Below are 230,686 nucleotides of genomic sequence, written 5' to 3' on the forward strand. Positions count from 1 at the left end.
CGTAGCCGCCGGCCAGCTTCGGCGCGAAGGCCTTGCCGTTGACGCCGACCTTGACGCCCTGGCCGGCCCAGGCCGGGACCCGCAGGGCCACGGTGAAGCGGCCCGGCTCGGCCAGGCTGGTCAGGGTCAGGCGCGACTCCGGCTCGTACGGATAGCGGGTCTCCAGCTTCAGGGCCGCGCCGCGGGCTTTCCACTGCGCCTCGGCGGGAATGTAGAGGTTGACCAGCAGGGCCCCCTCGCCTTCCCAGAAGATCGACTCGCCGTGCTTGGCGTGGGCTTCCATGCCCGTGCCGACGCAGCACCAGAACGGATCATCGGCCGGGTTCGAGAACTCGCGCCCCGCCCCGGTCAGCAGCGGCGTCATATAGGTGAAGCCGCCGGTCTTGGGGTTCTGCGCCGCCATCACGTGGTTCAGGTGGGCGCGCTCGTAATAGTCGAACAGCGCCCCGTCCGGCTTCCAGCTGTACAGCTGACGGGTCAGCTTCAGCATGTTGTAGGTGTTGCAGTGCTCGCAGGTCTGCTCGCTGATGTGGGCGGCGATGGTGTCGGGGGCCGAGAAGTATTCGCGGTCGGCGTTGCCGCCGATGACGTAGCTGTGGCGCTGGGTGACTGTGCGCCAGAAGAACTTCGCCGCGTCGGCGTCCTGGGTCTTGCCGGTCAGCTCGTAGAGGCGCGCCAGGCCGATCAGCTTGGGCACCTGGGTGTTGGCGTGGATGTTGGCCAGCTCGTCGCGCTGGGCGACTAGGGGATCCAGCACCTTGCGGTCGTAAATCCGCTCGGCCACCGCCAGCCAGCGCTTGTCGCCCGTGCGGGCGTAGAGCTCGGCGTAGCTCTCGTTCAGGCCGCCATACTCGCAGCCCAGCAGGGTCTGCATCTGGGCGTCGTCCAGGGCGGCGAACACCCGCTCGAAATAGCCGGCCAGACCGATGGCGACCTGCAGCGCCTGGGCGTTGCCCCAGGCCTGGTGCACGTCCAGCAGGCCGGCGAAGACCTTGTGCACGGTGTAGAGCGGCGACCACGAGCCGTTCAGGTCGAAGCCGCCCGAGCGGATCTCGCCCTTCATGACCTCGCCGAAGATCTCCTCGCCGTCGACGACCTTGCCGTCCTTCCGCTTGCGCTGGAGGGCGCCGACATAGCCGGTGCCGCGCTTGGCCTGGGCGCGGGCCAGTTCGGCGACGATGTAGTCGGCGCGGCGGCGGCACTCGGCGTCACCGGTCTGCTCGTACATCACGACCAGGGCCGACAGGTAGTGACCCAGGGTGTGGCCGGCGATGGTGTCGCCTTCCCAGCCGCCATACAGCTCGCCCTTGGCCGGCAGGCCGGCGAAGGTCATGAAGTTGTGAAGCAGGCGGTCGGGGCTGAGCTGCAAGAGATAGGCCCGGTTGGCCTCGACGGCGGTCGCGTAGGGCGAGGGCAGCAGGCGCACCGACGACAGCGGCAGGGGCTTGGCCTTGAGCGGCAGACCGGCGGACGGCGCCGCCCAGCTGGCGACCGGGGAAGCGGCGAAGGCCGCGGCGGTCAGCATCAGGTCCCGACGAGTCGCCATGGGCAATACCCCTACTTGATAATGTATACGATCTTAAGGTGACTGGTTTACGGCGGGGCGTCAATCTCAACCGTGACGGAAGCCATCCGCCCGCAACGCGAGCGCTTGAGGGCGCTGAATCTTATATCGTATAATTTTCTTGACGCCGCCGAGACGAGCGGCTGTGCTGTCGCGACGCTTTTTTGACGCCCGTGCGCCGACGAGGACCAGATGACGAACCTTCGCCCGCTGGCCCTGACGGCCCTGCTGCTGGCCACGACGCCGCTGGCCCTGAACTTGGCGCGCGCCGAGACGCCCGCCGCCGCGCCGGCCAAGCCGGTCTATCCGCCGATCGCCAGGACCGCCTATCGCACCGCCCAGTTCCAGCTGGACCTGCGGACCGACACCCAGACCCTGGCGCGGCTGTCGCCGGTCGGCGAGCCGGCCTTCGACTTCACCCCGGGCGGACGCGAGGCCGAGCGGGCCGGCGATGGCTATGTCCATGTCGGCGACATCCACCTGCGGGTCAGGACGCCCGGCGGCGCCTGGCGGGACTTCAGCTCGGCCCACCAGCGCCGGCCGATCCGCCCCCTGCCCGCCGGCGGCGCGGTGCTGGCGGCGGCCGACATCACCGCCTCGCTGGGTCCGGACTCGCCGCTGCGGATCGAACGGCGCTGGGTTTCTGAGCGCGGCGGCCTCGTCCTGCGCTTCGTGCTGACCAACACCTCCAAGCAGCCCGTCGAGGTCGGGGGCCTGGGCCTGCCGATGGTGTTCGACAACATCATCACCGATCGCTCGCTGGAGGAGGCCCACGCCCAGGCCAGCTTCGTCGATCCCTATATCGGCCGCGACGCCGGCTACCTGCAGGTGACCCGCCTGAACGGCAAGGGTCCCGCCCTGCTGGTCCTGCCCGAGACGGCGACCCCACTGGAAGCCTATCGCCCGATCCAGCAGGCGGGCAGCCCGGCCGCCAAGCCCGGCGACATCTTCACCGACCGCAGCAAGCGCGCCCAGACCTCGGAAGGCTTCTACGACTGGACGATCGCCAGCAAGGCCTTCGCCGAGCAGGACTGGAAGGGCGCGGGCCAGCCCTGGAACCCGCCGACCAGCTTCACCCTGGCCCCCGGCGCCAGCCGCGTCGTCGGCGTGCGCCTGGTCACCTCGCCGTCGATCCGGGCGATCGAGGACACGCTCGTCGCCAGCGGCCGTCCGGTCGCCGTCGGCGTCCCGGGCTATGTCGCGCCGACCGACCAGACGCTGTCGCTGTTCCTGAAGTCGCCCAAGCCGGTGGCCAGGATCGAGAGCCTGCCGGCCGGCGCCCTGACCGCGACGCCGGTGAAGACCGGAACTGGCTGGGCCCGCTATGCGATCAAGGCCTCGGGCTGGGGCCGGGCGACGCTGTCGATCACCTATGCCGACGGGCAGGTGCAGGCGATCCCGTACTTCATCACCAAGCCGCTGGACCAGGTGATGGCCGACCTGGGCCGGTTCTCGACAACCAAGCAGTGGTTCGAGGACCCGGCCGACCCCTTCAAGCGGGGTCCCAGCGTCATGACCTATGACCGCCAGGCCGACAAGATCGTCACCCAGGACCAGCGGGTGTGGATCGCCGGCCTCAGCGACGAGGGCGGCGCGGGCAGCTGGGTGGCGGCCTTCAGCAAGCAGCTGGACAATCCGGACGCCGCCGAGGTCGCCAAGCTGGAGCGGATGGTGGACGAGACTCTCGTCGGCCGCCTGCAGGTCGCCGACGGCCCGCAAGCCGGGGCGGTGCGCAAGAGCCTGTTCTACTACGACCCCGCCGCCCTGCCGTCCTATTACGACCCCAAGCTGGACTGGACGACCTGGGCCTCGTGGTCGAAGAAGGATTCCGAGGACCTGGGCCGGTCCTACAACTACCCCCACGTCGCCATCGCCCACTGGGTGCTCTACCGCCTGGCCCGCAATCACGAGGGCCTGGTCCGGAACCACGACTGGCGCTGGTACCTGGACCATGCCCACGCCACGGTCGTGGCGATGATGCGCGACGCCCCCTACTACGCCGAGTTCGGCCAGATGGAGGGCGACGTCTTCGTCGACATCCTCAAGGACCTGCGCCGCGAGGGCATGACCGCCCAGGCCGACCAGGTCGAGGCGCTGATGAAGGCGCGCGCCGACCACTGGAAGACCCTGCCCTATCCGTTCGGCAGCGAGATGGCCTGGGACTCCACCGGCCAGGCCGAGGTCTATGCCTGGATGCGGTTCTTCGGCCACCAGCCGCAGGCCGACGAGACCCGCGAGGTGATCCTGGCCTATGACCCGACGATCCCCAGCTGGGGCTACAACGGCAACGCCCGCCGCTACTGGGACTTCCTGTACGGCGGCAAGGTCCCGCGCATCGAGCGGCAGATCCACCACTACGGCTCGACCCTGAACGCCGTGCCGCTGCTTGACGCCTATCGCGCCAATCCGGCCGACTTCCACCTGCTGCGCGTGGCCTATGGCGGGCTGATGGGCGGGATCACCAATATCGACCAGGAGGGCTTCTCGTCGGCCGCCTTCCACTCGGCCCCGGACATGATGGCCTGGGACGCCTACAGCGGCGACTACGGCATGGGCTTCTTCGGCCACGCCTACGCGGCGGCGACCTATCTGGTGGACCACCCGACCTTCGGCTGGCTGGGCTTCGGCGGCGAGGTCACTCAGAAGCCGGGCGTGGTGCGGATCGCGCCAAAGGACGGGGCCCGTTCGCGCCTGTTCGTGGCTCCGGCCGGCGCCTGGCTGACCCTGGAGGCCGGCAAGATCGACGCCGCCGAATACCGCCCAGCCACCGGCGAGCTGACCCTGACCCTGGCCGCCAGGGACGCCACGACGGCGACCGCGCGGCTGATCGTCGAGGCCGCCACGCCGGGCAAGCGTCCCTACCGTCCCGTCGGCGCGGCCCTGGAGCGCGGGGCCTACGCCCTGCCCCTGGCCGCCACGCCGACCACGGTCGTCCTGAAGCCGAACTGAGCGGGTTTCCCGCGCTCCCGACGTCCCGCGAACCTTTAAGGCTGACCCCATGAACATCGTCATCGCCCTGGGCGTCCTGGTCACCCTGGCGACAGGCGTTCCGGTCCTGCTGCAGCTGCTGCGCGACCACCCCCGGGGGCTGCTCATCCTGTTCTTCGCCGAGATGTGGGAGCGCTTCTCCTACTACGGCATGCGGGCCATCCTGATCTTCTACCTGACGCAGCACTTCCTGTTCGATCCCAAGACGGCGGCGGCCCACTACGGCGCGTACATCTCGCTGGTCTACCTGCTGCCGCTGATCGGCGGCTTCGTGGCCGACCGCTATCTGGGCACGCGCAAGGCCGTGGTGTTCGGGGCCCTGCTGCTGATCGCCGGCCACATGACCATGGCCATCGAGGGCAAGCCCGCGACCCAGACCCTGGCCTATGGCGGCCACACCTACGCCTTCGTCACCGAGGGGCGCGGCGAGGGCCGGGTCTCGAAACTGGTGGTCGAAGGCAAGCCCTACGCGGTCTCGGCGGCCAAGTCCGGCGACTTCGTGGTCGAGGACCTGCCGGCGGGCGCGGCGATCCCGTCGGTGCTGCCCAAGGGCCAGTACAAGCTGGACGTCGCCGGCCGCGACCCGGTCTATCTGAACGTCCTGTGGCTGGCCCTGTCGCTGATCATCGTCGGCGTCGGCTATCTGAAGCCCAACATCTCGACCATCGTCGGCCAGCTCTATCCGCAAGGCGATCCGCGCCGCGACCCGGGCTTCACCCTCTACTACTACGGCATCAACCTGGGCTCGTTCTGGGCCTCGCTGCTGTGCGGCCTGCTGGGGGTGACGGTCGGCTGGTGGGCGGGCTTCGGCCTGGCGGGCCTGGGCATGCTGGCCGGCTTCGTCGTCTTCATGCTGGGCAAGCCGCTGCTGCAGGGCAAGGCCGAGCCGCCGGATCCGGCCTTGCTGCGCCAGCCGGTGCTGGGCGCGATCAGCCGTGAGACCCTGATCTACGGCCTGTCGCTACTGGGCGTGGTGGCCACCTTCTTCCTGGTGCGGCGCACGGCGGCGGTCAGCGGCATCCTGGTCGCCGGCATGATCGGCTCGCTGGGCTATGTGCTGTGGTTCATGTTCGCCCGCTGCGGCAAGGTCGAGCGCGAGCGCCTGGCCCTGGCCCTGTTCCTGATCTTCGGCGCGGTGATCTTCTGGACCCTGTTCGACCAGGCCGGCTCGTCGCTGAACCTCTACGCCGCCACCAACGTCCAGCTGGACCTGGTGGCCCAGCCGGTGCGGCTGCTGGGCGGGGCGATCACCCTGGCCACGCCCGAGCAACTGGCCGCCGCCGGCCTCGACCGCCACGCCACCTTCTGGATCGACACCACGTTCAACGCCGCCCAGACCCAAGGGCTGGCCTCGGGCTGGCTGCTGGTCTTCGCCCCGGTCTTCGCCTGGCTGTGGACCTGGCTGGGCGCGCGCGGCAAGGACCTTAACCCTGTGGTCAAGTTCGGCCTGGCCTTGCTGCAGGTCGGGGCGGGCTTCTTCGTGCTGCAGCTGGGCGCGCCCCTGGCCGACGGGGCCTTCCGCACGCCGTTGATCTTCCTGCTGCTGATGTACCTGCTGCACACCACCGGCGAGCTGTGCCTGTCGCCGGTGGGCCTGTCGCAGATGACCAAGCTGTCGCCCGCCTCGCTGGTCTCGTTCGTGATGGCCGTCTGGTTCATGGCCGTGTCGATCGCCAACACGGTCGGCGGCTTCGTCGCCGGCCTGACCGCCACCGAGACCGTCGGCGGCCAGGTGCTGGACCCCGGCGCGGCCCTGGCCCGCTCGCTGACCGTCTTCAACTGGATCGGCGGCATCGCCATGGCCTTGGGCCTGCTGTTCCTGGCCCTGTCCCCCATCCTCAAGCGCTGGTCGCACGGCTCGGACGAGACCCTGAACGCCGAGGACGCGGCGAACGCGGGGTAGGCGCCTCACCGCTCCGCGACACCACACACCCCTGCCTTCCTAGGCCTTGTGCCTAGGACCCAGCCTTCCGCTCGCTTTGAAGCGCGGCTTGGCGCGCCCACGCCGACGGCGCCCGACCGTCAGCGCTGAGCCCGGCCGATCCCCGGGTCCTAGGCACAAGGCCTAGGAAGGCGGATTTTCTTGAACCGCATCCAAGCCCCAAACAAAAAGAAGCCGTCCACGCGGGGCATGGACGGCTCTTACAGTTTCCGGGGAAGAACGGGGACCGGGGCTGACCGGTCCCCCGTGGCCACGGACCTAGAAGTCCATGGTCAGACCCACGAACATCGTCCGACCCATGGGGTCGTAGACGCCGGGGTAGGTGTTGCCGTTGCCGAACGAGCTGAGCAGCCCGGCGGCGATCACCGGCGGATCCTTGTCGAACAGGTTGTTCATGCCCGCGCGCAGGGTCAGCTGCTCGCGCACCTTCCAGTTCGCGGCCAGGTCGATGTAGTTGTACGCCTTGATCTTCTTGTTGATCTCGACGTAGTCGCCCTGCAGGAACGGGTTGCTGTTGTTGCTGGACAGGTCGGTCGACCCGAAATAGCGCCAGTTGGCCGACAGCGAGGCGGCGACCCAGGGCAGGTTCCAGGTCACGCGCATCTGGTGACGCCAGCCGGGGTTGGGCTGGCCGCAGGTCGGGCCGAACAGGCCCTTGCAGTTATACGAGCCGAGGCCCGGCAGCTGCTCGATCTTGCGGCTGTTGAGGTAGGTGCCGACAAAGCTGACGTCGACGTCGCCGAGATTGCCCAGCGACGACAGGTCCCAGCGATAGTTGCCGGTGAAGTCGATGCCCGAGGTCTGCAGGTAGCCGGTGTTCTGGTTGGTCGCGATGATGTAGCCGCGATCGCCGAACAGGACGCCCGAGGTCGGGTCGCGGTGGAACAGGCCGCAGAAGTACGGATTGCTGGTCTGGACGCACTGGTTGATCACGGTCGGGGCGTCGACCGAGCCGATGTATTTGTCGACATAGATGTCGAAGTAGTCGACCGACATCGAGAAGCCCGGCAGGAAGCGCGGGGTCAGCACGAAGCCGGCGGTGCGGGTGTCGGCCACTTCCGGCTTCAGGTTCGGGTTGCCGCCGCCTTGCGTGACGCAGGTCTCGGCCGGGCAGTCCGGGATCTTGCCGTACTGGGCGGCGGTGACGCCGGTCAGGGCGCAGGCCGCGGCGCTGGCCTTGGGCGTCGGACCCGAGCAGGGGTCGACGGCCGCGACATTACCCAGGCCCTGGGGCGCGAACAGCTCGCTGATATTGGCCGCCCGCACCGCGCGGTTGTAGCTGGCGCGGAAGCGGATATCCGAGGTCGGCGCGTACTGCAGCTCGACCTTGTAGGTCGAGACCCGCTTGTCGAGGTAGTTGTAGTCCGAGGTCCGGTAGCCGGCGTTCACTGACAGGGTCTTGATGAACGGGGCGTCTTGCACCAGCGGCAGGTCCAGTTCGCCATAGGCCTCGTTGACGCTGAAGGCGCCGTTGTTCTCCTTGGTGCCGCCGGCCTGGGCCAGGGCGTCGGCTTCGAACTTCAGCTCCTCGCGGCGGTGCTCGACGCCGAAGGCCAGGGCCGCGCCGTCGCTGGCCCACGGGCTCTTGATCCCGTATTGGCCCAGGTCGCCGTTGACGTTGGCGCTCAGCACCTTCTCGCGCTGGACGCCGTGGGTGTAGGTCGGCGCGTAGAGGTACTTGTAGGCGGCCGCGCTGAGGCCCTGGTACTTGAAGACGTCGATCGGCACGCAGTTGGGGTCGGTGCCGTCGATCACCGACTTGCAGGTCGCCACCCCGCCCACATTGACCACCTGCAGCGCCTTCATCGCCTTGGCGTTGTCGACGTTGTTCTTGTAGCTCTCGTCCAGGATGACGGTCGAGAACAGGAAGCTGGCGTCATAGGTCCAGCCCGACGCGATCTCGCCGCGCGAGCCCAGGTTCACCCGATAGTCGGTGTGGCGCAGGTCGTCACGACGCGGGCTGCTGCCCGGGCCGGTCAGGCGGTAGCCGATGAAGACGTCCTGGTTGACGTCGGTCCCGGCGGCCGAGCCGCACATGGTCGCCGCCTGCGAGGCCGACATCAGCGGGTTGTTGCAGTTGACCTTGAACGTCGTGCCCTGGAACAGGGCCGACGGCGCGGCCTGCGAGAAGGTGTGATCGTCCATGAACATGACGCTGCCGTAGATCTCGGCGGCCTTGTTCACCTCGTAGTGGGCGAAGGCGCCGGCCGTGTAGCGGGCGTCCGAGCGCTGGATGTAGTTGGTCGGCGCGTAGTTGTAGAGGAACGAGTTGTTGTACGGGACCCAGGTCTTGGCCCCGTCCTTGGTGTTGTTCAGCGTCTGGCCGGCGTTCGGGCCGCTGAGCAGGGTGAACAGGCCGTATTCGTTGTTGCTGGAGCCGCCGCAGACCAGGGCGTTGTTGTTCGTCCCCGTCAGGTTCAGGCCGCAGGCCGAGTAGTCGCGCGTGTCCTGGGTGACCGGCTTCATCTCGCGATAGCCGACATAGAAGGTGACGTTGCCCTTGCCGTTCGGCGCGTTCATGCCGATGGCCAGGTTGACGTCGATCTTCTCGCCGTCGCGCACGTGCTTCTCGGGCAGCTTGTAGTTGGCCTGGGTGATCAGCGACCGCGGATAGGCGTTGTCGTTGGTGTGCTGGGCCAGGCTGTACTGGGCGTCGAAGCGCAGGCCGTTCAGGTTCTTCTTCAGGATGAAGTTGACCACGCCCGACACGGCGTCCGAGCCGTAGACCGCCGAGGCGCCGCCGGTCACCACGTCGACCCGGTCGACCAGGGCGCTGGGGATGAAGTTCACGTCGGCCGTCTCGGTCGGCAGCATGCGCTGGCCGTCGACCAGCACCAGCACGCGGCTGGAGCCCATGTTGCGCAGGTTCACGCGCGCGGTGCCGTCAGAGCCGTTCGAGCCGTTCTCGTTGGAATCGGCGGTGAACTGCGGCAGGCGGTTCAGCACGCTGTCGATCGACGTCGCGCCCTGGAACTTGACCTCGTCGCTGCCCACGACGGTCATCGGGCTGGCTGAGACCAGGTTCGGCCGCTTGATGCGCGAGCCCGTCACCACCACCGCGTCCAGCGTCGCGGGCTCTTCGGCCCTCGCGACGTCCTGGGCGAAAGCGGCCGGCGCTCCGGCCAGGAACGACAGGACGGCGACCGACGCCGCTCCCGCCAAAAGATCTAATCGCACCTGCCTGTTGGTCATGGCTCTCCCCTCCGCCGCGCGGCCCACATCGACCGCGCCTCGAGGGGAGGAGGCACGATTATACAATTTATGTCAAATATCTTATACGATATACCTATAACATCATTCCGCCACGGACGCCGGGCGCCGCTCAAAGCGGCGACGGGAGGCATGGACAGGCGGAATTGAGGGATGCGCGCGCGGCGTCGCCGGGACGTGCCTGCGGGGGATCGAACCACGGACACTCAGAATTGGAGAGCTACCCGACGACGACTTGTTCGCCCAACGCCTTGCGGACAGCGACCGCTAGGTCGCTGACCTTGAATGGCTTGCGGAGCACCGCTTCGGAATTGACCAGTTCCCGGATGGCGCTTGCGTCGGCGTAGCCGGTGATCAGCAACATGCCGAGTGCTGGAATGACCCGCCGCGCCTGCCGGGCGACCTGGGCGCCGTCCATGCCGGGCATGGCGAAGTCGACGACCATCAGGTCGGGACGATCCTCGAGCAGGCGCGCCAGCCCCTCCTGCCCGCCCGACGCCTCGGTGACGCGGTAGCCCAGCGAGCGCAGGCACTGGACCAGGAACCGACGGACGCTCGGATCGTCGTCGATCACCAAGACGCGTTCGCCTTCGCTGAGCGGGGTCTCGTTCAGTGGGATGTCGCTGGGCCGGATACGATCGTCGGCCTCGGTGACCGGCAGCCAGATCTCGATCGTGGTCCCGACGCCGACGGTGCTGTCGATCCGCACCGTGCCGCCCGACTGGGTGGCGATGCCATAGACCTGGCTGAGACCCAGCCCCGTCCCCTTGCCCACGCTCTTGGTCGTGAAGAAGGGGTCGAACACCTTCTGCAGCAGCTCTTCAGGGATGCCGTGACCGGTGTCGCTGACGGCGATGACGACGTGGTCGCCAGGTTGCAGGCCTTCATGCCATTCGTCGGAGATCCGGCTCGAGATGGTCACCGCGCCGCCGTCGCCCATGGCGTCGCGGGCGTTGATGGCGAGGTTCAGCACCGCTAGCTCCAGCTGGTTGGCGTCGGCCTTGGCCCGTGCCGCGCCAGCGCCCAGCGCCGTGCGAACCTCGACTGTGTGACCAAGAGTGCGGGTCAGGAGATCGTCCATGCCGGCGATCAGCGCGTCGACCTCGACGGGCTGCAGGTCCAGTTGCTGGCTGCGCGAGAAAGCCAGCAGCTGCGCGGTCAGCTTGGTGGCGCGCTCGACACCCTCGCGGGCGTTGGCGGCCATGCGCTTGATCCGTTCGTCGTCGCTGCGCCGCTCGATCATGTCGATATTGCCGACGATGGCGGTCAGCAGGTTGTTGAAGTCGTGGGCGATGCCGCCGGTCAACTGACCGATGGCGTCCATCTTCTGGGCCTGGACCAGGGCGGCCTGGGCCTGCTCGCGCTCGCTGATTTCGGCCAGCAGGCGCTGGTTGGCGCGCTGGAGGTCGCGAACGCTGTCGGCGATGCGCTCTTCAAGCGTCTCGTTGAGCAGCCGCAACTCGGCCTCGGCGGTCTTGCGCCCCGTGATGTCGAGGCTGACCCCCGATATCCGGCGCGGCTCGCCGGTCTGAAGTCGGTTGAGCCGGCCGCGCACCTGCACCCAGTGCAGCGAGCCATCCGGCCAGAAGATCCGATACTCGACGTCGTAGTCCTCACCAAACCCAATGGACGCGTCCACGGCGCGCGCGCGCAGAGCCTCGTCTTCCGGATGCACGACGGCCTCGATACCGGCCATGGTCAGCGGCTGATCCGGTTCGTGTCCGAAATGCGCGCGTGTCGCCACCGAAGTGGTCAGAACGCCGCTGTCGACATCGAGGTCCCACTCGCCCAGCTTGCCGGCCTCCAAGGCAAAGCGCAGTTGCTCCTCGGCCTTGGATTGGGCGTGCAGGTGGTCGCGGGCTACGTACTGGCGATGGCGGGCGCGGATCGCCGAATGGGCGGCGCTGATCAGGGTCTCGGCGTTGATCGGCCGTTCCAACAGCACGATGTTGCCGATCGCCTTGAGACGTTCCGCGTCAGCGAGGGCCCGCTTTCCAGGCTGCTTGGTGACCAGCACGATGAACGGGAAGTCCGACCAGGTCGGCTGGTGGGCCAGCCAGTCGGTCAGGGCGTCGGTAGCCCCCTGAGCCAGCGCCTCTTCGGTCAAGATCGCCGCGCCAGCCTCGTCACCCAGCGCCCGCGTCAGCGTCCCGAGGTCGGCGCAAATCTGCGAGGCGTGACCGACATGGGTCAGGGTTTCGGCGATGACCATCGCGTCGCGCCCGCGCGGCGCCAGGATGAGGATCGGCTTAGGCATCCGCAGGCCGATTGTTCTCCTCGCCCAGCATCCCGATCTTGCCCTGGTAGGACGGCAAACCAGACATCACGCCCTGAAAGTCGGTCAGCGCCTGGCCAACCTCGATGCCGTGCCCGGTCAGGCGGATTTCTCGGATGGTCTTCTCGTGTTCGGCCGTGCGGCTCTTGACCGCCGAGACGGCCGTCAGCACTGAGCCGGCCGCCTCAAAGAAGCGGAATAGCAGGATGCCGTCGCTGAGGTAGCTAAGGTCGATGTCGCTGCGAACCTCGCCGATGAAACCGTGCTGGCCCAGGATCAGTAGCGTCACGACGCCCTGCTGGTTGAGGTAGGTCAGCAGCTCGTGCATCTGCAGCAGCAGGAACTTCTGTCCCGGCATGGCCTGGAGATAGGCGTTGAGGCTGTCGATCACGACTGTCCGCGCGCCCAGGCGCTCCACCGCGTCGCGGACGTGGAACGCGAACTCGCCGGGCGACAGCTCGGCCGGATCGATGGCGCGCACGACCAGTCGGCCGCTGTCGATATGGGGCTGCAGGTCCATGCCCAGCGCCTTCGAGCGCGTCAGCAGGGTCGTCAGGCCTTCGTCGAACAGATAGTAGGCGACCGTCTCGCCGCGTTCGAGCGCGGTCAGGGCGCAGCGCACCGAGGTGGTGGTCTTGCCCACGCCCGAGGGGCCGCTGATCAGGGTGTTGGTGCCGCGCGTCAGACCGCCGCCCATCAGCGCGTCTATGCCCGGCGCGCCGGTCGACACAATCTCCTGGGCGAAGGTCGCCGGATGGTCGGCCGCCACCAGGCGCTCGAACACCTGGATGCCGCCGGTGTCGAGCGAGAAGTCGTGGAAGCCGCCGCGGAACTTGATGCCCCGCATCTTGACCACTTCCAGCTGGCGGCGCTGGGCGCCGTATTCCTGGGTCATCCGTCGCAGGCTGATCACCCCGTGGGCGATGCTGTGCAGCTGCAGGTCGCCATCCTCGGCCGTCTGGTCGTCGAGCAGCAGGACCGTGCATCGACGGGTGGCGAAGAAGTGCTTCAGCGCCAGGATCTGGCGACGGTGGCGCAGCGGATTCTGGGCCAGCAGCCGCATCTCCGACAGGCTGTCGAACACCACGCGGAGCGGCTTGGTTTCCTCGACCTGCTTCATCACCCCGCGCGTGGTCTCGCCCAGCTCGACGTCGGACGGGTGCAGCACCGACTGCTCGCTATCGGGGTCCAGGCCCTCTTCGCTGACCAGTTCGAACAGGTCGATGCCGTCCAGCGACCAGCCGTGACTGGCGGCGGCGGCCTTCAGCTCCGGCTCGGTCTCCGACAGGGTGATGTAGAGCCCGCTCTCGCCCAGCTCGCGGCCCTTGAGCAGGAACTGCAGCGCCAGGGTGGTCTTGCCCGAGCCCGGCGTGCCCTCGACCAGATAGATGCGATCGCGCGTCAGGCCGCCGCCCAGGATGTCGTCGAGCCCCGGCACTCCGGTGCTGACACGACTCTCGACCTTGGCTTCAGACATGCTTGCTCCGCAGACGACGCGCCGCCACCCCCAGCAATTCAACGCCGAAGCCACGGCTAAGTTCAGTCCCCCTCCTCGAACCGGGCCACGGCCGGAGCCAAGTCGTAGAGCCGACACACGCATTGAGAGAGGAACCAATGATCTCGGCGCGGGGTTTGGCCGTCAGCCATTTGCGGCCGCGCGGGAGTTACGAGATGTCTACGGCGAAAGAGACCTTCACCACCGAACGCGGCAACGGCGACGAGACCCATCAGCGGGTCCCGGAAAAGGGTCCGCACGCCCCGGAGGGCCACCTGACCACCAACCAGGGCGTCCGCGTCTCCGACAACCAGAACCAGCTGAAGTCGGGCGAGCGCGGCCCGGTCCTGCTGGAAGACTTCGTCCTGCGGGAGAAGATCTTCCATTTCGACCACGAGCGGATCCCGGAGCGGATTGTCCACGCGCGTGGCTCGGCGGCGCACGGCTTCTTCGAGGTCTATGAGAGCCTGGCCGACATCACCAAGGCGGACCTCTTCCAACGGCCTGGCGAGAAGACCCCGGTCTTCACCCGCTTCTCCACCGTGGCCGGCGGCGCGGGCAGCGTCGACACGCCCCGCGACGTGCGCGGCTTCGCGGTGAAATTCTACACCCAGGAAGGCAACTGGGATCTCGTCGGCAACAACATCCCCGTGTTCTTCATCCAGGACGCCATGAAGTTCCCGGACCTGGTCCACGCGGTGAAGATGGAGGCCGATCGCGGCTATCCGCAGGCCGCCAGCGCCCATGACACCTTCTGGGACTTCATAAGCCTGATGCCCGAGAGCACCCACATGATCATGTGGGCGATGAGCGACCGGACCATCCCGCGCAGCCTGCGAACCATGGAGGGCTTCGGCGTCCACACCTTCCGGCTCGTCAACGCCCAGGGCAAGTCCACCTTCGTCAAGTTCCACTGGAAGCCCAAGCAGGGCGTGGCCTCGACGATCTGGGACGAGGCGGTGAAGATCGCCGGCGCCGATCCGGACTTCCAGCGCCGCGACCTGTTCGAGGCCATCCAGCGCGGCGACTTCCCCGAATGGGAGCTGGGCATCCAGGCCTTCGACCAGGCCTTCGCCGACAGCCTGCCGTTCGACGTGCTGGACCCGACCAAGATCATCCCCGAGGAAGTGCTGCCGGTGCGCCTTGTCGGGCGGATGGTGCTGGACCGCTGGCCCGACAACTTCTTCGCCGAGACCGAGCAGGCCGCCTATTGCCCCGGCAATATCGTGCCGGGCGTCGACTTCACCAACGACCCGCTGCTGCAGGGGCGACTGTTCTCGTACCTCGACACTCAGAAGAGCCGGCTGGGGACCAGCAACTTCCATCAGATCCCGATCAACGCGCCCAAGTGCCCGGTGATGAACTTCCAGCGCGACGGCATGATGCAAATGCTGCAGCCCAAGGGCCGCGCCAACTACGAGCCCAACAGCCTGTCCGAGACGGCGGGCGAGGAAGGCGGCCCGCGCGAGTGTCCGGTCACCGGCTTCAGGACCTTTCCCGCCGCGGACGGCGCGGCCGAGCAAGGCGACAAGCTGCGCATCCGGCCCGAGAGCTTCGCCGACCACTACAGCCAGGCGCGCCTGTTCTTCCGCTCGCTGGATCCGGCCGAGCAGGCCCACCTGGCCTCGGCCCTGGTGTTCGAACTCTCGAAGGTCGGGATCGAGGCGGTGCGCACGCGGATGATGTCGAACCTGGTCAATGTCGATCCGGACCTGGCCAAGCGTGTCGGCGCGGGCCTCAACATGCCCGTGCCCAAGGCCTCGAAGACCTCCGCGCCGCTCCAGGACCTCGAGCCGTCACCAGCCCTGCGCATCGTCAATGGCCCGCGTGCGCCGCAGGACATCAAAGGCCACGTCATCGGCGTCTTGATCGCCGACGGTTCGGACGCGAAGGCGGTCGACACGCTGAAGGCCGCGCTCAAGAAGGCCGGGGCGGTCGCCAAGGTCATCGCGCCGAAGATCGGCGGGGCCAAGGGCGCGGACGGGACCCTGATCCCCGCCGACGGCCAGCTGGCCGGGACCCCGTCGGTGACCGTCGACGCCGTCGCGCTCGTTCTGTCCGAGGAGGGCTGCGCGGCCCTGCTGAAGGAGGCCGCCGCGGTGCAGTTCGTCATGGACGCCTTCGGCCACCTGAAGGCCATCGGCGCGAGCGACGCGGCCAAGCCCTTGCTGGACAAGGCGGGCGTCGAGCCGGACGAGGGCGTGGTCGGTCTGGGCGACGATTTCATCGCCGCGGCGGCCAAGCGGTTCTGGGACCGAGAGCCGAAGGTGAGGACGCTGGCCTAGCGACGACGCCGGCCGTTCGACGAGCTGTCCATGCCCCTAGGGCCGTCCTGGAGAAAAACCGTGCCGCCGTTCGACGTGATCATCATCGGCGCGGGTCCGGCGGGCCTCACCGCCGCCACCTATCTGGGGCGTTTTCGGCGAAGGACCCTGATCCTCGATGGCGGTCCTTCGCGAGCCGACTGGATTCCCGAAAGCCACAACACGCCGGGCTTTCCTCAGGGCATCGGCGGCCCTGCCCTGCTCGCCCGCCTTCGCGACCAGGCCGCTCGCTACGGCGCCGAGATCCGCGCCGCCCGCGCCGAGACCTTGAGGCCCGCCGAGGACGGCTTCGTACTGACGCTCGAAGAAGGGGCGGCGGCGGTCACCGCGCGCTACGTCCTGATGGCCACTGGCATCGTGGACAGGACGCCGGACCTGGCCGGCGTGGAGGCGGCGATCCGCTCGGCCCTGGTCCGCATCTGTCCGATCTGCGACGCCTTCGAAGCCATTGATCAGCGCATCGCCGTGCTCGGCGACGGCGACCTGGGCGGCCGCGAGGCGCTGTTCATGACCACCTACTCCGAGCGGGTGACGCTGCTGCATCTGGGCGCGGCCGAGACACTGACCCTGCGCCCGGCCCTGGCGCGCGCAGGAGTCGAGGTCCTCGAAGTAGAACTTCCACAGATTACGCTGGGCCAAGGCGCCGTCGATCTCGCCTCGGCCTCGGGTCCGGACAAGCGCTTCGATTGCCTCTATCTGGCGCTGGGTTGCGAGATGCAAAGTCGCCTCGCGGTTCGATGGGGCGCGGCCCACGACCAGGACGGCAATCTCCTGGTCAACGCCCATCAGGAGACTTCGATTGACGGCCTCTACGCGGCCGGCGATGTCGTGCGCGGCCTGAACCAGATCGCCGTCGCCGGGGCCGAGGCGGCCATCGCCGCGACGGATATCCATCGTCGCCTGCGTCAGCGCGACTAGAACTGTTCCGTCCCCAGGTTTTGGCGCCGCGCCGCGGAACAGCTGGGGATGAATGACCGCCGGCGGACGCTCGACCAGCGGAATCGTCCTAGGTCGCCCCAATGAAGCGCGACGAAATCGACGACATGCTGGACGCCATGGCCAAGGAGGCCGCCGAGAAGGGCGATGACAGCCTTCTTCCCGGGGTGATCTCCTTCAACTCCAGCAAATGGGTGAAGATGAGCGGCGCCGACCTGCCGACCACCTGCATGAGCGTGAAGGTCGGGATTCGCTACCGGGCCATCAGGGTGATGGTCGCCTCGACCTGCGAGAATGGAGTGGCCAGTCGGGCTGAAGACGCCAATGACCACGGCGAGCCCTATATGGAGCTGGAACCCCGCGCCTAGCCGAGCGCCCGCCGCCCCAGGAGAAAATCCGTCGCCGCCAACATTTGCGGATCCCGGCCGGCGGCGATGTCTCTCGCCGTCGTGGCCACGGCGATTTCGGGTTCGATGGCCGCGTCGGGTTGAGGGGTCACGGGAAAGCTGGCGATCAGCGGCAGATCCACTTCAAGCCGCGAGGTCGGCAGGTTCAGGAAGAAGAAGGCGCCGCCATTGATGCCGCGCCGGTTTCCGCCGGTGGTCTGGCCCACCAGCGTCGCCAAGCCGTTATCCTTGCAGGTCTGGTCGAAGCCGAAGGTGGCCGAGCTGTTGGAGGCGTCGCACAGCACCGCCACCCGCCCCTTGAACCGGCGCCCCTCGGGCCGGATGAGGCCGGTCTTGCCGTCGTCGTCATACCGCGTCAGCCGGTAGAAACCGGGGCGCTCCCGGGAGGGCGCCGCCGCCTCGCCCCAGTCCAGGAAGCCTCGGTCCCAGGTCTTCAGATAGGGATGCAAGGCCTCTGGCGCGGTGCGATAGCGGGTCCAGCGCTGGTCGCGAGACAACGCCAGATCGCGATCGACAAGGCGGCTGATGATCACGTTCCCGCAGTCGAGGCCACCCTCGTTGCCGCACAGGTCGACGATCAGGCCGCGCGCGCCATCACCCGTCAGGTCATCCATCACCCCGCCCAGCCAGGTTCGCCAGTCGAAGCCGGACTCGTAAAGCGCCCAGCCGGGCATGGTTAGACGATGCACGCCATCCTCGCCCTTGCTCAGCGTCCAGGGATTGGCGTCCTTGGCGACCTCGACCGTCGCCGAGAAGCCGGCTCGGCGGTTGGCCAGGGTCAGCAGCGGCGCGCGGACCACGCGGCCGTCGGCCAGGGTGAAGGCGGCGACGTCCTTCAGCGGCAGCACCAGCGGCAGGTGGATGTCGAAGGTCTCATAGCGATCCTCGCCGCGGGCCTCCATCAGGCTAACGCGCTTGGCCTGGTTGGAGCCGTCGGCGCGAGCCAGAGGGATCAGCCGCGTGAGGAGGTCCTGGCTGGCGACGCCGTCGATCGCGGTGATCACGACGCCGCGCGGAAACAGCCCCGCGCCGCTGTCGTCGCGGATCACCACCATCGCGCCGTCGATCCAGCGGAACAGGAACGGGACCAGGGATCGGTCCGGATAAATCCGCGCCACCGTCGCATCGCCGCTGTTGTAGGGGCTGGGATAGGTGTGGCCGCATTTGAGCGAGGCCGTGACCTGGGTCAGCGCCAGAAAGCGTTCGCGGAACGACCCTGGCGTCGACCAGGCGCGCGCCAAGCCATCCAGCCGCGTCGAAATCTCTTGCGGCGAGCTGTAACGATAGACGCCAGGGTGCATCGTCGCCCAAGCTTGGCGCAGGATCGCGACGTCGCCGCTCCAATCTTCGGTGACGATGTCCGTTTGGCCGGGCGTGGCCGCGCCAAAGGCCAGGCCACCTGAAAGCTGTAGAAGGCGACGACGATTCAAGGGCATGGACGGGTCCTCACGAAGGGGGCCCAGGCATGCGTCGTCTCACCGCGCGGCTCGCCTCATTTCCGCGTCCGACTTGAAAAAGGCAGGATCTGAGACCTGGCGACGGAACTGCGAGGGCGATACGCCGAACCGGGCCTTGAAAGCGCGGTTGAAGCTGGCCTTGGAGGCAAAGCCCATGTCGAGCGCCAGGCTCAGCAGATCGCGGTCGGAACCCGCTTCCAGCGCCCGCGCCACGCCCTCGGCCCGCAGCCCGTTCACGAAGTTGGAGAAGTTCACCCCCAGGCCCAGATTGATGGCGCGGGACAGGCGGCCGCTGTTGGTGCCCAGAAGTCGGGACAGGCGCGCCAGCGAAAGGTCCGGTTCGCGCCACCACCCGGCTTCTCGGGTGCGATGGGCGATGTCCTGAGCGATGGTCGGCCAGTTCGGCGTTTGGACCACTTCCGGATCGGCCGCGATGGGATCCGCCGGGAGCCGCCCAGGCAAGGCCAGCGGGACGGGAAGCGCAGCCTGTCGCCAGCCGGCCACGCCCAGATAGACGCCGACGACGGCTAGGGCCAGGTACATCCCGGTCTCCTGGAAAAAGTCGATGCCGCCCACGGCGAAGGACCAGAGCCAGAAGCCGGACTCAACGCCAAGTCCAGCCAGGATCACCATCAGCACCCGGCCCAGCCAGTTCGCCGAGAACCTGTCGTCGTCGCTGCGGTGATCGGCCAGCCTCGCGCGCTGCAGCGTCAGGATCTTGCCGATCGCGTAGGTGTAGGCCGCCAGGCTCACCAGTCCCAGAGTGTCGAACGCGGGGGCGACGAAGGCGCGGTGCCAGCCCGTATACCACTGCCACTTGGGCCCGACGGGAAGCAGAAAGCAAAGACCGAAATAGAGCCACTGGGCGATGGCGGGGAGCAGATGCAGTCGCATCCGGCCAGGCGGTGTTCCATCCGCCAGCGCGTGGGCATAGCCGTAGAGCAGCGGACCGAACGCTAGCGGGATGGCGAAGGGCGCGAACGTAAGCCAGCGGAAACGATCATAGGCGCCGGCGAAGCCGATCGCATACGGCGTCAGCATTCCCGCGATCACCACCAGGGCGGCCGAGAGGAAGCGGTTCGCGACCCGATTTTGGCCGCCCTGGGCCAGCGCGCCCGCGAGCAGCAGACACTGAAGGATCGCCGCGCCTAGCAGCGCCGTTCGCCACCCGAAATAGATTTGCCAACCCGCCATGACCGGAACGCTAAGCGCTACGGCCAGTCAGCGGAAGACGGATGAAGCCGCTCTCTGTTCAACCGTCCGGCGTCGATAAGCGGCGCTCCATCGCTCACGCCAATACCACTTTAGGCCCAATTCGCCTCCTTTCGAGGCGTGCCGCGCGCCAAACAGCATATTGATCATATAAATAGTGACAGACGCCAAAATCTGAGTGGATATAGATTGGTATCTCCATCGAGACGACTCGACCCTCGACGCCGTGGAGCGCCGAGGCCTCCGAACACGATCCATGGAAGACAAAAGATAATATTCGAGAAGGGCTTAGCAATGCTATAGGAGCAAATCCAAACATACCCAGGGGATTCGATCGCAACAATGCGAGAGAACGAGTACAAAATAATAATAAAAGCGTTTCCTATTGAAATGTAGCGACGCTCAACGAGGCCGATGACGACTCGAGCGTCACTTAGGGGGTATGATAGTGAAATTGAAAACCTATGCTCTACTGAGCACGGCCCTTTCAGGGCTTTTCCTGGCGACCGCCGCCGCGGCCCAGCAGGCCGCGCCGACGCCCAGCGACCAGGTCGACGCCGTCGTGGTCACCGGCTTCCGCAAGAGCCTGGCCACCGCGCTGCAGACCAAACGCAACGACATCCGCGTCTCTGACGGCATCTCGGCCGAGGACCTGGGCAAGTTTCCCAGCGACAACATCGCCGAGGCCATCCAGCGCATTCCCGGCGTCCAGATCCAGAACGTCAACGGCCGCGGCGCCACCATCAGCATCCGCGGTCTTGGCCCGCAGTACGCCAAGGTGACCCTGAACGGTCAGGACTTCGCCAACCCCAACTTCATCGACGGCTTCCGCTTCGACATCATCCAGACCGAACTGGCCAGCGCGGTGCAGGTCTACAAGTCGCCGACCGCCGACATGGACATGGGCGGGTTGGCCGGCACCATCGACATCAGCACGGCCAAGCCGCTCGACATCAACGGCCAGAAGCTGATCCTGTCGGCCAAGGGCCAGAAGGCCAAGCTGGCGGCCGGCGGCGCCAATCCCGCCTTCGGCGTCGTCTACGCCAACCAGTATCTGGACGGCCGCCTGGGGATCTACGCGGGCGCCAACTATCAGGAGCTGGACGACCGCGCCGACTACGCCTTCATGGACCGCTGGTACACCGCCTCGGGCGCGGCCGGCGAGTTTTCGGGCACGGTCGCGACGCCGGCGGGCACGCTGGTCCCGCGCCGCTTCCGCTATCGGCGCATCGATCGCACCTCGGACCGCACCCAGTTCAACGCCGGGGTGGAATACAAGGCGACCGACAATCTGAAGCTGGGCCTCACCGGCGTCTATTCGAAGGACGCCACCAAGTACAACGTCAACCAGATGGTGTTCGGCAACTTCGCCAAGTCGTCGGTCACGCCGGTGAAGGTGGTCAACGGCGCGGCCACGGTCGTCAATCTCGGCAACTTCACGTTCGACAACAACCGTCAGCTCGAAGTGCGCGACCTGTCGACCAAGGCCTATACCGGCTACGCGCGCTGGGACTTCGCCCCGAGCTGGCAGGCCAACTTCATCGCCCACTACACCAAGGGCGACGGCTACCTGACCGAGGAAGCCGCGATCATCGAGCCGAGGATCGCCTCGGGGGCGCTGGACTTCAGCAACCCCGACAACATCAAGTTTACGATGTCCAGCGCGGCGACGGATCCGAGCATCTACGCGACCTCGAACCTGGCCTGGTCGACCTATCCGAACGGCGCCCAGAACCATCAGGTCACCGACAGCAAGTCGGCCCAACTGGACGTGAAGTACGACGCCGACTGGGGCATGCTGAGCGCCCTGCAGTTCGGCGGCAAGCTGAAGAAGGAAGGCTTCGACCGCACGGTCACCCGTCGCGACTTCTTCGACGACAACTTCCAGTATGTTCCGATCTACTCGGCCAGCAACCCCAAGGTCACCAACTTCCTGGATGGCGCGATCTCCGGCGTGGACAGCTGGCTGACGCCCGACATCGAAGCCTATCGCAAGGCGCTGGCGGCCAAGGGCGTGACGGTGCCGGCCCTCTATAATCCGCAGGCGTCGTACGGCCTCTCGCGCGATATCGACTCGGTCTACGCGATGGCCAACCTGCGCGGCGACCTGGGGCCGGTTCCCTTCCGGGCCAATGTCGGCGCGCGCTACGAGTCGACCAAGCAGACGGTCAATTCGAACCTGACCGACGGGTGCGATTGCGACATCCAGAACCTGCTGGGCAAGATCTCAACGACCACCAAGTATGATGACATCCTGCCGAGCGCCAACGTGGTGTTCGACCTGACCGACAGCCTGATCCTGCGCCTGGCGGCCGCCAAGACCCTGGTCCGGCCGATCCTCGACAGCAGTTCAAAGCTCAACACCACCCAGTACGAGGCCGCCGACAGCGCGGGCCAGACCACGGTGTTCGTCGACCAGGGCAGCCCGACCCTCAAGCCCCTGACCGCCAAGAACCTGGATGTCAGCCTGGAGTGGTACTACGGCCAGGGCGCTGGCCTGAGCTTCGGCGCCTTCGCCAAGGACGTGAAGAACGGCACCTTCACCTCGATGATCTGCCCGACGTCGTGGAACAGCGTCAATCTGACGATGAACGCCTCGACCAACGACTGCGTGGGAACCAATGGCAAGGTCTACGAGATCACCGTCACCCAGAACGACCCATCGGTGATCAAGCTGCGCGGCTACGAGGTCAACTGGCAGCAGTCCCTGGACGCCTGGCTGCCGGTCGACGGCTTCGGGATCATCGCCAACTACACCTATGTCGACCCGAAATACTCCACCACGGGCTTCTCGCTGCGCAACCTCTCGCGCAAATCGGGCAACGTGACTGGCTATTGGGAGAACGACACGTTCAGCACCCGGGTGTCGGCGAACTATCGCAGCGCCTACGAGCAGAACAGCGTCGACAGCTTCTTCGCGCGCGAGGGCCACACCATCAAGTCCGGCGTGCAGGTGGACTTCTCGGCCAGCTATCACCTGAACGACCACATGACGGTGACCGCGGCGGGGCAGAACATCTTCAACAAGAAGGAAGAGGCCTACAAGAACACCCCCAGCATCTGGCAGGAGACCGGCGTCTTTGGTCCCAGCTACCAGGTCAGCTTCATCTACAAGATGTAGCTGAAAACGGCGCGTCGCGGCTGCAACCGCGACGCCATCCCCCTCCTCCTTGCCCGCCGCGCCGTGGCCTGACATCCACGCGGCGGGCGTTCTTTTGTCGCCATTGGGAGTCGCCGCCTTGTCGATCGATCGACGCACCCTGATCAGCGTCCTGCCCGCCGTCGGCGCGGCGATCCCCCCGGCGCTCGCGACGGCGTCCGGATCGGCGAGCCCGTCCCCGTCCTCGCCGCGCCAGCGGATCCGCCTGGACGACGGCTGGCGCTTCGCCCTGGGCCATGCCGCCGATCCCGATCGTGATTTCGGCTTTGGCGACTTCCAGCGCACCTTCGCCAAACAGGGGCGAGGTGTTGGCCGCATCGGCGAGGCCGACTACGACGCCAGCGGTTGGCGCGAGGTGACCCTGCCGCACGACTGGGCGGTGGAATTGCCGTTCGTCGACAACGCCCGCTTCACCCGCAATCCCGCCGACAAGGACGATGAGGATCTGGCGGCCGCCCATGGCTACAAGCCTCTGGGGCGCGGCTTTCCCGAGACTTCGGTCGGCTGGTACCGCACGATCCTGCCGATCTCTCCCACCGACGCCGAAGGCCGCGTGGCCCTGGAGTTCGACGGCGCGTTTCGCGACGCCACCGTTATCCTCAACGGCTACATCGTCGCCCAACACCACAGCGGCTACGCCTCGTTCGGCGTCGACATCAGCGAATTCCTCAACACCGACGACCAGCCCAACGTGCTGCTCGTGCGGATCGACGCCAGCCTGGGCGAAGGCTGGTTCTACGAGGGGGCGGGTCTATATCGCCATGTCTGGCTGGTGAAGACCTCGCCCCTCTTCGTGCCGCAGTGGGGCGTCTTCGTCCGCGCCGACCGCGACGGCCGCGTCGAAGTCGATGTCGAGCTGGCCAACCGGCGCGACGCGGCCGCGGCGCTCACGATCGAGGCCGCGGCGCTGGACGCGACCGGCGCCCTCGCCGCCTCGGCGAAGACCGCCCTGTCGGTGACCGGCTGGCGAACGGAAACCGCCAGCCTCGCCTGCGCGGTCGCCGCGCCGAGACTGTGGTCGACGGACACGCCCAACCTCTACGTCCTGCGCGTGACGGTGCGCGAGGGCGAGGCGATCCGGGACGTCTATGACGTGCGCTTCGGCTTCCGCGAGGTCCGCTTCGACGCCCACGAGGGCTTCTTCCTCAACGGCCAGCCCTTAAAGCTGAAGGGCGTCAACAACCACCAGGACCACGCGGGCGTGGGCGCGGCGATCCCCGACGCCCTGCAGGTGTGGCGGCTAAAGCAACTGAAGGCCCTGGGCGCCAACGCCTATCGCGCCGCCCACAATCCGCCGACGCCCGAACTGCTCGACGCCTGTGACGCCCTGGGTCTTCTGGTGATCGACGAGACCCGTCAGATGAGCGCCGCGCCCGAGTCGATCGACGAACTGCGCGCCCTGGTCCGCCGCGACCGCAATCACCCCTGCGTCATGCTGTGGTCGATCGGCAACGAGGAACCCCAGCAAGGCGCCCCGCGCGGCGCCAAGATCGCAAAGGCCATGGCCCGCGAGGTTCGCGCGCTCGACCCGACCCGCAAGATCACCGCCGCCATGAACCGCGGCCAGGGCGAAGGGATCACCGAAGCCCTCGACGTGATGGGCTTCAACTACCACGAAGATCGGATCGAGCCGTTCCGATTGAAGTATCCGGACATGCCGATCATCGGCACCGAGACCGCCAGCGCCGTCTCCACGCGCGGCGAATACGCGCGCGACGACAAGCGCGCCGTCGTCTCGTCCTACGACGTCGATGCGCCCTACTGGGGCAAGACCGCCCACGCCTGGTGGAGCCTCTACAACGCCAAGCCCTATCTGCTGGGCGGCTTCGTGTGGACGGGCTTCGACTACCGGGGCGAGCCGACGCCGTTCAACTGGTGGCCTTCGGTGTCGTCCAACTTCGGGATCATGGATCTCTGCGGCCTGCCCAAGGACATCTTCTACTACTATCAGGCCTGGTGGCGGGACGACCTGCCCGTGCTGCATCTGCTGCCCCACTGGAACTGGGAAGGACGCGAGGGCCAGCCGATCGAGGTCTGGGCCTATTCCAACCTCGACGCCGTGGAGCTGTTCCTCAACGGTCGCTCGCTGGGCCGACAGGCGCCGCCCAAGGATGGCCATGCGCAATGGACCGTTCCCTACGCGCCCGGCCGGCTGGTCGCCTACGGCTTCAAGAATGATCGAGTGGTCCTCAAGGCCGAGCGGCGCACGGCCGGCGCGCCCGCGCGCGTGATCCTCACACCCGATCGCACGCAGCTGGTCGCCGACGGCCAGGACCTGGCCGTGGTCAATGTCCGCGTCGTCGACAAGGCCGGCGTGGTCACGCCCAAGGCCGCGGTCAGGATCGATTTTGACCTTGCCGGCCCGGGAAGACTGATCGGCGTCGGCAATGGCGACCCCAATAGTCACGAGCCCGACAAGGCGACCTTCCGCACCACCTACAACGGGTGGGCCCAGGCGCTGGTCCAGACCCGAAAGTCGTCAGGGCCCATTCGCCTGGCGGCGCGCGCGGAGGGCCTGGCGGGCGACGCCATCACCCTCTCGAGCACACCTGGATAGCACCTTCGGCGCCGGGTCTCGTTCAGTAGGCGAGGCCGAAATGGATCGGATAGACGGGATCCTTGCTGTCGTGCGGCGCGTCCTCGGCCTGGGCCTCGACGGCGGCCATGGACGAGGGCAGCTCGAACGGCAGCTTGCCGCGCGGCGGCGCGACGCCGGTCAGGGCGTCGAGGAAGGCGTCGTCGCCAGCCCCGAAATCGCCGATCAGGGCCGCCGCCTTGTCGCGTACGTTGGTCAAGATCGCGGGGCGGTCGAGATAGACCGCGACGATGGTCGGGACCTTGGCCGAGGCGGCCTTGATCGCCTCGTAGTCGGGCGCGCCGTCCTTGAACGACAGGTCGCCCTCGTGCTGGAAGCTGCCGAAGACGTAGTTCGGGTGCAGGGTCTGGAACGGCGTGGCGACGCGGATGATCGCCAGGTCCGCCTGGGCCAGGTCCTGGACCGGGACCAGTCCGTGGGCCCGGGCGACCTCGGGCGAGACGCCCTTCAGCCACACCTTGCGGCCCGCGCCCTTCAGCGGCAGCAGGCCGTTCTTGTTCTCCAACAGGGTCAGGGCCGCGCTCTGGGCCGCCCGGCCTTCGGCCACGAAGGCCTTGGCGCCCACCACCGTCGCGGCGGCCTTGGAGTCGACATAGGGATTTTCGAACAGGCCCTGCTCGAACTTGATCGCCAGGATGCGGCGCGCGGCGTCGTCGATCCGGGCCGGCGCGATCTTGCCCGCCTTTACCGCGGCCACCAGTTCGGCCGTGTCCTCGACGCCGCCGAACTGGTCCAGGCCCGCGTTGACGCCCTTGGCGTAGCGATCGACCTTGGCCAGATCCTCGACGCCCCAGGCGGTGGAGAACCCGGCGAAGCTGGGCTTCTCGCCGGCCGGGAAGCCGTCGCGGCAGGTCTCGGGACAGTCGTTGGTGATCGCCCAGTCCGAGACGACGATCCCCTTGAAGCCATGCTTGACCCGCAACTGGTCGGTCAGCAACCGCCGGGAGAAGCCGGCCCCGACCTGTTCGGCCGGCTGGCCGTCCAGCGTCAGGTCCTTGAGGATGGCGTAGGTCGGCATGACGCCCACGACCCCGGCCGCGAAGGCCTGGTCGAAAGGCTTGACGTGCAGGTCGAACTGGCCGGCGGGGAAGACGGCGTAGCGGCCGTAGCTGTTGTGGCCGTCGAACCCCTTGGCCGAGGCGCCATAGCCCACCCAGTGCTTGACCACCGCCGAGACGCCGTTCGACGCCAGGTTGGCGTCCCCGCCCTGGAAACCCTGGACATAGGCCTTGACCATCTGGCCGACCAGCTCGGGATCCTCGCCGAAGGTGCCGTTGATCCGCGACCAGCGCGGCTCGGTGGCCAGGTCGGCCATGGGCGACAGGGCCTGGTGAATGCCGACGGCGCGGTATTCCTGGCGGGCGATGTCGCCGAAGCGCTTCACCAGGATCGGATCGCCGATCGCCGCCAGGCCGGTGGCCTCGGGCCACTGCGAGAAGCCGCCCGCCGCGACGCTGGCGCCGGCCACGAACTGGAAATGGTGACGCGGGTCGGTGCTGATGGTGACCGGCACGCCGAGGCGCCCCTGCTCGGCCAGCGCCTGCACGGCGTTGTTCTGTTCGGCCAGCCAGGCCGGATCGCCCGCCAACCGGGTGATGAAGGTGGTGACGCGCCGCTCCAGGATCAGCGGCTTCAGCTTGGCAAGATCGTAGCCCTGGCCGCGGCCAGGGGTCATGCCGCCGACGGCCGGCAGGGTGCCATGCATCATCTCGCCGGCCTTCTCCTCCAGGGTCATGCGCGCGACGAGGTCGGCGGCCCGCGCGTCGGGCGACAACCGCCAGTCCTCGAAAGGCGACAGCTTGCCGTCGCGATCCAGGTCGCGGAACCGCAGGCCGTCGACTGTGACGACCTTGCCATCGCGCGTCCCCAGCACGGGCTGCTCGGCGGCCAGGGTCGCGGATCCAGCCACGGCCGCCAGGGCCGTCGAGATCAGGAGACGTTGAAGGATGCGCACGTCGAACTCCGAAGCTGAACAAGAAAGGCGCCCTCGGCGGGCAGGAGCGCCGAGGGCGGAGAGTCATCGGGGAGCTAGAAATTGACCCCCAGTCGCAGGCCGTACGTACGCGGCGGCGCGTAGAACTCACCGTTGCCATTGGTGGCCAGGCCCGTCGTCGAGTTCGGCGACGAAGCGGTGCGCACGTCGTCGTTCTCGAGGTTTCGGACGTAGCCCTGCAGGTTCCAGCGATCGTCGGGGCTGGTGTAGGTCAGGCTGACGTCGGTCTTGGTGAAGCTGTCCTGCTTGTTCTGGGCGAAGCCGTGGTACTCGAGGTTCTTGGCGCTTTCGTAGTGCGACTGCACACGTCCCACGACCTTGGCGCCCGAGGCGATCTCCCAGGTGTGCTGGTAGCCCACATTGACGCTCCAGGTCGGCGTGCGCGCCATGCGGCACCCCGAGAAGTCGGTCGAACGCGGCGCGGCGGCGCTGAAGTTGGTCTTGAAGCAGGCCGCGACACCGGCGTTGGCGCCGTTGTTGGCGAAGGCGTCGCCCAGCGGCAGCACGAAGTCGGTATATCGCGCGTGCAGCCAGCCCAGGGTGGCGTCGATGCGGTCGTGCTCGGTGACGACGAGATTGCTCTCGAACTCGACACCGTAGACGCGGGCCTTGTCGGCGTTCAGCGTCACCGCCGCCTGCTGGCCGGCGATCACGCCGACGGCCGTCACCTGGAAGTCGCGGTAGTCGTAGAGGAAGCCGGTGGCGTTGAACTGCAGGCGGTTGTCGAAGAAGCGGTTCTTCACGCCCGCCTCGTAAGAGGTGATCTTCTCGGGCGCGTAGACGTTGTTGGCGACGCCATCATAGTAGCCGCCGGCCTTATAGCCCGTGGCCACGTTGGCGTAGAGCATCGACGTGTCGGTCAGGTCGAAGTCGGCGCCCAGCTTCCAGTTGGTGGCGTCCCACTTGGCGTCGGCCAGGTTCTTGATCACGGTCGAGGTGATCGCCCCCGCCGAATTGGTCAGGAAGGTGCCGCCGTCGCGCCCCTTGCGATCCTCGGTGTAGCGCAGGCCGCCGGTGACCCGGAACCGGTCGGTGACCTCATAGGTGCCCTGGCCGAAGACGGCCAGCGACTTGGCGGTCACCTCGGGCTGGATGAACGACAGATACGAATTGGTCGCCAGGAAGACCCGGAAGTCGACGTTGTTGTCTTCCGTGAAGCGGTAGAGGCCGACCACCCACTTCAGCTTGCCGGTGTCGCCGCCCAGGCGCAGTTCGTGCGACCAGGTGTAGTCCTTGCCCTTGAAGTAGTTCGGCGCGCCGGTGCTGGCGTTCTCGCCGTTACGGTCCAGGCGCGAGAAGTTGTAGCCGGTCAGATAGGTCAGGGTGGCGAAGCTCAGGTCCAGGTCGGCCTGGCCGTGGGCGCCGAAGAACTTGTTGTTGCGATAGAGGTTGGTGGCGCAGTTGCAGGTCCACGGATCGCTGGTGGCCAGGGTCGTGCCATAGGTCTTGTCGCCGCCGCCGGCCCCGCCCTGGTGCAGGTAGTCCGCGCCGACGCGCAGCGAGAACGTATCGCTGGGCTTCCAGAGCAGCTGGATGCGGGCCGACTTGTCATCCTGGTCGTAGCGGTCGTTGCCGCCGGTGCCCGGCCCCTTGTTCAGCGCCTTCACATAGCCGTCGTGGCGCGAGGTCTGGAAGGCCGCGCGGACGGCGATGGTGTCGCTGACCGGCAGGTTGACCATGCCGGAGGTGGTGATCGCGCCGTAGTTGCCGACGTCCACCGAGCCGGAGCCCTCGTAGTCGAACTTGGGCTGCTTGGTGATGACGTTGATCGCGCCGGCCGTGGCGTTGCGGCCGTACAGGGTGCCTTGCGGTCCTCGCAGCACCTCGACCCGGTCGACGTCGTAGAACAGCGCGCCGACCGAGGTCGAACGGGCGATGTAGATGCCGTCCATGTGATAGGCCACCGCCGGATCACCGACCTCGGTGGTGTTGGTGCTGCCAATGCCACGCAGGAAGACCACCGCGGCGCCCGAGCCGCTGGAACTGATCTGCAGCGCCGGCACCTGGGCCGACAGGTCGACCACGGTCTTGATGCCCTGAGATTCCAGCTTGTCGCCGGTGACGGCCGAGACCGTCAGCGGGGTTTTCTGCAGGTTCTCGCTACGACGCTGAGCGGTGACGACGACTTCGTCCAGTTTCACGACGCCGGCCTCTTGGGCCATGACCATAGGCGCGTGGAAGCTCACGACCGCGAAGGCGGCCGACGCCAACAACAGACTGCGCATCTCTTTCCCTTTGTCCTGCTTGGACGATCAAGACGCGTCGGCGAGCCGCCAAGGCGTCACGATGTCCGGCGCCATCGGCGCCTGATTGCGGTTCCTCCAGCCCCTTGTTCCGAGGCTTTCCCGACGCGATCGCCCCCCTCATTTCAGAGGATTAAGACAACGTTGTCGTAACCAGACATCACGATGAGACAACGTTGTCTATGTCGATTTTTCTGACACCGCTGTCCAAATGAAATCGATTACAGGTTTAATCCGCCCATCCGGAAGGCCGCTCGGCGAAGCTTCATTCCCGATACGGAGCAGCCTGGAAAATCCGCCCCTGGAAAGCGCTTCCAATCGGGTCAAATTGCGTGCGAACGATCAGATGGAGGGCGGCCCGGCGGAGTCCCGCGTAACGAGGCGATAGTCCAGTTGACGGGCGGTCACCCGCCCCCTGAAGCGTTCGTCGCCAAAGCCAGCGATGAGAATCTCCACCGCCGCTTCGGCCATCTCGGCGGTTGGCTGGTGGATCGTTGTCAGGCGTGGCCAAGCGGCTTCGGCGGCCGGCGTGTCGTCAAAACCGACCACCGATAGATCCTTCGGGACGGACAGGCCATTCTTGGCCGCCGCCGCGAGCACGCCGACAGCCATTTCGTCGTTGGCCGCGAAGATCGCGGTCGGGGGTTCGGGCCCACGCAGCAAAGCCTCGGCCGCATCAAACCCGGACAGACCCAGAAAATCGCCCTGGGCGATCCACCCCGGGCGAGGCTCGACGCCACGCTCACGCAGAGCCTCGACATAGCCTTCCCGGCGCCGCGCGGCCGAGCCGTGATCGGGGGGACCATCGATGAAGGCGATCCGGCGATGCCCCATCTCCCATAGGCGACAGGTCTGCTCCCAGGCCGCGCGCCGGTCATCGGTGAAGACATAGGGCGATCGCTCGAATTCGCGATGCGGCGCTATGCGCACATAGGGCAGTCCCGCCGCCTCGATCGCGGCCAGGACTTCGGGATCATCGCAGGTCGGCGGCGTGAGCACCACGCCGTCGAACCGCGTGTCGCGCAACACGTCGGCGAAAGTCTGTATCCCGCCGACAGCCTCCGGGGATTGGACCTGCTCCACCACCAGGTGATAGCCGGCGCGACGGCAGGCGCGCATGGCGCCCACCTGCACCTCGCCGACATAGTGGTAGGCGCCAACCCGCATGAAGATCACACCGATCAGGTAGCTGCGTCGACTCGACAGCGATCGAGCCGAAACGTTGGGACGATAGCCGAGCCTATCGACCAGCTCCTGCACCCGCGCCCGCGTTTGCGCGCCGACGCCCTCCTCGCGATTGATGACGCGCGAAACCGTCTTGATCGACACGCCGGCCTGCCGGGCGATGTCGATAATCGTGACCGTCCCTTCCCGCGCGTCTTGCTCCATGGGCACGACACCTAGCGAAAACGAAGGGCCGACGCGAGGCCCCGTGGGAGCTGCGCGCTCGTTTGGACATGCGGAGTCCGCGACGCCGTGCGTCGAGGCTCCCGCGTTGCAAACCGCCGACAGCGGTGACGACGTCGATGCCGCGGCCGCGGCCGCGGGCCATGAACCGACCTGGACGCGCCGTCCGCTCGCACTGGACGCCGATGGCGCTGTTCATGGAAAGCTGGTGGACGCCCCTCAGTAGCGGGCGCGAACCTCAAGCGAGATTGTCCTTGGCCGCTGCGGCGTGGCCTGTCGCGACAGCCTCAAGGTGAAGGGATTGCCGTAGGCGAACGTATCGCCGGCGCTGTCGAAGAGATTGTCGAGCGCCAAGTCCAGGCTCAGGCGATCCGACCAGAGCCGCCCGGCGACTCGGGTCGTGGCGTAGCCGCCCATGGACGGCGCGGTGACGCCATCGAAGCTCAGGCGCGAACGACCGACATAGGCCCCGCGCAGGTCCAAGCCCATTCGCCACCCCCGCCCCACCGTCCGCTCGTAGCTCGCCGCCAGAGAAGCCGAGCCCTTTGGCGCGCCGGCCAGTCCCAGGTCCTTGCGCCCTGGGAAGGCGGCGTTGACCGACTCCAACTCCGGATGGTTCAGCAGGAAATTTGCGTCCAGGCGCAACCCATCGCGGGCGTAGCTCCCTTCGAACTCCAGGCCGATGTTGCGGCCGTCGCCCAGGTTGGCCGTGTAGGGCAGCCCGGAAGGCAGCAGCTGATCGCTTTGGATATCCTTCCAGGAGGCAAGGAACACGGCGGCCCGCAGGCGAAGCCGCCCTTCCAGCCATGACCTTTTCGTCCCGGCCTCGTAGCTCCATAGCTCGTCGCCGTCATAGCGGCGTTGCGGCTCTCCGCCCACGGTGTCGAAGACCTGGGTCGGGATCACGGCGGTGTTGAACCCGCCTGATCGATAGCCCTCGGCGGCCTGGACATAGACCAACGTCGAGGGGTTGGGCGCGAAGGACACCACGATCTTCGGCGCGAAGCCGACATAGCTCTGCGCGTCTCGAAACAACGCCGACGCGCCGGCCGACGCGGCGAGACTTGACGCCTCCGACCGTGTCGCGAACAGGCGTCCGCCCAAGGTCACGCTCCAACCATGGCCGACATCGCCGATCGCCTCTCCGAACAGCGCGGCCTCGCCAAGCACGTCGCGGCGCGTCTCGGCCGCCAGCGGCGGCGCCGCCGTCGCGTCGACCAGGATGACCTGGCCGTCGCGTCCCTGCCGCGTACGGGCCAAGAAGGCGCCGACCTGCCACTGGATCCGGCCGGCCGGTCGCGAGGCCAGCGACGCCTCGGCCACCACCGCGCCGACATGGTTGTCGTCGTCGAAGGCGACCGCCGCGCCTAGCGGGACGGAGACGGGCGGCGCGGCGCTGGCGTCGTAGCGGCTGGAGAGGTCGTGCCGGACGGCGGCCAGGGTCAGCTTCGCATCCTGCCCTAGAAAGCCGCCCTGGGCGCCGACGTGGACCTCGAGGAAGTCGTTGTCATGAGGTTCGGCGATTCGGTTGCGGCGCGCATAGGTCCCCACGCCGCGATCGGCGTATTGCGTGTCCTTCGAGTTGATCCATTGGCTGGTCACGCCGGTCTCGGCGGTCCAATCGTCGGCGAGCTTCACCCGCGCGGAGACGCGGACGCCGTTCCGGCGCGTGTCGTTGATGTCGGGCCGCCCGCGGCCGAGATCGTCGATATAGCCGCCCTGGCGCTCGGCATAGCCAACCAGGCGGACCCCGGCGCGCCCGTTCAGCATCGGCACGTTGATCATCGCCGACGCCAGGCCGCCAGCCTCGCCACCGCGGGTGGTCGAGGCCGAGAGGGAAGCTCCCGCGTCAAAGGCGTCGAGATCGGGACGATGCGTTCTGAGTTGCAGAACACCGCCTAGCGACCCCGCGCCGTAGAGAGCGCCCTGCGGGCCGCGCAGCACCTCGACCTGACCGATGTCGACCATCAGCAGGTCCGGATCGGGGGCGTTGTAGGTCAGCCGCACGTCATCGAGATAGATGCCGACCATCGACTGCGTCTGGCCGGTCAGCGGCCCGTCCGAGAGACCACGCAAGATGACCTTGTCACGCCCGGGCCCAAGATTGGTCATCGTCATCGACGGAACCGCCAAGGCCAGGTCGGCGGCGTCTCGTACGCCTCGAGCCGCGGCGGCGCGCTGGTCCAGCGCGCTGACCGAATAGGCCAGGCGATCGGCGAGGGCCAGCCGACGCGTAGCGACGATCACCAGTTCGGAGAGCCGCGCGGGGCTCTCGCCTTCCTCCCGAAGCGTCGGCGCGGGAGGCGTCGCGACCGCCGCGAGCGCCTTGGGAACGATCTTATAGACCCTGGGCGAGATCAGGCGGGCCTCGCAACCGGCGCCGCGCAAAAGCGCCTTCAGCGCCGTGTCCAGATCCGCGCGCCCCCGAAATCCGGAGGAGGGTCCACATCCCTGCGCCGCGCTCAGGTCGATCGAGACTCGCGCCTGCAGCGCAAACGCCGTCGCGGCGGCCTTGAAGGGCCCGCTGGGAATGGCGAAGGTCACGGCCTCGCCGGCCCGCGCGCCAATCGGCGCGACAGCCAGGCCGATCGCCGACGCCACGCCCAGATCCCGCCACGCGCGGTTACGCAAGATCACGCCCCTCCGACACGGTCAGGGCGTCACCTTAGGACTATTTCCCCGTGCAAGCGATCGACGGTCAAACCGGCGTATCCGGCCAGGACGCGAACGGCCGCGTCTTCGTCGTCGAGCGCGATCACGCCGGAGAACCGCCTGCCCGCGACCTCCGGAGCGATCCGGATCGGCGTCGGGAAACGACGATTGAGGTCGGCGACGATATCGCCCAGCGTCTCGTTGTCCGCCACCAGTTGGCCCTGGGACCAGGCGAAGGCGCCGTCGGGCGCGACCCGCCGCACCTGCGACTGGGCGGCGCCCTGCTGGTGACGCAGTTCCTGGCCGACCGTCAGTCGGACCGGCGTGCGATCCTGTCCGTCGCGCTGCGCGACCTCGACCACGCCCCTACGCACAGTGACGCGGACGCTCTTTTCGTCGTGGCGGATGTTGAACTCGGTCCCGACGACCCGTACGCGCTGGTCGCCCACCCCGATCACGAAGGGGCGCGCGCGGTCCTTGGCGACGTCGAAACTGGCCTGGGCCAGCCCCATCTCCACCCGACGCGCCCGCCAACCCAGCCGCACGCTGAGCTTTGAGCCGCCGTCCAGAGTGATCCGTGTGCCATCCGCGAGATCGATGCGACGGGTCTCCCCCGGCCTGGTCTCGTAGGTGACGCTCCGCCCTTGCGAGGTCGTCCAGAGCGCCGGTCCGCCGACCAGCACCGCCAGCGAAGCGGCGATCGCGCCGCCGATCCATGCGCGCCGCGCCGGGATTGGCGCCCGCTTTGGGAAGCCAACGACATTGGGCGCGGGCGGCGAAAGGCCCTCGGCGATCTCGGCCTTCCGCAGCTCGAGATCGGCCACGATCAGTTCGGCGTCCTCGAAGGCGGCCAGTCGCGCTTCCGAACCTTCCAGCCAGTCGGACAGGGCCACCCAGTCCTGCGCCGTCGCGGTGTCGGACTGAACGCGGACCAGCCACGCGACGGCTTCGTCGCGCAACCCTTCCTTCGTCTCCAGATCCTGACCGCTCATCCGACTTCGCCATTTCCTGGAAGGCCGTCCGCCTCCCCGTTCGCCCCAAAGACGCCATAAAGCGCCAGGCGCCTCAAAAGAATTTCGCGCGCCGCCGTCATGGCCACCGCCCGACCTTGGCGACGATCAGCTTGAGGCTGGCCATCATGTATTTCTCGACGCTGGATCGCGACACGCCCATGGCGGCGGCGGTCTCGGCGTGGCTCAGGCCTTCCAGCTTGTGCAGCCGAAAGGCCTCTTGCGCCGCCGGCGGCATGGCCTTCAGCGCCTCCAGGGTCTTGGCCAGCTGCAGCTTGGCGGCCGCCGCCTCGTCGGCCGGCGCTTCATCGGCGATCTCCGCGCCGCCAGCGTCAGATACGTTCGCCCCGTGCCATTGAGCGTCGCGCGCCTGCGCCCGCCGCCGCGCCTTGATGCGATCCAGCATCAGGTTCGTGCCCAGGCGGTAGAGGTAGGCCGCCGGGTTGTCGATCGTCTCGGCGCGTCGGTCGACGATCTTCAAATAGATGTCCTGCACCAAATCCTCGGCCGCCTCATCAGACCGCAGGCGCACGCGAAAATATCGGAGCAGATCCTCACGCCGCTCCATGTAGGCGGAGATCAGGGGATGGACGTCGGCGTCGTCCAAGCGCGGTCGCGCTCCTCGGAGGATCAGCGCCGGGAATCCGCGCCTGCGACAATCTTTCCGAACCTCCAGCCTGGCGCAACCGCCGAAAGTTTTGAGGCGCCCGCGATGGCGCGTCGTCCTTGCCGGTCGAAGCGCCTAGGCGCCGCCTTTGGGCAGGAGGTTTCCTTGATGGAAGTGATGATGATGAACGATGGCGCCCGCGTCGGCAGTCTGTGCTTCGACGCCGATCGCGTTCGCCGGTTCACGTCGGTCGAGCCGCGGGTCATCTCGATCCACCAACATTTCCGGCCGGAGCGCGAACGGGTGGAGGCCTATATCGCGGCGACCTACGCCGAGGCGTTCGCCAGCCGAATCCGCATGCACTATCCGACCCTGATGAGCGTCCAGGACGCGCGGGGCGAGATCCACGCCGCCGTCGGCTTCCGGCTCGCGGGCGACGGGCCGCTGTTTCTGGAACGCTATCTGGACGAACCGATCGAGACAGTGCTCGGCGCCGCCCGCGCCGGCGTCGCCGAGATCGGCAACCTGGCGTCCGCGAGCGCGGGCGCTTCGCTCTTCCTGTTCATGGCCCTGGCGCGTCACCTGCATCAGTTGGGCTGCGGCCATGCCGTCGCCACGGCGACGCGGCAACTTCGTCGGACCTTCGGTCGCGTCGGCTTCCCGACCCGGATGCTGACCACTGCCGATCCCGCGCGCCTGGGCGCGGAGGCGGAAGACTGGGGCGGCTATTACGAGCGCGATCCCGAGGTGCTGGCCGGCGCCATCGCCCCCGCCCTCGCGCCCTTGACCCAACTGCTGCTGACCCAGCCGCCGGCCATCGACGGTGTCTGTTCCCGCCTACACCCCCGCCTGGGAGATCGCCCATGAGCCGCGTCCTGGCCGCCATCGCCCGGCGGGCCCGCCTGAATGACGGCGCGATCGCGCTCAGCGACCAGACCATCGCCTTCACCTACGGCGCGCTCGAGGCGGCCATCGCGTCGGCCGCCCGGGACCTCTTTCTGTGGGCGCCCCTGGTCAGGCCCGGCTCGCCGATCGCCGTGCGGCTGCCCAACGGCCCCGCCTGGGTGATCCTGGACCTGGCCCTGACCCGCCTGGGGTGGGCCAGCCTGCCCTTGCCGGGCTTCTTCACCGACGAACAACGCCAGCACGCCATGGCCGACGCCGGCGCGACCCTGCTGGTCGAACTTTCGGATACGGCCAAAGGCGATCTCGGCATCGCCTCGACCCCGCTCCGCGTGACGCCGCTCAACCTGCCCGCCCGTTCGCTGCCGCCCGGAACCGCCAAGATCACCTACACCTCGGGCTCGACCGGCCAGCCCAAGGGCGTCTGCCTGTCGCGCCAGCACATGGAGGCGGTCGCCGGCGCGCTCGTCGAAGCGATCGGCGCGGACTATGCCGGCTTGCACCTGCCCCTGCTGCCGCTGTCCATCCTGCTGGAAAACGTGGCCGGGCTCTACACCACCCTGCTGGCCGGGGGCCGCTATCACATCCTGCCGCCCGACCAACTGGGCCTCTCCGATCCCTTTCGGCCCGACCTGCCCAAGCTGGCGGGCGCGATCGCCGAGCAGCGCGCCAACAGCCTGATCCTGGTGCCGGAGCTGCTGCGCGCCCTGATGATGGTCATGACCTTCACGGGCGTGCGCCTGCCCGACCTGAATTTGGTCGCCGTCGGCGGCGCCAAGGTCGCCCCCTCGTTGCTGGCGCGCGCCGACGAGCTGGGCCTGCCGGTCCACGAGGGCTACGGCCTCAGTGAATGCGCCTCGGTCGTGGCCTTGAACACGCCGTCGGCGCGCAGGGCCGGAACGGTCGGACGCCCCTTGCCCCACCTCGGCGTCTCGATCCAGGCCGGGGAGATCGTGGTCGAGAATTCCGGCTTCCTCGGTTACACCGGTGACGAGGCGCGCGACGGCCCGGTCTTCACCGGCGATCTCGGCGAGATCGACGAAGACGGCTTCCTGCGCATCTCGGGCCGCCGCCTCAACACCATCATCACCAGCCATGGCCGCAACGTCGCGCCCGAATGGGTCGAGAGCGAGCTGACCGCCCAGCCCGAGATTCGCCAGGCCGTGGTGCTAGGCGAGGCCCAGGCCGAGCTCTCGGCGCTCATCGTGCCGCTCATCCCCGGCATGGACGAGGCGGCGATCGCCGGCGCGGTCGCCCGGGCGAACGCCGGCCTGCCGCCCTATGCCCGCATCGGTCGCTGGCTGGTCAGAGACGCCTTCGATCCAGCGGCGGGCGAACTCACCAACAACGGGCGTCCCCGGCGCGCGGTGCTCAGCGCCCGCCACCAGGACTTCCTGGAACCATCCACGACAGGAGACCACGCGTGACCTTCTACCAACGCCTCATGACCGAGACGGTCGATGGCCAGATGACCTTGGCCTCGACGCCGCAGATCCAGGACGGCCTGGTGGGCCGCATCTCGCGCGAGACCTACATCGCCTATCTGACCGAGGCCTATCACCACGTGAAGCACACCGTGCCGCTGATGCGCGAGGCCCGCGCCGGCATGGACGAGACCCACCAGCGGTTCGTCGAGGCCCTGGACGAATACATCGTCGAAGAGACCGGCCACGAGCACTGGATCCTGGCCGACATCAAGAACTGCGGCGGCGACGCCGAGGCCGTGCGGACCGGAGCGCCGCGTCCGGCCACCCTGGCGATGACGGATTACGCCTACGACTATATCCGCCAGGCCAACCCGATGGGCTTTTTCGGCATGGTCTTCGTGCTGGAAGGCACGAGTGTGCGCCTCGCCACCCAGGGCGCCGAGGCCGTCGCCAAGAACCTAGGCCTTGGCCCGGAATGCTTCAGCTACCTGACGTCGCACGGGTCGCTGGACATAGAGCACCTGACCTTCTTCCAGAAGCTGATGGACCAGGTCGACGACCCCGCCGACCAGGCCGCCATCATCGAGGTGGCCAAGGCGATCTTCGAACGCTTCGCCAACGTCTTCCGCTCTATCCCCCACACCCGCGAGACCGCCCATGCTTGAGCGCAAGAGCATCCTGATCACCGGCGCCTCGGGCGGACTGGGGGCCCTGGTGGCTGGCCAGTTGGCGGCCGAGGGCGCCCATGTCGTGGCGTTGGGCCGGCGCCGGTCAGCGGCCGCGGACGATTTCCTGCAGCATGACCTGGCCACCCCAGAGGGCATCGAAGCGGCCGCTGGCGCCGTCGCGAACGGCCGATGGGACATTCTGATCAACCTGGCCGGCGTGCAGCATTTTGGTCCGGTGGAGGCCGAAGATCCCCAAGATCTGCTGGCCGGCTATCTGGTCAACCTCGTCGCGCCGATCCGTCTGACTCAGGCGGTATTGCCAGGCATGCGCGCGCGCGGATCGGGCCAGATCGTCAACATCGGCTCGATCTTCGGCTCCATCAACTTCGCCCACTTCGCCACCTATTCCAGCGCCAAGGCGGGCCTGCGCGGCTTCAGCCAAGCGCTCCGCCGGGAACTGGCGGGCACGGGCGTCGACGTCACCTATGTCGCGCCGCGCGCCGTCCGGACAGCCATGGTCTCCGATCGGGTGCTGGAGTTCGCCAAGCTGACCCAGATGCGCATCGATCCGCCCGAGGCCACCGCCCGCCGGATCGTTTCCGCCATCCACGCTCGCCGGCGCGATGTCTATCTCGGCTTCCCCGAGGCTTTCTTCGTCCGCCTCAACGCCCTGCTGCCTGACCTGGTCGATCGCGCCCTGTCGGCGAACGACCGCAAGGCCGCGCAGCTCTTCGCTCGCTAGACCTCCAGGACTTCACATGACCCACAAACCCCTTCTCGCCCTCGGACTGGCCCTGTCGCTGGCGGCCGGCGCCGCCCGCGCCGACGCGCTCGACACGCGCCTCGACGGCGTGGCGCGCGCCTGGGCCCACGCCAACTACGAGATCACCGACAAGAGCGCCCAGGGCGAGGCGGCCGCGCAGGTGGCCGCCGACGCCGACGCCCTGGCCAGGCAGAACCCCGGCCGCGCCGAGCCTCTGGTCTGGGAGGCCATCGCCAAGGCCACGGAGGCCGGCGCCAAGGGCGGCCTCGGCGGGCTGGCTTTGGCCAAGGAGGCGAAATCGCTTCTGGAGAGGGCCGAGAAGATCAATCCCGCCGCGCTCGGCGACGGCTCGGTCTACACCAGCCTCGGCTCGCTCTACGCCCAGGTGCCTGGCTTTCCGGTCGGCTTTGGCGATTCCGGCAAGGCGCGCAACTACCTGCAGAAGGCGCTGGCGGCCAATCCCAACGGCGTCGATCCGAACTTCTTCTACGGCGATTTCCTGATGCGCCAGAAGGACTATGCTGGCGCCAGCAAGGCGCTGCAGAAGGCTCTGGCCGCGCCGGCGCGTCCCGGGCGGGAACTCGCCGACAAGGGCCGCAGGGCTCAGGCCGCCGCGCTCCTGGGCCAAGCCCAAGCCAAGCTTCGCTAGAACAGCGTGGGCGCGTCGATCAGATCGCCGCGCCCGTTTCTGTCGGCTTGGCGCCGGGAAGCAACGTTCCCAGTGCAGTCGGAGGCCCAGCCCGTCCCATTGCAAGCCCCTCTGAAATACGTCCAGGTTGCAGTCGAACCAGGACCCTAGGCGCATGAACACATCTTGGCCCGCACGCGCCGCAGCATTGTTGAGCGCGGCTTGTATTGCATCGCCGGCTTGGGCGCAGAGTGCTTTCTCCGAAGCCCTGAGGGCCAGCCACAGCCTTCCATTTGAGCAAAGAGCGCCCTTTGGGGGCATCAGCGAAATCGGAGCGTTGAGCCGAGAATGGTCGGTGAATTCGTTCTACACGGTGTTTCGCGGCGAATACCCCAACCAAACCAAGTTCTGGATTATCCGGCGCGTGGCGGGGTCGCTCGACGCCGCCAAGCCGGTCATTTGGGCGGACTCTCGATCCTGCCCCGCCGTGCAACAGGCGCTCATCGAAATGGAACGCCTTCCCGCCGTTAGACCTGATGCGCTGCAGCTTGGTATCGAAGCCAAGAACATGGGGATCGTCACGGACGGCGTCCACCATGTGTTCTGGAACCGCTGGGCCCGTTCAGGCGAAGATGACGCTACGGTGGGGCTTGAGATCACGGGTAACGTCAATTCTCCGATCGCCAAATGGTGGTCCGAGAGCGTTACGAACCTCGCGTCCTGCTGGCAGGCCACGATGCCCTTATAGCCGGTGCTTGTATCCTCGGCTCCGTCGTCAGGCGTGGTCGCGACATAGGCGAGCGCCCAGAATGCGATGTTCGCCTCGGCGTCGGTCAGTCGTTCAGCAGAACGATTTTGCCGGTCACCGAACGGGCCTCGAGCGCGCGGTGAGCCTCCGCCGCCGCCCGTAGGGGATAGGTCGCGCCGACCTCGGGCCTCAGGACGCCGTCGGCCACCAGCTTCAGCACGGTGACGAGGTCGGTTTGATAGGCGCCAGGCCGTCCGTCGCGCCAGGGCTCGCTGGAATAGGCGACCACGCCCTGCCCTTTGGCGAAGAGACCCAGGCTGGAGAACCGCGCGTTCAGGAGCAGGTCGGCCACCGCCAGCGGGTTGACCTTGCCGCCGCGGCTCACATCGTAGGCTCCGTAGAAGACGCCGACGCCGCCAGGACGCAGCGCCGGCATGGACACCGCCTTGAAGTGCTTGCCGCCAAGGTGGTCGAACGCCGCGGCCACGCCGCCGCCGCTGAGGGCCCGGGCCCGGGCCACGACGTCCTCCCGCGCGTAGTCGATCGGTTCGCCGCCACGCTGGGCGACGGCGTCGGCCTTGCCACGCGAGGCGGTTCCGATGGCGCGTAGGCCGGCGATGCGCGCCAGGTCGAGCAGCAAGCCGCCCACGCCGCCGCCAGCGCCATGCACGAGCACCCATTCGCCGGGCGCGGGGTTGGCGATCCGATGCAGCATCTGCCAGGCGGTCACCCCATTCAGGACCGCCGCCACCAGCCGGCCCGCATCCACTCCCTCGGGCGCGGGGACCAGCCATCGCGCCGCGACGTTACGGCGGGTCGCATAGGAGCCGAAGACGGTGATCCCGGCCACCCGCTGGCCGATGGCCAGGTCCGTGACGCCTGGTCCGATCGCCTCGATCCGGCCGACCATGTCATAGCCCGGCGTAATCGGGGGCTTGTGCCCGGCATAGACGCCCTGCCGCATCATGATGTCGGCATAGGCGACCCCAGCCGCCTCGATCACGACCCGGACTTCACCGGCGGCCGGCGGGGGCAGACGGCGCTCCACCGCTGACAGCACCGTCGCCGGCCCCTTGCGAGGAATATGGATTTCGAGGGCCTGGTCGGTCATTTCTCTATTCCTGGGAGATGAGGGTCGCAAAGCGTCGGGGCGCGCTTAGGCGGGCAGTCGCATCTGCTTGCGCAGGCTCTTGTCGAAGGCCTTGGCCGGCGCGAACCGGCGCAGCAGCGAGATCTGCTTGGCCAGCTTGCCGGCGGGGTAACGCAGGCGCGGCCGAGGATCGACAGTGGCGGCGCGAACCACGTCAGCCACCACCTCCGGCAGTTCGGCGGTCGGCATGACTTCGTCGAGCAGCGCCCGGACGCCCGCCCGCGCTTGATCGTAGACGCTGATCTGGGCGTCCGCCTGCACGGCGTTCTGGTCAAAGGTGCTGCGGATGTACCCCGGCTCGATCAGGGAAACGCGGACGTTGAAGGCCCGGACCTCATGGTCGAGAGACTCCGAATAGCCTTCCAGCGCGTGCTTGGTGGCCGCGTAGTGGGCGGAGTAGGGCGCGGGGATCAGCCCAAGGACCGAGCTGATATTGAGGATGCGCCCTTGGCGGCGAGCGCGCATCGACGGCAGCACGGCGTTGGTCACCCGCATGACGCCGAACAGATTGACGTCGAACAGGGCCTGGGCCTGGCGGATCGAGCTTTCCTCGGCCCCGCCCGTCAGGCCAAGGCCGGCATTGTTGACCAGCACGTCGATCTGGCCCGCCTCGGCCAGCACCTTGGCGACCAGCGCCTTGACGGACTCGTCGTCGGTGACGTCGCAAACCAGCATGCGCACGTCCTTGGGCGCGTTGGCGGCCGACCGGCGGCTGGTCCCATAGACGGTGTAGCCGGCCGCGGCCAAGGCCTGAGCGCTCGCCAGGCCGATGCCGGCGGACGCCCCGGTCACGAGGGCGATCTTCTTGCGTTGAATGGTCATGAGCCTTCCCGTAGGCAGCAAACGCCGGAGCGGCGCCGCGCATTGCATTATGATCATAATGTGAAATTATGATCATAATGCAATGAGAATCTCGGAGGCAGGACATGCGCTATGAAAAAGGTCGTCGGGACGCATCGCGAGAGCGCATCCTGCAGGCGGCTTCCGAACGCTTCCGGGCCGACGGCATCGCCGCCTCAGGCCTGTCCCGCGTCATGAAGGACGCCGGCCTGACGAATGGCGCCTTCTATCCGCACTTCGAGTCCAAGGCCGAATTGGTGCGCGAAAGCCTGGCCAGCGCGCTCGACGCCCAGGCCGAGCAGATGCGCCATATCCTGGCCGCCGACGGTCTAGATGGGCTTATCGCCGCCTATCTCACGCCCGAGCACCGCGACAATCCGCAGGTCGGCTGCGCCACCTCCGCGCTCGCCGCCGAGATCGCGCGCGAGCCTCAGGAGACGAGGTCCGCCTACACCGAGCGCGTCACCGCGCTCGCCAAGCAGGTCGCCGCTTACGTTCCGCCGCAAGCCGCCGACCCGGAAGCCACCGCCATGGCGCTCCTGGCGACCTGTATCGGCACGCTGCAAATCGCCCGCGCCGTCGACGGCGCGGAGATGTCCGATCGCATTCTCGCGGCGGGCCGCGAGGCGGCGCGGACGATCTTGCGAACATGCGCCTTGCTCGCGACCTAGGTTGCCTTAGCCCGACGCGTTTTGACGACGGCGCGCCATTTTCCGGCTCTGAGGACGGCGCAGGAACCCGACCTTGGCGGACGGCTTCGAGGACGCGTTCGCGGCGCTCAGCTCCCCGTGGTCGGACTCCAGCCGCCCCCCAGAGCCCGGAACGACCGCACCGCCGCGCGAGCCGCCTCGGTGTCGGCCTGGGCGCGGGCGTCTCGGGCCGCCAGCAGGCGAGTGTCGGCGTCCAGCACTTCGATCAGGCTGACCGCCCCGGCCTTGTAAGCCAGTTCAGACGCCGTGCGGGCCTTGAACAACGACTGCTCGCCGCCGACCAGGATCCGTGCCTCGTCCTCTCGCTTCACCAGGCTGGAAAACGAGTCCTCGACATCGGCCGTGGCCCGCAGCACCGACTGCTGATAGGCGGCAAGGACCTCGGCGTTGCGGCCCTTGGCGGTCCGGATCTCGGCATTGACCCGACCGAAGTCGAACAGACGCCAGCGCAAGCCCAGCACGCCCTGGGCCTGATTGGCCGGGCCTTCGAACAGCGCCCCGCTGGCGGTGGTCGCCGTCCCGACCAGACCGGTCAGCGAGAATTTTGGATAATATTCGGAGACCGCCGCGCCGATCGCCGCGTTCGACGCCTTCAGCCGCCATTCGGCGACCGCCAGGTCGGGGCGTCGGCGGATCAGGTCGGCGGGGCCGACCGCCTCGGTGATCGCTGGAGCCCGCGGCACCGGCGTGGCGGCGGCCAACTGCGCGCGCGTGGCGCCGGGCTGGGCGCCCAGCAGGACGTCGAGGGCGTTCATCGCCGCCTCCAAGCCTTCTTGCAGGACGGGGATCTGAGCGCGGGTCTGGGCCAGGGCGCCTTCGGCCTGATGCAGTTGAAGCTCCGAGGCGACCTGACGGCTCTGTTGCAGGCGGACGGTCTCGACCAACCGGGCCTGGGTGTCGACCTGGCCCTGGGCGATAGCCAGCCGTGCTTGCAGGCCGCGGATCACCAGGTAGGTGTCGGCCGTCTGGGCGGCGACGGACAGGCGTGCGGCGGCGACGCCGACCCTGGCCGCCTGATAGTCCGCGGCAGCCGCCTCGCGGTCGCGCCGCAGGCCGCCGAAGACGTCGATCTCCCAACCGGCGGTCGCATCGGCCTCGTAGAGCGATCCGTCGCGGTCGAAGCCCGGCGCGCTGGACGCCAGGCGGCCGGTGGGCGTCTGGGTCGAGGCATGGGCGCTGGCCGCGCTGGCCTGCACGCCCCCCGACGGCAGCAGGGCGGCCGTGGCCGCCGTCAATCCCGCCCGCGCCTGGGTCACCCGAGCCGTGGCCTGGGCTAGGTCGAGGTTCTGGGCCAGGGCGCGCTCGACCAGACCGTCAAGAACCGGATCGTTGAAGCCCTTCCACCAAGCCGTCTGGTCGGCCGGCGCGACCGGGGCCGCGCGCTGGGCCACGGCGCCCGCGCCGATGAACGTCCCGGAAACCGCGGGTGGCGGCGCCACATAGTCAGGGCCCACGGCGCAACCGCCAATCGTGACGCCGGCCAAGGCCAGCAGGGCCAAGCTCGAAACCGATCGCATTGCGATCTCCTCGTGAAGTGCTCGCATGAACGATTGTGACCATATGCTAACTTGGTCACTCGTTGTCAATTGCGAGTCGCGATGCTACCTATCGAGGCATGATCACCGACACCTCGCCCCCAGACGCCGCCGCGGGCCGCCGCGGGCCGGCCGACCACGCCATCCGCCAGCAGATCATCGACGCCGCCGACGCCCATTTCGCACGCTTCGGCTACGGCAAGACGACGGTCGCGGATCTGGCCAAGGCGATCGGCTTCTCGAAGGCCTACATCTACAAATTCTTCGAGTCCAAGCAGGCGATCGGCGAGGCGATTTGCGCCCAATGCCTGGAGAAGATCATGTCGGCCGCGTTGGCCAGCGTGGCCGGCGCGCGGACACCGACCGAGAAGTTCCGAAGACTTTTCAGCACAGTAACCGAAAAGAGCACTGAGCTCCTGTTCCAGGAGAAGCTGCTCTACGATCTGGCCGCCAACTCGGCGACCGAGAAGTGGCCCTCGGCGATCGGTTATCTGGAGCGGATGGAAGCGACGGTGCGCGATATCATCCTGCAGGGCCGCGAGGCCGGCGAGTTCGAGCGCAAGACCCCGATCGACGAGACCTGCTCGGCGATCATGCTGGCCATGCAGCCGTTCATGCATCCGCTGCTGCTGGAGTTCAATCTGGACGGCCTGCCCGAGACCCAGACCCAGGTCATCAACCTGATCCTGCGCAGCCTGGCGCCGTAGCCGCCGCGAAATTTTAATAGTGACTAATTGACAAATTGGTCACTGGGCACGATGTGGGGATCTCCGCTCAAGGCAGGACCCCTTTCGCCATGTCGCATCGCTTGCTCCTCGCCGCCCTCGTCGGCGGCCTGACCGCCCCGCTCGCCGCGTGCGGCGGCCATGACGCCGCCGTCGATTCCCGCACCCAGCCGCCGGTCGTGCGGGTCGCCACCGCGCCCGCCGCGATCGACGGCGAGCGCCAGTTCACCGGCGTCGTCTCGGCCCGCATCGAGAGCCAGCTGGGCTTCCGCGTGCCGGGCAAGATCGTCGAGCGCCTGGTCGACACCGGCCAGACGGTGCGCCGGGGCCAGCCCCTGATGCGCATCGACGGCGCCGACTACGTCCTGGCCCAAGCCGCCCAGGACCAGACCGTAACCGCCGCCCGCGCCCGGGCCGTCCAGGCCGAGGCCGACGAGGCCCGTTATCGTGACCTGGTCGGGGCCGGCGCGGTGTCGGGCTCGACCTACGACCAGATCAAGGCCGCCGCCCTGGCCGCCCGCGCCCAGCTGCAAGCGGCCGAGGCCCAGGCTCGGGTGTCACGCAACACCGCCGGCTACGCCGTGCTGGTCGCCGACGCCGACGGCGTCGTAGTCGAGACCCTGGGCGAGCCCGGCCAGGTGGTCGCGGCCGGCCAGACCGTCGTCCGCCTGGCCCATGCAGGCCCGCGCGAAGCGACGATCGCCCTGCCCGAGACGCTGCGTCCCACCGTCGGTTCGACCGCCACCGCCTCGGTGTTCGGCAACGCCGCCGCCGCGCCCGCCCGCCTGCGCCAGATCTCCGACGCCGCCGATCCCCGCACCCGCACCTTCGAGGCCCGCTACGTCCTGGACGGCGCGCTGGCTTCAGCGCCGCTGGGCGCCACGGTGACCATCGCCCTTCCCGGCGCCGTGGCCGGCGCGACCAGGACCGGCGGCCGCGCCGTCCCCCTGGGCGCCCTCTACGACGCGGGCAAGGGTCCGGGCGTCTGGATCGTCGACGCCAAGACCTCGACGGTCAGCTGGCGGCCCGTCCAGCTGGCCGCCGTCGGCGAGGACACCGCCACGGTCACCGCCGGTCTCGCCGCCGGCGAGCGCTTCGTGGCCTTGGGCGCGCACATGCTTCACCAGGGCGAACGCGTCAGCCTGCGAGCCGGAGCGGCGCAATGAGCTTCAACCTCTCCGCCCTGGCGGTGCGCGAACGCGCCGTCACCCTGTTCCTGATCATCGCCGTCGTGCTGGCCGGGACCTTCGCCTTCTTCAAGCTGGGCCGGGCCGAGGATCCCAGCTTCACCATCAAGGTGATGACCGTGGTCACCGCCTGGCCGGGCGCCACGGCCCAGGAGATGCAGGACCAGGTGGCCGAGCCGCTGGAAAAGCGGCTGCAGGAGCTGAAGTGGTACGACCGCGCCGAGACCTTCACCCGTCCGGGCCTGGCCTTCACCACCCTGACCCTGAAGGATCCGATCCCGCCCAAGGAAGTGCAGGAGCAATTCTATCAGGCCCGCAAGAAGCTGGGCGACGAGGCCGCCAACCTGCCGCGCGGCGTGTTGGGTCCGTTCATCAACGACGAGTACGGCGACGTGACCTTCGCGCTCTATGCCCTGAAGGCCAAGGGCGAGCCTCATCGCCAGCTGGTGCGCCAGGCCGAGACCCTGCGCCAGCGCCTGCTGCACGTGCCGGGCGTCAAGAAGGTCAACATCATCGGCGAGCGGCCCGAGCGCATCTTCGTCGAGTTCTCCCAGGCGCGCCTGTCGAACCTGGGCGTCAGCCCGCGGGAGATCTTCGCCGCCCTGAACGAGCGCAACCTCGTCACGCCGGCTGGCTCGATCGAGACCAAAGGCCCGCAGATCCAGATGCGCCTGGACGGCGCGCTGGACGACCTGCAGACGATCAAGGACACGCCGATCGTGGTCGGCGGCAAGACCCTCAAGCTGTCCGATCTGGCCGAGGTCAAGCGCGGCTACGAGGACCCCGCCACCTTCTTCATCCGCAATGGCGGAGAGCCAGCCCTGGAGCTCGGGGTCGTGATGAAGGAGCGCTACAACGGCCTTCAGCTGGGCAAGGACCTGGAGAAGGAAGCCAAGGCCATCGCCGGCGAACTGCCGCTGGGCCTGACCTTCGCCAAGGTCACCGACCAGGCGGTGAACATCACCGAGGCCTATGACGAGTTCATGCTGAAGTTCTTCGTGGCCCTGGTGGTGGTGATCGCCGTCAGCCTGGTCAGCCTGGGTTTCCGCGTCGGGGTCGTCGTGGCCCTGGCCGTGCCGCTGACCCTGGCGGCGGTGTTCGTGATCATGCTGGCCACCGGCCGCGACTTCGACCGCATCACCCTGGGCGCGCTGATCCTGTCGCTGGGCCTGCTGGTCGACGACGCCATCATCATCATCGAGACGATCGTGGTGAAGATGGAGGAAGGCCGCGACCGCATCTTCGCCTCGACCTATGCCTGGGGCCACACGGCCGCGCCGATGCTGGCCGGCACCCTGGTGACGATCATCGGGCTGATGCCGGTGGGCTTCGCCAAGTCCAGCGCGGGCGAGTACGCTGGCAACATCTTCTGGGTCGTGGCCTTCGCCCTGATCACCTCGTGGTTCGTGGCGGTGATCTTCACGCCCTTCCTGGGCGTGGTGCTGCTGCCGAAGATCAAGCCGGTCGAGGGGGGTCACGCGGCCATCTACGACACCCCGCGCTATCGCCAGTTCCGCGGCCTGATCGGCTGGACCGTCGCCAATCGTCTGAAAGTGGTGCTGGGCGTGGTGGCGGCGCTGGTCGTGTCCTTCGTGATGATGGGCTTGGTCAAGCAGCAGTTCTTCCCGATCTCCGACCGGCCCGAAGTGCTGATCGAGGTGCAGACGCCCGAGGGCTCCAGCATCGAGACCACCAGCCAGGCGACGGCCAAGGTCGAGGCGTGGCTGAGCCAGCAGCCGGAGGCCAAGATCGTCACCAGCTATATCGGCCAGGGCGCGCCGCGCTTCTTCCTGGCCATGTCGCCGGAGCTGCCCGATCCGTCCTTCGCCAAGATCGTGGTGCTGACCTCGGACGAGAAGGCGCGCGACGCCCTCAAGAGCCGGGTTCGCCAGTTCGCCCAGCAGGGCTCGGTCGCGGGCGCGCGCATCCGCGCCACCCAGATCGTCTTCGGCCCGCCCTCGCCCTGGCCGGTGGCCTTCCGCGTCATGGGGCCCGATCCGGCCAAGGTGCGCGAGATCGCCGAGCAGGTTCGCGGCGTCATGCAGGCCAACCACGCCCTGCGGCAGGTCAATACCGACTGGGGCGAGCGGGTCCCGAGCGTCCACTTCGTGCTCGACCAGGACCGCCTGCGCGCCATGGGCCTGTCCAGCCGCGACGCGTCCGAGCAGCTGCAGTTCCTGCTGACCGGCGCGCCCGTCACCCAGGTCCGCGAGGACATCCGCACCGTCGAGGTGATCGCCCGCACCGGCGGCGCCGACCGCCTGGATCCGGCCAAGCTGGGCGCCTTCACCCTGCTGGGCGCGGAAGGCCAGCGCGTGCCGCTCGACCAGATCGGCAAGGCCGAGATCCGCATGGAGGATCCGATCCTGCGCCGCCGCGACCGCCTGCCCACCATCACCGTGCGCGCCGACGTCGGCGCGGAGTTCCAGCCCCCGGCCGCCTCCACCGAGGTGATCAAGGCGCTGGAACCGGTCAAGGCCAAGCTGCCGGCCGGCTACCGGATCGAGGCCGGCGCCGACATCGAGGAAGCGGCCAAGGCCAACGCGGCCCTGGCGGCGGTCTTCCCGCTGATGTTCATCCTGATGATGATCGTGATCATCTTCCAGGTCCGGTCGCTGTCGGCGATGTGGATGGTGCTGCTGACCGCGCCCCTGGCCCTGGTCGGGGTGGTGCCCACCTTGCTGATCTTCCACCAGCCGTTCGGCTTCAACGCCATCCTCGGCCTGATCGGCCTGGCGGGGATCATCATGCGCAATGGCCTGATCCTGATCGGCCAGATCCACACCAATGAGAAGGACGGCCTGGATCCCTACCACGCCGTGGTCGAGGCCACGGTCCAGCGGGCCCGGCCGGTGATCCTGACCGCCCTGGCCGCGGTGCTGGCCTTCGTGCCGCTGACCTTCTCGGTGTTCTGGTCGTCGCTGGCCTACACCCTGATCGGCGGGACGATCGGCGGCACCGTGCTCACCCTGGTGTTCCTGCCGGCGCTGTACGCGCTCTGGTTCCGGATCCAAGCGGGGTCACGAAACGATCCTTCGATGCCTCCGCCCCTCGACGCAGCCACCGTCTAGGGGCGCGCGCGCCGGGCCTGATCATGCCTCGCCCGGAGCGCCCGATCGCGGCGGCCGCAGCCCCCTCCCCGGCCGCCGCGATCCTCATCTTGACCGACGCCACCATGACCTCAGAGCGCTCGTCCCGTTCATCACGATCAACCAGATCCACGCGGGCGGCCGCGAGCTGGGAACGCACGCACCGCCGCCTCACCGGCGCGGCGACGGATCTCTTTCGTCGCTACGGCGTCCAGTCGACGTCGATCGATGACATCGTCAGGGCCGCCAACCTCACCAAGCCCACGCTCTATCGGCATTTTTCGAGCAAGGAGAACCTGGTCGTCGCCTGCCTCCACGAGGAAGGACGCCAGACAAGACGGGCCTTGGCGGAGACGGTCGAGCTCGCGCCATGCGAACCGAGCCAACGCCTCCGAGCGATCGGCGCCTACTTCGCCGCCACGTTCGCCGACTCGCCAAGCCGGGGCCTTTTCGCCCTCAACCTGGCGGTCGAATACGCCCAGCCCGGAACGCCAATTCATCAGGCGATCCACGAGGAGATCGAACGATTCCACGATCGGCTCGCTCTCCTGATCGCACCGGACGCGTCCGCCAGCATCCAATCTGTCGCTCGCAAACTCGCCTTGGTGGTCTTCGGCGCGAGCGCCGCTTGCCAAGCCGTCGGCGCGATAGCCTGTGAACACCTCGTCGAAAGCGTCGAGGGCCTTATCGTAGAGTTCCAGGCCTAGGTGGCCGCGAACTGCTCGACCGAGTTCGGGTCATGCACCCTGGCGACTTCGAAGCGCTGATCATCCTTCTGCTTGTCCGGGCCGTGAAGAAATGGCGCATGCGCTCGGCGGCGCTGGCGCCGTCGGCCCCGAGGCGGTGAACGACCATCGGAACTTATGGTCCGTCATGGCGAGGGCGTCGTGACGCGGGACACCATCGCGATCAAGGCGATCGACGAAGGCTTCTTCACGGACTGACCCGCCAACGGCGCTGCGCCTGGTCGACGTTTTGAGATTTGCTCGCTGCGCGCGGCAGCCCAGAGACGTTACCAGCGCCAGACGGGACCCAGGCCGGGTCACCCCCTTCCCCGGGGGTCCCGAACATCCGTCAGCGCCGCGAAAATTCGATCAACTCCCCGGGGAGGGGTCACCTTGACGGCGGCGATTTGACGCCGGGCCGAAATCGGGTCGTCGAGCGGCGCGAGCCGATTGCTCGTAAACCACAGAGAAGAAAGGAGGAGGATGGTGGACGCGACAGGGATTGAACCTGTGACCCCTACGATGTCAACGTAGTGCTCTCCCGCTGAGCTACGCGTCCGCCGAAGCGATCCGAAGCGCCTTGGTGAAGACGTCCCGGCCGGGAAGGTGTGGGGGTATAGCGGCGGCTTGGCCGGGGCGCAAGCCGCCCCCCAAAACTTTTAGCGAAACTTTTTTCGGGCCTCTTAGGCGGCCATCATCTTTTCCACCTCGGCGACCAGGTCGCGCAGGTGGACGGGCTTGGACAGCACCTTAGCGCCGGCCGGGGCGCGGTCCTGGGCCGAGAGGGCGACGGCCGCGAAGCCGGTGATGAACATGATGCGCAGGGACGGATCGCGCGCGGCGGCCTGGCGGGCCACCTCGATGCCGTCCATGCCCGGCATGACGATGTCGGTCAGCAGCAGGTCCCAGGGATGCTCCAGGTGCTGGACGGCTTCCTCGCCATCCGCGCACGCCTGGACTTCGAAGCCGGCGCGTTCCAGCGCCCGGGCCAGGAAGCCACGGAGGGAATCATCGTCTTCGGCGAGGAGGATGCGGGCCATGAGGTCACGTGTCCGGAAGGAAGCAAGGCGTCGGTCGAAGGGCCACCTTAGCGCGTTGTCCGTAAATCGGGGATGAACCTAAACGTCGCGCCCCCCTCAGGACTGTGGATGGACGCTCTTTAGACCGATTGCGATTTGACCCGGCGCGCGCGGGCTTCGATGATGAGAAGCATGAGCGCTAGGCGGCCCGTCCACACCGAAGCCACGGCGACCGCGGCGCTGGAGACGTTCGGCGGCGCGGCGTTCGAGGTGTCGCGCGCCGCGCCGGCCGGGGCGCCGCCGCCGACCGCCCTGGTCTTCGCCTCGCCCCATTCGGGCGACGTCTATCCCGAGGACATGACCTCGGCCGCCCGCCTGCCCGTCGCCACGCTGCGCGCCTCCGAGGACGCCTTCGTCGACCGCATCGTCGCCGGGACGCCCGCCCTGGGCGCGGCCCTGATCCGCGCCCGCTTCGCCCGCTCCTACATCGACCTCAACCGCGAGCCCTGGGAGATGGACCCGGCGATGTTCGACGGCGACCTGCCCGAATACGCCCACGGCCGCACCGCCCGCGTCGCGGCGGGGCTGGGCGCCATTCCCCGCGTCGCCAGCGAGGGGCGGCCGATCTACGCCCGCAAGCTGACCTTTCCCGAGGCCAAGGCCCGGGTGGAACTGGCCCACCGCCCCTATCACGACGCCCTGGACCGCCAGCTGGCGGCGGCGCGCGCCGCGCACGGGGCGGCGATCCTGATCGACTGGCACTCCATGCCGGCGGCCGCCGCGCGCGGCCAGCGGGCCAAGGGCGGAGGGCCGTGCGACATCGTGCTGGGCGACCGCTTCGGCGCGGCCTGCTCGCCCAAGCTGACGGCCATGGTCGAGCGGGCGCTGGAGGCCATGGACTACCGCGTCGTCCGCAACGCCCCCTATGCCGGCGGCTATACCACCGAGCACTACGGCCGCCCGGCCAAGCGCACCCACGCCCTGCAGATCGAGATCAACCGCGCGCTCTATATGGACGAGACCACGCGCGAGCCGACCGAAGGCCTGGCGCGGCTGACGGCCGACGCCGAGGCCCTGACCCGGGCTCTGGCCGAGCTGGACGTGGCGGAGCTGCGGTAGGGCGGATCGCACCCATCGAGGCTGCCGGGATCTTGGCGTCCCATCACCGATCATCCCAGCGAAAGCGGGGACCCAGGCTGAGCATCCAACATTCCCGTCTTCCTAGGCCTTGTGCCTAGGAAGACGAACTTTCTTGCAGCGTGATCTGGAAAGCGAACTCGGCTTGGGTCCCCGCTTTCGCGGGGATGAGCGGATTTTGGGTGGCTCAAGGCTGAGCGTCGATCCGCTCAGGTGTTGAGACCGCCATCCACGTTCAGGATCGCGCCGGTGAGGTGCTTAGCCGCTGGGCTGGCGAAGAACGCCACGACGGCGGCGACGTCCTCGGGCTCGCCGTAGCGTCCCAGCGGCATCAGCGCGCGCTGGAAGTCGGAATACTCGCCATCGGCCGGGTTCATGTCGGTGTTGGTCGAGCCCGGCTGGACGAGGTTCACGGTGATGTCCCGGGGCCCGAGCTCGCGCGCCAGGCCGCGCGTGAACGAATGCAGCGCCGACTTGGTCATGTAGTAGACCGTGCCGGTGTCGCCGACGATCCGCTCGGCGCCCGCCGAGCCGATGGTGATGATGCGCCCGCCCGCCTTCAGGTAGGGGATGGCGGCCTGGGCGGCGAGGATCGGCGCGCGCACATTGACGTCCAGCAGGGCGTCGATGTCGCCGACGGCGATGTCCGCGATGGCCCCGTACAGCGCGACGCCGGCGTTGTTGACCAGGATGTCCAGCCCACCGAGCGCCTCGGCCGCCACGTCGACCGACCGCTTGATGGCCGCCGGATCGGCGCTGTCGGCCTGGATGGCCAGCGCCTGGCGGCCTTCGTCCTGGATCTGGCGCGCCACCTGCGCGGCGCGCTCGGCCGAGCGGTCATAGGTGATCGCGACGTCGGCCCCCTTGCGGGCCAGCGCCACGGCGATCGCCGCGCCGATGCCACGCGACCCGCCCGTGACCAGGGCGCGCTTTCCAATCAGTTCGCTCATGATGTGCTCCTTCATCGAGGTGGCGCACACCTGGCTCCTTGCTCACCTTGCGGCAAGTATGCACCTTTTGGTAAGTACCCGAAAATGTCGGAAGATCACGCCCCGCCCCCCACGTCCGAACAGCCGCAGGCCTGCGACCCCAGGCTGCCCGGCTTCACCTGCGGTCTGGATGCGACGCTGCGGGTCGTCGCGGGCAAGTGGAAGCCGCTGATCCTGTACTTCCTGGCCCAGGGCGGACCCGTGCGCTACGGCGCGCTGCGACGCGCGGTGCGGGACGCCAGCGACAAGATGCTGATCCAGCAGCTGAAGGAGCTGGAGGCCGACGGCCTGGTCAAGCGCACCGACTACAAGGAGATTCCGCCGCGGGTCGACTACGACCTGACGGCGCTGGGCCGCGGCCTGGCGCAGGCGCTGGTTCCCCTGAGCGTGTGGGGCGTGGACAATCTGGCGGAGGTCACCCGGATCTTCGCGCGGCGCGACGCGGCGAATGGCGCGTCCTGACGGGGCGAGCGCCGCGTCGACCCCGAAGCCGGCCGTTTGGCCTCCGCGCCAGTCGAACGGCCGCCGGATTTGATCCGAACCCGCCGCGCGATCCGCGCGTTGTCCTCGATCAACGACGGCCCCGGCCGCTTGGGCCAAAAAAAAAGCCCGGCGAAACCGCCGGGCCAGTTCATTAGGGAGGAAACGCCCAGGAAGGGCAGAAGCGGCAGCGCCGCCTCACAGGATTGTTTATAGGGTGCGACGCAAAATTAGGCAAGCGGAAAAGTGGACAGCAATGTCGATTTTTTCGAGGGGAATTGATGCAACCCTTTGCGCCACAAGGATTACGTAACGTCGCTATTTGGAAGCGCACAAATTTTGTGCATGCTGCACTGCACAATTTGTTGCGTTTGAAACCGTCTCTCACGAGAACACCGCTCAAAGCCTGATCCGGCAAGGCTTTCTGCATGACACCGGTTTCCTGCGACAAGGGTTTCAGTGAGGTGGGGGTGGATAAATCCAGCGCAGTCGCGTAAAAGCCGCGCGCCTGACGCGTGACTCGTCATCCCCTATTCCTCCCGAAAGTCCGTCCGTTCCCATGAACATGCGAAATATCGCCATCATCGCGCACGTCGATCATGGCAAGACCACCCTCGTCGACCAGCTGCTGGCCCAGTCCGGCGTCTTCCGCGCCAACGAAGCCACCACCGAGCGCGCCATGGACTCCAATGACCAGGAGCGCGAGCGCGGCATTACGATTCTGGCCAAGTGCACCAGCGTCCTGTGGAATGGTGAGGCGGGCGAGACCCGCATCAACATCATCGACACCCCCGGCCACGCCGACTTCGGCGGCGAGGTCGAGCGCATCCTGGGCATGGTGGACGGCTGCGTCCTGCTGGTCGACGCCGAGGAAGGCGTCATGCCGCAAACCAAGTTCGTGCTGACCAAGGCGCTGAAGATGGGCCTGCGCCCGATCCTCTGCATCAACAAGGTCGACCGCGCCCACGCCGATCCGGACCGCGTCCACAACGCCGCCTTCGACCTGTTCGCCGCCATCGGCGCCACGGACGAGCAGCTGGACTTCCCGCACATCTACGCCTCGGGCCGCGCCGGCTGGGCCACGCTGGACCTGAACCAGCCCAGCGACACCCTGGCCCCGCTGTTCGACCTGATCGTGCGCCACGTGCCGCCGCCCAAGGTCGCCGAGAACAAGGACAAGCCGTTCCAGATCCTGAACGTGCTGATCGAAAGCGACCCGTTCCTGGGCCGCCTGCTGACCGGCCGCATCGAGAGCGGCAAGGCCGTCCCCGGCATGGCCATCCACGCCCTGGACCGCAACGGCAACGAGATCGAGCGCGGCCGCATCACCAAGGTGCTGGCCTTCCGCGGCCTGAAGCGTCAGCCCGTCGATGAAGGCGCCGAGGCCGGCGACATCGTCGCCATCGCCGGCATGTCCAAGGCCACCGTGGCCGACACGCTGTGCGCCATGGAAGTCACCGACGCCCTGCCCGCCCAACCGATCGACCCGCCGACCATCTCGATGACCGTCTCGGTCAACGACTCGCCCCTGGCCGGCCGCGAAGGCGACAAGGTCCAGTCGCGCGTCATCCGCGACCGCCTGCTGAAGGAAGCCGAGAGCAACGTGGCCATCCGCGTCACCGAGACCTCGGAAAAGGACGCCTATGAAGTCGCCGGCCGCGGCGAACTGCAGTTGGGCGTGCTGATCGAGAACATGCGCCGCGAAGGCTTCGAGGTGTCGATCAGCCGTCCGCGCGTCGTGTTCCAGCAGGACCCGGAGACCGGCAAGCGCCTGGAGCCGATGGAAGACGTCATGATCGACGTCGACGACGAGTTCTCGGGCATCGTCATCGAGAAGCTGTCGGCCCGTAAGGCCGAGCTGAAGGACATGGGCCCGTCGGGCGCGGGCAAGACCCGCATCACCCTGCTGTCGCCGTCGCGCTCGCTGATCGGCTATCAGGGCGAGTTCCTGACCGACACGCGCGGTTCGGGCGTGCTGAACCGCGTGTTCAGCCACTACGAGCCGCACAAGGGCGCGATCGACCAGCAGCGCAAGGGCGTGCTCGTCAGCAACTCGGACGGGGAAACCGCCGCCTACGCGCTGTGGAACCTGGAAGAGCGCGGCGTGATGTTCGTCGGCGCCGGCGAGAAGACCTATCAGGGCATGATCATCGGCGAGAACAGCCGCCAGGATGACATGGACGTCAACCCGATGAAGGCCAAGCAGCTGACCAACGTCCGCGCCTCGGGCAAGGACGAGTCGATCCGCCTGACCCCGCCGCGCAAGATGACCCTCGAGCAGGCCATCGCCTATATCGAGGACGACGAGCTGGTCGAGGTGACGCCGAAGAACATCCGCCTGCGCAAGCAGACCCTGAACCCCTCGTTCCGCAAGAAGCGCGTGAAGGAAGACTAGTCTTCCGGGTTCCATGATCGAGGCCGCCGCCCACAAGGACGGCGGCCTTTTTCATGGCTTCGCCCCCCGCGATCACCCCCGCTTCCCCGGCGAATGCCCCGGCCCGGGCTCATCCAGAGAGATTGAGGCTGACGCGCCCTCTCGCCTCGCCATCCAGATAAGCGCCCGTGGGTTCGATCTGGGCCCCGGCTTTCGCCGGGGAAGCGGGGTGGGGAGGCTTGAAGCGGACTGATTCAACGTCCGAGTAGGGTGGAGAGCTGACCTTTAGTTTCCTTCTCCCCTTGCGGGAGAAGGTGGCCCGAAGGGCCGGATGAGGGGTCGAAAGGCCTGTCCGGATAGCGGAGCGCAACCCCTCACCCGACCCGCTTCGCGGGCCACCCTCTCCCACAAGGGGAGAGGGCGCGAACGCCCGCGACGGGTCGAAGGCGGACGCTACGCTTTCCGCTGAACGGTCCTCCGCATCATCCACAGATGGACGGCGTGCACACAGAGGCAGACGAGCGCGACGGCAAGGATCGCGGGCGTTACGAGGTGCTCCTGACCGGCTCTGGGCTTCACGAAGATCGCCAACGCGACGACAGCCGCCAAACAGATCGCGGCGAGCACGGGCGTGAACGCCAGAGCCACCCGACGGGGCGCTGTCCAGGTGACCGAGCCATCCAGCCACCATTGCATCGGTAGTCGAGGCTCCATCTGGAAGCGACGGTTGGCGCGCAGCGACATCGCCGCGAGAAGCGCGACCGCGACCAACGCGATCGCCATGGCCAAGATGGCTTGCGTCATGAGCTCGCCTCCAATCTCGGACAGGTAAGCCCCCAACAGGAAGGCGCGCAACGGTTAGCGAGCGGAGCTCCCCGAATACTCTAGCTTAACCCGGGGTTTACCCGTGCGGACCATGGTCCCAGCGGGGCACTTCTCCAGTTTGGACCAGAGGGCACGCGTCGTGCGCACAGCCGCCAGCACGCTCATCCATCGCGGCTTGTCCGCCCTGTACGCCCGCCTGGTTCCACACGTGCCCGAGGCCATGGCCGGCCGGGTGCGGATGGAGCAGGTCCAGAGCATCCTGCGCATGACGCCCGTGATGATGGGCGCCAATATCGTCATCGCCCTGCTGGTCGGCGCCGCCGGCCTGGCCAGCCCGCACACCGTGGCCCTGACGATCTGGGCCGCGTTGGTCATCAGCTACGCCCTGCTGGGCCTGCGCGGCTGGTTCGCCGCGCGGCGGCGCAAGGGCGGCAAGAGCACCGTCTCGCAGCGCGGCGTGAACCGGCTGGTGATCCAGGCCGGCCTGCTGGGCTGCCTGTGGGCCGCCCTGCCGATCCTGACCATGCCCAAGGAACAGGGCTTCGCCGGCGCCATGCCGATGCTGGTCGCCTCGGTGATCGCCGGCATGATCGGCTGCGGTGGCTTCGCCCTCTTGACCCTGCCCGCGGCGGCCATCGCCTATTCGACCCCGATGGCGCTGGGCGCCCTGTGGGTCCTGGCCACCAGCAACGATCCCGTCCTCTACGCCCTCGGGGGCCTGCTGATCTTCTGCCACATGGTGGTCAGCGTCTCGTGCCTGGCGCACGCCAAGATCTTCGCCGACCGCCTGGTCGCCGCCGAGGAGTTGGAAAAGCAGAAGCAGGTGGTGTCCCTGCTGCTCAGCGACTTCGAGGAAGGCGCCAGCGACTGGCTGTGGGAAGTCGACGCCGTCGGCGCCCTGACCTACGTCTCCGACCGGATGGCCGCCGCGGCCGGCGTCGACAAGGCCGTGCTGATCGGCCAGCCGATGTCGGAGCTGTGTGGCGCGGCCGAGACCCCGACCGGCCCGGTCGCCGCCCTCTCGGCCCTGTTCGCCGAGCAGAAGGCCTTCCGCGACGTGACCGTGTCGGTCGCCGTCGGCCCAGATAGCCAGAACAAGCAGACCCACTGGTGGTCGCTGTCGGCCAAGCCGGTCCATGATCTGAGCGGCCTGTTCACCGGCTTCCGGGGCGTGGGCGCCGACATCACCCAGGCCCGCGAGGACCAGGCCCGCATCTCGCGCCTGGCCCATTACGACGTGCTGACCCAGCTGCCCAACCGCCTGTCGTTCCTGCAGGCGCTCTCCAAGGCCTGGACCGACCACGGCAAGCCCCGGAGCAAGGGCGGCGCGGGCGCCGGCTGCGCGGTGCTGTGCCTGGACCTCGACCACTTCAAGGGCGTCAACGACAGCCTGGGCCATCCGATCGGCGACGACCTGCTGATCCAGGCCTCGGCCCGCCTGCGCGACTGCGTCGACGACCTGGTCGGCGACGGCGGCCTGGTCTCGCGCCTGGGCGGCGACGAGTTCGCCGTGGTCATCGCGCCCTCGCCCGGCCACGCGGCCCTCGGCGAGCTGGCCCGCGCCATCGTCTCGGCCCTGTCGCTGCCCTACGACGTGCGCGGCCACCACGTGCTGATCGGCGCCAGCGTCGGCATCGCCGTGGCCCCGTTCGACGCCGACGATCCCGACGGCCTGCTGAAGAACGCCGACCTGGCCCTCTACCGCGCCAAGGGCGACGGCCGGGGCGCCTATCGCTTCTTCGAGACCGCCATGGACATCTGGGCCCAGGAGCGCCGCGCCCTGGAGCTGGACCTGCGCGACGCCCTGGCCAAGGACGAGCTGAAGCTGTTCTTCCAGCCGCTGATCGGCAGCGGCGAGCACGAGGTCACCGGCTTCGAGGCCCTGCTGCGCTGGCAGCACCCGACCCGGGGCCTGGTGGCGCCGGCCGACTTCATCGAATGCGCCGAGCAGTGGGGCCTGATCGGGGCCATCGGCGAGTGGGTGCTGTTCGAGGCCTGCCACACGGCCGCCGCCTGGCCCTCGCACCTGTCGGTCGCCGTCAACCTGTCGCCCAACCAGTTCGCCACCGGCGACCTCGTCTCCCAGGTGCGCAAGGCGCTGAAGGTCTCGGGCCTGGCTCCCGCGCGCCTGGAGCTGGAGATCACCGAGGGCCTCCTGCTGCACGACAGCGTCAAGACCCTGAAGCAGTTGGCGGCCCTGAAGGCCCTGGGCGTCAAGATCGCCATGGACGACTTCGGCACCGGCTATTCCAGCCTGGCCTATCTGTGGCGGTTCCCGTTCGACAAGATCAAGATCGACCGCTCGTTCGTGGCCGAGATGCAGGACAACACGGCCATCGCCGACATCCTGCGCACGGTCGCCCTGCTGGGCCAGACCCTGAACCTGAAGGTCACGGCCGAGGGCGTCGAGACCGCCGCCCAGGCCCGCCTGCTGGCCGACATGCGCTGCGACACCTTCCAGGGCTTCCTGTACGGCCGCCCGATGCCGGTCGGCGACATCCCCAGCTTCCTGCTGTCCAACATGGCCCAGCAGATGCGGCGGGCGGGCGAGGACGCGGACGACGGCGACGCGCTGACGGGCTGATCCCACCTCCCCATCAGGGGAGGTGGATCGATGCGAATACGCATCGAGACGGAGGGGGTCCGCGCAAGCGGTGCTGAGCATGCCTCGCCCCAAAGCCCCCTCCACCGGCGTTCGCCGGTCCCCCTCCCCCCAGAGGGGGAGGAGAGCAACACACGCCCTCCCCCTAAGGGGGAGGAGAGGATGAGGAAGACGTGCTAGTCAGCCTTCATGGTCCATCCCGTTTTCGACAACCTGCCGACCACGATCTTCGAGCGCATGAGCGGCCTGGCGCGCCAGCACGGCGCGATCAATCTGGGTCAGGGCTTTCCTGACGACCAGGGCCCCCTGCCCGTTCGCGAGGCCGCGGCGCGGGCGCTGATCGAGGGCTCCAACCAGTATCCGCCGATGCGCGGCCTGCCCGAGCTGCGCGCCGCCGTCGCCGGCCACTATGGGCGGACCCAGGATCTCCAGCTGGACCCCGACACCGAGATCACCGTCACCTCCGGCGCGACCGAGGCCCTGGCGGCGGCGTTCCTGTCGCTGATCTCGCCGGGCGACGAGGTGGTGCTGTTCCAGCCGCTGTACGACGCCTACCTGCCGCTGGTCCGCCGGGCGGGCGGGATCCCCCGACTGGTCCGCCTCGCGCCGCCGCACTGGCGTTTCGACCGCGCGATGCTGGAGGCCGCCTTCAGCGACAGGACCCGCATGGTGGTGCTGAACAGCCCGCTGAACCCGGCCGCCGTCGTCGCGCCCGAGGAAGACCTGGCCCTGCTGGCCGAGTTCTGCGTCCGCCACGACGCGATCGCCGTCTGCGACGAGGTCTGGGAGGCCGTGGTCTTCGACGGCCGCCGCCACCGCCCGCTGATCGGCTTCCCCGGTATGCGCGAGCGGACGGTCAAGATCGGCTCGGCCGGCAAGCTGTTCGGCATGACCGGCTGGAAGGTCGGCTTCCTGATCGCCGCCCCCGCCCTGACCAAGGTCCTGGCCGCCGCCCACCAGTTCCTGACCTTCACCACCCCGCCCAACCTGCAGGCCGGCGTGGCCTGGGGCCTCGACAACCACCGCGCCTGGTTCGACGACATGCCGGCGGCCCTGCAACGCTCGCGCGACCGCCTGACCACCGGCCTGCGCGCGGCCGGCTATGTCGTGCTGGAGAGCCAGGGGACCTATTTCCTGAACGTCGACCTGACCGCCTCGGGGATCACCGTCGACGACGTGACCTTCTGCGAGCGCTGCGTCGTCGAGCACGGCGTGGCGGCCATCCCGGTCTCGGCCTTCTTCGCCGAGGACCCGGTGCGGAATGTCGTGCGACTGTGCTTCGCCAAGGCCGACGCGACGCTGGACGCGGCGGTGGCGCGGCTGGCGGCGGCGAAAGCTTCGTTCAGCTAACCCTTCTCCCGCAAGGGGAGAAGGAAAATTAAAGCGCCCCCAGCCCCGCCATCACTTCCCGCGCGGTCGTCCGGGCCAGACACCGGTCCATGGCCGACAGCAGGTTGCGCAGGTCGATCGGCTTGGCGACGTGGGCGTCGCAGCCGGCGTCGAGGCAGGTCTTGATCTGGGCCGACATCACGTCGGCGGTCAGGGCCACCACTGGCAGGCGGGAGAAACGCGGGTCCTGGCGCAGGCGGCGGGTGGCCTCCAGCCCGTCCATCACCGGCATGTTGACGTCCATCAGCACGATGTCGATCGGCTGGCCGTCCAGCACGTCCAGGGCCTGCTGGCCGTTCTCGGCCTCGACCAGGTCGCACTCGAACGGTTCGAGGAACAGGCGGATGACCCGGCGGTTGACCGGATGGTCGTCGACCACCAGCACCCGGCGGCCCTGCAGGGCGACGAAGCCCGTGTCCTCGTCCCCGGCCTCGATCTCGCGGACCGGCAGCTCGGACGGCTCGGCCGGGTCGACCAGCATCTCGATGGTGAAGACCGAGCCCAGGCCTTCCTCGCTCTCGACGCGGATCTCGCCGCGCATCATCTCGACCAGGCGTCGGGTGATGTTGAGGCCCAGGCCCGTGCCGCCGAAGTTGCGGGTGGTCGAGGCGTCGGCCTGGGTGAAGGGGCGGAACAGCTTGGCGACCGTGGCCGCGTTCATGCCGATGCCGGTGTCGGCCACCCGCAGGCGGATACGGATCCGGCCATCATCCTCCGGATAGCAGGCCAGGGCCACCTCGACCTTGCCGTGGGTGGTGAACTTCAGGGCGTTGGAGACCAGGTTCGTCAGGCACTGGCGCACCCGCACCCCGTCGAACATCAGCGGCCCCGGGGCCTGGCTCTCCAGCTTGAAGGTCAGGCCCACCCCCTTCTCCAGGGCGGTGGGCTGGTAGCCGCCGACCAGCCGCGCGCAGGTCTGGACGATGTCGCCGACGGTCGGCGCGATCTCCAGCTTGCCGGCCTCGATCTTGGAGAGGTCCAGGATGTCGTTCAGCAGGACCAGCAGCGTGTCGCCGCTGTCCATGATCAGGTCGATCTGTTCTTTCTGTTCGGCGGTCAGCTCGCCGCCGCGCAGGGCCTGGCCCACGCCCAACATGCCGTTCAGCGGTGTGCGCAGCTCGTGGCTCATCACCGCCAGGAAGGCCGACTTGGCCTTGTTGGCCGCCTCGGCGTGCTCCTGGGCGTCCTTGAAGCGGCGCGAGGCGCGGCGCTGGTGCACGGCCCAGGCCACCCCGCCGGCGACCAGCACGGCCAGCAGCAGGGCGATAACCACCGAGGCCCGCGCCAGGCTGCGCGACAGCCGCACCTCCTCGGTCAGGCGGCGGCTCTCGTCGCGCTTGGCCCGCAGCTCGCTGTCCAGGGCCGAGGACATCTCGGTGACGCTGCGCGAGTGGGCGCGGTCCTCCTCGGCGCCGTCGATGCGCCGCCAGGCGTCCAGTTGGCGGAAGGCCTCGGCGCCGCGCCCCTCGGCCTGGTCGATATAGGCCTCGATCAGGGCCTCGGCGTGCGGGTCGCGCGGGGCCAGGGCCACCGGGGCGGCGCGCAGCCGGCGCAGGTCCTCGCGGGCCTCGGCGGCGCGGCCCAGCTGGGCCTTGGCCAGGGCGCGCTGGCCCAGCATCAGCACCTGCAGGCGACGGTCGGGACTAGCCAGGGCGGCCGCGGCCGGCTCCAGGCAGGCCAGCACCCGCGCGGGCGCCTCGCGGCGGGCCGCGATCCGGGCGCACAGGAAGCGGTCCCAGGTCAGCAGGTTCCGGTCGCCATAGGCCAAGACCATCTTGTGGTGCAGGCCGGCGAAGCGCTCGGCCGCGTCCAGCTCGCCCAGCTCGGCGGCGGTGTAGGCGATGTCGTAGAGCCGCTCGATCCGGCGGATGTGGAAGGCGTCGCGCTCGTCCAGCCGCGCGGCCTGGGCCATGTGCTCAAGGGCTCCTTCCTTGTCGCCGATGTCCGACAGCGTGTAGCTGTGCACCTGGTGCAGCTCGGCCAGCAGCGGCTGGGACAGGCGGCCGCGCCGCTCCAGGTCGCTGGTCAGGTCGGCGGCCAGGCGCGCGGCCTGGGCCCAGCGGCCCACCTGCCCCAGGTGCCGCACCCGCTCGATCCCGGCCATCGCCCGGATGTCCGGTCCTGACCGGGTCATGAACCGGGTCCAGTCGGCGTCCGTGAAGGCGCGGTAGCCGCGCGTCTCGTGGCGATAGGCCAGGGTCTCCAGCTCGACCAGGGTCGCCAGGGCCGGGTCGTGGCCGCGCCGCGCCGCCTCGCCGGCCAGCCGCGCCCAGGCGTCGAAGCGCTCGGGGATCTGGTTGCTCTTGTAGGCGTACAGCACCCGCCACAGGCCATAGAGCCGGGCCTGGCCGCGCTCGTGCAGGGCCCGCTTGCCGGCCCGCTCGATGTCCTCGTTGTCGCGCGGCGCCTCGCGCGCCTCGTGCGCGCCGATCTCCCGGCTCAACTGCTCCAGCTTCTGCCCCAGGGGCGAGACGGTCGAGGACGCCACGGACGGAGGCGCGCCGGACGGCGGCGCGCCGGATGGGGACGCGCTCGTCCGCCCCCAGGCGGCGCCGGCCGCGAGGGTTCCGATCATCAAGACGGGAATCAGAAGGCGCCGCAAATCCGTATCCTGGATAGTCGCGAGGCAGCCTTCGTGAGGATTGATGTAGGACCAGTTAAGCTTACCGCCAATCGCTGCGCGGTTTGGGTATCTATTGGCCGTGCTTTGGGCGAGGTTCTTTGCTGTGGCGCCCTAGATCGTCGCCCCGCCGTCCACGACCAGGGCCTGGCCGGTCATGAAGCTGCCGGCCTGGCTGGCCAGGTAGACGGCCGCGCCGGCGATCTCGTCGGGCTCGCCGATCCGGCGCAGCGGCACGCCCTTGGTCGAGCGCTCCAGGGTCTCGGGATTGTCCCACAGGGCCTTGGCGAAGTCGGTCTTGATCAGGCCCGGCGCGATGCAGTTGACCCGCACGTTGTCGGGGCCGAACTCGTGGGCCAGGTTGCGGGCCAGCTGGAAGTCGGCGGCCTTGGAGATGTTGTAGGCCCCGATGATGGCGTTGCCGCGCAGGCCGCCGATCGACGAGACGATGATCACCGCCCCGTCCTTGCGCGCCCGCATCTCGGGCGCGACCATGCCGATCAGCCAGTGATTGCTGATGATGTTGTTGTCCAGGATCTTGCGGAACTGGTCGTCGCTGATCCCGGCCAGCGGGCCGTAATAGGGATTGCTGGCGGCGTTGCAGACGCAGATGTCGACGCGGCCGAACGCCTTGCGGGTCTCGTCGACCAGGTTCTGCAGGTCGTCCTTGGAGGCGATGTTGGCCGGGACCGCGATGGCCGTCCCCGCCCCGTGCCTGGCGTTCAGCGCGTCCGCGACCGCCTCGCAGGGCTCCAGCTTGCGCGACGAGATCACCACCTTGGCCCCGTGCTCGGCCATCCGCTCGGCGATCGCCTTGCCGATCCCGCGCGAGGACCCGGTGATGATCGCCACCTTGCCCGAGAGGTCGAAGAGGCCCATGGCGCGCTCCCTAAACGATTGTTTGAATTTACGTCACAGTGGGACGCGGAACTCACGAGGTCAAGGCAGGGAAAGATCCTCACCCGCTTTGGGGGGAGGATGAAAAAAGTTCAGGGCCCGTGTCGGCGGCGGTGGATCGCCGCCGTCCTTGGGGCGAGAGTTCACCCCGACAAGGAGACGCCCGATGCCTCTCGACACCGCCGACTTCCCTGCCGATCGCGAACTGGTCCTGGAACGGATCATCGACGTCCCGGCCGACAAGCTCTACCGCTGCTGGACCACGCCCGAGCTGATGCCCCAGTGGTTCTGCCCCAAGCCGTGGACGGTCTCGAACGTCCGCATGGACGTGCGCACCGGCGGCAACACCTATCTGGAAATGAACGGCCCGAACGGCGAGGTCATGCCGCAGCCGGGCGTCTATCTGGAGGTGATCCCGAACAGGAAGATCGTCTTCACCGACGCCTTCACCGAGACCTGGAAGCCCTCGGAAAAGCCCTTCATGGTCGCCATCGTCACCTTCGAGGACCTGGGCGACGGCCAGACCCGCTACCGCGCCGTGGCCCGCCACTGGAGCGCCGAGGACAAGGCCGCCCACGAACAGATGGGCTTCCACGAAGGCTGGGGCGTCGTCGCCGACCAGCTGGCGGCGCTGGCGCGGACGCTGTGAGGCCCCGGCGTCAGCCGCACCGCGTCCAGCGTCCCATGTCCAGATGCAGGTGGTCGCGGTGCGCGGCGTTGTAGTCGGGGCTTAACGTCGCGCCGAACACCCGGCAGGCGCCGTCGCGAGTCGCGCGGACGAAGCGCCCCTCGGCCGCGTCGTTGGCGAAGTCCTTCAACACCGTCACCCGCCGCCCGTCATCCAGGCGAAAACCGGCGACGTCCAGGGCGTTGGCGCGGGCGTGCTCGCTGGGCCGCTCGCCGGGGCGTCCGTACAGCGTACGGCAGGCATAGGTCCCGAAGTGGTCGATCCGCGTGACCCGGGCGTCGAGGATCTCGCGCGCCGCCGGCTGGACGACCTGCCGTTCCCAAAGCGCGTAGCCCAGGGCCAGCGGACAGCTCACGACCGGCGCACGGGGCGACAGCCGTCCCTGGGCCCGCAGGGTGTCGCGGGTCGAGCAGAAGCCCTGGTCGCGCACGGGCTGGTCGACGACGTCCACGCCGCCCTCGCGCAGGGCCGCCCGGCAGGCGGCCGGATCGGCGGTGATCCTGGCCAGCTTGCCCGCCGTGGCCAGGCCGATCGGCTGGGCCAGCGAGAACGGCTTCCACGGCGGGTCCTGCGGCGGAGCGATCCGATCGACCAGCATGAACGCCAGCATCCCGGCCAGGGCCAGATCCATCAGGACGGCCCACAGCTGGGCCAGGGCCAGGATCTGGGGTGAGAAGCGGGTCACCCTCGACCAACGAAGCATCGCCGCGCGGGTTCACTTGCCGGCCGGTCGCCTCTAGATGGAGGCATCGGGAGGGACGGGATGGCCGGCGCACGCTTGAAGATCGACAAGGCCCTGGCGCCGCGCTTCGCCCTGCTGTGCCTGGGCGTCTGGCTGAACGCCGCCGACACCCTGGTGACGGCCACCATCATGCCCAGCGTCGCGCGCGAGATCGGCGGCTACCAGTATTTCGGCTGGTCGGTGGCGGCCTACCTGACCGGCTCGATCGTCGCCGGGGCCTGCTCGGGCAAGCTGTCGATGAATCTCGGGCTGCGCACGGCCACCGCCCTGACCGGCCTGACCTACGCGATCGGCTGCGCGATGAGCGCCCTGGCGCCCGAGTTCGTCACCTTCGTCCTGGGCCGGCTGATCCAGGGCCTGGGGGCCGGGGCCGTGGTCGCCCTGTGCTACGTGGCCATCACAGCCCTCTTCCCCGAGCGCCTGTGGCCGCGCGTCTATGGCGCGGTAGCCGGGGTGTGGGGCGCGGCGACCCTGCTGGGCCCGCTCCTGGGCGGCCTCTTCGCCGCCGCCGGCTTCTGGCGCGGGGCGTTCTGGCTGTTCGTGGTCCAGGCCGTGATCTTCGTGGGCGCGGTGCTGGTCATGCTGCCGGCCGACAAGAGCGACAAGGGGCGCGGCCGCATCCCGACCCTGCAGCTCGTCCTCCTGGTCGTCGGGGTCAGCCTGATCGGCGGAGCCGGCGTCGTCGCCTCGCCGACCTGGGCCGCGCTGCTGGCGGCCGGCGGCGTGGCCAGCATGGCCGCCATGCTGGCCGTCAACGCCCGCACCCTCGACCGCCTGCTGCCCCGGACAGCCGCCGACCTGCGCACCGCCACGGGCCTGGGCCTCCTGACCATCTTCGCCACCGAGGCGGCGGTGATCGGCTTCACGGTCTACGGCCCCGCCTTCATCCAGGCCCGCCACCACGCCTCGCCGCTGACCGCCGGCTATGTGGTCGGGGCCATCGCCGCCGGCTGGACCCTGTGCGCCATGGTCTTCGGCCACACCCCCGCCGAGAAGGACGGCAGGCTGGTCCGCCTGGGCGCGGGGGTGATCCTGCTGGGCGCGGGCCTGGCGGCCTGGGCCACGGCGCGCGGGACCCTGGTCGAGACCGCCGCCGCCTTCGCCGTCCTGGGCGCGGGCTTTGGCCTGGCCCACGCCTTCGTCGCCCGCCGCGCCATCGGCGGCGCCCCGGCCGACGAGCAGGCCATGGCCTCCTCGGCCGTGCCTACCGCGCAGCTGATCGGCGGCGCCGTCGGCGCGGCCGGCGCCGGGGCCCTGGCCAACGTCCTGGGCTTCAGCCACGGCATCGACCCGACCCTGGCCGCGACGCACGGCCTGGTGCTGTTCGGCGCCTTCCTGCCCCTGGCCGTGGTGGGCTTTGGGGCGGCCTGGCGGCTGGGGCGACGCTAGGCCGCGATCGAGCGCGCGTCGGCCCTCGCGGCTCTTGTCAGTCTCTTCGCGAGGCCGCATATTTTGATCATGGCGACGCCCGTAAAGAAGATGGACTCCCCGCGGCGCTCGGCGCCGACCGAGCGCGTGGTCGTGTATCGCGGCATCAAGATCGCGCCGATGATCGGCAAGCGCTCCAAGATCGCCGAAGCCATTCGGGATGGCCTGAAGATCAATTCAGAGAAGCTGCGTGGCGACCCCGGCAAGGTCTAGGATCACGCCCGCCAAGTCCGTCTTCATCAACTGTCCCTTTGACGAAGGGTTCAAGCCGCTCCTGCGCGCTATGGTCTTCACCATCATCGCGTCCGGCTACTTCCCACGCTGCGCGCTCGACGCCACGGATGGCGCCGAGGTCCGGGTCGGCAAGATCGCCGCCCTGATCGGCGCGTGCGACTGGGGCATCCACGATCTTTCGCGCGTCGAGGTCGACGCCGGCGGCTTGCCGCGCTTCAACATGCCCATGGAGCTGGGCCTTCACCTGGGCGCGCGACTGCTTGGCGAGCCGCGTCATCGACGGAAACGGGCCCTGATCCTCGACGCGCGGCCCCACCGCTATGACGCGGCCCTGTCCGACATCAGCGGCCAGGACATCGAGTCTCACAACAACGAGCCGGATCGGGCCATCGCCTGCGTGCGCAACTGGCTGTCGGAACATCGCCCGCACAACGCCGCGCCGCTTCCCGGCGCCGGCGCCATGCAGGATGACTATCGCCTGTTCCAGGCCGAGATCGGCGCCCTGCTCGCCCCGCGTCGACTTGATCCGAGCCGCCTGACTCACAACGACTTTCTCTTCGCGGTGCGCGACTGGATCGCGACCCGCGCCGCGATCGCCTGAGCACGCGCGGGCCTCAAGCCCGCTCCAGCGCCGTCGCCTCCACCAGCTTGACCACGTCGCCCATGATCTCCGTGATCTTGAAGTCCTTGGGCGTGTAGATCCGCGCCACGCCCATCTGTTTCAGGATCAGGGCGTCGGCCTCGGGGATGATGCCGCCGGCGACGACGGGGATGTGGCCCAGGCCCTCGGCGCGCATCACGCGGATCACCTCCTGCACCAGATCCAGGTGCGAGCCGGACAGGATGGAGAGGCCGACCACGTGGGCGCGGCTCTCCTTGGCGCGGCGGACGATCTCCTCGGGCGTCGAGCGGATGCCGTCATAGACGACCTCCATGCCGCAGGCGCGGGCGCGAGTGGCGATCTGCTCGGCGCCGTTGGAGTGGCCGTCCAGGCCCGGCTTGCCGACCAGGTAGGTCAGGGTGCGGCCCAGCACGCGCGAGACCCGCTCGACCTCGCGCTTCACGGCCTCGACATCCTCGGCCTCGCCGGTGGAGACGACGACGGCGACGCCGGTCGGGCCGCGATATTCGCCGAACACCTCGCGCAGGGCCCCTGCCCACTCGCCGGTGGTGACGCCGGCCTTGGCGGCGGCGATCGAGGGCTCCATGACGTTGCCGCCGTCGCGGGCGGCGGCCTTCAGGGCGGCCAGGGCGGCCTCGACGGCGGCGGGATCGCGCGCCTCGCGCCACGCCTTGATGCGGGCGACGACGTCGGCCTCCAGGCGCGGATCCACCGTCTCGATCGAACTCTCGCCGGCCGCCCCGGTCGCGGTCAGCGGGGAAGCCTCGCTGTCGGTCCAGCGGTTGACGCCGACCACGGTCATCTCGCCGGTCTCGACCGAGCGCACCCGCTTGGCGTTGGAGCTGACCAGCTCGGACTTCATGTAGTCGATGGCGTTCGAGGCCCCGCCCATCTCGTCGATCAGGGCCAGCTGCGCCAGCGCCCCCTGGGACAGCTCGGCGACCTTGGCCTCGACCACGTGGCTGCCGTCGAACAGGTCCTCGTATTCCAGCAGGTCGGTCTCATACGCGAGAACCTGTTGCAGCCGCAGCGACCACTGCTGGTCCCACGGACGCGGCAGGCCCAGGGCCTCGTTCCAGGCCGGCAGCTGCAACGCCCGGCAGCGGGCGTCCTTGCTCAGCGTGACGGCCAGGGCCTCGATCAGGATGCGGTAGACGTTGTTCTCGGGCTGCGGCTCGGTCAGGCCCAGGCTGTTGACCTGCACCCCGTAGCGGAACCGCCGGGCCTTCTTGTCCTGGACGCCGTAGCGCTCCAGCAGGATCTGGTCCCACAGCTTGGTGAAGCTGCGCATCTTACACAGCTCGGTGACGAACCGCACCCCGGCGTTGACGAAGAAGCTGATCCGCGAGGCGACGATCTCGAAGTCCTCGTCGGGCACCTGGCCGCCGGCCTTGACCGTGTCCAGCACCGAGATCGCCGTGGCCAGGGCGAAGGCCAGCTCCTGCTCGGGCGTCGCCCCGGCCTCCTGCAGGTGGTAGCTGCAGACGTTCATCGGGTTCCACTTGGGAACCTCGCGATAGCACCAGGCGATCATGTCGCCGATCAGCCGCAGGCTGGGCGCGGGCGGGAAGATGTAGGTCCCCCGGGACAGGTATTCCTTGATCAGGTCGTTCTGGGTGGTGCCCTGCAGCAAGGCCCGGTCGGCCCCCTGCTCGTCGGCCAGGGCCACATACATCGCCAGCAGCCAGGCGGCCGGGGCGTTGATGGTCATGGAGGTGTTCATCTTCTCCAGCGGGATCTCGCTGAAGAGGGCGCGCATGTCGCCCAGATGGCTGATCGGCACCCCGACCTTGCCGACCTCGCCGCGCGCCAGGATGTGGTCGGGGTCGTAGCCAGTCTGGGTGGGCAGGTCGAAGGCCACCGACAGGCCGGTCTGGCCCCGCGCCAGATTGGCCCGGTAGAGCGCGTTGGACTTCTCCGCCGTCGAGTGCCCGGCATAGGTGCGGAAGATCCACGGCGGATCGGGCGCATGCTGGTACGGCTTGTCGGTCATGGTCGCTCCCGGGGCGGCTCTGTCGGCCTTGATTATCGCCGATCATGATCCGGGATTTGCTGCGATGCAATATCCGTTTCGCGGGTGCGAATTCCCTCTCCCCTTGCGGGAGAGGGTGGCCCACGAAGTGGGTCGGGTGAGGGGTCGCGCGGCGACGCTGAGAAACCCCTCATCCGTCAGCTTCGCTGACACCTTCTCCCGCAAGGGGAGAAGGATCACTTGCCTTCGAACACCGCCGGCCGCTTGGCCATGAACGCCGCGCGGGCCTCGGCGTGATCGGCTGAGGCGGCCAGGGCGGGGATCTCGGCCGCCGTCGTCGACGCCCCCGAGGCCACGCGCTTGGTCGCCGCCACCGCCAGCGGGGCGCGGGAGGCGATGACCCTCGCCATCCCCAGCGCCGCGTCCAGCAGGCCCTCGGCCGGATGGACCTCGGCCACCACCCCGTCCGCCAGGGCCCGGGCGGCGTCGAAGGGGGCGCCGGTCAGGAGGTGGGGCTTGGCGCGGCTTTCGCCGATCAGCCTCGTCAGGCGGCCGGCCGAGGCGGTCAGGCCCATCCGCACCGCCGAGCAGGCGAAGCTGGCGCGGGTGCTGGCCAGGCGGATGTCGCAGGCCAAAGCCAGCTCCAGCCCGCCGCCGATGCACCAGCCGTCCACCGCCGCGATCACCGGCACACGAGCGGCGGCGATGGTGTCGCACATGGCGAGGAAGTGCAGGATCGCCGCCGTCTGCGTCTCGACATCGCGCGACAGCGACTCGGCCAGGTCGTCGCCGGTGCAGAACGCGCCGTTGCGCCCTGTAAGGACCACGACCCGGACGGCCCAGTCGGCCTCGATCGCGGCGAAGGCCTCCAGCAGTCGGGCCCGCTGGGCCATGGCCAGGACATTGGCCGGGGCGGCGTCCATTTCGACGAGGGCGATCGAAGGTTCGGGATGCGACAGATGGATCATGGCGGCGCCAAACTGGCCCGCGCCGGGCCGGTCCGCAACCTTACGTCACGGCGCCGCGCCGCTTCATGTTGCGACGCACAAGATTCCGCTTGCCAGTTTCAAACATCTGTCTCAGCCTAACGATCTTCCGGGCGGATTTTTGCGCCTGGAAGCCAAAAAACGACCCCAAGGGAGGCGAATTCACCGCTTCACCCGAGGGCGGGCGCAGCCGAGTTTGGCCTTCACGCGTTGTTGCAGCGCAGAAGGAACGGGGAGTGAGATGACAACGCAGACGCTTGCAAAGACCGAGCTGAAGGACCTCTACGAGATCGGAGAGATCCCGCCGGCCTTCCACGTGCCGAAAAACATGTACGCCTGGAGCATCCGAAAGGAGCGCCACGGCAAGCCGTCGACCGCCATGCAGGTCGAGGTGGTCCCGACCTGGGAGATCGGCGAGGACGAGGTGCTCGTGCTCGTGATGGCCGCCGGGGTCAACTACAACGGCGTCTGGGCCGCCCTGGGCGAGCCGATCAGCCCGCTGGACGGCCACAAGCAGCCCTATCACATAGCCGGATCCGACGCCTCGGGCATCGTCTGGAAGGTCGGGTCCAAGGTGAAGCGGTGGAAGCTGGGCGACGAGGTCGTCATCCACTGCAATCAGGACGACGGCGACGACGAGGAGTGCAACGGCGGCGACCCGATGTTCTCGTCCAGCCAGCGGATCTGGGGCTATGAGACGCCCGACGGCAGCTTCGCCCAGTTCTGCCGGGTGCAATCGCGCCAGCTGTTGCCGCGCCCCAAGCATCTGACCTGGGAAGAGGCCGCCTGCTACACCCTGACCCTGGCCACCGCCTACCGCATGCTGTTCGGCCACAAGCCGCATGAGCTGAAGCCCGGCCAGAACGTCCTGGTCTGGGGCGCGTCGGGCGGGCTGGGCGTCTTCGCCGTGCAGCTGGCCGCCGTGGCCGGGGCCAACGCCATCGGCGTGGTCAGCGACGACGACAAGCGCGAGTTCGTGCTGTCGATGGGCGCCAAGGCCGTGCTGAACCGCAAGGAGTTCAACTGCTGGGGCCAGCTGCCCAAGGTCAACGGCCCCGAGTTCAACGACTACATGAAGGAAAGCCGCAAGTTCGGTAAGGCGATCTGGCAGATCACCGGCAACCGCGACGTGGATCTCGTCTTCGAGCACCCGGGCGAGTCGACCTTCCCGGTCTCGGTGTTCGTGGTCAAGCGCGGCGGCATGGTCGCCATCTGCGCCGGCACCTCGGGCTTCAACCTGACCATGGACGCCCGCTTCCTGTGGATGCGCCAGAAGCGCGTGCAGGGCAGCCACTTCGCCAACCTGATGCAGGCTTCGGCGGCCAACCAGCTGGTCATCGACCGCCGCGTCGACCCGTGCCTGTCGGAGGTCTTCCCCTGGAAGGACATCCCCGCCGCCCACGAGAAGATGCTGGCCAACCAGCACCTGCCGGGGAACATGGCCGTCCTGGTCTGCGCCCAGCGCCCGGGCCTGCGGACGTTCGAGGAAGTGCAGGAGTTGAGCGCGGCGCGGTAGGGGGCCCTCAGGGTGCCCTCCGCCACGCCAGCACCGCCGCCGCCAGCCCGGTCGCCAACGCGACCGGGACCAGGGCCCCGACCACCGCGCCGCCGGCCGCGCCGCCGCCGATCAGCTGGGCGGCGGCCAAGGGGCCGAAGATCGAGCCCAGGCGGCTGGCGGCGATGGCCGCGCCGACGCCCGTCCCGCGCACGGCGTCGGCATAGAGCCGGGGCGCCAGGCCGTACAGGGTGAATTGGCCGCCCATCAGCAGGAAGCCGGCGACGAAGGCGAGGCCGGCGATCGCGCCGCCGTCGCCCGCTCCCGCCAGGCCCAGCAGCGCCAGGGCCAGGCCGGCGAAGGCGCCGATCATCGGCCAGCGCGGCCCGAACCGGTCGGCCAGCAGGCCCAGGGCGACGCCGCCGGCCGCCCCGCCCAGGTTGAACAGCGCCGCCGCCCCGAACGCTGCGCTCCTGGGCAGGCCTCGCGCCACCAGCAGGGTCGGCAGCCAGTTCAGCAGCAGGTGCAGGGTCAAGGCCGCCAGGGCGCAGCCCAGCCACAGGCTGAGGGTCATGGTCAGGCGACCGGGCGCGAACAGGGCCGCCAGGGCCGATCGCCCCTGCCGGTCGATCGCCTCGGGCCGGCCCAGCGGCAGGGTCCGGTACAGAAGCGGCGCGACCAGCAGGGGGGCGACGCCGCCGACCACGAAGATCATCCGCCAGTCCTCAGCCAAGGGCGAGCGCGCCAGGAAGCCGGCGGCCGCCCCGCCCAGCGGCAGGCCCGCCGTGACCACCGCCACCAGGGTCGCCTTGCGCGCGGGAGGGGCCTGCTCCGAGGCCAGGGCGATCAGCATCGGCATGGCCCCGCCCAGGCCAAGGCCGGTCAGTATCCGCGCCGCCATCAGGGCCGCGAAGCTCGCGGCCAGGGGCGTGGCCAGCGAGAAGAGGCCGAACGCGACGACCGAGGCGACCAGCACCGGCCGCCGCCCGATCCGATCGGCGACCACCCCGCCAGCCGAGGCCCCGATCATCAGGCCGATCAGGCTGGCGCTGAACGCCCAGCCCGCCTGGCCGGGCGAAAGGCCTAGGGCCGGGACCATGCGCGGCGCGGCCACGCCCATCGACTGGATGTCGAACCCCTCCAGCATCGCCGCCAGCAGGCAGACGGCCAGCACGACCCAGATCGGCGACGCCCTCTCGAGCCTGGCCTTGGCGTCGTCCATCGTCCCCTCCCGTTTCGGTGGGAGACTAGGCCGTCAGGGGACAGGGCGCATCGGATTTCGCCCCCAGCAGCGCGAACAACCGCGCGCTCAGCGCCGGCCGCGCGGCGTCGGTGGCGCAGGCGACCACCGGGGCCAAGACGCCGATCTGGCTGGTCTCCAAGAACTCGGCGTCGGTGGAGTCGCCGCAGGCCCAGTCGTAGATCGCGCCCAGATAGTTGGAATAGATCACCCGCCCCAGCCGGTCGGCGTCGACTTCCGGCGCGATCTCGCCCGCCGCCTGGGCCTGCAGCATGGCGCGCACGGCGGGATCAGCGGCGTCGCGCCCGATGTGGGTGCCGTCGAACAGCACGCGCGGGATTCGCACCAGCACCTGCCGATAGAGGCGCGCGTCGTCGATATAGAGCTGGGCCGAGACCCGCGCCGCCTCCAGCGCCAGGGCGACGCCGGTCGCGGCGGTGTCGGCCAGCGCCGCCTCGACGCGGTCCATCGCCACGTTGATGACCGCCAGCCCCACCGCGTCCAGGCCGCCGATCAGGTTGTAGATGGTCTGGGGGGCCACCTGGGCCGCGGCCGCGATCTGGCTCAGCGAGACGTTCTCGAACCCATGCTCGCGCCACAGGCCCGCGGCCGCGGCGACGATCTCGGCGTAGCGCCGCGCCTTGCCGCGCTCGCGAAGCGATCCGGTCAAAGATGGATTCAATTCCAATTTCATTGCACGATCTATTTTTAGACTTTATTCCAAATTAAAGCGTGGCGGTAGCCGCGATCCCGCTTTAGCGCAATTTGGAAAGCACGCCCTTGGGTCTGTTCAGCTCGCACTCCGCCCTGGCGGCTCGCTACGAAGCCGCCCAAGCCTCGGGCCAGATGCCCACCGGCGTGGTCATGGACCGGCTGCTGTCGGCGAGCGAGGCGATCATCAACGGCCGCCGCACCGTCACCGTCGGCACCCACAACTATCTGGGCCTGGCCTTCGACGAGGCCTGCATCGAGGCGGCGGTCGCGGCGGTGCGGCGCGAGGGCACCGGCACCTGCGGCTCGCGGATCGCCAACGGCTCGTTCGCCGACCATGTCGCGCTGGAGCAGGAGTTGGCCGCCTTCCACGGCATGCGCCACGCCATGACCTTTTCGACGGGCTACCAGGCCAATCTGGGGGTGATCTCGTCGCTGGTCGGGGCTGGCGACTTCCTGCTGCTGGACGCCGACAGCCACGCCTCGATCTACGACGCCTGCAAGCAGACCCAGGCCAGCGCGATCCGCTTCAAGCACAACGACCCCGCCAACCTGGACGCGCGCCTGCGGCGGCTGGCCGACGAGCCTGGCGACAAGCTGGTGGTGGTCGAGGGCATCTATTCGATGCTGGGCGACATGGCCCCGCTGAAGGCGATCGTCGAGGTCTGCCGCCGCCACGGCGCCTACCTGCTGGTGGACGAGGCCCACTCGATGGGCGTGCTGGGCGCGCGCGGCGCGGGCCTGGCCGAGCAGGAGGGCGTGCTGGACCAGGTCGACTTCATCGTCGGTACCTTCTCCAAGAGCCTGGGCGCGGTCGGCGGCTATTGCGTCTCCAACCACGCGCGGTTCGACCTGCTGCGCCTGGCCTGCCGGCCCTACATGTTCACCGCCTCGCTGCCGCCGGCGACGGCGGCCTCGGTGCGGACGGCCCTCAAGGCGGTGGCCGAGCGGCCGGAACTGCGCGAGCGGCTGTGGCGCAACGTCCATCGCCTGTACGCCGCCCTGGACGACGCCGGCTTCCAGCTGGGCCCGACGCCCAGCCCGATCGTGGCGGTCTGCCTCGACGCCGAGGCCACGACCCTGGCGATGTGGCGCGCCCTGCTGGACGCCGGTTACTACGTCAATGTCGGCCTGCCGCCGGCCACCCCCTCGGGCGAGAGCCTGCTGCGCTGCGCCATCTCGGCGGCCCATTCCGACGAACAGATCGACGGCCTGGCCGAGCGGCTGATCCGCCTGGGGCGCGAGTTCGGCGTCCTGTCGGCCCCGCGACGCGTGCTCACGGCCCGCTAGCGCCTCACAATCGCCCGCGTCCGCCGCCCTTCAGCCGATCCAGCTTGCGAAGGGGCCGCTCGGCCTCCTCGGGCTCGAGGATTGGCGGCTCGAAGGCCGGCGGCGGGAACCCCGCCGACGGCCTGACCGGCCTCGGCCGAGGCGTCAGGGCCGCGACCTTGCGAGCCATGGCGGCCAGCTCGCCGCAGGCCCTGGCCTTGTCGCGGGCCTTGCGGATGACGGCGGGATCGTCGGTGGCGGCGATGGCGTCCCAGGCCGCGTCGATCGCCGCCATCAGCTTGCCCTGCAGACGCTCGCACCAGGTCTGTGTGGAAGACTGGGTGTGTGTGGAGGTTTGGGTCATGCCCCAAGCATGCGACCGCGCCAGGCGGCGGGGACAGGAAACGCGCGTTTTCCCACAAGCCTCTGAATTCATTGGATCGGACCGCGAAAAGTACGGGGATTGAGCGCCGCCCTGTGGATAACTTCGACACTCAACCGTCGAAGCTGGACAATAACAACCTCGCACAGCACTATGGGAATGTTCCCGCATAACGAGTTTCAGTGCTTGGCGCCTGGCGCCCCTTCGTGCCGCGTTCCCCGCCCCTTCAGCGCGAGCTCGCCATGAGAACCCTCAACACGCTGGCCAACCTGCTGATCGCGTTCGCCGCGATCGCCCTGGCGACGGGCTTCGTCGTCTCGTCCCACGCCCAGACAAACGCCCCGGAGCCCATCGCCTATATCGGGCATGGCGGCTTCTTCGACGCCCAGGGCCGGCAGATCGAGATGACGCCCGAGTTCATCGCCAAGGCCCAGGCCTACTATCGCAAGAAGCTGCTGACGGCGGCGGTCGCCGGACGGCGCGACGCGCTGAAGAGCTTCGAGGGCGAGCTCACCAAGGGGCTGAAGCTGCAGAAGTCCGACCAGTTGGTCGCCCAGCAACGCGCCCTGACCTGGTTCGCCGCCTCGGCGCCGGCGGGGAAGGTCGACCCGAGCACGCTCGGCAAGCTGCGAGCGCTGGACTACCTGCTCGGCGCCGCGGCGTCCGGCAAGCCGACCACGGCCTTCATGAAGGTCAAGCCCTTCAAGTTGAACCCTGACCTGGCGCTGAGGCTGGACAATGCGCCGGCGGCCTCTCCGGGAGGGCCGGGCACGGTCAATTCCGGCCAGGCTTACATCGACGAATGCAGCGCGGCCGGCGTGCCGATCCCACCGCCGATCGGCCAGCTCGACCCCAACGGCCGCGCCGGCTGGAAGACCCAGGGCTTCATTCCGCAGGCCGCGCAATTCATCGTCGGCACGCCGGCCGAGCTGCGCAGCTACGAAACCGACACCGGGCTCTGCTTCGCGCTGCCGCGCTACGAGGACGACAGCAAGGCGACCGTCGCGCTGGACGGCGTCATCTGCCTCGGAAAGACCACCGGCAAGACCTGCTTCTGGGACAATCAGATGAGCGGCTCGGGCTTTCCCTTCCCGTCCGGAACGCTGATCCCGATCGGCGTGGCGAACCTCGCGGTCAATCCCGAAGGGAAGTACCAGGCCGGCGGCGCGGAACTCGAAGGCGGCGACGGCGGCGTCTGCACCGAATGCCACGCGGGCGAAAACCCGTTCGTCATCCATCCCAAGGCCAATCTGGGCGGCGTCCTGATGGGATCGCTGTCGGCCTTCTCGCCCGACCGCTATTCGCCGCTCGTCGCCGCGTCGTGGTGGCTGAACCAGGACATGGAGCCCGAGGCCGACGTCCCGGACCAATGCGGCGCCTGCCATACCCAGGACGACGCCGGACGCTTCCCGAAGCTGTCCGCCGTCCCCGAGGGATATTGCGCCACAATCCTTCGCCCCGCGATCGCGCGCACCATGCCGCCCAGCAAACCCGGGGCTCACCTGAACACCCCGGAGGTCGTCGCCTTCCTCGCGCGCTGCGGCAAGCCGGCCTGATTTTTCCGTCGCCGAACCGATTGCCAGCCGCCTCGCCCCACCGCACAGTCCGTCCCAACAAATGTTCGGCCAGAACGCTTTGGGCCAGAAAAGTTCGGGGAGACGGTGATGGGTGTCGGGGGAAAGGTCGCGCTGACGGCCGTGGGGCTGGTGCTGGCGGTGACGGCGGTGGTCGCCGCGCGCACGGCGATGTTCAAGCCGCCGGCCCAGGTCGACGCGTCCTCGGTGAAGCTCGCCCCCGCCCGTCCGCTGGACGTCGCCAAGGTCGCCGATCACCTGGCGCAGGCCGTCCGCTTCCAGACCGTCAGCCACCAGGACCGGGCCGAGGACCAGCCGGCCGAGTGGGACAAGCTGCACGCCTGGCTGCAGGCGACCTATCCGAACGCCCACAAGGCCATGACCCGCGAGGTGATCGCCGACCACACCCTGGTCTACACCTGGGCCGGCAGCAACCCCGCCCTGCCCCCGATCGTGCTGATGGCCCACCAGGACGTGGTGCCGGTGACGCCGGGCAGCGAGGGCCAGTGGACCCATCCGCCGTTCGACGGCGTCGTGGCTGACGGGGCGGTGTGGGGCCGAGGCTCGATCGACGACAAGGGCTCGCTGGTCACGCTGTTCGAGGCCCTGGACGCGGTGGCCGCCGGCGGCTTCAAGCCCGTACGGACGGTGATCGTGGTCAGCGGCCACGACGAGGAGGTGCGCGGCGTCGGGGCCCGCGCCGCCGCCGCCCTGCTGAAGTCGCGTAACATCAAGGCCCAGTTCGTGCTGGACGAGGGCATGGCCGTGGTCGCCGACCACCCGGTCACCGGCCAGCCCGCCGCCATCATCGGCACGGCCGAGAAGGGCTATGCGACGATGAAGGTCTCGGCCCCGGCGGTCGGCGGCCACTCGTCGGCCCCGCCCAAGGACGGCGGCGGCGTGGTCGCCCTGTCGCGCGCCGTGGTGGCGATCAACGACCACCCGTTCCCGATGAAGTTCCAGGGCCCCGGCGCCGACATGCTGAAGGCCATCGCCCCGCACGCCTCGCCGGTGGTCAAGATCTTCGCGGCCAACACCTGGCTGTTCTCGCCGCTCTTGGTGAAGGTCACCGCCAAGTCCCCGGCCGGGGCCGCGATGCTGCACACCACGATCGCCCCGACCATGATCAAGGGCTCGCCCAAGGAGAACGTCCTGCCGCAGGACGCCACGGCCTGGATCAACTACCGCATCGCGCCCGGCGACACCTCGACCAGCGTGATGGCGCGCGCCAAGGACGCGGTCGGCCAGCTGCCGGTCCAGCTGTCCTGGGCCAAGACGCCCGACGAGCCCTCGGCCGTGTCCTCAACCAGCTCGGAGGCCTGGAAGACCCTGGCGGGCCTGGCCGCCGACGAGAGCCAGGCGCCGGTCGTGCCGGGCCTGGTCACGGCCGGCACTGACAGCCGCTACATGGGCGGGGTGGCCAGCGACGTCTATCGCTTCCAGCCGCTGGTGCTGAAGGTCGACGAGACCAAGATCATCCACGGCACCGACGAGCACATCAGCCTGGACAATGTCGAGAGAATGGTGCGCTTCTATCAGCGTCTGGTGGAGACCGCCGCGTCGCGGTGACGTCTTCATCCGGATAGGGACGTGTTCGGGGGAACACGGTCGGGGGACTTGGCGGCGAAATCCGCCCACAACTTTGGCTGTCGCTTTTTCGAGCGCGTGAACGGGTGTCGCATTCCGTCTGTACGAGCGCGCGTCACGCGTTCTGGGCAGGTGTGACACGCGCCTCTAGCTCCGCGTTCACTCAAAGCCGCCAGAAGCCCCATGCCCGCCGACGACGCTCCGCTGCTGAAGGCCAAACCCGGCAAGCTTCCCGAGAAGTTCGGCGAGGGCTTCGTCTGGGACGCCTGGTACGTCGCCTGCCTGTCGCCCGAGATCAAACCGGGCAAGGCCGAGAAGCGCGAGTACCTGGGCGAGCCGGTCCTGCTGGGCCGCACCCGCGGCGGCCAGGCCTACGCCATCCGCGACATCTGCCCCCACCGCGCCGCCGCCCTGTCGTCCGGCCGCGTCCATCGCGAGGCCGACGGGACCGACAGCATCGAGTGCCCCTATCACGGCTGGCGCTTCGGCCCGGACGGGGCGTGCAAGTCGATCCCGTCCCTGACCGGCGACAGCGACTTCGACATCTCCAAGGTCCGCGTGCGCCGCTATCCGACGGTGGAGAGCCAGGGCCTGGTCTGGATCTGGATGAGCTCGGACCCGCGCTTCGACGGCGAACCGCCGGAGCCGCCGCCGGCCATCCCCGGCGTGGTGGGCGGCAAGCCCAAGCTGATCGACCACCTGGACTACGACATCCATATCGACCACGCGGTGCTGGGCCTGATCGACCCCGCCCACGGCCCCTATGTGCATCAGCAATGGTGGTGGCGGACCAAGGCCAGCCAGCACGAGAAGAAGAAGCGCTTCGCGCCGTCGGAGGCCGGCTTCACCATGGTGCGGCACGAGCCGTCCAAGAACTCCAAGGCCTACGCCATCCTGGGCGGCGAGCCGCTGACCGAGATCACCTTCCGCCTGCCCGGCCTGCGCTGGGAGCATGTGACGGTGGGCGACAAGCAGGTGCTGGCCCTGTCGGCCATGACCCCGATCAACGCCCACAAGACCCGCATGAACCAGATCATGTGGTCGGACCACTGGGCCTTCACGGCCTTCTATCCGATCATCCGGATCGCGGCCCGCGCCTTCCTGCGCCAGGACGGCAAGATCGTCGACTGCCAGACCCCCGGCCTGCAGTGCAACCCGCCCCTGATGTGGGTCGGCGACGCCGACCAGCAGGCCCGCTGGTACCACCAGTGCAAACGCGAATGGAACGCCAGCCGACGGGAGGGCCGGCCGTTCGTGAACCCGGTGCGCGACCAGACGCTGCGCTGGCGGACGTAAAGAATCCCTCTCTCCGAGAGAGAGGGAGGGGCCCGCCGCCGAAGGCGGTGGGAGGGTGAGAGGTTTCACCCCTACCGAAAAACCCAGATTCCTTCTGTTGAGCGCCTCCAACAGCCAAGCCCATGCTCCCGCCATGGACAAGATCGCCAACGCTCGCCGCTTGCGACGGGACCAGACGCACGCGGAAAAGGTTCTCTGGAACCTCGTTCGCAACCGCCGCCTGGGCGGCTTCAGGTTTCTTCGGCAACGTCCCATAGACCGCTACATCGCGGACTTCGTCTGCGAGGCCGCCAAGGTGATCGTGGAACTGGACGGCGCCGTTCATGACGATCGCGAGGACCATGACGAGCGCCGCACCCAGACGCTGGAGCTGTACGGCTATGTCGTCGTGAGATTTCGCAACGAGAGGGTCCTGGCCGATCCGGGTGGAACGGCGGACGACATCCTGGCTGTGCTTTGCTCGGCGAGGCTGTAACCTCTCACCCTCCCACCGCTTCGCGGCGGGCCCCGCCCTCTCTCCAAGAGAGAGGGATTTCGTGGAGCGTCCCGATCTTCCGCCGCCTCCTCGCCAGCCTTCGCACCCTGCCCTCGCCGCGGGGGTGGCTGCTCTGCCTGGCCGTCTCGGCCGTCACCCTGGCGACCATGGCCGTCATCGGGTTCGCCACGGGCCTCTACCATCTGACCCCGACCCAGCCCGGCCTTGCCCTGCGGCTGCTGACCGTGCTGTTCGTCCCGGCCCTGGGCGAGGAGATCCCGTTCCGGGGAATCATGACACCCGGTCCCGGCGAGAGCCGCCGGCCCTGGCTGGCGATAGCGGTGTCGACGACGCTCTACACGCTGTGGCACGTGATCGAGGCCCTGACCTTCCTGCCCGCCGCCGCCCCCGTCTTCCTGCGGCCCGACTTCCTGCTGTGCTGCGCGGTGCTGGGCCTGGGTTGCGCGATCACCCGGTGGAAGACCGGCTCGCTGTGGCCGGCGGTTCTGCTGCACTGGGCGCTGGTAGTGGTCTGGCAGACCTGGCTGGGCGGGGTCAGCGCGCTGGCCTAGCGCGTGGCAGCCGAAAGTGGACGCCGGTTTCGGCGCCCGCCACGCGCCAAACAAAAATCGAACGCGAAAAAGCCCGCCCGGTCTGGGACCGGACGGGCTCTCTTCGAAACGCGGCCTGAGGGACGGATGGGACGCGTCCCGAAACTCAAACCTTGTTACGCGCGGTAGACATAGGCGCTGGAGACGTAGCCCACGCCGACGCCGTCCTGGCCGACCAGGATCCACTGGCCGTCACCGGTGCGGCCCAGGGCCTGGAAGGTCGTCCCCGAGGACACCGCGCCCAGACGCTCGGCGCGGGTCGAAGAGGCGGCGCGCAGGTTCACGGTCGAGCGGGTGACGTACTTGTGGTCCATCTTGACCAGCGGCTCGGCGTGGACGGTCTGGGCGTAGCGGTAGCCGCCCGACTTGTAGATGCCGCCGACCTCCTTGGCCGCCTCGCTCTTCTGCATCTTGCAGCCGACCGCCGAGCCGGCGCCCGCGCCGACCACGGCGCCGATGGCCGTGCCCGTGCCGCGATCGCCCTTGCCGGCGATCTTGTTGCCGGCCAGGCCGCCCAGCAGGCCGCCCAGGACGGCGCCGACTTCCTGCTTGCTGCCCGAGGCCTTGCAGCCGACGACGCCGGCGCTGGCTTGCGGGGCGGCGGCGGCCATGCTCAGAGCCGCCGCGGCGGCGCCGATGGTCAGGGTGATGGTCTTGGTCTTCTTGCCGAACATGAGAGAACTCCTTCGTCCCTTGGAATGTGTCCGAGGCCGTTTCGGCCCCGTGAGACGCACCATGGCAGGGGCAAGCTGAACGGTGTCGGCGACCCGACTGACAGAGTTCGTTCATGTTCGAAAAAAGTTTGGCCCCAGCGCTCGGACCGTCATGATGGGAGCGGGTTTCGACGCTTTGTGTGTGTTGGGGGGCGCTCTTGGGCTTGGTGAAGGACATGTGGCGCGTGGGCCTGGTGCGCGCGCCGCTGGCGGAGCTGCTGGCGCCAGGGGCCCTGGCCGGCCACGCCGTCACCTGGGTCCCCGATCCCGGGCCGCTGCGCTTCCTGGCCGACCCGATCGGCGTCTGGCGCGACGGGCGCCTCTACGTGTTCGCCGAGATCTACGACTATCGCGACCGGGTCGGGGCGATCGAGGTGCTGACCTTCGACGCGGACCTGACGCTGCTGGACCGCCGGCCGGCCCTGAAGGAGCCTTGGCACCTGTCCTACCCGTTCATCATCGAAGCGGGCGACGAGACCTACATGCTGCCCGAGGCGCACAAGTCGGGGCGGCTGACCCTGTATCGCGCCGAGGAGTTCCCGACCCGCTGGGTCCCGGCGGCGGTGCTGGACCTGGACCAGGTGGCGATCGACGCCACCCCGATCTTCCACGACGGCCTGTGGTGGTTGTTCTACACGCCGGCCACGACCAAGGCCGACAAGGTCAGCGCCCTGCACGTGGCCTGGGCCGAGCGGCTGACCGGCCCCTGGACGCCGCACGCCGGCAATCCGGTGCGCTACGATCCCGGCAGCTCGCGGCCGGGCGGCACGCCGGTCGTGGTCGACGGCGCGATCGTCCTGCCCGTGCAGGACTGCCGGCGGACCTATGGCGGGGCGATCCGCGCCCTGCGGATCACCACCCTGACCCCGGACCGCTTCGAGGCCGAGGCGGACGAACCGATCACCGCCCCGCCCAGCTTCGGCCGCCACGTCCAAGGGCTGCACACCCTGGCGGCGGCGGGGCCGGTCACGCTGATCGACGCCAAGCGGTTCGAGCTGTCGCCAGCCTCCCTGGCGCTGGACGTGCGAAGGGAATGGCGAAAGCGGGCGCGACGAACCTGACCCGCACGCGGGCGGCGCGTTTGGCGGCCACGGCGTCGAACACCCGCAGATAGGCGTCGGCGATCGGGCCGATCCGGTAGTCGTCCACCAGGGCCGCCAGGGCGGCGGGATCCGGCGCGGGTCGGGCCAGCTCGTCGTTGAGACAGGCGGCCAAGGCCTCGACATCGCCGATCGGCGCCACCTGGCCGGCCAGGCGCGAGCCCAAGAGCTCGCCGGCGGCCGGGGTGCAGTCGGTGCTGACCACGGGACGCCCCGCGCCCAGCGCCTCGACGATCACCGCCGCATAGCCCTCGTAATAGGAGCTGAGCAGGAAGGCCCGGGCCGTCTCCAGCCACGGGCGGATGTCTCGGGCATAGCCGGGGAAGCTGACCCGGTCGGCCACGCCCAGCTCCCGGGCCAGGGCCGTCAGGGCCTCGCGACGGCCGCCCTCGCCCACGATCACCAGCTGGGCCTCCGGGTCCTCGACCTTGGCGAAGGCGCGCAGGGCGACCTCGAAGCCCTTCTCCTTGACCAGCCGGCCGGCGGCCAGGATCACCTTGCCTTCGGCGGGGCGGGCGAAGGCCTGGTCGGCGTCGTCCAGGGCCGGCAGCCGGATCCGCTGGGTCACGCGCCGGCCCAGCACCCGGTCGGCGTCGCGGGTCATGCTGTCCGACAGCGAGATGGCCCGGTCGACCCGGCGCAGCTGCCGCCAGGTGCGCAGGTTGTACGGGATCTGGGCCAGCCGACCTCGGCCGTGGCGGTACAGCGGCGTGCCGATCTGGGCGACCACGCCGGGCCGCCGGTCGGCCGGCAGGGCGTCGATCGCCGGCAGGATCGGCCAGTGATAGTTGCCAGGCACGAACAGGATGTCGGGCCGGTGGGCGGCGACATAGTCGGCGGTCGCATGGCCCAGCCGGCGGCGCGAGCCGCGCCCGCGCGGGATCGGCGGATCGCACTCGACCACCTCGACCCCCGCGTCGATCAGCGCGGCCAGCGGCCCCTCGCGCGAACCGCAGAACAGGGTCACCCGCCGGCCCGCCGCGGCCCAGCGGTTGGCCAGCCGCACCGCGATCCGCTCGGATCCCCCCAGCGGCAGATCGTGCAGCACGATCGCGATCGTCTTCGCGCAGTCTTCCATTGGCGCCCCCCGGCAGGGCGCTCTGGCTGGACACGGACGAACCGTGGCCGAGGGGCGCCACTCTGGTTAGACGCCGCCGAACATTTCAGACCGCCGCCGATTGTTTCGAAGTCGATACATTTTCCAGTGGACGACCGGACGACCCGCTTTTTCCAACCTCATGCTGCAGCGCGGCATTGCTCGCACATGCGAAATGGGCCACGGTGAAGAAAAACAAATGTATGCGCAGGGGAGTAAGCGATGACCGACACGGCGACCAAGGAAACCAGCCTCATTCTGCCGGGCCTGACGGGGCTGTTGCGCGAGGCCGCCGACGCGGCGGGGCTGTTCGTGGCAGAGGCCAAGCCCCAGGTGCTGGCCCACATCACCGGTGAAAATGGCAAGATCGATCGCAAGCTGGCCGACGTCCACCAGCACCGCGTCCACGGCTACGGCTGGTACGCGGCCTATGCCGAGCTGCTGAACCAGGTCGCAGGCTGGGCCGAGCGGCTGGAGGCTGAGGGTCGGTTCGGCGAGATCGAGGCCCTGCTGGCCCAGCTGCTGTTCTCTGAATACTGCGCCCAGCTGGTCGGCGGCGTGCCGATGAACCAGGGCGAGATCGTCCGCCCGGCCCATCTGGTCGAGGATCGCGCGATCCTGAACCGCCTCTATTCCAACGGCCTCATGAAGCTGATGGTCGAGGGCGGGACGCAAGGCGTGAAGACCCGCGTGGCCCAGCGCCTGGCCGAGGCGCGCGGCCGCCCGACGCTGGAACATACCGGCCTCGACGAGACGTTCGAGATGATCCGCGACCAGTTCCACGCCTTCGCCGAGGAAAAGGTCACCCCCTTCGCCCACGAATGGCACCTGAAGGACCAGCTGATCCCGATCGAGCTGGTCGAGGAGCTGGGGGCCCTGGGCGTGTTCGGCCTGACCATCCCCGAGGAATTCGGCGGCAGCGGCATGGGCAAGACCGCCATGTGCGTGGTCTCCGAGGAGCTATCGCGCGCCTGGATCGGCGTCGGCTCGCTGGCCACCCGCTCGGAGATCGCCGGCGAGCTGATCCTGACCGGCGGCACCGACGCCCAGAAGGAATACTGGCTGCCCCGCATCGCCAGCGCCGAGATCCTGCCGACCGCCGTCTTCACCGAGCCGAACACCGGCAGCGACCTGGGGTCCTTGCGCACCCGCGCGGTGCTGGAGGGCGAGAACTACGTGGTGACCGGGAACAAGACCTGGATCACCCACGCCGCCCGCGCCGACGTCATGACCCTGCTGGTCCGCACCGACCCGGCCACCACCGACTATCGCGGCCTCTCCATGCTGCTGGCCCCCAAGCCGCGCGGCGGCGAGGGGAACGACTTCCCGGCCGACGGCATGAGCGGCGGCGAGATCGGGGTGATCGGCTATCGCGGCATGAAGGAGTTCGAGTTGGGCTTCGACGGCTTCACCGTGCCGGCCGAAAACCTCCTGGGCGGCGTCCCCGGCCAGGGCTTCAAGCAGCTGATGGCCACCTTCGAGAGCGCCCGCATCCAGACCGCCGCCCGCGCGGTCGGCGTGGCCCAGGCGGCCCTGGAGGTCGGCCTTGGCTACGCCCTGGACCGTCAGCAGTTCGGCCAGGCGATCTTCGCGTTCCCGCGCGTGGCCAACAAGCTGGCCATGATGGCCGCCGAGATCATGGGCGTGCGCCAGCTGACCTACTACGCCGCCCGCCAGAAGGATGAGGGCAAGCGCTGCGACCTCGAGGCCGGCATGGCCAAGCTGATCGCCGCCCGCGTCGCCTGGGCCGCCGCCGACAACGCCCTGCAGATCCACGGCGGCAACGGCTTCGCCATGGAATACGCCGCCAGCCGCCTGCTGGCCGACGCCCGCATCCTCAACATCTTCGAGGGCGCCGGCGAGATCCAGGCCCAGGTGATCGCGCGGAGATTATTGGATGGCGGCAACTAAGCCCCAAACACCGCTCATCCCCGCGAAAGCGGGGACCCAAGCTGAAGGTCCAATATTTCAGCCCTCCTAGGCCCTGTGCCTAGGACCCATCGTTCCGCCGCCGCTAGGCCAACCTGGCTCTCGCCAACGCGAGCGGCGTCATTCTGGAAAGTCCGAGCCCAGCCGATCCATGGGTCCTAGGCACAAGGCCTAGGAAGGCGAACTTTCTTGCAGCGTGGTCTGGAAAGCGAGCTCAGCTTGGGTCCCCGCTTTCGCGGGGATGAGCGGTTTATTTTGCTCTCTTGTCCCGCCCTTGAGCATCAGCTTAGCCTCGCGGCCTTTACCATGAGGACCGCCCATGCTCGCCACGACCCGCCGCTCCGCCCTCGTCTCGGCGCTCGCGACCACGGGCCTGGCGGCGTTCGGAAACAGGGCCCTTGCTCAAGGAAACGGGGCCCAGCAGACCGGCTCGGTCGCCGCGGCGGTTGACCAGTTCGCGCAAGAGGTGATGGCCGCCTTCCCCGACCAGCCGGGCCTGGGGATCACCGTGGTCGAGCGCGGCAAGGTCACCCTGGCCAAGGGCTATGGCGTCAAGACTCTGGGGACCCAGGACCGCTGCGACGAGAACACCGTCTTCGGCATCGCCTCGAACACCAAGGCCATGACCGCCGCCCTGATCGCCATGCTGGTCGAGGAGGGCAAGGTGGCCTGGGACGATCCGGTCACCAAGCACCTGCCCGACTTCCAGATGAGCGACCCGGTGGTCACCAGGCTGATGACCGTCCGCGACCTCCTGGTCCACCGCAGCGGTCTTACGCTGGGCGCGGGCGACCTGATGATCTGGCCGGCCCCGACCCACACCCGCGCCGACATCGTGGCGGGCCTGAGGTATCTGCCGATCGGCGGCCAGTTCCGGGGCGGCTACGCCTATGACAACGTCCTCTATGTCGCCGCCGGCGCGCTGATCGAGGCGGTGACCGGCCAGAGCTGGGAATCGATGATCAAGGCCCGGATCTTCGATCCCCTGGGCATGGCCAGCACCGTCTCCAGCCCCGCCCTGGTCGACAAGAGCCGCCGGGCCTCGCCGCACGCGCGCCTGGGCCCGCCGGTGCGCGGCCTGGGGCCCCAGACGGTGCTGCCGTTCGACAACAGCTTCGACGCCGCCGCCCCGGCCGGCGGGGTCAATTCCACGCCCAAGGACATCGCCCAGTGGATGCTGGTGCAGCTGGGCCTGGGCATGCTGCCCAACGCCAAGCGGCTGTGGACCGAGCCCTCGGCCCGCGAGATGTGGAAGCCGCAGACCATCACCACCTGGTCGGACGGGCCGATCGACGAGAACCCGGTCCGCCCCTCGCTGCAGGCCTATGCGTTGGGCTGGTTCGTCCAGGACCACCGCGGCGAGCGCTTCCTGTGGCACACCGGCGGCCTGGCGGGCTTCATCTCGTTCACCGGCCTGCTGCCGGGCCGCAAGTCGGGCATCATGATCATGACCAACGCCGAGGAGACCCCGGTGCTGCGGTCCTTGCGCTTCGGCGGGCCCGACCGGCTGCAGGGGCGCAGCGACTTCGACTGGATCGCCTCCAGCAAGCGGGTCCAGGCCGAGGCCGACGCCAACACGATCAAGGACGCGGCCCGCTCGGTCACGACCTCCAGCCCCGGCGGGGCCAAGCCCAGCCTGCCGCTCGCGGCCTATGCCGGCGTCTATCGCGATCCCTGGTACGGCACGGTGACCATCGGCCTCTCCGGTAAAGGCAGGACGCAGGGCCTGACCGTCTCGTTCGACAAGACCCCGGCCCTGAAGGGCAAGCTGCTGCCGTTCGACGGCGAGACGTTCAAGACCGTCTTCGACGACCGCACCCAGGAGGACGCCTTCTTCAGCTTCGACCTGGCGGGGGGCAAGGTCGTCTCGGCCCTGGTCAAGGCCGTCTCGCCCCTGGCCGACTTCAGCTACGACTACCAGGATCTGCGCCTCAAGAAGGTCGACTAGCCGACGCCCGGCGCCTGAATTGCAAAGCTTCGGAACTCGCCCTCAACAGCCGCGTTGTCGAAAGAGTTTGGGGGTGGGTTTGCTCTAAGCGCGCTGTTCGTCCGAACCGCGCGCTTTAGCCCCCGCTTTTGGTCATCGCACGTTGGGGGTGCAGGGCATGCAAGGCGTTTTGGAACGGTCCGCCAGTGGCCGTGAGCTCGACGGCCATCAACTTCTCGCGGCGCTGCGAGCGTTCCGGCGCGGGGACTTCTCGGTCCGCCTGCCCACCGACCTCTCGGGCCTGGACGGCGAGCTAGCCGAGGCCTTCAACGACGCCGTCGACCTGAACGACCGGATTTCCAAGGAATTCGAGCGCCTGCGCGACGTCGTGGGCCGCCAGGGCAAGATCACCCAGCGGGCCCAGCTGCCCGGCGCGGTCGGGGCCTGGGCCGACAGCGTCGACGCCGTCAACAGCCTGATCACCGACATGGTGCACCCGACCGCCGAAATGGCCCGGGTGATCGGCGCCGTGGCCAACGGCGACCTTTCCCAGACCATGGACCTGGAGAACGAGGACCGCCCCCTGCGCGGCGAGTTCCTGCGCATCGGCAAGGTCGTCAACACCATGGTGGGCCAGCTGGGCTCGTTCGCCTCGGAAGTGACCCGCGTGGCCCGCGAGGTAGGCACCGAGGGCAAGCTGGGCGGCCAGGCCCAGGTCAAGGGCGTCACCGGCGCCTGGAAGGACCTGACCGACAACGTCAACCTGATGGCCGCCAACTTGACCGGCCAGGTCCGCAACATCGCCGAGGTGACTACCGCCGTCGCCAACGGCGACCTTTCCAAGAAGATCACCGTCGACGTGAAGGGCGAGATCCTGGAGCTGAAGTCGACCATCAACGTCATGGTCGATCAGCTGAACAGCTTCGCCTCGGAAGTGACCCGCGTGGCGCGGGAAGTCGGTACGGAAGGCAAGCTGGGCGGCCAGGCCCAGGTGAAGGGCGTGACCGGCGCCTGGAAGGAACTGACCGACAACGTCAACCTGATGGCCGGCAACCTGACCGGCCAGGTGCGGAACATCGCCGAGGTGACCACCGCCGTGGCGCGCGGCGACCTCTCCAAGAAGATCACCGTCGACGTGCGCGGCGAGATCCTGGAGCTGAAGGACACCATCAACGTCATGGTGGACCAGCTGAACGGCTTCGCCTCGGAAGTGACCCGGGTGGCGCGCGAAGTCGGCACCGAGGGCAAGCTGGGCGGCCAGGCGCGCGTGGAAGGCGTGGCCGGCACCTGGAAGGACCTGACCGACAACGTCAACTTCATGGCCGCCAACCTGACCGGTCAGGTCCGCAACATCGCCGAGGTGACCACCGCCGTGGCCAATGGCGACCTGTCCAAGAAGATCACCGTCGACGTGAAGGGCGAGATCCTCGAACTGAAGTCGACCATCAACGTCATGGTCGATCAGCTGAACGCCTTCGCCAGCGAAGTGACCCGCGTGGCCCGCGAAGTGGGCACCGAAGGCAAGCTGGGCGGCCAGGCCAACGTCACCGGGGTGGGCGGCACCTGGAAGGAGCTGACCGACAACGTCAACCTGATGGCCGGCAACCTGACCGGCCAGGTGCGCAACATCGCCGAGGTCACCACCGCCGTGGCCATGGGCGACCTGTCCAAGAAGATCACCGTCGACGTGAAGGGCGAGATCCTGGAGCTGAAGAACACCATCAACACCATGGTGGACCAGCTGAACTCGTTCTCGTCGGAAGTGACCCGGGTGGCGAGGGAAGTCGGCACCGAGGGCAAGCTGGGCGGCCAGGCCCAGGTCAAGGGCGTCACCGGCGCCTGGAAGGACCTGACCGACAACGTCAACTTCATGGCCGCCAACCTGACCGGCCAGGTGCGGAACATCGCCGACGTCACCACCGCCGTCGCCAATGGCGACCTCAGCAAGAAGATCACCGTCGACGTGAAGGGCGAGATCCTCGAGCTGAAGTCGACCATCAACATCATGGTCGACCAGCTGAACGCCTTCGCCAGCGAAGTGACCCGGGTGGCCCGCGAAGTCGGCACCGAGGGCAAGCTGGGCGGCCAGGCCCAGGTGAAGGGCGTCGGCGGCACCTGGAAGGAGCTGACCGACAACGTCAACCTGATGGCCGGCAACCTGACCGGCCAGGTGCGCAACATCGCCGAGGTGACCACCGCCGTGGCCATGGGCGACCTGTCCAAGAAGATCACCGTCGACGTGAAGGGCGAGATCCTGGAGCTGAAGAACACCATCAACGTCATGGTGGACCAGCTGAACAGCTTCTCGTCGGAAGTGACCCGCGTGGCGCGGGAAGTCGGCACCGAGGGCAAGCTGGGCGGCCAGGCCCAGGTGAAGGGCGTGGCCGGGACCTGGAAGGACCTGACCGACAACGTCAACTTCATGGCCGCCAACCTGACCGGCCAGGTCCGCAACATCGCCGACGTGACGACCGCCGTGGCCAAGGGCGACCTGTCCAAGAAGATCACCGTCGACGTGAAGGGCGAGATCCTCGAACTCAAGTCGACCATCAACGTCATGGTCGATCAGCTGAACGGCTTCGCTTCGGAAGTGACCCGCGTGGCCCGCGAAGTCGGCACCGAGGGCAAGCTGGGCGGCCAGGCCCAGGTGCCCGGCGTGGCCGGCACCTGGAAGGACCTGACCGACAACGTCAACATGATGGCCGCCAACCTGACCGGCCAGGTGCGGAACATCGCCGACGTCGTGACCGCCGTGGCCCAGGGCAACCTGAAGCGCAAGCTGACCCTGGACGCCAAGGGCGAGATCGCCTCGCTGGCCGACACCATCAACGGCATGATCGAGACCCTGGCCACCTTCGCCGACCAGGTGACCAACGTGGCCCGCGAAGTGGGCTCGGAAGGCAAGCTGGGCGGCCAGGCGCGGGTGCCTGGCGCCGCCGGCCTGTGGCGCGACCTGACCGACAACGTCAACGAACTGGCCGCCAACCTGACCACCCAGGTCCGCGCCATCGCCGAGGTGTCCACCGCCGTGACCAAGGGCGACCTGACCCGGTCGATCACCGTGGAAGCGTCCGGCGAAGTCGCGGCGCTGAAGGACAACATCAACGAGATGATCCGGAACCTGAAGGATCAGACTCTGAAGAACACCGAGCAGGACTGGCTGAAGACCAACCTGGCCCGGTTCAGCCGCATGCTGCAGGGCGAGCGCGACCTGTCGACCGTGTCGAACCTCGTCCTGTCCGAGCTGGCTCCGCTGATCAACGCCCAGCACGGGGTGTTCTACGTCTCCGACGCCGACGAGGACGGCCAGCCGGTCCTGACCCTGGCGGCCAGCTACGCCGGCAATCGCCGCAAGCCGCCGGCGGCGCAGCTGCGCCTGCGCGAGGGCCTGATCGGCCAGTGCGCGGCCGAGAAGGAACGCATCCTGCTGACCAACGTCCCCAAGGACTATGTCAAGGTCAGCTCGGGCCTGGGCGAGAGCGCGCCTCGCAGCATCATCGTCCTGCCGGCCCTGTTCGAGGGCGAGCTGAAGGCGGTGATCGAACTGGCCAGCTTCGGCGAGTTCAACGAGACCCAGCGCGCCTTCCTGGACCAGCTGATGGAATCCATCGGCATCGTGCTCTCGACCATCGCCGCCAACATGCGGACCGAGGGCCTGCTGGAACAGTCGCAGCTGCTGACCGCCGAGCTGCAGGCCCAGCAGGAAGAGCTGAAGAAGACCAACGACCGCCTGGAACTGCAGGCCGCCAGCCTCCGCCAGTCCGAGGAGCTGCTACGCTCCAAGCAGGAGGAACTGCAGCAGACCAACGCCGAGCTGGAGGACAAGGCCGTCCTGCTCTCCGCCCAGAACAAGCAGGTGGAAGCCAAGAACGCCGAGGTCGAGCAGGCCAAGGCGGCGCTGGAGGAAAAGGCCGAGCAGCTGGCCCTGACCTCGAAGTACAAGTCCGAGTTCCTGGCCAATATGAGCCACGAGCTGCGCACGCCGCTGAACAGCCTGCTGATCCTCTCGAAGATGCTCAGCGAGAACGCCCAGGGCAACCTCAGCGACAAGCAGGTGGAGTTCTCCAAGAACATCCACTCGGCCGGCGCCGACCTGCTGGGCCTGATCAACGACATCCTGGACCTGTCGAAGATCGAAAGCGGCACGGTCACGCTCGACATCGGCCAGATGCCGTTCGGGGACCTGCGCGACCAGACCCGGCGGACCTTCGCCCAGCTGGCCCAGGACAAGAAGCTGGACTTCGCCATCGACATCGACCCGGCCCTGCCGCCGGCCATGTACACCGACGACAAGCGCCTGCAGCAGGTGATCAAGAACCTGCTCAGCAACGCCTTCAAGTTCACCCAGGCCGGTTCGGTGAAGCTGGCCGTCCGCCGCGCCGTGTCCGGCTGGGCGCTGGGCAACGACCACCTGAACAAGGCCGGCCAGGTGCTGGCCTTCGAGGTCGAGGACACTGGCATCGGCATCCCCGAGGACAAGCAGCGGATCATCTTCGAGGCCTTCCAGCAGGCCGACGGCACGACCAGCCGCAAGTACGGCGGCACGGGCCTGGGCCTGTCGATCAGCCGCGAGATCACCCGCCTGCTGGGCGGTGAGCTGAAGGTCGTCTCGACCCCCGGCGTCGGCTCAACCTTCACCCTCTACCTGCCGCTGAACTTCAGCCCGACCGCCCAGCAGCAGGCCCCGACGCCCTCGCCGCGCGTCCCCGCCGCGCCGTCCTCGACCTTCACCTTCTCGACGGCCGACGCGCCCTCGTACGAGCCGGTGGAGAGCGTGGTCGACGACCGCGACACCGTCAGGCCCGAGGATCCGACCGTGCTGATCGTCGAGGACGATCCGCGCTTCGCCTCGATCCTGCTGGCCCTGGCCCGCGACAACGGCTTCAAGGGCGTGGTCACGGCCGAGGGCTCCAGCGTCCCGTCCCTGGCCCGCCGCTTCGCGCCCGAGGCCATCCTGCTGGACGTTGGCCTGCCCGACATGGACGGCCTGGCCCTTCTGGACCTGCTCAAGCGCACCCCCGAGACCCGGCACATCCCGGTGCAGGTGATCTCGGCCGACGATCGCGGCGGCCTGTCGCTGTCGATGGGCGCCCTGGGCTTCACCAGCAAGCCGGTGGAGCAAGAGGCGGTGGTCTCCACCCTCGACCGCGTGCGCCGTCTGGCCGACCGTCCCGAGCGCACGCCGATCCTGGTCGGCGGCGACAAGACGACGGCCGAGCTGTTGAAGTCGGTGTTCGACGCGGTCCTCCGGATCGAGACCGCCCTCGACGCTTTGCCACCCGAGACCTTCGACGGCGAGCGGGGCTGCCTGGTTGTCCCCATCGGCGCCGAAGGCGGCGGCGGCGCGGTCGGCCCGACCTTGGACCTGCTGAAGGCGCGCGGCGCGGTCTCGGGCTCGACGGTGCTCTATGCGCCGGGCGAGCTGGACGCCGAGGACGAGCGCCGCCTGCGCCTGGCGGTGTTCACCGGCGCGGCCCGCCTGGCCCGCACGGCCGAGCAGCTGATCGACCACGTGGCCCTGATCCAGCACGCCCCGGTCGAGCGCCTGCCCGACACGGCCCGCGCCATGCTGACCAAGACCAAGCACGCCGACGCTGTTCTCACCGGCCGTACGGCCGTGGTCATCGACGACGACATCCGCAACATCTTCTCGCTGGCCAGCGCCCTGGAGGAATACGGCATCGAGCTGCGCTACGCCGAGAGCGGCCGCGCGGGGCTGGAGCTGCTGGACAGCCTGCCGTCGGTCGACATGGTCCTGGTCGACATCATGATGCCCGACATGGACGGCTACGAGACCATGCGCGAGATCCGCTCGCGCGCCCGGTTCTTCGACCTGCCCGTGGTGGCCGTCACCGCCAAGGCCATGAAGGGCGACCGCCAGAAGTGCATCCAGGCCGGGGCCTCGGACTACGTGTCCAAGCCCGTCGACCTGGACCAGCTGATCTCGGTCCTGCGCGTCTCGGTGCAGCGCGCCGACGCCCGCAAGCTGGTCGGCGGCAACGTCATCGGCCTCTCTGGCGTCAACCTGTCCAGCGTCGCCCAGTAGTGACGACGATCATGTCGACGCCCGCCGTCCAGTTTCCGCCAACGCCCGTCCCGGTCGACCGACCGCGGGCCAAGGTGCTGATCGTCGACGACGACGAGCGCAACGCCTTCGCCGCCACCCAGGCGCTGGAGGCGCTGGGCCAGGAGCTGGTCGTCGCCCGCTCGGGCCCCGAGGCGCTGCGCAAGCTGCTGACCGACGACTTCGCGGTCATCTTGCTGGACCTGCACATGCCCGGCATGGACGGCTACGAGACCGCCGCCCTGATCCGCGAACGGCGGCGCACCCGCGACGTGCCGATCGTCTTCCTGACGGCGGTGTTCCGCGACGAGGGCCACATCTTCAAGGCCTATTCGGCCGGCGCCGTCGACGTGGTGTTCAAGCCGGTGGACCCGTTCATCCTGCGCTCCAAGGTCCAGGTGCTGGTCGACCTGCACATCAAGCGGCTGGAGCTGGCCCGGGAGCTGGAGAGCCGCCAGCGCCTCCTGGAGGAACACGCCCGCGTCCAGGCCGAGAAGCTGGAGGCCGAGCGTTCGCTGCAGGCGTCCCTGCGCCGCCAGCAGGCCATCCAGCGGGCCCTGCCGATCGTGTTCTATTCGCGCATGGCCGACCCGCCCTACGCGGCCCTGTCGGTCAGCGACAGCATCAAGGGCCTGACCGGCTATGACTCCGCCGACTTCACCGACGATCCGGACTTCGGCTACGGCCATGTCCATCCCGACGACCAGCGGATCGTCCAGCGCGCCCAGGAGGAGGCCCGCCGCGCCGGGTCCTATACCTGCGAGTATCGCTGGCTGTGCGCCGACGGGACCTACAAGTCGCTGATCGACCAGGGCATCCTCGGCGAGGACCCCGACACCGGGGCGGCCGTGGTGTTCGGCACCCTGCTGGACAACACCGAGCGCCGCGCCCTGGAAGAGGCCCTGGGCCACGCCCGCAAGATGGAGACGGTGGGCCAGCTGACCGGCGGCGTCGCCCACGACTTCAACAACCTGCTGACCGTGATCCTGGGCAATGTCGACCTGATCCAGCGGCGCTGCGGCGAGGGTTTTCCCCTCGCCCGTCAGGTCAAGGCCATCCGCCAGGCCACCGAGCGCGGCGCGGCCCTGACCCGCCAGTTGCTGGCCTTCTCGCGCCGCCAGCGTCTGGACCCGGCCGCCGTCGACCTGAACGAGCTGGTCCGCGACTTCACGCCGCTGATCCGCCAGGCGGTCGGCGACGCGGTGTCGGTGTCGCTGGAGCCCGCCGACGCCCCGGCCTTCGTCCACGTCGACCCGGCCCAGATGGAAAGCGCCCTGCTGAACCTGGCGGTCAACGCCCGCGACGCCATGGACGGCGCGGGCGGCGTCACCATCGCCATCCGCAGCGCGCCGGGCGGGGTCCACCGCCTGATCGTCCGCGACACGGGCCCGGGCATGGCGCCCGACGTCGCCTCGCGGATCTTCGAGCCGTTCTTCACCACCAAGGACGTCGGCAAGGGCTCGGGCCTGGGCCTGTCGCAGGTCTATGGCTTCGTGCAGCAGTCCGGCGGCGAGGTCACGGTGGTCACCGCCCTGGGCGAGGGCGCGGCCTTCGAGATCACCCTGCCGGCCATCGAGGCGCCGACCACGACCCAGGCCTCCCCCAGCGCGCCGTCCGAGGAGGCCACCGGTTCGGAGCACATCCTGGTGGTCGAGGACGACCCGTCGGTCCTGGCCCTGGCCGTCGACACCCTGGAGTCGCTGGGCTACCGCGTCACCACCGCCCGCAACGCCGCCAGCGCCCTGCGCCGGCTGAAGGGGTCGCAGGCCTTCGAGATGCTGTTCTCGGACGTGGTCATGCCCGGCGGCGTCAGCGGCCTGGACCTGGCCCGGCGGGCGCGCGGGGCCAATCCGGGCCTGAAGGTCCTGCTGACCTCGGGCTTCATCGGCGAGGAGGCCATCGACTGGGCCGACGAGTACCCCATGCTCGACAAGCCCTACGACTCCCCCTCGCTGGCCGCCAAGGTCCGCTCGGTGCTGGACGCCTGAGGGATCAGGCCGCCCGGGACAGGCGCGGCGCGGTGTCGGCCACCGGCACGTCCAAGCCCGCCATCGTCGCCCGGACCGCGACGTCCAGCGGCGTGCGCGGCTCCTCGCCCAGGAAGGCGACCAGGCGGCGGTTCTCCAGGCGCACGGGATGGCGCCAGAACGGGCGCATCTCGGCCAACTCGCGCATGGTCTCGTTGAACAGCCCGGCGACCGGCAGCAGCCCCCAGGGCAGGCGGCGGACGTCGGGACGCGTCAGGCCGGCGGCGCGGGCGATGGCGCGGACCATGGCGGTCCCGTCGGCGTCCCAGAGCCCCTCGAAATGGAAGCGGGCGAAGGCCGGCAGCTCGGCCTCGCGGTCGGCCAGGCGGGCGAAGGTCTCGCCGACGTCGGGCAGGTAGGCCCAGGCATGGCCGATGGCTTTGTCGCCCGGATAGAGGATGGTCTTCACCGGCTGGCCCGGCTTGACCAGGCCCGAGGCGAACCAGCTGTTGGCCGTCGAGCGCGGCCCGAAATAGTCGCCCGCCCGCAGGATCAGCGAACGGACGCCGCCAGCCTTGCCTTCAGACGCGGCGGCCTCGAGCCGGACCTCCATCTCCACGCGGATCTCGCCCTTGCGCGTGAAGGCGCGCTGCGGCGTGGCCTCGTCGATCGCCGGCTGGGCGGCGGGGTCGTAGTTGTAGATCGTGCCCGGCAGCAGGATCCGCGCCCCGCTGACCCGGGCGGCGGCGATCGTGTTCTCCAGCATCGGCAGGACCTGCTGCTTCCAGCCGCGATAGCCGGGCGGGTTCACCGCGTGGACGATAATGGCCGCGCCCTCGGCGGCGGCGACCACGGCCGCGCGGTCCAGGGCGTCGCCCGCCTGGTACGAGACGCCGGCCAGGCGCTCGGCCCTGCCCGGGTCGCGCACCAGGGCGCGGACATTCCAGCCCCGGCGGACCAGGGCGGCGGCGGTCTCTCCGCCCACGCCGCCGTTGGCGCCGAGGACGAGGGCGATGCGAGGTTCGGAGAAGGTCATCGGGGGCTCCTTGCCCGCTTGGGGGCTGTTCGACGCCCCAAAGATGCGCCGCGCTCGCCTCGACAGAAATTGTCGAGAACGATCGATCGGACTATCAAAAATATATGAGCCTCGATCCGCCCTCCCCCGCCGTGACGCCCGGGGCCACACCCGTCGCCACCCCTGTTGACTGGGAACGCCAGCGCGCCTTCCTGGCCGTGGTCGACACCGGCAGCCTGTCGGCCGCCGCCCGCCAGCTGGGCGCGGCCCAGCCCACGGTGCGCCGGCGGATCGAGGACCTGGAGACCCAGCTGGGCGTCGCCCTCTTCACCCGCTCGCCCTCGGGCCTGACCCCGACGCCGCTGGGCCGGGAACTGGCCCAGCACGCCCGGGCCATGGCCATGGCGGCGGCCTCCCTGGCCCGCGCCGCCTCGGCCGAGGCCCACGCCGCCTCGGGCGCGGTGCGCATCACGGCCAGCGAGGTGGTCGGCATGGAAGTGCTGCCGCCGATCCTGGCCGCCCTGCGCGAGGCCCATCCGGGCCTGGTCTTCGAGCTGGCCCTGACCAACCGCAGCGAGGACCTGCTGCGCCGCGAGGCCGACATCGCCGTGCGCATGGTCCGCCCAATCCAGGAGGCGCTGGTCGCCAAGCGGGTGGGAAACATCAGACTGGGCATGCACGCCCACAAGCGCCTGCTGGACGCCTGGGGCCGCCCCGCCACGCTGGAGGAAGCCCGCCGGTTGCCGCTGATCGGCTACGAGAGCGAGACCATCGGGGTGCGGGCGGTCAAGGCCATGGGCCTGGACCTGCGCGTCGAGGAGTTCGCCTTCCGCACCGACAACGACCTGGCCCAGCTGGCGGCGATCCGGGCGGGCCTGGGCCTGGGGATCTGCCAGGTCGGCCTGGCCGTCCGCGACCCGATGCTGGAGCGGGTGCTGCCCGAGGTCTTCAGCTTCGACCTGGAGACCTTCGTGGTCACCCACGAGGACCTCAAGGACGTCCGCCGCGTGCGCCTGGTGTTCGACGCCCTGGTCGCCGGCTTGACCGCCTATGCCAGGTCGGGAAATACAGTTTGAACTAAACGCCCTTCCACCTAGAGTGGAGGTTAACGATTCGCCGTCCGGGAATGTTGGCGGTTTTTCGGCCGAGCCTCCTCGAAGGGGATCGCGCGGCCCGAGTACGGTGGAAGTCCCGCGATGGTCGCCATCAGTTCCGACGCCTCGGTCCTGTCCAGCCTGACTCCGGCCAAGATCGCGTCCCTGACCGGCGCAGCCCTGGCCGAGGCGCCGCCCTCCGAGTTCGCCAAGCTGACCAAGGCCCAGGTGGCCGCCATCTCGGTCACGGCGATCAGCGGCATGACCGCCGAGCAGTTCGCCGCCTTCTCGCCGGCCCAGGTCACGGCCCTGACCACCGCCCAGCTGCCGCGCCTGTCGGCCACCGTCGCCTTCAGCGCCAACCAGCTGGTGGTGCTGAACCAGGCCCAGATGCAGTCGCTGTCGCGCACGACGGTCGCGGGCTTAAGCACCCAGGTCCTGGACGTGCTGGCCACCACCCAGATGGCGGCCATGACCGCGACGGCGGTCTCGGCCCTGTCGCAGGACCAGGTGCGCAGCCTGTCGCTGGCCCAGGTCCGGGCGATGAGCGCCGCCCAGCTGCGCGGCCTGTCGGCCACCGACATCGGCGAGTTCAGCCGCGACCAGATCAACGCCCTCACCCCCACCCAGGTGTCGGTGTTGGGGTCCAGCCAGGTCGCCCTGCTGTCGGCCGACCAGGTCGGCGCGCTCTCGGCGACCCAGTTCGCCAGCCTGTCGGTCGCGGCCCTGCGCGGCCTGTCCGCCAGCGCCGTCGCCCTGACCACGCCCGACCAGTGGAGCCGCGCCACCACCCTGCAGCTGTCGGCCCTGAACGCCGACCAGCTGAAGGCCATGGTTCCGAACCGCCTGGCGGCGCTGACCGCGACCCAGGTCAAGGCCTTCTCGGCCGTCGAGCTGGGCAAGGCCGGGGCGACCGTGCTGGACGCCCTGACCCCGGCCCAGCTGGCCGGCCTGTCCGGCGCCCACACCGCCGCCCTGTCGGTGACGACGATCACCAGCCTGTCCGCGAGCCAGTTGGCCGCCCTGGACCCGCTGGCCGTCGGCGGTCTGTCGGCGACGGGCTTCGCGGCGCTGGACGCGACCCAGGTCGGGGCGCTCAACGCCAGCCAGATCGCGCGCCTGCGCACCGACCAGCTGAAGGCCCTGGACGGCGAGGACTTCAACGAGTTCACCCGCGCCCAGCTGAAGGCCTTCACCGCCGCCCAGATCCGCGAGATGCCGGCCGAGCGCCTGGCCGAGCTGCCGGACGCGGCGTTCGGCGCGTTCACGCCCACCCAGATCAAGGCCCTGACGCCGCTGCAGCTGAAGGCCCTGTCGGTCGGCGACGTCGGCGCGATGACGCCCGAGCAGGTCGGCGCTCTCAGCCCCGGCCAGGTCAGCGCCCTCTCGGGGACCCAGCTGACGGCCCTGCGGAGCGTCACCGCCCTGACCCCGGCCCAGTTCCAGGGGATCACGGCCGCCCAGCTGAAGGTCTTCTCGCCCAGCGACATCGCGCGGCTCAGCACCACCGAGCTGGGGGCCCTGAGCGCCGTCCAGATCGCCGGCCTGACGCCCGAGGTGCTGTCGGCCCTGGACGCCACCCAGACCGCGCGCCTGTCGGCCGTCCAGATGAAGGGCCTGACCACCACCCAGCTCAAGGGCCTGACGGACACCGACGTCGACCAGCTGAGCCCCACCCAGATCGGCGCGCTGGACGGGACCCAGGTCAGCGTCCTGGTCGACCATCTGTCGGCGACGGCGGTCGGCAATCTGAACGTGGCCCAGATCAACAAGCTGTCGGCGACGGCCCTGGCCGGCCTGACCGACGCCCAGGTGGCGGCGCTGAGCGCGACCCAGCTGCGCGCCCTGTCGAACGACCAGATCGGCAAGGCCCCGTCCGACCTGATCGAGGCCCTCAGCCCGACCCAGATCGGCGCCCTGACCGCCGGCCAGATCGGCGCGCTGTCGGTGACCAACCTGGCCGCCCTCAAGGTGGATGGCCTGCAGCGGCTGGACACCGCCCAGATCCGCGGCCTGACCCCCACCCAGCTCCGCAGCCTGGAGCCCGCCACCTTCGCCGTGCTCAACGCCACCCAGGTCGCCGCCCTGACCACCGCCCAGGTGGGCGCGCTGTCGGCGACCCTGGTCGGCGAGCTGACCGCCACCCAATGGGCGGGGCTGAGCGCGAGCCAGGTGCAGGGCCTCTCGACCACCCAGCTCTCGACGCTGGACGCCGCCGACCTGGGGGCCCTGACCAGCGGCCAGTGGACCGCCCTGCGCGCCACCCAGGTGGCGGGCCTGTCGGCCACCGCCGTCGCCGGCCTGGACACCGGCCGCCTGGCCCTGCTGACCCCGACCCAGATCGGCGGCCTGTCGTCCACCGCCTTCTCGGCCCTAGACGCCGCCCATATCGCGGCCCTGTCCACCGCCCAGATCGGCGCCCTCACCGCCACCCAGCTGCGCGGCCTGACGCCCGAGGACATGGCCGAACTCAGCGCCACCCAGGTCGGAGCCATCGCGCCCGCCCAGCTGGCCGCCCTGCCCGCCACCGACGTCGCGGCGCTGAGCGCGACCCAGCTGGCCGCCCTGACCACCGCCCAGCTCAAGACCATGGCGCCGTCGCAGATCTCGGCCCTGCGCCCATCGCAGGCGCCCGGCCTATCCTCGACCCAGCTGGCGGCCCTGACCTCGGTGCAGCTGGGCGCGCTGTCGACCGATGTCCTGCCGGCCCTGGACGTCACCCAGGTCGCGGCCCTGGCCTCCACCCAGCTGGCCGGCCTGTCGGCGACCCAGGCCGGCAGCCTGACCGGCCAGCAGCTGGCGGCCCTGGCCACGACCCAGGTCGGCAGCCTGTCCAGCAGCTTCCTGTCGGCCCTGTCGGCGACCGCCTTCGCCGCGTTCAGCGCCACCCAGGTCGCGCGCCTGTCGACCACCCAGGTCCAGAGCCTGACCACCACCCAGGTCGGGTCGCTCTCGACCACGGACTTCGGCGAGCTGACCACCACCCAGGTCGCCGCCCTCACCGCCGCCCAGATCGGAGCGCTGTCGGGAACCAACCTCGGCAGCCTGTCGACCACGACCATCGCCGGCCTGTCGGCGGCCCAGTTCGCGGGCCTCACCACGACCCAGATGGCCGGCCTGCCCGACAGCGCGTTCAAAGGGCGCCTGGGACAGCTGACCGCCACCCAGTTCGGCGGCCTGTCGACCAGCCTGATCGCAGGCCTGTCCAACACCGAGCTGGCCAGCCTCGGCGCCGCCCAGATCGGGGCCCTGACGCCGACGGCCTTCGCGGCCCTGGGAACCTCGCGCCTGCCCAGCCTGGCGACGACCCAGGTCGCGGGCCTCTCCACCACGATCGTGGCCAGCCTGGACGCCGCCGCCTTCGGCGCGCTGTCGGAAAGCCAGGTGGCGGCCCTCTCGGCCAGCCAGATGGGCGCGGTGCGCGGCGAGATCCTCTCGGCCCTGGACGCCGCCCAGTTCGCCCGCCTGACCGCCACCCAGGTGCGCGGCCTGACCGCCACCCAGATCGAGCGGTTCAGCACCGCCGACATCGGCGAGTTCACCACCACCCAGATCGGGGCCCTGGGCGCGGCGCAGCTGGAGGGCTTCTCAGCCGCCGACATCTCAGCCCTGAACGTGACCCAGGTGGCGGCCATGACGGTCGGCCAGATCGCCGCCCTGTCGCCGGTCCAGGTGCGCGGCCTGTCGGCGACCGACATCGGCGAGTTCAACAAGACCCAGGTCGCCGCCCTGACCACCGGCCAGATCGGGGCGTTGTCGCTGACCGCGCTGACCGGCTTGAACGCGGAGCAGTTCGGCGGCCTGACCGCGACCCAGGTGCGCGGCTTCACGGCCGAGCAGCTGACCGCCTTCGGGGCCGAGGGCCTGGCCCGGCTGTCGGGCGCCCAGCTGGGGGCCCTGACCACCACCCAGGTCGGCCAGCTGCCCAAGGTGGCGATCCAGAGCCTGACCTCGAGCCAGATCGGCCAGATCATGCCCAGCCAGATCGCCGGCTTCACCGGCGAGCAGATCGCGGCCTTCGCGCCGTCCCAGCTGAGCCAACTGTCGCGCGCCCAGGTCAACAAGCTGACCGCCGCCCAGCTGGACGCCATGGACCGCGCCCAGCTGGAAGCGATCGGGCTGTAGCCGCCCCCTTTTGGCGCCCTGTGGCGCCCGCGCCACCGTCACGTGAGCGTCGTCAATCTGTCGTGGAGCCGTTCCACGGCGCCCCTATCCCCGGCCCACCGCAATCGCGATGGGGGATATGGGAATCATGCTGTCCAACAAGACGTTCAAGCGCCAGGCGCAACTGGTGTGCGGCGCGGCCTTCGCGGCGCTTCTGGCCACGGGTGCTCACGCCGCCGAGGTCGCCGCCGCGCCCGCCGCCGACGCCGACTCGACCAGCGTCGAGCAGGTGATCATCACCAGCCAGCGCGAGACGCGCTCGGCGGTGGCCATGGAAGCCCAGCAGATCCAGCGCGTCCTGCCCGGCGCCAGCCCGCTGAAGGCCATCCAGTTCCTGCCCGGCGTCGTCTATCGGACCGCCGATCCGTGGGGCGCCAACGAGCAGAACGTGTCGCTGTTCGTCCACGGTTTCTCGACCCAGCAGCTGGGCTTCACCCTGGACGGCGTGCCGCTGGGCGACCAGCAGTACGGCAACTACAACGGCCTGTCGGTCTCGCGCGCCGTCACCAGCGAGAACGTCGCGCGGGTGACCCTGTCGTCGGGCGCCGGCTCGCTGGGCGTGGCCTCGACCAGCAACCTGGGCGGCGCCATCGAGACCTTCAGCCGCGACCCGTCTGCCGAGCGCGGCTTCAACCTGCGCCAGACCCTGGGCAGCCACTCGGCCAGCCGCACCTTCGTGCGCTTCGACACCGGCGAGATGGCCAGCGGCTTCAAGGGCTACATCTCGTATCTGCGCCAGGACGCCAAGGCCTGGGACTTCGACGGCCACCAGCGCGGCCACCAGGTGAACCTGAAGCTGGTCCGCGAGGGCGAGAAGGGCGTGCTGACCGTCTACGCCGACTGGCAGATGAAGGTGGAGCCGAACGAGGACGCCACCGCCATGGGCAACCAGCAGACCGCCGCGGCGGCCGGCTTCACGCCGTATAGCCGCCCGTTCCTGTATCCGAACCTGGCGGCCTGCACGAGCAACCTGACCGGCGGCCCGGGCACGCCGCCGCCGGCCCAGGGCAACAACTTCTCCAACTGCTTCAGCGCCGCCCAGCGCGAGGACATCCTGGCCTACGTCAAGTACGCCTGGACGCCGGTCGAGGGCTTCACCTGGACCAACCAGGCCTACTACCACTACAATTTCGGGCGCGGGATCGTGGCCGGTCCGGTCAACACCGCCGGCCTGCCGGCGCTGTTCGCCACCTACTATCCCGGCCTCGTGGTCGGCACGCCCACCAGCGCCGCCACCCTGACCAACATCGTCAACCTGATGGGCGGCAGCGGCAACGCGGTGCGCACCACCGAGTACCGCATCAACCGTCCGGGCGTGATCTCGACGGCCGAGTGGACCCTGGGCGACCACCAGATCAAGGGCGGCGTCTGGTTCGAGCACAACGAACCGGCCCAGCACCGCGTCTGGTATCCGATGACCAAGGAGAACAACGACCTGTCGCCGTACGACGTGCCGCGCGGCAAGAAGGCCCTGACCCAATACGCGGCCGAGTTCTTCACCAACGACATCCAGCTGCACCTGCAGGACCAGTGGCGGGTGACGCCCAAGCTGCTGCTGCAGGCCGGCTTCAAGTCCAGCCTGCAGGACGCCACCGGCAAGTTCCCGATCAACCAGCAGAACCTGCCGACCGTGGCCGTGCCGGTCCACTATCCGACCGGTTCGATCAAGTCGAACAAGTGGTTCCTGCCCCAGGCCGGCCTGCTGTGGGACGCCACCGAGACCGAGCAGGTCTTCGTCAACGTCCAGCAGAACATGCGCCAGTTCATCCCGTACGGCGCGGGCAGCGGCTTCTACGGCTTCTCGGCCTGGAGCCTGGGCACCCAGGCGGCCTTCGACCTGTTCAAGCAGACGGTGAAGCCGGAGACCTCGTGGACCTATGAAGCCGGCCTGCGCACCCGCCACGACGTGGCCTGGGGCCCGATCACCGGCGTCGAGGGCCAGGTCAACGCCTACACTGTGAAGTTCAGCAACCGCCTGCTGAACATCGCGCCCTACAACTTCATCAACCCGGCGCCGGCCATCCTGGCCAATGTCGGCGACGTCACCACCAAGGGCGTCGACGTGGCCGGCACGCTGAAGTTCGGCGAGCATTTCCAGCTCTACAACGCCCTGTCGTACAACGAGTCCAAGTACGACCAGGACTACCAGTCGGGCACGACGATCGTCGGCGGCGTCTCGACCCCGGTCACGGTCGCCACCGGCGGCAAGTACGTGCCCCTGATGCCCAAGTGGCTGAACAAGACCATCGCCCGCGTGAACTACGGCCGGTTCGACGCCCAGGTCAGCGGCGACTATGTCGGCAAGCGCTTCGTCACCTACCTCAACGACCTGTCGGTCAAGTCGATGATGCTGGTCGACCTGCAGGCCGGCTACACGTTCGACATGGGGGACAAGGGCTTCGTGAAGGGCCTGCGCCTGACCGGCAACGTCACCAACCTCTTCGACAAGAAGGGCGTCTCGACGGCCGGCGTGACCAGCAACTCGGGCGGCTACACGGCCTTCCCGCAGGCGCCCCGCATGGGCTTCGTGACGCTGTCGGCGGACTTCTAGTCCACCGGCCAAGGCCGAAAGCAAAAAGGCCCGGCGGTCTCCCGCCGGGCCTTTCCTAATTCCGAGTCCGAAAGACGCTTAGTCCTTGGCGCGTTCCTGGTAGCTGTTGTCTTCCGTCAGGATGATCACGCGGGTGCCCACGGTGATGTACGGCGGGACGGTGGTCTTAACGCCGTTGCTGAGCACGGCCGGCTTGTACGACGAGCTGGCGGTCTGGCCCTTCACCGACGGTTCGGTGTCGACGATCTCGAGAACCACGGTGCGCGGCAGTTCGATGGCGATCGGCACGTCGTTGTGGGTCGACAGCTGGACCGTCATGTTCTCCTGCAGGTAGGGCGCGGCGTCGCCGATCACGTCCTCGGTCGCCACGAGCTGGTCGTAGGTCTCCGGGTTCATGAAGTGGAAGCCCTCGCCGTCCTGGTACAGGAAGGTGTGGTTGCGCTGGTCGACGAAGGCGCGCTCGACCTGCTCGGTGGTGCGGTAGCGCTCCGAAACCTTCACCCCGTCCGAGATGCGGCGCATGTTCAGCTGGGTCACCGGCGTGCCCTTGCCGGGGTGGATGTTGTCGACCGTCAGGACGACGTAGAGCTTGCCGTCCATGTCGACGACGGCGCCTTTGCGGAGCGAGCTGGCTGCGACCTTCACGTACTTATCGTCCTTGGGTGGAATGCGCGCGCGAGTGCGCTGGCGCGTTCGTGCTATTGATCCGTGAGCGCCCTCCTATAGCGAATGGGCCGAAATCTCCAGCCTCTTCGGTTGTTAGCCCGGTAGCCGCCTTGTCCGAACTCTCGTCCACCTGGTGGCGCGCCGACGTCCATCACGACCGCCGCCCGTTCCTGCTGGCCCGCAACCGGATCACCAAGGCCTTCCGCGCCTGGTTCGAGGCCGAGGGTTTCGAGGAGGTCGAAGCGGCGGCGCTGCAGGTCTCGCCCGGCAACGAGGCGCACCTGCACGCCTTCGCCACCCAGGCGCTGACCCTCTCGGGCGAAGCCAGCCCGCTCTATCTGCACACCTCGCCGGAGTTCGCCTGCAAGAAGCTGCTGGCGGCCGGCGAGGAGAAAATCTTCAGCCTGGGCAAGGTGTGGCGCAACCGCGAGCGCGGGCCGCTGCACCATCCCGAGTTCACCATGCTGGAGTGGTACCGGACCGGCGCCCCCTACCAGGCCCTGATGGACGATTGCGCGACCTTGCTGGCCCTGGCGGCCGAGACGGCGGGAACGACGCGCTTCGATTTCCGGGGCACGGCTTGCGACCCCTTCGCCGCGCCCGAGCGGCTGTCGGTGGCCGAGGCGTTCCAGCGCCACGCCGGCGTCGACCTCTTGGCCAGCGTCGCGGCGGACGGGTCGACGGACCGAGACGCCCTGGCCGCCGCCGCCCGCGACGCCGGGATCCGGGTGGCCGACGACGACGGCTGGGCCGACGTCTTCAGCCGCATCATCGTCGAGAAGGTCGAGCCGCGCCTGGGCGAAGGCCGCGCCACGATCCTCTGCGAATACCCGATCTCGGAAGCCGCCCTGGCCCGCCCCAAGGACGCCGACCCGCGCGTGGCCGAGCGCTTCGAGCTCTATGCCTGCGGCGTCGAACTGGCCAACGCCTTCGGCGAACTGACCGACCCGGCCGAGCAGCGCCGCCGCTTCCTGATCGAGATGGACGAGAAGGCGCGGATCTACGGCGAGCGCTACCCGATCGACGAGGACTTCCTGGCCGCCCTGGCGTCCATGCCGGAAGCCTCCGGCTCGGCCCTGGGCTTCGACCGGCTGGTGCTGCTGGCGACCGGCGCGCGGCGGATCGAAGACGTGGTCTGGACGCCGGTCGCCTAACTCCGCAAGCTCCAGGCCTTGCGGTCGATCAACGCGTGGCGGACCGTATGGCGTCACGAAGGACGGGTTCAGGTCTGGGGGTTCGCATGACGCGATTAAAGGTCCATGTCGAACGGCACGCGGTCTCGCGGATCGGATGGCTGCGCGCGGCGGTGCTGGGCGCGAACGACGGCATCGTCTCCACGGCGGCCCTGATCGTCGGCGTGGCGGCCGCCGACACGACGCGCGGCGCGATCATCCTGACGGCGGGCGCGGCCCTGGTGGCCGGCGCCATGTCGATGGCCGCCGGCGAGTACGTCTCGGTCAGCTCCCAGGCCGATAGCGAAGCCGCCGACCTCGCCCGCGAGCGCGAGGAGCTGACCAGCCAGCCCGAGGCGGAGCTGGAGGAGATGACGGCGATCTATGTCGCGCGCGGCCTGACCCCGGAGCTGGCCCGCCAGGTGGCCGCCCAACTGAACGCCGGGGACGCCCTGGCCGCCCACGCCCGCGACGAGCTGGGCATTTCCGAGCACCTGGCGGCCCGTCCGATCCAGGCCGCCCTGACCTCGGCGGCCACCTTCGCCGTGGGGGCCGCCCTGCCGCTGGCGGTGACCGTCTTCGCGCCGCTCGGGACGATGATCCCGGCGATCAGCGTCGCCACCTTGCTGTTCCTGGCCGTGCTGGGCTGGCTGGGGGCCTGGGCCGGCGGCGCGCCGCCGCTGCGCTCGACGATCCGCGTGACGTTCTGGGGCGCGCTGGCCCTGGCCGCCACGGCCCTGATCGGCAAGGCGTTCGGCGCGGTCGTCTAGGGCGGGATTTGCCTCCGGGGCTGAAATCCCTCATATCCCCGCCCCTCATGACCGCCCCCCAAGAAAGCCAGGACAAGACCCTTCGCGACGCCCGAACGCTTCGCGATATCAAGGCCCTGGCCGAGGCCGGGCTGGTTCCGCCCGAGCGCCTGCCGGCGCTGGAGGCGGTGGCGGCGCGCTACGCGGTGGCGATCACCCCGGCGATGGCCGAACTGATCGATCCCACGAACGACGATGACCCGATCGCACGGCAGTTCGTCCCCTCTTCCGAGGAGCTGGTCGCCAGCCCCGGCGAGGACGGCGACCCGATCGGCGACAACGTCCACAGCCCGGTCGAGGGGATCGTCCACCGCTATCCCGACCGGGTTCTGCTGAAGCCCACCCACACCTGCGCGGTCTATTGCCGGTTCTGCTTCCGGCGCGAGATGGTCGGGCCCGAGGGGCTGTCGAACCTGACCCCGGCCCAGCTGGACGCGGCCTTCGCCTACATCGCCGGCCGGCCGGAGATCTGGGAGGTCATCGTCACCGGCGGCGACCCCTTCGTGCTGTCGCCCCGCCGCCTGGCCGAGCTGATGGACCGGCTGGAGGCGATCGATCACGTGAAGATCGTCCGCTTCCACACCCGCGTCCCCGCGGTCGATCCCGAGGCCGTGACGCCCGCGCTGATCGCGGCGCTGAAGCGCGGAACCAAGACCGTCTATGTCGCCCTGCACGCCAACCACGCCCGCGAGCTGACGCCGGCCGCCCGCGCCGCCTGCGCCCGGATCGTCGACGCCGGCATCCCGATGGTCAGCCAGACCGTCCTGCTGCGCGGGGTCAATGACGACCCGGCCGTGCTGACCGACCTGATGCGGGCCTTCGTCGAGACACGGGTGCGGCCCTATTACCTGCACCATGGCGACCACGCCCCGGGCACGAGCCACCTGCGCACCACCCTGGCCGAGGGCCAGGCGATCATGAAGGCCCTGCGCGGGACGCTGTCGGGGCTGGCCCAGCCGACCTACGTGCTCGACATCCCGGGCGGCCACGGCAAGGTCCCGGTCGGTCCGAACTACGTGGCCGAGGGGTCGGTCGAGGATCCGAACGGCGCGACCCGTCCCTACCCGCCCCAAGCCTGAGTTCAGGCCTGACCCCAGCGGGGCAAGGCGTTGCGGCCAGGCTCGCGTTGCAACGCAGCAAAGCCTTGGCGGCGCCACGGTTTCTCGTGCTAGAAAAGCGGTCATATCAGACGGCCTGGGCGGGAAGCCTGGCGCGCATTCAAGCGAAGGCTTGGCTTTTATGAGTGAAATCAAATCGGTCGGCGTGATCGGCGCCGGCCAGATGGGGTCGGGCATCGCGCATGTCGTCGCCCTGGGCGGCTATGACGTACGTCTCCACGACATTTCGCGCGAGCGGATCGACGCGGGCCTCGCCCTGATCGAGAAGAACATGGCCCGGCAAGTCGGCCGCGGCATCATCGACGACGACGCCATGAAGGCGGCCCTGGCCCGCATCCAGCCGGCCGAGGGCCTGGAGGCCATCGGGGCCACCGACCTGGCCATCGAGGCGGCCACCGAGAACGAGGAGATCAAGAAGTCGATCTTCCGCAGCCTGCAGCCGCACCTCAAGCCCGACACGCTGCTGGCCTCGAACACCTCGTCGATCTCGATCACGCGCCTGGCCTCGTCCACGGACCGTCCCGAGCGCTTCATCGGCCTGCACTTCATGAACCCGGTGCCGCTGATGAAGCTGGTGGAGATCATCCGCGGCATCGCCACGGACGTCCCCACCTACGAGCGCGCCGTCGCCTTCGCCCAGTCGCTGGGCAAGATCACCAGCAACGCCGAGGACTTCCCCGCCTTCATCGTCAACCGCGTGCTGGTGCCGATGATCAACGAGGCGATCTACACCCTGTACGAGGGGGTCGGCACCGTCGACGCCATCGACACGGCCATGAAGCTGGGCGCCAACCATCCGATGGGCCCGCTGGAGCTGGGCGACTTCATCGGCCTGGACACCGTGCTGAGCATCATGAACGTGCTGTACGAGGGCCTGGCCGACAGCAAGTACCGCCCCTGCCCGCTGCTGGTGAAATATGTCGAAGCCGGGTGGCTTGGCAAAAAGACCGGTCGCGGCTTCTATGACTACCGGGGCGAGACGCCGGTTCCCACGCGCTAGACGAGTGCGCGGCGTCTCGTAAGGGGGACGCCGCCATGACCGAAGCCGACAAGACGCCCGGGCCGGTCCTGAGGCCGGTCGCCAAGGACGATCGGCATCTCAGCCTCGACATCCTGCGCGGCCTGGGCGTGATGGGCATCCTGGCCGTCAACGCCGTGGGCTTCGCCCAGCCGATGTCGGTCTATATCTCGCCGGAGCTGTCGCCGTTCCCGCTGGTCGGGTCCGAGGCCGCCGCCTGGTGGGTGGTCCACACCTTCTTCCACTACAAGTTCGTCACCCTGTTCTCGATGCTGTTCGGGGTGTCGATCCTGCTGGTCGGCGGCGAGCGGTCGGACGTCGCCCGGAGCGCCCTGCTGCGCCGACGGCTGGGATGGCTGGCCGTGATCGGCGTGCTGCACGGCCTGCTGATCTGGTTCGGCGACATCCTGCTGCTGTACGCCTGCGTCGGCTTCGTGGTGATGCGCTTCCGGTCCTGGCCGCCCGGGCGGCTGCTGGCCGTGGGGCTGGGCGTCGTCCTGCTGGGCTCGGTGCTGGCCGTGGCGCCGTACCTGGCCATCGAGAACGCGCCGCCGGACGTGCAACGCAACGTCATCGCCCAGATCGGCCAGCCCGCCACGCCCGGCGGCGTGCCCCTGGCCATCGCCGAGATGCGCGCGGGCCTGGCCTCGGCCCTGCTGCACAACGCCAAGGACTGGGGCGTGCTGCAGGCGGGCAGCGTGATCATCTTCAGCTGGCGCACGGGCGCCCTGATGATGATCGGCATGGCGCTGTACAAATGGGGCTTCCTGACCGGCCGGGCGCGCACCGGGGTCTATCTGGCGCTGATCGCCCTGGGCGCGGTCGGCCTGGCCTGGAGCGGCTGGGAGAACAGCATCAAGCTGGCGACCGGCTTCGCCAAACCGCAGGCCATGGGCCGCTACCAGCTGGGCTACGAGTTCCTGACCCTGCCCATCACCCTGGGCTACGCCTCGCTGGCTATTCTGCTGATCCGCTCGGCGGCCGTCCGCGTCCTGCTAACGCCGCTGGCGCGCCTGGGCCAGATGGCCTTCACCAACTACCTGACCCAGTCGATCATCATGACCACGCTCTTTTGGAGCGGCCGGGGCCTGGGCCTGTTCGGCCAGCTGGACCGCGTGCAGCTGTGGCTGTGCGTGATCGCCATCTGGACCCTGCAGCTGATCTGGTCGCCGCTGTGGCTGGCCCGCTTCCGCATGGGTCCGCTGGAATGGGTCTGGCGGCGACTGTCCTACGGCAAGGACCTGGAGCGGGCGGGGTAGGCGCCCGTCCGCGTCACCCCAGCCCGAACGCCACGGCCGTGTGGTAGACGGCGAAGGCCGCCAGATAGGCCAGGCTGACCATGTAGACGAACATCACGGTCGGCCAGACCCAGCTGTTGGTCTCGCGCTTGACCACGCCCAGGGTGGGCAGGCACTGCGGCGCGAAGACGTACCAGGCCAGGAACGACAGGGCGCTGGCCAGGGACCACTGGTTCTTCAGCAGGGTCGACAGGGCGCCGGTCTCGCCGTCCTCGCCGCTGACGGCATAGACCGTGCCCAACACGGCCACGGCGACCTCGCGGGCGGCCATGCCGGGGATCAGGGCCACGGTCATCTGCCAGTTGAAGCCGATCGGGGCCATCAGCGGAGCGATGAACTTACCCACCCGCCCGGCGATGCTGTAGTCGATGGCCGGTCCCGTCGCGCCCTCCGGCGGATAGGGGAAGGTCGACAGCACCCAGACCAGCACCATCAGCGGCAGGATGATGCGGCCGGCGCGGGCCATGAAGATCCGCGCGCGGGTCCACAGGTTCATCGCCAGATTGCGCGGCTCGGGCCAGCGATAGGTCGGCAGCTCCATCATGAAGGGCTCGACCGCGCCGCGCCAGAAGACGCGTCGGATCACGAACGAGACCAGCAGCGCGCTGACGATGCCGCTGGCGTAGAGGCCGAACATCACCAGCCCCTGCAGGGACAGGAAGCCCCCGACGGTCTGCTGCGGAATGAAGGCCCCGATGATCAGGGTGTAGACCGGGATCCGCGCCGAGCAGGTCATCAGCGGGGCGACCAGGATGGTGGTCAGCCGGTCCTCGCGGTTGTCGATCACCCGGGTCGACATGATGCCGGGGATGGCGCAGGCGAAGCTGGACAGCAGCGGGATGAAGGCCCGCCCGTGCAGGCCGGCGCCGCCCATGATCTTGTCCATCAGGAAGGCCGCGCGGGCCATGTAGCCGCTGTCCTCCAGGATCAAGATGAAGAAGAACAGGATCAGGATCTGCGGCAGGAACACCAGCACGCTGCCCACGCCGGCGATCAGGCCGTCGGCGATGAAGCTGGTCAGCAGGCCCTGGGGCAGGTGGGCGTTGGTGAACGCGACCAGGGCCGCGAAGCCTGCGTCGATGCCGTCCATCAAAGGCGTGGCCCAGGTGAACACCGCCTGGAACATCACGAACAGCAGGGTCAGCAGGATGACGAGGCCCGCCACGGGATGCAGCAACACGGCGTCGATCTTGCCGGTGACGGTGTCGGGGCGCTCGGGCGGCTTCACGCAGGCCTTGAAGATGCGCTGGGCCTCGGCGTGGGCGGCGCGGATCTCGCCGGCGGTCGGCTCACGCCAGACGTTCTCGGCCTCGAGCCCACGGGTGGCGACGATGGCCTCGACCTTTTCCAGCAGCTCGGGCAGGCCGCGCTTGCGGGTCGCCACCGTGGTGACGATCGGCGCGCCGAGCTCCCTGGACAGGAGGTCGAGGTCGATGCGCAGGCCCTGGCGCTGGGCGATGTCGAACATGTTGAGGGCCAGCACGAACGGGCGGCCCACCTGCTTCAGCTCCAGAACGAGGCGCAGGACCAGGCGCAGGTTGGTGGCGTCGGCCACGCAGATCAGGGCCTCGGGCGCGACCTCGCCGGCCAGCTTGCCCAGCACCGCGTCGCGGGTCACCGCCTCGTCCGGGCTGCGGGCGCGGAGGCTGTAGGTGCCCGGCAGATCCAGCACGCGCATCTGGCGGCCGGTCGGCGTGGTCAGCACGCCTTCCTTACGTTCGACGGTGACGCCGGCGTAGTTGGCCACCTTCTGGCGGCTGCCGGTCAGGGCGTTGAACAGCGCCGTCTTGCCGGAATTGGGATTGCCGACCAGGGCGACCCGGGCGGGGTCGGCGGACACGGGCGAGCGCGCCGCGTCGGCGGGAGCTGTATCGAGGGCCAAGGTCCTAGCGCCCGTCGAACTTCACGGAAACAGCACCGGCCTCGCGGCGGCGCAGGGCCACGCGGGTGTCGTCCACCCGCACGGCGATCGGATCGCGCCCGAACAGGCCCTCGTGCAGCACCTCGATGCTCGCCCCCTCCACGAAGCCCATCTCCAGCAGGCGACGCTCCAGCTCCTCGGCGACGACGGCCTCGGCCGCGCCGGAAACGCCGGTCACCCGGACGATCACGCCGCGCTCGCCCCGCCCGGCGCTGGCCAGGGGGCGGACGCCGGCGGTTTCGATCCCGGCGGGGTTGAGGTCAGGCGACAACACGAACGCTTCGGACATAATGGCTCCGATTGATTGCGAACGATTATCAGTCGAAGAGACCAATGTCGATTCAGCGATCCTGCCGTTCTGGGTTATGATTACCGCTTAAGGGCTGTTGGGACCGAATGGCGCAGGGTCGTTAATAGATTCGACTTCGCGCGCCTGGATCGGTCTGATTGCGTGTAACGATTCGTATGGGCGGATTATGCGTAGGCTGATGCTGGCGCTCCTGACGGGCGCCTATCTTTGTCTGGCTTTGATCGTCTCCCTCTTCCTCTGGAGGATGGGCGCGACCCCGGCTGTCGGCGTCTCGGCCTTCGTCGGCGCGCTGGGTCTCTGCTTCGCTTTCCACGGCCTGGTCGCCCAGGCCTTCGTCGCCGCCGGCCTGCGCGGCGAGATCGACACCGTGCGCGAGGCCCACGCCATCCTGCTGGACCAGATCGAGAAGGTCGACGCCCGCGTCACCGACCTGGTCGAGACCGTCGCCGCTGACTCCCAGCGCCGCTCGGACGAGCTGTCGACCGAGGTCCACCAGCTGGAGGACCTGATCCAGAGCATGAACGACCGGCTGGAGCACCAGCTCAGCCACCAGGTCGCCGCCGCCTCGGCCCGTCACGCCATTCCGGGCCGCGAGCGCGCGCCGCACGCCAGCCACATGCTGGAAATCGTGCAGGACGCCCTGGCCGAGAACCGCGTCGACCTCTATCTGCAGCCGATCGTCAACCTGCCCCAGCGCCGCACGGTCTTCTACGAAAGCTTCTCGCGTCTGCGCGACGAGAGCGGCCGCGTGATGATGCCGGCCGAGTACCTGGCCGTGGCCGAGCCCGAAGGCCTGATGACGACCATCGACAACCTGCTGCTGTTCCGCTGCGTGCAGATCGTCCGCCGCCTGGCCAAGCAGGACCGCAAGGTCGGGATCTTCTGCAACATCTCGCTGGCCAGCCTGGGCGACGAGAGCTTCTTCCCGCAGTTCCTGGAATTCATGCAGGCCAACAAGGACCTGGCCGGCGCGGTGATCTTCGAGCTGGGCCAGGCGTCGTTCGACCGTCGCGGTCCGGTCGAGGCCCGCCACATGAGCCGCCTGGCCGGCCTGGGCTTCAGCTTCAGCCTGGACAAGGTCAACGACCTGGACCTGGACTTCCAGGACCTGGCCCGCGCCGACGTCCGCTACATCAAGGTCGGCGCCCAGATGATGCTGGATCAGCTGGAAGAGCAGGATGGCAAGCTGGTCATCGCCTCGCTGCCCGACCTGAACGCCGCCGACTTCGCCGCCCTGACCCGCCGCTACGGCATCGAAGTCGTCGTCGAGAAGGTCGAGTCCGAGAAGCAGATCGTCGACATCCTCGACCTGGACATCGGCTATGGCCAGGGCAACCTGTTCGGCGAGCCCCGCGCCATCCGCGACGCGGTGCTGGCCGAAGCCGAACCGCCGGTCGACTTCATGCGTGGCGCCATGCGCCGCCGCGCTTCGGGTTGGTAAGCTCCGCCAGACTGGTGACAGTTTTGGGCGCCAGGCCGCAAGCATCGGAATGACCCGTCCCTAGGACAGGCTCATGGTCTCCCCACGAAAGGAGACCACCCCATGACCGCATACCTGAACGACGACGCGCGCTGGGACGCCATGCGCGCCAAGGACCGCGCCGCCGAAGGCGCCTTCTACATCGGCGTGCGCACGACCGGCGTCTATTGCGTCGCCAGCTGCGGCGGCCGCCCGCTGCGCAAGAACGTCGCCTTCTACGCCACCCGGGAGGACGCCCGCGCCGCCGGCCTGCGCGCCTGCCTGCGCTGCAAGCCCGACATCAACCGCGAGACCCTGCGCTGGGCCGTCGGCGAGACCAGCCTGGGCCTTGCCCTGGTCGCCCGTTCCGAGGCCGGCCTGCGCCTTGTCACCCTGGGCGATGACGCCGAGGCCTTGAAGGCGGACCTGGAAAAGCGCTTCAAGCACGCCCGCATCGTCCCCGACGCCGAAGGGCTGACGGCCGACCTCGCGGCGGTGGCCGATCTGGTCGACCACCCCGACCAGAAACTGTCTGGGCGCCCGGACCTGACGATCGACGCCCAGGGCACGGACCTGCAGAAGGCCGTCTGGGCCGCCCTGCGCGAGATCCCAGCCGGCCAGACCGCTTCCTACGCCGACATCGCCAAGGCCATCGGCCGACCCAGCGCCTTCCGCGCCGTGGCCCAGGCCTGCGGGGCCAACCCGCTGGCGGTGATCACGCCCTGCCACCGCGTGGTCCGCGCCGACGGCGGCCTCTCGGGCTATCGCTGGGGTGTCGAGCGCAAGCGGGCGCTGCTGGCTCGGGAGGCGGCGTGACCCCCAATCCTGTTCTTAGGATGGACTGGAGCCGTATCAGCGCCGAGCTGGACGCGCGCGGCTGGGCCCTGACCGGCCCGCTGCTGAAGCCCGAGACCTGCGCGGCCATCGCCGATCTCTATCCCCGGGACGAAGGCTTTCGCAGCCGGGTGGTCATGGCCCGCCACGGCTTCGGGCGCGGCGAGTACAAGTACTTCAGCTACCCCCTGCCGGACCTCGTCCAACGGCTCCGGCAGGGACTGTACGGCCCGCTGTCGACGATCGCCAACCGCTGGGCCGAACGCCTGGACGAGGGCCGGCGCTTTCCCGAGGCGCTGGACGACATGCTGGCCCGCTGCCGCGAGGCCGGCCAGGTCCGACCGACGCCGCTGCTGCTGACCTACGGCCCCGGCGACTACAACTGCCTGCACCAGGATCTGTACGGCGAGCACGTCTTCCCGCTGCAGGCGGCGTTCCTGCTGGACGATCCCGGGCGCGACTTCGAGGGCGGCGAGTTCGTCATCGTCGAGCAGCGGCCGCGCCAGCAGTCCGCGCCCCAGGTCGTGCCCCTGCGCCAGGGCGAGGGCGTGATCTTCGCGGTGCGCGAACGCCCGGCCGAGGGGACGCGCGGCGTGCACCGGCGCGTGCTGCGGCACGGGGTCAGCGAGATCCGCGCCGGACGGCGGCGGACGCTGGGCGTGATCTTCCACGACGCGACATGACTCTCCTCCCCATTAGGGGGAGGTGGCTCGATGCGAATACGCATCGAGACGGAGGGGGTCCGCGAAGCGGTTCTGAATAGGCCTCGCCCCAAAGCCCCCTCCACCGCCGTTCGGCGGTCCCCCTCCCCCAGAGGGGGAGGAGAGAAAAGCCCAACCCCTCACCCCAGCGGCGAGACGCCGAACAGCACGCGGTGCAGGAAGACCACGAACACGCACCACAGCACCGTGCCGGCCAGCACCGCGATCACGTCCGACCTCGGCTTGGTCGCCACCGGCGCGGGCTCCTTGCGGCCGAGGGCCGAGGCCAGGTCGAGGATCGCCCAGACCAGGAACGACCCGAACAGCGCCACCGACGCCTGGTCGCCATTGGCCAGCAGGTGGCCCGACGACCAGAAGATCACGCCCAGCAGCATCGGATGGCGCACCGTGGCCTTGATCCGCCCGGTCGGGGCGTTGGCGGTCGGCATCAGCACGAAGGCGATCCAGACCAGGGCCAGGGTCGCGTGCCGCCCCCAGGCCGGCGGATCATAGAGCTGCGGCGCCGTCGGCCGGACCAGGATCCAGCCCCAGATGATCAGCCCCAGTCCGACGGCCGAGACCAGCGAATAGAGACCCTTCCAACGCTTCGGATTGGCGGCGACCTGCGCGTCGCGGACTGGCGCGGCCAGGATCCGCACCGAATGGATCCCCAGAAACACCACGAGACCCAGGATCAAAATCGTCATCGGCCCCTCCCCCTTATTAACCACAGCATAGTCACGGAACGCCGCTCTCCGAAAGCTTCACCTTAAAGCCGCCGTGAGGGCCTTGAATCCCGGCCGATCGGGGACAGCTAAGGCCGGTGGCGACATTGACGCCCCGCCCCCGGACCGTTACCGCCCACGCCATGATGGATTTCCCCGCCGGCCTGTCCGCCCTTTCCGACCGCTACGACGTGGTGCTGTGCGACGTCTGGGGCGTGATTCACAACGGGGTGGCGAGCTTTCCCGAGGCCTGCGACGCCCTGACTCGGTGGGGCCAGACCCAGGGTCCGGTGGTGCTGATCTCGAACTCGCCGCGCCCGTCGGCCGACGTGGTGGCGCAACTGGACGGCCTGGGCGTCCCGCGCTCGGCCTGGAACGGCTTCGTCACCTCCGGCGACGCGACCCGCGCGCTGCTGACGCCGCACGCGGGGACCAAGGTCTGGAAGGTCGGCCCCGAGCGCGACGCGCCGCTGTGGGCCGGGTTCGACCTCACCCTCGCCGGTTGCGAGGACGCCGACTTCATCCTGTGCTCGGGCCTGTACGACGACGAGAACGAGGTTCCCGAGGACTATCGCGCACGGTTGAAGGTCGCCGCCGACCGGGGCCTGCTGTTCATCTGCGCCAATCCCGACCGCGTCGTGCAGCGCGGCGATCGCCTGATCTTCTGCGCCGGCGCCCTGGCCGACCTCTATGAGAGCCTGGGCGGCAAGGTGGTCATGGCCGGCAAGCCCTATGGCGCGATCTACGACCTGGCCCTGGCCGAGGCCGCCCGCCTGCTGGGCCGCCCGGTCGATCGCGACCGCGTGCTGTGCGTGGGCGACGGCGTCATCACCGACGTGAAGGGCGCCCACGACCAGAAGCTGGCCTGCCTGTTCATCGCCAAGGGCATCCACGGCGAGAAGGCGATCGGCCCCGACGGCCAGCTCAACGCCGACGCGGTTCACGCCCTGCTGGACGCCGAAGCGGTGGGCGCGACCCACGCGATCGGCGATCTGGTCTGGTGACAAATCCATGAAGCGCTACATTGTGTGCAACGCACAATAAAACCGCAGGGGAAAGCGTCATGCAGGGCCAAATCCAAGGCAAGTTTCTCGAAGAGCTCAGCGTCGGCCAGACGGCCGAGCTGGTCCGCACCGTCGGCGAGGCCGACATCCAGGCCTTCGCCGATGTGACCGGCGACAACAATCCGGTCCACCTGGACGCCGACTACGCCGCCGGCACCAGCTTCGGCGAGCGCATCGCCCACGGCATGCTGTCGGCCGGCTACATCTCGGCGGTGCTGGGCACGACCCTGCCCGGTCCGGGCGCGATCTATCTGTCGCAGGCGCTGCGCTTCCGCCGGCCAGTCAAGATCGGCGACACGGTCACCGCCTCCGCCACCATCACCGAAATCAACGAGGCCAAGGCCCAGGTCACCCTCGCCACCGTCTGCAAGGTCAACGGCAAGGCGGTGGTCGACGGCGAAGCCCTGGTCATGGTTCCGCGCAAGGCCGCCTGATGACCCTGAAGACCGTACACGCCTGGAAGGACCTGCCCCCGGAGGAGCGCGGCGCGTCCGTGGCCCTGGGCAATTTCGACGGCGTGCACCGGGGTCACCAGCAGGTGATCGCCCAGGCGGCGAAAGCCGCGCTCGCGTCCAAGACGCCCCTGGGCGTGGTCACCTTCGACCCGCACCCGCGCCGGCTGTTCCGCCCGACCGAACCGGCCTTCAAGCTGATGACCCATCCGCAGCAGGCCCGGGCCCTGGGCGGACTAGGCGTCGACCTGCTGTACCTGCTGCCGTTCGACTTCGAGATGGCCAGCTTCGGCGACCGCGAGTTCGTCGAGAAGGTGCTGGTCGAGGGCCTGGGCGTGAAGCACGTGGCCGTCGGTTTCGACATCTCGTTCGGCCGGGGCCGCACCGGCAGCGCCGCGCTGATGAAGGCCTATGGCGAGGAATACGGCTTCACCGTCTCGGTGGCCGAGCCGGTGGCCGATATCTCCAAAGAGGGACGCGACGGCGAGAAGTTCTCGTCCACCGGCGTCCGCGACGCCCTGCGCGAGGGTGACCCGGAGCAGGCGGCCCGCATCCTGGGCCGCCCCTTCGCCATCGAGGGCGTGGTGCGCCGGGGCCAACAGCTGGGCCGCCAGCTGGGCTTCCCGACCGCCAATGTCGAGGTCGAGGACTATGTGGTCCCCAAGCTGGGCGTCTACGCCACCCGCACCCGCCTGCCTGACGGCCGCGAGGTGCCCGGCGTGGCCAACCTGGGCAACAACCCGACCACGGGCATCGTCGAGACCCGGCTGGAGACCTGGCTGTTCGACTTCGACGAGGACCTCTACGGCCAGATCATCGAGACCGACCTGATCGCCTTCCTGCGCCCGGAACTGAAGTTCGACAGCCTGGAGCTGATGATCGAGCAGATCCGCCAGGACGAGAAGGACGCCCGGGCGATCGTCGCGCCGGCGTTTTAGGGAAGTCTCCCCCCCCTTGATGGGGGAGGGGCGCGATACATCTGTCAGACTGGCCTTGACGCCAACCCTCTGCTATCCCCCACGCCATGAGTTCCGTTCGGAAGATTTCGCGAATTATCCGCCCGGCGTGACGCCGCCGGACGACCTTCCAGCGCGCGCCGGGTTTTCCCGCCCTCTTCCGATATCTTTCAAAGCCGGATTCCATTCCATGGCCGACGACGCCACGACCGCCCGCGACTATCGCGAGACCGTCTTCCTTCCCGACACCCCGTTCCCGATGCGCGGGGGCCTGCCCAAGAAGGAGCCCGAGATCCTGGAGGGCTGGGCCGCCCTGTCGCCCAAGGGCCTGTACGGCGCGGTCCGCGCCAAGCGCCAGGCCGACGGCGCGCCCCTCTATGTGCTGCACGACGGCCCGCCCTACGCCAACGGGGCCATCCACATCGGCCATGCCCTGAACAAGACGCTGAAGGACTTCGTGGTCCGCTCGCGCTTCGCCCTCGGCTACGACGTCGACTACATCCCCGGCTGGGACTGCCACGGCCTGCCGATCGAGTGGAAGATCGAGGAGAAGTTCCGCGCCCAGGGCCGCCGCAAGGACGAGGTCCCGGCCGAGGAGTTCCGCCGCGAGTGCCGCGCCTATGCCGGCGGCTGGATCGAGGCCCAGAAGACCGAGTTCCAGCGCCTGGGCGTGCTGGGCGACTGGTGGAACCGCTACGCCACCATGGACTTCACCAGCGAAGCCACGATCGTGGCCGAGTTCCACAAATTCCTCAGCTCCGGCCAGCTCTATCGCGGCTCCAAGCCGGTGATGTGGAGCCCGGTCGAGCGCACGGCCCTGGCCGACGCCGAGATCGAGTACCACGACCACGTCAGCCCCACGATCTGGGTGAAGTTCCCGGTCGTCGAGGGCTCGGACGTCGCTGTCGGCGCCAGCGTGGTGATCTGGACCACCACGCCCTGGACCATCCCGGCCAATCGGGCGGTCTCCTACAATCCCGACGTCGCCTATGCCGCCTACGAGGTCACGGCGCTGGAGGAGAACCTCGAGTTCGCTCCCTGGTCGGCTCCGGGCGATCGCCTGATCGTGGCCGAGAAGCTGGTCGACGACGTCATGAAGGCGGCCAAGGTCGCCGCCTTCAAGAAGATCGAGAGCGTCGACTGCGAAGGCATGGTCCTGGCCCATCCGCTTGCGGCCCTGGATACGCACTACGCCTTCGCCGTGCCGATGCTGGCCGGCGACCACGTGACCGACGACGCGGGGACGGGCTTCGTCCACACCGCCCCGGGCCATGGCGCCGACGACTACAATGTCTGGCTGGCTCACGGTCATCGCGAGATCCCCGACACGGTCGATCCCGACGGCGCCTACTATCCGCACGTGCCGATGTTCGCCGGCCTGAAGGTCATCGAGACCGAGGGCAAGAAGACCGGCAAGTTCGGGCCCGCCAACGGCGCGGTGATGGACAAGCTGATCGAGGCCGGGGCGCTGCTGGCCCGCGGGCGGGTCGAGCACAGCTATCCGCACAGCTGGCGCTCGAAGGCCCCGGTGATCTTCCGCAACACCCCGCAGTGGTTCATCCGCATGGACCACGCGGTGGACAGCCTCGGCGGCAAGACCCTGCGCGAGACGGCCGTCCAGGCCATCGCCGACACCGCCTTCCACCCCGACGCCGGCCGCAACCGCATCGGCGCCATGGTCGAGACGCGCCCCGACTGGCTGATCAGCCGCCAGCGCAACTGGGGCACGCCCCTGGCCATGTTCGTGGACAAGCACACCGGCCACCCGCTGAACGACCCGGCCGTCAACGCCCGCATCCTGGACGCCATCCGCGAGGGCGGCGCCGACGCCTGGTTCACCCGTCCTGACGCCGACTTCCTGGGCGCCCACGACCCGGCCCAGTACGAGAAGATCACCGACATCCTCGATGTCTGGTTCGACTCGGGCTGCACCCACGCCTTCACGATCGAGGGCCGTGACGACAGCCATTGGCCGGCCGACCTCTATCTGGAAGGCTCCGACCAGCATCGCGGCTGGTTCCAGTCGTCCCTGCTCGAAGGCTGCGGCTCGCGCGGCCGCGCGCCCTACAAGGCGGTTCTCACCCATGGGTTCACCCAGGACGAGAACGGCGAGAAGATGTCCAAGTCCAAGGGCAACACCGTCGAGCCGCAGACCATCACCAAGGAAAGCGGCGCCGAGATCCTGCGTCTGTGGGCGGCGATGGTCGACTATTCCGAGGACCAGCGGATCGGCAAGACGATCCTGGCCACCACCACCGACGCCTATCGCAAGCTGCGCAACACCACGCGCTACCTGCTGGGCGCCCTGGCCGGCTTCGACGAGGCCGAGCGGGTCACCGACTACGCCGACTTCCCGCCGCTGGAAAAGTACATCCTGCACCGCCTGTGGGAGCTGGATCGCGACGTCCGCGCCGCCTACGAGGCCTATCGCTTCAGCGACGTGGTCCGGCCTTTGATCGAGTTCTGCCAGGGCGACCTATCGACCCTGTTCTTCGACATCCGCAAGGACAGCCTCTATTGCGACCGTCCCGACGCGATCCGTCGCCGGGCCTATCGCACGGTGCTGGACTACGTGTTCGAGCGCCTGACCATCTGGCTGTCGCCGCTGACCAGCTTCACCATGGAGGAGGCGTGGCAAACGCGCTTCCCCGAGGCGGGCTCCAACAGCCTGCGGGTGATTCCGGTCACGCCGGCGCAGTGGAAGAACGACGCCGAGGCCGCCCGCTGGGTCAAGGTCGAGACCGTGATGTCGGTCGTGACCGGCGCCCTGGAGGTCGAGCGTCGCGAAAAGCGCATCGGCTCGGCTCTTGAGGCCGCGCCGGTGGTCCACGTCGCCGACGCCGAGCTGCTGGCCGCCTTCGAGGGCTTGGATCCGGCCGAGGTGTTCCGCACGTCGGCCGCGACCCTGGTCGCCGGCGACGCCGGCGCGTTCCGGACCGACGAGGTCAAGGGCGTGTCGGTCGACCCGAAGCTGGCCGAGGGCGCCAAGTGCGCCCGCTCGTGGCGCATCCTGCCCGAGGTGGGAACCGATCCCCGCTATCCGGAGCTTAGCCTTCGCGACGCCGAAGCCGTGGCGTACTGGGACGCCCAGCGCGGCTAAGCAGGTGACCAAGAGGCGTAGGACGGTTTAGCTAAGCAGATGAAATCCATCACTCGCCTGGGCTGGACCGCCTACGCCATCGCCGCCGCCACCGTGATCCTGGACCAGGTCAGCAAGCTCTGGATCCTGGGTCTGCTGGGCCGCGCGCAGGGCTCGTCCCTGCCTCTGCTGGGCCCGGTGCACCTGACCATGGTCCATAACTACGGCATGAGCTTCGGCCTGCTGCGGGGGACCGACTGGGGCCGCTGGCTGCTGACCGGCTTCTCGATCCTGGTGGTCGTCGGCCTGGCCTGGTGGGCGCGCAAGGCCACCAAGCTGCTGCCAACGCTGGGCATCGGCATGATCATCGGCGGCGCCATCGGCAACAACCTGATCGACCGGGTGCTGTACGGCTATGTCGTCGACTTCATCGACGTCTCGCGGCTCTATTTCCCCTGGGTGTTCAACGTCGCCGACTCGGGCATCTCGATCGGGGTCGCCCTGCTGCTGCTGGACAGCTTCCTCTCCGAGGAAAACAAGCTGTCGCACCAAACCGAGTAACATTGGCCCAATGATTTGGGCCGAATGACGCCGCAATCGCGTGGGAGATTGGCGCCCGCGCGATGATGTCGTATCGAGAGCGTCCGAAATTTTGGCCGGGGGTCGGCCGCTGGAGCATGGTTAGATGAGTTTCAATCGGGTCGCGACCGTGAGCGCCCTGACCGCCGTGGTCGCCATCGGCCTGGCCGGCTGCACCTCCACCAAGAAGGCCCTGGGCATGAGCAAGGTCGTGCCCGACGAATTCCGCGTCGTCAGCAAGGCCCCGCTGGCCGTGCCGCCGGACTACGCCCTGCGCCCGCCGGCGCCCGGCGAGCCGCGTCCGCAGGAGCTGCAGCCGGAGAGCGCCGCGCGCGCCGCCCTGATCGGCCAGAGCAACGCCGCCGGCCGTTCGGAAGGCGAGAAGCTGCTGGTCGCCCGCGCCGGCACCGACAAGGCCGACCCGCTGATCCGCTTCGTCGTCGATGATGAGAACGGCGACCTGGCCCACAAGGACGAGAGCTTCGCCAGCAAGGTGATGTTCTGGAAGAAGGGCCAGTCCAAGGCCAATGTCGCCACCGCCGCCGAGTCGGGCGCCAACGCCCCGGTGGAGATCGACGCCGCCGCCGAGGAAGCCCGCCTGAAGAAGCTGGTCGGCGCCGGCGGCGTGGTCATCAGCCGCGAGAAGAAGGGCGGCATCAAGCTGCCCGGCCTCTAGGGCCTGATCTCCTGAGATTCGAAACGGCCCGGAGCCTCGCGGTTCCGGGCCGTTTTTCGTTCCGGCCTTCGCCTCGGAGGCCATGCGGCGGCGCGCGCGGGGTCATGATCTTCATGTCCGGGCCCTGGGGTCCGGCTTCAAGGCCCGACCTCAGGGCGAGACCCTTCGGCCGACGGCGCGCGCGGCGCGGCTACTCAAGTTCGGCAATCTCTCCCGGGCGACTAATCTCAACAGGACCAGGCAAGATTGAGCTGGGGATACCGTTAAGCAATTGTTAACAATTTAGGCAAGTCGGAATATACATCGATATAGTTAGAATTACTACTGTCTCAATTTTATGCATGCCTTAGTTTTTGAAATCAAAATCGATTCTTCAATGAGTCAATTCGCGGGATCCGCAAGCTTAATGACTCTCTACACCCTTGCGAACATTGTTATTTCTGCTTAGAATAAATCCGGTAAACGGGTGAATGCCCGTTCACTACAGGGTGGGCTTCTCTATGAAGACCTTATCGCCATCGGATTCGCTTGCGAATTCGAACAGAAATCGTGCGTCGGTCATCGCGCCAGGCGCTGAATGGCGGCGCCGTCGCCCCCTCGGCGTCGCCGTGGCGGCGATCGCCGGCCTGGCGATGCTCGCGACGGCCGGGCCGGTCCGCGCCACCGATCTGCACTACACCATGCTGTCGCCCAGCTTCGGCGGGACCAATCCCATCGGCCTGCAGATGGCCCAGTTCGACCGCAGCCTGCAGGCGGCTCGCGCGGCGGCCGCCGCGGCGGCCGCCAAGGCGGCGATCCCGCCCGACCCCAACGCCCCGTTCGTCAACGCCATCATCTCGCAGCTCAACGGCCTGGTCGCCCAGTCGATCGCCCAGAAGATCGCCAATTCGGCGCCGGGCACCTCCGGTTCGGTGCATTCGGGCAATGTCACCATCACCTACACCAACTCGGACGGGCAGCTGAGCATCACCATCACCAGCCCGACCGGCTCCACCACCTTGACCGTGCCCTCGGGGGGCTGAGGGCATGGGCGCGCGGCGGACCGTCTGGGCGAGGGTCTGCGTCGCTGGCCTTCTGGCCCTGTCGGGGTGCGCCACGCGACCGTCCCTGGTCAAGCCGCCCACCGTGGCGCCGCGGACCGAGATCCCCCTGCCGCCGCCGCCGCCCCGCGCCCTCACCGTCGGGGTCTACAGCTGCATCGACACCTCGGGCCAGCGGCGGCCCACCCAGCTGCCGCAGGAACTGAGCACGGCGGTGCCGATGGACTGCACCCCCTATCTGATCGACGCCGTGCGTTCGCTGCGGCCCGGCTACGTCTATCTGGTCGAGCGCCAGCACGTCGACGAGCTGCTGCGCGAGCGGCAGCTGGCCACCCTGGCCCTCAACAGCCTGCCCGAAGCCGCGGCCGGCTCGGGAGGCGGGAGTCAGGAGCCGGGCGGGGCCCCCGCCGCGTCGCGCAAGCTCTACACCCTGCGCGTCGCCGAGATCCTGCTGGTCGGCCAGGTGGTCGCCTATGACCGCTCGACCCGCGAGGTCAAGGCCGGGGCCGCCGTCGGCGCGGTCGGCGCCAGCGGCGTCCATGTCACCGACCTGGTCACCTTCAGCCTGCGGGCCGTGGCGGTGCAGACCGGCGAGGTGCTGGGCCAGACCACGGTGACCAAGTCGGTCAACTCCCTGGCCGTCGGCGGCCACATCACCAAGATCTACAGCACCTCGGTGCTCGACCTCGAACTCGGCGGCTCCGCCAACGAACCGGTGGGCCTGGCCCTCAGTTCGGCGGTGCGCAGCGCCCTCACCCAACTCATCGACCAGGGCATCCACGATGGCTGGTGGTCATGACGGCAGTCCAGGCAGGGGGCTGTCCCGGCGATCCCCGATCGCGCGGCGCATCTGCTTCACCATAAGGAGGACACAACCATGGCAAGGATCTTCGAGAGACGAGCACTGTTCCTGGCGACCACCGCCCTGGCGGCGGCGCTGTTGATGACAAGCGGCGCGGCCCTGGCGGCCAATACCCTGAAGATCAACGCCAGCGGAGCGGGCAACTCCGTCAACAGCCTGTCCATCACCCAGGACGCCACCCACCCCAGCAACACCATCAGCGCCAACGGGCTGCCCGGCGGCACGGCCCTGCTGATCCACGGCCCGTGGAGCTCGGTCAGCATCAACCAGCAAGGCGCCGGCAACGTCCTGAAGGGCGCCTTCACCGACGCCACCACGGGCGGCAGCCTGACGCTGAACTACGGCTCGGCCGCCGCCGGCGGCAACAACACCCACTCGCTGACCATCGGCGCCACGACGCCGCCGGTGGCCCCGACGGTGACGGTCAATGTGGTCAACACCGATCCGGGAACCACAGCCAACACCATCACCGACGTCCTCGACGGCGCCGCCCTCACCTACAGCCTGACGGTCAACGGCACCAACAACACCATCACCAACACCGTGGCCTCGACGAGCGGCAGCAACAGCCTGACCGAAACCTTCACCGGCGACGCCAACACCGTCGTCAACACCCTGGCGGCGTCCGGCGCCATCTCGGTGACCGAGAGCGTGACCGGTTCGAACAACACCATCACCAACACCTTCTCGGGGGCGACGACGATCACCGGCTCGATCACCCTGCTGTCCGACAACAACACCGTGACCAACACCTCGAGCGGGGCGGGCGACAAGACCTTCTCGGTGAGCCTGCCGGCGGCCAACGGCAACACCATCAGCAACGCCTTCACCGGAAGCGGCGTCCAGACCTCGAACCTGACCGTCACCGGCACGGGGTCCAAGGTCGACTACGGCCTGACCTCCAGCGCCGCCTCGGTGGCCAATGTCACCCTGTCGAACGTCGTAGGGGCGGCGACGGCGGCGGGCAAGGTGCGGGTGACCCAGTCGGGCGGCGGCGCCACCTCGCTGTCGCTGACCGTCGACGGCGGGGCCTTCACCCTGGGCAGCTCGCTGGCGGGCGGGGCTGGCATCCTGATCAGCCAGACCAGCGCCGACGCGTCCATGGACATCAGTTCGACGCCCGCGGCCAACGGCTACACGATCAGCCTCAGCCAGTAGCCGGGCCGGTCCATGCGGGATCGGAGACAAGGCGGTCGGCGTCCGGTTCGGACGTCGGCCGGTCGGGGCGTGGCCGCGACGGCGATGCTGCTCGCCATCGTCGCGGTCGCTCTCCCCGCCCGGGCCGCCACCCTGGCGGCGTGCCGGCAGATGGACAGCGCCAGTCCGTCGACCACCGCGCTGTTCATCCCCGCCGGCTCGCTGTTTCGCGACACCGGCCGGGTCGACGACCCGCTGGCCGCCTTTACCGGCGACCGGTGGCAGCTGCGCCTGGAGACCATCGTCGACGCCACCATCCCGCCGCTGCGCGAATGCGTGTTGATCTGGGTGCGGATCACCAGCGACTCCTCGGTCAAGTCGGTGTCGCTGGCCGACAACCGCAACTTCGTCTACGCCGGCAACAGCAACCTGCTCGACGCCACCCCGCCGTCGGAGGAGCTGCTGACTCTGGTCGGCCGCGTGCTGGACCAGGTGCCGTGAGCGAGGCCTCGGGCGGACGTCGGCGCAACGGATCGACGCGCCGATGCGGCAGGTCGACCGGTTCCAGAGTCGGCCCCGCGAAACGGCGGCGGCGGGTCGAAGCTAGAGCCCGCGCCTACTCCGGCGCGACCACCTTGAAGCCCTTGGCGCGCAGGCGGTCCAGCACGCCGCCCTCGGTCAGCAGCGAGCGCAGCTCGATCACCGCCACGGCCTTGCCGGGCTTCTTCAGGGCCGAGGTGATGGCGCCGACGGCGTCGTCCTGGCCGTCCTGGAACTGGCGGGCGATCCAGGGCGTGGACGCCAGGCACCGCTGATAGCCGCGCTCGGCCGAGACGACTTCGCGCACCTGACCCTCGGCCCACTGCTCGGCGGTCTCGCGGACGCTGGCCAGGCCATTCTCGGCCTGCTTGAGGCCGGCGTCCAGGCACAGCTCCTGCAGCGGCTGAGGCGCCTCGGCCAACGACTTGACCATGCCGATCAGGTCGTAGTCGTCCAGCTTCTTGATGCGAGGCTGGACCTTGAGGTCCTTGCTCTTGGCCAGGTCGCGGACGCGGTCGGTCAGCTTGCCCAGGGTGATCGAGACGCCGCCGCCTCGGTCGTTGGCGATGATGAAGCCCGCCAGGGCGGGTTTCATGTCGTCGGAGTCGTTCTCGGCCTTGCCGCGCGCCTTCAACTGCTTTTCCAGCCGCGCGCGCAGGTCGGGCGGCAGGGTCTCGCGCATCGGCCTGCCCATCATGAACTGCTTGCCGCGCCCGGGGATCAGGGCCAGCAGACTCAGGATCCGCACCTCCGGCTCCTGGCCGATGATCAGCACATTGGCCCCGTCCAGCCGGCGGCGCAGCACCGAGTCGTCGAAATCCAGCTTGTCCGGGGTGAAGGCCGGCACCCCCATCACATAGACCGTGGTGTCGCCGTCGGTGACCTTCCACCAGGCCGGGCCCGGCAGGCGGGCGTTGACGATCAGCTCCTCGACCAGGTTGGCCTGGCTGTCGACCGGGGTCAGGTCGACAGGCTTGGTCTGGTGGATAGAGACTTCGTTCTTGCCCTGAACCTGGGCGAGGGCCGAGCCGCCCATCAGCAACGAAAGCGCCAGGCCGGCGGCGGCGAAACGGGTCAGCGTCACTATCTTGAGTTCCTCGAAGGCGCGCGGAATCGCACTAAAGTCGTCCCTCGCCTCTTCGTTCGCTGATCGGCGCTCGTCCGGTCAACTTAAGGAGTTGCAATGTACGGTCCAGCTTCGACGCGGACCGGACTGCTTCGTTGAAAGTCCGCTAGATGCCGATCCGCCGCCTGCCGCCCGAGACCGTCAACCGCATCGCCGCCGGCGAGGTGGTCGAGCGCCCGGCCAGCGCCATCAAGGAGCTGGTCGACAACGCCATCGACGCGGGCGCCAGCCGGATCGAGGTCGAGGCCCATGGCGGCGGCCTGACCCGGATCCTGGTCGCCGACGACGGCTGCGGTCTGTCGGCCGACGAGCTGCCGGTGGCCATCGAGCGCCACGCGACGTCCAAGCTGGCCCCCGACGAAGACGGCCTGTGGGACCTGCTGCGTATCCACACCATGGGCTTCCGGGGCGAGGCCCTGCCGTCGATCGGCTCGGTGGCGCGGCTGCAGATCTCCTCGCGCGCCAAGGGCCAGCAGGACGCCCATTCGATCCTGGTCGAGGGCGGCCAGGTGGGCGACGTCGCGCCCGCCGCCTTCCCCGGCCCGCACGGGGCCCGCATCGAGGTGCGCGACCTATTCTACGCCACCCCCGCGCGGCTGAAGTTCATGAAGTCCGAGCGCGCCGAGGCGCTGGCGATCACCGAGGAGATCAAGCGCCAGGCCATGGCCAATGAGAGCGTCGGCTTCTCGCTGGACATCGACGGCCGCAAGATCCTGCGCCTGCCGGCCGAGCATCCGGGACCTCAAGGTCGCCTGGCGCGCCTGGCCGCCGTGCTGGGCCGCGACTTCCAGGACAACGCCATCGAGATCGACCAGCTTCGCGACGGCGTTCGCTTGTCGGGGTTCGCGGGGCTCCCGACCTACAACCGCGGCAACGCCGCCCACCAGTACCTGTTCGTCAACGGCCGGCCGGTGCGCGACCGCCTGCTGCAAGGCGCCCTGCGCGCGGCCTATGCCGACTTCCTGGCGCGGGACCGCCACCCGACGGCGGCCCTGTACGTCACGCTCGACCCGACCGAGGTCGACGTCAACGTCCACCCAGCCAAGGCCGAGGTCCGCTTTCGCGATCCGGCCCTGGTGCGCGGCCTGATCGTCGGGGCCCTGCGCCACGCCCTGGCCGGGGCCGGGCACCGCGCCTCGACCACGGTCGCCAACCAGGCCCTGGACAGCATCCGCGCCCAGCAGAGCCCCTTCCCTGGCTATCAGCCGGGACCTTCGCCCGCCGGCTTCTCGGCCTGGCGCGAGGGCGGCTGGACGCCGCCGACGCAGCGGCCAATGGATCTGCCGGGGCTGAACGAGGTGTCGGCCCGCGTGGAGCCTTCCTTTGGCGGCGAACTGGCCGAGGTGGTGCGCGAGGCCTACACGTCGGTCGCCTTCGAGGACCGCCCAAGCCCGGACTACCCGCCCGCCGCCGCGCCGTTCGACCCGGTCGACTTCCCGCTGGGCGCGGCCCGGGCCCAGGTGCACGAGACCTACATCGTCGCCCAGACCCGCGACGGCATGGTCATCGTCGACCAGCACGCCGCCCACGAGCGCCTGGTCTACGAGCGGATGAAGGGCGAGATGGCCGCCGGCGGCGTGGCCCGCCAGACCCTGCTGCTGCCCGAGGTGGTCGACCTGGACCCCGCCGAGGCCGAGCGCGTCGTCGCCCGCGCCGCGGAGCTGGCCAGCCTGGGGCTGGTCATCGAAAGCTTCGGCCCCGGCGCGGTGCTGGTGCGCGAGACCCCGGCCCTGCTGGGCAAGACCGACGCCGCCGCCCTGGTCCGCGACATCGCCGACGACCTGGCCGAGAACGGCGCGGCCCTGGCCCTGAAGGAGCGGCTGGAGGAGGTCTGCTCGACCATGGCCTGCCACGGCAGCGTCCGCGCCGGCCGCCGCCTCAACGGCGTCGAGATGAACGCCCTGCTGCGCGAGATGGAGGCCACGCCCCATTCGGGCCAGTGCAACCATGGCCGGCCGACCTATGTGGAATTGAAGCTGGCCGATATCGAGAAGCTGTTCGGGCGCCGATAGAACCTATCCGACCTGCGGGACGTTGCTCGTCAAACCCGGAGGCCCCGCCATGGACATCCACCGCGGTCGACTGATCGACCACATCCATCTGCGCGCGCGCGACCTGGAGGCGACCAAGCGCTTCTACCGCGCGGTATTGGACGTCCTGGGCGTCCCCTTCAACGAGGACGACCACCACCTCGACGCCGACGAGCTGTGGATCGACGCGGGCGAGCCGGCCACCCATGTCCATCTGGCCTTCCAGGCGCGGGATCGTGACGCGGTCGCGCGCTTCCACCAGGCGGGCTTGGCCGCCGGCGGCCGCGATAACGGCGGACCGGGCGAGCGGCCGTATCATCCGGGCTACTACGCCGCGTTCCTGTGGGATCCGGACGGCAACAATATCGAGGCGGTGTTTCACGGACCGGCCGAGCGCTCGGCCGACAGCGTGGTCTTCAGTTTCGAGACGCCGACGCCTGGCTAGGCGGCGTTCTGGGCCAGGGCCAGCGGCGCGCCCTCGGCGCTGGCGACGGGCTTGTCCAGCAGGTCGGTCACGGCCGGTCCCTGGACGCGGGTGACGCCGCCGGCCTTGCAGGCCTCCAGCTCGACGTCCGAGGCCACGTTGGCCACGACCTGGCGCACGCCCTTGGCCACGTACTGCGACTTGCGCTCGACGAACTTCAGGATCTGCTTCAGGCGGTCGTGGTCGGTCTCGCCGTCCAGCACCAGGGTGATGGTGTCGACCAGCTCGGGCGGCAGGCCCGAGATCGGGAAGGTCGGGTCGGTGATCCGCACGTCCATCTGGGCGAAACTGCCCTGCAGGAACGCCCGCGCCTGCTGCAGCATGCCGATCGAGGCCTCGCGCGGCGTGCCGTAGATGGTGGCGACCAGACGCGGCTGCTTGTCCAGCGGATAGCGCGACAGGCGGGTCTTGTAAGAGTCCTGCGAGGACGGCGTGGTCAGGTTCCAGAACCCGAACGGCACGTGGATCTCGCCGAACGAGGCGGTCTTGAGCGCGCCTTGCGCGTCGGTCAGGGCGATCAGGTCGCGCTTGAGCAGCTTGGAGTCGTCTTCCGGCGGCGGCCCGATCAGATCGGCGCGCATGCCGATGGCCGAGCCGACGAAGACGCCCTCGGCGAGGTCGTAGATCCCCCACCAGCCGGTTTCCGCCGGCGGCGGCGGGATCTCGGCCTTGGCGGCGAGCTTGGCGGCCAGGGCCGGCTGCGGCTTGGCCTTGCCGGGTTCGGGCTTGACGACGGGCGGGCCGGTCTCGGCCGGCGCTTCAGCCTTGGGGGGCTCGATGACGGGAATGGCCGGCGCCGGGGCGGGCGCGGCCTTGGCCGGCGCGGGCTCGCGCTCGATCGTCGTGGCGGCGGCCAGGCCCGACTTCTTCTCGGCGGCCTTCTCCTCGGCGTGGACCTTGGCTTCGGCGCGGGTGGCGGGCAGCGGCTCGATGGAGTCGGCGGTGATGACGTGGACGCGGCCCGGCTCGCCGCCGTAGCCCTCGCCGTTCAGCAGGCCCTTCAGCGCCTTCTGCGACAGGCTGGCGAACTTCAGCACCGCCTGCTCGTCGCCCTCGAAGGTCATCAGGGCGATCTGGCCGATCGGGCGGCCGGGGAAGAGAACCTTTTCCAGCTCGGCGGCCAGACCCTGCACCTCGGTGGGATCCAGCTGCTCGACATGGTGATCGGCCACCACGAAGGCCAGGGGCGCCACGGCCCCGCACTTGCGCGGCGCGCGCCAGCGGGCCTTCAGGAACGCGTCCGCCACCCCCTGCGCCTTGTGCTTGGGGATATCACCCGGCGCGCTCTCGCCGTCGGCGGTAAACAAAATTCGCAAGCAGGCGATGGCCGTCATGACGTTTGACGCTACCGGCCCTTCATTTGTGAATCCTTACAACCGACAGGAAAACGACGTTTTATTTCCCGCGACAAACCGTCCCGGAGTCCGTCCGCTTTCCGAAGGCCGCCAGGACCCTAGACGAAGGTCTCGCTGAGGCGGAATTCCAGCCGCTCGCGGATCGCCGGCCAGTCATAGTCGGTGATCGAGAAGACGGCCGTGTCGCGGATGTGGCCGGTCCAGGTGACCTTGTGGTTGCGCAGCACGCCTTCCTTGCTGGCGCCCAGCTTCTGTACCGCAGCCTGGCTGCGGGCGTTGCGGACGTCGACATTGAACTCGACGCGGATGGCGTTGGCCTTCTCGAAGGCGTGGGCCAGCATCAGGCGCTTGCTCTCCGGATTGACCGGGCCCGACCGCGCGTCGGGGTTCAGGAAGGTCGAGCCGATCTCCAGCCCGCCGTGCAGCCTGCGGATGTTCAGGTAGCTGGAGGTGCCGATGACCTTGCCGTCCGACAGGCGGCGGATGGCGAAGCCGATGCGCTCGCCCCGGTCGGTCTCGCCCTGCAGCGCGCCCCAGAAGTCGTCGAAGCCCTCGCCGCAGCCGTTGACCGACATGATCTCCCAGCTCTCGGGATCGCAGTCGATGGCGGCCTTCAGCTCGTCGCGATGGTCGATGGTGATCGGTTCGAGCCGGACGTAGCGGCCCTGCAGGGTGTCGGCGGTCAAGGTCAGCATGACGGTGTTTTCGACCAGGACAGGAGCTCTGACAACCCGCCGCCCTCGGATTCCCGCCGCAATCGGCCGCATGCCCGCTTGCCCCTCGCGTCAAGGCGGTGCTACAACCACTTCAAACAATTGTTTGACTCAAAGAGAGCGGGTAGAGGGAACGGCCATGGACTTCGACATCTCCCCCAAGCAACGCGCCTTCATGGACCGCGTCACCGCGTTCATGGACGAGCATGTCTATCCGGCCATCCCGACCTACGAGGCCGAGATGAACGTCCTGGGCGCCGAGCGCTGGAAAGTGGTCCAGGTGGTCGAGGAGCTGAAGAAGAAGGCCAAGGCCGCCGGCCTGTGGAACTTCTTCATGCCGCCGCACAGCGGCCAGACCCATGTCGACGACACCTTCGAGTTCGAAGGCGAGCAGCTGACCAACCTGGAATACAGCCTGATCGCCGAGCAGATGGGCAAGGTCGGCTTCGGGTCGGAAGTCTTCAACTGCTCCGCGCCCGACACCGGCAACATGGAAGTGCTGATGCGCTACGGCACTCTGGCGCAGAAGGAGCGCTGGCTGCGCCCGCTGATGAACGGCGAGATCCGTTCGGCCTTCCTGATGACCGAGCCGGCCGTGGCCAGCTCGGACGCGACCAACATCGAGACCCGCATCGAGCGCGACGGCGACCACTACGTGATCAACGGCCGCAAGTGGTGGAGCTCGGGCGTGGGCGATCCGCGCTGCAAGGTGGCGATCGTGATGGGCAAGACCGATCCGACCGCCGCCCCTCACAGCCAGCAGAGCCAGGTCCTGGTGCCGCTGGACGCGCCGGGCATCGAGATCGTCCGCATGCTGCCGGTGTTCGGCTATGACGACGCCCCGCACGGCCACGCCGAGGTGATCCTCAAGGACGTTCGCGTGCCGATCGAGGACGCCCTGCTGCTGGGCGAGGGCCGCGGCTTCGAGATCGCCCAGGGGCGCCTGGGCCCCGGCCGCATCCACCACTGCATGCGCACGATCGGCACGGCCGAGGTGGCGCTGGAGAAGATGGTCCAGCGCCTAATGAGCCGCAAAGCGTTCGGCAAGTACATCTCGGACCACTCGGTCTGGGAGCAGCGCATCGCCGAGGCCCGCATCGACATCGAGATGTGCCGCCTGCTGTGCCTGAAGGCCGCCGACATGATGGACAAGGCCGGCAACAAGTCGGCCCGCCTGGAGATCGCCATGATCAAGGTCGCCGCCCCGCGGCTGGCGCTCAAGATCATCGACGACGCCATCCAGGCCCACGGCGGCGGCGGCGTGACCACCGACTTCGGCCTCGCCAAGGCCTATGCCGGCATCCGCACCCTGCGCCTGGCCGACGGCCCGGACGAGGTGCACTGCCGGACCATCGCCCGCATGGAAATGTCCAAGTACGGCGACCTGGCCTACAAGCAGAAGGTCGAACGCGAAGCCGCCCGCCACGTGCCGGGAATCCGGTAGCCACCCTTCTCCCCTTGCGGGAGAAGGTGGCGGCCGTAGGCCGACGGATGAGGGGTCGCACAGGCGACCCCTTTTTCGTGGGCGGCGGATCGGACTTTCAACCGCTCATCCGGCCTTCTGGGCCACCTTCTCCCGCAAGGGGAGAAGGGAGCAAATTCCGGGCGGACACCCTTCCCTCCCCGGGCGATCATCGCTCCATGAGTCGTCCCGCTCGCCTGATCCTGGACCGCCAGCCCTCGCCGATCGGCGAACTGCTGATCGTGACCGACGGGGCGGGCGTGTTGCGGGCGCTGGATTTCCATGACTACGAGCACCGGCTGGACCGCCTGCTGAAGACCCACTACGGCCCGTTGCGGCCGGACGCTGGGTCGGCGCCCGCCGCGATCAGCGACGCCCTCGAAGCCTATTTCGACGGTGAGTTCGCAGCGCTGAACACGATCCCCTGGGCGACCAACGGCACGGCCTTCCAGCACGCGGTGTGGACGGCGCTGACCCAGATCCCGGCGGGCGAGACCATCACCTATTCGGAACTGGCCCGGCGCGCCGGCCGTCCGGCCGCGATCCGCGCCGCCGGCCACGCCAACGGCGCCAACCCCTTGAGCATCGTCGCCCCCTGCCATCGGGTGATCGGCATGGACGGCGCGTTGACCGGCTATGGCGGCGGCATCGAACGCAAGCGCTGGCTGCTGGCGCACGAAGGCGCCCGCCGCGACTAGGCCAGGCCGCTGGCGCCGCGCAGAACCACCCGGCCGATGTTGAAGAACGGCAGGCTCAGCGTAATCCCGATCAGGGCGTTGAAGACCATCGAGCTGGTGTTGAAGCGTCCCGCCTGGCCGTCCAGGGCCGCCGAGAGCGCCCGCCCCGCCGCAGCGCCCAGCCAGGCGACCGCCAGGGCCAGGGCCATGGCCGCCCCGATCCGGGGCTGGTAGCCGAGATAGAGCGCCGCCACGCCGTGCGAGGCGATCAGCACCCCGCCCAGGGCCCGGCCCTCCGCGAACAGCTTCGGCTTGGGGGTCGCCTCGTCGGCCAGACCCGCCAGCTCCAGCATCACCTGAGGCCGCGCCAGGATCATGCCGCCCAGCGTGCCGCCGATGACGCAGGCCACGACCGCCATGAACAACGACAGGACATAGCTGGACATCGATGCTCCTCAGGCCGGCTTGTGGCAGACGGCCTCTATGTTTCGGCCGTCGGGGTCAAGCACGAAGGCGGCATAGTAATTGGGATGATAATGAGGCCGCACGCCGGGCGCGCCGTTGTCGGTCCCGCCAGCGGCCAGGGCGGCGGCGTGGAAGGCGTCGACCTGGGCGCGCTCGGCGGCGACCAGCGCCAGATGCATCGGACCGGTCAGTGCCCCGCCCTCGGTGAGCCACAGGCTGGGCTTGCCGGCCTGGATGTCGCGCCCATCCTCAGTGGCCCCGTAGCCGTAATGGGCCGCGCCGCCGGTTTCCTCGGCGCTGACGCTCATCACCACCGCGAGGCCCAAGGGCGCCAGGGCGGCGTCATAAAACGCCTTCGCCGCCTGGAGATCGCGCACCGTCACGCCCATATGGTCGATCATCGAAAGCCTCCCGCGTTAACCGCGCCGTAAAAAGTTCGCCGGCGGCGTCCTTGACTCCCTGGAGCCCCCTGCCTAACTCACGCTCGGCGTTGGCACTCGATGGGAGCGACTGCTAACAGCACCGCTCCCCCCGACCAGCGAAGCCTTTACACAAACCGTTCCGACGGAGAACAACAATGAAGTTTCGTCCCCTGGGCGACCGCGTCCTCGTGAAGCGCGTCGAAGAAGAAACCAAGACCAAGGGCGGGATCATCATCCCCGACACCGCCAAGGAAAAGCCGCAAGAGGGCGAAGTCGTCGCCGTCGGTCCCGGCGCGCGTAACGACAAGGGCGACGTCGTCGCCCTGGACGTCAAGGCTGGCGACCGCATCCTGTTCGGCAAGTGGTCGGGCACGGAAGTGAAGGTCGACGGTCAGGACCTGCTGATCATGAAGGAAAGCGACGTCCTGGGCGTGGTCGAGGCTTAAGGCCTCCCTATTCCCGATCGCTTTCCACTCTCGTTTCTCTTTTAGAAGGGCTCTCAAATGGCCGCTAAAGACGTCTATTTCTCCTCCGACGCGCGCGACAAGATGCTGCGCGGCGTCAACATCCTCGCCAACGCGGTGAAGGTGACCCTCGGTCCGAAGGGCCGCAACGTGGTCATCGAGAAGTCGTTCGGCGCCCCGCGCACCACCAAGGACGGCGTCTCGGTCGCCAAGGAAATCGAACTGGCTGACAAGTTCGAGAACCTCGGCGCGCAAATGATCCGCGAAGTCGCCAGCAAGACCAACGACAAGGCCGGCGACGGCACCACCACCGCCACGGTGCTGGCCCAAGCCATCGTCCAGGAAGGCCTCAAGTCGGTCGCGGCCGGCATGAACCCGATGGACCTGAAGCGCGGCATCGACAAGGCCGTCCTGATCGCCGTCGAGGACATCAAGAAGTCCTCGAAGAAGGTCACGACCAACGCCGAAATCGCCCAGGTCGGCACCATCTCGGCCAACGGCGACAAGGAAGTCGGCGAGATGATCGCCAAGGCCATGGACAAGGTCGGCAACGAAGGCGTCATCACCGTCGAGGAAGCCAAGACCGCCGAGACCGAACTCGACGTCGTCGAAGGCATGCAGTTCGACCGCGGCTACCTGTCGCCGTACTTCATCACCAACGCCGACAAGATGGAAGTTCAGCTGGAAGAGCCGCTGATCCTCCTGTTCGAAAAGAAGCTGTCGTCGCTGCAGCCGCTGCTGCCGGTGCTGGAAGCCGTCGTTCAGTCGGGCCGTCCGCTGCTGATCATCGCGGAAGACGTCGAAGGCGAGGCCCTGGCCACGCTGGTCGTCAACAAGCTGCGGGGCGGCCTGCGCGTCGCCGCCGTCAAGGCTCCGGGCTTCGGCGACCGCCGCAAGGCCATGCTGGAAGACATCGCCATCCTGACCGGCGCCCAAGTCGTCAGCGAAGATCTCGGCATCAAGCTCGAGAACGTCGCCCTGGACATGCTGGGCCGCGCCAAGAAGGTCTCGATCACCAAGGACGACACCACGATCGTGGACGGCATTGGTGAGAAGGCCGACATCGAGGCCCGTATCGCCCAGATCAAGCGCCAGATCGAAGACACCACGTCGGACTACGACAAGGAAAAGCTGCAAGAGCGTCTGGCCAAGCTGGCCGGCGGCGTCGCGGTCATCCGCGTCGGCGGCTCGACCGAAGTCGAAGTGAAGGAAAAGAAGGACCGCGTCGACGACGCCCTGAACGCGACCCGCGCGGCCGCCGATGAAGGCATCGTCCCGGGCGGCGGCACGGCCCTGCTGTGGGCTTCCAAGGCCCTGGCCGGCGTGACCGGCGACAACGACGACCAGACGGCTGGTATCGCCATCGTCCGTCGCGCCCTGCAATCGCCGATCCGCCAGATCGCCGAGAACGCCGGTGTCGAAGGTTCGATCGTGGTCGGCAAGATCCTGGAAAGCGACAGCAGCGCGTTCGGCTTCAACGCCCAGAGCGAGCAGTATGTCGATCTGGTCGCCGACGGCGTCATCGACCCGGCCAAGGTCGTCCGCACGGCTCTGCAGAACGCCGCTTCGGTGGCCGGCCTGCTGATCACCACGGAAGCCGCCATCGTCGAAGCGCCGAAGAAGGCCTCGGCCGGCGGCGCCCCGGGCGGCATGCCCGGCGGCATGGGCGACATGGACTTCTAATCCAAGACGTCCAAGTCAGCTCAACGCTGAAACGATTGAGGGCGGGGCCGCGAGGCTCCGCCCTTTTTCTTGGCCTGCGCGCCCGCGCGTCACGCCGCCCTCACCTTCCCGTGACAGACGGAAAACGCCCGCATCCAAATTTCGCCACAGGCGTTAACAGCTCCGGCCAAGATCAAGGCCAAGGTTGGGATGGGAGACGGTGATGACGTTCGTGCGTGAAATTCCGTCCTATCGCCGTCGCCGCGCGCCGCGGACGGCGGTGGTGGTCGTGGCGCTGTCGGCCTGGCTGGTGCTGGGCCTGATCAGTCAGGCGGCGTTCCAGCTGATCGGCTGATGGTCGGGGCGGTCGAGAACCGCGCTTCCAGCGGCGACAGCTCGTCGCCTCGGCGCTCGGTCAGCAGGCCGTACAGCTCCGGTCGCCGCCCCCGGATCCAGCGCCGGCCGGTCGCCAGCGGCAGAAGGTCCAGATCCAGATCTGCGACAACCAGCGCATCCTCGATGGCGTCGGTTTCGGCGACGACGCGGCCGTAGGGGTCGAGGATCATCGCATTGCCGGTCCGCACCTCGCCGGCGTCCTCGCCGACCCCGTTGGCGAACAGCACGAACAGCCCGTTGTCGTGAGCCCGTGCCGGCAGCCATCGCAACAGCCAGCCCCGTCCCTTGTCGCCCTGGAACGCCGCCCGAAGCGCCTCAGGGTTCGCCTCGCGGTCGCGCCACAGGGCGACGTCGACCACGCCCATGGCGTGCGGGCTGCGCGAGGCCGTGCCCCCGGTCTGGTGTGGCGACAGCAGGATGTCGGCGCCCAGCAAGGCGGTGGCCCTGACGTTCTCGACCAGATTGTTGTCCCAGCAGATCAACACGCCCACGCGCACGCCGAACGGCGTGTCGAAGACGGTGAAGGCGTCGCCGCTGCTGACGTGCTCGCTCTCGAAGGCGTGCAGCTTGCGATGGCGCTCGACGCGGCCATCCGGCAGGGCCACGACGTAGGTGTTGAAGATCCGGCCATCCTCGCCCCGCTCGATCAGGCCCGAGCCGATCACCATGTCGTGGCGGCGGGCCAGGGCCGCCAGGGCCAGGGAGGACGGTCCGTTCGGAACCGGCTCGGCCAGGGCCAGCCACCCGTCGCGCGGCAGGCCGACGCAATGCCAATAGCCGGTCAGGCACATTTCGGGAAAGGCCAGGATCTTCACGCCGTCGGCGGCGGCGCGTTCGACGAAGCCCGTCAGGGTCGCCAAGTTGGCGGCCTTGTCGCCGGGGAGATGCTGGAACTGGACGACGGCGGCGCGAAGGGTGCTCATGACGCCTTCCTAGCCCGGCGACGGGCGGGCCTGGGGTCACAAGGCGTTTCGGATTCTGTCGCGGGCGGCTAGAGAAGGCCTATGTTCCGCCAACGCCCCGACGCCGATCTGATCGTTCAAGGCTGGGTCATCGGCGTCATGGTCGAGGTCCCGGGCGAGCGCGTCCCGGTCCGGCACTACTTCGCCGTCGGCAAGGCCGATCGCGCCCAGGCTGAATGGGCCGCCGTTGACCTGGCGATGAACGCCGGCGCCGTCGCCTCCAGCCCCGTGGCCGGCAAGGAACCCGTCGAGGCCCTGCGCGAGATCGTCGCCTATCGCATGCGCGAGCTGGGCCTGAAGCCCGGCGAGGCGCGATCCCTGGGCGACAAGAGCCCGCGCCGCTGGCTGTCGCTTTGAGCCAGCGTGGGCCAAGGCCCCTTGGCGATCCGCGTTCTTTTGGCCATGCTCCCCGCAAAACGATCGTTTGAGATCGACGGGGAAACGAAGATGGCGAAGATTCCTGGGCCGAAGATCCTGGCGGCCTTGGGCCTGACGATGGGCCTGGCCCTGACAACTGCGGCCTGCGCCCAGGCGCCCGCCGTCTCCACCGAGCCCAACGACTACGGCAAGACCGAGACCTGGCTGTGCCTGCCCGGCCGGAAGGACGCCTGCGCGGTCGACCAGACGACGACCATCGTCCAGGCCGACGGCAAGACCTCGGTCGAGGCGTTCAAGGCCGCCGCCGACCCCGCCTATGATTGCTTCTACATCTACCCGACCGTCTCGACCGATCCGGGCGGCAACAGCGACTTGGTCATCGACGAGGCCGAGCGGCGGGTGGTCGAGCAGCAGCTGGCCCGCTTCGCGGCCAAGTGCCGGGTGTTCGCCCCGATGTACCGCCAGGTGACCCTGGCGGCCCTGCGCGCGGTGATGATGGGCCAGCCCTCGCCCGGCAACGGCCCGCTGGCCTATGGCGACGTCCGCGACGCCTGGCGCTGGTACCTGGCCAACGAGAACAAGGGCCGAGGCGTCGTGTTGATCGGCCACAGCCAGGGTTCGCGCATGCTGCTGGACCTGCTGAAGAACGAGGTCGACGGCAAGCTGTCCCAGGCGAAGCTGATTTCCGCCTATGTGCTGGGCATGAACACGCCGGTCGACGCGGCCGGCAAGTTCGGCTCGATCCCGCTGTGCGCGAAGGCCGACCAGGCCGGCTGCATCGTCACCTATGTCTCGTTCCGCGAAACCGCCCCGCCGCCGGCCAACAGCCGCTTTGGCAAGACAGACGATCAGGGCCGCCGCGCCGGCTGCGTGAACCCCGCCGCCCTCCTGGCCGGCAAGGCCTCGACCGAGGACGTCCCGGTCCAGGCCTATCTCAGCAGCAAGGGCTTCCTGTCGAGCGGCGACCCCAAGCCATTCGCCAAGGGCCTGACCGTGTCGACGCCGTTCGTGGCGCTGCCCGGCCTGATCTCGGCCCGCTGCGTCAGCGAAGGGGACTTCACCTATCTCTCGGTCAAGGTGAACGCCGATCCGGCCGATCCCCGCACCGACGAGATCACGGGCGACATTCTGGTGGGCGGCCAGCCCCTCAAGGACTGGGGCCTGCACCTGATCGACGTGAACCTGGAGATGGGCGACCTGGTCGCCCTGGTCGATCGTCAGGCCAAGACGTACGCGGGACGCTAGGACTCACCCACGAGCCCTAGCGCCATCGAATGCCGGCGGCGGGTCGCGACGTCCGCTCCCGGCCCGCGCAAGGTCCGCGGCGGCTATTTCGGGCCGGCCGCGGCCTTGAACACGGTCACGCCCAGCAACATCACGATGACGAAGCCGAGCAGGAACAGGAAGAACAGGATCTTGGCGACGCCAGCGGCCGCGCCGGCCACGCCGGTGAAGCCGAGCGCCCCGGCGACCAGGGCGACGATGGCGAGGATGATGGCCCACTTGAGCATGTCTGTTTCCTTCGAGAGGCGCGCTGACGGCGCCGTTCAAAAATCAACGCCCCGTCGAGGCACGGCGTTCCTTGTTTTCGCCGCCCGGGGCCGCTAACTCGGAAGCCATGGCCTCCAAGCCCGAAAGCCCGACCGAACCCTTCAAGCGCGCCCTGGCGCACGCCGCGCGCTCGCTCGCCGAGACGCCGGACCTCGAGGTCGTGTTCTCGGGCGACGGTCCTCAGCTGCTGGGCAAGCGGGCGGTGCTGCCGCATCCGCCGCGCGACCTGTCCTCGAAGGAGGCCGCGCGCATCCGGGGCCTAGCCGACCAGATGGCCCTGCGCCTGGCCCACCACGATCCGATGGCCCACGCTCGGGCGCGTCCCAGCTCGCCTGACGGCCAGGCGGCGTTCGAGTCGATCGAGCAGGCGCGCCTGGAAGCCATCGGCTCCAACGCCCTGGGCGGCGTCCGCGCCAACCTGACCGCCGCCCTCGAGGCGCGGCTGGAGCGGCAGGGCCTGACCCGCGCCGTCGCCACCGACACCCAGTCGGCCCCGATGGCCGAGATCCTGGGCCTGATGGTGCGCGAGCGCCTGACCGGCGATCCGCCGCCGGACGGGGCCAAGGCCCTGGTCGACATCCTGCGCAACGACATCGAGGCCCGGGCTGGCAAGGACCTGGACCGCCTGGCCGCCGCCATCGACGACCAGGCCGCCTTCGCCCGCGTCACCCGCGAGATCCTCCGCGACCTGGACCTGGGCGAGGAGATGTCCGAGGCGACCGAGAGCGCCGACGAGGACGAAGGCGAGGACGACGCCCCCACCGAGAATTCCGACGAGGATCAGGGCGAGGGCGAAGGCGAACAGCCCGAGGGCTCCTCGCCGCAGGAGAGCGAGGCCTCGGACCGCGAGACCGAAGCCGGCGACGAGGAGATGGTCCAGTCGGACCAGGAAGGCGAGCCCGAGGAAAGCGACGAGACGCCCGACATGGGCGACGGCGCCAAGCCCGCCCGTCCCGACACCGGCCCCTCGTCCGGCGGCGAGCCGCTGTACAAGATCTTCACCACGGCCCACGACGAGATCGTCCAAGCCGAGGACCTGTGCGACGCCGAGGAGCTGACGCGGCTGCGCGCCTATCTGGACCAACAGCTGTCGGCCCTCTCCAGCGTCGTCTCGCGCCTGGCCAACAAGCTGCAGCGCCGCCTGCTGGCCCAGCAGAACCGCGCCTGGACCTTCGATCTCGAGGAAGGGATGCTGGACGTCGCCCGCCTGACGCGGGTGATCATCGACCCGACCGCGCCGCTGTCCTTCAAGCAGGAAGAGGACCAGGAGTTCCGCGACACGGTCGTGACCCTGCTGATCGACAATTCCGGCTCGATGCGCGGGCGGCCGATCATGGTGGCGGCGATCTGCGCCGACATCCTGGCGCGCACGCTGGAGCGCTGCGGCGTCAAGACCGAGGTGCTGGGCTTCACCACCCGCGCCTGGAAGGGCGGGACCAGCCGCGACGAGTGGATCAAGGCGGGCAAGCCGGCCGCGCCGGGCCGCCTGAACGACCTGCGCCACATCATCTACAAGGCCGCCGATTCCCCCTGGCGGCGGGCCCGCAAGAACCTGGGCCTGATGATGCGCGAGGGGCTGCTGAAGGAAAACATCGACGGCGAGGCCCTGATGTGGGCGCACCAGCGCCTGGTCGGCCGGCCCGAAGCCCGCCGTATTCTGATGGTGATCTCCGACGGCGCGCCGGTGGACGACAGCACCCTGAGCGTCAATTCGGGTCACTATCTGGAGCGCCACTTGCGCCAGGTCATCGCCGAGATCGAGGGCAAGAGCCCTGTCGAGCTGATCGCCATCGGCATCGGCCACGACGTCACCCGCTACTATCGCCGCGCCGTCACCATCGTCGACGTGGAGCAGCTGGGCGGCGTGCTGGTCGAGCAGTTAGCGGCCCTGTTCGAGGAAGAGCCCCGCGCCATCGCCCGCACGCGCGGCCTGCTGGCGCCGCCGCCCGTGGTCACGCCCCAGGCGCCGAAAGCCGCCAAGGTCCCGGCGTGATCGGTCTTCGCGCGGCGCTCGTCCTGGGTCTGGTCAGCGGCGCGGGCGGCTTCGCCACCCAGTGCACACCGCGCCGGCCGCCGCCCGTGGTCGCCACCCCGCCCGCGCCGGTCAAGGCGGGGCCCGAGATCACCGTGACCACGACGCCCGTGCCGCTGGATCCGGCCGACCCGGCCAAGGTCGTCGTCGGCGGCGGCTTCACCTATGCCGGCGGTCTGGCGCTGACCAGCGCCGACACCTCGCGCCTGCACGGCCTGTCGGACCTCTCGGTCACCACCGACGGCCGGCTGACGGCGATCAGCGACGAGGGCGACGTGTTCGAAGCCCAGTTGCGGCTGGACGCCGGCGGCAAGCTTGTCGGCCTGAGCGGCGGCAAGCTGCGCCCGCTGCCGGGCCTGGACGGCCAGCCGCTGCCCGGCAAGCAGAAGGCCGACGCCGAGGGCCTGGCCGTGCTGCCCAATGGCGAGCGCCTGGTCAGCTTCGAGGGCGACCACCGCATCTGGCGCTACGCCGTCACGCCCGACGGGACCTGGAGCCGACCCGCCCCCGCGCCCAAGCCCTCGACCATCTTCCCTGACAACGAGGGCATGGAGGCGATCGCGGCCTATCCGGCCGCCGGTCCCGACGCCTACATCGTCGGCGGCGAGGAGGGCGAGGTGTGGCTGTGCCGCCTGTCGTCGGAGTGCAGGTCGCTGCCGCCGCAATCCGGTCCGGACTTCACCTGGGGGCTGACCGCCTTCGCCCCGTTCGCGGGGACCGCCGTGGCCACCCTGCATCGCGGCTACGACCCGATCCGCGGCTGGCGGGCCGTGGTGCGGTTCATCTCCGACCCGACCCTGCCGCCCGCCCGCCAGCGCACCATCGCGGCCCTACATATCGACGGCGCCATGCCGCGCGACAATTTCGAGGGCCTGGCCCTGGCGGGTCCGCCCCCGGGCGCGCCGCCTGGCGCCACGCGGCTCTACCTGATCTCGGACGACGGCGCGGTCGGCAAGAACCAGCGCACCCTGCTGCTGGCCTTCGACTGGGTCGCGCCCCCCGCCCCGCCGCCGCTTCCGCCCAAGCCGGCCAAGAAGCCCGTCCGCAGGCGCTGACTTCCAATGAAGACGGGCGCTTAGCCAAGTCCCTGATTTCGTTTCGTTGGAAACGATATGTTACCGCTAACATTTTTTCCGCCGCAATGCGATTTCGCACTTGCGGCAGACAACGTTGTCATGCATTTCTGACGACGACGGACGACGAGGCGAGATCCTGGGGGCCGTCAGAGGAACGCGCCGGGAGGCGGTTGAACCCAACCTCCTTTCCGGGACTACCAACATGATCCGTCTGCTCGTTGTCGCCATCTCCGCTCTGATGGCCACCACCGCCGCCACCTCGGCCAGCGCCGCTGAATACACCGTCAAGGTCCGTGGTCGCGCCACGCCCGAAGTCCACGCCGAAATCGTCACCGTGGCCAAGCAACTCTGCCAGGACGACCTGGCCGGCAACCCGAACGCCTCGGACCTGGCCCCGTACTGCGTCCGCGAAGTGACCCGCGACGCCGTGCTGCGCACCAAGAGCCCCGAGCTGGTCGCCTTCGACAAGGCCCAGAGCCGCAGCGTCTACTTCATGCGAGTCGCCATCCGCTAAGCGGAAGCTCCATGAGCTGAACAGGCCCGCGAGATCTCGGTCTCGCGGGCTTTTTCATGCCCGGTTTCAAGCCTGCAAACGGTTGTACGCACGCGAAACACCGCAATGCTCAAGCTCAGGGTGCGTCGCAACATAATCGTTGATAACTCAGACGAACATCGCTATATCGACATCCGACGGCGCGACAGACGAAGATCGAGCAGGGGCCGTCAGGGGAACGCGTCTGGAGGTGGTTGATCACAACCCCCTTTCGGAACTTTCGAGATGATCCGCTCCATCGTTCTGGCCGCCTCGGCCATCGTCCTCGCCGCCGCCGCTCCCGCCTCGGCCGCTGAAATGCGCGTCAAGCTGGCCGGCAAGTCGGCCGCCGAAGTCCGCGCCGAAATCGTCAAGGCCGCCTCGACCGTGTGCTGGCAAGACGTGCGCGGCGAAGCCCTCGCCGGCTACCTGTACCCGGCCTGCATCCGCGCCTCGGTCAACGACGCCGTGGCCAAGATCAACAACCCGGCCCTGACCGCCTACAATGCGGCCAACCCGTCGTCGGGCGCTGTCGTCGCCCGCTAGGCGACGCCACAGTTTAGTACCCGCGTACCAGTACCCAGCGTTCAAACCCGCCGCGGCTCCGCCACGGCGGGTTTTGCTTTGCCTGTCGCCGGCTTTGGCCTTTCATGAGCGGACCTGCCAGGATGGAGGATCCCCGCGCATGCCCTTCGATCGCCGCGCCCTGCTCTCTGGAGGCCTGGCGGCCGGCGTCGGCGCCAACGCCGCTATGGCCGCCCCTGGAGGCCCGGACGCGCCTTCCCTGGTCCACCACGTCTTCTTCTGGCTGAAGTCCCCGGGCTCCAGGACCGATCGCGACCAGCTGATCGCCGGCCTGAACGCTCTCCGGGGCGTCGAGGTGGTCCAGCAGTTGCACATCGGCGTTCCGGCCTCGACCGAGAAGCGCGACGTCGTGGACAACAGCTACGACGTCTCGGAGCTGATGGTCTTCAAGAGCGTCGAGGATCAGAAGCTCTATCAGGATCATCCGCTGCATCTGAAGTTCGTGAAGGACTGCGCGCACCTCTGGGCGAAGGTCGTCGTCTACGACGCCATCACGGCCTGAGGCGCGACCACGCCGACGCGCGAGATCCAACGCGAGCACGACGAAAAGCCCGCCGGGCGCGAACCCGGCGGGCTTTTTGTCACTCTTGAGCTCAGACCGCCGCCTTTCGGCGGCTAAGGCCCGGAGCCGTCAGCCTTAGGCGGCTTGAGCGGTCGCCTTGGCCTTGGCCTTGACCTGAGCCTTGATCTTCAGGGCGCGCGGCGACAGCTGCTCGTCCTTGGCGCCCAGCAGGAACACGTCCAGGCCGCCCTTGAAGTCGAGCGTGCGCAGGGCCGCGTTGCTGATGCGCAGCTTGAAGCTCTGGCCCAGCGACTCCGACTGGAGCGTGGCGGGCGACAGGGCCGGCAGGAAGCGGCGCTTGGTCTTGATGTTCGAGTGGCTCACATTGTGGCCGACCATCGGACCGATACCGGTAAGTTCGCAACGGCGCGACATGGTGGTTACCTTGGCTTGGGCGAAGCCGCGCCCTCTTATGAGGAGAGCCAGGCCCGCTAAGATATGAATTCGGACACACGGTTGGGCCAGGCCGACCGCGCGAGAGCGGGCGATATAGGCGAAGGGTCACCCTTGAGTCAAGGCTGGTCTGGCTCGTTCCGCCAAAGGTCTCTCGCATTCGCGAAGGAACCCGACGCCTCACCCTCGCCTTCAAGCACGGTTCATCTGGCGCTCTATATATGGGCCGCATGAAGGAGACCCGCCGTATGCGTTCGACCGCCCTCGCCGCTTCCGTCCCATTCCTGATTCTTGGGGCCATCACGATCGGAGGGGTCGCCCTGGCCCAGCCCGTGGTCCGCGCGGCCGCCGCTCACGCCCCGGCCAAGGCGACGATTCTCCCTGGCCAGTGGGAGTACGACTACAAGATCGGCGTCATCCCGGTCAGCAACGAGACCAAGTGCCTGAAGCCCGCCGACGCCGAGCAGTTCTCGCGCGGCATCTGCACCAAGCGCTATCGCTGCGACTACACGACCAATGTCGTCCGCGACGGCAAGATCCAGCTGAAGGGCACCTGGACCGACAAGAAGGACCGCGTCTCGCCGGTCACCGCCGACGGGACCTATTCGCCCGAGGCCTTCAAGATGAACATCCACATCAAGACCATCAGCGGCATGCCCCTGGCCGGCAGCCTGACGGCCAAGCGCCTCTCGGCCGAGTGCCCGTCCGATGAAACAGCCGCGAAATAGGCGACCGCCGGACGGCGTCGGTGAAACCGATTTGTGGTTAATCCGGTTTAAGCTACAATAGCTTGTAGGGAACAAACACTGAATCGGAGAACGTCGCCGATTCGGTCATGATTCGTTTCGCCCCTGTTCGGAGAACCGTTAGCGCGCGTTAAGAGGCGTGGGCGGACGAACTTAGAGGGTGCGAATTCACCCGTGCTTCCCCCAGACACTTCTGGCTCTCTTGGCGAGGATATATCGTCAAGGGCAGTTGCCGACGTAGTCACCGACAACGGCAATTCGCAACCAAGCAACCCAAGATTGACGGCGCAGTCTACGCCGGTAAATCTCCTCAGAATGTCTGGGGGTGTTCCTTGAAGGTGTGCCTGCTCGCAGCTTGGCTGCTGATCTCGGCTCTGCACGGGCGCGCCCTGGCCGAACCATCGTCCCTGGCCATCAAGGCGGAGGAGCCAGTCGTCATTAGCGGCGCCACCAGCCTGACAGTCCATTCCGCGATCGTGGGTCGAGATTTCGTCGTCGAGGTCACGGCGCCGCGAACGCCTCCGATCCTGCCGGGGCAAACCGCGCCAGTCATCTACGTCCTGGATGGGGGTTACGACCTGGCGGGTCCGGCCGGATGGCTCCTGGGCGCCGCGGGCACGATGGCGCCGGCCTACATCGTCACCGTGGGCTATCCTGCGGGAGCTTCGGCCCGTGGAGTCGACCTCTTGTCTGGCCCCGCGACCAGCCCCGATGGCATGGTCGCGAAAGGCGGCGGCGCGGACGCCTTCCGCCGCTTCCTCGTCGAGGAGCTGAAACCGTTTATGGAAGCACGCTACCCGGTGGATGGTGAGCGGTCAGCACTGTTCGGCCATTCATTGTCGGGCGTCTTCGCGGCCAATGTCCTTGCCGGCCATCCTTCGGACTTCGTCAGCTACCTGATCGCCAGCCCATCGGTATGGGCCGATCCCGGTATCGTCGAACGGCTGCGCACCGTTCAGATCAAGGCTCCGCCGCGCCGCGTCTTCTTGGGTTACGGCGCGAACGAAGAGCCCTACATGATCGACGGCGCGCGTCAGGTCGCCCAGGCGCTCAGCGGGGTCGACGGCATTGTCCTCCGGACCGAGGCATTCGAGGGCGAGCAGCACATCTCATACTACCCGGCGCTTCCGAACGCCGCCTTCCCGTTCCTTCTCCCTCGCGACAACCTCATGCGCCGCCCGGATCCCGTTGAACTTCCAGCGGGACAGTTCAAGCGCTACCTGGGCGTCTACGAACTGACCGATCACCGGCGCATATCGATTACCCAGGACGAGAATGGCCTCGTCTTCAAGGTGGAGGGACGCGACGAAGCCGGCCTGCTGGCCGAGGCCGTGGACCGGTTCTTCATCCGGGGCGTGGACGCCAGCGTCGTGTTCGACTCTGACGGTAGCGAGGCCAAGGAGATGAGGATCAGCGTGAATGGCGCGACGGCCCGGGCCGTGCGCGCGCAATAAGCATTGGGACCAGCGCGCGACCTAGCCTCCGCGCGGCGGCGCGACCGAGAACTCCAGGTCGAACAGCGTCGGGACCGCGCTGGTCTTGGCCTTCTCGAGGGTCAGCAGGCGGGCCTTGGTCTCGCCGCCGCCGGGGGCCGAGAAGCCGCCCATGCTTCCGGACGAGCCCAGCACGCGGTGGCAGGGCACCACGATCGGCCAGGGGTTCTCGCCCAGGGCCTTGCCCACGGCCCGCGCCGCGCCCGGCTCGCCCATGGCCTTGGCCACCTCGCCATAGGTCGAGGTGTCGCCCGGCGTGATGGCCCGAGCGATCGCGTAGACCCGCAGGTTGAAGGGCGGCTGGCCGTCCAGATCCAGCGCGATGTCCGAGAGGTCGTCGCGCCCGCCGGCCAGCAGGTCGCGGATGCGGTCGATGATCCGCTCGATCTCCAAGGGCGGTTCGGCCTCGGCCGCCTCGGGGAAACGCCGCCGCAGCCGCGCCCAGGCCGCGCCTGGCGAGCTCTCCGGAAGTTGCACGCCGATCAGGCCGCGTTCGCCCCAGGCGAGGCCGCAGCGCCCGATCACGGTGTCGAAAAGGGTGAAACCCTGGGCGGACATGCGGGAAAACTAGCAGGCCTGTTGCGACTTGGGAGGGGTGGCCCTTACGATTTCCGGAACTTGCTCACTTCGGAGGCCGCCTTGCGCCGGACCCTGCTCGCCGCCCTGCTGGCCGCCACCTCTTTCGCCGGGACGCCCCTTTCGAAAGCGCGGGCCGCCGACCTGCTGATCCACGGCGGCCCGATCCATACCGGCGTCGACGCCGCCCCGACCGCCGAGGCGGTGCTGATCCGCGACGACAGGATCCTGTTCGTCGGCCCGCTGGCTTCGGCGAAAGCCAAGGCGGCCAAGGATGTCCGCGACCTCGACCTGAAGGGCGCGGCGGCCTATCCGGGCTTCGTCGACGCCCACGCCCACCTGACAGGCGTCGGCCTGCGCGAGCTGACCCTGAACCTCGACCAGGTGAAGTCGGTCGCCGAACTGATCGCCACCGTGAAGGCCTACGCCGCCGCCCATCCCGAGGGCGCGATCTACGGCCGGGGCTGGATCGAGACCCACTGGCCCGAGAAGCGCTTCCCGACCAAGGCCGACCTGGACGCCGCCGCGCCGGGCCGCATCGTCGTGCTGGGCCGTTCGGACGGCCATGCCAGCGTCGTCTCCAGCGCCGCCCTGGCCAAGGCCGGGATCACCGCCGCCACCGCCGCCCCGGCCGGCGGCCAGATCCTGAAGGGCGCCGACGGCCAGCCAGACGGCATGCTGATCGACCGCGCCCAGGCGCTGGTGAAGGACGTCATCCCGCCGCCCGGTGAAGCCCTGAAGCGGGAGGCTCTGCGCAAGGCCGGCGCGCTCTACGCCTCGCGCGGCTGGACGGGCCTCGACAACATGAGCGTCATGGCCGACGACCTGGCCCTGCTGCGCGACGAGGCCGCCAAGGGCGCTTTCCGCATCCGGGTCGACAACTACATGGACCCCAGCGGCGCGGCCGAGGTGCTGGCCAAGGGCCCCGCGACCGACGCCACCGGCCTGATCCGGACGCGCGGGATCAAGCTCTACATGGACGGCGCCCTGGGCTCGCGCGGCGCGGCCCTGCTGGAGCCCTACAGCGACGCCGAGGGGCTGGGCCTGCAGCTGACCGAGCGCGACCAGGGCCTGGCGCTGATGAAGCGGGCCAAGGCGGCCGGCGCCCAGGTGGCCATGCACGCCATCGGTGACCGCGGCAACCGCATGACCCTCGACTGGTTCCAGGAAGCGCTCGCGGGCGACACGACCGCCCGCTGGCGTATCGAGCACGCCCAGATCGTCGCCGACACCGACGTGCCGCGCTTCGCCAAGCTGGGCGTCATCGCCTCGATGCAGCCCAGCCATGCGATCGGCGACCTCTATTTCGCTCCGGCGCGCCTCGGCAAGGACCGCCTGCACGAGGGCTATCGCTGGAAGGACTTCCTGACCGCCGGCGTCGTGGTGGCCGCCGGGTCGGACGCCCCGGTCGAGGTCGGCGACCCGCGCATCGAGTTCTACGCCGCCGTCCATCGCCACGGGCTGGACGGCTTCGCCAACGCCGACTGGCATCTGGAGGAGGCGGTCACCCGCGCCGAGGCCCTCAAGATGCTGACCCTGGCGCCCGCCTACGCCGTGTTCCGCGAGACGGAGCTGGGCACGCTGGAGGCCGGCAAGAAGGCCGACGTGACCGCCTTCGACAAGGACCTGATGGTCGTGGCGCCGAAGGAGATCCTGACGGCTAAGACGGTGCTGACGATCGTCGACGGCAAGGTGGTGTTCGAGAACTAAGGCTCAGGGAGATCCCATGTACGACGACCAGCTTCTGGATCGCGATCCGCAGACGGCCCTCGCCGAGTTCAAGGCCGGACCGTTCAGCGGCCGCGCCGAGGTGCGCGTCACCCCAGTCGGCATCCTGGCCATCGGCGCGCTGATGACCGGAGTGCTGCTGTCGACGGCGCTCGTCGTCTGGGCGTCGACCTCGGTGGGCAGGGCGCGCGCATCGCGGCGTTGAAGCCGCCGCCTTGCCTCCCCTCGATTCCCGCCCCACCTTGACTCCATGAGTGATCGTTCGACCGGCCTGGCGCCTTCGAAGCTGACCGCGGTCCTGGGGCCCACCAATACCGGCAAGACCCATCTGGCCGTCGAACGGATGCTGGGCCACGCCTCGGGGATGATCGGCCTGCCGCTGCGCCTGCTGGCGCGCGAGATCTACGACCGGATCGTCAAGCTGCGCGGCAAGGCCTCGGTGGCCCTGATCACCGGCGAGGAGAAGATCACCCCGCCGCGCGCGGCCTATTTCGTCTGCACGGTCGAGGCCATGCCGCTGGCCCGCGAAGTCGATTTCCTGGCCGTCGACGAGATCCAGCTGTGCGCCGATCCCGAGCGCGGGCACATCTTCACCCACCGCCTGCTGCACGCGCGCGGCAAGTTCGAGACCATGTTCCTGGGCGCGGGGACCATGGCCCCGCTGGTCCGCCGCCTGCTGCCGGACGCCGAGATCGTCGGGCGCGAGCGGTTCAGCAACCTGTCCTACGCCGGCTCCAAGAAGTTGACCCGTCTGCCGCGCCGGACGGCGATCGTCGCCTTCTCCACCGACGCGGTCTACGCCATCGCCGAGCTGATCCGCCGTCAAAGAGGGGGCGCGGCCGTGGTGATGGGGTCCTTAAGCCCCCGCACCCGCAACGCCCAGGTCGCCCTCTACCAGTCCGGTGAGGTCGACTTCCTGGTCGCCACCGACGCCATCGGCATGGGCCTGAACATGGACGTCGACCACGTGGCCTTCGCGGGCTTGCGCAAGTTCGACGGCAAGCGGACCCGTTGGCTCTATCCGCAGGAGGTCGGCCAGATCGCCGGCCGGGCGGGCCGCTACACCCGCGACGGCACCTTCGGCGTCACCGGCGACTGCGAGGAGATCGACGAGGACCTGGTCGAGGCCGTCGAGAACCATGCGTTCGAGCCGATCGTTGCGGCCGAGTGGCGCAACGCGCGGCTGGACTTCGGCTCGCTGCCGGGCCTGCTGCGCTCTCTGGCCGAGACACCCAAGCGCAATGGCCTGTCGCTGTCGCAAGAAGCCCTGGACGAACGGACCCTGCGGGCCCTGGCCAAGCAGGAGGACGTCGTCGCCCGCTGCAAGACCGACCGCTCGGCCCTGCTGCGGCTGTGGGACGTCTGCCAGACGCCGGACTTCCGCAAGACCACCGACGACGACCACCAGCGCATGGCGCGCACCCTGTTCGATGACCTGACCACCGGCCGCAAGCGCCTGCCCGAGGACTGGATCAACAGCCAGTACAAGGCGCTGGACCGCGTCGACGGTGAGATCGACAGCCTGGCCGCGCGGCTGTCGGGCGTGCGCACGCTCAGCTACATCGCCAATCGTCCCGACTGGGTGGCGAACCCTGCCCACTGGCAAGGCTTGACCCGCCAGTTGGAGGATCGGATCAGCGACACCCTGCACGAGAAGCTGATGGCCCGGTTCATTGACCGCCGCACCAGCGTGTTGATGAAGCAGCTGGGCGAACGCGAGACCCTCTATGCGGGGGTCGGCCAGGACGGCGAGGTGACAGTCGAGGGCCATGTGGTCGGCCATCTGGCGGGCGTGGCCTTCACCCCGGTCAAGGCGACCTCCGCGCTGGAGGAGAAGGCCTTGCGCAACGCCGCCCAGCGCGCGGTCGGGCCCGAGATCGCCCGCCGCCTGGGGGCCCTGGCCAGCGAGGCCGACGACGCCTTCACCCTGACGCCGGACGGCGCGATCCTGTGGCGCGGCGAGGCGGCCGGGGCCGTGCGCCGCGACCTGCCTCTGCTGTCGCCCCGCGCCCGCCTGCTGGGCGAGCTGGGCCCCGCCGCCGCGCGCGAGCGGGCCGAACGGCGGCTGGACGCCTTCCTGGCCGGCGAGGTCGATCGGCATCTGGCCCCGCTGCGCAAGCTGGAGCGGGCCCTGGGCGGCGGCGAGCTGCGCGGCCTGCCGCGCGGCGTCGCCCACCGCCTGCTGGAGGCCGGCGGGGTGCTGGACAAGGCGCCCGTCGATCCGGAACTCAAGGCCCTTAGCCAGGGCGAGCGCCGCACCCTGAAGAGCCTGGGCGTGCGGATCGGGGCGTTCAGCCTCTTCTGCCCCGGCGTGCTGCGGGCCGAGGCCATCGCCTGCGCCCGGGCCCTGAACCCGAGTGGCTGGCGTGGAGCGCTGACCACGCTGGAGCCCCTGCCCTCGCCCGCGCCATCGGCCCGCGAGCTCTCGGCCAGCGGCCTGCGGGCCGTGGCCGGCTTCACCATGCCCGTGGAGGCGCTGGAGACCCTGGACGCTCTGCTGCGCGCCGAGCAGCGACCGGGCGGGGTGGTGCTGACCGACGCGGCGCTGGAAAAGCTGGGCTGGACCGCCAGCCAGGCCTCCGCCGTGATGCGGGCCCTGGACTACACCCCCGCCATCCGCGCCAAGCCCGACCAGCCGATCGTCTGGAAGCGTCGCGGCGCGACCAAGCTGGAGCAGAAGCCGGTCAAGGCGCGTCCGGACTCGCCGTTCGCCGCCCTGGCCAAGCTGACCGAGCCGCCGCCGCCACGCCGAAAGAAGCCCCGCCGCCGCAAGCCAGCCGCTCAAGGGACTGGCCAGAAAGCCGCGTCATGACCGACACGCATGGCGAGGCGGTGCGCGCGGATGTCTGGCTATGGCGGGCGCGGTTCTTCAAGACCCGCTCTCTGGCGGCGAGGTTCGTCGACGAGGGCCGGATCCGCCTGACCCGGTCGGGAACCGAAAGCCGCATCGACAAGCCCTCGCGGACGGTGAAGCCCGGCGACGTGCTGCTGTTCGGCCTGGCCGGACGGTTGATTGCGGTGCGGGTCCTGGACTGCGGCGAGCGCCGCGGCCCCGCGCCCGAGGCGCGCGGGCTGTACGAAACCGTCGAAGGCTAGACGTCGCCACGTCATTCGCTACCTTAGGTGGAATTCTAAGGAGCAGCGGATGGCGTCGCGTTACTTGCTCGGCCTGTTGGGCCTTGCCCTGTTGTCGGCCCATCCGGCGCGCGCGGCCGAACCGCCGCCGCCCATCCGGGTCTTCGAGCTTCCCGACCTGCAGAAGATGGGCGTGGCGCTCTATCGCCAGGACCTCTCGGCCTGGCGCGCCACCGACGTCCTGCGCGCCAAGGTCCCGGACCTGGCCGCCGCCGGGGTGAAGGGCTGGATCGTCGAGGACGACGGCAAGGTCGCCAAGGTCCGGTTCCTCCGCGATATCGGCCAGGGCCTGGAGGCCGGCTACGACGTCGAGGTGACCAGCAAGGGCGCCGGACCGGTGGTCGAGCCGAGCGACCGTGGCCTAACGGACGAGGAGCGGACGATGTTCGCCGCCCGCCAGACGGCGATGGCCAATCTGCCGCCATCGCTGTGTCGCGCGGGCTACAACAGCGCCATCCTCAAGGATCCGGACGGCGAGGGCTGGCTGGTCTGGCTGCTGGCGCCCAGCCCCGCGGCGGGCGCGATCCCGGTCGGCGGCCACTATCGCTTCACGATCAGCGCCGACGGCAAGACGCTGGAACGCCGCGACGCGCTGTCGGCCAGCTGCCTGGTGATCCAGGCGCCGCAGCTGCCGCCCGGCGCCAAGCCGGAGGGGTTGTTCGTCAACCACATCGTCTCGCCGACCCCGGTCGAGACCCACGTGTTCCTCAGCCTGCTCTATCGCCAGCCGCTTTTCGTCGGCACGGGCAAGGACCAGATCTGGGTGGTCGGCCAGGGCCAGATCGCGCCGGTCCAGATCAAGCGCTAGGCGTCCCGACCGGCGGCCAGATCCGGGCGCTGACGCCGCCGCCGTCGCGGTTGCCGATCACCAGCTTGCCGCCGAACCGCTTGATCAGCCGCTCGGCGGTCGGGATGCCCAGGCCGAAGCCGCCGGTGTCGCGGGCCCGCGCGGCGTCGCCCCGGAAGAAGGGCTCGTAGATGCGGGCCATCGCCTCGTCGGTCAGGCCCGGCCCCTGGTCCAGCACCTCGATCAGCGGGCCGTCGGGACCGTCGGCCACCAGCCGGACCCTGGCCTGGCCGCCGAAGCGCACGGCGTTGTCGACGAGGCGGATCAGGGCCTGCTCCAGCGGGACGCGATGGGTGGCCACGGCCAGGGCCTTGCCGCCCTCGTAGCGGACGGCGTCGGGCCAGCGGGCGGTGACGCCCTGGATCAGCGACGGGAGGTCGACGGTCTCGGCGGTGCTGGCCGAGTGCTGGGCGCGCAGCCAGTCCGACAGCGAGCGCAGCATCGCGTCCAGCTCGCCGACATTGTCGGCGACCAGGGTCTTGATGTCCTCCGGCTCGATATAGTCCGCCGCCAGGGTCAGGCGGGCCAGCGGCGTGCGCAGGTCGTGGCTCAGCGCCTCCATGGCGCGGGCCTGGTCCTCGATCAGGCCCGAGATCCGGCGTTGCATGTCGTTGAAGGCCCGTCCCAGCTCGACCAGGTCGTTGGGCCCCTCGATCACGATCGGCGACGGCGGGGTCTCGCCGACATGGCGCGAGGCCTCGGTCAGGCGGCGCAGGGGCGCGCCCAGCTGGCGCAGGGCGTAGGCGCCCAGCGCCACGCAGGCCAGGGAGAACACCAGGGTCGTGGCCACCGCGCGCAGGGCGATCGGCCAGGGGCGGGGGAAGTTGCGCGACCGGAAGGTCAGCCACCGCCCGTCCTTCAGCCCCATGACCCCGACCAGGTCGCGGCCCTCGGGCCGGCTTTCCGACCACAGGCGCAGCGGTCGTTCGGCCAGGCCCGGCTCCCAGCGCCGGAGATATTCGGCGATGGCGTTGGCCTCGGCCGTCCCGGCCCGCGTGGCCGGCGGTCCCTCGGGCGGTAGGGCCACGACCTCGGCCTCCAGATAATGCGAGGTCATCACCTTGTCGAAATCGGCCTGCGCCAGCCCCGCCACGCGCTCGCCGACGACGAGCAGCTCGGCGATCCGGCGGGCCTGGTCCTCGCGCAGGGTCTGGCGGTCGATGGCGCTGTAGAAGGCGACGCTGGCCGTCAGCTGCATCAGGACGATGGCCACCACCACCAGGATGGACCGCCCCACCAGGCCGCGGGACCACCCGACCACTCTGCGCATCGTCATCGTCATGCCCAGAGGCTACACGACGCGCGGCGCCGGAGGCCACTAAGGGCGAGCGCTACTCCCGAATCCCTTCAGGAACCCGGCCACGGCGTCCGCCGGCATGGGTCGGCCGAAGTGGTAGCCCTGGATCTGGTCGCAGCCGTAGCGGGCCAGGGCGGCCAGCTGCTCGGCGTCCTCGACGCCCTCGGCGACGACCTTCATGCCCATCGACGTGCCCAGGGTGATGACGGCCTTCACGATGGCCTCGTCCTCGGCGTTCTGGACGAAGGACTTGTCGATCTTCAGCCGATCGATCGGGAACTGGCGCAGGTTGGCCAGGCTGGCGTAGCCGGTGCCGAAGTCGTCCAGGGCGATCATCACCCCGGCCTCGTGCAGGCGGCGGACGGTCTCGCTGACCAGGTCCGAGCCCCAGCCCATATAGACATTCTCGGTGACCTCGATGGTCAGCCGCTCGCACGGCACGTTCCAGCGGGCCAGGCGCTCCTGGATCTCCTCGGCCAGGCGTCCCGAGCGGAACTGGGCCGAGCTGATATTGACCGCCACGCGGCCGAACTCGACGCCCTGGTCCAGCCATTGCCGCATCTGCTTCAGCGCCGCCTCGAAGGCGACGTCGCCCAGCTTCAGCGACAGGTCCTGGTCCTCGAAGGCCGGCATGAAGCGGGTCGGGGTCAGCACGCCCTGCTCGGGATGGATCCAGCGCATCAGGGCCTCGAAGCCGGCGACCCTGTGCTCGCGGATGTCGACGACCGGCTGGTAGAACAGGGTGAACTCGTTCTCGGCCAGGGCCGCGCGGACGTCGCGCAGCAGCTCCAGCCTCCGCTCGACCTCGGACCGCATCGACGGCTCGAACACGATGCTGCGGTTCCGGCCCGCCTCCTTCGCCCGGTAGAGGGCGATGTCGGCGTTCTTGATCATGTGGGCCGGATCGGCGTCGGGATCGCCGTGCAGGGCCGCCCCGATGCTGGCGCTGGCCGTGAAGCTGCGGCCGCCGTGCTCGATGGGCCGGCGCAGCAACTCCTGCAGCTTCTCGATCGGCCGGGTCATGTCGGCCTCGCCGCGCAGGCCGCGCAGGATCACCGCGAACTCGTCGCCGCCCAGGCGCGCCACGGTGTCGTTGCTGCGGAACGCGTGCTGCAGCATGCCGGCCAGGCGCTTGAGCAGGGCGTCGCCGGCGTCGTGGCCCAGGGTGTCGTTGATGTCCTTGAAGTGATCGACGTCGATCATGATCAGGCCGAACACCTCGCCCAGGGTCTCGGACGCCGTCACCGCCTCCTGGAAGCGGTGCTGGAACAGGGCGCGGTTGGGCAGGCCCGTCAGCGGGTCCTTGAAGGCCAGGGTCTCGATCGCCTCGGTCTGGCGGCGGCGGTCGGTGATGTCCTTGAACAGGTTGACCAGCTTCTCGGGCTTGCCGTCGGCGCCGACGAACACCTTGCCGACCGAGCGGACCCAGGTCTCGACATCGTCGTCGCGGTTCAGCCTGAACTCGAAGACCCGGGCCTCGCCGATCTTGCGGGTGGCCACGGCGTCGGCGCAGCGCTGGCGGTCGTCGGGATGGACGATCTCCAGCGGATCCTTGTCGAACACGCAATATCGCTGGAGCTCGGGCGCAGTGCCCGAGAAATAGATCTCGCCGGTGCGCAGGTCGTATTCGCGGACCAGCAGGTCGTCGAGTTCCAGCGCCATCTTCAGGCGCTGCTGGTCGCGCTCGGCGCGCAGCACGCTCTCGGCATAGCCGGTGACGTCGCGGGCGGTGATCATCACCGCATAGGGCTCGTCGCCGTCCAGGCAGGCGCTGAACTCGGTGCGCCAGACGCGCTGGACGCCGTCGTCGCCGAGGGTCGGCAGGTAGCGCGAGAAGGCGATCCCCGCCTCGGCGCAGGTCAGCAGCACGCCGGCGTCCTCGGAGGCCACCAGGCCGCCGGCCCCGGCGTCGTCGCCGATCGAAAGAGATGCGGCGATGCCCTGGAGCGCCCATTCGCGGCTGACGGCCACCAGGGTCAGGTCCCGGTCCAGAAGGGCGGCGGCGAAGGGAATTTCACGGACGAATTCACCGAACGCCCGCGCGCGCGCCTTCGCCAAGGCGCGCGTGGCGAGGTCGGCTTCCACGCCGGACGGGACAGCCAGGGCGTCAATCTTCATAATGTCGGCATTCCGACCTTGTTTTTATTGGGGCTTTCCAGGCCGGCATAATCACGTTCGTTCGATAAGAAAGGGTTGGCGTCCAGACGGCGGGTTGTCGCGCGACATAGCCGCGCGATCCGCCAAGCGATCGCAGAAAGCCGCCGCTGCAGGCCCCCGTCTTGAGATTTCCTGAACGCTTAGGGGAGCAAGCCGCATTGACAAGCGGCGCTGGGACTTCGAAAACGCGCCCGCCGACACCCGTCCGACCATTCGAGTTCTCGATGACCTACATCGTCACCGACGCCTGCGTCCGCTGCAAGTTCATGGACTGTGTGGAGGTGTGCCCGGTCGATTGCTTCTACGAAGGCGAGAACTTCCTCGTCATCAATCCCGACGAATGCATCGACTGCGGCGTCTGCGAGCCGGAATGCCCGGTCGACGCCATCAAGCCGGACACCGAGGACGAGGCCGACGGCAAGTGGCTGCGCGTCAACGCCGACTACGCCAAGGTCTGGCCGAACATCACGGTCAAGGGCGAGCCGCCCGCCGATCGCGAGGACTTCGAGCGCGAGACGGGCAAGTTCGAGAAGTATTTCAGCGAAAAGCCCGGCAAGGGATCCTGATCCCCACCCCGATTTCTGAAGGTTGAACCCCCGCCAAACCGCGAAAGCTTGGCGGCGCGATCCCGCATGTCGGGACGCAACCCTTTCATCGGGCTGAATTTTATGCTATTGTCTCTGACGACGTGACGGTTGCGGCTTCTCGCGACCGGTCCGTCTTGTCGAAGAAGCCGTTTCGAGAAACCAATTTGAACCGGCTCGCCCGATCGAAGGCGAAGGGTGTCTTAGAGATCTATTCCAAATCCTGACAGGCTTGGCCCCGCACCCAGTATTCCGCGGAGCGGGACCCTGTCGCTTTTGGTTTGGGACGGAACACGGCGTTCGGATCCGATGGGTCCGCATTGATGAGGACGAACATGAGCAAGAGCGGTCTGGAATTCTCGGTCAGCGATCACGTCGTTTACCCCGCGCACGGCGTTGGCACCATTCAGGCGGTCGAGACCCAGGAAGTGGCCGGTATGTCGCTCGAAGTCTACGTCATCACCTTCGACCATGAAAAAATGACGCTTCGCGTCCCGACCAAGAAGGCCAAGACGGCCGGCCTGCGCCCGCTGGCGGAAGGCAATGTCGTCAATCAGGCCCTGACCACGCTGAAGGGCCGCGCCCGCGTGAAGCGCACCATGTGGTCGCGTCGCGCCCAGGAATACGAAGCCAAGATCAACTCGGGCGACCTGATCTCGATCGCCGAGGTGGTCCGCGACCTGCACCGCGCCGAGAACCAGCCAGAACAGTCCTATTCGGAACGCCAGCTGTATGAATCGGCCCTGGACCGCATGGCCCGCGAAGTCGCCGCCATCGAGCGCATCGACCGCGAAGCCGCCATCGGCATCCTGACCAAGTCGCTGGTCAAGGCCGCTTAAACGGCCCCTTCCGAATTCGGAACTACGAAGACGCCCCCCGCTCAGCGAGGGGCGTTTTTGTTTGGGCGGGCTCGGCGTCGCGGGCCGCGCCCGCCACCGCTTCGATCAGCTTGGCGGCCGTGACCGGCTTGCGGACCATGCCGTCGAAGAGGTCGGAGGCCTGGAAGTCCATGTCGGCCGAGAAGGCCAGGATCGGGACGTTCTGGTTCGGCCCCGGCTCGGCGCGGATGGCGCGCGTGGCGTCGACGCCGTCCATGCCCGGCATGCGGATATCCATCAGGATCAGCTCGAAGACCTCGCGACGGGCGGCCGCCACGGCTTCGCGACCGTCCCTGGCCTCGACGATCTCGGCGTCGAACACGCCCAGGATGGCCCGGGTCATCTCGCGGTTCAGGGCGTTGTCGTCGGCCAGCAGGATGCGGCCGCCGGCGCGCACCGGTTCGAAGACCGTCTCGGTGTCTGCCGCCTCCGGGTCGCGCGTGGGAACGGTGGCCGGGATCGCGAACCAGAAGCTGCTGCCCTCTCCGGGCCGGCTGCTGACGCCGATCCGACCGCCCATGGCGTCGACCAGCCCCTTGCTGATGACCAGTCCAAGGCCCGTGCCGCCGCGCGAGCGCGAGCGTGAGGCCTCGACCTGCGAGAACCGCTTGAACAGTTGTTCCTGGTGCGTCGCGTCTATGCCCACGCCCGTGTCGCGCACGGCCACGAACAGCTCCTCGAAGTCGCCGCGCCAGGCGACCTCGACCGTCACCGAGCCGACGTCGGTGTAGCGGATCGCGTTGCCGATCAGGTTGATCAGCACCTGGCGAACGCGGTCGGGGTCGATGGTCAGGACGCGCGGCGGCGGGTCGATCATGCGTAACCGCAGCTCCAGGCCCTTCTCGACGGCGCCCAGGGCGAACATCTTGATCGTGTCCTCGACCAGGGGCGTGAACGCGCACGGCGCCAGGTGAGGCTCGACCTGACCACTCTCCAGCTTGGAAAGCTCCAGCACGTCGTTGATCACCGACAGCAGGGCCTTGCCGGCCGTCGAGATGCGCTGGACATAGTCGCGCGCCTTGTCGGGCAGGTCCTCCAGCCCCTCGACCAGGGCGGCGAAGCCGATCACCGCCGTCAGCGGGGTGCGCAGCTCGTGACTCATATTGGCCAGGAAGGCCGAACGGGCCTCCAGCGCCGCCTCGGCGCGGGCATGCTCGGCCGCCAGGTCGTCCTGGACCTGCTTCCAGTCTGTGATGTCGCGCAGCACCCCGTGGAGCCGCCCGGCCGTCATGTCGGCGACGGGTCGCCCCTGCAGCCAGACCCAGCGGCCGTCCGCGTGGCGGGCGCGGGCCTCCAGGATCGGCGGAACGCCGGTGGGATCGGCGATCAGGGCGCCGAAGCCGCGGACCAGTCCCGGAAGATCGTCGGGATGGGTCAGATGCGCCGCCTTCTGGCCGATCAGCTCGGTCTCGCCATAGCCCAGCACCTTCTCGACCGCGGCGCTGATGAAGATGATGCGCCCCTTGCGATCCACCTCGATCACGATGTCCCGCGTCGCCGTGGACAGGTCGCGGAACCGCGACTCGGTCTGGGCCAGGGCCTCGCGCGCCCGAACCAGATCGCTCACGTCGATCAGGGTGCCGAACATCACGGCCGGCGCCCCCTGGGCGTCGAGATCGAACTCGAAGCTCCCGAGCAGGTGACGGATCTCGCCGTCCGGGCGGACGATCCGGTCGATGCGGTTGCGCGACGGCGTTCCCGCGCGCAGATGGCCGGCGATCTCGGCGCGCACGCGGGCGCGGTCCTCGGGCGCGAAATGGCGCAGGATTTCGGCCAAGGAGAGCCGCGCGTCCCGAGGCAGTCCGTAGATGTCCAGGAACTTCGGCGACAGGCTCACCGCATTGGTGCGCAGGTCCACGCGCCAGAACGCGACGTCCGCGATCTGCTCGGCCAGCAGCGCGCGTCTCTGCGTCTCGCGGGCCTCCTCCTCCAGGCGCACCCGCGCGTCGATGTCGCGGGTCACGGCGACGATCTCCTGGGGCGAGCCGGCCTCGTCACGGACGAGACGCAGGTGCGCCTCGACCCAGACCAGGCGGCCATCCTTGGCGCGCGCGCGGTATTCGATGCTCTGCTCGGCCGCCCCCGCGAGCATGCCGTCCAGGGCCGCGCGCACCCGCGTCGCGTCCTGGGGATCGAGCAGCTCCCACGAGACCCGTCCGATCAGGTCCTGCGCCTTCCAGCCCAGGACGCGTTCGATCGCCGGCGAGACATAGTCGATCTCGCCCGTCAGACGGTGCCGGCTGATGACGTCGCCCGCCTGTTCCGCCAGGAGTCGGAACAGCGCCTCGCTGGCCCGCAGGGCGTCGATATCCTGGTCGAAGGGCGTGATCATCGATCCGGAAGATCAACGCCAAACCTCAACAACTCCATTATATTCTGAACTTGCGACAAACCGTCGCGCCTATGCTGACCTCGCGACCTTCCCGACCTGAAGGTTGCTCAATCTCACCTTGCCCGAGCAAGACGCCTGCGGCTTCGATTCACATTTCCCGCGAAGCGGGCTAGCTGAAGATCCCTGGCGAGACGAAGTGGACGACAGCATGACCCCAACGGCCGATGCGACTGTCCGCGAAGGCCCGGTGACCCGCTTCCTGGCCTCGGCTCCGCCCTGGCTGTTCGCGCTGTATGGCGGCCTGTCCTCGTTCGCGGTCTATTTCGCCATGTTCGGCTATCGCAAGCCGTTCACCGCCGCGGCCTTCGCCCATCCCGACGGCTGGCCGTTCGCCTTCGACTTCAAGATCGCCCTCGTCATCGCCCAGGTGGCCGGCTACGCGACGGCCAAGTTCATCGGGGTCAAGGTGATCTCCGAGATGCGGGCCGGCCGGCGGGCCATGGCCATCCTGATCCTGATCTTCGGGGCCGAGATGGCGCTGCTGCTGTTCGGCGTGCTGCCCACGGCGCTCGGGCCGATCGCCCTGTATCTGAACGGTCTGTGCCTGGGCATGATCTGGGGCCTGGTCTTCGGCTTCCTGGAAGGCCGGCGCCTGACCGAGGTGCTGGGGGCCATGCTGTGCGCCAGCTTCATCCTGTCGTCGGGCGTGGCCAAGTCGGTCGGCAAGATGCTGCTGCTGGCGAACGTCGACGAGCGCTGGATGCCCGCGATATCGGGCCTGGTGTTCGCGCCGCTGATGCTGGTCGCCGTCGTCGCCCTCTCGCAGCTGCCGCCGCCCAGCGCCGCCGACGAGGCCGAGCGCGTGCGCCGCGCGCCGATGAACCGCCAGGACCGCATCGCCCTGTTCGCCGCCCACGCCCCGGCCCTGGTCCTGCTGATCGCGGTCTATGTGATGCTGACGGCGCTGCGCGACTTCCGCGACAACTTCTCGGCCGAGATCTGGGCCGAACTGGGCTTCAAGAACGCCGCCTCGATCTTCACCCTGTCGGAACTGCCGGTGGCGGCCATCGTGCTGGTCGGCCTGGCCGCCCTGATGGGGGTCAAGGACAACCGCCGGGCCGTGGCGTTCAACCTCGGCTTCGTGGCTCTGGGCTTTGCTCTGCTGGGCGCCTCGACCCTGGCCTTCCAGCTGCACGTGCTGCCGCCGGTCTGGTGGATGATCCTGGCCGGAGCGGGGCTCTACATGGGCTACACCCCGTTCAACGCCATGCTGTTCGACCGGATGATCGCCGCCACCGGCAAGATCGGCACCGCCGGCTTCCTGATCTATGTCGCCGACTCGTTCGGCTATATCGGCAGCATCTCGCTGCTGCTGGTGAAGTCGTTCGCCAAGCTCGACATCGCGTGGGGCCAGTTCCTGGCGATCGGGGCCTATGTGGCCTGCGGTCTGGGCCTGGTTGGCCTGGCCTTCGCCAATCGCTTCCTGAGGACGCTCTGAGATGGCGCTGAAGGCGATCAGCCTGCGCGCCCGCCGCGCCCTCGCCGACTTCCTGCGCAACGAGGCGGCGGGCGGTTATGTGCTGATGGCGGCGGCGGCCCTGGCCCTGATCGTCGCCAATTCGCCCCTGGCCGAGACCTATGTCCACGCCCTGCACACGCCGATCGGACCGATGGGCGCCCAGCACTGGATCAATGACGGGCTGATGGCCCTGTTCTTCCTGCTGGTGGGACTGGAGATCAAGCGCGAGGTGCTGGACGGCCAGCTGTCGCGCCCCGCCGACGTGCTGCTGCCCGGCGCCGCGGCCCTGGGCGGCGTGGCCCTGCCGGCCGTGATCTATCTGGCCTTCAACGCGGGACATCCCGACAGCGTCGCCGGCTGGGCGATACCCTCGGCCACCGACATCGCCTTCGCCCTGGGGGTGCTGGCCCTGCTCGGGCCGCGCGTCCCGACGGGCCTGAAGGTGTTCCTGACCGCCATCGCCATCATGGACGACCTGGCGGCCATCGTGATCATCGCCCTGTTCTACACCGCCCAGCTGCACCTGCTGGCCCTGGCCGGCGCGGGCGTCGTGCTGCTGGCCCTGGTCGCCCTGAACCGGCTGAAGGTCCTGAGCCTCTGGCCCTATCTGCTGCTGGGCGCGGTCCTGTGGGTCCTGGTGCTGAAGTCGGGGATCCACGCCACCCTGGCCGGCGTCGCCCTGGCCCTGACCATCCCGCTGCGCGAGGGCGGCCACTCGCCCCTGCACCGGCTGGAGCACGCCCTGCACGGACCCGTCGCCTTCGGGGTGACGCCGCTGTTCGGCTTCGCCAACGCCGGCCTGTCCTTCGCCGGCGTCGGGCTGTCGGCCCTGCTGGCGCCCGCGCCGCTGGGCGTGGCCCTGGGCCTGTTCCTGGGCAAGCAACTGGGCGTGTTCGCCGTCGCCTTCGGTCTGATCAAGCTGGGCTGGGCGCGCCTGCCGCGCGGGGCCTCCTTCGCCCAGCTCTACGGCGTGGCGGTTCTGTGCGGCGTCGGCTTCACCATGAGCCTCTTCATCGGCGCCCTGGCCTTCAAGGACCCGCGCCTGATCGACCAGACCAAGATCGGGGTGCTGGCCGGGTCGCTGGCCTCGGCCCTGGTCGGGATGGCGATCCTGCGGCTGGCGCGGCCCTCGACGCTTGAAACATTCGAGCCTTGAGCCGGTCACGCTTCGGCGCGAGGATGTATTCCGGCGGGCGCCATTTGGAGTGTTTGATCATGCGTGTCCTGATCGGTTCCGTCGCGCTGGGCGCGATGCTGCTCGCCGGCCCCGTCCTGGCGTCGGAAGCCAGCAAGCAAGCGAAGATGCCCCCGGCCCAGCGCTCCTGCTTCCGCGCCGGCGACGTCAGCGGCTTCAACGTGGTCGACGACAAGACGGTGGACGTCTCGATCAATTCCAAGACCGTCTATCGCCTGACCCTGTTCTCGCGCTCGCCCGACATCGACTGGACCCAGCGCATCGGCATCAAGGCGCGCGGCAGCTCGTGGATCTGTCAGGGCCTGGACGCCGAGATCATCGTGCCGGGCTCGATCGGCCCGACGACCTATCCGGTCACCGAGGTCCGCAAGCTGACGCCGGAAGAGATCGCCTCCAAGAAGACCAAGAAGAAGTAGCCGCGCGCTAGACGGCCCCAGCCGCCGCGCCCTCGGCGAAACCGCGCAGCCGGTCGGCGATGACGTCGCCGACCGCGCCGACCACCGGCATGCGTGGGAAGTGCGCGCGCCAGACGATCCGCACCGTGCGCCCCGCTCGCGCCGCCAGCGGCCGCAGGACGATGCCGGCGTCCTCGGCCGCTCCCGCCGCCAGGCCTGGGATCAGGGTCGTGCCGTAGCCGGCGGCGACCATGTTCAGCAGGGTCGGCAGGCTGGCCGCGCGCAGGGATCCGCCGCCGCCCGCGTCCGAGCCGCACGCCTCGATCGCCTGGTCGCGCAGGCAGTGCCCGTCCGACAGCACCAGGATGTCCGGCGCCAGGTCCGCCTCGGCGATCACCGGACGCTGGGCCAGCGGATGCTCGGGTGGCAGGGCGGCCAGGAATGGCTCGGCGAACAGCGGCCGGCTCAGAAGGTCCGCGCCGGGAACGTCGGTGGCCAGCAGGGCCGCGTCCAGCTCGTGGGCGCGCAGGCGCTCCAGCAGCGGCTCGGTCTGGTCCTCCCACGGCTCCAGCTCCAGGGCCGGCAGGGCCTGGCGCAGCGGCGCGAAGACCAGCGGCAGCAGATAGGGCGCGAGAGTCGGGATGATCCCCAGCCGGAACCGGCCGGCCAGCGGATCGCGCAGGGCCCGGGCGGTCGACAGCAGGGTCTCGGCCGAGACCACCGCCGCGCGGGCGTGGTCGATCAGTTGCAGGCAGGCGCTGGTCGGGGCGGCGGTCTTGCTGCTGCGTTCGAACAGCACCACGCCCATCAGGTCTTCCAGCTTGCGGATCTGCACCGACAGGGTCGGCTGGCTGACGCCGCAGGCCTTGGCCGCCCGGCCGAAATGCTCGTGCTCGGCCAGGGCCAACAGATAGCGGAGGTCGCGCAGATTCATCGGGTCGGCCGCTCCAGGCTCATAGCTTCAGCCTATCACAGCCATTACAGGTTGCCGCTTCTATTTATCGTCAAGTTGGGCGAACACTTCGCGCAGGCAATCCGACCAGAGAGGGCCGCCCGGGAAGAAGCGTCAGGATCTCCATCCTCCGCCAGCCACGACGCGCCCGTCGCTCGACGGCGCACGCCCGTGCGCGGCCAGCCAACACCCAAGACGCATCAACGAAGTCAGAACCGGAGAAAAGAACAGATGGACGGAAGCGAACTGATCGAACCGACCAGCAAGTGCCCGCTGCGGCATGGCGTCCGGTTCCACACCAGCTTCGGGGGGCGCTCGAACCGCGACTGGTGGCCCAACCAGCTGAACCTCAAGATCCTGCACCAGCAGTCGGCGCTGTCGAACCCGATGCCCAAGGGCTTCCGCTACGCCGACGCGGTCAAGACGCTGGATATCGAGGCCCTGCGGCGGGACATCATCGCCCTGCTGACCGACAGCCAGGACTGGTGGCCGGCCGACTACGGCCACTACGGCCCGCTGTTCGTGCGCATGGCCTGGCACAGCGCCGGCACCTACCGCACTGGCGACGGTCGCGGCGGCGCGGGGGCGGGCCAGCAGCGCTACGCGCCGCTGAACAGCTGGCCGGACAACGGCAACCTGGACAAGGCCCGCCGTCTGCTGTGGCCGATCAAGAAGAAGTACGGCGCGGCGATCAGCTGGGCCGACCTGATGATCTTCGCCGCCGACGTCGGCATGGAGCACATGGGCTTCAGGACGTTCGGATTCGCCTTCGGCCGCGAGGACGTCTGGGAGCCCGAGGAGGACGTCCACTGGGGCGCCGAGGACACCTGGCTGGGCGACGCCCGCTACACCGGCGACCGCGAGCTGGATAAGCCCCTGGCCGCCGTGCAGATGGGCCTGATCTACGTCAATCCCGAAGGTCCGAACGGCAAGCCCGACCCGCTGGCCGCCGCCCGCGACATCCGCGAGACGTTCGCGCGCATGGCCATGAACGACGAGGAGACGGTGGCCCTGATCGCCGGCGGCCACACCTTCGGCAAGGCGCACGGCGCGGGCGACGCGGCCCAGGTCGGCCTCGAGCCGGAAGCCGCCGGCCTGTCGCAGATGGGCCTGGGCTGGAAGAACAGCTTCGGCAGCGGCGTCGGCGTCCATGCCATCACCAGCGGCCTGGAAGGCGCCTGGACGCCCAATCCGATCGCCTGGGACAACGGCTTCTTCGACACCCTGTACGGCCACGAGTGGGAGCTGACCAAGAGCCCCGCCGGCGCCTTCCAGTGGACGCCGAAGGATCCAAGCGCCGGCCCGCGGGCGCCCGACGCGCACGATCCCTCGAAGACGCACCCGCCGATGATGCTGACCACGGACCTGGCCTTGCGGCTGGATCCGAACTACGGCCCGATCTCCAAGCGCTTCCACGAGAACCCGGACCAGTTCCAGGACGCCTTCGCCCGCGCCTGGTTCAAGCTGACCCACCGCGACATGGGCCCCAAGGCCCGTTACCTGGGCCCGCTGGTCCCGATCGAAGAGCTGCTGTGGCAGGACCCCCTGCCCGACGCGACCCATCCGCCGATCGGCGCGGCCGACATCGCGGCGCTGAAGGCCAAGGTGCTGGCCTCGGGCCTGACCGTCCCGCAGCTGGTCGCCACCGCCTGGGCCTCGGCCTCGACCTTCCGGGGCTCGGACAAGCGCGGCGGCGCTAACGGCGCGCGCATCCGCCTGGCCCCGCAGAAGGACTGGGCGGTCAACCAGCCCGACCAGTTGGCGAACGTGCTTGCCAGGCTGGAGGAAATCCGCGCCGGCTTCGACAAGCCCGTCTCGCTGGCCGACCTGATCGTGCTGGCCGGCTCGGCGGCGGTCGAGAAGGCCGCCAAGGACGCCGGCTTCGACGTCGAGGTCCCGTTCACGCCTGGCCGGGTCGACGCCAGCCAGGACCAGACCGACATCGCCTCGTTCGCGGTGCTGGAGCCCAGGGCCGACGGGTTCAGGAACTACCTGGAGGCCGGCTCGCCGCTGACGGCCGAAGAGCTGCTGGTCGACCGCGCCCAGCTCTTGACCCTGACCGCGCCCGAGATGACGGCCCTGGTCGGCGGCCTGCGGGCGCTGGACGCCAACACCGGCCGGTCCCGCCACGGGGTGCTGACCCAGCGTCCCGGCGCGCTGACGAACGACGTCTTCGTCAACCTGCTGGACATGGGCGTGGTCTGGACCGCCACCTCGGAGGACGAGGCCGAGTTCGTGGGCCGCGACCGCGAGACCGGCGCGCCGAAATGGACCGCCACCCGGGTCGACCTGGTGTTCGGCTCCAACTCGCAGCTGCGCGCCCTGGCCGAGGTCTATGCCGAGTCCGACATCACCTTCGTCGCCGCCTTCGTGGCGGCCTGGACCAAGGTGATGAACGCGGACCGGTTCGATCTGGCGTAGAAGACTTCGAGGACCAGGGCGCGGCGGCCTCAACGACCGCGCCCGGTCCGACTTCCAGGGAGGACGCCATGCCCCACACGGTCGACGCCGTGTTCCAGGAAGAGTTGCGCCGCGCCGGGCTGTCCGGCCGGGGCGCGCCGGCGCACCTGCTGGCGCTGCTGCGGGAGTCGCCGGAGACCCACCTGTCCCTGCCCGAGATCGCCGAGCTGGCGGCCGAGGCCGGGCTGGCGGTGACGGCCGGCGACCTGGCCCGGCATCTGGAAGCTCTGGCCGAGCACGGCCTGATCGGCCGGCTGCCGACCACGACCAGCGAGCTGGTCTACGACACCGTGCCCGAGCCGCACTCGCACATCGTCTATGAGGACAGCGCCCAGGTCGTCGACCTGCACGTCTCGGCCGAGACCCTGCTGCTGATGGTCCAGGACGCCCTGGCCCAGCATCCGGAGGGGGTGGACGTCATCCTGCGCTTCCGCCGGCCGGGACCCTTGTCCAGCTAGCCGATCGGCAGGGCGGGATCGGCGCGATCGGCCGTCCTCGTCGCGGGGCCATGACGCCGCGCGGCCTCGACCAGCATCCGGTCGCGATCGTCGGCCGTGCGTCCGCCGGCCGCCAGCAGCCGCACGCCCAGCAAGAAGCCCGCCGCCACGGCGGCGACCTTCAGGGCCGCCGCCAGGGGCGAACCCGCCAGAAGACTCGAAAGGATCGCATCCAGCATGGTCGGCGCCTCCCGCTCAGTCGACCAGGTCGGTCGAGGCGACGCGCGCCTCGGCGGCCAGGCGACGCCAGCCGTCCAGGACGTCCACCACCGAACCCGTGGCGACGAAGGGCTGGTTGCGTTCGGCGCAGCGCAGGACCTGTCCCGCGCCGGTGCGCAGATCGTCGGCGATGGCCATCCAGTCGTCCTGCAGCCGCGCCAGCCCGCCCACTTCCAGCCCATGGTCCGCGGCCGGGGCGACGACGTCGTGGAAGATCAGTTCCTGACGCGAACGCAGCGGCGGCTCGAATGACCAGCGCTGGGTCGCGCCGCCGCGCTTGAGCATGGTCACCACCGGCGCGCCGTGCCGCCAGCCGCCGTCGCCCGGGCACTCCAGGGCCAGGGTCTGGTAGCTGACGTTCTGCAGGTAGAGGTCGGACGACACCGAGACCAGGAAGCGGGCGGCGTCGGCCGGGATCTGGTCGCGGCGCGCCACGCGCGGCCGGGGCCCGCGATCGGCGAAGGTGAAGGGGGGCGGCGTCCGGGTCAGCGGGATCAGGTCCTCGTCCTGATCGACCACCAGCACCAGGTCGGGATCCGCCGCGCTGACCAGGACATAGGCCTCGCCGCTGGGCTCCAGCATCCAGGACTGGCGCTTGTCGAAGGTCGCCATGTCGCTGGCGCAGGCCAGGCCCGCGTCGTCATAGGCCAGGCAGACGCCCGGAACATGGGGCAGCACCACGCGGACGGGGGGATTGCGCTCGCGGCCGGCGAAAACCGCGCCCAGTCGCGCGGCGGCCCGGGCCAGGGGCGCGATCGTCCCGCCCAGCGCGGCGGCGCGGCGCGCGCGCTCCTCGGCGGCTCGGCTCAGGGCGTCCAGGATCGCCTGGCTGGCCCGGGCCTCTTCCAGCGACGGCGCGCGGGTCTTCAACGGCGCCAGCAGGGCCGCCAGGCGGCGGTAGAGTTCGGGAGCCACGTCACGGGCGTAGCTGACGATGTCCTCGGCCAGGTTGCGGGCGTCGCCGCGCACGGCGGGATCCCACGCCTCGGCGGCGGTCGTGAAGTCGACCCAGGCGTTCAGCAGCGACGGGTCGGAAAACCAGGTGACCCGCGCGATGTCGGCGGCGGGCGCGGCGCGGCGGCGCCCCTCGGCCACCATTAGGCGCAGGCGGCGCCAGGCCTCGGTCTCCAGCGCGGGCAACGGCTCGGGCGACACGACGGCCAGCCGGGGCAGCGCCTCGGCGCCACCCCCATAGCTCCTGGCCGGCGCCGGACCGGCGCCGCGCTCGGCGAAGAGACGGAGGCTGCGCACCGCCACGTTAGAAGCGGCCGTCCCGGATCGTCTTCGCGGCGTGGTGGAACACGCCGTCGATGAAGGCCGGCACGTCGGCCTCGGACACGCCCTGCTCGCGCGCCCAGACCTTGAGGACATGGCGCAGCAGGCGGGCGGCGGCGTCGTCGATGGGCGGCGCGGCGTTGAGGACGGCGTTGGCGGCGTCGGAAGAAGAGGAGGAGGACTTGTCGAGAAGCATGTCGGGCTCCCATGGGCATGGCGGGTCGCGCGCGGACGTCGCCGCGATCCCGGAGAATGGCGTTTCGAAAAGTAGGACCCGGCCGGCGGGTGGCCGGGTCCTTAGTCGGTTCACGCGGCCGGCGGCGGGCGCGGACAGAGGGCGGTGTCGGTCATGCGAGCCTCCCAGTGACGAGGGCCTACAGAGACGTTCAGCCGCCCGGACCTGGCTCGTCGCGGTCGACAGCTAGACCGTGAAGAAAAACCGCCATTTCCGATGTGCGAATCTGCACACCGGATGCGGATCGCGTATCGACGGTCCGCGAAACCCGCCTAAGAGGCAATCGATTGCCGCCTCGCCTTGAGGCTGCGCGACGTCCGCTAAGGCGCTCGGGTCAGGCTGAAGATGGGGGTCGCCGGGAAGCCCTTGCGCCCCTGGGTGCGGCCGACATAGCCGCAGGCGACGCTGTCGCCGTGGAAGGTGGCCAGGGCCCCGGCCAGGGCCTCGCTGACCCCGGCCGACCCCGGCGCGACGTCGGGCTCGAGGCGAGCGGCGACGACGACGTGGGCGCCGATCACCGCCGGCGCGTGGGTCAGGGGATGGGTGCGCAGGTGCACGGGGCCGTAGTGGCCGGCGATGCGCACGCCCAGGCTCCGGGGCAGGCCCAGGGACTTCAGGTCCAGCGCCTTGTGCGCCTCCAGCAGGGCCAGGGCCGCCAGGGCCGCGTCGATCGGCTGGTCGAAGACCAGGAACAGACCGTCGCCCCAGGTCTCGACGTGGGTCGGCCGCGCGGCCAGCCCCTCGACCGCCTTGGCCATTCGGCCCATCACGATCTCGATGAAGGCGGGGATCTGGTCGTCGCGCAGCGCGCCGAAGCCCTGGACGTCGGCAAACAGCATCGCCTTCATGGCGCGTCGGACCGGCTCGCCCGGCCGCGCGGGCGGCTGGCGAGGCGGCGGGACCCGGTCGATCGGGACCACCGCGCGCCGCCGGCCGCTTCGCGCCCAATAGGCCAGGTCGTACGAGACCCCGGCCGGCCCGCCGGTCTCGTGGCCGTCCCAGACCGCCAGTTGGATCGCCTCGGTCGACAGGGTCTGGGCCCGAAGCACCGCGCAGCCCATGGCGACCTGGCTGGAATAGGCGAACACCTGCTCGTCGCCGCGATAGGGATCCTGCGAGGCGTGGCGGAGGGTGGCGGCGCGCGCCATGCAGCGCTCGAAACGCTCGAGCCATTCGACGCCGAACGGCGCGACCGAGATCTCGACGAACGAGGCGCGGCTGACCGGCAGCACCACGTGCAGCTCGGCCCCCGCCGCCAGCAGGGCCTCGGCGAAGACGATGTCGGCCCCGGCGGCCAGGCTGCCGTAGCCGAAGCCGACGCCCTGGTCCTTCAGCAGTTGGTCGATCTGGCGGCGCAGGGCGCAGTCGGGGCGCGCGCCGTCGTCGGCGGGACCCAGGATATGGCCGGTGAAATGGGCGCAGACCGGCGGGCGGAACGGCGCCAGCCAGGCCGGGTCGACGCCCGTCTCTCGGCACAGCATGTCCAGCTGGCGCAGAGTCGAGGCGTGGGCGGCATAGGCGTCCGGCGCGTGGGCCAGGGCGGACGCCATCGTCCGGCGGGCGCCGTCGAGATCGCCAGTCAGGAACCGCGCTTCCGCCCGGCTGGCGGCTTCGTAGTAGGCGGCCTGTCCGGTCAGGCCCGGCGGCGGCGGGATCTCCAGGGCGGCGGCGGCGCGGGCCCGGGCCCCGGCCGGATCGCCCGCCACCAGGGTCATGGTCGCGGCGTTGATGGCGCCGTAAAGGCCGCCGAATTGCTGGAACAGCCGCTCGTAGCGGCGGATCGAGGCCTTGGCGAAGGCGGCGCGGCGCGGGCCTCGGGCGGACAGGGCCACGTCCTTCAGCAGGCGCGCGCCCAGGGCGACGGCGTCGCTGTCGTCCTCGGCCCGGTCCAACCCCAGCCGGACGTACTCGGCGCGCGCGAAGTCGACGGCGCCCGAGCGGGCCAGGCAGAGCACGGCGGCGTAGGCCGCCTCGCGCGAGGTCTCACCCGCCTCCAACGCGGCGCGGGCGAGATCGTAGGCCGCGAGGATCTCGCCGCGCTGGATCAGCGCGGCGATCTCGTCCTCGTCGAACAAGGCGTCCCCGATCAGGGAACGCGACCCGCGCCGTTCGAGATGTCAGGATCCAGGTCGACCTTCTGACCGTGGTTGTCCTGCATGTAGAGGCTGTAGGTGTACTCGCCCATGCGCTGGTCCTCGTAGATGACCTTGAAGCGCGAACGCACATCAGGATCGCCGCCATCGATCGAATACGGCACCCAGACGAAGCTGGAGAAGTTGATCCCGTAGTCGCGATGGAACTTGACCGGTCGGCTTTGGAAGGTCCAGCCAGCATTGATCAGTTGATCGCTGAGCGTGAAGACCAGTTCGCAGCGTTCGCTCAAATCCAGGGACAGACGCGTGGGCCGGTCCGGATGCAGGAAGTTCATGAAGTTGAAGTTGCTGTCCAAGCCGATAACCAGCTCGACAACTTTAGAGGGTGTAGGTTCCGTCATTTCAGTGCCTCCCAACTGAAGATTCCACCTACAGGGGAATTTTGCTAAAAGGCCATTAAGCTTGGGTGCGCGTAACCATGTTTTTTCAGCGCGCGCACGATGCCTTCGGCCTGGGCGCGCTCACCGGTCGCCAGATAGGCCCGCGCCAGGACGATATTGTAGGCCGGGCTGAGCGACGTCCTTCGCGGCGCCAGGGTCGCGATGGCCTCGTCCGCATGGCCCGCCTCCAGCTGCGCGAAGCCGAGCACCAGCGAGCGGTCCGCCGCGCCCTCGCGCTTGGCCGGCGTCGCCCGCAGGCGGTCCACGATCGCCTGGGCCATCGCCCGCGCCCCGGCCGCGTCGCCGCCGCGCCGCGCCAGCACCACCGCCTGCTGCTCCAGGCGACCATCCAGATCGCCGCGCCAAGCCTTGGCGGCCTCGCCCACGCGGAGCTTGGCCAGGGCGGCCGCGGCCGCGGCGTGCGCCGCCCTGGCCGTCGTCATGTCGCCGGACCAGCACGTGATGTCGGCCAGGTCGATCTGGCCGATCAGCAGAAACTCGCTCCAGTAGGCGTTCGTGGGATCCAGCGCGGCCAGTTCCCGCAGCTGACGCAGGCCTTCGTTCGAGCGCGCCCGGGCGTCGTCCAGCCGGCCCAGGTCGAGTTCCAGACGCGCCAGGGCCAATCCCGTCGCGATGGCCTGGGCGGCCAGCCGCTTGTCCTCCGGCGCCTGTTTCTGGGCCTGGGTCAACATGTCGAGCGAGGCCTGGCGTTCGACAAAGGCTTCGCGGACTCGCCCTTGCCTGAGCAGCGAATCCGCGATCCAGGCGCGCGTGTCGGACGTGTCGGTGATCCGAGCCAGGTTCCGTGGATCCCGAACACGCTCGGCTTCGAACACCGCCAGGGCCTTCTGGAAGGCGACCAGCGCCTCCTCGGCCCGCCCCTGTTCGAACATCAGTGTGCCGAGGTTGTTCTGGGCGTAGGCGACCTCGATGCGCCACTCCGCCCGCCTGGGGTCCAGCTTCACCAGCGTCCGGGCCAGTTCGTCATAGCGCCGGAAGCCGCGCTCGGCGCTGGCGACGTCGCCGCGCCGCCATTCCATATAGGCCAGCCAGAAGACGTTCTGGGCCTCGTCGAAGATCCGTTCGCCATTGGTCGGGTCGCGCTCGACCAGGGCGTGGGTGGTCGCGGCCGCCTGGCCGAAGGCGTCCTGGGCGCCCGCCAGGTCGCCGCGCTGCTCGCGGATCGTGCCCAGCAGGGTCTGGGCCTTGGCGCGCTGGGCCAGGGCCTTGTCGTCCAGCCGATCAGTCTTGGCCTTGGCGTAGTAGGCCAGCACCTTGGCGCTGACCCCGTCCAGCACGTCCAGGCGCCCCACCGGCTCCAGCTGCTGGCGCAGGTCGCCCAGCATGTAAGCCACCAGGGCCTCGGTCTCGTCGCGCTGCTCGCGGGCGATCTGGCGCGATTTCAGGGTGGCGATGGTCATCGCGCCCATGCCCACCGTGACCAGCGCGGCCAGGGTTGTGAAGGCCGCCATCATGCTCAGGCGGCGACGGGCGTCGCGCTGCACCAGCTGGTCCAGGCTGACGTTCAACAGCCGGGCGGCGATCTTCAGCCGCGCCAGCCGCCTGCCGTCCGCGTCGCGGCGCAGGTCGACGGCCAGGGGTTCGACCCCCTCGGGCAGGGTCGCGCGCAGGGCCGGCGGCATGATGTCGGGCAGCAGGACGGCGTCGGGCGTCGCCGGGGTGATCACGCAGAGGACCGCGCCAGGACCCCGATCCTTCAGAAAATAGGCGACCTCCTGGTCGACCCAGCGCGATTCGGCGGCGGTGGGCGAACACAGGACGATCAGGGCGTCGGAATGGTCGAGGGCGTTCCGGATGGTCTCGCCCAGATCGGCGGTCGCGCTCAGCTCGTCGCGATCGCGAAAAATCGGCCGCAACCCACCCGCGATGCTAGCGCCGTCGCGCGCCGTCAACCTAGGGGGCGCGCGATAGGTCTCCAAAGCGCGGTGAAGCCATTCAGCGGCTTGGCGGTCATGGTGGCTATAGCTGATAAAGGCCTTGTATCGCTGTCGGTTTTCCATTCCCGCCGCCCCCGCTCGACAGCGAAGGACCGTAGTCGATGACCGTGATTCCTTCATCATCCTCGCGCGCGCCGAACACCGCGACGGTCGAGGACTACCGGACCAACAAGCTGTTCCGTCACATGTCTCGCCAAGAGGTCGAGGCGTTGGGAGCCCAGATCGAACACCTCCGCTACGGCAAGGGCGAGATGATCGTCCAGCGGCGGGACGAGGATGGCGGGATCTACCTGCTGGTGGACGGCATCCTGCTGGCCAATCTCTACGCGCGGTCGGGGCGCGAGGTCGGCTACCGGCGCATCCTGCCCGGCGGCTATTTCGGCGAGATCTCCGCCATCGACGGCCTGCCGCGCTCGGTCAACATCGTGGCGCTGGAAGACGTGCGGCTGGTGCGCCTGCCCCAGCGCCTGGTGCTGCGCCTGTTCGAGGAGTCGCCGCGCTTCATGCGGGCCCTGCTGGAAGACATGGCCAGCCTGACCCGCGCCCTGACCGACCGCCTGTTCGAGCTGACCGCCGTGTCGGTGGCCTGCCGCGTCGACATCGAGCTGCTGCGCATGGCCACGGCCGCCGGCGGCGATGGCGAGACGGCGGTGATCCACCCCTGCCCCACCCATGCCGAGCTGGCGGTGCTGGTCGGCAGCCAGCGCGAGCCGGTGACCCGCGAGCTGAACCGGCTGGCCAGCCTGAACATCGTCCGCCAGAGCGGCCGCACCCTGAAGATCCTCGACATGGCCGCCCTCGCCGACGAGGTCGAGCGGATCGGCGGCGAGCTGTAGCGTCCTATCTTCCGAACCAGGACGGCTTCACCTCGAACTTCAGGTCCAGCGGATCGGGCGCGCCGGGATAGTAGTCGGTGCTGATGATCTGCGCGCCGGACCGCTCGGCCGATTGCAGGCGGGTCAGGTCGTGGTTGCGAGCCTCGGTGGTGTCGGCGTCGCTGCGGGTGCGGACCAGGAAGCCCTGGGCGACCAAGGCCTTGATGCGGTTCTCCTCCGGACGCGGATCCTGGATGTTGAACACCGCCGCCTCGGCCTCGGTCTCGGCGTAGAGGCCAAACAGCGCCCGGCCCTTCAGCGACGGATGGCCGGCGCGATAGGCGTCCTCGACGCGCGGATTGGCGTCCAGCACCAGCAGCACCTTGCCCTTGGCGCCGTCGACGGTCGGCCAGCCGCCGGCGGTCACGCGCTCGCGCAGGGTGGCCCTGGCGCCGCGCACGTCGTCGGGCGCGATGATCCGGTCGCGGCCGAAGGCCTTCACGGCGTCGGCGTCGATCCCGGCGAGGTCGGCCTCGGTCCAGAGCGGCGGATTCGGAATGGCCGGCGTGTTGAACGGTTCTTCCTTGGTGTTGACGAAGATCACGATCGGGGCGTGGCCGGGATGGGCCCTGGACCAGGTCGCGACCTCGGCGAAGCAGTCGGACAGCCGCAGGCACAGGGTGCGGCTGTCGATCACGGGCGCGTGCAGCACCTTGGCGCCGGGCTGCTTCATGATCGCGCTCTTGGCCGGGTCGCTGGCGTACGGCGCGGCGTAGAGGCCGCCCGTCGCGTCGGCGTAGGGATCGAACTCCAGCTGGCGGATACCCAGGTCCAGCTGCGCCTGGATCGGCGGGTGGCCATATTCGACGCCGCGCGAGCGCTCGCCCATCACCTGGCGCTGGTGGACCATGGCCTCCGGGTCCAGCGCCGGCCGGTAGCTGTTGTGCGAGCCCAGCCAGCGCAGGCTGTTGATCTTCGCCGGCTCGGCGGCCTGGCTTGCGAAGGCGGCGACCGACAAGGCGACGGCGAGGATCAGCGTGCGCATGGAGGCCTCGTGGGAAGAAGGAAAGGCGCGGGCCGACCTTCGTTGGCCGGCCCGCGTGAAGTGGACGGCCCTCGTCGCGAGAGGGCCGCCGGGGATGGGGATAGGCCTAGAACTTGCCGCGGAGGGTCAGCGAAACCGTGCGGCCCCAGTGATAGATCTCCATCGGCTGGTCCTTGGTCTTGCCGTACAGGTAGCGGATCTCGTTGCTGAGGTTCGAACCCTCCAGGGTCACCGCGTATTGCGGGGTGATCTGGTACGAGAGCGAGCCGTCCAGCGAGCCGTAGGCGTCGACATAGGATTGGGCCGTGGTGGTGCTGCCGATCGACGACAGGTAGCGCGAGCGCCAGAACCAGCCAAGGCGGGCGCTGATCGGGCCCTTCTCGTAGTAGCCGACCAGGTTCCAGCTGCGCTTGGACAGGCCGACCAGGTCGTCCTTGATCTGACGGTTGCCGGCGAAGTAGTTCGCCTTGCTGTCCACCAGGGTGACCGAGGCCTGCACGCCCAGGCCGTCGAGCAGGCCGGGCAGGAACGACAGCTGCTGGTTATAGGCCGCCTCGAAGCCCTTGATCTCGGCGTCGCCGCCGTTGACGCTGGTCGACAGCAGGATGTCGCCGCGGCCGGGCACCTGGATCGTGGTGTTCTGGGCGGTGATGTAGTCGTCCATCTTCTTGACGAAGATCGCGCCGGTCACGGCCGTGGTCGGGGCCGGGTACCATTCCAGCGAGGCGTCGTACTGGTCGGCCAGGAACGGGTTCAGGTCCGGGTTGCCGCCCGAGGCCGTCGGCGAGTCGCGTGAGACGCTGATGCGCGGGGCGCTGTCGGTGACGTTCGGACGATTGACGACGCGCGACGCGGCGAAGCGGGCGATCAGGTCGTCACGCAGCTCGACCTTGACGTTCAGGCTGGGCAGCCAGTTGCTGTATTCCTTCAGGTAACCGACCGGCACCGGCGTCGAGCCGCTGGTCAGCGTGCCCGAGGCCAACTGCTTGGTCTTGGCGTAGCGGACGCCCAGATTGCCGCTGACCGGCAGGCCGCCGAGGTCGAACTTGAAGTCGCCGCGCACATAGGCGCTGTGGATCTTCTGGTCGACGATGAACGAGTTGCGCAGGTCGGCCGCCGACCACGGCTGGGCCGCGACGGCCGCCGTGTAGAGCTTGTTGTAGTAGGCGTCGCTGGTGGGCGTGACCCAGGTGCGCGGCGTATTGCCCGAGAAGTCCGACAGGAAGCCGGAGAACGGCATGGTCTCGTAGAAGCTGGAGCCCAGGGTCGTCAGCGGCACGTTGAGAATGTCGTTCAGCACCCAGTCGCGACGCAGATAGGTGCGGTTCAGATTGTGCTGCTCGGCGCCGAACGCGATCTTGGTGAACCAGCCCGAGAACACGCGCGAGCCGTCCAGGCGGAAGGTCTCGTCGGTGTCGCGCGAGTCCTTCCACGTGTAGTCGAACGCCTGACCGACGAAGTTGGCCGGGTTGGTGTAGTCGACCGTCGTGGTCAGCTGCGGGATCGCCGTGTAGCCGCGCGAGAAGTCGTAGGTCAGCGGCGCGAAGAAGGCGATGCGGTCGCGCGTCGTGGCCTTGCCGTCCGGGTGATAGCTGCGGGCGCGCGAATAGCCGTACTCGGCGTTGAACGCCCAGGCGCCGGGGGTCCAGGCCTGCTTGATCCCGAAGACCGCCAGGTCGTGGCGGTTCAGGCTGGTCTCGCGCGAGGCCATCCAGCGGACGTTGTTGATCGTCGCGCCGACCACGGTGTCGCCGACGACCTTCTGGCTGCCGGCCACGAACTGCGGCGTCGCGAAGGTGCTGTCGTCCGGATAGATGTCGAGGCCGAACTCGTCGTAGTCGACGTCCAGGCGGGTGACGAGCACGTCGACGTCGGTCTGGAAGTCGCCGTTCGGCTTCCACTGGCCCGAGACGGCGCCCGAATACAGCTTGCGGTGCTCGGTCTCGATGGTCGGGCGGGTGCGCGAGGGCGTGTAGAAGCCGCTGCCCAGCACCGACTTGAACTTATCGAGGTTCCAGCCGACCTGGTACAGGCGGTCGTTGCGCACGTGGCGCTCGTCGTACAGGCCCGAAGCCAGGACGCCGAGGGTGTTGTCGGCGTTGGTCCAGCTGCCCAGGCCCGAGAACGACGGGTCGGCCTTCTTGCGCACGTCGTTATAGGTCTCGCGCACCGAGAAGGCGGCCTTCCTGCCCAGGTCGAACGGCTTGAAGGTCTTGATGTTGATATTACCGCCCAGGGCGCCCTCGTCCATGTCGGCGGTCGGGGTCTTCACCACCTCGATCTGCGAGATCAGCTCGGCGGGCAGCACCTCGAAGCGGAACTGGCGGCCCTTGGCGCCGCCGTTCTCGATCAGGTCGTTGACGGCGATCGAGCGGCCGTTCAGCTCGGTGTACTGGAACTGCGGCCCCAGGCCCCGGACGCTGACATAGAGGCCCGCGCCGCGCTGGCGGTCGATGGTGACGCCGGTGACCAGTTGCAGCGCCTCGGCGGCGTTGCGGGTCGGGAATTTACCGATGTCCTCGGCGTTGACGGCGTCCAGGCCGTACTCGGCGTTACGCTTCAGCTGAGCGGCGGCCTGCAGGCTCTTGCCGTACGAGGTGACGACAATCTCCTCGACCGCGTCGGCGGCGGGTTCGGCGGCGGCCGGCGCGGCGGCGACCTCGGCGGCCCGGACCTGGCCCGCGGCCAGGGCGGCGAAGGCGAGGACGGCGACGGCGCCCGCGCAGCGCGCGCCCCGGACCTTCGAATTGAACTTCGAGCTGGACATCTATCCCCCGATCTTTTGCTGAACCCGCAGGGAGGCGGGTCAGGGCAGAAGAACGAGGGCCAGGCGCCGGCCCCTCAGTCGGGAACCGGTGAATTATTTGCGACGATCCTGTTGAAAACTCTATATTTTATCCGCGTTCGGAGAATTTGGCGGAGGGTCTGGAAACCGGTGAGACGATCAGGTCGCCCCCGGCCGTGGTCTGGGCCCGCACCGGCAGCAGGGCCTCCAGCGCCGCGCCGACGTCGTCCATGCGCTCGATAGGCAGCGAGCCCGACAGTCGTAGACGCGCCAGGGACGGATCGGTCAACGCGACCCGCCGCCCGGACACCCGCGACAGGCGCTCCGCCGCCTCGGCCAGGCTGGCGTCGGCCAGCACCACGCGGCCGTCGGTCCAGGCCGCGTCGCTCCTGACGTCACCCGCCTGGGCGGCGCCGCCGACGTCCGAGGCCCCGACATAGCGCTGGCCAGGGACCAGCAGCACGCTCGGCGCGCCGGGCTGGCTGACGCGCAGCGAGCCCTGGACCAGGGACACGGTCAGCCGCGCGCCGCCGGCCACGTTGAACCGCGTGCCCAGCACCGTCAGTGTCCGGCCCGAGGCGGCGACCGCGAACGGCCGGCGCTTGTCGTGGGTCACCTCGAAGAAGCCGTCGCCGGCCTCCAGCGACACGTCGCGCGCGCGCCGCGAGAAGCGCGTCGTCAGGCGGCCGCCCGGACTGAGCACCACATGGCTGCCGTCGGCCAGGGTCAGGCGCGCGGCGGCGTGCGCGGGCGCGGCGTAGGTCTCGACCTGGGGCTGGGCGTTCAGCGCCACGCCCACGACTAGGGCGGCGGCCAGCAGGCCAAGACCGGCCAACAGCGGACGGCGTTCCGGCCGCGCCTTGCGACCGACGCTTCGGCGCAGGGCGCGCACGGTCGGGTCCTCGGCGGCCAGGCCCATGGCCAGCCAGACCTCGCGGGTGCGGGCGACCTCCTCGCGGGCCTCGGCGGAGCCGGCTTCCCAGGCGTCCAGCGCGGTCCGCTCGGCCGTGGTCAGCGGGCGCGTCAGGCTGGCCGCCAGCAGGCGGCGCGGGTCCATGTCGTCACTAGGCGTCATGCGAAACCTCGATCGCTTCGCGCAGACGCGCCAGGGCGTTCATCATGTGCTTCTCGACGGCGCTGATCGACAGGTTCAGGCGCGCCGCCGCCTCGGCCTGGGTCAGGTTCTCGAACCGGCAAAGCACGAACACCGCGCGGGCGTTCGGGTGCAGGTCGTCCAGGGCCGCAACCAGCAAGGCCAGCCGCTCGCGTCCAGCCAGGGTCGCCTCGGCGGTCGGCTCGTCGGCGGGCAGGGCTGGGTCGACCTCGACATGGCGGCCTCGCTGCCGCGACCGCTGGTGGCGCTCGTGGTCGATAAGAGCGTTGGAGGCGACCGTGAACACCAGCCCGTCCGGATTGCCCCAGTGCAGGCGCGAGAACCGCTGCGACAGCCGCATGAAGACCTCCTGCGTCAGGTCCTCGGCGTCCTCGACCCCGACCGACCGACGCTGGAAGAAGCGCAGCAGCGGACGACGGTAGCGTGACACCAGCGCCTCGAAGCGCGGCGCCTCCATCGGCGGATTGGCCTCCACCGCCTCGCTGGGCCCGTCGGGCAGGTCGGCGCGGGTTCCCGCCGCGCCACGGAAGGTCAGAACGCCCATCTCATCCTCGCGGACAGGTACCGGCCCCAGTGATGGATCTCCATCGGCTGGTCGCGGCTCTCGCCATAGACGTAGCGGCGGGCGTCGGTCAGGTTGACGCCCTCCAGGGAAAGGGTGGCGCGGCGGTCGATCCGCCACGAGGCCGCGCCGTCCAGCGAGCCGAACGCGGCCGTGGTCGCCGGGGCGGTGATCGAGCTGCCGATCGAGGTCAGGTATGACCCCCGCCAATTGTAGCCGAGCCGCACCGAGCCCCGGCCCTTCTCGTAGAAAACCACGGCGCTGTAGGTCGAGCGCGACAGACCCATCAGCGCATTGCGGATCACCCGGTCGCCGGCGAAGTAGTTGGCCTGGCTGCGCACCAGGGTCGCCGAGCCCTGCACGCCCAGGCCGTCGAACGGCGCGGGCAAGTCGCGGAACACTTGGGCGAAGGTCAGCTCCACCCCCTGAATGCGCGCCTGCCCGCCGTTGACATTGGTCGACAGCAGCACCTGGCCGCGTCCCGGGACCTCGATGAAGGTGTTCTGGGCGGTGATGTAGTCGTCCAGCCGCCGGTCGAAGGCGGCAAGGGTCAGCGCGCCTCCCGATCGCGCGTACCACTCGATCGAGGCGTCCAGCTGGGTGGCCAGGAACGGGTCCAGCTCGGGATTGCCGCCGTTGGCCGTCGGGGTGTCGCGGGCGATGGTGATGCGCGGGGCGTTGTCGACCACGTTGGGCCGGCTGACCACCCGCGAGGCGGCCAGGCGCAGATAGAGCCTGTCGCGCAACTGGACCTTCAGGTTGGCGCTGGGCAGCCAGTCGCCGTACGCCTTGCGCCACTGCGCCGGCAGCGGGTCCGAGCCGCTGGACAAGACACCCTTGGACACCTGGCGGGTGGCCGCGTAGCGCAGGCCCAGATTGCCATCGATCGGCCAGCCGAGCGCGACGCCCTCGAAGTCCAGCCGGGCGTAGGCCGAGCGGATCTTTTCCTCGACCACGAACGAATTGCGCAGGTCCGCCGCCGTCGGCGGCCAGGCGGCGACCGCCGGGGTGTAGAGCAGGTCGTAAAAGGCCTGGGCGTTGGGTGCGACCCAGCGCCGGGGGAGGTCGGCGTCGACGCCCGACAGGAAGTCCGCGAACGGCGTCGATCCGTAGGCGGATGATCCAAGCCCGACCAGCGGCTGACCGACCAGCGTATCCAGCGTCCAGTCGCGCCGACGGTAGTCCCGCGAGCGCCGATGGCTCTCGACGCCCAGGCGCAAGGCGAACGCGCCGATGGGCCGCAGGAGGTCCAGCTTGGCGGTCTCGTCGACGTCGCGGGAGTCCTTGAAGGTGTAGTCGAACGACTGGCCGACATAGTTGGCGGGATCGGCGTAGTCGACGGTCGTCCGCAGATCGGGCCCGCCCGCCAGGCCATGGCTGAAGTCGTAGGTCAGCGGCGCGAAGAAGGCCACGCGGGCCCGCACCGTGCCCCGGCCGTCCGGGTGATAGCTGCGGGCCCGCGAATAGCCCCAGTCGCCGTCCAGCGTCCACGCGCCCCTTGCCCAGCGGCCGTGGGCGCCCACGGCGACCAGGTCGTGGCGGTTCAGGCTGATCTCGTGCGAGGCCATCCAGCGGACGTTGTCGATGGTCCCGGCCTGGACGGTGTCGCCCTTCACCCCCTGCGTGCCCGCCACGAAGCGCGGGCTCGAGACCGACGGATCGTCCGGATAGATGTCCAGGCCGTACTCGTCGTAGTGGGCGTCCAGTCGGGTGGCCAGCAGGTCCAGATCCAGGCTCAGGCCGTCCGTCGGCCGCCACTGCAGGGTAAAGTCGCCGGACGCCATCCGGCGGTCCTCCAGCTCGACGGTCGGCCGCGTGCGGGTCGGGGTGTAGAGGCCCGGTCCCAGTACCGACGTGAAGCGGTCGAGGTTCCAGCCAGTCTGGTAGAGGCGGTCGTTGCGGATCCGCCGCCGCTCGACCACGCCGCCGGCCAGCACGCCCAGGCGACCGCTGGCGTCGACCCAGCTCCACACTCCGGAGACCGACGGATCGACTTGGCCGGCCCGCCCCTCGGAGGCGCGGACCGACATCACCGAGCGCCGGCCGCGATCCAGCGGCTTGAAGGTCCGCACGTCGATGTCGCCGCCCAGGGCGCCCTCGTCCATGTCGGCGGTCGTGGTCTTGACCACCTCGATCTGGTCGATGACGTCGGCGGGCAGCACCTCGAAGCGGAACTGCCGTCCCCGGAAGCCGCCATTCTCGACGAGGTCGTTCAGGGCGATCGGCCGGCCGTTCAGCAGCACGTTCTGGAACTGCGGCCCCAGCCCCCGGACGCTGACATAGAGGCCGACGCCGCGGTGGCGCTCCAGGCTGACGCCCGGCGCCAGCTGCAGGGCCTCGGCGGCGTTGAAGGCCGGCAGGCGGGCGATGTCCTCGGCGCTGACGGCGTCCAGACTGTAGGCGGCCGCGCGCTTCAGGGCCAGCGACCGGTCCAGGCTCTGCGCATAGGCGGCGTTGATGGTGACCGGTTCGACCAGGGCCGGCGCTTCCGGCGGATTGGCCGGCGAACTGGGCGGCGACGAGGCCGCGACCGACGTGGGCGCATCGGCCAGCAGCACGAAGACGCCGCGCTTGACCTCGCGCACCGACACGTGGGTCCCGGCCACCAGGGTCTCGATCGTCTGGCGCGGCGACAGCCCGCGCGGCGCGGCGCGGCCCGGAAGGCCCGCCAGGGTCGCGGTGTCGAACGCAACCACGACGTCGCGCTGGGCGGCGAAGGCCATGACGCTCTCGGCCAGGGTCGCCGGCGGCCGCTCGCCGGCCCGCGCCGTCGCGGGGACGGCGGCGAGCATCAGGACAAGCGCACGGATGAGGTCGGACGACGGCATGCTGGGACCCGCGCGCGACGCCCCGCGCGCCAGGTCCCACTAGCGTCCTAGCGTGACACTTCGGCGACGAACCCAGGGTCCGCCGCTCGTCCGAGGACGGAACGCCCGGTCCTCAGGCCTTCGGGCGGGTGAAGCGCTCCGGCGCCAGCGCCCGGCGGGTGAAGCGAGCCTCGCGCACCGCCCCCTTGAAGAAGTCGATCCTGTTCATCCGCGCGCCGATCGAGGCGCGGCCCGGCCCCTGTGGCGCATAGGCGATCTCGGCCTCGCCTTGCAGCTCGCCATTCACATACGAGCGATACGTCTTGCCGTCATAGCTCTGGGCGACGTGGAACCACTGGCCAATCGGAAAGCGCTTCTCGGGGAAGATCAGGGTGTGCTTGTAGCCGAGGCCGGTGACGAAGGCGTCCAGCCACCACTCGCCGCCCACGGTGCGGATCTCGAACAGGAAGCGCGTGGTCGAGGGCGGCGCCCCTTCCGGCGCCGTCTCTTGAAGGTGGAACCAGCGTTGGGCCTCGTTCCCGCCGTCCGGACGGAACACCGCCTCGAAGGTCCAGGTCTGGGCCCCGGCCAGCGGGTGCTGCTCGACGAACAGCACGTCCCGGACGCCGTCGAACTGGACGGCCTTGCCGCAAGGGCTGTCGATGATCTTCGGCGCGCCCTCGGCATGGGCCTCGACGCCGCCGATGCGGGTGAGGTTGTCGAAGGTCCAGACAGCCTGGTCGCGCACCTTCCGGGCGGCGCTTGCGGGGGCCGGGATCAGGCTGGCTAAGGGCAGGCTGGCGCCAGCGGCCAAGGCCTCGCGGCGACTCCACTTGAACGTCATATGATCCTCCCCGATCGCCTTTCCAGCCATTCCACTTTGTGGCATAGGCTTCCACATAATGACAATGACACCGGTTGCAGTGGCGTTGTGCGGAGGAAATCACCCATGTTTCGTGTCGTGTCCAACCACCGCACCGTGATCGCCCTGGTTCTCGCCGGCGCTGCCCTGGCGTCGGGCGCGAGCGTCTCGGCCGCTCCGCCTCGCGCGCCGAAGGCCGCCACGGCCAAGCAGGACGTCCTGCCCGCGCCCGACGCGGTCCTGGCCGTACTGAACCGCGCCAATTCCGCCCAGATCAAGGCCATGCGCGCCGAGCCGATCCCGGTCTCGACCGGCGGGGCCGTGCGCGAGATGTCGTCCAACTGGGTCTCGGCTGCGTACTATGTCGGCGCCGCCCGCCTGGCCCGCGTGACCAACGACAAGGAGACCCTGGTCTTTCTCAGCGAGGCGGCCGAGCACTTCAACTACGGCCTGCGCGGGTCGCGCTCGCCCAAGCTGATGCTGAACGCCGACGAATGGGCGATCGGCGACCTCTACGAAGAACTCTACGCCCGCCGCCGCCAGGAAGGCGTGATCATGCCGCTGCGCCAGCGGCTGGACTGGGGCCTGCCCCACCTGGCTCGCCAGCCGATCCCCGAGCACCTGGTCTGGTGGTGGAGCGACGCCCTATTCATGGCCCCGCCCGTCCTGGCGCGGATGAGCGCCCTGACCGGCGATCCGAAATATCTTGAGGCCATGGACAAGCAGTGGTGGCGCACCTTCGCCCGCCTCTACAGCCCGGACGACAGCCTCTATTTCCGCGACGAGCGCTTCGTCGAGCGCCGCGACGACCAGGGCCGCAAGCTGTTCTGGTCGCGCGGCAACGGCTGGGTGATGGGCGGCATGGCCCGCGTGCTGGAGGCGATGCCAGCCGACTACATCCAGCGCCCGCGCTACATCACGGTGTTCCAGGCCATGGCCAAGCGGGTCGCCGGCCTGCAGCGCCCCGATGGCCTGTGGGCGTCCAGCCTGATGCAGCCGGATCTGTTCCCGGAAGCCGAGACCTCGGGCTCGGCCTTCTTCGTCTACGCCCTGGCCTGGGGGATCAATCACGGCGTCCTTGACCGCGCGACCTACCAGCCGGTGGTCGTGAAGGGCTGGAAGGCGCTGGAGGCCCAGGTTCTCCCGAACGGCATGATCGGCGCGGTGCAGAAGACCGGCGACCAGCCGGTGCCGACCGCCGCCACCGACATCGGCCCCTACGGCACGGGCGCCTTCCTGCTGGCGGGGCTGGAGGTGATGGACCTGTCCAAGCCAACGACCGCCCTGCCCCTGGCCGAGCCGGCCCAGGACGCCGCCGACTTCATCGTCGCCACCACCCCGACCCCGGCCCTGCCGCGCACGGTGCGGGGGCCGGAGGAGGAAGCCCGCCACGCCACCGAGATGAAGGCCGTGGCCGCTCTCGCCTACGATCCGCTGATCGAGGGGCCGGGTCTGGCGCCGGCCCAGGTCCCGCCCGCCGCGCCGGGCCAGCCGACACCGCCGAAGATGATCTACCGCATGGCCCCGCCGCCCGCCGGCCAGGACCAGCCGCGCGCCACGGTCCGCTACGCGCCCGAGCGCTACGACGACATCCTGTGGGAGAACGACCGCACGGCCCACCGCATCTACGGTCCGGCCCTGGAACAGTTCGAGCCGCCCTCGACCTCGGGGATCGACGCCTGGGGCAAGAGCGTCCGCTACCCGTTCATGACCCGCCAGCTGCGCACCGGCGACCAGCACGCCTATCACGGCGAGGGCATCGACTATTACAACGTCAAGACCTTCCGCGGCGCGGGCGGGCTGGGCGTCTGGGACGGCGGCAAGCTGTGGGTGTCGCGCAACTGGAAGGACTACAGGATCCTGAAGGACGGCCCGGACGCGGCCGCGTTCAGGGTCAGCTACGCACCCTGGACGGTGGGTGAAAAGCGACAGGTCTGGGAAAGCCGGACCTTCACCCTGCCCATGGGCACCAACTTCACGCGCATGGTCTCGACCTTCGGCTCGAACGCCAAGGGGCCGATCACCGTGGCGCTGGGCATCACCAAGGCTCCCACCGCCAAGCAGGCTGGCGACCTGCGCGCCGACAAGGCCAACGGCGTGTTCTCGTTCTGGGATGTCACCGACCCCGACAAGGGCACGATGGGCGTCGCCCTGCTGGTCGACCCACGCCAGATCGTCGACGTGGTCGAGACCGACAGCGACTGGCTGGTGCTGGTCAAGGTCACGCCGGGCAAGCCGTTCGTCTACTACATGGGCGCGGCCTGGGACAAAGGCCTCGACTTCCATTCGCGCGCCGACTGGGAGACCTACGTCTTCGCCCAGAAGCCCGACTTCAACCCGGCGCGTTAGGTCATGGACCGCCGCCAGCTGCTGACCTTGGGCGGGGCCGGCGTCGGCCTGGCGGCCGGACCGGCGCGCGCCGCTGCGTCGGCGGCCCCGCGCCTCGCCACCCCGCGCGTCGACCAGATGGTTCAGCCGCTGGGCCTGGAGAACCGGACGCCGCGCTTCTCGTGGACACTGGAGGGCGGCGGCCCCGGCGCGGGGCAGAGCGCCTACCGCATCCGCGTGGCCGCCAGCCGCGAGGCCCTGACGGCGGGTGGTCCGCTGCTGTGGGACAGCGGCAAGGTCGCCTCGAACGCCACCTTCGACATCGCCTATGCCGGTGCGCCACTGGCCTCGCGCCAGCGCTGCTGGTGGCGGGTCGAGGCCTGGGACGGCGCCGGCAAGGCCATTCGCCCTTCCGCCCCCGCGTGGTGGGAGATGGGCCTGCTGGAGGCCGCCGACTGGAGCGCCGGCTGGCTGGAGGCCGAGACCGAGGACATGCGGGCCGAACGGCTGGAAGGCGTGTCCTGGGTCTGGGGCGACACCGACGACGCCGCGCCCCGCCGTTTCCGCTGGCGCTTCGAGCTGCCGGCGGGTCTGACGGCCGCCTCGGTGACCGTGTCGGCCAAGGACAATCTCGCGGGCCTGTGGCTGGATGGCGTCCCGCTGATCAAGCCGGGCGACCGCACCGCCTGGGGCCAGGGACCGAGCTTTGCTCTGACCGACATGACGCCCGGACCGCACGTCCTCTCCGTCAAGGTTGGCCTGCGCCTGGACGAGCCGCGCCCGGTGATCGGCGGCGCCCTGGCCGCGCGGCTGAACCTCACGCGGGGCGACGAAGCGATCCGCGTCCACGCCAAGGACGGCTGGCGCACCAGCCTGGACGCGCCCGAGGGCTGGCGCGCCCGCGACTTTGACGATGCGGCCTGGCCGCTGGCCGGTCCGGCGCGCGTCAAACTGGATTGCCATCCCTGGGTCACCGGCCCGGCCGTGCGCCTACGGCGCGGGTTCCGCCTGGAAAAGCCCGTCGCCAAGGCCCGGCTCTACGCCACCGCTCTGGGCGGCTACGAGGCGCGGCTGAACGGAGCCAAGGTCGGCGACGGAGTGCTGGCGCCGGAGTCGACCGACTTCCGCGGCCGGGCGCTCTATCGAACCTACGACGTCACGAGCCTGCTCAAGAGCGGCGACAACGTCCTGGCCGCCAGCGTCGCCGACGGCTGGTTCGGCAGCCCGTTCGGGTTCCTGGACCTGCGCTACGTGTTCGGGCCACCGCCGCGCCGGTTCTCGGCCCTGCTGGAGGTCACGCATCCCGACGGCTCGACCAGCCGCGTCGCCACCGACGGCGACGGCGACGGCTGGCGCCTGGCGCGAGCGCCGGAACTGAAGGCCGAGATCTATGACGGCGAGACCTTCGACGCCCGCCTCGACCAGGCCGGCTGGGACGCGCCGGGCTTCGACGACCACGCCTGGACGCCGGCCCGCCGGGGCGAGGCGCCGGCCTATCGCCCGACCGCCCATCCCGAACCGCCGATCCGCGCGATCCAGACGCTGAAGCCGGTCAAGGTGACCGAGCCCAAACCCGGCGTGCGCATCGTCGACTTCGGCCAGAACTTCTCCGGCTGGTGCCGGATCCATCCGAAGGGTCCGGCCGGGAGGACCCTGGTCCTGCGCCACGCCGAGGCGCTGCATCCGGACGGGACGCTGAACACCACCTCCAACCGTCGGGCCTTGCAGACCGACACCTATGTCCTGCGCGGCGATCCGGCCGGCGAGACCTGGGAACCGCGCTTCACCTTCCATGGCTTCCGCTATGTCGAGATCACCGGCTGGCCGGGCGCGCTAGAGATCGAGGGTGTCGTCCTGCACAGCGACGCGGCCCTGACCGGCGCGGCGCGGATCGACCATCCGCTGGTCCAGGCCATCGTCCGCAACACCCTGTGGAGCCAGCGCGGCAACTTCCTGGGCGTGCCGACCGACTGTCCGCAGCGCGACGAGCGGATGGGCTGGACCGGCGACGCCCAGATCTTCTGGGACGCGGCGGCCTTCAACATGGATGTCGACGCCTTCACCCGCCGGTTCATGGGTGACGTGCGGGCCGGCCAGGCGCCGACCGGCGAGATGCCCGACACCGCGCCGTTCTGGGCCCTGGGCCAGAACACCCCCGGCTGGGCCGACGCGGCGGTGATCCTGCCCTGGACCGTCTGGCGCCGCTATGGCGACACGGCGATCATCGACGAGAACTGGGACGCCATGGACCGCTGGAGCCGGCGGCTCCTGGCGCTCAACCCCGACCACGTCTGGCGCAACGCCCGGGGCATGGATTACGGCGACTGGCTGTCGGTGGACGCCAGGAGCCGCTCGGACGTCACCACGCCCAAGGAACTGGTCTCGACCGCCTACTGGGCCTGGTCGACGCAGTTGCTGGCGGAGATGGCCCAGGCCACCGGCCGCGCGGCCGACGCCGCCCGCCTGACCGCCCTGCGCGCCCGGATCGGCAAGGCCTTCGCCCGCGCGTTCGTCCGCCCCGACGGCGGGGTCGGCAACGACAGCCAGACCAGCCATATCCTGGCCCTGCGCTTCGGCCTCGTCCCGCCCGCGCTGCAAGCGGCCTCGGCCGAAAGGCTGGCGGCCGACATCCGCCGGCGCGGGACCAAGCTGTCGACCGGCTTCATCGGCACGCCCTACATCCTCGACGTGCTGGCCGACCACGGCCATGCGGATCTCGCCCATGGCCTCTTGCTGCAGACCGACCTGCCCTCGTGGGGCTACCAGGTCGGCCAGGGCGCGACGACGGTGTTCGAGCGCTGGGACGGGCTGAAGGACGGCGTCGTCACCGGCTCGCTGAACCACTACGCGTTCGGGGCGGTCTGCGGTTTCGTCTGGCGACGGATCATCGGCATCGACGCCCTGGAGCCCGGCTTCCGCCGCATCGCCATCCGCCCGCTCATCGATCCCCGCCTGCCCGGCGCACGCGGCGACTACGAGTCCGTGGTCGGTCGCATTTCCAGCGCCTGGAAGCGCACGTCCGGCGGCGTCCAGCTGGCCGTGACGATCCCTGCCAACACAACGGCTCGCGTCGAGCTGCCTTCTCCAGATGGAAAGGGCCGCGTCGTCGACGTCGGCGCCGGCTCGCACACCTTCACCTTCAGCGCCTGAGGCTTCCCATGCAGAGACGCGCCCTCCTCCAGCTCGGCCTCGTCGCCGCGACCACCCTTGGCGCGCCCACCCTGGCCCTGGCGGCCGGCAAGGCGATCCTGGCCAACGCCCACGGCGCGGTCGGCGACGGCAGGACGCTGAACACCAAGGCCATCCAGACGGCCATCGACGAGGCCGCCAAGACGGGCGCGACGGTCGCCTTCAAGCCCGGCGTCTATCGCACCGGCTCGATCTTCCTGAAGTCGGGCGTCACCCTGCGGCTGGACAAGGGCGTGACCCTGCTGGGCTCCCAGAACCTGGCGGACTATCCGGAGCTGCCGACCCGCGTGGCCGGCATCGAGCTGACCTGGCCGGCGGCCCTGGTCAATGTCTACCGGCAGAAGAACGTCCGCATCGTCGGTGACGGGACCATCGACGGCGACGGTAAGGTATTCTGGGACAGCTACTGGGCCCTGCGCCGCAAGTACGATCCCAAGGGCCTGCGCTGGGCCGCCGACTACGACTGCAAGCGCCCCCGGCTGATCCAGGTGTTCGACAGCGAGCAGGTCGAGCTGGCCGGCCCGCGTCTGCGTCGCGCGGGGTTCTGGACCGTGCATGTCTGCTACTCGCACGACGTCCACATCGCCGACCTGGAGATCCGCAACAACGAGGGCGGCCGTGGCCCCTCGACCGACGGCGTCGACATCGACTCCTCGCACGACGTGCTAGTCGAGCGGATCGACGTGGCCTGCAACGACGACGCCCTGTGCCTGAAGGCCGGCCGCGACGCCGACGGCCTGCGGGTGGCGCGACCGACCTACAATGTCGTCATCCGCGACTGCGTGATCCGTGACGCCTCGGCCGGGATCACCTTCGGCAGCGAGACCTCGGGCGGCTTCCACGACATCAAGGTCTCGGGCCTGAAGGTCCACCATCCCACCCCGGTCGGCATCCTGTTCAAGTCGGCCCACACGCGTGGCGGCGCGGTCAGGGACATCGATATCGCCGGCATGGAACTGCAGGACGTCTTCACCGTCTTCCGCGTGAACCTGAACTGGAACCCGACCTACAGCTACGCCGAGATCCCGGCGGGGATGACCGACGTGCCGCCCTACTGGAAGGTGATGACCCAGCACGTGCCGCCCGAGCAGGGCCGCTGCCGGCTCAGCGACGTGCGGGTCAAGGACATCAAGGCCATCGGCGCCAAGACCGCCTTCGAGGTCGCCGCCTTTTCCGACCTGCCGCTTGAGCGCTTCGCGTTCACGGACCTGGACCTCGACGTCCAGGCCGGCGGCCGCATCGCCAACGCCAGGGACTGGACCTTCACCCGCAGCCGCATCGACACCCTGGACGGCAAGCCGCCGGAGGTCGTGGAGTCCTCGGGCGTCACCGGCCTCTGAGGCCCATAAGAAAGACCCCGGCGCTTTCGCGCCGGGGTCCGAAGTGGGATCTCAACAAGGGGATTGTGTCGATAACGCCGATACTGGCGAATGGTTCAGCTAGGCTTGGCCATTTCAGCGCTTGGCCACCTCGACCGCGTAGACGTGGTTGGCCCCGTGCATGTTCGAGGTGAACACGATCCACTTCTGGTCCGGGGTGAAGGTCAGGTTCGGCTCCAGGCGGTAGTCGTGAGCCGACATGTCGACCAGCCGTTCGCTGGCCATCTTGTCCACGGTGATCAGGTCGTCGGTGTAGTACGGCAGGGCCGCGTCGCGGATCGTCTCGGGACGGAAGGCGTAGAGCCATTTGCCGTCCGGCGCGTGGGCGACCATGTCGGCGTCGCCGCCGTCGCCGGCGAACAGCACCCCGTCGGCGGCGACGTTGTAGTGCACCGACCACTCGTTCTGCTCGACGCGGCGATAGAGCTTCCTGCCCGTCGCCAGCTCGTGGCCGGCGATCCAGAACACCTGGCCGCGCGGGGTCTGCAGGTCGTACCAGATCCACTTGCCGTCGGCCGAGAAGAACTCGTGGCCGGCGATCTCGAAGTTCATGGTGCGGGTGTGGATCTTGGTCAGGGCCGAGCCGTCGGTGCGGACCGTCCAGATGCGGTCCACGCGATGCCAGGGCCCCTCGTGGCAGAACATCACCAGGGTCGGATCCGTCGGCGAGAACTGAGCGTGGCCCAGCCACTTGTCGGAAGCGTGGACCACCTTGCGCTCACCGGTCTTGAGGTCGAGCGTGAAGATCTCCATCGGGGTCGGCGTCTCGAACCGCTCGGTCATCCGCACGCCCTTGGCCTTGGCGAAGGACAGCGGCTTGCCGTCCGGGCCGTTGGCCGCGTACTCGGCCTGGCCGAAGCGCTTGCGGTCGTCGACGGTGTTGGGCTGCAGCGGCTTGCCGCCGTAGGTCACGATCCCCAGCAGCAGGGTCTCGTCGGCGTTGACCGAGGCGATCTGGCCCTGGGCCAGCTTGCCGACAACCTTGGCTTTGCCGCTGTCTATGTCGAGCGCGTAGAGGGTCTTGGGCCGGTCGACCGGCTGGCCCTCGCCGGGCGCGGTGACCGAGTAGTAGAGCCGCCGCGAGCCGCGCGGAAAGAACAGCAGGTCGGCGTCCTTGGTCTTGGGGATCGGGGTCAGCTTGAAGGTCTTCAGGTCCACCAGGGCGATGCCCGACGGCGTGGTGATGGCCAGCCGGTCGCCCTGAGGCGTGTAGCCGTGCTGGTGGAAATAGAGGTTCTTGCTGCCGCCCTCCTCCGACAGGCGCACGATGCGGTGGCCGGTCTTGGGATCGATCCAGTCCTTGGGCGCGGAGACGGGAGCGGGCGGCGTCGCCTGCCGGGCCAGGGCCGGCGTCGCCAGGGCGGCGGCGGCGAGGCCGAGAACGGTTCTGCGAGCGATCACGTCTTTATTCTCCCGAGAAGGAATAGGCCAAAAAGAACGGGCCTGGCGCGGGGAGGACCGCGCCAGGCCCCAGGGGAGGAGCTCTTCGAAACGGTCAGTAGGTCCAGCGCACGCCCAGCAGGATCTCCCGGCCAGTGTGGCGGTAGTCGCTGATGCGGTCGGCGGTGTCGACATAGGCGTCGGTGAACTTGTCGCCCAGGTTGATGCCTTCCAGGGTGATCACGAGGTTCGGCCGCAGCTTATAGCTCGACGAGAAGTCGTAGTACGTGCTGCCGTGCGTGCCGTGCTCGCTGTTGCCGTTCGAGCCGGGGAACTGCGTCAGGAAGCCCGAGCGACGGGCCAGCGAGGTGCGGGCGCTGAACTTGCCGCGCTCGAAATAGAGCGTGGCGTTGGCCGTGGTCTTCGACTGGCCGGTCAGCTTGTTCTTCTTCGGCGCGGCCTTGGTGCCGTAGTTCACCTCGGAGTCGACATAGGTGAAGTTGCCGATGAAACCGAAGCCACGCAGGTAGTCGGGCAGGAAGTTGAACGGCTGCTGGTACTGGAACTCGACGCCCTTCAGCCAGCCGCCTTCGCCATTGTAGGGGTTGGTCACGTCGAAGAGGTCGTTGACCGACACGCCGGCGCTGGTGCTGAGCAGGCTGGCCGGCAGGCCCAGCGAGCTGTAGACGGCGCGCGTGGTCTGGCTGGCGATGAAGCTGTCGATCTTCTTGTAGAAGACCGCCACGCCGATCAGCGACTCCTTGGCGAAATACCATTCGGCCGCCAGGTCGAAGTTGGTGGCGCGGAACGGCTCCAGCTCCGGATTGCCGAAGTTGACCGTCCGGGTCGTGGCGCCCACCGAGCCGCCGGGGGTCAGGCTGCCCAGGGTCGGACGGGCCATGACCTTGGCGACGCCGCCGCGCAGGATGAAGTTGTCGCGCGGCTCCAGCGTGATGTTCATCGACGGCAGGACGTCGGTGTAGTCGTTCTTGGCCGTCAGATAGACGCCGCTGCCGATGAAACCCTGCGAGGTGACCTTGGTGTGGGCCACGCGGAAGCCGAAGTCGGAGCGCAGCGGCATGCCGCCGAAGATGGTGGCGTCCACGACCGCCTGGCCGAAGCCCGACAGGTCCTCTTCCTCGACGTCGCGCGTGTCGCCCTGCTGCACGATCAGCGGGAAGTTCAGCAGCTTGGTGTAGGCCAGGGCCTTGTCGATGTCGGCCACCACGTACTTGCGGTCGCCGCCCGGGAACGGGAAGTCGCGGCCGAACGAGACGACCTTCGAGAAGGCGCCGACGCCGACGATCTGGTTCGACCCCGTCAGGACCTGGTTGCGGCTGGCGCCCCGGTACTTGACCACGTACTGCTGGGCGTCGAGGCCGCCGCGCAGCTTCAGGTGCTCGTCGACATCGAACTCCAGATTGCCGCTGGCGGTGCGGGTGATGTTCAGCGAGGTCTGCACCGCCGAGCGCATCTCGGTCAGGGTGTAGAGGGCCGGATTGGCGACGTCGAAGCCGTAGTTGATAATCGGCGTGCGGTCGTTAGCGCGGGCGTCGTAGGTGTAGCCGTTGACGTCATTGCGATCGAGCTGGAACGAGATCTGCTCGGGCATGCGGTAGTCCGAGTTGGCCACGCCGATGCGGACCTGGCCGCGCAGGCGGTCGGTGAACTCGTACTTCCCGGCCAGGGTCACCTGGGTGAAGGTCGTGTGGTCGCGCTGGGTGCCGTTCTCCGAGCGCACGTCGACCTTGTCGAACACGCCGTAGGTGAAGGTGTTGCGGTCGTTGATCGCGTAGTCGCGGACGATCGTCGAGCCGACGCCGGCCGCGTTGGAGCGGCTGAACGAGATGGCCTCGAGGTTAGGGCTCTCGGTGAACTGGTTCAGGTCCGAATAGAGGACGTCCAGCGACAGCTCAGACTTCGAATTCGGCCGCCATTGGGTCGAGAAGGTGATGCCCAGGCGCTCGGAATCGATCTTCGAGGCGGTGTAGCGCGGGATGCGCGGATAGAAGGCGTTCTGGACCTTGGCCAGCTCTTCCGGCGTCGCGCACTTGGAGCAGCTGGCGAAGTTGTCGCTGGCGTCGCCGCCCTGCCAGCGGGTGGTGTTGAAGCCCTCGGCCACCGGCTGGCGCTTCGAATAGGCCACCGAGGCCAGGACGCCGAAGGTCTGGTCGGGGTTCGACCAGCTCAAGAGGCCCGCGGCGCGCGGCAGGATGCGGTCGGTGATGCTGTTGAGGCTGCCCTCGGCCGAGGCGGCGGCCTTGAAGCCCTTGTAGTCGAACGGACGGCCGCTCTGCAGGTCGACCGTGGCGCCCAGCGAGCCCTCGGCCACGTCGGCCGACTGGGTCTTGCGGACGGTGATGCTGTTGAAGAGTTCCGAGGCGAAGACGTTGAAGTCGAAGCCGCGGCTGCGGTTGCCGCCGCCCGTGGCGATGGCTTCCACGCCGTTGATGCGCACGCGGGTGAAGTCGGCGTTCAGGCCGCGCACCGAGATCTGGCGACCCTCGCCGCCGACGCGGTCGATGGTCACGCCCGGCAGGCGCTGGATGGCCTCGGCCAGGTTCTGGTCGGGGAAGGCGGCGATGTCCTCGGCCAGGATGGCGTCGATGGCGCCGATGCTGGTGCGCTTGGCGCCCAGGGCCTTGCTGAGGCTGGAGCGATAGCCGCTGACCACGACCTCCTCGACCTGGGTCTGGGCGTCGTCCTGCGCGGGGGCGGTCTGGGCCATGGCGCCAGCGCTGGCAGTTGCGGCCAAGGCCGCGCCGAACGCGCAAGAGACGAGCAGACGCGCTTTGAATGTGGTCAGGATCATCCTGTGTTTCTCCCCTGCCGGCTTGTGACACCGGTATCTTCACTGATCCCACGTTTCTCAAAATGTGGGATATATATCCACATCTTGTAACATTGCGCGAAAACCTGCAACTCTGGTCTTACCAATTCGACGTATTTTCGCCGCAGGCGGCTAACTAGGTAAAACGAGGAAACGACCATGAACTGGCAAAAGGCGTTTGTTTTTGCTGGGCTAATCGCTGGATTTACCAGTTCAGCTTACGCCGAAACCGCCAAGCCGCTGGCGTTCCCGGGCGCGGAGGGTTTCGGCCGCTTCGCCCAGGGCGGACGCGGCGGCAAGGTCATCAAGGTGACCAATCTGAACGACTCGGGTCCGGGCTCGCTGCGCGCGGCGGTCGAGGCGGAGGGTCCGCGCATCGTGGTCTTCGACGTCGGCGGCGTGATCCGCCTGAAGAGCGACCTGAAGATCGCCAACGACTACATCACCATCGCCGGCCAGACCGCGCCGGGCTACGGCGTCACCCTGCGCGACGGCCAGTTCCTGATCCACGCCAACCACGTGATCGTCCGCTACCTGCGCTCGCGCGTCGGCGACGAAGCCGGCAAGGAGTACGACTCGATCTCGATCGGCGGCGGCTCGGACATCATCCTCGACCACATCTCGTCGGGCTGGTCGATCGACGAGAGCCTGTCGGTGACCCAGAAGGTGAGCCCCGAGGTCAAGCACCTGACCAATGTCACGGTGCAGTGGTCGCTGATCGCCGAGAGCCTGAACCACTCGATCCACGAGAAGGGTGAGCACGGCTATGGCAGCCTGCTGCAGGGCTCGTACGGGGCCCGCTACAGCTTCCATCACAATCTGTGGGCCCACCACGAGGCGCGGATGCCGCGCATCGGCAACTACGCCAAGGCGACCGACGATCCCGAGGGCATCACCTTGGATTTCCGCAACAACGTCTTCTACAACTGGGGTCCCGGGGCCACGACGGACTTCTACAACTGGGAGCCGGGCGTCAGCCGCGGCTACGCCATGGACCCGTTCTACGGTCGCCCCGACAACGCCTCGCGCTTCGCCGCCGGCGAGGACCTGAACACCAACTCGACCACCCACTCCAACTTCGTGGGCAACTACTACATCCAGGGCGCCAACACCGGCGGGCCGCTGGCGCTCTACATCCGCAACAAGAGCGGCCTCACCTATTTCGACGGCAACTTCATGGACGGCCAGTTGGTCGCCGACCAGAAGAGCCTCGTTTTGGCCTCGACCGCCGCGCCGGGCGAGCACGTGGTCGACAAGCCCTTCCCGTTCGGCGAGGTCGCCACCCAGGGCGCGCCGGACGCCTACAAGGCGGTGCTGGCGAAATCCGGCGCCTCGAAGGCCCGCGACCCGATCGACGCCCGCGTCGTCCAGAGCGTGATCGACCGCAAGGGCAGGATCATCAACAGCCAGAAGGAAGTCGGAGGCTGGTTCACCGCGTCGTCGACCGCCGCGCCCAAGGACACCGACGGCGACGGCATGCCCGACGCCTGGGAAAAGGCCCACGGCCTGAATCCCAAGGATCCCTCGGACGCCGCCAAGGACCGTGACGGCGACGGCTACACGAACATCGAGGACTATGTGAACGGGCTGGTGAAATAGACCTTCAAGGACGAGCCCCGGAGCAGCGCAGCTCCGGGGCTTTTGCTTTTAAGGCAACGGCTTGAAGCCCTCGGCGCGGACCACCCACTGGCCGTCCTTCGGGAAGCCCGGCGCCGGGCCCTTCGAACCGTCCCAGCCGCCGGCCATCATCGCCACGGCCGCCAGCAGCGAGCCGTTCGACGGGAAGTAGGTCTCGGCCGCGCGGGTATAGCCGGGGCCGTCGGGACCGGCCGGCTCGCCCTCCCCGGCCTTGGGCACGAAGGCTTGAGCGTGCTCATCCAGGTGCACGCGCGGGGTCATGCCCGAAACGCCGAACTTGTTGTTCTTGGCCTCGAAGAACAGCCAGTCGACGGCCTTGTCCGGCTCGCCCAGCCGCGCGGCGGTCATGGCGACCATCGGATAGTCCCAGCCCCAGGTCTGGCGCAGGTCCCAATCGCTCTCGACGGCCCGCAGGGTGCGCCGCATGGTCTCGGGATCGACGCCCTTGCCCGGGATCAGGCCGTAGGCCATCAGGAACGAGGGGTGGTCGCGGTTCATGCACTTCGGGTCGACCGCATGCTTCGAGCAGGCGGCGCTCCTGGCCACGTCCCAGAAGTCGGGCGTCGACTCGGTGGGCAGGTAGAGTCCGTCCTTGGTCGCCAGCGGGGCCAGGCCCTTGATCACCGCGTCCCACTCGGCCTTGCGCGCCAGCCCCTGGCGGGTCCGCCACGCTTGAGCGGTCTCCAGGCCCCAGCGGTAGTATTCCAGCTCGAAGGCGGGGTTGAAGGTGGTCAGGGGGTCGTAGTTCTCCTGCACCGGGATGATCGGCGGCCCCAGCACGAAGCGGCCTTTCTCGTCCTTGTGCGGGAAGCTGGCCAGGAGGTCGGCGGTCTCGGAGACCAGCGCGCCGTACCTGGCCAGGGTCGCCTTGGTCGGCTTGTCGCGCCAGACCAGCTCGGACATCCAGATCGGATGCGGCTGCTGCCACATGATGAAGGGCGAGACCTTCGAGGGACTGTCGACGCCGTCGGGGCCGACCATCTTGGGCCACCAGGCGCCCTTCAGGCCATGGCTGGCGGCGCGGGCCTTGGCGTCCTTCAGGTGGCCCAGGTACCAGGGCAGGCTGCGCTCCAGGTATTCCGGCTGGTTCCAGAGCGCGAAGTGGCCGGCGTGCCAGGCGTGCATCTCGAGGTGGAACTTGCCGTTCCAGCTGTTGGAGAACAGGCCCTCCTCCTGTGGCGGGACCTCGCCGGCGCCGTTCAGGGCCATCAGGTACCGCGACAGCACCACCCGGCGCTCCAGCTCGACCGCGCGCGGATCGACGCTGCCCGAGAAGTCGACGGCCGCGCCCTGCGTCCAATAGGCTTTCCAGTGCGCCCGCGTCGCCTGGTCGGCGAGCGTCACGCCGGGCAGCGACTTGGGCAGGGCGCCGCGCGAGAAGGCGACCTCCAGCCCCAGGGTCCGCCCCTTGGCCTTGGGCGCGACGACATAGGCGTGCGGCCCGGCGGCGGTGAAGTTGACCGCGCGGTCGGCCTGCAGGGCGACGACATAGCGGGTGGCGTCGATCTGGCGCGCGACGTCGAGGCGGCGGGCGCCCTCCCCCGTCACTTTGGTTGTGTGCAGCTCGGGATGGGCCCAGTCGGACGGGTCCGGATTCAGGTTCTTCGAGACGCCCGGAAACTTCACCGACAGCTTCAGTCGGCCCTGCTCGACCAGGGCCGAGTCGACGTCGACCACGATCATGTCCAGGGTCGGGTGGACGCGCGTGCGGACGGTCACGGCCTGGCCGTCATAGGTGAAGCGGCTGGTCAGGACGCCGCTCCACAGGTCCAGGGTCTGCTCGGTTCCCGTCAGATCCTCGAACTTGGCCGGCTTGCCGGCCTTGTCGCGCAGGTCCAGGGCCACGCGCCCCAGCGAGAAGCGGTGCGGGTTCTCGCGCAGATAGGCCAGGGCCGGACGGGTCTGGGCGTCGCTCCAGTCCTTCATGTAGGCGTACGGCTGCGGGGTCCCGCGCACGTCGATCGGCACGGTCCCGTCGGCATAGGTGTAGTTGTTCGGATTGGGGAAGGCGTGCCAGGCCCACTGGGCCTCGGTCAGCAGCGGCGCGATCTTGGAGTAGGCCTCGGGGAAGGTCTGCAGGCCGGTGATGTCGGCGGTGAAGCCGATCTGGCCGTTGCCGACCATCAGGGGCGCGGACGGGTCGACCTTGGTCAGGGTGACGTCGTGGCGGCTGATAAGGGCGTGGCGGTCAATGGGCTGGGCCAGGGCCGGCGCGGCTAGAACACAGAGGGCCAGGCCGGCCAGAAGCGCGCGTCGCATCGTCTACTCCCTAACTGTCGCTCCGACCGCCGCCGGACCATTCATTCCATTCTATAGGAAACAATCTCATATTGTGAAAGGCCATTGCGAGGTTGAGCACGGCGGGTTCGCTCCGACGATCGTCGCAAAGCTGTGATCCAACGGCGATAAGCGGGCAGCTTCCCTTCGCCGCCGTCCGTGTCCCGATGAAAACGCGCGCCCTCTTCCTGCTGGCCTCTCTGCTGCTCACGACAGCCCCGCCCGCCCTCGCCGCGCCGCCCGCACGCCCGCCGCTGACCCAGAACGGCGGAAGCTGGGTGTCGGGTCACGTGCAGGGGATCGCCGTCGATGTGAAGGGTGGCTACGTCTATTACTCGTTCACCAACCTGCTGGCGAAATACGACTTCGACGGCAAGCTGATCGGCACGCTGGTCGGCTGGACCGGACACCTGGGCGACCTCGATTTCAACCCGGCCGACGGCAAGGTCTACGGCTCGCTGGAGTACAAGAAGGACCAGGCCTTCTACATCGCCGTGATCGACGTCTCGCGCCTGGACCGGATCGGCGTCGAGGCCGGCGCGAGCCAGCTCTTCCGCACCGTCTACCTGCCCGAGGTCGCCAAGGACTACGCGGCCGACCTGAACGTCGACGGCAGGTTCGACGGCGACGTCGGCGCCACGCCCGACCATCGCTATGGCTGCTCGGGGATCGACGGCGTCGCGTTCGGCCCGGCGTTCGGCCAGACGGACGGCAAGCGCTACCTGACCGTCGCCTACGGGATCTACGGGAACGTCGAGCGGACCGACAACGACCACCAGGTGCTGCTGCAGTACGACGTCGCCGACTGGGCCCGCTACGCCAGCCCGCTGACCGAGGCCGCGCCGCACCACAACGGCCCCGCCGCGCCGGCCGCCAAGGTCTTCGTCCGCACCGGCAACACCAGCTACGGCGTGCAGAACCTGGCCTATGACGACAGCCTCCAGCGCTGGTTCATGGGCGTCTATCTAGGCAAGAAGACCAGCTTCCCGAACTATGGCCTGTTCGCCGTCGAGGCGCGGGCGAGGCCCGTCACGGCCGACCTGGTCGGCGTGCCTGGTCCCGGCGGCCAGGGCTGGGAACGGGGCCCGGTGCTGCCCCTCGCCGACGACGGCCTGAAGGACCCGGCCACCGGGATCCGCGGCTGGAACCAGAAGGCCGATGTCGGGTTGCAGCCGATCGGCCATGGCCTCGCCTACCTGGCGGTCAATTCCAAGGCGGATGGCAAGCAGACCGCCGACCTGACCCTGTCGCGCTGGACCGGCGACGCGGACAGGCCGTTCGTCCCAGCGACTGCGGAAGACCTCGCCAGGGTTGCGCGCTAGCGCCGCCCGATCCTCCGCGTGCGCCCTAATCCACTGTCACAATTGACCGCTAGGCAGGCCGCCGAACGGGGTGTCCAGCCAGCGAGTCGGGGATGAGCGGCGAAGACCGGGAAAGAACACGGTGGTTCCTGCGGCACATCCTGCCGCACGAGCCCGCCTTGAAGGGGTGGCTGTCGCGCGGCGCGCCGACGGGCGTCGATCCCGACGACATCATCCAGGAGGCCTATACGATCCTGGCCGAACTGGAGAGCGTCGAGGACATCCGCCATCCCAGAGCCTACCTGTTCCAGGTGGCCCGTTCGGTGATCACCCGCCACGTCCGCCGGGCGCGGATCGTGGCCATCCACGCCGTCGACGATCTGGAGCGGCTGGAGCATCCCGACGACGCCGCCTCGCCCGAGCGATGGACCATCGACCGGGACGAGCTGCGGCAGCTGGCCAAGGCGATCGCGGCCATGCCGCTTAAGACCCGCGAGGCCTTCGTGCTCAGGCGGGTCAGGGGCCTTCCCCAGCGCGAGATCGCCGCCAGGATGCGAATCTCAGAGAACACGGTCGAGACGCACATCTCCCGAGGCATTCTCTTCCTGATTGATTGGTTCGGTCGTAGCGGAAACACCCCACCTCAAACCTCTAAGACCACGGAAGCAGAGATCGCCCCGATAAATGGCCGAACGAGACACCAGTCGCGACATTGACCAGGCGGCGTCCGAATGGGCGGCGCGGCTGGATCGTGGGCCGCTGTCTCCGGAGATGGAGGCCGCGCACCGGGCCTGGCTGGCCAGCGACCCCCGCGCCAAGGGCGCCATGCTGCGCGCCCGCGCCCTGTCGATGATGAGCGAGTCGGCGCGAGCCCTAGGCTCCGACTTTGATCCCGAAACCTTCGCCCAGCCCCGCCGCCCGCGCCTGTCGCGCCGCCAGGCCCTGACCTGGACGGGCGGCGCCGCAGCCGCCGCCTCGCTGGCCGCCCTGGGCGTCACCACCGCCGCGGCCGGAACCGTGATCGGCACCGACCGTGGCGAGATCCGCATGGTTCCGCTGAAGGACGGTTCGACCGTGCTGCTGAATACGCAGAGCCGCATCCGCGTCCGCTACGACGACGGCCAGCGCCTGGTCACCCTGCTGAAGGGCGAGGCCTATTTCTCGGTGGCCCGCGACGAGCGGCGTCCGTTCGTGGTCGAGGTGAACGGCCGGCGGCTGCGCACGGCCCAGGCCGGCTTCCGCCTCCGCAAGCTGAACCAGGATCCGGTCGACCTGCTGGTCAACCAGGGTCGGGTCGAGGTCTCAGCCGCCCCCTTGATCGGCGCCGCCCGCATCGTGGCGGTGACGGCCAATACGCGTCTCGCGCTTTCAGACCCCGCCCATCTCTCGACCGAGCAGCCGCGTCCGGTCGCGCCCGAGACGGTCACCCGCGAGCTGGCCTGGCGCGAGGGCAAGCTGGCCTTCGAGGGCGAGACCCTGGGCCAGGCGGCGGCCGTCTTCGCCCGCTACAGCGACACCCGGATCCAGATCCGCGATCCCGACCTGGCGCGCGAGCCGGTCACCGGCCTCTTCGCCGCCAACGATCCGGCCGGCTTCAGCCGCGCCGTCGCCCGCGTCTTCGACGCCCGCCTACAGCAGGACGGCGACATGGTCGTACTGAGCCGCGCCGGCCCCGCCCAGGCGGCCGGGCAATAAGAAGTTTTTGCAACATATAGCGGAACGCCCCGCCCGACGGCTCTCAACCGGCAACGTCGCACAGCGCGATGCCTGGGGGCCCTAAAGCCAATGTATTCCCGTTATTCCCGCCTCGCCTGCGGAGCGTCCGTCGTCGCCATGGCGGTCGCCGCCCCGGCCTTCGCGCAGGAGCGCGTCTTCGACGTTCCGGCCCAGCCGGCCGTCCGCGCCATTCCGGAGCTGGCCCGCCAGGGCCAGGTGCAGATCGTGGCCCCCGCCCGCCAGTTGGACGGCATCCAGACCCCGGCGGTGAAGGGCGTGATGGACGTGCGCACGGCCCTTGGCCGCCTGATCGCCGGCACGCCGCTGCGGATCGACAGCGACGACGGCCAGGTCATCACCCTGCGCTCGACCGCCGGCGCCCCGCGCCCCCAGGCCGGAGTCGGTAGCGGTGTCGTTCGAGGCCGCGTCCTCAACACCGCCACCGGCGAATATGTCCGCAACGCCGAGATCCGCGTCGAGGGCGCGCCGATCGTCGCCTATTCCGAGGACGACGGCGAGTTTCGCCTGACCGGCGTCCCGGCCGGCGAGGTCAGCGTCCTGGTGAAGTACACGGGCCTGCAGGAGTCGCGCACGGTCCTGACCGTAACCCCCGGCCAGGTCGCCACGATCGACGTCTCGCTGAACCCCGGCGCCCACACCGCGGCGGCCGGCGAGGTCGAGGCCGTGACCATCACCGCCAAGCGCGAGGGCCAGGCCGCCGCCATCATGGAGCGCCGCGCCTCGACCAACGCCAAGACCGTCGTCGCCGCCGACAACTTCGGCGCCCTGACCATGGGCGACGTCGGCGAGTTCATGAAGAACATGCCCGGCATCTCGCTGGACTACACCGAGGTCGACGCCACGGCTGTCCGCATCGGCGGCCTGGATCCCAAGTACTCCACCTTCACCACCGACGGCGCGCGGATGGCCACGGCCACCTCGAACAACAACGCCGGCCGCCAGAACTCCTTCGAGCAAATGTCGATCACTGGCATCGACTCGATCGAGCTGAACAACACCCTGCAGGCCAACATGGACGCCGACAGCCCCGGCGGCGCCATCAACCTGCGCAGCAAGTACGCCTTCCAGCGCACCAGCCGCCTGCTGCGCTTCCAGGTCGGCGGCGTCGCCACCTCGGACTCGACGCTGGCCCGCCAGTACCTGCCCGACGACAAGAAGCACGCGACGATCTTCCCCTCGGCCCAGGTCGGCTATGCTGACGTGTTCCTGGACGGTCGTCTCGGGATCGCCTTCAACGCCAGCTACAACGCCAACTTCGTCCAGCAAGACCGCGTCCAGACCGACTGGTCCTACCTCGCCAACGGCCGGGTCATTCCCTACCAGGTGATGTGGCGCCCGGGCCCGAAGCTGACCCACCGCAAGGCCGCCAATCTCAGCCTCGACTACAAGCTGACCGACAAGCTGGCCCTGTCCCTGCGCTCGACCTACTCGTTCTACGACGTCGAGTACTTCAACCAGTACACCTACCTGATCTTCGGCACGACGACGGCGACCCAGGCGAGCGCGGACTCGACCGGCACGCACATCGTCGTCAATCCGAACACGACCAACACCCGCCTGCACACCCAGTACTCGCACCGCTACGCCGGCACCCCGGCCTGGGTGTTCGCGCCCAAGCTGGAATATCGCGGCGACACGTTCGAGGCCCTGCTGCGGACCAGCTATTCCAGCTCGGAATTCAATTTCGAGGACAATGACCGGGGCTTCTTCGTCCGCACGGACAGCTACCTGACCCGCATCGGCTTCACCCTGGACCGCGCGTCGGAGGACTCCAACGCCTGGACCCTGAAGCAAACGGCCGGCCGGCCCTGGGGCGACCCGACCAGCTTCAACCGCGACGACGACATCGGCAACAACATCCGCACGTCGGAGTCGAACGCCAACAACCAGATGTACAGCGCCAATCTGGACCTGAAGAAGAAGCTGGCCTTCGGCAAGGTGCAGATGAAGGTCCTGGCCGGCGCGGGCTTCCGCACCAACGCCTGGAAGACCGTCGAGGGCTCGTACAGGCAATTCCAGTATGTCGGCCCGACGAACGACCTGACCCAGAAGGCGCCCGAAGCGGTGATCCCCTGGACCCAGAACTACCAGTTCAAGATCCACGGCTTCGATGCCGGCAACCTGAACGACCAGAACTGGCGCGCCGACAGCAACTACGCCGTCTACGACCTCTATGCGGCCCATCCCGAATACTTCGTGGCCGACACGGTCGGGAACCTGAAGCGCCAGCTGGATAACAACAAGAAGATCGGCGAGGAGGTCAGCGCCGCCTATGTCGAGGCCCAACCACGCATCGGCAAGGCCCAGTTCGACCTGGGCCTGCGCTACGAGAAGACCAAGACGCAGGCCCGTGTCGCCGACATCCGTCCGGCCAAGGAAGTCACCGCCGCCGGCCTCTCGACCAGCACCGTCGCCGGCCTGCTCTACCAGTACCGCAACGGGACATACACGACCCGCGAGGGCGAGTACGACGACTGGTTCCTGAGCGGCGGCGTCAAGTACGACTTCACCAAAAAGCTGGTCGGCCAACTGGCCTTCAGCCAATCGATCCTGCGCCCCGACTACGGCAACCTGGGCGGCGTCGTGGCGGTGGACGACACCAACCTGATCGTCACCGTGCCCAACCCGCTGCTCAAGCCCGAGCACTCGACCAAGTACTACGCCAGCCTGCTGTACTACCTGGAACCGTCGGGCGTGATCGGCCTCTCGGCCTATCAGCTGGACGTGCAGGACATGCAGGTGACCGGTCTGACGGTGAACCCCGAGGACGTCGGCTACAACCCGGCCGACTACGCCGGCTACACCTTCCGCAGCGCCCAGAACCTGCCGGGCACCAGCCGCAACAAGGGCGTCACGCTGGAGTACGACCAGCAGCTGACCTTCCTGCCGGGCGCGCTGCGGGGCCTGGGCCTGCGGGCCTCGGTCACCAAGGTCGATCCCGACGGCGAGCGCGTGAACCTGCCCAAGACCTCGGCCAACTGGGGCCTGCGCTACAGCTACGGCAAGTTCGATGTCCAGCTGACCGGCAACTACCAGTCCTCGGCCCGCACCAGCGCGCTCGGCAACACCCCGACCACCGCCAACAACGGCGTCCTGTACCGCGCCTCGCGCGAGCTCTGGAACGTCAGCGCCAGCTACAAGATCAACCGCCAGTTCGAAGTCATGCTGGCCGGCCGCAACATCTTCAACGCGCCGGACATCGTCTATTCGAACGTCCGCAGCCGGGTGCAGCAGTACAGCATCTACGGCTCGATGTGGAACGTCGGGATCAAGGGCTCCTTCTAGCTTCCCCTGAGTGACTTCACCTCCCGCGGCCTCCCGGTCGCGGGAGTTTTTCTTTGTCTTTTCGGAGGACCTGACGTGGTTCTGAACATCGATCGACGCGGCCTCGTCCTGGGCGGCCTGGGTCTTGGCGCCGTGATGCTGCCCGCCGGCCAAGCGGCGGCCCGGCAGCTGCTGGGCGCCAGCGGCTTCACCCACGGCGTGGCCAGCGGCGAGCCCGGCCCCGACTCCATGCTGCTGTGGACGCGCTATATCCCCGCGACCGGCGACGGCGTGACCCGGCTGGACGTCGAGGTCGCCCTGGATCCTGACTTCGCGAAGGTCGTCTCCGGCGGCGTCGCGCGCACCGGGGCCTATCGCGACTGGACCGCCAAGATCACCGTCGACGGCCTGAAGCCCGGGACCGTCCATTGGTACCGCTTCGTCGCCCCGGACGGGACGAAGTCGCCGGTCGGCCGCACCAAGACCCTTCCGGAGGGCAAGGTCGACCGCTTCGGCCTGGCCGTGTTCTCGTGCTCGAACCTGCCCCAGGGCCTGTTCAACGCCTACGCCCACGCAGCGGCGCGCCAGGACCTGGATCTCTGGCTGCACACCGGCGACTACATCTACGAATACGGCGTCGGCTCCACCCGCGAGACCGACTGGGCGCCGGGCCGCAAGGAGCAGCTGCTGCCGGTCACCGAGATCCTGGCCATCGCCGACTACCGCCTGCGCTACGCCAGCTATCGCGCCGATCCCGATCTGCAGCGCCTGCACCAGATGGCCCCGATGGTGGCCCTGTGGGACGACCACGAGTCGGCCAACGACAGCTGGGAGGGCGGCGCCCAGAACCACCAGCCGGACAAGGAAGGCGACTGGAACATCCGCCGCGCCGCCGCCATGCAGGTCTATCGCGAGTGGATGCCGGTCTCGGACGAGCCATGGAAGGCCTATCCGATCGGGACCCTGGCCACCCTCTATCGCACCGAGTCGCGCCTTCTGGCCCGCACCCGCCCGGCCGACATCGGCGCGGCGTTCAAGGCCGCCGATCCCGACGCCGCGCTGAAGGCCTTCCGCGACGGGGCCTGGCGCGATCCCGCCGCGACCATGATGGGCTCGACCCAGGAGAGCTGGCTGGCGCACGCGATGAGGGCCAACCCCGGCTGGCAGCTGGTCGGCATGGGCACCATCCTTGGCCGCACCGTCATGCCCAAGGACGCCGTCGACTGGCTGAAGTCCGACGTCACCGAGAAGAAGGCCAACAGCTATCGCAACGACATCCGCGCGGCCGCGCAAGGGGTGCCGATGTGGATGGACCGCTGGGACGGCTATCCCGCCGCCCGCTCGCGCCTGCTGAAGTCGGCCCAGGCCGCCGACGCCGACCTCGTCATGCTGTCGGGCGACAGTCACAACGCCTGGGCCTACGGCTTGGTCGAGGAGGGCCGGCCCGCCGGCGTCGAGTTCGCCGGCCACAGCGTCACCTCGAACGGCATGGAAGGCGACATGGGCGCCGATCCGAAGGTCGTGGCGCGCGGCTTTATGGCCGCCAATCCCGAGCTGAAATGGGCGGACACCAGCCAGCGCGGCTACATGATGCTGGACATCACGCCCCAGCGCGTCAGCGGCGAGTGGCTGTTCCTGCAAACCGTCAAGGCCCGCACGACGGCCCTGGCCGGAACCCACCGGATGTCGGTCGAGCGCGGCCGGCGGGTGTTCGCCGGATAGGCGGGCGCCGGGTCAGGCGCGGGAGCCGCTCCGCGCCTGACCCTGTCGCGGCGCGCGCTCGGTGATGGCGCCGCGCAGGAACGCCGCGCCGTGATGCACATGAGCCTGCAAGGCGAATACGAGACCGACCTGACCGCCGACATCCGCGGCTACGCCCAAGCGGGCGTCAACTATCGCGGCGGCTCGTTCACCTCGTTCAACAACAAGAACACCTACAACACCAAGCTGCCGGCCTTCTACATGATCAGCGCCAAGCTGGGCGTGCGCAAGGACGCCTGGGACCTCAGCCTGTTCGGCGACAACCTGACCAACAAGGCCGCCTATCTGGGCGTGGTCGAGTCCCTGGACGGCATCCGGGTCTTCTCGCCCCGTCCGCGCACGGTCGGCGTGCGGATCAGCAGCACGTTCTAACCCCCTCGCCAGCCCGCGAGGCCTCAGCTCCGGACCGCGAGGTCCGGAGCCTTCTTTTATGCGCCGTCCAGCGCCGATCGCAGTCGATGGCGGGTCGCGCCGTATAAACTGGACATTGAGAAGACTTCGACGAATCCTCAGCGGCAGTATAATTTCCTTATGCTTGTCGAATGTCGCTCTTGAGCGCTGCCTCCCTTTCGAAACCTCTTCGAAAGGAAGCTACTCCATGTCCGTCCGTCGCCTTATTGCTTCCGCTCTCGCCCTGGGCCTGCTGGCGGCGGCCGCGCCGAACGCCGCCCTCGCCCAGCAGGCCCCGGCCGTCAGCGCCGCCTCGCTGCAGCAGCAGCAGATCGCCGCCGCCGCCCAGGGCGCGGCCAGCCAGCCCGGCTTCGCCCGGTTGACCCGCGCCCAGAAGCTGGCCGCCATCCAGGCGGCCGTGGCGGCCGCCCTGGCCCGGAGCGGTGCCGCCCCCGAGCAGATCGCCGCCGCGCTGATCCAGGCCGTGGCCTCGAACATCATCAGCGCCGGGGTGGCGATCTCGATCGCCTCGGCCGTCGCGCCCGACCTGGCCCAGCAGGTGGCGACCGCGCCCGCCGTGCAAGCCCAGCTGCGGGCCGAGGGCCAGAGCGCCAACCTGACCACCGCCGCCACCGACGGCGCCGGCGGCGTCAGCGTGCTGGTGAACCTGCAAGGCGCGACCACGGCCGGCGGCGGCGGAACCACGACCGCCGCCCCGGCGCCCTACGACCCCTGCGCGGGCGTGATCGCCGCCTATTGCGGCAGCTGACGCCTCAACGCGGAGCCAGGTCCAGGACCACGGCGCCGGCGTTGCGGTTGCGCGACCAAGCGGACTCGGTCGCGCCGGCGTCGATCGGGCGCTCCTTGCCGTAGGACACCGTCTGGATCCGGGCGCCGGCAACGCCCTGGGCGACCAGGAAATCACGCGCCGCCGACGCGCGACGCGCGCCGAGGGCGAGATTGTATTCGCGCGTGCCGCGTTCGTCGCAATTGCCCGCGATCAGCACCCGCACCTCGGGACGGCTCGCCAGCCATTGCGCCTGGGCGGTCAGGGTCGAGCGGGCCTCGCCGGTCAGGTCGTGGCTGTCGAGCGCGAAGAACACGCGATCGCCGGCCGCCGCGGCCAACTCTTCCTGCAGGCTGCGCGACACGGCGCTTTCCGCCAGGCTAGGCGGCGCCTCGGGCCCGCTGGCCGGCGCGGGCGGCGCCTCCGGCGCGGCGGCGACCGGAGCGGGCTTGGGCTTGGACGCGCAGGCCGACAGACCCAGGACGGCGACGAGGGCGAGGGGAGCGAGCGTGAGCGGGACGGAAATCGAGCGAGACATGGCGTATCCAACGGCGGGGGTTCGTCGCCATGCAGCCGACCGCCCGCGCCAAGCTCAAGCATAAGAACCTTATAACGACCTCGGCATAACGGCCGCATAATTGCCGCGCGCGCACGGGATCGACATGCTGTCCTTCCCGCGACGCGCCGGGCGCGCGTCGGTCGCTCCCTCTGATGCTTCCTCCATCCCCCTGTGAGGCGCATTGTCCCGCCCGACCGACGCGCGAGTTGCTTGCCCAGGGCGATAATGCCGCAAAACATCCCTGCCGAATTTCCGCGGGCCGCGAGCCGCCTCCGGCCTTACGGCGTGGCGCTGGTCTACACGCTGATCGCCACGGGCGCGGCCGAGCTGCTCTATCGCCTGTTCGACACCACCCGGCTGTCGACGGTGTTCCTGGCCGGCGTGCTGCTCACCGCCGTGACCCAGGGCGCCTATCCTGGCTATTTCGCGGCCCTGCTCGCCTTCGCCATCTACAACGTCTACCTGGTCGAGCCGCGCTTCACCTTCCAGTTCGCCTCGCCCGAGGACGTGCTGGTGCTGCTGACCTTCCTGGCGGTCGCCATGCTGACCGGCGGCCTGACGGGGCGCCTGCGCGACGCCGCCCACCGCAACATGATCCGCGCCCGCGCCACCGGGGCCCTGTTCGAGACCAGCCGCCAGCTGTCGTCGGCCGACGACGAAATGGCCATCCGCATGCTGATCGTCGAGCAGATGGCGGCGGCCGCCAAGGGCGAGGCCGCGATGGTCGACCAGTCCCTCGTCTGGAGCTATCCGCCCGACGGTGACGCACTGTCGTCGCCGCCCACGCCGCCCGATTTCAGCGAGCCCGGCTGGTGGGTCCGCGAACTGGTCGCCGACGGCGCGGAGCTGGGCGTCGTGGCCTGGCGCGGCGCGGACGGCGTGCCCGACCCCGACAGTGATCGGCTGATCCAGGTGCTGGCCGATCTCGGCGCCGCCGCCATCCTGCGCGCTCGCCTGTCGGCCCAGCGCTCCGAGATCGCCGCCGCCGCCCGGACGGAGCAGCTGCGCAACGCCTTGCTGTCGTCGATCTCGCACGACCTGCGCACGCCCCTGGCGGCGATCCTGGCCTCGGCCAGCAGCCTGAAGGCGTTCGGCGGCCAGTTCCCGCCCGACGTCCAGCACGACCTCGTCACGACCATCGAGGAGGAGGCCGAGCGCCTCAACCGCTTCGTCGCCAACCTGCTGAGCATGACCAAGCTGGAATCCGGCGCCCTGGCGCTGGAGAGTCAGGGCTTCGCCGCCGCCGAGGTCGTCAACCGCGCCGCCGACCGCCTGGTCCGGCTGGGCTGCGACATCACGCGGACCAACGCGGGCGAGGCGATGATCCAGGGTGATCCGATCCTGCTGGACCAGGCGCTGGGCAACGTGCTCGAGAACGCCGCGCGCTACGGACGCGACGGCGGCCCGATCGCCGTGCGCGTGCTCGAACAGGGCGAGCGAGTGCTGATCGAGGTCGCCGACGGCGGACCCGGCGTGCCCGAGGCCGATCTGGAGCGGATCTTCGAGAAGTTCTACCGCTCGCCCCGTTCGGCCGGCGCCAGCCAGGGCACGGGCCTGGGCCTTTCGATCGCGCGGGGCCTCGTCGAGGCGATGGGCGGTTCGATCGCGGCCGCCGGCCGCGCGGACGGCGCCCAGGGGCTGGTCGTCAGCCTGATCTTCCCGAGGATGTCCGCCTCATGACCACCGCCCAGATCCTGCTGGTCGACGACGAGCCGCAACTGGTGCGGGCCCTGACGCCGGCGCTCAAGGCGGCGGGCTACGCCGTGTCGGTCGCCGACGGCGGCCAGGCCGCCCTGGCCCACCTGGCGCGCGAGGGCTGCGACGCGGTGATCCTCGATCTTGGCCTGCCCGACATGGACGGCAAGGCGGTGATCACGCGCATCCGCGAATGGTCCGAGGTGCCGATCGTCGTGCTTTCGGCCCGAGACCTGGAGCAGGAGAAGATCGCCGCCCTCGATCTCGGCGCCGACGACTTCGTCAACAAGCCGTTCGGCGTCGGCGAACTGCTGGCGCGGCTGCGGGCGGCCATGCGCGGCCGCGACCGCCGCTTCTCGGCCCGCGCCCGCTTCCGGTGCGGCGACCTGGAGATCAACTTCGCCGACCGCCGCGTCTCGGTGCTGGGCGAGGAGGTCCGCCTGACGCCGCGCGAGTACGACCTGCTGCGCAGCCTGGCGCGCTACGCCGGCCGGGTGGTCACCCACCGCCAGCTGATGACCGCCGTCTGGGGCGCCGACGCCCAGGTCGACGCCCAGTTCGTCCGCGTGCTGGTCGGCCAGGTCCGCCAGAAGATCGAGGAGGAGCCGGCCTCGCCCCGGCTGCTGCTGACCGAGCCGGGGCTGGGCTATCGCCTGGCGCCCGAGGACGAGCCCTAGAAAGGATCCGAGAACCGCATGCAGACCGTCGAGATCGTCCTGGCGCTGCTGGCCGCCGTGGTGCTGAGCGGCGCGGCCGCGCGCTTCCTGCCGCTGGCCGTCCCCGCCCCGCTGGTCCAGATCGGCCTGGGCGCCCTGATCGCCCTGGTGACCAAGACGCCGGTGGCGCTGGATCCGCAGCTGTTCTTCCTGCTGTTCCTGCCGCCCCTGCTGTTCCTGGACGGCTGGCGCATTCCCAAGGACGACTTCTTCCGCGACCTGCCGGTGATCCTGGAGCTGGCCCTGGGTCTGGTGGTGCTGACCGTCGTGGGGGCGGGCCTGTTCATTCACTGGATGATCCCGGCCATGCCGGTGGCCGTCGCCTTCGCCCTGGCCGCCGTGATCTCGCCGACTGACCCGATCGCGGTGTCGGCCATCGCCCAGCGGGTGCCGATCCCCAAGCGACTGATGCACATCCTCGAGGGCGAGTCGCTGCTGAACGACGCCTCGGGCCTGGTCTGCCTGCGGTTCGCGGTCGCCGCCGCCCTGACCGGGACCTTCGTGCTGCGCGACGCGGTGCTGACCTTCGCCTGGGTCGCCCTGGCCGGCGTCGCCATCGGCGTGCTGACCACCCTGGTCGTCACCACCCTGAACGCCTGGATCTCGCGCAAGAGCGCCGAGGACGCCGGCCCCCAGACCCTGGTCAGCCTGCTGATCCCGTTCGCGGCCTATCTGCTGGCCGAAAAGGTCCACGCCTCGGGCATCCTCGCCGCCGTCGCCGCCGGCGTGGCCATGAGCTTCTCCGAGGCCGCCCGCCAGACCGTGGCCGCCACCCGGGTCCGCCGCAACATGGTCTGGGACACGCTGCAGTTCACCGCCAACGGCGTGATCTTCGTGCTGCTGGGCGAGCAGCTGCCGTCGATCCTGGCCGGCGCGGTCGAGACCGTCCACACCACCGGTCACCACGAGGCCTGGTGGCTGGGCGTCTATGTCGTGGCCATCACCCTGGGCCTGGGGGCCCTGCGCTTCGCCTGGGTGTGGGGTTCGCTGAAACTGACCCTGCTGCGCGCGCGCCGCCGGGGCGAGGAGCGCGCCAGCCCCGACTGGAAGATCATCGCCGCCACCGCCTGCGCCGGCGCGCGCGGGGCCATCACCCTGGCGGGCGTCCTGACCCTGCCGCTGGTCACCGCGGTCGGCGCGCCCTTCCCGGCCCGCGACCTGGCCATCTTCCTCGCGGCGGGCGTCATTGTGCTGTCGCTGCTGATCTCCAGCATCTCCCTACCCCTGCTGCTCAAGAACCTGCAGCTGCCGCCGGACGCCGACAGCCAGGAACAGACCGAGCAGGCCCGGATCAACCTGGCCAACGCGGCGATCCTCGCGGTCGAGCACCTGATGACCGCCTCGCCCCACGCCGCCGACCACGACTTCCAGGCCGCCACCGCGCGCGTCGCAGACGTCTATCGCGACCGCCTGGACAGCCTGGCCCAGTCCGGCGAGGTGGCGCTCGCCGCCCGCCGCAGCCACGCCTTCGAGAAGGAGGTCCGCCTCGCGGCGCTGGAAGCCGAGCGCGAGGCGCTGCGCGGCCTCGTACGCCAGCGCGTGGTCAATGACGGCGTCCGCTCCCGGCTGACGCGCGACCTGGACCTGGCCGAGGCGCGGGCGCGATCCTAGCGCGCGGCGGTCGCGAAATGGCTGCGGGCTTCCTCGAGAAAGGCCGCCGCCAGTCGGTTCATCGGCGCCAGGGCCGAGGTCATGAAGGCGTATTCGTGCAGGATCTGGGGCCGGAAGACGCGGATCGCCACGCCCGGACGCGCGAAGCTCCCGGCCAGCAGGGCGTTGACGATCGCTACGCCCATGCCGGCGGCGGCGATGGCGCAGGCCGATCCGACCGTATGGGTCTCGACCTTGACCTCCGGCCGCACGCCGCGCTCGCGGAAGGCGTCGTCGATCTGGCGGCGGGTCCAGGTGCCCGCCCCCAGCAGGATCAGCGGCTCGTGCCGCAGCAGTTCGGGAGTCAGGAACTGGTGCTGCGCCAGCGGATGGTTTTCCGGCAGGACGCAGACCGTCTCGCTGGTGGAGAGGGTGACGGTGGAGATGTCGCTGCGGTCCAGCGGCAGCTTGACGAAGCCGCAGTCCACCGTCCGGTTGGCGACCATGGCGCGGGCGGTCTCGGTGCTGCGCGACTCGATGGCGATGCGAACCTTGGGAAAGCGGGCCAGGAAGCCGGGCAGGATCGTCGACAGCACGCCTTCGGACAGGCTGGGCGGAGCCACGATCTTCAGGAGGCCGGTGTTGAACTCGGCGATGTCGCGCGCCAGGGCGTCGACACGCTCCAGGCCCCCGAAGGCCAGGTCGATCTCTTCGTAGATGATCAGCGCCTCGGGCGTGGGGCTCAGGCGCCCCTTCTCGCGATAGAACAGCTCGAAGCCGACGTCCTGTTCCAGCTGGGCGATCAGGCGGCTGACGGCCGGCTGGGTCAGGCCCATGCGGCCGGCCGCCGCGGTGGCCGAACCACTCAGCATGGTTTCCCTAAAGGCTTCCAGGCTTCGCAGGTTCAGCTTCATTCAGGCCCTCGCGATCAGCGTTTCAGGATCGGCAGCAACAGGCGCGAGGCCCGCGTGGCGTCCATATAGACGCGATTTCGCGCTGGCCGGGGAGTGAGTCCGTAGCCTTCCGGCTCGCCCGAGTTCGGATTGACGTCGAAATGGGGGAAATTGCTCGACGCCACGTCAAGCCGGATGCGGTGGCCCTTCAGGAACAGGTTGGCCGTCGGGAAGGCCTCGATCTCGAGGACGTAGACCTGGCCGGGCTCCAGGCGGACCTCATGGTCGAAGCCCTCGCGATAGCGCGCCCGCAGGACGCCGTGCGTCAGGTTCATCGCGAAGCCTTCGGGATAGTCGTCCGACGGCGGATGAACGTCGATCAGCTTGATCGTGAAGTCGGTGTCGACACAGTCCGAGGCGATGTGCAGCTCGGCGCGGATCGGACCCACGACCTCCAGATCGGCCTCCAGCGGCGGCGTCTGGAAGACCAGCACGTCGTCGCGGTCGGCCAGCGGGCGATCGAACGCCTCGCTGCCGAAGAACCGCGGGCCTTCGCGCTGGTCGAAGGCTCCGGCCTCCATGATCGGCGCGCCCGAGGCGATCGCGCCGCCGATCGTCGGCACCGGATGCAGCGGATCATGGACATATTCGCGATAGGCCTGGGTTTCGCGCGGCCGGTCGGCCGTGAGCCCGCCGTCGACGTCCAGGAAATAGTCGGTGGCCTCCACCCCCTCCGGCGGCCAGGCGGTCTCGTCGCGCCAGCGGCCGCCGTGGTCGAGCCGCCCCTCGGGCGTCTTGCGGCCGGAGCCGCCGCCCATCACGAACAGCTTCACCGGCGGCAGGGGATCGGGCCCTGGCGGCGTCTTCAGCCAGGCGTCGAACCAGGCCAGCCGGAGAGCCACGAAGCTCTCGGCCAGGGCGCCGTCCAGCGGCGCGTCGGACCCGAAGTCGACGTCGCCGGCATGGGTGACCGACCGCTGGCCATGGGTCCAGGGCCCCATGATCAGCTTCACGGGCGATGTCTTGCGGGCGGAGAGGGCCAGGTAGTTCTCGGTCGCGGTGACCGCATAGGGGTCGAACCAGCTGCTCATGTGCACCATGGGCGCGTCGACATAGGCGTCGTAGAAGCCGCGCGCATAGATGCCGTTCTGGGTCCAGTACGGCCCGAACAGGCCGTTGCGCCATTGCTCGAGCAGATACTTCTCGTATTCGGGCGCGGCGCTGAGGGGCGAGTGGTTCTCAGACCACGGCATGAGGCGGAACCAGGCGCGCAGGTCCTGGGTCTCCAGGGCGGCCCGGCGCGCGGGGTCGGCCTTGGTGGCGGGGCTGAGCAGGGCGTGCTTGTAGGCCCAGGTCGCCTGCTTGAGCTCGAACGCGCCGCCCTGGCGGATGCCCGAGTGGTAGGCGCTGGAGAAGCCGCCGGAGTCGAGGAACATCGCCGCCAGGGCCGGCGGCGCCAGGCAGGCCAGGGCGCTCTGGACGTGGGCGCCGTACGACAGGCCCAGCGTCGCCACCCGGCCGTCGCACCAGGCTTGGGCGGTCAGCCAGTCGACGGTGTCGTAGCCGTCTTCCCCTTCGTTCAGATACTTCTCGAATACCCCTTCCGAGCCGTAGCGGCCTCGGCAGTCCTGGAGGGCGACGACATAGCCGCCGCGCACGAAGTCGACCGCCAGTTCGGGCTTGGAGCGCGGGACCGGATTCTGGCGCGTGCGATCGCCGTGGTTCGTGCCCAGCTTGTCGTAGGGCGTGCGCTCCAGCAGCACCGGCAGGGCCTGGTCCAACGGCTGGCCGTTCCGGGCCGGACGATAGATGTCCGTCGCTAGATGAAGGCCGTCGCGCATGACCACCATCACGTCGCGGGTCACATGGACATCGTCCGGGACGATGAAGCCCGAGGGCTTGTCGTCGATGTCGGGGATGGAGGGGTCGCTCACAGCCAATCCTCAAGCGCGCGGCGGCGGCCGTCGGCCGCCGCCGGCATGACCTAGAACTTCGCCGAGACGCGGACGTAGCCGTACCGTCCGCGGGCGTCGTAGGTGTAGATGTCGTAGTTGATCGGCGCGTTGGCGTAGGACGCCGGCGGGGCCTTGTCGAAGATGTTGCTGACGCCGACGCTGAGGTTGGTGTCGTAGCGCTCGAACTGATAGCCGGCCTCGAGATCGTTGTAGAAGATGGCCTTGGTCTTGGCGTCCTTGACCGTGTTCACGGCGTCGGTGGTTTCGCCGATATAGCGACCGCGCCACAGCGCGTTCCACGCCCCCTGGTCCCAGCGCAGCGAGGCCTGGCCCTTCCAGTGCGGATAGGTCGAGCGCGGCTGGTCGCCCTTGCCGGCTCGCTCGTCGACGATCGGCGCGCCGCCGGTCGGGTTCGGGCTCGTGGTCTTGAAGCTCTCCAGATAAGAGGTGTCGAGCACGGCGGCGAAGCGGCCGAAGCGGGTCCCGAACTCGTAGCGGATCGTGGCGTCGACGCCCGAGGTCTCGATCTCGGCCAGGTTCTGGGCGCCCTGCAGCAGGTTGGTGATGGCGCCGGTCGAGGCGTCGCGGGTGACCAGGTCGCAGAACACCCCGCCCTGCTGGGCGCAGAGGCTGAGGATCTGGGTGGCCGACTGCGAGGCGATCGCGTCCTTCACGGTGATCTGGTACCAGTCGACCGTGGCCGTCAGGCCCGGCGCGAACCGCGGTTTCAGCGCCACGCCGAAGCTGTAGGTGTCGGCGGTCTCGGCCTTGAGCTTGGTGTTGCCCGAGATGGTGCCGGCGATCAGGCCGTTGAGATTGTAGTTGGCCTGGTTGTAGCCGGCCGGCACGCCCGCGCAGCCCGGCAGGGTGGGATTGGCGGCCGCGCCGCCGTTGCAGGGATCCGTGCCCTGGAAGCTGGTCTGGCGACCGCCCTGATAGAGCTCCAGGATCGACGGGGCCCGGAAGCCCTGGGCATAGGTGCCGCGCACCAGGATGTCCTCGATCGGCCGCCAGCCGATCCCGATCTTGGCCGTGCTGTCGCCGCCGACCGTGTCGTAGTCCGAGTAGCGGAGGGCCAGGCTGACATCCAGCGCCTTGGCCAGCGGCAGGTCCTTCAGCAGCGGCACAGCGGCTTCGACATAGGCCTCGTTCAGGCTGTACTGGCCCCGCGTGGCGCTGCGGGTCTGGCCCGTGGTGGTGGTGTTGCTGGCGAAGGTCGCGCCCGAGGCCGGGGTCGGGATGTAGGTCGGGGCCGCGTTGACGAACGGATCCGGATTGTCGACGGCCTTGTTCTTGCGGTGCTCGACGCCGGCCGCGATCGCCAGGGGACCGGCGGGCAGGTCCAGCAGCTCGCCGGTGATGTTGGCGCTGACGTCGAAGATCGAGGTGCTGTTGGACTCCACCACCGTGTAGCGGATGTAGTCGGCCTGGGCGGCCGTCATCGGACCGAACAGGTTGATCGCCACGCAGCCGGACGTGGTCGCGCACGACGCGCCAAGACCCAGGGCCAGCTTGTCGTAATTCACGCTGTTGAGGGCGCGCGAGTTGATCTTGTTCTTGGAATAGAGGGCGTAGACGTCCCACTTCCAGTCGCGGCCGAACAGCGCGACCGAGCCGTCGAAGCCGCCCGCCACGCGGTAGGTCTTCACGTTCTGGACGTTGTCGCGATTGCCGACTTCGGTCATCACCTTGCGGATGCGCCAGGCCTGGTTGGCCGCGAAGCCGACGGCGTTGGCCACGGGCACGCCGTTGGCCGTGCCGAACGGGTTGAAGGCCTGGTTGCTGGGAATGGCGAAGCCCCGGATCGTGCCGGCCGTGCCGCCGATGTCCAGCAGGACCGGCGAGAACAGCTGGTCGGACTTGCGCTGGTTGAACATCCCCTCGGCCTTGAAGCGCACCTTGTCGCTCAGGTCGGCGGTGTAGCGAGTGTAGACGCCCCAGCGCTCGCTAGGCCCAGCCGAATAGATGCCCTGGGCCTGGGTGTTGTAGTAGTCGCCGGGCAGAGCGGCGGTGTGGAAGGCGTTGTCGGCGGCCGCGCCGGCGCCGATCGTCGCGCCGGGATTGAAGGCCGCCGGGCTGGCCGAGGCGGCGAAGCCCGCCGCCGTGCCGAAGTAGCTGTTATTCGACAGGCCGGGCAGGATGTAGAGGCCGTTGGGGCTGGTGCCGACGGCGGTCTGCGGAACCAAAGTCACGCGGGTCAGGTCGCGATCCGAGGTCAGGATCGGCTTGTCCTTCACATAGCTCAGCGAGACCAGGACGGCCGACCGGTCGAACCGCTTGCCGAAATTGGCCACGCCCGAATAGGACTGGCCGTCGCCCTCGGAGCTGACGCCGTACTTGGCCTGGACCTTCATCCCGTCGAAGTCGCGGGCCGACTTGATGTTGACCACGCCGGCGATGGCGTCCGAGCCATAGATCGCCGAGGCGCCGTCCTTCAGCACCTCGATCCCCTCGATCATGCCCAGCGGCATGGTGTTGAGGTCAACGAAGTCGCGGAAGCCGCGCTGGCCGACGCCGTCGACCCAGCGGTGACCGTCGACCAGCACCAGCACACGGTTGCCGCTGCCCTCTGCCCCGCCGAGGTAGCGCAGGTTGATCGAGCTGGCGCCGTACGAGGTGCCCTGCGTGCCGTTGCTGCTGAGGCTCACGCCCGCCGAGGGCAGCTTCTGCAGCAGCTCGCCGACCGAGTTGGCGCCGGAATTCTTGATGTCGGCTTCGGTCAGGGTCGAAACCACGCCGACCGTGTCGGCGTCCCGGCGCTGGATGCGCGAACCGACGACGATCACTTCCTCGACGGTGTCGGTCGCGGTCGCCGACGGCGCGGCGGTCTGGGCGAAGGCGGGCGTCACGGCGACGCCGGCCAGCAGCGCGGCGTAGGCGGTTCCGGCGCATAGCGCGCGAAGGTTCACGAGCATTCTTGGAAATCCCCTTTGTCGCCTAGCCGCGCCGACCGCGCGTGCTCCCCTTGCGACGATGAAAGCCTAGAAGCGGCGTCTTTCGGCGCGCAACGCCATTGGTCCGGCGCATCCCCCCATGCGCCGAGAGCATGGCCATGGGCGTTTTCCGCCTGGATTCAGGGCGTCGCCACCACGCGCCCGACGAAGGATCTAGCGGGTCGAGACGGCGGCGGACGCGGGCGACGGCGGCGTATAGGTCCCGGCCGCGCCGGGTCCCACCGCCAGGTGAAGGCCGACCCAGGTCAGCACCAGCGCCATGCCGGCGGCGGCGAAGCCGATCGTGTAGGGCAGCATCAGGGCGATCATCGACCCGACCCCGAACTTGGGCCGCCATTTCTGGCTGATGATCAGGACCAGCGGGAAGTTCGAGGCCAGCGGCGTGACGATGTTGAAGATCGAGTCGCCCATCCGGTAAGCGGCCGTCGTCATCTCCGGCGATATGCCCAGCAGCATCAGCATCGGCACGACGATCGGCGCCATGGCGCTCCACTTGGCCGAGGCCGAGCCGATCACCAGGTCCAGGATCGAGGACATGATCAGCAGGGCCAGCAGCAGCAGCGGCTTGGGCAGGCCGATGGTCCGCAGCAGCTCCGCGCCCTCGACCGCCATGACCGGCCCCAGCTTGGACCAGGCGAACATCGCCACGAAGTGGGCCGCGAAGAAGGCCAGCACGAGATAGGGGGCCATGGCGCGCATGCCCTCGGCCATCATCGCCACGATGTCGCGGTGCGACTTCACCGCGCCGGTGGCCGAGCCATAGGCCCAGCCGGTGGCCAGGAACAGCAGCATGAAGGCCGCGATCAGCGCCTGGTAGAAGGGCGTCATGCGCTTGGGGCCGACGGCCTCCTGGTCGATCAGCGGCGCGAAGCCCGGCCACAGGGTCAGGGCGGCGAACAGGCCGATGACCAGCAGGGCCGCGATCCCCGCCCGGCGCAGGCCGCGCCTCTGGGCCTCGCCGATCTCCTCGATGGCCAGGTCGGGCGCGACGGCGGCGGTGTCGGCCCGGGTCCAGGTTCCCAGGCGCGGCTCGACCACGCGGTCGGTCACCCACCAGGCGATGGGCGTGAACAGGGTCCCGATCGCCAGGGTGAACCACCAGTTGCCCAGCGGGTTCATGACGAAGCTGGGGTCGATCAGCTGGGCGGCCGGCGCGGTGATGCCCAGCATCAGCACGTCGAACTGGCCGGGAATGAAGTTGCCCGCGAAGGCCCCCGATATGCCGGCATAGGCGATGGCGACGCCCGCCAGGGGATGTCGTCCGGCCTCGGCGTAGATCAGCGCCGCCAGCGGGATCAGCACCACATAGGCCGCGTCGGCCGCGTGGTGCGACATCACCCCCATCACGAAGATGCAGGGGCTGAGGATCGACTTGGGCAGCTTGCGCACCGCGTCGCCCAGCAGCGCGCCGAACAGGCCCGACCGTTCGGCCACCGCCGCGCCCAGCATCACCACCAGCACCAGTCCCAGCGGCGGGAACTTGGTCATGGTGTCGGGCATGTCGACCAGCAGCTTGGCCAGGTTGTCCCGCGACAGCAGGCTCTCGGTGTGCAGGTGGGCGCCGGTGACCGGATTGACCGCGCTCCAGCCGAGGGCGGCGGCGATCACCGAGCCGAGGACCAGAAGCGCGATGCAGCCGATGAAGATGAACACCGGATCGGGCAAGGCGTCGCCCACCCGCTCGATGCGGTCCAGCAGTCGCCGCCAGCGTCGTTCCCCCGCGCTCTGCGGCTCGATCGTCTCGTTCATGCCAACGCCCCCGTTACGCCGCGACGGTGGCAGTCGTCCCGAACGCTCACAATGGTATAGCGGCGGAACATCGTTCCATGCGCGCCGGTCATGACGTGGCCCGTTTTCGGCCGCGCGGCTTATGGTTTCGGCGACGACGACGGGGGACGTGGATGGATCGGCGGCAACTTCTTCTGGCGGGGCTGGCGTCCATGGCTTCGCCAACCCTATCCAAGCCGCGCGGCCTACGCGTGACCTTGCTGGGTCAGGCTCTGGTCGAGCACGCCCTGCCCGACGCCCAGTGGCCCGGCCGCGCGGCCCTGGCCCGCCAGCTGAGCGGCGCCGACGTCTGCTTCACGAACCTGGAGACCGTGATCCAGGGCGCCCGCGCCGGCGCGCCCACGCGCGAGACCCTGACCCTGCATACCGCCGAGCCGGCGGTGCTGGACGCGCTGAAGAGCGTCAACGTCAACCTGCTGGCCACCGCCAACAACCACGCCTTCGACCTGGGCTCGGGCGGCATCCTGGACACGGTCGAGGCGATCGAGCGAGCGGGACTCGTATCGGCGGGCTCGGGGCACGATCTGGTCCGGGCGGCGTCGCCGGCCTTCCGCGCCACCCCGGCCGGAACCGTCGGCCTGGTGGCCTTCGCCACCGGCAAGGTCCGCGAGGGCGGGGCGGCCACCGCCGCGCGGCCGGGCGTCAACGAACTGCGCCGCGACGCCTCGGGCCAGCCCGTCGAGGAGGACGCCGCCCGGATCCTCTCGGCCATCGCCGAGGCGCGCAAGCGGGCCCAGGCGGTCATCGCCTATCAGCACAACCATGACTGGGAGCCGGATCTGGCGAACGTTCCGGCCTGGCAGCGGGCCTTCGCGCATCGCTGCGCCGCGGCCGGCGCCTCGGTGTTCGTCGGCCACGGCGCGCCGCTGCTGCAAGGCGTCGAGATCCATCGCGGCGTCCCGCTGTTCTTCGGCCTGGGCAATTTCATCTTCCAGACCGAGAAGCCGCCCGGCGCCTATCCGCCCGAGGACTGGGAAGGCGCGATCGTCGAATGCGTCTTCGACGGCGGCCGCTGCCGATCGGCGCGACTGACGCCCATCGTGCTCAATGAGATAGGGCTGGGCGGACCGAACGACATGGCCACGCGCGGCATGCCCAGCCTGGCGCCGCCCGACCGCGCGCGTATCATCCGTGAGCGGATAATCAGCCGCTCAGCGCCGTTCGGCGGCGCGCTCAAGCCAGAGGGCCAAACCCAACTGGTCTGGCGGCCCTGACGCGAACCGGCGTCAGGCGCGCAAGGCGTCCAGCACCCGGTTGGCGTGGGTCATGGCCAGGAAGCGCCCGGCGCCGGGCACGCGCGTGAAGCGGCTGTCGGGCAAGACGTCGCGCCAATAGCGCTCGACATGGTCGGGATCGTGCATCGTGTCATACGCGCCGATCAGCACCGACCAGTCGGTCAGGCCGGGCATCGGGGCGGGCTTGCCGCCGCGCGCGATCGCCACCTGCTCGTTGACATAGCCCTCGATCCGCCCGGTGGCGAACATCCGCACCGACCGCCAGTAGTCTTCGGCGATGCGGGGATCGGCGGCCGCCGCTTCGTCCGGCGGGCTCCCGCGCATCGACTGGCGGACCATGCGCTGCAGCCGCTCCCGCGTCAGGCTGCCCCCCAGCAGGCGCGCGAAGGTCCCGATCAGCTCGGGACGGCGCAGATAGGCCTCCTTGAACGCGCCGAGCGGCCCGTGCCGGTGGCCGTCCGCGCCGGACGGCGGATCCGGATTGACCAGCACGGCCCTGCCGATCCGCTCGGGCGCGCGCCGCGCGAGCGCCAGCACCGCCTGGGCCCCGCCCCGCGCGACGATGTCGATGGTCGGCAGCCGCAGGGCGTCCAGAAGCGCGATCAGGTCGCCGGCCGCCGCGTCGAAGGGATCGTGCTCGCCCGCGCGCAGCCCGGCGACGGGGTCGCTCATGCCAAAGCCCGGCCGGTCGACGGACAGCACCCGAAAGCCCCCGCCCTGCAAGGCCGCCACGAGGCCCGAGGGCGCCTGACGCGAGGTCATGCTGGAATGGACGATCAGCACGGGGCGGCCGCCGGCCGGGCCGTACTCGCTCCAGGCGATGCGCGTGCCGTCGGCGCGGGGCAGCAGGCGCAGCGGCTCGGCCCGGGGATCGGCGAAGCCCAGCTGCCCCCGCGTCGCGCCCAGGAGCGCGGCCAGCGCCCGCATGGTCGACACGGTGCGCGCCAGTTCGCTGGCCGATCCGACCCGCAGGGTGGCGAAGACCTGCTCCAGGTCCTTGCGCACCACCGCGACCGACAGGCCCAGCGCGCGGGCCGCCTCCTCCCGCGAGGCGCCGCTGGCGACCAGCAGCGTGATCGCGGCCTGCTTTCGCGTCAGGCCCCAGACATCGACCAGCAGCGGCGCATGGTCTGATTGAGACGGCATCAAGCCGAAGGCCAGGCCCGACAGCAGCCCCACCACCTCGGGGAGCCGACGGGCGCCGGTGCGGCGATAGACGTCCGACAGCGCCTCCCGGGCGGTGACGTGCGAAATGCCCAGCCTCCCGGCCGCCGCCTTGATCGATCCGGCGCGGACGACGGCCAAGACGATCCGCGTCTGCAGGCCCGTCAGGCCGAACGCGGCGCAGGCGCGCTCGATCGGCTCGGCCCGCGCCGCCAGTGTCGTCAGCACCACGACCTTGCCCGCCGGCGCCTCGGCGGCCAGTTCCGGCGGCAGGCGCCAGAGCGGAAACGCCATCGCGGCCGAGGCGTAGACGAAGATCACCGATTCCGAACCCGCGTCGCTCTCGACGGCGACCGGAACCACGACCGGCTTGCCGGACCGCAGCGCGCGCTGGGCCAGCCCGGGATCGATGTAGCGCTCCCCGCCCTCCTCGGCGAACAGGCGCGAGGCGACCTTGACCACGCCGCGCGCGTCGAGCACCGCCGCGGCGATGCTCTGGGGATCGAACAGAGGCAGGAACTCGGCCTGGGCGGCGTCGGTCTCGATCAGGTCGGCCAGGCTGTCGGGCGCCGCCCGCGCCGCCGCCAGGACCGCGTCGGCGTCCTCCAGCACCGCGCGCAGGAAGATCGGCAGGCGCGGCTCGTCGGCGAGATCATTCTCAGCCAAGCATCGACCTCGAAGCCACGGACACGCACACCCTCGAAAAATCGGACACGCCACGGCGCGTGTCGGGACCTTGGCGCGGACCGGCCCGGACGTCCACACCCTACAAACGGCGATGCCCGCTCCCGGAGAGGTGGATTAGCTGAGGTCGCGCGACCGCCCACGTTTCGTCCGCGCGAGGAGAGTTCGATGGCCACCAAGTTCCAGACCCAGGACCTGACGTTCACGCTGCGCGCGGGGTTCACGGCCGCGTCGGCTCACGAGATCGCGGTCGCGGACTTCAACGGCGACGGCAAGGCCGACATCGCCCTCTCCTATTTCCTCTATCCGCTGGAGGACCGCGCGGTTCCGATCCGGGTGCTGACCGGGGACGGGACCGGGAACTTCACCGACGCGACGACCGCCCTGTTCGGGGACCAGCCGCCGGTGACCGTGCACGGCCGCCAGATCGTGGTGGCCGACTTCAACAAGGACGGCCGCGCGGACGCCTTCTTCGCCGACCACGGCTATGACGCCGCGCCGTTCCCCGGCGCGCGCAACGCGCTGGTCCTGTCGTCGGGGGCGACCGGCGTGGTCAACGCCACGTCGCGCCTGCCGACCTTGGCCGACTACAGCCACTCGGCCGCCGCCGGCGACATCGACGGGGACGGCGACATCGACCTCTATGTCGGCAACTACAACGGCGGGACCGAGGAGGCGTCATACATCCTGATCAACGACGGCGCGGCCAACTTCACCCTGAGCCGCGCGGGCCTGCCGGCCGACATCGTCGCGGGGCAGTACAACTCGCCGGCCAGTCTGCTGTTCGACGCCGACGGCGATGGCGATCTCGACCTGCTGCTGACGCCCAACGAAACCCAAACCCAGAGCGCGCGGCTGCTGAAGAACGACGGCAAGGGTAATTTCACCGCCCTGTCCTCGTTCGCGATGCCCAAGAACGGCGCAACCGAAAGCGTGATCGACGCCAAGGCGGCGGACATCAATGGCGATGGCAAGCTGGATCTGGTGATGACCACGGTCGTCGACCTGTTCAAGCCGGGCGCGACCCAGATCTGGATCAACGACGGCAAGGGCGGCTTCACCGACGAGACCGCCAGGCGCCTGCCCACGCAAACGACCGAGGACTGGTACACCCGCACCCAGCTGATCGACCTCAACGGCGACGGCCATGTCGACCTCCTGGCGTCGAACAGCCACAAACAGGCGGCATTCCTGAACGACGGCGCCGGCCGCTTCATCCAGCTGCCCGAGGGCTGGCTGAACATCTCGCAGTACGACCGGCTGCAGGCGGCCGACGTCAATGGCGATGGCCGCGTGGACGTGATCGCCTGGCGCGGAATCTGGGACGGCGCTGAACACGTCACCGTCCACCTGGCCGCCGACGCCGGGACCAGCGTCAACGGCGGCGCCTCGGCCGACGCCTTGATCGGCGACGCCCGCGACGAGACCTTGAACGGCCTGGCCGGCGCCGACGTGCTGGCCGGCGGCGCGGGCGACGACACGCTGAGCGGCGGCGACGGGGCCGACATCCTGATCGGCGGGGCCGGGGCGGACCGGATCGACGGCGGGGCCGGAACCGACGAGGCGCGCTACGGCGGCGCGGCGGCGGACTACACGATCGGGGTCGGCGCGTCGGGCTGGACCGTCGCCGACACGCGCGCCAATCCGCGCGACGGCGCCGACGTCCTGGTCAATGTCGAAACCCTGCTCTTCGCCGACAAGAGCATCAGCTTGGGCGACCCCGTGGTGGGCTTGGCGGTCGCCTCCTTGCTGCGGACCAGCGCCGCAGCGGGCGCCGGCGGCGTTCTGACGGCCGATCTCACGGCCAAGATCGCCGCCGGCGCCATCACCCAGGCCGCCGCCATCGCCGAGACCGTCAAGGCCGCCGACCAGACGACCTCCGTGGCGACCCTCAGCTACCTGTTCTTCACGGGCAAGATCCCGGGCCAGGGCGGGATCGACTATCTGGTCTCGCCGACCGGGCCGAACGGCAACAACCTCAACAGCGCCTACTACCAGACCTTCAATCTTGAGAACCGCTACATCAATTTCGCGGTCAATCTGGGCAAGGTCGGCGAGGGCGCCGCGAAGTTCACGGCGGACTACGGCGCGCTGACGCTGTTCGAGGCCACCCGGAAGGCCTATGCCGCGATCTTCGGCGGCGTTCCGACCGACGCCAAGGTCCACGCCCTGATCGACACCCGCGTCGACTATTTCGCCAGCTATGGCGGCGACGGCCCCAACGGCGTCGGCGCCAAGGCGGCCATGGTCGGCTGGCTGCTGGCCGAGGCCGAGAAAGCCGATCTCGGCGTCATGGCCCGGTCCAACGCAGCCTGGCTGACCGACCTGGCGGACGGCTCGGCGCCGTTCGCCATCGATATCCTCGATCCCGCCAAGGGCTACTACAAGGCCGACTTCATCTTCGGCGGCGGGTAGTCCGCATTGGCCGATCGCACGGGCGCGACTGGACGTCGGCGCGAACACCGCCACGCATTCGGCCCGCCGGCTCGCGCCAGTCTTGGAATGGCTGTCGCTCCCCGCTAAGCGCGGCTGAGCAAGTGTCGCTGCAACTTGGGCCGATCCCACTAAGGCATTGAAAACCTTATAGGTCGACCCAAGCCACAACCTGAGAAAACAACCTAACGCTGGCCCGGAAACGCCATTTCCAACTTAAGGCTGGCCCTAGTTCGCGAGTGGCTGCCCCGTGGGGAACATCCTCGCGAAATGAGACTCTACCTCCTGTCTACGCCAAAATGGGCCGTAGGAGCGCTGGATGCCGTGATCAACACCGAGACGATCGCGCATGGCTGGCGACACTCGCCATCGCCAAGCGATCTCGCGCGACGAGATCAGCTCTCGCCCCAGCACATCGACCTGGTCAGCCAGGTAGTCGGGGTGGAGCCGGCCGTTGCTGACCAGCCAGCCCACGTCGCGTGGAAAGCAATTGAGGTGCTGCTCAACTTCGCCCCGGCTAAAGTTCCTCGGAGTTAGGTGTTCGGAGGGGGCCACAGGCACCACCAGGAGATCCGGTCGTCGACCACATATGACCTCCCGGCCCAGGGCCTCCGAAACTCGAAGGTCCTTGATGCTCAGCTGACCTGCGGCCCCCTCGTCAGCGTATAGCTTCAGCTCCCGGCCTAAAGCTGACCTGATAAAGGCGCTCCACGGCTTTCGCTGTCCTCCAATCCCATGAAACAGGTCCTGAAGGCTCAAGGTCCCCATCCCGAACGGCGCGAAATCGATGCGCGCTCGCAATCGCTCGACAAAGGCTTCGACCTCTGACCGATCGAATTGCGGCAACGGGTGAAGCAGCCTGACGAACTGACATTGGTTCTCGCTAACCAGGCCCGCGCTGCAAAGCTGAAGCACACCGCTGGCCGGCAACTGGCAGGCCAAGGAAAACTCACGGAGAGACATTCGCTGAGCCAGACTACGCGCAGCGAACAGCACATCAGATTTGGCAAGCCAATCGTAATGCCGCTCCTCTCCTCGGGAGCTCACCGGGCTCAGGAGACCGCTCTCCACCAGCTTTCGGACAGTGGCGTTGTCGACTCTCATCTCCTCGGCCGCTTCACGCACCGTCAGACAGTCAGCAGCCTCTCGGTCCCGCTTGATTCTCTGGATCCCGTGGCGACAGGGCTCCCAGTCAGAAAGGAGTTTTTCCAGGAGCCGCAGGACGTCGGGAGAGCTCTGCAGGCGCTGACGCAGCCTACTGATGAAGGCGAACTCCTTGCCCCGGCTCGGCTCAGCAAGATGGTCGAAGCAATATGGGTAATCCCTCAGGAAGTTTACGGCATCCGCCAGAAAGTCGGCCCTGGCCGACGGAGGATGTTCAGAGAGATTCCACGCACTCCTGGCGCTTGCGATAAAGGAAGCAAAGCTAACTAGGAGCTTGAAGACGTCAGACCGGCGCGCGCCTATCAACAGCGCCGGGATCTCTACGTCCTCCCCGATTTCCCCCTGCGGATCTACGTTCATTAAGTCCGCAAGGAACTTGAGCGGCTCGCGCGCCTCCAACGGCACAGTGTCCGTCTTTGCCGACCTCAGATCGAAGTCGCACCGAGCGCAGAGGTGAACCTCCCTCGCGGTGCTCCAAGCCAATCCGGCCCCGCACCTGGGGCACCGGTCGATAAGGATAAGGAACTTCGGACCTTTGCCCGCCTGAGCAACTCGCCAACCATTAAATCGAAACTCAACCCCGACGTGGCGCTTGCCTAGCCTAATGGACGCAACCGTCGGAGAATAACGCCATGCGCATCATGTCCTGCAGCGACCTTCGCAAGAACCTCGCCGCCATGATCGACACGGTGACCACCGACCATGAGCCGGTCATCATCACCCGCGATCGGGGCCGTCCAGCCGCGGTGTTGATGTCTTGGGAGGAATTCGCTTCCTATGAGGAGACGAGCTACCTCTTGCGGATTCCCGCAAACGCCACGCGTTTACTTAAATCTATCGAGGAATTCGACCGAAAGGCTGACGCTATGGCAAGCGGATTTGCTAAAGAGAACGGCAATCTATAGTTGCATAAAGGTCACTTCTAGAAGTCCGCGCTGCGCCAATTGCGGACATTGAGGCCGATCCAGAAACTAGACCTGCCCGCCATATTCCCGTCAGACACCAAGCGTA

Annotated in this window: 174 protein-coding genes, 1 tRNA gene and 1 pseudogene (1 of these 176 only partly in view); 107 read left to right on the plus strand and 69 right to left on the minus strand. The window is 69.0% G+C overall.

The features are described from left to right. Positions 1 to 1,546: the 5' portion of a glycoside hydrolase family 127 protein gene (locus K8940_RS19520; RefSeq protein ID WP_223391716.1), read on the minus strand. The gene continues 824 nt to the left of window position 1, outside the view; the window shows 1,546 of its 2,370 coding nt (coding positions 1-1,546); it begins with the start codon at positions 1,544 to 1,546; its stop codon lies beyond the left edge, outside the window. 210 nt (positions 1,547 to 1,756) lie between these two features. Here K8940_RS19520 and K8940_RS19525 point away from each other — a divergent pair, with 210 nt between their 5' ends. Together K8940_RS19525 and K8940_RS19530 are read left to right on the plus strand one after the other, a co-directional pair. After that, positions 1,757 to 4,513 (plus strand): DUF5695 domain-containing protein, encoded by a 2,757-nt coding sequence (locus K8940_RS19525; RefSeq protein WP_223391717.1) that lies wholly within the window; start codon positions 1,757 to 1,759, stop codon positions 4,511 to 4,513. Positions 4,514 to 4,562: 49 nt separating this feature from the next. Continuing rightward, positions 4,563 to 6,455: a peptide MFS transporter gene (locus tag K8940_RS19530; RefSeq protein WP_223391718.1), complete on the plus strand. Its 1,893-nt coding sequence runs from the start codon at positions 4,563 to 4,565 to the stop codon at positions 6,453 to 6,455. A 297-nt stretch (positions 6,456 to 6,752) separates the two neighbouring features. Here the strand turns inward: K8940_RS19530 and K8940_RS19535 are convergent, their stop codons facing one another. The 3 genes from K8940_RS19535 to K8940_RS19545 all read right to left on the minus strand — a co-directional run bounded on the left by K8940_RS19535 (position 6,753) and on the right by K8940_RS19545 (position 13,456). Then, entirely contained in the window at positions 6,753 to 9,686 is a 2,934-nt protein-coding gene (locus K8940_RS19535) for a TonB-dependent receptor domain-containing protein (RefSeq protein WP_223391719.1), read from the minus strand. Positions 9,687 to 9,924: 238 nt separating this feature from the next. Further along, complete coding sequence (locus tag K8940_RS19540) at positions 9,925 to 11,961, minus strand: PAS domain-containing hybrid sensor histidine kinase/response regulator (RefSeq protein ID WP_223391720.1); 2,037 nt, start codon at positions 11,959 to 11,961, stop codon at positions 9,925 to 9,927. Beyond that, on the minus strand, positions 11,954 to 13,456 hold the full coding sequence (locus K8940_RS19545) for an ATPase domain-containing protein (RefSeq protein WP_223391721.1): 1,503 nt from the start codon (positions 13,454 to 13,456) through the stop codon (positions 11,954 to 11,956). Before K8940_RS19545 ends, K8940_RS19540 begins: the two co-directional genes overlap by 8 nt. 194 nt (positions 13,457 to 13,650) lie before the next feature. Between K8940_RS19545 and K8940_RS19550 the strand changes: the two genes are divergently transcribed. The 3 genes from K8940_RS19550 to K8940_RS19560 all read left to right on the plus strand — a co-directional run bounded on the left by K8940_RS19550 (position 13,651) and on the right by K8940_RS19560 (position 17,102). Beyond that, the gene (locus tag K8940_RS19550; protein WP_223391722.1) at positions 13,651 to 15,759 is read left to right on the plus strand and encodes a catalase; all 2,109 of its coding nucleotides are present in this window, start codon (positions 13,651 to 13,653) and stop codon (positions 15,757 to 15,759) included. Between the two features lie 60 nt (positions 15,760 to 15,819). Then, positions 15,820 to 16,716, plus strand: a complete 897-nt coding sequence (locus K8940_RS19555) for an NAD(P)/FAD-dependent oxidoreductase (RefSeq protein WP_223391723.1) — start codon at positions 15,820 to 15,822, stop codon at positions 16,714 to 16,716. A 101-nt stretch (positions 16,717 to 16,817) separates the two neighbouring features. Then, on the plus strand, positions 16,818 to 17,102 hold the full coding sequence (locus K8940_RS19560; protein WP_223391724.1) for a hypothetical protein: 285 nt from the start codon (positions 16,818 to 16,820) through the stop codon (positions 17,100 to 17,102). On the opposite strand, the gene K8940_RS19565 is transcribed toward K8940_RS19560, so the two are convergent. Continuing rightward, positions 17,099 to 18,577, minus strand: coding sequence for a S41 family peptidase (locus tag K8940_RS19565; RefSeq protein WP_223391725.1), 1,479 nt, complete (start codon positions 18,575 to 18,577; stop codon positions 17,099 to 17,101). The genes K8940_RS19560 and K8940_RS19565 overlap by 4 nt on opposite strands. A 39-nt stretch (positions 18,578 to 18,616) precedes the next feature. Then, entirely contained in the window at positions 18,617 to 19,792 is a 1,176-nt protein-coding gene (locus tag K8940_RS19570; RefSeq protein WP_223391726.1) for a helix-turn-helix domain-containing protein, read from the minus strand. A gap of 460 nt (positions 19,793 to 20,252) precedes the next feature. Between K8940_RS19570 and K8940_RS19575 the strand changes: the two genes are divergently transcribed. Together K8940_RS19575 and galA are read left to right on the plus strand one after the other, a co-directional pair. After that, positions 20,253 to 22,931 carry a TonB-dependent receptor gene (locus K8940_RS19575; RefSeq protein ID WP_223391727.1) on the plus strand — a complete coding sequence of 893 codons (2,679 nt, stop codon included), beginning with the start codon at positions 20,253 to 20,255 and terminating at the stop codon, positions 22,929 to 22,931. Between the two features lie 118 nt (positions 22,932 to 23,049). Beyond that, the gene (gene galA, locus K8940_RS19580) at positions 23,050 to 25,527 is read left to right on the plus strand and encodes a beta-galactosidase GalA (RefSeq protein ID WP_223391728.1); all 2,478 of its coding nucleotides are present in this window, start codon (positions 23,050 to 23,052) and stop codon (positions 25,525 to 25,527) included. Between the two features lie 22 nt (positions 25,528 to 25,549). Here galA and K8940_RS19585 read toward each other — a convergent pair whose 3' ends face one another. The 6 genes from K8940_RS19585 to K8940_RS19610 all read right to left on the minus strand — a co-directional run bounded on the left by K8940_RS19585 (position 25,550) and on the right by K8940_RS19610 (position 35,478). Then, positions 25,550 to 27,520, minus strand: a complete 1,971-nt coding sequence (locus tag K8940_RS19585; RefSeq protein WP_223391729.1) for a glycoside hydrolase family 3 protein — start codon at positions 27,518 to 27,520, stop codon at positions 25,550 to 25,552. Positions 27,521 to 27,594: 74 nt separating this feature from the next. Next, on the minus strand, positions 27,595 to 29,784 hold the full coding sequence (locus K8940_RS19590; RefSeq protein ID WP_223391730.1) for a TonB-dependent receptor: 2,190 nt from the start codon (positions 29,782 to 29,784) through the stop codon (positions 27,595 to 27,597). A gap of 360 nt (positions 29,785 to 30,144) precedes the next feature. After that, complete coding sequence (locus K8940_RS19595) at positions 30,145 to 31,191, minus strand: LacI family DNA-binding transcriptional regulator (RefSeq protein ID WP_223391731.1); 1,047 nt, start codon at positions 31,189 to 31,191, stop codon at positions 30,145 to 30,147. 237 nt (positions 31,192 to 31,428) lie between these two features. After that, positions 31,429 to 33,840 (minus strand): TonB-dependent receptor domain-containing protein, encoded by a 2,412-nt coding sequence (locus K8940_RS19600; protein ID WP_223391732.1) that lies wholly within the window; start codon positions 33,838 to 33,840, stop codon positions 31,429 to 31,431. A gap of 29 nt (positions 33,841 to 33,869) precedes the next feature. Then, complete coding sequence (locus K8940_RS19605; protein ID WP_223391733.1) at positions 33,870 to 34,853, minus strand: FecR family protein; 984 nt, start codon at positions 34,851 to 34,853, stop codon at positions 33,870 to 33,872. 97 nt (positions 34,854 to 34,950) lie between these two features. Further along, a complete protein-coding gene (locus K8940_RS19610) occupies positions 34,951 to 35,478 on the minus strand; it encodes an RNA polymerase sigma factor (RefSeq protein WP_223391734.1) in 528 nt (175 codons plus the stop codon). 168 nt (positions 35,479 to 35,646) lie between these two features. Here K8940_RS19610 and K8940_RS19615 point away from each other — a divergent pair, with 168 nt between their 5' ends. The 6 genes from K8940_RS19615 to K8940_RS19640 all read left to right on the plus strand — a co-directional run bounded on the left by K8940_RS19615 (position 35,647) and on the right by K8940_RS19640 (position 40,615). Continuing rightward, entirely contained in the window at positions 35,647 to 36,345 is a 699-nt protein-coding gene (locus tag K8940_RS19615) for a thermostable hemolysin (RefSeq protein ID WP_223391735.1), read from the plus strand. Further along, complete coding sequence (locus K8940_RS19620; RefSeq protein WP_223391736.1) at positions 36,342 to 37,808, plus strand: AMP-binding protein; 1,467 nt, start codon at positions 36,342 to 36,344, stop codon at positions 37,806 to 37,808. The genes K8940_RS19615 and K8940_RS19620 overlap by 4 nt, the downstream gene beginning before the upstream one ends. Continuing rightward, complete coding sequence (locus K8940_RS19625) at positions 37,805 to 38,473, plus strand: TenA family transcriptional regulator (RefSeq protein WP_223391737.1); 669 nt, start codon at positions 37,805 to 37,807, stop codon at positions 38,471 to 38,473. Before K8940_RS19620 ends, K8940_RS19625 begins: the two co-directional genes overlap by 4 nt. Next, positions 38,466 to 39,218, plus strand: coding sequence for an SDR family oxidoreductase (locus K8940_RS19630; protein ID WP_223391738.1), 753 nt, complete (start codon positions 38,466 to 38,468; stop codon positions 39,216 to 39,218). The genes K8940_RS19625 and K8940_RS19630 overlap by 8 nt, the downstream gene beginning before the upstream one ends. A 16-nt stretch (positions 39,219 to 39,234) precedes the next feature. After that, positions 39,235 to 39,888, plus strand: coding sequence for a tetratricopeptide repeat protein (locus tag K8940_RS19635; RefSeq protein ID WP_223391739.1), 654 nt, complete (start codon positions 39,235 to 39,237; stop codon positions 39,886 to 39,888). 334 nt (positions 39,889 to 40,222) lie between these two features. Next, a complete protein-coding gene (locus tag K8940_RS19640; protein ID WP_223391740.1) occupies positions 40,223 to 40,615 on the plus strand; it encodes a hypothetical protein in 393 nt (130 codons plus the stop codon). A gap of 85 nt (positions 40,616 to 40,700) precedes the next feature. Here the strand turns inward: K8940_RS19640 and K8940_RS19645 are convergent, their stop codons facing one another. Together K8940_RS19645 and K8940_RS19650 are read right to left on the minus strand one after the other, a co-directional pair. Next, complete coding sequence (locus K8940_RS19645; protein WP_223391741.1) at positions 40,701 to 41,726, minus strand: zinc-binding dehydrogenase; 1,026 nt, start codon at positions 41,724 to 41,726, stop codon at positions 40,701 to 40,703. Between the two features lie 45 nt (positions 41,727 to 41,771). Then, positions 41,772 to 42,587: an oxidoreductase gene (locus K8940_RS19650; protein ID WP_223391742.1), complete on the minus strand. Its 816-nt coding sequence runs from the start codon at positions 42,585 to 42,587 to the stop codon at positions 41,772 to 41,774. A 104-nt stretch (positions 42,588 to 42,691) separates the two neighbouring features. Here K8940_RS19650 and K8940_RS19655 point away from each other — a divergent pair, with 104 nt between their 5' ends. Further along, the gene (locus K8940_RS19655; protein WP_223391743.1) at positions 42,692 to 43,276 is read left to right on the plus strand and encodes a TetR/AcrR family transcriptional regulator; all 585 of its coding nucleotides are present in this window, start codon (positions 42,692 to 42,694) and stop codon (positions 43,274 to 43,276) included. Positions 43,277 to 43,383: 107 nt separating this feature from the next. Here K8940_RS19655 and K8940_RS19660 read toward each other — a convergent pair whose 3' ends face one another. After that, positions 43,384 to 44,832, minus strand: a complete 1,449-nt coding sequence (locus tag K8940_RS19660) for an efflux transporter outer membrane subunit (RefSeq protein WP_223391744.1) — start codon at positions 44,830 to 44,832, stop codon at positions 43,384 to 43,386. Positions 44,833 to 44,930: 98 nt separating this feature from the next. On the opposite strand from K8940_RS19660, the gene K8940_RS19665 reads away from it, so the two are divergent. The 4 genes from K8940_RS19665 to K8940_RS19680 all read left to right on the plus strand — a co-directional run bounded on the left by K8940_RS19665 (position 44,931) and on the right by K8940_RS19680 (position 50,558). Continuing rightward, complete coding sequence (locus tag K8940_RS19665) at positions 44,931 to 45,557, plus strand: TetR/AcrR family transcriptional regulator (protein WP_223391745.1); 627 nt, start codon at positions 44,931 to 44,933, stop codon at positions 45,555 to 45,557. An 89-nt stretch (positions 45,558 to 45,646) separates the two neighbouring features. Beyond that, positions 45,647 to 46,741: an efflux RND transporter periplasmic adaptor subunit gene (locus K8940_RS19670; protein WP_223391746.1), complete on the plus strand. Its 1,095-nt coding sequence runs from the start codon at positions 45,647 to 45,649 to the stop codon at positions 46,739 to 46,741. Further along, on the plus strand, positions 46,738 to 49,833 hold the full coding sequence (locus tag K8940_RS19675; RefSeq protein ID WP_223391747.1) for an efflux RND transporter permease subunit: 3,096 nt from the start codon (positions 46,738 to 46,740) through the stop codon (positions 49,831 to 49,833). The genes K8940_RS19670 and K8940_RS19675 overlap by 4 nt, the downstream gene beginning before the upstream one ends. An 89-nt stretch (positions 49,834 to 49,922) precedes the next feature. Beyond that, positions 49,923 to 50,558, plus strand: a complete 636-nt coding sequence (locus K8940_RS19680; RefSeq protein ID WP_223391748.1) for a TetR/AcrR family transcriptional regulator — start codon at positions 49,923 to 49,925, stop codon at positions 50,556 to 50,558. A 502-nt stretch (positions 50,559 to 51,060) separates the two neighbouring features. Here the strand turns inward: K8940_RS19680 and K8940_RS19685 are convergent. Both K8940_RS19685 and cpdR read right to left on the minus strand, forming a co-directional pair. Next, a tRNA-Val gene (locus K8940_RS19685) sits at positions 51,061 to 51,135 on the minus strand. Between the two features lie 124 nt (positions 51,136 to 51,259). Next, entirely contained in the window at positions 51,260 to 51,616 is a 357-nt protein-coding gene (gene cpdR, locus K8940_RS19690; protein ID WP_004616083.1) for a cell cycle two-component system response regulator CpdR, read from the minus strand. A 171-nt stretch (positions 51,617 to 51,787) separates the two neighbouring features. Between cpdR and K8940_RS19695 the strand changes: the two genes are divergently transcribed. Further along, positions 51,788 to 52,714 carry an N-formylglutamate amidohydrolase gene (locus tag K8940_RS19695; protein ID WP_223391749.1) on the plus strand — a complete coding sequence of 309 codons (927 nt, stop codon included), beginning with the start codon at positions 51,788 to 51,790 and terminating at the stop codon, positions 52,712 to 52,714. A gap of 227 nt (positions 52,715 to 52,941) precedes the next feature. Here K8940_RS19695 and K8940_RS19700 read toward each other — a convergent pair whose 3' ends face one another. Beyond that, positions 52,942 to 53,682, minus strand: coding sequence for an SDR family NAD(P)-dependent oxidoreductase (locus K8940_RS19700; protein WP_223391750.1), 741 nt, complete (start codon positions 53,680 to 53,682; stop codon positions 52,942 to 52,944). Positions 53,683 to 53,766: 84 nt separating this feature from the next. Between K8940_RS19700 and K8940_RS19705 the strand changes: the two genes are divergently transcribed. Together K8940_RS19705 and typA are read left to right on the plus strand one after the other, a co-directional pair. Next, a complete protein-coding gene (locus tag K8940_RS19705; protein WP_223391751.1) occupies positions 53,767 to 54,183 on the plus strand; it encodes a winged helix-turn-helix transcriptional regulator in 417 nt (138 codons plus the stop codon). A gap of 577 nt (positions 54,184 to 54,760) precedes the next feature. Then, positions 54,761 to 56,596 (plus strand): translational GTPase TypA, encoded by a 1,836-nt coding sequence (gene typA / locus K8940_RS19710; RefSeq protein ID WP_223391752.1) that lies wholly within the window; start codon positions 54,761 to 54,763, stop codon positions 56,594 to 56,596. A gap of 432 nt (positions 56,597 to 57,028) precedes the next feature. On the opposite strand, the gene K8940_RS19715 is transcribed toward typA, so the two are convergent. Next, a complete protein-coding gene (locus K8940_RS19715) occupies positions 57,029 to 57,379 on the minus strand; it encodes a hypothetical protein (protein WP_223391753.1) in 351 nt (116 codons plus the stop codon). 160 nt (positions 57,380 to 57,539) lie between these two features. On the opposite strand from K8940_RS19715, the gene K8940_RS19720 reads away from it, so the two are divergent. Next, positions 57,540 to 59,984, plus strand: coding sequence for a putative bifunctional diguanylate cyclase/phosphodiesterase (locus tag K8940_RS19720; RefSeq protein WP_223391754.1), 2,445 nt, complete (start codon positions 57,540 to 57,542; stop codon positions 59,982 to 59,984). A 207-nt stretch (positions 59,985 to 60,191) separates the two neighbouring features. Beyond that, positions 60,192 to 61,352, plus strand: a complete 1,161-nt coding sequence (locus K8940_RS19725; RefSeq protein WP_223391755.1) for an aminotransferase — start codon at positions 60,192 to 60,194, stop codon at positions 61,350 to 61,352. A gap of 28 nt (positions 61,353 to 61,380) precedes the next feature. Here K8940_RS19725 and K8940_RS19730 read toward each other — a convergent pair whose 3' ends face one another. Both K8940_RS19730 and K8940_RS19735 read right to left on the minus strand, forming a co-directional pair. Next, entirely contained in the window at positions 61,381 to 63,993 is a 2,613-nt protein-coding gene (locus K8940_RS19730; RefSeq protein ID WP_223391756.1) for a response regulator, read from the minus strand. 132 nt (positions 63,994 to 64,125) lie between these two features. Continuing rightward, a complete protein-coding gene (locus tag K8940_RS19735) occupies positions 64,126 to 64,890 on the minus strand; it encodes an SDR family oxidoreductase (RefSeq protein ID WP_223391757.1) in 765 nt (254 codons plus the stop codon). 184 nt (positions 64,891 to 65,074) lie between these two features. Here K8940_RS19735 and K8940_RS19740 point away from each other — a divergent pair, with 184 nt between their 5' ends. Beyond that, on the plus strand, positions 65,075 to 65,557 hold the full coding sequence (locus tag K8940_RS19740) for an SRPBCC family protein (protein WP_223391758.1): 483 nt from the start codon (positions 65,075 to 65,077) through the stop codon (positions 65,555 to 65,557). A gap of 10 nt (positions 65,558 to 65,567) precedes the next feature. On the opposite strand, the gene K8940_RS19745 is transcribed toward K8940_RS19740, so the two are convergent. Then, on the minus strand, positions 65,568 to 66,299 hold the full coding sequence (locus K8940_RS19745; protein ID WP_223391759.1) for an extensin family protein: 732 nt from the start codon (positions 66,297 to 66,299) through the stop codon (positions 65,568 to 65,570). 60 nt (positions 66,300 to 66,359) lie between these two features. Between K8940_RS19745 and K8940_RS19750 the strand changes: the two genes are divergently transcribed. The 3 genes from K8940_RS19750 to K8940_RS19760 all read left to right on the plus strand — a co-directional run bounded on the left by K8940_RS19750 (position 66,360) and on the right by K8940_RS19760 (position 68,601). Next, the gene (locus K8940_RS19750) at positions 66,360 to 67,727 is read left to right on the plus strand and encodes an MFS transporter (protein WP_223391760.1); all 1,368 of its coding nucleotides are present in this window, start codon (positions 66,360 to 66,362) and stop codon (positions 67,725 to 67,727) included. Positions 67,728 to 67,817: 90 nt separating this feature from the next. After that, positions 67,818 to 67,979 carry a hypothetical protein gene (locus K8940_RS19755; RefSeq protein WP_223391761.1) on the plus strand — a complete coding sequence of 54 codons (162 nt, stop codon included), beginning with the start codon at positions 67,818 to 67,820 and terminating at the stop codon, positions 67,977 to 67,979. Between the two features lie 70 nt (positions 67,980 to 68,049). Then, positions 68,050 to 68,601, plus strand: a complete 552-nt coding sequence (locus tag K8940_RS19760; protein WP_223391762.1) for a hypothetical protein — start codon at positions 68,050 to 68,052, stop codon at positions 68,599 to 68,601. A gap of 13 nt (positions 68,602 to 68,614) precedes the next feature. Here the strand turns inward: K8940_RS19760 and K8940_RS19765 are convergent, their stop codons facing one another. Both K8940_RS19765 and K8940_RS19770 read right to left on the minus strand, forming a co-directional pair. Beyond that, entirely contained in the window at positions 68,615 to 70,615 is a 2,001-nt protein-coding gene (locus tag K8940_RS19765; protein ID WP_223391763.1) for a protein meaA, read from the minus strand. A gap of 215 nt (positions 70,616 to 70,830) precedes the next feature. After that, the gene (locus tag K8940_RS19770) at positions 70,831 to 71,562 is read right to left on the minus strand and encodes an enoyl-CoA hydratase/isomerase family protein (protein ID WP_223391764.1); all 732 of its coding nucleotides are present in this window, start codon (positions 71,560 to 71,562) and stop codon (positions 70,831 to 70,833) included. A gap of 259 nt (positions 71,563 to 71,821) precedes the next feature. Here K8940_RS19770 and ccrA point away from each other — a divergent pair, with 259 nt between their 5' ends. Next, positions 71,822 to 73,096 (plus strand): crotonyl-CoA carboxylase/reductase, encoded by a 1,275-nt coding sequence (gene ccrA, locus K8940_RS19775; protein WP_223391765.1) that lies wholly within the window; start codon positions 71,822 to 71,824, stop codon positions 73,094 to 73,096. A 7-nt stretch (positions 73,097 to 73,103) separates the two neighbouring features. Here the strand turns inward: ccrA and K8940_RS19780 are convergent, their stop codons facing one another. Then, positions 73,104 to 74,297 carry an MFS transporter gene (locus K8940_RS19780; RefSeq protein WP_223391766.1) on the minus strand — a complete coding sequence of 398 codons (1,194 nt, stop codon included), beginning with the start codon at positions 74,295 to 74,297 and terminating at the stop codon, positions 73,104 to 73,106. A gap of 25 nt (positions 74,298 to 74,322) precedes the next feature. Next, complete coding sequence (locus tag K8940_RS19785) at positions 74,323 to 74,985, minus strand: TetR/AcrR family transcriptional regulator (RefSeq protein WP_223391767.1); 663 nt, start codon at positions 74,983 to 74,985, stop codon at positions 74,323 to 74,325. A 110-nt stretch (positions 74,986 to 75,095) separates the two neighbouring features. On the opposite strand from K8940_RS19785, the gene spt reads away from it, so the two are divergent. Continuing rightward, entirely contained in the window at positions 75,096 to 76,316 is a 1,221-nt protein-coding gene (gene spt / locus K8940_RS19790) for a serine palmitoyltransferase (RefSeq protein WP_411675567.1), read from the plus strand. Between the two features lie 4 nt (positions 76,317 to 76,320). Here spt and K8940_RS19795 read toward each other — a convergent pair whose 3' ends face one another. Then, the gene (locus K8940_RS19795) at positions 76,321 to 76,659 is read right to left on the minus strand and encodes a hypothetical protein (protein ID WP_223391768.1); all 339 of its coding nucleotides are present in this window, start codon (positions 76,657 to 76,659) and stop codon (positions 76,321 to 76,323) included. Between the two features lie 260 nt (positions 76,660 to 76,919). On the opposite strand from K8940_RS19795, the gene K8940_RS19800 reads away from it, so the two are divergent. The 5 genes from K8940_RS19800 to K8940_RS19820 all read left to right on the plus strand — a co-directional run bounded on the left by K8940_RS19800 (position 76,920) and on the right by K8940_RS19820 (position 82,181). After that, positions 76,920 to 78,233 carry a hypothetical protein gene (locus K8940_RS19800; RefSeq protein ID WP_223391769.1) on the plus strand — a complete coding sequence of 438 codons (1,314 nt, stop codon included), beginning with the start codon at positions 76,920 to 76,922 and terminating at the stop codon, positions 78,231 to 78,233. 108 nt (positions 78,234 to 78,341) lie between these two features. Next, complete coding sequence (locus K8940_RS19805; protein WP_223391770.1) at positions 78,342 to 79,820, plus strand: M20 family peptidase; 1,479 nt, start codon at positions 78,342 to 78,344, stop codon at positions 79,818 to 79,820. Positions 79,821 to 80,021: 201 nt separating this feature from the next. Then, entirely contained in the window at positions 80,022 to 81,134 is a 1,113-nt protein-coding gene (locus tag K8940_RS19810; RefSeq protein WP_223391771.1) for an aromatic ring-hydroxylating oxygenase subunit alpha, read from the plus strand. Between the two features lie 133 nt (positions 81,135 to 81,267). Then, the gene (locus K8940_RS19815; protein WP_223395912.1) at positions 81,268 to 81,609 is read left to right on the plus strand and encodes a DUF559 domain-containing protein; all 342 of its coding nucleotides are present in this window, start codon (positions 81,268 to 81,270) and stop codon (positions 81,607 to 81,609) included. 56 nt (positions 81,610 to 81,665) lie between these two features. Then, entirely contained in the window at positions 81,666 to 82,181 is a 516-nt protein-coding gene (locus tag K8940_RS19820) for a type II CAAX prenyl endopeptidase Rce1 family protein (protein WP_223395913.1), read from the plus strand. Positions 82,182 to 82,336: 155 nt separating this feature from the next. On the opposite strand, the gene K8940_RS19825 is transcribed toward K8940_RS19820, so the two are convergent. Continuing rightward, on the minus strand, positions 82,337 to 82,894 hold the full coding sequence (locus K8940_RS19825) for an SH3 domain-containing protein (protein ID WP_223391772.1): 558 nt from the start codon (positions 82,892 to 82,894) through the stop codon (positions 82,337 to 82,339). A gap of 197 nt (positions 82,895 to 83,091) precedes the next feature. On the opposite strand from K8940_RS19825, the gene K8940_RS19830 reads away from it, so the two are divergent. Next, positions 83,092 to 83,994: a hypothetical protein gene (locus K8940_RS19830; RefSeq protein WP_223391773.1), complete on the plus strand. Its 903-nt coding sequence runs from the start codon at positions 83,092 to 83,094 to the stop codon at positions 83,992 to 83,994. Here K8940_RS19830 and K8940_RS19835 read toward each other — a convergent pair. Next, on the minus strand, positions 83,900 to 85,111 hold the full coding sequence (locus K8940_RS19835; protein ID WP_223391774.1) for a glycosyltransferase: 1,212 nt from the start codon (positions 85,109 to 85,111) through the stop codon (positions 83,900 to 83,902). The two genes, K8940_RS19830 and K8940_RS19835, sit on opposite strands and share 95 nt — an antisense overlap. A gap of 240 nt (positions 85,112 to 85,351) precedes the next feature. On the opposite strand from K8940_RS19835, the gene K8940_RS19840 reads away from it, so the two are divergent. The 4 genes from K8940_RS19840 to K8940_RS19855 all read left to right on the plus strand — a co-directional run bounded on the left by K8940_RS19840 (position 85,352) and on the right by K8940_RS19855 (position 97,037). Beyond that, positions 85,352 to 87,040, plus strand: coding sequence for an acyl-CoA dehydrogenase family protein (locus K8940_RS19840; RefSeq protein WP_223391775.1), 1,689 nt, complete (start codon positions 85,352 to 85,354; stop codon positions 87,038 to 87,040). A gap of 337 nt (positions 87,041 to 87,377) precedes the next feature. Then, positions 87,378 to 89,006 (plus strand): serine hydrolase, encoded by a 1,629-nt coding sequence (locus K8940_RS19845; RefSeq protein ID WP_223391776.1) that lies wholly within the window; start codon positions 87,378 to 87,380, stop codon positions 89,004 to 89,006. A gap of 157 nt (positions 89,007 to 89,163) precedes the next feature. Next, positions 89,164 to 95,031: a HAMP domain-containing protein gene (locus tag K8940_RS19850; RefSeq protein ID WP_223391777.1), complete on the plus strand. Its 5,868-nt coding sequence runs from the start codon at positions 89,164 to 89,166 to the stop codon at positions 95,029 to 95,031. An 11-nt stretch (positions 95,032 to 95,042) separates the two neighbouring features. Next, a complete protein-coding gene (locus tag K8940_RS19855) occupies positions 95,043 to 97,037 on the plus strand; it encodes a response regulator (RefSeq protein WP_223391778.1) in 1,995 nt (664 codons plus the stop codon). Between the two features lie 4 nt (positions 97,038 to 97,041). On the opposite strand, the gene K8940_RS19860 is transcribed toward K8940_RS19855, so the two are convergent. Next, positions 97,042 to 98,052, minus strand: coding sequence for an NAD(P)H-binding protein (locus K8940_RS19860; RefSeq protein ID WP_223391779.1), 1,011 nt, complete (start codon positions 98,050 to 98,052; stop codon positions 97,042 to 97,044). A 104-nt stretch (positions 98,053 to 98,156) separates the two neighbouring features. Here K8940_RS19860 and K8940_RS19865 point away from each other — a divergent pair, with 104 nt between their 5' ends. From K8940_RS19865 to K8940_RS19875, 3 genes are all read left to right on the plus strand, one after another. After that, positions 98,157 to 99,107, plus strand: a complete 951-nt coding sequence (locus K8940_RS19865) for a LysR family transcriptional regulator (RefSeq protein WP_223391780.1) — start codon at positions 98,157 to 98,159, stop codon at positions 99,105 to 99,107. Positions 99,108 to 99,227: 120 nt separating this feature from the next. Then, on the plus strand, positions 99,228 to 103,250 hold the full coding sequence (locus K8940_RS19870; protein ID WP_223391781.1) for an ice nucleation protein: 4,023 nt from the start codon (positions 99,228 to 99,230) through the stop codon (positions 103,248 to 103,250). A 127-nt stretch (positions 103,251 to 103,377) separates the two neighbouring features. Beyond that, positions 103,378 to 105,840 (plus strand): TonB-dependent receptor, encoded by a 2,463-nt coding sequence (locus K8940_RS19875; RefSeq protein ID WP_223391782.1) that lies wholly within the window; start codon positions 103,378 to 103,380, stop codon positions 105,838 to 105,840. Between the two features lie 78 nt (positions 105,841 to 105,918). On the opposite strand, the gene efp is transcribed toward K8940_RS19875, so the two are convergent. Continuing rightward, on the minus strand, positions 105,919 to 106,485 hold the full coding sequence (gene efp / locus K8940_RS19880) for an elongation factor P (protein ID WP_223391783.1): 567 nt from the start codon (positions 106,483 to 106,485) through the stop codon (positions 105,919 to 105,921). A 131-nt stretch (positions 106,486 to 106,616) separates the two neighbouring features. Between efp and epmA the strand changes: the two genes are divergently transcribed. From epmA to K8940_RS19905, 5 genes are all read left to right on the plus strand, one after another. Next, on the plus strand, positions 106,617 to 107,660 hold the full coding sequence (gene epmA, locus K8940_RS19885) for an EF-P lysine aminoacylase EpmA (protein WP_223391784.1): 1,044 nt from the start codon (positions 106,617 to 106,619) through the stop codon (positions 107,658 to 107,660). Positions 107,661 to 107,746: 86 nt separating this feature from the next. After that, positions 107,747 to 108,448 (plus strand): VIT family protein, encoded by a 702-nt coding sequence (locus tag K8940_RS19890; protein WP_223391785.1) that lies wholly within the window; start codon positions 107,747 to 107,749, stop codon positions 108,446 to 108,448. A 47-nt stretch (positions 108,449 to 108,495) separates the two neighbouring features. Further along, positions 108,496 to 109,566: a lysine-2,3-aminomutase-like protein gene (locus tag K8940_RS19895; protein ID WP_223391786.1), complete on the plus strand. Its 1,071-nt coding sequence runs from the start codon at positions 108,496 to 108,498 to the stop codon at positions 109,564 to 109,566. A gap of 160 nt (positions 109,567 to 109,726) precedes the next feature. Continuing rightward, complete coding sequence (locus tag K8940_RS19900; RefSeq protein WP_223391787.1) at positions 109,727 to 110,605, plus strand: 3-hydroxybutyryl-CoA dehydrogenase; 879 nt, start codon at positions 109,727 to 109,729, stop codon at positions 110,603 to 110,605. Positions 110,606 to 110,640: 35 nt separating this feature from the next. After that, positions 110,641 to 111,882, plus strand: coding sequence for a DUF418 domain-containing protein (locus tag K8940_RS19905; protein WP_223391788.1), 1,242 nt, complete (start codon positions 110,641 to 110,643; stop codon positions 111,880 to 111,882). Between the two features lie 13 nt (positions 111,883 to 111,895). Here K8940_RS19905 and feoB read toward each other — a convergent pair whose 3' ends face one another. Both feoB and K8940_RS19915 read right to left on the minus strand, forming a co-directional pair. Next, a complete protein-coding gene (gene feoB, locus K8940_RS19910) occupies positions 111,896 to 113,761 on the minus strand; it encodes a ferrous iron transport protein B (protein ID WP_223395915.1) in 1,866 nt (621 codons plus the stop codon). 46 nt (positions 113,762 to 113,807) lie between these two features. Next, on the minus strand, positions 113,808 to 114,131 hold the full coding sequence (locus K8940_RS19915; protein WP_223391789.1) for a ferrous iron transport protein A: 324 nt from the start codon (positions 114,129 to 114,131) through the stop codon (positions 113,808 to 113,810). 187 nt (positions 114,132 to 114,318) lie between these two features. Between K8940_RS19915 and K8940_RS19920 the strand changes: the two genes are divergently transcribed. From K8940_RS19920 to K8940_RS19930, 3 genes are all read left to right on the plus strand, one after another. Then, complete coding sequence (locus K8940_RS19920) at positions 114,319 to 115,593, plus strand: EAL domain-containing protein (RefSeq protein WP_223391790.1); 1,275 nt, start codon at positions 114,319 to 114,321, stop codon at positions 115,591 to 115,593. Positions 115,594 to 115,695: 102 nt separating this feature from the next. Continuing rightward, a complete protein-coding gene (locus K8940_RS19925; protein ID WP_223391791.1) occupies positions 115,696 to 116,427 on the plus strand; it encodes a methylated-DNA--[protein]-cysteine S-methyltransferase in 732 nt (243 codons plus the stop codon). Beyond that, positions 116,424 to 117,128 carry a 2OG-Fe(II) oxygenase gene (locus tag K8940_RS19930; RefSeq protein WP_223391792.1) on the plus strand — a complete coding sequence of 235 codons (705 nt, stop codon included), beginning with the start codon at positions 116,424 to 116,426 and terminating at the stop codon, positions 117,126 to 117,128. Before K8940_RS19925 ends, K8940_RS19930 begins: the two co-directional genes overlap by 4 nt. A 158-nt stretch (positions 117,129 to 117,286) precedes the next feature. Here the strand turns inward: K8940_RS19930 and K8940_RS19935 are convergent, their stop codons facing one another. Continuing rightward, complete coding sequence (locus K8940_RS19935) at positions 117,287 to 117,853, minus strand: NnrU family protein (protein WP_223391793.1); 567 nt, start codon at positions 117,851 to 117,853, stop codon at positions 117,287 to 117,289. Positions 117,854 to 118,014: 161 nt separating this feature from the next. Between K8940_RS19935 and K8940_RS19940 the strand changes: the two genes are divergently transcribed. The 11 genes from K8940_RS19940 (at position 118,015) to K8940_RS19990 (ending at position 128,217) form a co-directional block, all read left to right on the plus strand. Continuing rightward, the gene (locus K8940_RS19940; RefSeq protein ID WP_223395917.1) at positions 118,015 to 118,875 is read left to right on the plus strand and encodes a TIGR01459 family HAD-type hydrolase; all 861 of its coding nucleotides are present in this window, start codon (positions 118,015 to 118,017) and stop codon (positions 118,873 to 118,875) included. 59 nt (positions 118,876 to 118,934) lie between these two features. Next, on the plus strand, positions 118,935 to 119,369 hold the full coding sequence (locus K8940_RS19945) for a MaoC family dehydratase (protein ID WP_223391794.1): 435 nt from the start codon (positions 118,935 to 118,937) through the stop codon (positions 119,367 to 119,369). Next, the gene (locus tag K8940_RS19950; RefSeq protein WP_223391795.1) at positions 119,369 to 120,325 is read left to right on the plus strand and encodes a bifunctional riboflavin kinase/FAD synthetase; all 957 of its coding nucleotides are present in this window, start codon (positions 119,369 to 119,371) and stop codon (positions 120,323 to 120,325) included. The genes K8940_RS19945 and K8940_RS19950 overlap by 1 nt, the downstream gene beginning before the upstream one ends. Before the next feature lie 86 nt (positions 120,326 to 120,411). Then, positions 120,412 to 120,456, plus strand: a complete 45-nt coding sequence (locus K8940_RS19955) for a hypothetical protein (protein WP_181242883.1) — start codon at positions 120,412 to 120,414, stop codon at positions 120,454 to 120,456. A gap of 77 nt (positions 120,457 to 120,533) precedes the next feature. Continuing rightward, positions 120,534 to 123,443, plus strand: coding sequence for an isoleucine--tRNA ligase (ileS, locus tag K8940_RS19960; protein WP_223391796.1), 2,910 nt, complete (start codon positions 120,534 to 120,536; stop codon positions 123,441 to 123,443). Positions 123,444 to 123,482: 39 nt separating this feature from the next. Further along, the gene (lspA, locus tag K8940_RS19965; RefSeq protein WP_223391797.1) at positions 123,483 to 123,983 is read left to right on the plus strand and encodes a signal peptidase II; all 501 of its coding nucleotides are present in this window, start codon (positions 123,483 to 123,485) and stop codon (positions 123,981 to 123,983) included. 124 nt (positions 123,984 to 124,107) lie between these two features. Then, the gene (locus tag K8940_RS19970; RefSeq protein ID WP_223391798.1) at positions 124,108 to 124,677 is read left to right on the plus strand and encodes a DUF3035 domain-containing protein; all 570 of its coding nucleotides are present in this window, start codon (positions 124,108 to 124,110) and stop codon (positions 124,675 to 124,677) included. A gap of 608 nt (positions 124,678 to 125,285) precedes the next feature. Next, positions 125,286 to 125,699, plus strand: a complete 414-nt coding sequence (locus K8940_RS19975; RefSeq protein ID WP_223391799.1) for a curli assembly protein CsgF — start codon at positions 125,286 to 125,288, stop codon at positions 125,697 to 125,699. Between the two features lie 4 nt (positions 125,700 to 125,703). After that, the gene (locus tag K8940_RS19980) at positions 125,704 to 126,516 is read left to right on the plus strand and encodes a CsgG/HfaB family protein (protein ID WP_223391800.1); all 813 of its coding nucleotides are present in this window, start codon (positions 125,704 to 125,706) and stop codon (positions 126,514 to 126,516) included. A 78-nt stretch (positions 126,517 to 126,594) separates the two neighbouring features. After that, positions 126,595 to 127,737, plus strand: a complete 1,143-nt coding sequence (locus tag K8940_RS19985) for a hypothetical protein (protein WP_223391801.1) — start codon at positions 126,595 to 126,597, stop codon at positions 127,735 to 127,737. A gap of 84 nt (positions 127,738 to 127,821) precedes the next feature. Beyond that, positions 127,822 to 128,217, plus strand: a complete 396-nt coding sequence (locus K8940_RS19990; RefSeq protein WP_223391802.1) for a hypothetical protein — start codon at positions 127,822 to 127,824, stop codon at positions 128,215 to 128,217. Between the two features lie 115 nt (positions 128,218 to 128,332). Here K8940_RS19990 and K8940_RS19995 read toward each other — a convergent pair. Then, a pseudogene (locus tag K8940_RS19995) lies at positions 128,333 to 129,375 on the minus strand (TraB/GumN family protein). Between the two features lie 117 nt (positions 129,376 to 129,492). Between K8940_RS19995 and mutL the strand changes: the two are divergent. Continuing rightward, entirely contained in the window at positions 129,493 to 131,394 is a 1,902-nt protein-coding gene (gene mutL / locus K8940_RS20000) for a DNA mismatch repair endonuclease MutL (RefSeq protein WP_223391803.1), read from the plus strand. 49 nt (positions 131,395 to 131,443) lie between these two features. Then, positions 131,444 to 131,857 (plus strand): VOC family protein, encoded by a 414-nt coding sequence (locus K8940_RS20005; protein WP_223391804.1) that lies wholly within the window; start codon positions 131,444 to 131,446, stop codon positions 131,855 to 131,857. Here K8940_RS20005 and K8940_RS20010 read toward each other — a convergent pair. After that, a complete protein-coding gene (locus tag K8940_RS20010; protein WP_263285783.1) occupies positions 131,854 to 133,143 on the minus strand; it encodes a hypothetical protein in 1,290 nt (429 codons plus the stop codon). The two genes, K8940_RS20005 and K8940_RS20010, sit on opposite strands and share 4 nt — an antisense overlap. A gap of 206 nt (positions 133,144 to 133,349) precedes the next feature. Beyond that, the gene (locus K8940_RS20015) at positions 133,350 to 133,946 is read right to left on the minus strand and encodes a GNAT family N-acetyltransferase (RefSeq protein ID WP_223391806.1); all 597 of its coding nucleotides are present in this window, start codon (positions 133,944 to 133,946) and stop codon (positions 133,350 to 133,352) included. Between the two features lie 157 nt (positions 133,947 to 134,103). Between K8940_RS20015 and K8940_RS20020 the strand changes: the two genes are divergently transcribed. Next, positions 134,104 to 135,408, plus strand: a complete 1,305-nt coding sequence (locus K8940_RS20020; RefSeq protein WP_223391807.1) for an acyl-CoA dehydrogenase family protein — start codon at positions 134,104 to 134,106, stop codon at positions 135,406 to 135,408. 197 nt (positions 135,409 to 135,605) lie between these two features. Next, positions 135,606 to 136,124, plus strand: a complete 519-nt coding sequence (locus K8940_RS20025; protein ID WP_223391808.1) for a methylated-DNA--[protein]-cysteine S-methyltransferase — start codon at positions 135,606 to 135,608, stop codon at positions 136,122 to 136,124. Here the strand turns inward: K8940_RS20025 and K8940_RS20030 are convergent. Then, a complete protein-coding gene (locus K8940_RS20030; RefSeq protein WP_223391809.1) occupies positions 136,121 to 136,549 on the minus strand; it encodes a DUF4345 family protein in 429 nt (142 codons plus the stop codon). The two genes, K8940_RS20025 and K8940_RS20030, sit on opposite strands and share 4 nt — an antisense overlap. 9 nt (positions 136,550 to 136,558) lie before the next feature. Next, positions 136,559 to 136,969 carry a VOC family protein gene (locus tag K8940_RS20035; RefSeq protein WP_223391810.1) on the minus strand — a complete coding sequence of 137 codons (411 nt, stop codon included), beginning with the start codon at positions 136,967 to 136,969 and terminating at the stop codon, positions 136,559 to 136,561. Between the two features lie 176 nt (positions 136,970 to 137,145). On the opposite strand from K8940_RS20035, the gene groES reads away from it, so the two are divergent. From groES to K8940_RS20050, 3 genes are all read left to right on the plus strand, one after another. Beyond that, positions 137,146 to 137,436, plus strand: a complete 291-nt coding sequence (gene groES, locus K8940_RS20040) for a co-chaperone GroES (protein WP_010918572.1) — start codon at positions 137,146 to 137,148, stop codon at positions 137,434 to 137,436. Positions 137,437 to 137,493: 57 nt separating this feature from the next. Continuing rightward, positions 137,494 to 139,137, plus strand: a complete 1,644-nt coding sequence (gene groL / locus K8940_RS20045) for a chaperonin GroEL (protein WP_223391811.1) — start codon at positions 137,494 to 137,496, stop codon at positions 139,135 to 139,137. Between the two features lie 202 nt (positions 139,138 to 139,339). Further along, the gene (locus tag K8940_RS20050; protein ID WP_223391812.1) at positions 139,340 to 139,471 is read left to right on the plus strand and encodes a hypothetical protein; all 132 of its coding nucleotides are present in this window, start codon (positions 139,340 to 139,342) and stop codon (positions 139,469 to 139,471) included. On the opposite strand, the gene K8940_RS20055 is transcribed toward K8940_RS20050, so the two are convergent. Continuing rightward, positions 139,440 to 140,435, minus strand: coding sequence for a nitrilase family protein (locus K8940_RS20055; protein ID WP_223391813.1), 996 nt, complete (start codon positions 140,433 to 140,435; stop codon positions 139,440 to 139,442). The genes K8940_RS20050 and K8940_RS20055 overlap by 32 nt on opposite strands. An 81-nt stretch (positions 140,436 to 140,516) precedes the next feature. Between K8940_RS20055 and K8940_RS20060 the strand changes: the two genes are divergently transcribed. Further along, positions 140,517 to 140,831, plus strand: coding sequence for a hypothetical protein (locus K8940_RS20060; protein ID WP_223391814.1), 315 nt, complete (start codon positions 140,517 to 140,519; stop codon positions 140,829 to 140,831). Positions 140,832 to 140,921: 90 nt separating this feature from the next. After that, positions 140,922 to 142,097 carry a DUF3089 domain-containing protein gene (locus K8940_RS20065; protein WP_411675568.1) on the plus strand — a complete coding sequence of 392 codons (1,176 nt, stop codon included), beginning with the start codon at positions 140,922 to 140,924 and terminating at the stop codon, positions 142,095 to 142,097. 83 nt (positions 142,098 to 142,180) lie between these two features. On the opposite strand, the gene K8940_RS20070 is transcribed toward K8940_RS20065, so the two are convergent. After that, positions 142,181 to 142,363 carry a DUF1328 family protein gene (locus K8940_RS20070; protein ID WP_223391815.1) on the minus strand — a complete coding sequence of 61 codons (183 nt, stop codon included), beginning with the start codon at positions 142,361 to 142,363 and terminating at the stop codon, positions 142,181 to 142,183. Positions 142,364 to 142,470: 107 nt separating this feature from the next. On the opposite strand from K8940_RS20070, the gene cobT reads away from it, so the two are divergent. The 5 genes from cobT to K8940_RS20095 all read left to right on the plus strand — a co-directional run bounded on the left by cobT (position 142,471) and on the right by K8940_RS20095 (position 147,130). After that, entirely contained in the window at positions 142,471 to 144,396 is a 1,926-nt protein-coding gene (cobT, locus tag K8940_RS20075) for a cobaltochelatase subunit CobT (protein ID WP_223391816.1), read from the plus strand. Beyond that, positions 144,393 to 145,490 carry an esterase-like activity of phytase family protein gene (locus tag K8940_RS20080; RefSeq protein ID WP_223391817.1) on the plus strand — a complete coding sequence of 366 codons (1,098 nt, stop codon included), beginning with the start codon at positions 144,393 to 144,395 and terminating at the stop codon, positions 145,488 to 145,490. Before cobT ends, K8940_RS20080 begins: the two co-directional genes overlap by 4 nt. Positions 145,491 to 145,713: 223 nt before the next feature. Continuing rightward, positions 145,714 to 146,025: a hypothetical protein gene (locus K8940_RS20085; protein WP_223391818.1), complete on the plus strand. Its 312-nt coding sequence runs from the start codon at positions 145,714 to 145,716 to the stop codon at positions 146,023 to 146,025. A gap of 264 nt (positions 146,026 to 146,289) precedes the next feature. Beyond that, positions 146,290 to 146,589, plus strand: coding sequence for a hypothetical protein (locus K8940_RS20090; RefSeq protein ID WP_223391819.1), 300 nt, complete (start codon positions 146,290 to 146,292; stop codon positions 146,587 to 146,589). Between the two features lie 139 nt (positions 146,590 to 146,728). Beyond that, positions 146,729 to 147,130 carry a Dabb family protein gene (locus K8940_RS20095; RefSeq protein ID WP_223391820.1) on the plus strand — a complete coding sequence of 134 codons (402 nt, stop codon included), beginning with the start codon at positions 146,729 to 146,731 and terminating at the stop codon, positions 147,128 to 147,130. Between the two features lie 135 nt (positions 147,131 to 147,265). On the opposite strand, the gene rpmB is transcribed toward K8940_RS20095, so the two are convergent. Next, a complete protein-coding gene (rpmB, locus tag K8940_RS20100) occupies positions 147,266 to 147,565 on the minus strand; it encodes a 50S ribosomal protein L28 (RefSeq protein WP_223391821.1) in 300 nt (99 codons plus the stop codon). 266 nt (positions 147,566 to 147,831) lie between these two features. Here rpmB and K8940_RS20105 point away from each other — a divergent pair, with 266 nt between their 5' ends. Both K8940_RS20105 and K8940_RS20110 read left to right on the plus strand, forming a co-directional pair. Beyond that, positions 147,832 to 148,311, plus strand: coding sequence for a DUF3617 domain-containing protein (locus K8940_RS20105; RefSeq protein WP_223391822.1), 480 nt, complete (start codon positions 147,832 to 147,834; stop codon positions 148,309 to 148,311). A 356-nt stretch (positions 148,312 to 148,667) separates the two neighbouring features. Next, a complete protein-coding gene (locus tag K8940_RS20110; protein WP_223395921.1) occupies positions 148,668 to 149,783 on the plus strand; it encodes an alpha/beta hydrolase-fold protein in 1,116 nt (371 codons plus the stop codon). A gap of 21 nt (positions 149,784 to 149,804) precedes the next feature. Here the strand turns inward: K8940_RS20110 and K8940_RS20115 are convergent, their stop codons facing one another. Next, the gene (locus K8940_RS20115; protein WP_223391823.1) at positions 149,805 to 150,380 is read right to left on the minus strand and encodes a methylated-DNA--[protein]-cysteine S-methyltransferase; all 576 of its coding nucleotides are present in this window, start codon (positions 150,378 to 150,380) and stop codon (positions 149,805 to 149,807) included. Positions 150,381 to 150,461: 81 nt separating this feature from the next. On the opposite strand from K8940_RS20115, the gene K8940_RS20120 reads away from it, so the two are divergent. The 5 genes from K8940_RS20120 to K8940_RS20140 are packed head-to-tail and all read left to right on the plus strand — an operon-like array spanning position 150,462 to position 156,069. Next, positions 150,462 to 152,108, plus strand: coding sequence for an amidohydrolase (locus K8940_RS20120; protein ID WP_223391824.1), 1,647 nt, complete (start codon positions 150,462 to 150,464; stop codon positions 152,106 to 152,108). Between the two features lie 16 nt (positions 152,109 to 152,124). Continuing rightward, positions 152,125 to 152,331: a hypothetical protein gene (locus K8940_RS20125; RefSeq protein ID WP_223391825.1), complete on the plus strand. Its 207-nt coding sequence runs from the start codon at positions 152,125 to 152,127 to the stop codon at positions 152,329 to 152,331. Between the two features lie 45 nt (positions 152,332 to 152,376). Next, positions 152,377 to 154,938, plus strand: a complete 2,562-nt coding sequence (locus K8940_RS20130) for a helicase-related protein (RefSeq protein WP_223391826.1) — start codon at positions 152,377 to 152,379, stop codon at positions 154,936 to 154,938. Beyond that, complete coding sequence (locus K8940_RS20135) at positions 154,935 to 155,222, plus strand: RNA-binding S4 domain-containing protein (RefSeq protein WP_223391827.1); 288 nt, start codon at positions 154,935 to 154,937, stop codon at positions 155,220 to 155,222. The genes K8940_RS20130 and K8940_RS20135 overlap by 4 nt, the downstream gene beginning before the upstream one ends. A gap of 49 nt (positions 155,223 to 155,271) precedes the next feature. Continuing rightward, positions 155,272 to 156,069 carry a hypothetical protein gene (locus K8940_RS20140; protein WP_223391828.1) on the plus strand — a complete coding sequence of 266 codons (798 nt, stop codon included), beginning with the start codon at positions 155,272 to 155,274 and terminating at the stop codon, positions 156,067 to 156,069. Here the strand turns inward: K8940_RS20140 and K8940_RS20145 are convergent. Together K8940_RS20145 and K8940_RS20150 are read right to left on the minus strand one after the other, a co-directional pair. Continuing rightward, entirely contained in the window at positions 156,059 to 157,384 is a 1,326-nt protein-coding gene (locus K8940_RS20145) for an ATP-binding protein (protein WP_223391829.1), read from the minus strand. The genes K8940_RS20140 and K8940_RS20145 overlap by 11 nt on opposite strands. Before the next feature lie 42 nt (positions 157,385 to 157,426). Then, a complete protein-coding gene (locus K8940_RS20150) occupies positions 157,427 to 159,523 on the minus strand; it encodes a putative bifunctional diguanylate cyclase/phosphodiesterase (protein WP_223391830.1) in 2,097 nt (698 codons plus the stop codon). Positions 159,524 to 159,786: 263 nt separating this feature from the next. Between K8940_RS20150 and fdxA the strand changes: the two genes are divergently transcribed. Together fdxA and K8940_RS20160 are read left to right on the plus strand one after the other, a co-directional pair. After that, complete coding sequence (gene fdxA, locus K8940_RS20155) at positions 159,787 to 160,128, plus strand: ferredoxin FdxA (protein ID WP_223391831.1); 342 nt, start codon at positions 159,787 to 159,789, stop codon at positions 160,126 to 160,128. Between the two features lie 353 nt (positions 160,129 to 160,481). Further along, the gene (locus tag K8940_RS20160; RefSeq protein ID WP_047408402.1) at positions 160,482 to 160,985 is read left to right on the plus strand and encodes a CarD family transcriptional regulator; all 504 of its coding nucleotides are present in this window, start codon (positions 160,482 to 160,484) and stop codon (positions 160,983 to 160,985) included. 22 nt (positions 160,986 to 161,007) lie between these two features. Here K8940_RS20160 and K8940_RS20165 read toward each other — a convergent pair whose 3' ends face one another. Continuing rightward, positions 161,008 to 163,356 (minus strand): PAS domain S-box protein, encoded by a 2,349-nt coding sequence (locus K8940_RS20165; protein ID WP_223391832.1) that lies wholly within the window; start codon positions 163,354 to 163,356, stop codon positions 161,008 to 161,010. Positions 163,357 to 163,564: 208 nt separating this feature from the next. On the opposite strand from K8940_RS20165, the gene K8940_RS20170 reads away from it, so the two are divergent. Genes K8940_RS20170 through K8940_RS20180 form a run of 3 tightly spaced genes read left to right on the plus strand, consistent with a single transcriptional unit; the run spans position 163,565 to position 166,486 of the window. Then, positions 163,565 to 164,854 (plus strand): DUF5690 family protein, encoded by a 1,290-nt coding sequence (locus tag K8940_RS20170; protein WP_223391833.1) that lies wholly within the window; start codon positions 163,565 to 163,567, stop codon positions 164,852 to 164,854. 1 nt (position 164,855) lies between these two features. After that, complete coding sequence (gene nhaA / locus K8940_RS20175; protein ID WP_223391834.1) at positions 164,856 to 166,031, plus strand: Na+/H+ antiporter NhaA; 1,176 nt, start codon at positions 164,856 to 164,858, stop codon at positions 166,029 to 166,031. 59 nt (positions 166,032 to 166,090) lie between these two features. Beyond that, positions 166,091 to 166,486 (plus strand): DUF6491 family protein, encoded by a 396-nt coding sequence (locus K8940_RS20180; RefSeq protein WP_223391835.1) that lies wholly within the window; start codon positions 166,091 to 166,093, stop codon positions 166,484 to 166,486. Positions 166,487 to 166,493: 7 nt separating this feature from the next. Here the strand turns inward: K8940_RS20180 and K8940_RS20185 are convergent, their stop codons facing one another. Further along, positions 166,494 to 167,399 (minus strand): LysR substrate-binding domain-containing protein, encoded by a 906-nt coding sequence (locus K8940_RS20185; RefSeq protein ID WP_223391836.1) that lies wholly within the window; start codon positions 167,397 to 167,399, stop codon positions 166,494 to 166,496. Between the two features lie 249 nt (positions 167,400 to 167,648). Between K8940_RS20185 and katG the strand changes: the two genes are divergently transcribed. Together katG and K8940_RS20195 are read left to right on the plus strand one after the other, a co-directional pair. After that, positions 167,649 to 169,838 carry a catalase/peroxidase HPI gene (katG, locus tag K8940_RS20190; RefSeq protein ID WP_223391837.1) on the plus strand — a complete coding sequence of 730 codons (2,190 nt, stop codon included), beginning with the start codon at positions 167,649 to 167,651 and terminating at the stop codon, positions 169,836 to 169,838. Positions 169,839 to 169,906: 68 nt separating this feature from the next. Continuing rightward, positions 169,907 to 170,335: a transcriptional repressor gene (locus tag K8940_RS20195; protein WP_223391838.1), complete on the plus strand. Its 429-nt coding sequence runs from the start codon at positions 169,907 to 169,909 to the stop codon at positions 170,333 to 170,335. On the opposite strand, the gene K8940_RS20200 is transcribed toward K8940_RS20195, so the two are convergent. The 6 genes from K8940_RS20200 to K8940_RS20225 all read right to left on the minus strand — a co-directional run bounded on the left by K8940_RS20200 (position 170,332) and on the right by K8940_RS20225 (position 176,717). Next, on the minus strand, positions 170,332 to 170,553 hold the full coding sequence (locus K8940_RS20200) for a hypothetical protein (protein WP_223391839.1): 222 nt from the start codon (positions 170,551 to 170,553) through the stop codon (positions 170,332 to 170,334). The two genes, K8940_RS20195 and K8940_RS20200, sit on opposite strands and share 4 nt — an antisense overlap. Before the next feature lie 16 nt (positions 170,554 to 170,569). Further along, a complete protein-coding gene (locus K8940_RS20205; protein ID WP_223391840.1) occupies positions 170,570 to 171,844 on the minus strand; it encodes a hypothetical protein in 1,275 nt (424 codons plus the stop codon). 7 nt (positions 171,845 to 171,851) lie between these two features. After that, positions 171,852 to 172,064: a hypothetical protein gene (locus K8940_RS20210; RefSeq protein WP_223391841.1), complete on the minus strand. Its 213-nt coding sequence runs from the start codon at positions 172,062 to 172,064 to the stop codon at positions 171,852 to 171,854. 359 nt (positions 172,065 to 172,423) lie between these two features. Beyond that, on the minus strand, positions 172,424 to 174,178 hold the full coding sequence (locus K8940_RS20215) for a tetratricopeptide repeat-containing protein (RefSeq protein ID WP_223391842.1): 1,755 nt from the start codon (positions 174,176 to 174,178) through the stop codon (positions 172,424 to 172,426). A gap of 11 nt (positions 174,179 to 174,189) precedes the next feature. Further along, a complete protein-coding gene (locus K8940_RS20220; RefSeq protein ID WP_223391843.1) occupies positions 174,190 to 174,597 on the minus strand; it encodes a hypothetical protein in 408 nt (135 codons plus the stop codon). Between the two features lie 44 nt (positions 174,598 to 174,641). Continuing rightward, positions 174,642 to 176,717 carry a TIR domain-containing protein gene (locus K8940_RS20225; RefSeq protein WP_317847008.1) on the minus strand — a complete coding sequence of 692 codons (2,076 nt, stop codon included), beginning with the start codon at positions 176,715 to 176,717 and terminating at the stop codon, positions 174,642 to 174,644. Here K8940_RS20225 and K8940_RS20230 point away from each other — a divergent pair. After that, complete coding sequence (locus K8940_RS20230) at positions 176,696 to 177,430, plus strand: Crp/Fnr family transcriptional regulator (RefSeq protein WP_223391845.1); 735 nt, start codon at positions 176,696 to 176,698, stop codon at positions 177,428 to 177,430. The two genes, K8940_RS20225 and K8940_RS20230, sit on opposite strands and share 22 nt — an antisense overlap. Before the next feature lie 4 nt (positions 177,431 to 177,434). Here K8940_RS20230 and K8940_RS20235 read toward each other — a convergent pair whose 3' ends face one another. The 6 genes from K8940_RS20235 to K8940_RS20260 form a co-directional block, all read right to left on the minus strand. Next, on the minus strand, positions 177,435 to 178,454 hold the full coding sequence (locus K8940_RS20235) for a phosphatidylinositol-specific phospholipase C domain-containing protein (protein ID WP_223391846.1): 1,020 nt from the start codon (positions 178,452 to 178,454) through the stop codon (positions 177,435 to 177,437). 106 nt (positions 178,455 to 178,560) lie between these two features. Beyond that, positions 178,561 to 181,221: a TonB-dependent receptor gene (locus K8940_RS20240; protein ID WP_223391847.1), complete on the minus strand. Its 2,661-nt coding sequence runs from the start codon at positions 181,219 to 181,221 to the stop codon at positions 178,561 to 178,563. Positions 181,222 to 181,348: 127 nt separating this feature from the next. Then, a complete protein-coding gene (locus tag K8940_RS20245; protein WP_223391848.1) occupies positions 181,349 to 182,314 on the minus strand; it encodes a FecR family protein in 966 nt (321 codons plus the stop codon). Next, positions 182,304 to 182,897, minus strand: a complete 594-nt coding sequence (locus K8940_RS20250) for an RNA polymerase sigma factor (RefSeq protein ID WP_223391849.1) — start codon at positions 182,895 to 182,897, stop codon at positions 182,304 to 182,306. Before K8940_RS20250 ends, K8940_RS20245 begins: the two co-directional genes overlap by 11 nt. Continuing rightward, positions 182,885 to 185,707, minus strand: coding sequence for a TonB-dependent receptor (locus K8940_RS20255; RefSeq protein WP_223391850.1), 2,823 nt, complete (start codon positions 185,705 to 185,707; stop codon positions 182,885 to 182,887). The genes K8940_RS20250 and K8940_RS20255 overlap by 13 nt, the downstream gene beginning before the upstream one ends. Positions 185,708 to 185,855: 148 nt before the next feature. After that, entirely contained in the window at positions 185,856 to 186,566 is a 711-nt protein-coding gene (locus K8940_RS20260; protein WP_223391851.1) for a LamG domain-containing protein, read from the minus strand. Between the two features lie 105 nt (positions 186,567 to 186,671). On the opposite strand from K8940_RS20260, the gene K8940_RS20265 reads away from it, so the two are divergent. The 3 genes from K8940_RS20265 to K8940_RS20275 are packed head-to-tail and all read left to right on the plus strand — an operon-like array spanning position 186,672 to position 193,441. Further along, positions 186,672 to 188,933: a glycoside hydrolase family 88 protein gene (locus tag K8940_RS20265; RefSeq protein WP_223391852.1), complete on the plus strand. Its 2,262-nt coding sequence runs from the start codon at positions 186,672 to 186,674 to the stop codon at positions 188,931 to 188,933. A gap of 3 nt (positions 188,934 to 188,936) precedes the next feature. Beyond that, the gene (locus tag K8940_RS20270; protein ID WP_223391853.1) at positions 188,937 to 192,062 is read left to right on the plus strand and encodes an alpha-L-rhamnosidase; all 3,126 of its coding nucleotides are present in this window, start codon (positions 188,937 to 188,939) and stop codon (positions 192,060 to 192,062) included. A gap of 8 nt (positions 192,063 to 192,070) precedes the next feature. Beyond that, complete coding sequence (locus tag K8940_RS20275; RefSeq protein ID WP_223391854.1) at positions 192,071 to 193,441, plus strand: glycoside hydrolase family 28 protein; 1,371 nt, start codon at positions 192,071 to 192,073, stop codon at positions 193,439 to 193,441. Between the two features lie 114 nt (positions 193,442 to 193,555). On the opposite strand, the gene K8940_RS20280 is transcribed toward K8940_RS20275, so the two are convergent. Both K8940_RS20280 and K8940_RS20285 read right to left on the minus strand, forming a co-directional pair. Continuing rightward, complete coding sequence (locus K8940_RS20280; RefSeq protein WP_223391855.1) at positions 193,556 to 194,881, minus strand: oligogalacturonate lyase family protein; 1,326 nt, start codon at positions 194,879 to 194,881, stop codon at positions 193,556 to 193,558. Between the two features lie 94 nt (positions 194,882 to 194,975). Further along, positions 194,976 to 197,672 carry a TonB-dependent receptor gene (locus K8940_RS20285; RefSeq protein WP_223391856.1) on the minus strand — a complete coding sequence of 899 codons (2,697 nt, stop codon included), beginning with the start codon at positions 197,670 to 197,672 and terminating at the stop codon, positions 194,976 to 194,978. A 177-nt stretch (positions 197,673 to 197,849) separates the two neighbouring features. Here K8940_RS20285 and K8940_RS20290 point away from each other — a divergent pair, with 177 nt between their 5' ends. Next, positions 197,850 to 199,289 carry a pectate lyase gene (locus K8940_RS20290; protein ID WP_223391857.1) on the plus strand — a complete coding sequence of 480 codons (1,440 nt, stop codon included), beginning with the start codon at positions 197,850 to 197,852 and terminating at the stop codon, positions 199,287 to 199,289. Positions 199,290 to 199,337: 48 nt separating this feature from the next. Here the strand turns inward: K8940_RS20290 and K8940_RS20295 are convergent, their stop codons facing one another. Beyond that, positions 199,338 to 201,587: a hypothetical protein gene (locus K8940_RS20295; protein ID WP_223391858.1), complete on the minus strand. Its 2,250-nt coding sequence runs from the start codon at positions 201,585 to 201,587 to the stop codon at positions 199,338 to 199,340. Between the two features lie 185 nt (positions 201,588 to 201,772). On the opposite strand from K8940_RS20295, the gene K8940_RS20300 reads away from it, so the two are divergent. From K8940_RS20300 to K8940_RS20330, 7 genes are all read left to right on the plus strand, one after another. Next, positions 201,773 to 202,927: a hypothetical protein gene (locus K8940_RS20300; RefSeq protein WP_223391859.1), complete on the plus strand. Its 1,155-nt coding sequence runs from the start codon at positions 201,773 to 201,775 to the stop codon at positions 202,925 to 202,927. A 92-nt stretch (positions 202,928 to 203,019) separates the two neighbouring features. Further along, positions 203,020 to 203,622 (plus strand): RNA polymerase sigma factor, encoded by a 603-nt coding sequence (locus tag K8940_RS20305; RefSeq protein WP_223391860.1) that lies wholly within the window; start codon positions 203,020 to 203,022, stop codon positions 203,620 to 203,622. Next, a complete protein-coding gene (locus tag K8940_RS20310; RefSeq protein WP_223391861.1) occupies positions 203,591 to 204,601 on the plus strand; it encodes a FecR family protein in 1,011 nt (336 codons plus the stop codon). Before K8940_RS20305 ends, K8940_RS20310 begins: the two co-directional genes overlap by 32 nt. Positions 204,602 to 204,739: 138 nt before the next feature. Further along, on the plus strand, positions 204,740 to 207,928 hold the full coding sequence (locus tag K8940_RS20315) for a TonB-dependent receptor domain-containing protein (protein ID WP_223391862.1): 3,189 nt from the start codon (positions 204,740 to 204,742) through the stop codon (positions 207,926 to 207,928). A 75-nt stretch (positions 207,929 to 208,003) separates the two neighbouring features. Then, positions 208,004 to 209,629 (plus strand): alkaline phosphatase D family protein, encoded by a 1,626-nt coding sequence (locus K8940_RS20320; RefSeq protein ID WP_223391863.1) that lies wholly within the window; start codon positions 208,004 to 208,006, stop codon positions 209,627 to 209,629. Between the two features lie 90 nt (positions 209,630 to 209,719). Next, on the plus strand, positions 209,720 to 210,040 hold the full coding sequence (locus K8940_RS20325; protein WP_411675569.1) for a hypothetical protein: 321 nt from the start codon (positions 209,720 to 209,722) through the stop codon (positions 210,038 to 210,040). Positions 210,041 to 210,266: 226 nt separating this feature from the next. After that, positions 210,267 to 210,827: a hypothetical protein gene (locus tag K8940_RS20330; RefSeq protein WP_223391864.1), complete on the plus strand. Its 561-nt coding sequence runs from the start codon at positions 210,267 to 210,269 to the stop codon at positions 210,825 to 210,827. Between the two features lie 4 nt (positions 210,828 to 210,831). Here K8940_RS20330 and pal read toward each other — a convergent pair whose 3' ends face one another. Further along, positions 210,832 to 211,383: a peptidoglycan-associated lipoprotein Pal gene (gene pal, locus K8940_RS20335; protein WP_223391865.1), complete on the minus strand. Its 552-nt coding sequence runs from the start codon at positions 211,381 to 211,383 to the stop codon at positions 210,832 to 210,834. Positions 211,384 to 211,689: 306 nt separating this feature from the next. Between pal and K8940_RS20340 the strand changes: the two genes are divergently transcribed. The 3 genes from K8940_RS20340 to K8940_RS20350 are packed head-to-tail and all read left to right on the plus strand — an operon-like array spanning position 211,690 to position 215,426. Further along, positions 211,690 to 213,084 carry an ATP-binding protein gene (locus K8940_RS20340; protein WP_263285784.1) on the plus strand — a complete coding sequence of 465 codons (1,395 nt, stop codon included), beginning with the start codon at positions 211,690 to 211,692 and terminating at the stop codon, positions 213,082 to 213,084. Next, positions 213,081 to 213,776 carry a response regulator gene (locus K8940_RS20345; RefSeq protein ID WP_223391867.1) on the plus strand — a complete coding sequence of 232 codons (696 nt, stop codon included), beginning with the start codon at positions 213,081 to 213,083 and terminating at the stop codon, positions 213,774 to 213,776. The genes K8940_RS20340 and K8940_RS20345 overlap by 4 nt, the downstream gene beginning before the upstream one ends. Before the next feature lie 18 nt (positions 213,777 to 213,794). Further along, positions 213,795 to 215,426 carry a Na+/H+ antiporter gene (locus K8940_RS20350; RefSeq protein ID WP_223391868.1) on the plus strand — a complete coding sequence of 544 codons (1,632 nt, stop codon included), beginning with the start codon at positions 213,795 to 213,797 and terminating at the stop codon, positions 215,424 to 215,426. On the opposite strand, the gene K8940_RS20355 is transcribed toward K8940_RS20350, so the two are convergent. The 4 genes from K8940_RS20355 to K8940_RS20370 all read right to left on the minus strand — a co-directional run bounded on the left by K8940_RS20355 (position 215,423) and on the right by K8940_RS20370 (position 222,956). Continuing rightward, the gene (locus K8940_RS20355) at positions 215,423 to 216,319 is read right to left on the minus strand and encodes a LysR family transcriptional regulator (RefSeq protein WP_223391869.1); all 897 of its coding nucleotides are present in this window, start codon (positions 216,317 to 216,319) and stop codon (positions 215,423 to 215,425) included. The two genes, K8940_RS20350 and K8940_RS20355, sit on opposite strands and share 4 nt — an antisense overlap. A gap of 14 nt (positions 216,320 to 216,333) precedes the next feature. Beyond that, entirely contained in the window at positions 216,334 to 218,148 is a 1,815-nt protein-coding gene (locus tag K8940_RS20360; RefSeq protein WP_223395925.1) for a CocE/NonD family hydrolase, read from the minus strand. A 134-nt stretch (positions 218,149 to 218,282) separates the two neighbouring features. Continuing rightward, on the minus strand, positions 218,283 to 221,168 hold the full coding sequence (locus K8940_RS20365) for a TonB-dependent receptor (protein ID WP_223391870.1): 2,886 nt from the start codon (positions 221,166 to 221,168) through the stop codon (positions 218,283 to 218,285). Positions 221,169 to 221,360: 192 nt separating this feature from the next. After that, on the minus strand, positions 221,361 to 222,956 hold the full coding sequence (locus K8940_RS20370; protein WP_223391871.1) for an AbgT family transporter: 1,596 nt from the start codon (positions 222,954 to 222,956) through the stop codon (positions 221,361 to 221,363). Between the two features lie 230 nt (positions 222,957 to 223,186). On the opposite strand from K8940_RS20370, the gene K8940_RS20375 reads away from it, so the two are divergent. Next, on the plus strand, positions 223,187 to 224,209 hold the full coding sequence (locus K8940_RS20375; RefSeq protein WP_223391872.1) for a CapA family protein: 1,023 nt from the start codon (positions 223,187 to 223,189) through the stop codon (positions 224,207 to 224,209). A gap of 12 nt (positions 224,210 to 224,221) precedes the next feature. Here the strand turns inward: K8940_RS20375 and K8940_RS20380 are convergent, their stop codons facing one another. Further along, the gene (locus K8940_RS20380; RefSeq protein WP_223391873.1) at positions 224,222 to 226,060 is read right to left on the minus strand and encodes an alpha/beta fold hydrolase; all 1,839 of its coding nucleotides are present in this window, start codon (positions 226,058 to 226,060) and stop codon (positions 224,222 to 224,224) included. Positions 226,061 to 226,246: 186 nt separating this feature from the next. On the opposite strand from K8940_RS20380, the gene K8940_RS23910 reads away from it, so the two are divergent. Next, positions 226,247 to 228,493 carry an FG-GAP-like repeat-containing protein gene (locus K8940_RS23910; protein ID WP_317847009.1) on the plus strand — a complete coding sequence of 749 codons (2,247 nt, stop codon included), beginning with the start codon at positions 226,247 to 226,249 and terminating at the stop codon, positions 228,491 to 228,493. Positions 228,494 to 228,739: 246 nt separating this feature from the next. Here K8940_RS23910 and K8940_RS20400 read toward each other — a convergent pair whose 3' ends face one another. After that, positions 228,740 to 230,035 (minus strand): hypothetical protein, encoded by a 1,296-nt coding sequence (locus tag K8940_RS20400; RefSeq protein WP_223391874.1) that lies wholly within the window; start codon positions 230,033 to 230,035, stop codon positions 228,740 to 228,742. Between the two features lie 272 nt (positions 230,036 to 230,307). On the opposite strand from K8940_RS20400, the gene K8940_RS20405 reads away from it, so the two are divergent. Further along, complete coding sequence (locus tag K8940_RS20405) at positions 230,308 to 230,580, plus strand: type II toxin-antitoxin system Phd/YefM family antitoxin (protein WP_223391875.1); 273 nt, start codon at positions 230,308 to 230,310, stop codon at positions 230,578 to 230,580. The last annotated feature ends 106 nt before the right edge of the window (positions 230,581 to 230,686 follow it).

The organism is Caulobacter segnis, from assembly GCF_019931575.1.
In the GTDB taxonomy this organism is placed as follows: Bacteria; Pseudomonadota; Alphaproteobacteria; order Caulobacterales; family Caulobacteraceae; genus Caulobacter; species Caulobacter segnis_C.

Bases quoted from the DNA above. Each gene is read 5' to 3' on its own strand.
- K8940_RS20200 (WP_223391839.1), bottom strand. From the start codon at position 170,553: ATGCTGGATGCGATCCTTTCGAGTCTTCTGGCGGGTTCGCCCCTGGCG.
- K8940_RS19940 (WP_223395917.1), top strand. From the start codon at position 118,015: ATGATGGATTTCCCCGCCGGCCTGTCCGCCCTTTCCGACCGCTACGAC.
- K8940_RS20050 (WP_223391812.1), top strand. From the start codon at position 139,340: ATGACGTTCGTGCGTGAAATTCCGTCCTATCGCCGTCGCCGCGCGCCG.
- K8940_RS20095 (WP_223391820.1), top strand. From the start codon at position 146,729: ATGCCCTTCGATCGCCGCGCCCTGCTCTCTGGAGGCCTGGCGGCCGGC.
- K8940_RS20140 (WP_223391828.1), top strand. From the start codon at position 155,272: ATGGCGTCGCGTTACTTGCTCGGCCTGTTGGGCCTTGCCCTGTTGTCG.
- K8940_RS19870 (WP_223391781.1), top strand. From the start codon at position 99,228: ATGGTCGCCATCAGTTCCGACGCCTCGGTCCTGTCCAGCCTGACTCCG.
- ileS (WP_223391796.1), top strand. From the start codon at position 120,534: ATGGCCGACGACGCCACGACCGCCCGCGACTATCGCGAGACCGTCTTC.
- K8940_RS19795 (WP_223391768.1), bottom strand. From the start codon at position 76,659: ATGACCCAAACCTCCACACACACCCAGTCTTCCACACAGACCTGGTGC.
- K8940_RS19810 (WP_223391771.1), top strand. From the start codon at position 80,022: ATGCCCGCCGACGACGCTCCGCTGCTGAAGGCCAAACCCGGCAAGCTT.
- K8940_RS19675 (WP_223391747.1), top strand. From the start codon at position 46,738: ATGAGCTTCAACCTCTCCGCCCTGGCGGTGCGCGAACGCGCCGTCACC.
- K8940_RS19735 (WP_223391757.1), bottom strand. From the start codon at position 64,890: ATGGGCCTCTTCGACCTCTCGGGCAAGGTGGCGATCATCACCGGGTCC.
- K8940_RS20265 (WP_223391852.1), top strand. From the start codon at position 186,672: ATGTTTCGTGTCGTGTCCAACCACCGCACCGTGATCGCCCTGGTTCTC.
- K8940_RS19825 (WP_223391772.1), bottom strand. From the start codon at position 82,894: ATGTTCGGCAAGAAGACCAAGACCATCACCCTGACCATCGGCGCCGCC.
- K8940_RS19630 (WP_223391738.1), top strand. From the start codon at position 38,466: ATGCTTGAGCGCAAGAGCATCCTGATCACCGGCGCCTCGGGCGGACTG.
- K8940_RS19980 (WP_223391800.1), top strand. From the start codon at position 125,704: ATGGGCGCGCGGCGGACCGTCTGGGCGAGGGTCTGCGTCGCTGGCCTT.
- K8940_RS20270 (WP_223391853.1), top strand. From the start codon at position 188,937: ATGGACCGCCGCCAGCTGCTGACCTTGGGCGGGGCCGGCGTCGGCCTG.
- K8940_RS20260 (WP_223391851.1), bottom strand. From the start codon at position 186,566: ATGACGTTCAAGTGGAGTCGCCGCGAGGCCTTGGCCGCTGGCGCCAGC.
- K8940_RS20250 (WP_223391849.1), bottom strand. From the start codon at position 182,897: ATGGGCGTTCTGACCTTCCGTGGCGCGGCGGGAACCCGCGCCGACCTG.
- K8940_RS20195 (WP_223391838.1), top strand. From the start codon at position 169,907: ATGCCCCACACGGTCGACGCCGTGTTCCAGGAAGAGTTGCGCCGCGCC.
- K8940_RS19650 (WP_223391742.1), bottom strand. From the start codon at position 42,587: ATGACCATTCAACGCAAGAAGATCGCCCTCGTGACCGGGGCGTCCGCC.
- K8940_RS20275 (WP_223391854.1), top strand. From the start codon at position 192,071: ATGCAGAGACGCGCCCTCCTCCAGCTCGGCCTCGTCGCCGCGACCACC.
- K8940_RS19805 (WP_223391770.1), top strand. From the start codon at position 78,342: ATGGGTGTCGGGGGAAAGGTCGCGCTGACGGCCGTGGGGCTGGTGCTG.
- K8940_RS19835 (WP_223391774.1), bottom strand. From the start codon at position 85,111: ATGGAAGACTGCGCGAAGACGATCGCGATCGTGCTGCACGATCTGCCG.
- K8940_RS20160 (WP_047408402.1), top strand. From the start codon at position 160,482: ATGAGCAAGAGCGGTCTGGAATTCTCGGTCAGCGATCACGTCGTTTAC.
- K8940_RS20035 (WP_223391810.1), bottom strand. From the start codon at position 136,969: ATGATCGACCATATGGGCGTGACGGTGCGCGATCTCCAGGCGGCGAAG.
- K8940_RS20230 (WP_223391845.1), top strand. From the start codon at position 176,696: ATGACCGTGATTCCTTCATCATCCTCGCGCGCGCCGAACACCGCGACG.
- K8940_RS20365 (WP_223391870.1), bottom strand. From the start codon at position 221,168: ATGCTCGTGAACCTTCGCGCGCTATGCGCCGGAACCGCCTACGCCGCG.
- rpmB (WP_223391821.1), bottom strand. From the start codon at position 147,565: ATGTCGCGCCGTTGCGAACTTACCGGTATCGGTCCGATGGTCGGCCAC.
- K8940_RS19840 (WP_223391775.1), top strand. From the start codon at position 85,352: ATGACCGACACGGCGACCAAGGAAACCAGCCTCATTCTGCCGGGCCTG.
- K8940_RS19750 (WP_223391760.1), top strand. From the start codon at position 66,360: ATGGCCGGCGCACGCTTGAAGATCGACAAGGCCCTGGCGCCGCGCTTC.
- K8940_RS20255 (WP_223391850.1), bottom strand. From the start codon at position 185,707: ATGCTCGCCGCCGTCCCCGCGACGGCGCGGGCCGGCGAGCGGCCGCCG.
- K8940_RS20090 (WP_223391819.1), top strand. From the start codon at position 146,290: ATGATCCGCTCCATCGTTCTGGCCGCCTCGGCCATCGTCCTCGCCGCC.
- K8940_RS19570 (WP_223391726.1), bottom strand. From the start codon at position 19,792: ATGGCGGGTTGGCAAATCTATTTCGGGTGGCGAACGGCGCTGCTAGGC.
- K8940_RS19660 (WP_223391744.1), bottom strand. From the start codon at position 44,832: ATGCGATCGGTTTCGAGCTTGGCCCTGCTGGCCTTGGCCGGCGTCACG.
- K8940_RS20105 (WP_223391822.1), top strand. From the start codon at position 147,832: ATGCGTTCGACCGCCCTCGCCGCTTCCGTCCCATTCCTGATTCTTGGG.
- katG (WP_223391837.1), top strand. From the start codon at position 167,649: ATGGACGGAAGCGAACTGATCGAACCGACCAGCAAGTGCCCGCTGCGG.
- K8940_RS19950 (WP_223391795.1), top strand. From the start codon at position 119,369: ATGACCCTGAAGACCGTACACGCCTGGAAGGACCTGCCCCCGGAGGAG.
- K8940_RS20330 (WP_223391864.1), top strand. From the start codon at position 210,267: ATGTCCGTCCGTCGCCTTATTGCTTCCGCTCTCGCCCTGGGCCTGCTG.
- K8940_RS19700 (WP_223391750.1), bottom strand. From the start codon at position 53,682: ATGAGCGAACTGATTGGAAAGCGCGCCCTGGTCACGGGCGGGTCGCGT.
- K8940_RS20290 (WP_223391857.1), top strand. From the start codon at position 197,850: ATGAACTGGCAAAAGGCGTTTGTTTTTGCTGGGCTAATCGCTGGATTT.
- K8940_RS19765 (WP_223391763.1), bottom strand. From the start codon at position 70,615: ATGACCGACAAGCCGTACCAGCATGCGCCCGATCCGCCGTGGATCTTC.
- K8940_RS19970 (WP_223391798.1), top strand. From the start codon at position 124,108: ATGAGTTTCAATCGGGTCGCGACCGTGAGCGCCCTGACCGCCGTGGTC.
- K8940_RS19540 (WP_223391720.1), bottom strand. From the start codon at position 11,961: ATGCCTAAGCCGATCCTCATCCTGGCGCCGCGCGGGCGCGACGCGATG.
- groL (WP_223391811.1), top strand. From the start codon at position 137,494: ATGGCCGCTAAAGACGTCTATTTCTCCTCCGACGCGCGCGACAAGATG.
- K8940_RS20225 (WP_317847008.1), bottom strand. From the start codon at position 176,717: ATGATGAAGGAATCACGGTCATCGACTACGGTCCTTCGCTGTCGAGCG.
- K8940_RS20130 (WP_223391826.1), top strand. From the start codon at position 152,377: ATGAGTGATCGTTCGACCGGCCTGGCGCCTTCGAAGCTGACCGCGGTC.
- K8940_RS19945 (WP_223391794.1), top strand. From the start codon at position 118,935: ATGCAGGGCCAAATCCAAGGCAAGTTTCTCGAAGAGCTCAGCGTCGGC.
- K8940_RS19905 (WP_223391788.1), top strand. From the start codon at position 110,641: ATGACCGAAGCCGACAAGACGCCCGGGCCGGTCCTGAGGCCGGTCGCC.
- K8940_RS20145 (WP_223391829.1), bottom strand. From the start codon at position 157,384: ATGACGATGCGCAGAGTGGTCGGGTGGTCCCGCGGCCTGGTGGGGCGG.
- K8940_RS20235 (WP_223391846.1), bottom strand. From the start codon at position 178,454: ATGCGCACGCTGATCCTCGCCGTCGCCTTGTCGGTCGCCGCCTTCGCA.
- K8940_RS19740 (WP_223391758.1), top strand. From the start codon at position 65,075: ATGCCTCTCGACACCGCCGACTTCCCTGCCGATCGCGAACTGGTCCTG.
- K8940_RS20165 (WP_223391832.1), bottom strand. From the start codon at position 163,356: ATGATCACGCCCTTCGACCAGGATATCGACGCCCTGCGGGCCAGCGAG.
- K8940_RS19865 (WP_223391780.1), top strand. From the start codon at position 98,157: ATGAGCCTCGATCCGCCCTCCCCCGCCGTGACGCCCGGGGCCACACCC.
- K8940_RS20240 (WP_223391847.1), bottom strand. From the start codon at position 181,221: ATGTCCAGCTCGAAGTTCAATTCGAAGGTCCGGGGCGCGCGCTGCGCG.
- K8940_RS19595 (WP_223391731.1), bottom strand. From the start codon at position 31,191: ATGGAGCAAGACGCGCGGGAAGGGACGGTCACGATTATCGACATCGCC.
- K8940_RS20300 (WP_223391859.1), top strand. From the start codon at position 201,773: ATGAAAACGCGCGCCCTCTTCCTGCTGGCCTCTCTGCTGCTCACGACA.
- K8940_RS20310 (WP_223391861.1), top strand. From the start codon at position 203,591: ATGGCCGAACGAGACACCAGTCGCGACATTGACCAGGCGGCGTCCGAA.
- K8940_RS20360 (WP_223395925.1), bottom strand. From the start codon at position 218,148: ATGGTGGTCATGCGCGACGGCCTTCATCTAGCGACGGACATCTATCGT.
- groES (WP_010918572.1), top strand. From the start codon at position 137,146: ATGAAGTTTCGTCCCCTGGGCGACCGCGTCCTCGTGAAGCGCGTCGAA.
- cobT (WP_223391816.1), top strand. From the start codon at position 142,471: ATGGCCTCCAAGCCCGAAAGCCCGACCGAACCCTTCAAGCGCGCCCTG.
- K8940_RS20305 (WP_223391860.1), top strand. From the start codon at position 203,020: ATGAGCGGCGAAGACCGGGAAAGAACACGGTGGTTCCTGCGGCACATC.
- K8940_RS19875 (WP_223391782.1), top strand. From the start codon at position 103,378: ATGCTGTCCAACAAGACGTTCAAGCGCCAGGCGCAACTGGTGTGCGGC.
- K8940_RS19990 (WP_223391802.1), top strand. From the start codon at position 127,822: ATGCTGCTCGCCATCGTCGCGGTCGCTCTCCCCGCCCGGGCCGCCACC.
- K8940_RS20295 (WP_223391858.1), bottom strand. From the start codon at position 201,587: ATGCGACGCGCGCTTCTGGCCGGCCTGGCCCTCTGTGTTCTAGCCGCG.
- K8940_RS20055 (WP_223391813.1), bottom strand. From the start codon at position 140,435: ATGAGCACCCTTCGCGCCGCCGTCGTCCAGTTCCAGCATCTCCCCGGC.
- K8940_RS19895 (WP_223391786.1), top strand. From the start codon at position 108,496: ATGACCGCCCCCCAAGAAAGCCAGGACAAGACCCTTCGCGACGCCCGA.
- K8940_RS19620 (WP_223391736.1), top strand. From the start codon at position 36,342: ATGAGCCGCGTCCTGGCCGCCATCGCCCGGCGGGCCCGCCTGAATGAC.
- K8940_RS20170 (WP_223391833.1), top strand. From the start codon at position 163,565: ATGACCCCAACGGCCGATGCGACTGTCCGCGAAGGCCCGGTGACCCGC.
- K8940_RS19800 (WP_223391769.1), top strand. From the start codon at position 76,920: ATGAGAACCCTCAACACGCTGGCCAACCTGCTGATCGCGTTCGCCGCG.
- nhaA (WP_223391834.1), top strand. From the start codon at position 164,856: ATGGCGCTGAAGGCGATCAGCCTGCGCGCCCGCCGCGCCCTCGCCGAC.
- K8940_RS19725 (WP_223391755.1), top strand. From the start codon at position 60,192: ATGGTCCATCCCGTTTTCGACAACCTGCCGACCACGATCTTCGAGCGC.
- K8940_RS19605 (WP_223391733.1), bottom strand. From the start codon at position 34,853: ATGAGCGGTCAGGATCTGGAGACGAAGGAAGGGTTGCGCGACGAAGCC.
- K8940_RS20070 (WP_223391815.1), bottom strand. From the start codon at position 142,363: ATGCTCAAGTGGGCCATCATCCTCGCCATCGTCGCCCTGGTCGCCGGG.
- K8940_RS20405 (WP_223391875.1), top strand. From the start codon at position 230,308: ATGCGCATCATGTCCTGCAGCGACCTTCGCAAGAACCTCGCCGCCATG.
- K8940_RS19770 (WP_223391764.1), bottom strand. From the start codon at position 71,562: ATGATCCATCTGTCGCATCCCGAACCTTCGATCGCCCTCGTCGAAATG.
- K8940_RS20015 (WP_223391806.1), bottom strand. From the start codon at position 133,946: ATGCTGACCTTGACCGCCGACACCCTGCAGGGCCGCTACGTCCGGCTC.
- K8940_RS19855 (WP_223391778.1), top strand. From the start codon at position 95,043: ATGTCGACGCCCGCCGTCCAGTTTCCGCCAACGCCCGTCCCGGTCGAC.
- ccrA (WP_223391765.1), top strand. From the start codon at position 71,822: ATGACAACGCAGACGCTTGCAAAGACCGAGCTGAAGGACCTCTACGAG.
- K8940_RS19560 (WP_223391724.1), top strand. From the start codon at position 16,818: ATGAAGCGCGACGAAATCGACGACATGCTGGACGCCATGGCCAAGGAG.
- K8940_RS20125 (WP_223391825.1), top strand. From the start codon at position 152,125: ATGTACGACGACCAGCTTCTGGATCGCGATCCGCAGACGGCCCTCGCC.
- K8940_RS20400 (WP_223391874.1), bottom strand. From the start codon at position 230,035: ATGAACGTAGATCCGCAGGGGGAAATCGGGGAGGACGTAGAGATCCCG.
- K8940_RS19815 (WP_223395912.1), top strand. From the start codon at position 81,268: ATGGACAAGATCGCCAACGCTCGCCGCTTGCGACGGGACCAGACGCAC.
- K8940_RS19760 (WP_223391762.1), top strand. From the start codon at position 68,050: ATGGTCTTCACCATCATCGCGTCCGGCTACTTCCCACGCTGCGCGCTC.
- K8940_RS20005 (WP_223391804.1), top strand. From the start codon at position 131,444: ATGGACATCCACCGCGGTCGACTGATCGACCACATCCATCTGCGCGCG.
- K8940_RS19530 (WP_223391718.1), top strand. From the start codon at position 4,563: ATGAACATCGTCATCGCCCTGGGCGTCCTGGTCACCCTGGCGACAGGC.
- K8940_RS19900 (WP_223391787.1), top strand. From the start codon at position 109,727: ATGAGTGAAATCAAATCGGTCGGCGTGATCGGCGCCGGCCAGATGGGG.
- K8940_RS19525 (WP_223391717.1), top strand. From the start codon at position 1,757: ATGACGAACCTTCGCCCGCTGGCCCTGACGGCCCTGCTGCTGGCCACG.
- typA (WP_223391752.1), top strand. From the start codon at position 54,761: ATGAACATGCGAAATATCGCCATCATCGCGCACGTCGATCATGGCAAG.
- K8940_RS19635 (WP_223391739.1), top strand. From the start codon at position 39,235: ATGACCCACAAACCCCTTCTCGCCCTCGGACTGGCCCTGTCGCTGGCG.
- K8940_RS19575 (WP_223391727.1), top strand. From the start codon at position 20,253: ATGATAGTGAAATTGAAAACCTATGCTCTACTGAGCACGGCCCTTTCA.
- K8940_RS19985 (WP_223391801.1), top strand. From the start codon at position 126,595: ATGGCAAGGATCTTCGAGAGACGAGCACTGTTCCTGGCGACCACCGCC.
- K8940_RS19845 (WP_223391776.1), top strand. From the start codon at position 87,378: ATGCTCGCCACGACCCGCCGCTCCGCCCTCGTCTCGGCGCTCGCGACC.
- K8940_RS19715 (WP_223391753.1), bottom strand. From the start codon at position 57,379: ATGACGCAAGCCATCTTGGCCATGGCGATCGCGTTGGTCGCGGTCGCG.
- K8940_RS20085 (WP_223391818.1), top strand. From the start codon at position 145,714: ATGATCCGTCTGCTCGTTGTCGCCATCTCCGCTCTGATGGCCACCACC.
- K8940_RS20350 (WP_223391868.1), top strand. From the start codon at position 213,795: ATGCAGACCGTCGAGATCGTCCTGGCGCTGCTGGCCGCCGTGGTGCTG.
- K8940_RS19850 (WP_223391777.1), top strand. From the start codon at position 89,164: ATGCAAGGCGTTTTGGAACGGTCCGCCAGTGGCCGTGAGCTCGACGGC.
- K8940_RS20020 (WP_223391807.1), top strand. From the start codon at position 134,104: ATGGACTTCGACATCTCCCCCAAGCAACGCGCCTTCATGGACCGCGTC.
- K8940_RS20135 (WP_223391827.1), top strand. From the start codon at position 154,935: ATGACCGACACGCATGGCGAGGCGGTGCGCGCGGATGTCTGGCTATGG.
- lspA (WP_223391797.1), top strand. From the start codon at position 123,483: ATGAAATCCATCACTCGCCTGGGCTGGACCGCCTACGCCATCGCCGCC.
- K8940_RS19705 (WP_223391751.1), top strand. From the start codon at position 53,767: ATGTCGGAAGATCACGCCCCGCCCCCCACGTCCGAACAGCCGCAGGCC.
- K8940_RS19860 (WP_223391779.1), bottom strand. From the start codon at position 98,052: ATGACCTTCTCCGAACCTCGCATCGCCCTCGTCCTCGGCGCCAACGGC.
- cpdR (WP_004616083.1), bottom strand. From the start codon at position 51,616: ATGGCCCGCATCCTCCTCGCCGAAGACGATGATTCCCTCCGTGGCTTC.
- K8940_RS19565 (WP_223391725.1), bottom strand. From the start codon at position 18,577: ATGCCCTTGAATCGTCGTCGCCTTCTACAGCTTTCAGGTGGCCTGGCC.
- K8940_RS19925 (WP_223391791.1), top strand. From the start codon at position 115,696: ATGACCGCATACCTGAACGACGACGCGCGCTGGGACGCCATGCGCGCC.
- K8940_RS19535 (WP_223391719.1), bottom strand. From the start codon at position 9,686: ATGACCAACAGGCAGGTGCGATTAGATCTTTTGGCGGGAGCGGCGTCG.
- K8940_RS20185 (WP_223391836.1), bottom strand. From the start codon at position 167,399: ATGAATCTGCGCGACCTCCGCTATCTGTTGGCCCTGGCCGAGCACGAG.
- K8940_RS19545 (WP_223391721.1), bottom strand. From the start codon at position 13,456: ATGTCTGAAGCCAAGGTCGAGAGTCGTGTCAGCACCGGAGTGCCGGGG.
- K8940_RS19695 (WP_223391749.1), top strand. From the start codon at position 51,788: ATGAGCGCTAGGCGGCCCGTCCACACCGAAGCCACGGCGACCGCGGCG.
- K8940_RS20115 (WP_223391823.1), bottom strand. From the start codon at position 150,380: ATGTCCGCCCAGGGTTTCACCCTTTTCGACACCGTGATCGGGCGCTGC.
- K8940_RS19590 (WP_223391730.1), bottom strand. From the start codon at position 29,784: ATGCGCAGTCTGTTGTTGGCGTCGGCCGCCTTCGCGGTCGTGAGCTTC.
- pal (WP_223391865.1), bottom strand. From the start codon at position 211,383: ATGTCTCGCTCGATTTCCGTCCCGCTCACGCTCGCTCCCCTCGCCCTC.
- K8940_RS20220 (WP_223391843.1), bottom strand. From the start codon at position 174,597: ATGACGGAACCTACACCCTCTAAAGTTGTCGAGCTGGTTATCGGCTTG.
- K8940_RS20065 (WP_411675568.1), top strand. From the start codon at position 140,922: ATGGCGAAGATTCCTGGGCCGAAGATCCTGGCGGCCTTGGGCCTGACG.
- mutL (WP_223391803.1), top strand. From the start codon at position 129,493: ATGCCGATCCGCCGCCTGCCGCCCGAGACCGTCAACCGCATCGCCGCC.
- K8940_RS19655 (WP_223391743.1), top strand. From the start codon at position 42,692: ATGCGCTATGAAAAAGGTCGTCGGGACGCATCGCGAGAGCGCATCCTG.
- K8940_RS20060 (WP_223391814.1), top strand. From the start codon at position 140,517: ATGTTCCGCCAACGCCCCGACGCCGATCTGATCGTTCAAGGCTGGGTC.
- K8940_RS19780 (WP_223391766.1), bottom strand. From the start codon at position 74,297: ATGGACGACGCCAAGGCCAGGCTCGAGAGGGCGTCGCCGATCTGGGTC.
- K8940_RS19615 (WP_223391735.1), top strand. From the start codon at position 35,647: ATGGAAGTGATGATGATGAACGATGGCGCCCGCGTCGGCAGTCTGTGC.
- K8940_RS20025 (WP_223391808.1), top strand. From the start codon at position 135,606: ATGAGTCGTCCCGCTCGCCTGATCCTGGACCGCCAGCCCTCGCCGATC.
- K8940_RS20180 (WP_223391835.1), top strand. From the start codon at position 166,091: ATGCGTGTCCTGATCGGTTCCGTCGCGCTGGGCGCGATGCTGCTCGCC.
- K8940_RS20285 (WP_223391856.1), bottom strand. From the start codon at position 197,672: ATGATCCTGACCACATTCAAAGCGCGTCTGCTCGTCTCTTGCGCGTTC.
- fdxA (WP_223391831.1), top strand. From the start codon at position 159,787: ATGACCTACATCGTCACCGACGCCTGCGTCCGCTGCAAGTTCATGGAC.
- K8940_RS19550 (WP_223391722.1), top strand. From the start codon at position 13,651: ATGTCTACGGCGAAAGAGACCTTCACCACCGAACGCGGCAACGGCGAC.
- K8940_RS19920 (WP_223391790.1), top strand. From the start codon at position 114,319: ATGCGTAGGCTGATGCTGGCGCTCCTGACGGGCGCCTATCTTTGTCTG.
- K8940_RS20345 (WP_223391867.1), top strand. From the start codon at position 213,081: ATGACCACCGCCCAGATCCTGCTGGTCGACGACGAGCCGCAACTGGTG.
- K8940_RS19665 (WP_223391745.1), top strand. From the start codon at position 44,931: ATGATCACCGACACCTCGCCCCCAGACGCCGCCGCGGGCCGCCGCGGG.
- K8940_RS23910 (WP_317847009.1), top strand. From the start codon at position 226,247: ATGGCCACCAAGTTCCAGACCCAGGACCTGACGTTCACGCTGCGCGCG.
- K8940_RS20210 (WP_223391841.1), bottom strand. From the start codon at position 172,064: ATGCTTCTCGACAAGTCCTCCTCCTCTTCTTCCGACGCCGCCAACGCC.
- K8940_RS19915 (WP_223391789.1), bottom strand. From the start codon at position 114,131: ATGTCCGAAGCGTTCGTGTTGTCGCCTGACCTCAACCCCGCCGGGATC.
- K8940_RS19745 (WP_223391759.1), bottom strand. From the start codon at position 66,299: ATGCTTCGTTGGTCGAGGGTGACCCGCTTCTCACCCCAGATCCTGGCC.
- K8940_RS20315 (WP_223391862.1), top strand. From the start codon at position 204,740: ATGGCGGTCGCCGCCCCGGCCTTCGCGCAGGAGCGCGTCTTCGACGTT.
- K8940_RS19645 (WP_223391741.1), bottom strand. From the start codon at position 41,726: ATGACCGACCAGGCCCTCGAAATCCATATTCCTCGCAAGGGGCCGGCG.
- K8940_RS19890 (WP_223391785.1), top strand. From the start codon at position 107,747: ATGACGCGATTAAAGGTCCATGTCGAACGGCACGCGGTCTCGCGGATC.
- K8940_RS20030 (WP_223391809.1), bottom strand. From the start codon at position 136,549: ATGTCCAGCTATGTCCTGTCGTTGTTCATGGCGGTCGTGGCCTGCGTC.
- K8940_RS19670 (WP_223391746.1), top strand. From the start codon at position 45,647: ATGTCGCATCGCTTGCTCCTCGCCGCCCTCGTCGGCGGCCTGACCGCC.
- K8940_RS20150 (WP_223391830.1), bottom strand. From the start codon at position 159,523: ATGAAGATTGACGCCCTGGCTGTCCCGTCCGGCGTGGAAGCCGACCTC.
- K8940_RS19755 (WP_223391761.1), top strand. From the start codon at position 67,818: ATGGACTCCCCGCGGCGCTCGGCGCCGACCGAGCGCGTGGTCGTGTAT.
- K8940_RS20370 (WP_223391871.1), bottom strand. From the start codon at position 222,956: ATGAACGAGACGATCGAGCCGCAGAGCGCGGGGGAACGACGCTGGCGG.
- K8940_RS20245 (WP_223391848.1), bottom strand. From the start codon at position 182,314: ATGACGCCTAGTGACGACATGGACCCGCGCCGCCTGCTGGCGGCCAGC.
- K8940_RS19935 (WP_223391793.1), bottom strand. From the start codon at position 117,853: ATGACGATTTTGATCCTGGGTCTCGTGGTGTTTCTGGGGATCCATTCG.
- K8940_RS20355 (WP_223391869.1), bottom strand. From the start codon at position 216,319: ATGAAGCTGAACCTGCGAAGCCTGGAAGCCTTTAGGGAAACCATGCTG.